The organism is Citrobacter sp. CK194 (assembly GCF_030333395.1).
Lineage (GTDB): Bacteria > Pseudomonadota > Gammaproteobacteria > Enterobacterales > Enterobacteriaceae > Citrobacter_B > Citrobacter_B koseri.
Genome location: NZ_JAOWGA010000019.1, coordinates 1,019,041 through 1,249,726 on the forward strand (window position 1 = coordinate 1,019,041; position 230,686 = coordinate 1,249,726).

At 52.5% G+C, this 230,686-nt stretch carries 217 protein-coding genes, 1 tRNA gene, 4 pseudogenes, 3 riboswitches and 1 other annotated feature (2 of these 226 running past the window's edge); of the genes and pseudogenes, 124 read left to right on the forward strand and 98 right to left on the reverse strand.

The window, feature by feature from the left end:
* Window positions 1-572: the 5' portion of a bifunctional acetaldehyde-CoA/alcohol dehydrogenase gene (gene adhE / locus OGX80_RS20860; protein WP_047463440.1), read on the reverse strand. The gene continues 2,104 nt to the left of window position 1, outside the view; the window shows 572 of its 2,676 coding nt (coding positions 1-572); the start codon lies at window positions 570-572; its stop codon lies beyond the left edge, outside the window.
* Window positions 573-1,049: 477 nt separating this feature from the next.
* On the opposite strand from adhE, the gene OGX80_RS20865 reads away from it, so the two are divergent.
* From OGX80_RS20865 to oppF, 6 genes are all read left to right on the forward strand, one after another.
* Window positions 1,050-1,697, forward strand: coding sequence for a YchE family NAAT transporter (locus OGX80_RS20865; protein WP_024130298.1), 648 nt, complete (start codon window positions 1,050-1,052; stop codon window positions 1,695-1,697).
* Window positions 1,698-2,468: 771 nt separating this feature from the next.
* On the forward strand, window positions 2,469-4,100 hold the full coding sequence (gene oppA / locus OGX80_RS20870; RefSeq protein WP_012132200.1) for an oligopeptide ABC transporter substrate-binding protein OppA: 1,632 nt from the start codon (window positions 2,469-2,471) through the stop codon (window positions 4,098-4,100).
* A gap of 123 nt (window positions 4,101-4,223) precedes the next feature.
* Window positions 4,224-5,144, forward strand: a complete 921-nt coding sequence (gene oppB / locus OGX80_RS20875; protein WP_012132201.1) for an oligopeptide ABC transporter permease OppB — start codon at window positions 4,224-4,226, stop codon at window positions 5,142-5,144.
* Window positions 5,145-5,158: 14 nt separating this feature from the next.
* Complete coding sequence (gene oppC / locus OGX80_RS20880; RefSeq protein ID WP_049009147.1) at window positions 5,159-6,067, forward strand: oligopeptide ABC transporter permease OppC; 909 nt, start codon at window positions 5,159-5,161, stop codon at window positions 6,065-6,067.
* Window positions 6,068-6,078: 11 nt separating this feature from the next.
* Entirely contained in the window at window positions 6,079-7,092 is a 1,014-nt protein-coding gene (gene oppD, locus OGX80_RS20885; RefSeq protein ID WP_012132203.1) for a murein tripeptide/oligopeptide ABC transporter ATP-binding protein OppD, read from the forward strand.
* The gene (gene oppF, locus OGX80_RS20890; RefSeq protein WP_012132204.1) at window positions 7,089-8,093 is read left to right on the forward strand and encodes a murein tripeptide/oligopeptide ABC transporter ATP-binding protein OppF; all 1,005 of its coding nucleotides are present in this window, start codon (window positions 7,089-7,091) and stop codon (window positions 8,091-8,093) included. The genes oppD and oppF overlap by 4 nt, the downstream gene beginning before the upstream one ends.
* Window positions 8,094-8,156: 63 nt before the next feature.
* Here oppF and OGX80_RS20895 read toward each other — a convergent pair whose 3' ends face one another.
* Both OGX80_RS20895 and cls read right to left on the reverse strand, forming a co-directional pair.
* Window positions 8,157-8,486: an HI1450 family dsDNA-mimic protein gene (locus tag OGX80_RS20895; RefSeq protein WP_012132205.1), complete on the reverse strand. Its 330-nt coding sequence runs from the start codon at window positions 8,484-8,486 to the stop codon at window positions 8,157-8,159.
* A gap of 34 nt (window positions 8,487-8,520) precedes the next feature.
* Window positions 8,521-9,981 (reverse strand): cardiolipin synthase, encoded by a 1,461-nt coding sequence (gene cls, locus OGX80_RS20900; RefSeq protein ID WP_012132206.1) that lies wholly within the window; start codon window positions 9,979-9,981, stop codon window positions 8,521-8,523.
* Between the two features lie 142 nt (window positions 9,982-10,123).
* Here cls and OGX80_RS20905 point away from each other — a divergent pair, with 142 nt between their 5' ends.
* A complete protein-coding gene (locus OGX80_RS20905; RefSeq protein WP_012132207.1) occupies window positions 10,124-10,297 on the forward strand; it encodes a YciY family protein in 174 nt (57 codons plus the stop codon).
* A gap of 50 nt (window positions 10,298-10,347) precedes the next feature.
* Here the strand turns inward: OGX80_RS20905 and OGX80_RS20910 are convergent, their stop codons facing one another.
* Window positions 10,348-10,644 (reverse strand): YciI family protein, encoded by a 297-nt coding sequence (locus tag OGX80_RS20910; RefSeq protein WP_012132208.1) that lies wholly within the window; start codon window positions 10,642-10,644, stop codon window positions 10,348-10,350.
* Window positions 10,645-10,868: 224 nt separating this feature from the next.
* Between OGX80_RS20910 and tonB the strand changes: the two genes are divergently transcribed.
* Window positions 10,869-11,591, forward strand: a complete 723-nt coding sequence (gene tonB, locus OGX80_RS20915) for a TonB system transport protein TonB (RefSeq protein ID WP_115182332.1) — start codon at window positions 10,869-10,871, stop codon at window positions 11,589-11,591.
* Between the two features lie 57 nt (window positions 11,592-11,648).
* Here tonB and yciA read toward each other — a convergent pair whose 3' ends face one another.
* From yciA to OGX80_RS20935, 4 genes and pseudogenes are all read right to left on the reverse strand, one after another.
* Complete coding sequence (gene yciA, locus OGX80_RS20920; protein ID WP_012132210.1) at window positions 11,649-12,050, reverse strand: acyl-CoA thioester hydrolase YciA; 402 nt, start codon at window positions 12,048-12,050, stop codon at window positions 11,649-11,651.
* Window positions 12,051-12,180: 130 nt separating this feature from the next.
* Complete coding sequence (locus OGX80_RS20925; protein ID WP_012132211.1) at window positions 12,181-12,720, reverse strand: septation protein A; 540 nt, start codon at window positions 12,718-12,720, stop codon at window positions 12,181-12,183.
* Between the two features lie 55 nt (window positions 12,721-12,775).
* Window positions 12,776-13,519: a YciC family protein gene (locus OGX80_RS20930; protein ID WP_071258422.1), complete on the reverse strand. Its 744-nt coding sequence runs from the start codon at window positions 13,517-13,519 to the stop codon at window positions 12,776-12,778.
* A gap of 25 nt (window positions 13,520-13,544) precedes the next feature.
* Window positions 13,545-13,634, reverse strand: a pseudogene (locus tag OGX80_RS20935) (YkgJ family cysteine cluster protein); the annotation flags it as partial.
* A gap of 250 nt (window positions 13,635-13,884) precedes the next feature.
* Here OGX80_RS20935 and ompW point away from each other — a divergent pair.
* The 3 genes from ompW to OGX80_RS20950 all read left to right on the forward strand — a co-directional run bounded on the left by ompW (window position 13,885) and on the right by OGX80_RS20950 (window position 16,468).
* Window positions 13,885-14,523, forward strand: coding sequence for an outer membrane protein OmpW (gene ompW, locus OGX80_RS20940; protein WP_047463524.1), 639 nt, complete (start codon window positions 13,885-13,887; stop codon window positions 14,521-14,523).
* 125 nt (window positions 14,524-14,648) lie between these two features.
* On the forward strand, window positions 14,649-14,924 hold the full coding sequence (locus OGX80_RS20945) for a hypothetical protein (RefSeq protein ID WP_012132214.1): 276 nt from the start codon (window positions 14,649-14,651) through the stop codon (window positions 14,922-14,924).
* 74 nt (window positions 14,925-14,998) lie between these two features.
* Entirely contained in the window at window positions 14,999-16,468 is a 1,470-nt protein-coding gene (locus OGX80_RS20950) for a GGDEF domain-containing protein (protein ID WP_115181589.1), read from the forward strand.
* A 51-nt stretch (window positions 16,469-16,519) separates the two neighbouring features.
* Here the strand turns inward: OGX80_RS20950 and trpA are convergent, their stop codons facing one another.
* From trpA to trpL, 6 genes are all read right to left on the reverse strand, one after another.
* Entirely contained in the window at window positions 16,520-17,326 is an 807-nt protein-coding gene (trpA, locus tag OGX80_RS20955; RefSeq protein WP_049009727.1) for a tryptophan synthase subunit alpha, read from the reverse strand.
* On the reverse strand, window positions 17,326-18,519 hold the full coding sequence (gene trpB / locus OGX80_RS20960) for a tryptophan synthase subunit beta (RefSeq protein ID WP_012132217.1): 1,194 nt from the start codon (window positions 18,517-18,519) through the stop codon (window positions 17,326-17,328). The genes trpA and trpB overlap by 1 nt, the downstream gene beginning before the upstream one ends.
* A gap of 10 nt (window positions 18,520-18,529) precedes the next feature.
* Window positions 18,530-19,888, reverse strand: coding sequence for a bifunctional indole-3-glycerol-phosphate synthase TrpC/phosphoribosylanthranilate isomerase TrpF (trpCF, locus tag OGX80_RS20965; protein WP_115182333.1), 1,359 nt, complete (start codon window positions 19,886-19,888; stop codon window positions 18,530-18,532).
* 3 nt (window positions 19,889-19,891) lie between these two features.
* Window positions 19,892-21,487 (reverse strand): bifunctional anthranilate synthase glutamate amidotransferase component TrpG/anthranilate phosphoribosyltransferase TrpD, encoded by a 1,596-nt coding sequence (gene trpD / locus OGX80_RS20970; RefSeq protein WP_115181590.1) that lies wholly within the window; start codon window positions 21,485-21,487, stop codon window positions 19,892-19,894.
* Complete coding sequence (locus OGX80_RS20975; protein ID WP_115181591.1) at window positions 21,487-23,049, reverse strand: anthranilate synthase component 1; 1,563 nt, start codon at window positions 23,047-23,049, stop codon at window positions 21,487-21,489. The genes trpD and OGX80_RS20975 overlap by 1 nt, the downstream gene beginning before the upstream one ends.
* A 23-nt stretch (window positions 23,050-23,072) precedes the next feature.
* Window positions 23,073-23,167, reverse strand: a sequence feature (Trp leader region).
* Entirely contained in the window at window positions 23,144-23,188 is a 45-nt protein-coding gene (trpL, locus tag OGX80_RS20980; RefSeq protein WP_012905981.1) for a trp operon leader peptide, read from the reverse strand. Its footprint overlaps the feature before it by 24 nt.
* 135 nt (window positions 23,189-23,323) lie before the next feature.
* Between trpL and rnm the strand changes: the two are divergent.
* The 3 genes and pseudogenes from rnm to rluB all read left to right on the forward strand — a co-directional run bounded on the left by rnm (window position 23,324) and on the right by rluB (window position 25,797).
* Window positions 23,324-24,204, forward strand: a pseudogene (gene rnm, locus OGX80_RS20985) (RNase RNM).
* On the forward strand, window positions 24,201-24,821 hold the full coding sequence (locus OGX80_RS20990) for an L-threonylcarbamoyladenylate synthase (protein ID WP_012132222.1): 621 nt from the start codon (window positions 24,201-24,203) through the stop codon (window positions 24,819-24,821). The pseudogene rnm and the gene OGX80_RS20990 overlap by 4 nt, the downstream one beginning before the upstream one ends.
* A gap of 100 nt (window positions 24,822-24,921) precedes the next feature.
* Window positions 24,922-25,797: a 23S rRNA pseudouridine(2605) synthase RluB gene (gene rluB / locus OGX80_RS20995; RefSeq protein WP_012132223.1), complete on the forward strand. Its 876-nt coding sequence runs from the start codon at window positions 24,922-24,924 to the stop codon at window positions 25,795-25,797.
* A 91-nt stretch (window positions 25,798-25,888) separates the two neighbouring features.
* Here rluB and cobO read toward each other — a convergent pair whose 3' ends face one another.
* Together cobO and OGX80_RS21005 are read right to left on the reverse strand one after the other, a co-directional pair.
* Complete coding sequence (gene cobO / locus OGX80_RS21000) at window positions 25,889-26,479, reverse strand: cob(I)yrinic acid a,c-diamide adenosyltransferase (protein WP_012132224.1); 591 nt, start codon at window positions 26,477-26,479, stop codon at window positions 25,889-25,891.
* Window positions 26,476-27,237 carry a YciK family oxidoreductase gene (locus OGX80_RS21005; protein WP_115181592.1) on the reverse strand — a complete coding sequence of 254 codons (762 nt, stop codon included), beginning with the start codon at window positions 27,235-27,237 and terminating at the stop codon, window positions 26,476-26,478. The genes cobO and OGX80_RS21005 overlap by 4 nt, the downstream gene beginning before the upstream one ends.
* Before the next feature lie 237 nt (window positions 27,238-27,474).
* On the opposite strand from OGX80_RS21005, the gene sohB reads away from it, so the two are divergent.
* Window positions 27,475-28,521, forward strand: coding sequence for a protease SohB (gene sohB, locus OGX80_RS21010; RefSeq protein WP_112002049.1), 1,047 nt, complete (start codon window positions 27,475-27,477; stop codon window positions 28,519-28,521).
* A gap of 98 nt (window positions 28,522-28,619) precedes the next feature.
* Here sohB and OGX80_RS21015 read toward each other — a convergent pair whose 3' ends face one another.
* Window positions 28,620-28,871 (reverse strand): YciN family protein, encoded by a 252-nt coding sequence (locus OGX80_RS21015; RefSeq protein WP_003020616.1) that lies wholly within the window; start codon window positions 28,869-28,871, stop codon window positions 28,620-28,622.
* Window positions 28,872-29,271: 400 nt separating this feature from the next.
* Between OGX80_RS21015 and topA the strand changes: the two genes are divergently transcribed.
* The 6 genes from topA (at window position 29,272) to acnA (ending at window position 36,781) form a co-directional block, all read left to right on the forward strand.
* Complete coding sequence (gene topA, locus OGX80_RS21020) at window positions 29,272-31,869, forward strand: type I DNA topoisomerase (protein ID WP_071258408.1); 2,598 nt, start codon at window positions 29,272-29,274, stop codon at window positions 31,867-31,869.
* A gap of 211 nt (window positions 31,870-32,080) precedes the next feature.
* Window positions 32,081-33,055, forward strand: coding sequence for an HTH-type transcriptional regulator CysB (cysB, locus tag OGX80_RS21025; protein ID WP_012132231.1), 975 nt, complete (start codon window positions 32,081-32,083; stop codon window positions 33,053-33,055).
* Between the two features lie 303 nt (window positions 33,056-33,358).
* Window positions 33,359-33,520, forward strand: a complete 162-nt coding sequence (locus OGX80_RS21030) for a YmiA family putative membrane protein (protein WP_012132233.1) — start codon at window positions 33,359-33,361, stop codon at window positions 33,518-33,520.
* A 3-nt stretch (window positions 33,521-33,523) separates the two neighbouring features.
* The gene (locus tag OGX80_RS21035) at window positions 33,524-33,694 is read left to right on the forward strand and encodes a YciX family protein (RefSeq protein ID WP_096753854.1); all 171 of its coding nucleotides are present in this window, start codon (window positions 33,524-33,526) and stop codon (window positions 33,692-33,694) included.
* Between the two features lie 130 nt (window positions 33,695-33,824).
* A complete protein-coding gene (ymiC, locus tag OGX80_RS21040; protein ID WP_223849120.1) occupies window positions 33,825-33,920 on the forward strand; it encodes a small membrane protein YmiC in 96 nt (31 codons plus the stop codon).
* A gap of 185 nt (window positions 33,921-34,105) precedes the next feature.
* Window positions 34,106-36,781, forward strand: coding sequence for an aconitate hydratase AcnA (gene acnA / locus OGX80_RS21045; RefSeq protein WP_047463548.1), 2,676 nt, complete (start codon window positions 34,106-34,108; stop codon window positions 36,779-36,781).
* A 54-nt stretch (window positions 36,782-36,835) separates the two neighbouring features.
* On the opposite strand, the gene ribA is transcribed toward acnA, so the two are convergent.
* The gene (gene ribA, locus OGX80_RS21050) at window positions 36,836-37,426 is read right to left on the reverse strand and encodes a GTP cyclohydrolase II (RefSeq protein ID WP_012132238.1); all 591 of its coding nucleotides are present in this window, start codon (window positions 37,424-37,426) and stop codon (window positions 36,836-36,838) included.
* A gap of 187 nt (window positions 37,427-37,613) precedes the next feature.
* On the opposite strand from ribA, the gene pgpB reads away from it, so the two are divergent.
* The 5 genes from pgpB (at window position 37,614) to yciH (ending at window position 41,266) form a co-directional block, all read left to right on the forward strand.
* Window positions 37,614-38,378 (forward strand): phosphatidylglycerophosphatase B, encoded by a 765-nt coding sequence (pgpB, locus tag OGX80_RS21055; protein ID WP_112002050.1) that lies wholly within the window; start codon window positions 37,614-37,616, stop codon window positions 38,376-38,378.
* Between the two features lie 150 nt (window positions 38,379-38,528).
* Entirely contained in the window at window positions 38,529-38,837 is a 309-nt protein-coding gene (lapA, locus tag OGX80_RS21060) for a lipopolysaccharide assembly protein LapA (RefSeq protein WP_047463550.1), read from the forward strand.
* Between the two features lie 6 nt (window positions 38,838-38,843).
* The gene (lapB, locus tag OGX80_RS21065; protein WP_012132243.1) at window positions 38,844-40,013 is read left to right on the forward strand and encodes a lipopolysaccharide assembly protein LapB; all 1,170 of its coding nucleotides are present in this window, start codon (window positions 38,844-38,846) and stop codon (window positions 40,011-40,013) included.
* Window positions 40,014-40,202: 189 nt separating this feature from the next.
* Entirely contained in the window at window positions 40,203-40,940 is a 738-nt protein-coding gene (pyrF, locus tag OGX80_RS21070; RefSeq protein ID WP_110494909.1) for an orotidine-5'-phosphate decarboxylase, read from the forward strand.
* On the forward strand, window positions 40,940-41,266 hold the full coding sequence (gene yciH / locus OGX80_RS21075; protein WP_058669222.1) for a stress response translation initiation inhibitor YciH: 327 nt from the start codon (window positions 40,940-40,942) through the stop codon (window positions 41,264-41,266). Before pyrF ends, yciH begins: the two co-directional genes overlap by 1 nt.
* A gap of 112 nt (window positions 41,267-41,378) precedes the next feature.
* Here yciH and osmB read toward each other — a convergent pair whose 3' ends face one another.
* The 7 genes from osmB to fabI all read right to left on the reverse strand — a co-directional run bounded on the left by osmB (window position 41,379) and on the right by fabI (window position 49,536).
* Window positions 41,379-41,597, reverse strand: a complete 219-nt coding sequence (osmB, locus tag OGX80_RS21080; RefSeq protein WP_012132246.1) for an osmotically-inducible lipoprotein OsmB — start codon at window positions 41,595-41,597, stop codon at window positions 41,379-41,381.
* A gap of 279 nt (window positions 41,598-41,876) precedes the next feature.
* Window positions 41,877-42,629 (reverse strand): DNA-binding transcriptional regulator YciT, encoded by a 753-nt coding sequence (yciT, locus tag OGX80_RS21085; RefSeq protein WP_024130303.1) that lies wholly within the window; start codon window positions 42,627-42,629, stop codon window positions 41,877-41,879.
* An 88-nt stretch (window positions 42,630-42,717) separates the two neighbouring features.
* Entirely contained in the window at window positions 42,718-42,900 is a 183-nt protein-coding gene (locus OGX80_RS21090; protein WP_024130304.1) for a YciZ family protein, read from the reverse strand.
* Window positions 42,901-43,083: 183 nt separating this feature from the next.
* Window positions 43,084-45,075, reverse strand: coding sequence for a cyclic di-GMP phosphodiesterase (gene pdeR / locus OGX80_RS21095; RefSeq protein ID WP_047463555.1), 1,992 nt, complete (start codon window positions 45,073-45,075; stop codon window positions 43,084-43,086).
* Between the two features lie 248 nt (window positions 45,076-45,323).
* A complete protein-coding gene (locus tag OGX80_RS21100; protein WP_060816072.1) occupies window positions 45,324-47,258 on the reverse strand; it encodes an exoribonuclease II in 1,935 nt (644 codons plus the stop codon).
* Between the two features lie 88 nt (window positions 47,259-47,346).
* On the reverse strand, window positions 47,347-48,504 hold the full coding sequence (locus tag OGX80_RS21105; protein WP_115181593.1) for a carboxymuconolactone decarboxylase family protein: 1,158 nt from the start codon (window positions 48,502-48,504) through the stop codon (window positions 47,347-47,349).
* A 243-nt stretch (window positions 48,505-48,747) separates the two neighbouring features.
* Window positions 48,748-49,536 (reverse strand): enoyl-ACP reductase FabI, encoded by a 789-nt coding sequence (gene fabI / locus OGX80_RS21110; protein ID WP_024130306.1) that lies wholly within the window; start codon window positions 49,534-49,536, stop codon window positions 48,748-48,750.
* A 477-nt stretch (window positions 49,537-50,013) separates the two neighbouring features.
* On the opposite strand from fabI, the gene OGX80_RS21115 reads away from it, so the two are divergent.
* Window positions 50,014-50,089: transfer RNA gene (locus OGX80_RS21115), tRNA-Thr, on the forward strand.
* A gap of 109 nt (window positions 50,090-50,198) precedes the next feature.
* Here OGX80_RS21115 and OGX80_RS21120 read toward each other — a convergent pair.
* The 9 genes and pseudogenes from OGX80_RS21120 to OGX80_RS21160 form a co-directional block, all read right to left on the reverse strand.
* Window positions 50,199-51,032 (reverse strand): SdiA-regulated domain-containing protein, encoded by an 834-nt coding sequence (locus OGX80_RS21120; protein WP_115181594.1) that lies wholly within the window; start codon window positions 51,030-51,032, stop codon window positions 50,199-50,201.
* Between the two features lie 85 nt (window positions 51,033-51,117).
* Window positions 51,118-51,924 carry a peptide ABC transporter ATP-binding protein SapF gene (sapF, locus tag OGX80_RS21125; protein WP_012132256.1) on the reverse strand — a complete coding sequence of 269 codons (807 nt, stop codon included), beginning with the start codon at window positions 51,922-51,924 and terminating at the stop codon, window positions 51,118-51,120.
* Window position 51,925: 1 nt separating this feature from the next.
* Complete coding sequence (gene sapD, locus OGX80_RS21130) at window positions 51,926-52,918, reverse strand: peptide ABC transporter ATP-binding protein SapD (RefSeq protein WP_012132257.1); 993 nt, start codon at window positions 52,916-52,918, stop codon at window positions 51,926-51,928.
* Window positions 52,918-53,808 (reverse strand): peptide ABC transporter permease SapC, encoded by an 891-nt coding sequence (gene sapC / locus OGX80_RS21135; RefSeq protein ID WP_012132258.1) that lies wholly within the window; start codon window positions 53,806-53,808, stop codon window positions 52,918-52,920. The genes sapD and sapC overlap by 1 nt, the downstream gene beginning before the upstream one ends.
* Window positions 53,795-54,760 carry a peptide ABC transporter permease SapB gene (gene sapB / locus OGX80_RS21140; protein WP_047463560.1) on the reverse strand — a complete coding sequence of 322 codons (966 nt, stop codon included), beginning with the start codon at window positions 54,758-54,760 and terminating at the stop codon, window positions 53,795-53,797. Before sapB ends, sapC begins: the two co-directional genes overlap by 14 nt.
* A complete protein-coding gene (gene sapA, locus OGX80_RS21145) occupies window positions 54,757-56,400 on the reverse strand; it encodes an ABC transporter substrate-binding protein SapA (protein WP_115181595.1) in 1,644 nt (547 codons plus the stop codon). The genes sapB and sapA overlap by 4 nt, the downstream gene beginning before the upstream one ends.
* 72 nt (window positions 56,401-56,472) lie before the next feature.
* Window positions 56,473-56,865, reverse strand: a pseudogene (locus OGX80_RS21150) (tyrosine-type recombinase/integrase); the annotation flags it as partial.
* A gap of 466 nt (window positions 56,866-57,331) precedes the next feature.
* Window positions 57,332-57,814: a DUF2778 domain-containing protein gene (locus tag OGX80_RS21155; RefSeq protein WP_115181596.1), complete on the reverse strand. Its 483-nt coding sequence runs from the start codon at window positions 57,812-57,814 to the stop codon at window positions 57,332-57,334.
* Window positions 57,811-58,293 carry an Hcp family type VI secretion system effector gene (locus OGX80_RS21160; protein WP_115181597.1) on the reverse strand — a complete coding sequence of 161 codons (483 nt, stop codon included), beginning with the start codon at window positions 58,291-58,293 and terminating at the stop codon, window positions 57,811-57,813. Before OGX80_RS21160 ends, OGX80_RS21155 begins: the two co-directional genes overlap by 4 nt.
* Before the next feature lie 118 nt (window positions 58,294-58,411).
* Between OGX80_RS21160 and OGX80_RS21165 the strand changes: the two genes are divergently transcribed.
* The gene (locus OGX80_RS21165; protein ID WP_081353206.1) at window positions 58,412-58,639 is read left to right on the forward strand and encodes a DNA polymerase V; all 228 of its coding nucleotides are present in this window, start codon (window positions 58,412-58,414) and stop codon (window positions 58,637-58,639) included.
* An 85-nt stretch (window positions 58,640-58,724) separates the two neighbouring features.
* Window positions 58,725-58,958, forward strand: coding sequence for a hypothetical protein (locus OGX80_RS21170; protein ID WP_369701094.1), 234 nt, complete (start codon window positions 58,725-58,727; stop codon window positions 58,956-58,958).
* 447 nt (window positions 58,959-59,405) lie between these two features.
* On the opposite strand, the gene OGX80_RS21175 is transcribed toward OGX80_RS21170, so the two are convergent.
* Both OGX80_RS21175 and pspF read right to left on the reverse strand, forming a co-directional pair.
* Window positions 59,406-59,906, reverse strand: a complete 501-nt coding sequence (locus tag OGX80_RS21175) for a DUF3828 domain-containing protein (protein ID WP_233644105.1) — start codon at window positions 59,904-59,906, stop codon at window positions 59,406-59,408.
* A gap of 178 nt (window positions 59,907-60,084) precedes the next feature.
* Window positions 60,085-61,059 (reverse strand): phage shock protein operon transcriptional activator, encoded by a 975-nt coding sequence (gene pspF / locus OGX80_RS21180; RefSeq protein ID WP_012132264.1) that lies wholly within the window; start codon window positions 61,057-61,059, stop codon window positions 60,085-60,087.
* Between the two features lie 172 nt (window positions 61,060-61,231).
* Here pspF and pspA point away from each other — a divergent pair, with 172 nt between their 5' ends.
* The 15 genes from pspA (at window position 61,232) to OGX80_RS21255 (ending at window position 75,642) form a co-directional block, all read left to right on the forward strand.
* Window positions 61,232-61,900 (forward strand): phage shock protein PspA, encoded by a 669-nt coding sequence (gene pspA / locus OGX80_RS21185; protein WP_115181598.1) that lies wholly within the window; start codon window positions 61,232-61,234, stop codon window positions 61,898-61,900.
* A gap of 54 nt (window positions 61,901-61,954) precedes the next feature.
* Window positions 61,955-62,179 carry an envelope stress response membrane protein PspB gene (gene pspB / locus OGX80_RS21190; RefSeq protein WP_012132266.1) on the forward strand — a complete coding sequence of 75 codons (225 nt, stop codon included), beginning with the start codon at window positions 61,955-61,957 and terminating at the stop codon, window positions 62,177-62,179.
* Window positions 62,179-62,538, forward strand: a complete 360-nt coding sequence (gene pspC / locus OGX80_RS21195; RefSeq protein ID WP_012132267.1) for an envelope stress response membrane protein PspC — start codon at window positions 62,179-62,181, stop codon at window positions 62,536-62,538. The genes pspB and pspC overlap by 1 nt, the downstream gene beginning before the upstream one ends.
* Window positions 62,539-62,548: 10 nt before the next feature.
* The gene (pspD, locus tag OGX80_RS21200; RefSeq protein WP_071258391.1) at window positions 62,549-62,779 is read left to right on the forward strand and encodes a phage shock protein PspD; all 231 of its coding nucleotides are present in this window, start codon (window positions 62,549-62,551) and stop codon (window positions 62,777-62,779) included.
* A 164-nt stretch (window positions 62,780-62,943) separates the two neighbouring features.
* Window positions 62,944-64,653: a sugar phosphorylase gene (locus tag OGX80_RS21205; protein WP_115181599.1), complete on the forward strand. Its 1,710-nt coding sequence runs from the start codon at window positions 62,944-62,946 to the stop codon at window positions 64,651-64,653.
* 13 nt (window positions 64,654-64,666) lie between these two features.
* On the forward strand, window positions 64,667-65,959 hold the full coding sequence (locus OGX80_RS21210) for an ABC transporter substrate-binding protein (protein WP_071258387.1): 1,293 nt from the start codon (window positions 64,667-64,669) through the stop codon (window positions 65,957-65,959).
* Between the two features lie 21 nt (window positions 65,960-65,980).
* Window positions 65,981-66,862, forward strand: coding sequence for a carbohydrate ABC transporter permease (locus OGX80_RS21215; protein ID WP_110494216.1), 882 nt, complete (start codon window positions 65,981-65,983; stop codon window positions 66,860-66,862).
* Window positions 66,849-67,691, forward strand: coding sequence for a carbohydrate ABC transporter permease (locus tag OGX80_RS21220; protein ID WP_115181600.1), 843 nt, complete (start codon window positions 66,849-66,851; stop codon window positions 67,689-67,691). The genes OGX80_RS21215 and OGX80_RS21220 overlap by 14 nt, the downstream gene beginning before the upstream one ends.
* 28 nt (window positions 67,692-67,719) lie before the next feature.
* Window positions 67,720-68,772 carry a D-guloside 3-dehydrogenase gene (gene ycjQ / locus OGX80_RS21225; protein WP_071258382.1) on the forward strand — a complete coding sequence of 351 codons (1,053 nt, stop codon included), beginning with the start codon at window positions 67,720-67,722 and terminating at the stop codon, window positions 68,770-68,772.
* Window positions 68,773-68,791: 19 nt separating this feature from the next.
* Window positions 68,792-69,580, forward strand: a complete 789-nt coding sequence (ycjR, locus tag OGX80_RS21230; protein ID WP_115181601.1) for a 3-dehydro-D-guloside 4-epimerase — start codon at window positions 68,792-68,794, stop codon at window positions 69,578-69,580.
* Window positions 69,581-69,590: 10 nt separating this feature from the next.
* On the forward strand, window positions 69,591-70,646 hold the full coding sequence (gene ycjS / locus OGX80_RS21235; RefSeq protein ID WP_115181602.1) for a D-glucoside 3-dehydrogenase: 1,056 nt from the start codon (window positions 69,591-69,593) through the stop codon (window positions 70,644-70,646).
* Window positions 70,643-72,913, forward strand: a complete 2,271-nt coding sequence (locus OGX80_RS21240) for a glycoside hydrolase family 65 protein (protein ID WP_233644106.1) — start codon at window positions 70,643-70,645, stop codon at window positions 72,911-72,913. The genes ycjS and OGX80_RS21240 overlap by 4 nt, the downstream gene beginning before the upstream one ends.
* Window positions 72,910-73,572: a beta-phosphoglucomutase gene (gene pgmB, locus OGX80_RS21245; protein ID WP_071258378.1), complete on the forward strand. Its 663-nt coding sequence runs from the start codon at window positions 72,910-72,912 to the stop codon at window positions 73,570-73,572. The genes OGX80_RS21240 and pgmB overlap by 4 nt, the downstream gene beginning before the upstream one ends.
* 10 nt (window positions 73,573-73,582) lie before the next feature.
* Complete coding sequence (locus OGX80_RS21250; protein ID WP_115181603.1) at window positions 73,583-74,665, forward strand: ABC transporter ATP-binding protein; 1,083 nt, start codon at window positions 73,583-73,585, stop codon at window positions 74,663-74,665.
* Window positions 74,666-74,736: 71 nt separating this feature from the next.
* Window positions 74,737-75,642 carry an OmpG family monomeric porin gene (locus OGX80_RS21255; protein ID WP_071258376.1) on the forward strand — a complete coding sequence of 302 codons (906 nt, stop codon included), beginning with the start codon at window positions 74,737-74,739 and terminating at the stop codon, window positions 75,640-75,642.
* A gap of 31 nt (window positions 75,643-75,673) precedes the next feature.
* Here the strand turns inward: OGX80_RS21255 and OGX80_RS21260 are convergent, their stop codons facing one another.
* Complete coding sequence (locus OGX80_RS21260) at window positions 75,674-76,684, reverse strand: LacI family DNA-binding transcriptional regulator (protein WP_114847868.1); 1,011 nt, start codon at window positions 76,682-76,684, stop codon at window positions 75,674-75,676.
* A 155-nt stretch (window positions 76,685-76,839) separates the two neighbouring features.
* Between OGX80_RS21260 and OGX80_RS21265 the strand changes: the two genes are divergently transcribed.
* From OGX80_RS21265 to tyrR, 3 genes are all read left to right on the forward strand, one after another.
* Window positions 76,840-78,237, forward strand: a complete 1,398-nt coding sequence (locus OGX80_RS21265) for a YcjX family GTP-binding protein (protein WP_233644107.1) — start codon at window positions 76,840-76,842, stop codon at window positions 78,235-78,237.
* The gene (locus OGX80_RS21270) at window positions 78,234-79,295 is read left to right on the forward strand and encodes a YcjF family protein (RefSeq protein WP_012132270.1); all 1,062 of its coding nucleotides are present in this window, start codon (window positions 78,234-78,236) and stop codon (window positions 79,293-79,295) included. Before OGX80_RS21265 ends, OGX80_RS21270 begins: the two co-directional genes overlap by 4 nt.
* 148 nt (window positions 79,296-79,443) lie before the next feature.
* Window positions 79,444-80,985, forward strand: coding sequence for a transcriptional regulator TyrR (tyrR, locus tag OGX80_RS21275; RefSeq protein ID WP_071258372.1), 1,542 nt, complete (start codon window positions 79,444-79,446; stop codon window positions 80,983-80,985).
* Between the two features lie 58 nt (window positions 80,986-81,043).
* On the opposite strand, the gene tpx is transcribed toward tyrR, so the two are convergent.
* Window positions 81,044-81,550, reverse strand: a complete 507-nt coding sequence (tpx, locus tag OGX80_RS21280) for a thiol peroxidase (protein WP_012132276.1) — start codon at window positions 81,548-81,550, stop codon at window positions 81,044-81,046.
* A gap of 135 nt (window positions 81,551-81,685) precedes the next feature.
* On the opposite strand from tpx, the gene ycjG reads away from it, so the two are divergent.
* The gene (gene ycjG, locus OGX80_RS21285) at window positions 81,686-82,651 is read left to right on the forward strand and encodes an L-Ala-D/L-Glu epimerase (RefSeq protein ID WP_012132278.1); all 966 of its coding nucleotides are present in this window, start codon (window positions 81,686-81,688) and stop codon (window positions 82,649-82,651) included.
* Here ycjG and mpaA read toward each other — a convergent pair.
* Complete coding sequence (gene mpaA, locus OGX80_RS21290) at window positions 82,626-83,354, reverse strand: murein tripeptide amidase MpaA (RefSeq protein ID WP_104868618.1); 729 nt, start codon at window positions 83,352-83,354, stop codon at window positions 82,626-82,628. The two genes, ycjG and mpaA, sit on opposite strands and share 26 nt — an antisense overlap.
* Window positions 83,355-83,582: 228 nt before the next feature.
* On the opposite strand from mpaA, the gene OGX80_RS21295 reads away from it, so the two are divergent.
* Entirely contained in the window at window positions 83,583-85,202 is a 1,620-nt protein-coding gene (locus OGX80_RS21295; protein WP_115181604.1) for a peptide ABC transporter substrate-binding protein, read from the forward strand.
* A 42-nt stretch (window positions 85,203-85,244) separates the two neighbouring features.
* On the opposite strand, the gene OGX80_RS21300 is transcribed toward OGX80_RS21295, so the two are convergent.
* A complete protein-coding gene (locus OGX80_RS21300; protein ID WP_012132281.1) occupies window positions 85,245-86,276 on the reverse strand; it encodes a mechanosensitive ion channel family protein in 1,032 nt (343 codons plus the stop codon).
* Window positions 86,277-86,512: 236 nt separating this feature from the next.
* Between OGX80_RS21300 and OGX80_RS21305 the strand changes: the two genes are divergently transcribed.
* Entirely contained in the window at window positions 86,513-86,773 is a 261-nt protein-coding gene (locus OGX80_RS21305; protein WP_012132282.1) for a DUF2534 family protein, read from the forward strand.
* A 56-nt stretch (window positions 86,774-86,829) separates the two neighbouring features.
* On the opposite strand, the gene uspE is transcribed toward OGX80_RS21305, so the two are convergent.
* The 5 genes from uspE to ogt form a co-directional block, all read right to left on the reverse strand.
* Window positions 86,830-87,780 carry a universal stress protein UspE gene (gene uspE, locus OGX80_RS21310; protein WP_012132283.1) on the reverse strand — a complete coding sequence of 317 codons (951 nt, stop codon included), beginning with the start codon at window positions 87,778-87,780 and terminating at the stop codon, window positions 86,830-86,832.
* A gap of 259 nt (window positions 87,781-88,039) precedes the next feature.
* Complete coding sequence (gene ydfZ, locus OGX80_RS21315) at window positions 88,040-88,243, reverse strand: putative selenium delivery protein YdfZ (protein ID WP_024130312.1); 204 nt, start codon at window positions 88,241-88,243, stop codon at window positions 88,040-88,042.
* Between the two features lie 198 nt (window positions 88,244-88,441).
* Window positions 88,442-89,146 (reverse strand): class I SAM-dependent methyltransferase, encoded by a 705-nt coding sequence (locus OGX80_RS21320; RefSeq protein ID WP_233644144.1) that lies wholly within the window; start codon window positions 89,144-89,146, stop codon window positions 88,442-88,444.
* Window positions 89,147-89,471: 325 nt separating this feature from the next.
* Window positions 89,472-90,224, reverse strand: a complete 753-nt coding sequence (gene fnr, locus OGX80_RS21325; RefSeq protein WP_003020397.1) for a fumarate/nitrate reduction transcriptional regulator Fnr — start codon at window positions 90,222-90,224, stop codon at window positions 89,472-89,474.
* Between the two features lie 194 nt (window positions 90,225-90,418).
* Window positions 90,419-90,934: a methylated-DNA--[protein]-cysteine S-methyltransferase gene (gene ogt, locus OGX80_RS21330; protein WP_115181606.1), complete on the reverse strand. Its 516-nt coding sequence runs from the start codon at window positions 90,932-90,934 to the stop codon at window positions 90,419-90,421.
* A 521-nt stretch (window positions 90,935-91,455) separates the two neighbouring features.
* Here ogt and smrA point away from each other — a divergent pair.
* Entirely contained in the window at window positions 91,456-92,019 is a 564-nt protein-coding gene (gene smrA, locus OGX80_RS21335) for a DNA endonuclease SmrA (RefSeq protein WP_012132289.1), read from the forward strand.
* 40 nt (window positions 92,020-92,059) lie between these two features.
* Here the strand turns inward: smrA and OGX80_RS21340 are convergent, their stop codons facing one another.
* Window positions 92,060-93,292, reverse strand: a complete 1,233-nt coding sequence (locus tag OGX80_RS21340; RefSeq protein WP_115181608.1) for a sensor domain-containing diguanylate cyclase — start codon at window positions 93,290-93,292, stop codon at window positions 92,060-92,062.
* A gap of 537 nt (window positions 93,293-93,829) precedes the next feature.
* Here OGX80_RS21340 and zntB point away from each other — a divergent pair.
* The 3 genes from zntB (at window position 93,830) to dbpA (ending at window position 96,675) form a co-directional block, all read left to right on the forward strand.
* The gene (gene zntB / locus OGX80_RS21345) at window positions 93,830-94,813 is read left to right on the forward strand and encodes a zinc transporter ZntB (protein ID WP_012132292.1); all 984 of its coding nucleotides are present in this window, start codon (window positions 93,830-93,832) and stop codon (window positions 94,811-94,813) included.
* Between the two features lie 276 nt (window positions 94,814-95,089).
* On the forward strand, window positions 95,090-95,272 hold the full coding sequence (gene ynaL, locus OGX80_RS21350) for a proline-rich small protein YnaL (protein ID WP_072025335.1): 183 nt from the start codon (window positions 95,090-95,092) through the stop codon (window positions 95,270-95,272).
* A gap of 29 nt (window positions 95,273-95,301) precedes the next feature.
* Window positions 95,302-96,675: an ATP-dependent RNA helicase DbpA gene (gene dbpA / locus OGX80_RS21355; protein WP_104868622.1), complete on the forward strand. Its 1,374-nt coding sequence runs from the start codon at window positions 95,302-95,304 to the stop codon at window positions 96,673-96,675.
* Between the two features lie 95 nt (window positions 96,676-96,770).
* Here the strand turns inward: dbpA and ttcA are convergent, their stop codons facing one another.
* From ttcA to nifJ, 5 genes are all read right to left on the reverse strand, one after another.
* Window positions 96,771-97,706, reverse strand: a complete 936-nt coding sequence (gene ttcA, locus OGX80_RS21360) for a tRNA 2-thiocytidine(32) synthetase TtcA (protein WP_012132294.1) — start codon at window positions 97,704-97,706, stop codon at window positions 96,771-96,773.
* A 218-nt stretch (window positions 97,707-97,924) separates the two neighbouring features.
* Window positions 97,925-98,359: a universal stress protein UspF gene (gene uspF / locus OGX80_RS21365; protein ID WP_012132296.1), complete on the reverse strand. Its 435-nt coding sequence runs from the start codon at window positions 98,357-98,359 to the stop codon at window positions 97,925-97,927.
* A 75-nt stretch (window positions 98,360-98,434) separates the two neighbouring features.
* The gene (locus tag OGX80_RS21370) at window positions 98,435-98,653 is read right to left on the reverse strand and encodes a KTSC domain-containing protein (RefSeq protein ID WP_012132297.1); all 219 of its coding nucleotides are present in this window, start codon (window positions 98,651-98,653) and stop codon (window positions 98,435-98,437) included.
* 141 nt (window positions 98,654-98,794) lie between these two features.
* The gene (gene ompC / locus OGX80_RS21375; RefSeq protein WP_071258364.1) at window positions 98,795-99,919 is read right to left on the reverse strand and encodes a porin OmpC; all 1,125 of its coding nucleotides are present in this window, start codon (window positions 99,917-99,919) and stop codon (window positions 98,795-98,797) included.
* Window positions 99,920-100,283: 364 nt separating this feature from the next.
* Window positions 100,284-103,808: a pyruvate:ferredoxin (flavodoxin) oxidoreductase gene (gene nifJ, locus OGX80_RS21380; protein ID WP_115181609.1), complete on the reverse strand. Its 3,525-nt coding sequence runs from the start codon at window positions 103,806-103,808 to the stop codon at window positions 100,284-100,286.
* Window positions 103,809-104,083: 275 nt separating this feature from the next.
* On the opposite strand from nifJ, the gene OGX80_RS21385 reads away from it, so the two are divergent.
* Window positions 104,084-104,350 (forward strand): putative hemolysin, encoded by a 267-nt coding sequence (locus tag OGX80_RS21385; RefSeq protein WP_012132302.1) that lies wholly within the window; start codon window positions 104,084-104,086, stop codon window positions 104,348-104,350.
* Here the strand turns inward: OGX80_RS21385 and hslJ are convergent.
* Window positions 104,347-104,769 (reverse strand): heat shock protein HslJ, encoded by a 423-nt coding sequence (hslJ, locus tag OGX80_RS21390; RefSeq protein WP_047463583.1) that lies wholly within the window; start codon window positions 104,767-104,769, stop codon window positions 104,347-104,349. The two genes, OGX80_RS21385 and hslJ, sit on opposite strands and share 4 nt — an antisense overlap.
* A gap of 113 nt (window positions 104,770-104,882) precedes the next feature.
* Window positions 104,883-105,872, reverse strand: coding sequence for a D-lactate dehydrogenase (ldhA, locus tag OGX80_RS21395; RefSeq protein ID WP_012132304.1), 990 nt, complete (start codon window positions 105,870-105,872; stop codon window positions 104,883-104,885).
* Between the two features lie 1,761 nt (window positions 105,873-107,633).
* On the opposite strand from ldhA, the gene OGX80_RS21400 reads away from it, so the two are divergent.
* The 7 genes from OGX80_RS21400 (at window position 107,634) to OGX80_RS21430 (ending at window position 113,925) form a co-directional block, all read left to right on the forward strand.
* On the forward strand, window positions 107,634-108,443 hold the full coding sequence (locus OGX80_RS21400) for a YadA-like family protein (protein WP_233644108.1): 810 nt from the start codon (window positions 107,634-107,636) through the stop codon (window positions 108,441-108,443).
* A 48-nt stretch (window positions 108,444-108,491) separates the two neighbouring features.
* A complete protein-coding gene (locus OGX80_RS21405) occupies window positions 108,492-108,953 on the forward strand; it encodes a helix-turn-helix transcriptional regulator (RefSeq protein WP_112002060.1) in 462 nt (153 codons plus the stop codon).
* Between the two features lie 47 nt (window positions 108,954-109,000).
* Complete coding sequence (locus OGX80_RS21410; protein WP_012132309.1) at window positions 109,001-109,444, forward strand: DUF417 family protein; 444 nt, start codon at window positions 109,001-109,003, stop codon at window positions 109,442-109,444.
* Window positions 109,445-109,788: 344 nt separating this feature from the next.
* Window positions 109,789-112,428: a YdbH family protein gene (locus tag OGX80_RS21415; RefSeq protein ID WP_115181611.1), complete on the forward strand. Its 2,640-nt coding sequence runs from the start codon at window positions 109,789-109,791 to the stop codon at window positions 112,426-112,428.
* Window positions 112,425-112,607, forward strand: a complete 183-nt coding sequence (locus tag OGX80_RS21420) for a YnbE family lipoprotein (RefSeq protein WP_012132311.1) — start codon at window positions 112,425-112,427, stop codon at window positions 112,605-112,607. Before OGX80_RS21415 ends, OGX80_RS21420 begins: the two co-directional genes overlap by 4 nt.
* A 7-nt stretch (window positions 112,608-112,614) precedes the next feature.
* Entirely contained in the window at window positions 112,615-112,938 is a 324-nt protein-coding gene (locus OGX80_RS21425; RefSeq protein ID WP_024130313.1) for a YdbL family probable chaperone protein, read from the forward strand.
* Window positions 112,939-113,055: 117 nt separating this feature from the next.
* Window positions 113,056-113,925, forward strand: coding sequence for an aldo/keto reductase family oxidoreductase (locus tag OGX80_RS21430; RefSeq protein WP_049011900.1), 870 nt, complete (start codon window positions 113,056-113,058; stop codon window positions 113,923-113,925).
* Window positions 113,926-113,987: 62 nt separating this feature from the next.
* Here OGX80_RS21430 and azoR read toward each other — a convergent pair whose 3' ends face one another.
* Complete coding sequence (gene azoR, locus OGX80_RS21435) at window positions 113,988-114,593, reverse strand: FMN-dependent NADH-azoreductase (protein WP_049011899.1); 606 nt, start codon at window positions 114,591-114,593, stop codon at window positions 113,988-113,990.
* 201 nt (window positions 114,594-114,794) lie between these two features.
* Here azoR and hrpA point away from each other — a divergent pair, with 201 nt between their 5' ends.
* On the forward strand, window positions 114,795-118,697 hold the full coding sequence (hrpA, locus tag OGX80_RS21440; protein WP_047463604.1) for an ATP-dependent RNA helicase HrpA: 3,903 nt from the start codon (window positions 114,795-114,797) through the stop codon (window positions 118,695-118,697).
* 8 nt (window positions 118,698-118,705) lie between these two features.
* On the opposite strand, the gene OGX80_RS21445 is transcribed toward hrpA, so the two are convergent.
* Window positions 118,706-119,611, reverse strand: coding sequence for a LysR family transcriptional regulator (locus tag OGX80_RS21445; RefSeq protein ID WP_115181612.1), 906 nt, complete (start codon window positions 119,609-119,611; stop codon window positions 118,706-118,708).
* Window positions 119,612-119,739: 128 nt separating this feature from the next.
* Between OGX80_RS21445 and OGX80_RS21450 the strand changes: the two genes are divergently transcribed.
* Window positions 119,740-120,375 carry a LysE family translocator gene (locus OGX80_RS21450; RefSeq protein WP_049011905.1) on the forward strand — a complete coding sequence of 212 codons (636 nt, stop codon included), beginning with the start codon at window positions 119,740-119,742 and terminating at the stop codon, window positions 120,373-120,375.
* A gap of 2 nt (window positions 120,376-120,377) precedes the next feature.
* On the opposite strand, the gene OGX80_RS21455 is transcribed toward OGX80_RS21450, so the two are convergent.
* The 3 genes from OGX80_RS21455 to OGX80_RS21465 are packed head-to-tail and all read right to left on the reverse strand — an operon-like array spanning window position 120,378 to window position 124,527.
* Entirely contained in the window at window positions 120,378-121,754 is a 1,377-nt protein-coding gene (locus OGX80_RS21455; RefSeq protein WP_049011896.1) for an efflux transporter outer membrane subunit, read from the reverse strand.
* Window positions 121,751-122,833 (reverse strand): HlyD family secretion protein, encoded by a 1,083-nt coding sequence (locus OGX80_RS21460; protein WP_047463610.1) that lies wholly within the window; start codon window positions 122,831-122,833, stop codon window positions 121,751-121,753. The genes OGX80_RS21455 and OGX80_RS21460 overlap by 4 nt, the downstream gene beginning before the upstream one ends.
* Window positions 122,834-122,874: 41 nt before the next feature.
* A complete protein-coding gene (locus tag OGX80_RS21465; protein ID WP_049011895.1) occupies window positions 122,875-124,527 on the reverse strand; it encodes an MFS transporter in 1,653 nt (550 codons plus the stop codon).
* Window positions 124,528-124,797: 270 nt separating this feature from the next.
* Here OGX80_RS21465 and OGX80_RS21470 point away from each other — a divergent pair, with 270 nt between their 5' ends.
* Window positions 124,798-125,598 carry a YdcF family protein gene (locus OGX80_RS21470; protein WP_112002069.1) on the forward strand — a complete coding sequence of 267 codons (801 nt, stop codon included), beginning with the start codon at window positions 124,798-124,800 and terminating at the stop codon, window positions 125,596-125,598.
* A 204-nt stretch (window positions 125,599-125,802) separates the two neighbouring features.
* The gene (gene aldA, locus OGX80_RS21475; protein WP_115181613.1) at window positions 125,803-127,242 is read left to right on the forward strand and encodes an aldehyde dehydrogenase; all 1,440 of its coding nucleotides are present in this window, start codon (window positions 125,803-125,805) and stop codon (window positions 127,240-127,242) included.
* A 39-nt stretch (window positions 127,243-127,281) separates the two neighbouring features.
* On the opposite strand, the gene OGX80_RS21480 is transcribed toward aldA, so the two are convergent.
* Both OGX80_RS21480 and gap read right to left on the reverse strand, forming a co-directional pair.
* Entirely contained in the window at window positions 127,282-128,208 is a 927-nt protein-coding gene (locus tag OGX80_RS21480; protein ID WP_112002070.1) for an alpha/beta hydrolase, read from the reverse strand.
* Window positions 128,209-128,340: 132 nt separating this feature from the next.
* Window positions 128,341-129,342, reverse strand: a complete 1,002-nt coding sequence (gene gap / locus OGX80_RS21485; RefSeq protein ID WP_047463617.1) for a type I glyceraldehyde-3-phosphate dehydrogenase — start codon at window positions 129,340-129,342, stop codon at window positions 128,341-128,343.
* A gap of 190 nt (window positions 129,343-129,532) precedes the next feature.
* Here gap and cybB point away from each other — a divergent pair, with 190 nt between their 5' ends.
* The 4 genes from cybB to OGX80_RS21505 all read left to right on the forward strand — a co-directional run bounded on the left by cybB (window position 129,533) and on the right by OGX80_RS21505 (window position 133,551).
* The gene (gene cybB, locus OGX80_RS21490) at window positions 129,533-130,063 is read left to right on the forward strand and encodes a cytochrome b561 (RefSeq protein WP_012132327.1); all 531 of its coding nucleotides are present in this window, start codon (window positions 129,533-129,535) and stop codon (window positions 130,061-130,063) included.
* 203 nt (window positions 130,064-130,266) lie between these two features.
* Window positions 130,267-130,542, forward strand: a complete 276-nt coding sequence (locus OGX80_RS21495) for a metal/formaldehyde-sensitive transcriptional repressor (RefSeq protein ID WP_012132328.1) — start codon at window positions 130,267-130,269, stop codon at window positions 130,540-130,542.
* Between the two features lie 32 nt (window positions 130,543-130,574).
* Window positions 130,575-131,693, forward strand: a complete 1,119-nt coding sequence (locus OGX80_RS21500) for an S-(hydroxymethyl)glutathione dehydrogenase/class III alcohol dehydrogenase (RefSeq protein WP_012132329.1) — start codon at window positions 130,575-130,577, stop codon at window positions 131,691-131,693.
* Window positions 131,694-131,862: 169 nt separating this feature from the next.
* Window positions 131,863-133,551, forward strand: a complete 1,689-nt coding sequence (locus OGX80_RS21505; RefSeq protein WP_115181614.1) for a methyl-accepting chemotaxis protein — start codon at window positions 131,863-131,865, stop codon at window positions 133,549-133,551.
* Window positions 133,552-133,613: 62 nt separating this feature from the next.
* On the opposite strand, the gene OGX80_RS21510 is transcribed toward OGX80_RS21505, so the two are convergent.
* A complete protein-coding gene (locus OGX80_RS21510; protein ID WP_012132331.1) occupies window positions 133,614-134,537 on the reverse strand; it encodes a LysR substrate-binding domain-containing protein in 924 nt (307 codons plus the stop codon).
* A gap of 230 nt (window positions 134,538-134,767) precedes the next feature.
* A riboswitch (Fluoride riboswitch) is annotated at window positions 134,768-134,840 on the forward strand.
* A 75-nt stretch (window positions 134,841-134,915) separates the two neighbouring features.
* Between OGX80_RS21510 and OGX80_RS21515 the strand changes: the two genes are divergently transcribed.
* From OGX80_RS21515 to rimL, 6 genes are all read left to right on the forward strand, one after another.
* Window positions 134,916-135,818 (forward strand): DHHA2 domain-containing protein, encoded by a 903-nt coding sequence (locus tag OGX80_RS21515; protein WP_112002071.1) that lies wholly within the window; start codon window positions 134,916-134,918, stop codon window positions 135,816-135,818.
* 81 nt (window positions 135,819-135,899) lie between these two features.
* Window positions 135,900-137,243: a 2-oxoadipate dioxygenase/decarboxylase HglS gene (gene hglS / locus OGX80_RS21520; RefSeq protein WP_049011627.1), complete on the forward strand. Its 1,344-nt coding sequence runs from the start codon at window positions 135,900-135,902 to the stop codon at window positions 137,241-137,243.
* Between the two features lie 41 nt (window positions 137,244-137,284).
* Complete coding sequence (locus OGX80_RS21525; protein WP_112002072.1) at window positions 137,285-138,793, forward strand: carboxylesterase/lipase family protein; 1,509 nt, start codon at window positions 137,285-137,287, stop codon at window positions 138,791-138,793.
* Between the two features lie 244 nt (window positions 138,794-139,037).
* On the forward strand, window positions 139,038-140,693 hold the full coding sequence (locus OGX80_RS21530) for a glucan biosynthesis protein D (protein ID WP_115181615.1): 1,656 nt from the start codon (window positions 139,038-139,040) through the stop codon (window positions 140,691-140,693).
* A 178-nt stretch (window positions 140,694-140,871) separates the two neighbouring features.
* Window positions 140,872-141,096, forward strand: coding sequence for an HP1242/YdcH family protein (locus OGX80_RS21535; protein WP_012132337.1), 225 nt, complete (start codon window positions 140,872-140,874; stop codon window positions 141,094-141,096).
* Window positions 141,097-141,237: 141 nt separating this feature from the next.
* Window positions 141,238-141,783: a 50S ribosomal protein L7/L12-serine acetyltransferase gene (rimL, locus tag OGX80_RS21540; RefSeq protein WP_012132338.1), complete on the forward strand. Its 546-nt coding sequence runs from the start codon at window positions 141,238-141,240 to the stop codon at window positions 141,781-141,783.
* On the opposite strand, the gene ydcK is transcribed toward rimL, so the two are convergent.
* Window positions 141,775-142,755 carry a YdcK family protein gene (gene ydcK, locus OGX80_RS21545; RefSeq protein ID WP_115181616.1) on the reverse strand — a complete coding sequence of 327 codons (981 nt, stop codon included), beginning with the start codon at window positions 142,753-142,755 and terminating at the stop codon, window positions 141,775-141,777. The two genes, rimL and ydcK, sit on opposite strands and share 9 nt — an antisense overlap.
* 112 nt (window positions 142,756-142,867) lie before the next feature.
* Between ydcK and tehA the strand changes: the two genes are divergently transcribed.
* From tehA to OGX80_RS21560, 3 genes are all read left to right on the forward strand, one after another.
* Complete coding sequence (tehA, locus tag OGX80_RS21550) at window positions 142,868-143,869, forward strand: dicarboxylate transporter/tellurite-resistance protein TehA (protein ID WP_058669188.1); 1,002 nt, start codon at window positions 142,868-142,870, stop codon at window positions 143,867-143,869.
* Entirely contained in the window at window positions 143,869-144,465 is a 597-nt protein-coding gene (gene tehB, locus OGX80_RS21555; protein WP_012132341.1) for a tellurite resistance methyltransferase TehB, read from the forward strand. The genes tehA and tehB overlap by 1 nt, the downstream gene beginning before the upstream one ends.
* A 151-nt stretch (window positions 144,466-144,616) precedes the next feature.
* Window positions 144,617-145,285 carry a DUF3313 domain-containing protein gene (locus OGX80_RS21560; protein WP_012132342.1) on the forward strand — a complete coding sequence of 223 codons (669 nt, stop codon included), beginning with the start codon at window positions 144,617-144,619 and terminating at the stop codon, window positions 145,283-145,285.
* 32 nt (window positions 145,286-145,317) lie between these two features.
* On the opposite strand, the gene OGX80_RS21565 is transcribed toward OGX80_RS21560, so the two are convergent.
* On the reverse strand, window positions 145,318-146,226 hold the full coding sequence (locus OGX80_RS21565; RefSeq protein ID WP_115181617.1) for a DMT family transporter: 909 nt from the start codon (window positions 146,224-146,226) through the stop codon (window positions 145,318-145,320).
* A 193-nt stretch (window positions 146,227-146,419) separates the two neighbouring features.
* Here OGX80_RS21565 and OGX80_RS21570 point away from each other — a divergent pair, with 193 nt between their 5' ends.
* Window positions 146,420-147,295: an AraC family transcriptional regulator gene (locus OGX80_RS21570; protein ID WP_012132344.1), complete on the forward strand. Its 876-nt coding sequence runs from the start codon at window positions 146,420-146,422 to the stop codon at window positions 147,293-147,295.
* Here the strand turns inward: OGX80_RS21570 and OGX80_RS21575 are convergent.
* Window positions 147,272-148,438: a benzoate/H(+) symporter BenE family transporter gene (locus OGX80_RS21575; protein ID WP_112002075.1), complete on the reverse strand. Its 1,167-nt coding sequence runs from the start codon at window positions 148,436-148,438 to the stop codon at window positions 147,272-147,274. The two genes, OGX80_RS21570 and OGX80_RS21575, sit on opposite strands and share 24 nt — an antisense overlap.
* 92 nt (window positions 148,439-148,530) lie before the next feature.
* On the opposite strand from OGX80_RS21575, the gene OGX80_RS21580 reads away from it, so the two are divergent.
* The 6 genes from OGX80_RS21580 (at window position 148,531) to patD (ending at window position 155,171) form a co-directional block, all read left to right on the forward strand.
* Window positions 148,531-149,067, forward strand: coding sequence for a helix-turn-helix domain-containing protein (locus tag OGX80_RS21580; RefSeq protein ID WP_115181618.1), 537 nt, complete (start codon window positions 148,531-148,533; stop codon window positions 149,065-149,067).
* A 78-nt stretch (window positions 149,068-149,145) separates the two neighbouring features.
* On the forward strand, window positions 149,146-151,107 hold the full coding sequence (locus OGX80_RS21585; RefSeq protein WP_115182337.1) for a peptidase U32 family protein: 1,962 nt from the start codon (window positions 149,146-149,148) through the stop codon (window positions 151,105-151,107).
* A 219-nt stretch (window positions 151,108-151,326) separates the two neighbouring features.
* Window positions 151,327-151,503, forward strand: coding sequence for a type II toxin-antitoxin system HicA family toxin (locus tag OGX80_RS21590; RefSeq protein ID WP_071818852.1), 177 nt, complete (start codon window positions 151,327-151,329; stop codon window positions 151,501-151,503).
* Between the two features lie 46 nt (window positions 151,504-151,549).
* The gene (locus OGX80_RS21595) at window positions 151,550-151,966 is read left to right on the forward strand and encodes a type II toxin-antitoxin system HicB family antitoxin (protein ID WP_125337124.1); all 417 of its coding nucleotides are present in this window, start codon (window positions 151,550-151,552) and stop codon (window positions 151,964-151,966) included.
* A 51-nt stretch (window positions 151,967-152,017) separates the two neighbouring features.
* A complete protein-coding gene (locus OGX80_RS21600) occupies window positions 152,018-153,427 on the forward strand; it encodes an aminotransferase-like domain-containing protein (RefSeq protein ID WP_115181619.1) in 1,410 nt (469 codons plus the stop codon).
* A 319-nt stretch (window positions 153,428-153,746) separates the two neighbouring features.
* Window positions 153,747-155,171, forward strand: a complete 1,425-nt coding sequence (patD, locus tag OGX80_RS21605) for an aminobutyraldehyde dehydrogenase (RefSeq protein ID WP_115181620.1) — start codon at window positions 153,747-153,749, stop codon at window positions 155,169-155,171.
* Between the two features lie 98 nt (window positions 155,172-155,269).
* On the opposite strand, the gene yncL is transcribed toward patD, so the two are convergent.
* Window positions 155,270-155,365 (reverse strand): stress response membrane protein YncL, encoded by a 96-nt coding sequence (yncL, locus tag OGX80_RS21610; RefSeq protein WP_071818853.1) that lies wholly within the window; start codon window positions 155,363-155,365, stop codon window positions 155,270-155,272.
* A gap of 191 nt (window positions 155,366-155,556) precedes the next feature.
* Here yncL and OGX80_RS21615 point away from each other — a divergent pair, with 191 nt between their 5' ends.
* Window positions 155,557-155,730 (forward strand): GhoT/OrtT family toxin, encoded by a 174-nt coding sequence (locus tag OGX80_RS21615; RefSeq protein WP_049008504.1) that lies wholly within the window; start codon window positions 155,557-155,559, stop codon window positions 155,728-155,730.
* A 65-nt stretch (window positions 155,731-155,795) separates the two neighbouring features.
* On the opposite strand, the gene OGX80_RS21620 is transcribed toward OGX80_RS21615, so the two are convergent.
* From OGX80_RS21620 to OGX80_RS21630, 3 genes are read right to left on the reverse strand one after another with little or no spacing between them, the layout of a single operon-like run.
* Window positions 155,796-157,958, reverse strand: coding sequence for a virulence factor SrfC family protein (locus OGX80_RS21620; RefSeq protein WP_115181621.1), 2,163 nt, complete (start codon window positions 157,956-157,958; stop codon window positions 155,796-155,798).
* Window positions 157,955-160,936 carry a virulence factor SrfB gene (locus OGX80_RS21625; protein ID WP_115182338.1) on the reverse strand — a complete coding sequence of 994 codons (2,982 nt, stop codon included), beginning with the start codon at window positions 160,934-160,936 and terminating at the stop codon, window positions 157,955-157,957. Before OGX80_RS21625 ends, OGX80_RS21620 begins: the two co-directional genes overlap by 4 nt.
* Window positions 160,937-160,940: 4 nt before the next feature.
* Entirely contained in the window at window positions 160,941-162,272 is a 1,332-nt protein-coding gene (locus tag OGX80_RS21630) for an SrfA family protein (protein ID WP_115181622.1), read from the reverse strand.
* Window positions 162,273-162,554: 282 nt separating this feature from the next.
* Here OGX80_RS21630 and OGX80_RS21635 point away from each other — a divergent pair, with 282 nt between their 5' ends.
* Entirely contained in the window at window positions 162,555-164,153 is a 1,599-nt protein-coding gene (locus tag OGX80_RS21635; protein WP_024130321.1) for an ABC transporter substrate-binding protein, read from the forward strand.
* A 17-nt stretch (window positions 164,154-164,170) separates the two neighbouring features.
* Window positions 164,171-164,404 carry a YdcY family protein gene (locus OGX80_RS21640; protein WP_012132361.1) on the forward strand — a complete coding sequence of 78 codons (234 nt, stop codon included), beginning with the start codon at window positions 164,171-164,173 and terminating at the stop codon, window positions 164,402-164,404.
* Between the two features lie 82 nt (window positions 164,405-164,486).
* Here OGX80_RS21640 and OGX80_RS21645 read toward each other — a convergent pair whose 3' ends face one another.
* A complete protein-coding gene (locus OGX80_RS21645; protein ID WP_104868649.1) occupies window positions 164,487-164,936 on the reverse strand; it encodes a DMT family transporter in 450 nt (149 codons plus the stop codon).
* Entirely contained in the window at window positions 164,933-165,451 is a 519-nt protein-coding gene (locus tag OGX80_RS21650) for a GNAT family N-acetyltransferase (RefSeq protein ID WP_071258341.1), read from the reverse strand. Before OGX80_RS21650 ends, OGX80_RS21645 begins: the two co-directional genes overlap by 4 nt.
* A gap of 37 nt (window positions 165,452-165,488) precedes the next feature.
* On the opposite strand from OGX80_RS21650, the gene OGX80_RS21655 reads away from it, so the two are divergent.
* The gene (locus OGX80_RS21655; RefSeq protein WP_115181623.1) at window positions 165,489-166,064 is read left to right on the forward strand and encodes a helix-turn-helix domain-containing protein; all 576 of its coding nucleotides are present in this window, start codon (window positions 165,489-165,491) and stop codon (window positions 166,062-166,064) included.
* A gap of 48 nt (window positions 166,065-166,112) precedes the next feature.
* Complete coding sequence (gene curA, locus OGX80_RS21660) at window positions 166,113-167,150, forward strand: NADPH-dependent curcumin/dihydrocurcumin reductase (RefSeq protein ID WP_115181624.1); 1,038 nt, start codon at window positions 166,113-166,115, stop codon at window positions 167,148-167,150.
* A gap of 75 nt (window positions 167,151-167,225) precedes the next feature.
* Here the strand turns inward: curA and pqqU are convergent, their stop codons facing one another.
* Entirely contained in the window at window positions 167,226-169,349 is a 2,124-nt protein-coding gene (gene pqqU, locus OGX80_RS21665; RefSeq protein WP_115181625.1) for a TonB-dependent receptor PqqU, read from the reverse strand.
* Between the two features lie 265 nt (window positions 169,350-169,614).
* Between pqqU and yncE the strand changes: the two genes are divergently transcribed.
* Window positions 169,615-170,676, forward strand: a complete 1,062-nt coding sequence (gene yncE / locus OGX80_RS21670; RefSeq protein ID WP_115181626.1) for a 7-bladed beta-propeller protein YncE — start codon at window positions 169,615-169,617, stop codon at window positions 170,674-170,676.
* 104 nt (window positions 170,677-170,780) lie between these two features.
* Here yncE and ansP read toward each other — a convergent pair whose 3' ends face one another.
* Window positions 170,781-172,280, reverse strand: coding sequence for an L-asparagine permease (gene ansP / locus OGX80_RS21675; protein WP_104868653.1), 1,500 nt, complete (start codon window positions 172,278-172,280; stop codon window positions 170,781-170,783).
* Window positions 172,281-172,576: 296 nt separating this feature from the next.
* Between ansP and OGX80_RS21680 the strand changes: the two genes are divergently transcribed.
* Both OGX80_RS21680 and pptA read left to right on the forward strand, forming a co-directional pair.
* Window positions 172,577-173,194 carry a glutathione S-transferase family protein gene (locus OGX80_RS21680; RefSeq protein ID WP_115181627.1) on the forward strand — a complete coding sequence of 206 codons (618 nt, stop codon included), beginning with the start codon at window positions 172,577-172,579 and terminating at the stop codon, window positions 173,192-173,194.
* Window positions 173,195-173,302: 108 nt separating this feature from the next.
* On the forward strand, window positions 173,303-173,530 hold the full coding sequence (pptA, locus tag OGX80_RS21685; RefSeq protein ID WP_115181628.1) for a tautomerase PptA: 228 nt from the start codon (window positions 173,303-173,305) through the stop codon (window positions 173,528-173,530).
* A gap of 5 nt (window positions 173,531-173,535) precedes the next feature.
* Here the strand turns inward: pptA and OGX80_RS21690 are convergent, their stop codons facing one another.
* Complete coding sequence (locus tag OGX80_RS21690) at window positions 173,536-174,585, reverse strand: GGDEF domain-containing protein (protein ID WP_181899083.1); 1,050 nt, start codon at window positions 174,583-174,585, stop codon at window positions 173,536-173,538.
* A 107-nt stretch (window positions 174,586-174,692) separates the two neighbouring features.
* Window positions 174,693-175,262, reverse strand: coding sequence for a flavin reductase family protein (locus OGX80_RS21695; protein WP_058669182.1), 570 nt, complete (start codon window positions 175,260-175,262; stop codon window positions 174,693-174,695).
* 234 nt (window positions 175,263-175,496) lie between these two features.
* Here OGX80_RS21695 and nhoA point away from each other — a divergent pair, with 234 nt between their 5' ends.
* Complete coding sequence (nhoA, locus tag OGX80_RS21700) at window positions 175,497-176,342, forward strand: N-hydroxyarylamine O-acetyltransferase (RefSeq protein ID WP_115181630.1); 846 nt, start codon at window positions 175,497-175,499, stop codon at window positions 176,340-176,342.
* Window positions 176,343-176,377: 35 nt separating this feature from the next.
* Here the strand turns inward: nhoA and OGX80_RS21705 are convergent, their stop codons facing one another.
* The 9 genes and pseudogenes from OGX80_RS21705 to OGX80_RS21745 form a co-directional block, all read right to left on the reverse strand.
* The gene (locus OGX80_RS21705) at window positions 176,378-177,703 is read right to left on the reverse strand and encodes an APC family permease (RefSeq protein WP_115181631.1); all 1,326 of its coding nucleotides are present in this window, start codon (window positions 177,701-177,703) and stop codon (window positions 176,378-176,380) included.
* 22 nt (window positions 177,704-177,725) lie between these two features.
* A complete protein-coding gene (locus OGX80_RS21710; RefSeq protein ID WP_115181632.1) occupies window positions 177,726-178,652 on the reverse strand; it encodes a nucleoside hydrolase in 927 nt (308 codons plus the stop codon).
* A gap of 13 nt (window positions 178,653-178,665) precedes the next feature.
* A pseudogene (locus OGX80_RS21715) lies at window positions 178,666-179,874 on the reverse strand (PfkB family carbohydrate kinase).
* Between the two features lie 338 nt (window positions 179,875-180,212).
* Window positions 180,213-180,893 (reverse strand): respiratory nitrate reductase subunit gamma, encoded by a 681-nt coding sequence (gene narI, locus OGX80_RS21720; protein ID WP_012132374.1) that lies wholly within the window; start codon window positions 180,891-180,893, stop codon window positions 180,213-180,215.
* On the reverse strand, window positions 180,890-181,585 hold the full coding sequence (gene narW, locus OGX80_RS21725) for a nitrate reductase molybdenum cofactor assembly chaperone (RefSeq protein WP_115181634.1): 696 nt from the start codon (window positions 181,583-181,585) through the stop codon (window positions 180,890-180,892). The genes narI and narW overlap by 4 nt, the downstream gene beginning before the upstream one ends.
* Entirely contained in the window at window positions 181,585-183,129 is a 1,545-nt protein-coding gene (narH, locus tag OGX80_RS21730; RefSeq protein WP_012132376.1) for a nitrate reductase subunit beta, read from the reverse strand. Before narH ends, narW begins: the two co-directional genes overlap by 1 nt.
* Entirely contained in the window at window positions 183,126-186,866 is a 3,741-nt protein-coding gene (locus tag OGX80_RS21735; protein WP_115181635.1) for a nitrate reductase subunit alpha, read from the reverse strand. Before OGX80_RS21735 ends, narH begins: the two co-directional genes overlap by 4 nt.
* 124 nt (window positions 186,867-186,990) lie before the next feature.
* Window positions 186,991-188,385 (reverse strand): NarK family nitrate/nitrite MFS transporter, encoded by a 1,395-nt coding sequence (locus tag OGX80_RS21740; protein ID WP_012132378.1) that lies wholly within the window; start codon window positions 188,383-188,385, stop codon window positions 186,991-186,993.
* Between the two features lie 215 nt (window positions 188,386-188,600).
* Window positions 188,601-189,179, reverse strand: a complete 579-nt coding sequence (locus OGX80_RS21745) for a TetR family transcriptional regulator (protein ID WP_058669179.1) — start codon at window positions 189,177-189,179, stop codon at window positions 188,601-188,603.
* Between the two features lie 118 nt (window positions 189,180-189,297).
* On the opposite strand from OGX80_RS21745, the gene OGX80_RS21750 reads away from it, so the two are divergent.
* Window positions 189,298-190,785, forward strand: a complete 1,488-nt coding sequence (locus OGX80_RS21750) for an MFS transporter (RefSeq protein ID WP_104868661.1) — start codon at window positions 189,298-189,300, stop codon at window positions 190,783-190,785.
* A gap of 1 nt (window position 190,786) precedes the next feature.
* Here OGX80_RS21750 and OGX80_RS21755 read toward each other — a convergent pair whose 3' ends face one another.
* The 3 genes from OGX80_RS21755 to yddG form a co-directional block, all read right to left on the reverse strand.
* Window positions 190,787-191,227: a GFA family protein gene (locus OGX80_RS21755; RefSeq protein ID WP_047463656.1), complete on the reverse strand. Its 441-nt coding sequence runs from the start codon at window positions 191,225-191,227 to the stop codon at window positions 190,787-190,789.
* An 85-nt stretch (window positions 191,228-191,312) separates the two neighbouring features.
* The gene (gene ompD, locus OGX80_RS21760) at window positions 191,313-192,386 is read right to left on the reverse strand and encodes a porin OmpD (protein WP_012132382.1); all 1,074 of its coding nucleotides are present in this window, start codon (window positions 192,384-192,386) and stop codon (window positions 191,313-191,315) included.
* Window positions 192,387-192,954: 568 nt separating this feature from the next.
* Window positions 192,955-193,836, reverse strand: coding sequence for an aromatic amino acid efflux DMT transporter YddG (gene yddG / locus OGX80_RS21765; protein WP_012132385.1), 882 nt, complete (start codon window positions 193,834-193,836; stop codon window positions 192,955-192,957).
* A gap of 233 nt (window positions 193,837-194,069) precedes the next feature.
* Between yddG and fdnG the strand changes: the two genes are divergently transcribed.
* The 3 genes from fdnG to fdnI are packed head-to-tail and all read left to right on the forward strand — an operon-like array spanning window position 194,070 to window position 198,664.
* A complete protein-coding gene (fdnG, locus tag OGX80_RS21770; RefSeq protein ID WP_077956900.1) occupies window positions 194,070-197,117 on the forward strand; it encodes a formate dehydrogenase-N subunit alpha in 3,048 nt (1,015 codons plus the stop codon).
* 13 nt (window positions 197,118-197,130) lie between these two features.
* Entirely contained in the window at window positions 197,131-198,015 is an 885-nt protein-coding gene (gene fdxH / locus OGX80_RS21775) for a formate dehydrogenase subunit beta (protein WP_012132387.1), read from the forward strand.
* Window positions 198,008-198,664, forward strand: a complete 657-nt coding sequence (gene fdnI / locus OGX80_RS21780; protein ID WP_012132388.1) for a formate dehydrogenase-N subunit gamma — start codon at window positions 198,008-198,010, stop codon at window positions 198,662-198,664. The genes fdxH and fdnI overlap by 8 nt, the downstream gene beginning before the upstream one ends.
* Window positions 198,665-198,801: 137 nt before the next feature.
* On the opposite strand, the gene maeA is transcribed toward fdnI, so the two are convergent.
* Both maeA and sra read right to left on the reverse strand, forming a co-directional pair.
* Window positions 198,802-200,499, reverse strand: coding sequence for a malate dehydrogenase (maeA, locus tag OGX80_RS21785; RefSeq protein WP_012132390.1), 1,698 nt, complete (start codon window positions 200,497-200,499; stop codon window positions 198,802-198,804).
* A 173-nt stretch (window positions 200,500-200,672) separates the two neighbouring features.
* Complete coding sequence (gene sra / locus OGX80_RS21790) at window positions 200,673-200,816, reverse strand: stationary-phase-induced ribosome-associated protein (RefSeq protein WP_024130331.1); 144 nt, start codon at window positions 200,814-200,816, stop codon at window positions 200,673-200,675.
* A 169-nt stretch (window positions 200,817-200,985) separates the two neighbouring features.
* Here sra and osmC point away from each other — a divergent pair, with 169 nt between their 5' ends.
* The gene (gene osmC / locus OGX80_RS21795) at window positions 200,986-201,417 is read left to right on the forward strand and encodes a peroxiredoxin OsmC (RefSeq protein WP_115181637.1); all 432 of its coding nucleotides are present in this window, start codon (window positions 200,986-200,988) and stop codon (window positions 201,415-201,417) included.
* 102 nt (window positions 201,418-201,519) lie between these two features.
* On the opposite strand, the gene OGX80_RS21800 is transcribed toward osmC, so the two are convergent.
* Genes OGX80_RS21800 through OGX80_RS21830 form a run of 7 tightly spaced genes read right to left on the reverse strand, consistent with a single transcriptional unit; the run spans window position 201,520 to window position 208,447 of the window.
* Window positions 201,520-202,464, reverse strand: a complete 945-nt coding sequence (locus OGX80_RS21800; protein WP_047463662.1) for an oligopeptide/dipeptide ABC transporter ATP-binding protein — start codon at window positions 202,462-202,464, stop codon at window positions 201,520-201,522.
* On the reverse strand, window positions 202,457-203,443 hold the full coding sequence (locus tag OGX80_RS21805; RefSeq protein ID WP_115181638.1) for an ABC transporter ATP-binding protein: 987 nt from the start codon (window positions 203,441-203,443) through the stop codon (window positions 202,457-202,459). The genes OGX80_RS21800 and OGX80_RS21805 overlap by 8 nt, the downstream gene beginning before the upstream one ends.
* Window positions 203,440-204,336: a D,D-dipeptide ABC transporter permease gene (gene ddpC / locus OGX80_RS21810; protein WP_115181639.1), complete on the reverse strand. Its 897-nt coding sequence runs from the start codon at window positions 204,334-204,336 to the stop codon at window positions 203,440-203,442. Before ddpC ends, OGX80_RS21805 begins: the two co-directional genes overlap by 4 nt.
* Window positions 204,333-205,355, reverse strand: coding sequence for an ABC transporter permease (locus tag OGX80_RS21815; RefSeq protein WP_012132396.1), 1,023 nt, complete (start codon window positions 205,353-205,355; stop codon window positions 204,333-204,335). Before OGX80_RS21815 ends, ddpC begins: the two co-directional genes overlap by 4 nt.
* Before the next feature lie 44 nt (window positions 205,356-205,399).
* Window positions 205,400-206,962, reverse strand: a complete 1,563-nt coding sequence (locus OGX80_RS21820; protein WP_286471432.1) for an ABC transporter substrate-binding protein — start codon at window positions 206,960-206,962, stop codon at window positions 205,400-205,402.
* Window positions 206,963-206,978: 16 nt separating this feature from the next.
* Window positions 206,979-207,566 (reverse strand): D-alanyl-D-alanine dipeptidase, encoded by a 588-nt coding sequence (ddpX, locus tag OGX80_RS21825; protein WP_115181640.1) that lies wholly within the window; start codon window positions 207,564-207,566, stop codon window positions 206,979-206,981.
* A 14-nt stretch (window positions 207,567-207,580) separates the two neighbouring features.
* Complete coding sequence (locus tag OGX80_RS21830; protein ID WP_012132399.1) at window positions 207,581-208,447, reverse strand: MurR/RpiR family transcriptional regulator; 867 nt, start codon at window positions 208,445-208,447, stop codon at window positions 207,581-207,583.
* Window positions 208,448-209,172: 725 nt separating this feature from the next.
* On the opposite strand from OGX80_RS21830, the gene OGX80_RS21835 reads away from it, so the two are divergent.
* The 3 genes from OGX80_RS21835 to OGX80_RS21845 all read left to right on the forward strand — a co-directional run bounded on the left by OGX80_RS21835 (window position 209,173) and on the right by OGX80_RS21845 (window position 212,896).
* Window positions 209,173-211,116 (forward strand): methyl-accepting chemotaxis protein, encoded by a 1,944-nt coding sequence (locus OGX80_RS21835; RefSeq protein ID WP_012132402.1) that lies wholly within the window; start codon window positions 209,173-209,175, stop codon window positions 211,114-211,116.
* Window positions 211,117-211,320: 204 nt separating this feature from the next.
* Window positions 211,321-211,635, forward strand: a complete 315-nt coding sequence (locus OGX80_RS21840; RefSeq protein ID WP_047463672.1) for a helix-turn-helix domain-containing protein — start codon at window positions 211,321-211,323, stop codon at window positions 211,633-211,635.
* Window positions 211,628-212,896 (forward strand): type II toxin-antitoxin system HipA family toxin, encoded by a 1,269-nt coding sequence (locus OGX80_RS21845; RefSeq protein WP_115181641.1) that lies wholly within the window; start codon window positions 211,628-211,630, stop codon window positions 212,894-212,896. The genes OGX80_RS21840 and OGX80_RS21845 overlap by 8 nt, the downstream gene beginning before the upstream one ends.
* 40 nt (window positions 212,897-212,936) lie before the next feature.
* Here the strand turns inward: OGX80_RS21845 and OGX80_RS21850 are convergent, their stop codons facing one another.
* Window positions 212,937-214,259 carry a glycoside hydrolase family 10-like protein gene (locus OGX80_RS21850; protein ID WP_115181642.1) on the reverse strand — a complete coding sequence of 441 codons (1,323 nt, stop codon included), beginning with the start codon at window positions 214,257-214,259 and terminating at the stop codon, window positions 212,937-212,939.
* Window positions 214,260-214,334: 75 nt separating this feature from the next.
* Window positions 214,335-214,397, forward strand: a riboswitch (Fluoride riboswitch).
* A gap of 50 nt (window positions 214,398-214,447) precedes the next feature.
* Between OGX80_RS21850 and OGX80_RS21855 the strand changes: the two genes are divergently transcribed.
* A complete protein-coding gene (locus tag OGX80_RS21855) occupies window positions 214,448-216,007 on the forward strand; it encodes a MutS-related protein (protein ID WP_115181643.1) in 1,560 nt (519 codons plus the stop codon).
* Complete coding sequence (locus OGX80_RS21860; RefSeq protein ID WP_115181644.1) at window positions 216,004-217,539, forward strand: MutS-related protein; 1,536 nt, start codon at window positions 216,004-216,006, stop codon at window positions 217,537-217,539. The genes OGX80_RS21855 and OGX80_RS21860 overlap by 4 nt, the downstream gene beginning before the upstream one ends.
* Here the strand turns inward: OGX80_RS21860 and eno are convergent.
* Together eno and OGX80_RS21870 are read right to left on the reverse strand one after the other, a co-directional pair.
* Complete coding sequence (gene eno / locus OGX80_RS21865) at window positions 217,536-218,822, reverse strand: phosphopyruvate hydratase (RefSeq protein WP_012132408.1); 1,287 nt, start codon at window positions 218,820-218,822, stop codon at window positions 217,536-217,538. The genes OGX80_RS21860 and eno overlap by 4 nt on opposite strands.
* 15 nt (window positions 218,823-218,837) lie before the next feature.
* Entirely contained in the window at window positions 218,838-219,266 is a 429-nt protein-coding gene (locus tag OGX80_RS21870; protein WP_012132409.1) for a universal stress protein, read from the reverse strand.
* A gap of 236 nt (window positions 219,267-219,502) precedes the next feature.
* Window positions 219,503-219,577, reverse strand: a riboswitch (Fluoride riboswitch).
* Between the two features lie 51 nt (window positions 219,578-219,628).
* Between OGX80_RS21870 and OGX80_RS21875 the strand changes: the two genes are divergently transcribed.
* The 19 genes from OGX80_RS21875 to OGX80_RS21965 all read left to right on the forward strand — a co-directional run.
* Window positions 219,629-220,198: a Cof-type HAD-IIB family hydrolase gene (locus OGX80_RS21875; RefSeq protein ID WP_233644110.1), complete on the forward strand. Its 570-nt coding sequence runs from the start codon at window positions 219,629-219,631 to the stop codon at window positions 220,196-220,198.
* Between the two features lie 262 nt (window positions 220,199-220,460).
* Window positions 220,461-220,751 (forward strand): hypothetical protein, encoded by a 291-nt coding sequence (locus OGX80_RS21880; RefSeq protein WP_286471435.1) that lies wholly within the window; start codon window positions 220,461-220,463, stop codon window positions 220,749-220,751.
* A gap of 10 nt (window positions 220,752-220,761) precedes the next feature.
* The gene (locus OGX80_RS21885; protein ID WP_200075822.1) at window positions 220,762-221,283 is read left to right on the forward strand and encodes a hypothetical protein; all 522 of its coding nucleotides are present in this window, start codon (window positions 220,762-220,764) and stop codon (window positions 221,281-221,283) included.
* Window positions 221,284-221,290: 7 nt separating this feature from the next.
* Window positions 221,291-222,013 carry a hypothetical protein gene (locus OGX80_RS21890; RefSeq protein ID WP_286471437.1) on the forward strand — a complete coding sequence of 241 codons (723 nt, stop codon included), beginning with the start codon at window positions 221,291-221,293 and terminating at the stop codon, window positions 222,011-222,013.
* Between the two features lie 11 nt (window positions 222,014-222,024).
* The gene (locus tag OGX80_RS21895; protein ID WP_286471439.1) at window positions 222,025-222,294 is read left to right on the forward strand and encodes a helix-turn-helix domain-containing protein; all 270 of its coding nucleotides are present in this window, start codon (window positions 222,025-222,027) and stop codon (window positions 222,292-222,294) included.
* Between the two features lie 2 nt (window positions 222,295-222,296).
* Complete coding sequence (locus tag OGX80_RS21900) at window positions 222,297-222,560, forward strand: hypothetical protein (RefSeq protein ID WP_286471441.1); 264 nt, start codon at window positions 222,297-222,299, stop codon at window positions 222,558-222,560.
* Window positions 222,547-222,906, forward strand: coding sequence for a hypothetical protein (locus OGX80_RS21905; RefSeq protein WP_286471442.1), 360 nt, complete (start codon window positions 222,547-222,549; stop codon window positions 222,904-222,906). The genes OGX80_RS21900 and OGX80_RS21905 overlap by 14 nt, the downstream gene beginning before the upstream one ends.
* Window positions 222,907-223,101: 195 nt before the next feature.
* Entirely contained in the window at window positions 223,102-223,332 is a 231-nt protein-coding gene (locus tag OGX80_RS21910) for a hypothetical protein (RefSeq protein ID WP_286471443.1), read from the forward strand.
* A 14-nt stretch (window positions 223,333-223,346) separates the two neighbouring features.
* Entirely contained in the window at window positions 223,347-223,622 is a 276-nt protein-coding gene (locus OGX80_RS21915) for a hypothetical protein (RefSeq protein ID WP_286471444.1), read from the forward strand.
* Window positions 223,623-223,976 (forward strand): BrxR family helix-turn-helix transcriptional regulator, encoded by a 354-nt coding sequence (locus OGX80_RS21920; protein ID WP_286471446.1) that lies wholly within the window; start codon window positions 223,623-223,625, stop codon window positions 223,974-223,976. It begins immediately after the preceding gene.
* A complete protein-coding gene (locus tag OGX80_RS21925) occupies window positions 223,973-224,503 on the forward strand; it encodes a hypothetical protein (protein WP_286471447.1) in 531 nt (176 codons plus the stop codon). The genes OGX80_RS21920 and OGX80_RS21925 overlap by 4 nt, the downstream gene beginning before the upstream one ends.
* Window positions 224,496-224,750, forward strand: coding sequence for a hypothetical protein (locus OGX80_RS21930; protein ID WP_286471449.1), 255 nt, complete (start codon window positions 224,496-224,498; stop codon window positions 224,748-224,750). Before OGX80_RS21925 ends, OGX80_RS21930 begins: the two co-directional genes overlap by 8 nt.
* Window positions 224,750-225,628, forward strand: coding sequence for a tyrosine-type recombinase/integrase (locus OGX80_RS21935; protein ID WP_286471451.1), 879 nt, complete (start codon window positions 224,750-224,752; stop codon window positions 225,626-225,628). The genes OGX80_RS21930 and OGX80_RS21935 overlap by 1 nt, the downstream gene beginning before the upstream one ends.
* A 3-nt stretch (window positions 225,629-225,631) precedes the next feature.
* On the forward strand, window positions 225,632-225,889 hold the full coding sequence (locus OGX80_RS21940) for a hypothetical protein (protein ID WP_200076348.1): 258 nt from the start codon (window positions 225,632-225,634) through the stop codon (window positions 225,887-225,889).
* A gap of 1,077 nt (window positions 225,890-226,966) precedes the next feature.
* Window positions 226,967-227,920 (forward strand): hypothetical protein, encoded by a 954-nt coding sequence (locus OGX80_RS21945; protein ID WP_286471453.1) that lies wholly within the window; start codon window positions 226,967-226,969, stop codon window positions 227,918-227,920.
* Entirely contained in the window at window positions 227,917-228,627 is a 711-nt protein-coding gene (locus OGX80_RS21950; RefSeq protein ID WP_286471454.1) for a phage baseplate protein, read from the forward strand. Before OGX80_RS21945 ends, OGX80_RS21950 begins: the two co-directional genes overlap by 4 nt.
* A gap of 9 nt (window positions 228,628-228,636) precedes the next feature.
* Window positions 228,637-229,014: a hypothetical protein gene (locus tag OGX80_RS21955; RefSeq protein WP_200076345.1), complete on the forward strand. Its 378-nt coding sequence runs from the start codon at window positions 228,637-228,639 to the stop codon at window positions 229,012-229,014.
* A gap of 214 nt (window positions 229,015-229,228) precedes the next feature.
* Complete coding sequence (locus OGX80_RS21960; RefSeq protein WP_200076344.1) at window positions 229,229-229,576, forward strand: contractile injection system sheath initiator; 348 nt, start codon at window positions 229,229-229,231, stop codon at window positions 229,574-229,576.
* On the forward strand, window positions 229,563-230,686 hold the 5' portion of the coding sequence (locus OGX80_RS21965) for a baseplate protein (RefSeq protein WP_286471456.1). Its footprint extends 286 nt past the window's final position; only the first 1,124 of its 1,410 coding nucleotides appear in the window; its start codon is at window positions 229,563-229,565; the stop codon falls past the right edge of the window. Before OGX80_RS21960 ends, OGX80_RS21965 begins: the two co-directional genes overlap by 14 nt.

Consider the following 230,686-nt stretch of genomic DNA (forward strand, 5'->3'; position numbering starts at 1 on the left):
AGGATCAGGTTGATATCAGGGTGGTGCATCAGCGCGTTAGACAGTTCAACGGAAGGTTGATCGATCCAGCCAATCAGGTCTTTCGGCGCGCCCGCAGCGATAGCCGCCTGCAAAACGATGTCAGCCGCTTTGTTCGTTGCATCTTTGGCACGCGGATGCGGAGAGAAGATGATTGCGTTACGTGTCTTCAGGCTAATCAGAGACTTAAAGATCGCAGTAGACGTCGGGTTAGTGGTTGGTACGATACCGCAGATGATACCAATCGGTTCAGCAATGGTGATAGTTCCGAAGGTGTCGTCTTCAGACAGCACACCACAGGTTTTTTCATCTTTATAGGCGTTATAGATGTATTCGGAGGCGAAGTGGTTTTTAATCACTTTATCTTCGATGATACCCATGCCGGATTCGGCAACGGCCATCTTAGCGAGGGGAATTCGAGCATCTGCGGCAGCCAGAGCGGCGGCGCGGAAGATTTTGTCAACCTGTTCTTGAGTGAAACTGGCATATTCACGCTGGGCTTTTTTCACACGCTCTACGAGTGCGTTAAGTTCAGCGACATTAGTAACAGCCATAATGCTCTCCTGATAATGTTAAACTTTTTTAGTAAATCATCTGCTCGATACGAGAGTATAGACAGATTGACGAAAGTTTGTATAACAGTCTGAAAATCAAACGGTTACTTAACGTCCATTTCGCTCTGATTTACTAAAAGAGCTTAAGCGATAGCGTTATCTAACTCTAACGCGTTACCTCCAGGTGGCGTAAGCAAGGTTACTCACTTCTGAGTAGTAATTGCGTGATCCAGATCAAATTTAAGCAAAGCTGACACCTTTCAGCAGCCCATTTGAGCCATTTCCGCCAAGTGTTAATAAATAGTGGTGATGAATAGAGGTGAAGTTAGCATAATCTACACATATTTATAACACCGAGAAATAGTCGTAATTTCAAGCAGTCAGGAGGTGAAATATGCTGACAAAAGGCGTATCTTCAGCGCGTTTTTCACCATTTTTATCGACATCATTTATCCGGCTAACGTTTCGGAGCTAACCGTGACCCAAACGCTTTTTGATTTTCCTGTTTATTCCAAGTTTTTCATAGGGTTATTTGCGCTGGTAAACCCGGTAGGGATTATCCCCGTCTTTATTAGTATGACCAGCTACCAGACGGCTGCGGCGCGCAACAAAACAAATCTCACGGCAAACCTGTCGGTAGCCATCATTTTGTGGATTTCGCTCTTTCTCGGAGATGGCATTTTGCAACTCTTCGGCATTTCGATCGATTCGTTCAGAATTGCCGGTGGGATTCTGGTGGTGACGATCGCGATGTCGATGATCAGCGGGAAGTTGGGTGAAGATAAGCAAAACAAACAGGAAAAATCAGAGACCGCCATTCGCGAAAGTATTGGCGTGGTTCCGCTGGCCTTACCATTAATGGCAGGGCCGGGGGCCATTAGTTCGACGATTGTGTGGGGAACGCGTTACCACACCATTATGCATTTAATCGGCTTCTCTGTGGCCATCGCTCTGTTTGCGTTCTGTTGTTGGGGAGTGTTCCGCATGGCGCCCTGGCTGGTGCGGTTATTGGGGCAAACGGGCATCAACGTCATTACGCGTATTATGGGCTTGTTGCTGATGGCATTGGGCATTGAATTCATTGTTACGGGGATTAAAGCGATTTTCCCCGGTTTACTGAATTAACGATCCTGACCGATAAAACGGAGCCGCTTCAGGCTCCGTTTCTTTTCCATTATCAGTAAATCTTCTCACTAAAGTTGAAATTCAGCGTTGAAATAATAAAAGATGCTGATAATGTTTATGCCTCTTTGTTATTGATTCTATTATAAATTATTCTAATAACACTCACACCTGCCGTTATGTCGCCTGTTATTTTCTTAACATCATACTCTGGGGCTTGATGAAGGATTATCGAAATGTTATTAGTTATTTCAACGCTCTCTCAGATGAATGTGCTAAATAATAACCAATTGTTAAATTTATGTGCATTTTGGCCTGACAACAGCAACAGAACGAGGTCAGACTGTGGGTGAGTGGTTAACATATTGACTGGGAAAATAATTTTTCCTAAACGTCTCTTTTGGAGATGTCTTTCTGGTCAAAAATTTTTCCGTAAAAGAGAATTAGTTAACAAATCTGTAAAATGTATTGGCGGTTAAGAAACGCATTTGGTACTTTCCGGCCAGATATTTTGCAGAAGATTTTGCGGTGATGAGAATTATTTTCAATAAGCTTCTTGCACCAGACAGAATAAATGTCCGTCTCTGACAGGGGAGGCGGATACGGAATCGACGTAAGGCGATCGTACGAATCGTCAGAATAAATAAAGTCGGTGATAGCAAAGCAGTAAACGACCTGGCAGCAGCAAAATCTCCAGTGCTGTACAGGACCCTAACGGGATTAAACAGGCTGGTTAAGAAAACCAGTAATTATAATGAGTGGAGTACAAACACAATGTCCAACATCACAAAAAAAAGTTTGCTGGCGGCGGGGATTTTAACTGCGCTAATCGGCGGGAATGTCGCAATGGCCGCAGATGTCCCGGCGGGTGTTCAGCTGTCTGACAAGCAGACGCTGGTTCGCAATAATGGTTCTGAAGTTCAGTCTCTCGACCCACATAAAATTGAGGGTGTCCCGGAGTCAAACGTCAGCCGCGACCTGTTTGAAGGTTTACTGATCAGCGACGTTGAAGGCCACCCGTCACCGGGCGTCGCTGAAAAGTGGGAAAATAAAGATTTTAAAGTCTGGACATTCCATCTGCGTAAAAACGCAAAATGGTCAGACGGCACGCCTGTTACCGCGCACGATTTTGTATATAGCTGGCAGCGCCTGGCAAATCCGAACACCGCATCACCGTATGCCAGCTATTTGCAATACGGGCACATCGCGAATATCGATGACATTATTGCGGGCAAAAAACCGGCGACCGATCTCGGCGTAAAAGCCATCGACGATAATACGTTCGAAGTGACGCTGAGCGAACCGGTGCCTTATTTCTACAAACTGCTGGTTCACCCGTCCGTTTCTCCGGTTCCTAAAGCGGCTGTGGAAAAATTTGGCGAGAAATGGACCCAACCTGCGAATATCGTGACCAACGGCGCGTATAAACTCAAAAACTGGGTCGTCAACGAGCGGATTGTTCTGGAACGTAATACCCAGTACTGGGATAACGATAAAACGGTTATCAACCAGGTGACTTATCTGCCAATCTCTTCTGAAGTAACTGATGTGAACCGCTACCGCAGCGGTGAAATCGACATGACTTATAACAACATGCCGATTGAGTTATTCCAGAAGCTGAAAAAAGAGATCCCAAATGAAGTGCGCGTTGACCCGTATCTGTGCACTTACTATTACGAAATTAATAACCAGAAAGCGCCGTTTAACGACGTGCGCGTTCGCACCGCGCTGAAACTGGCGATGGATCGCGACATTATCGTTAATAAAGTGAAGAACCAGGGCGATTTGCCAGCCTACAGCTACACCCCTCCGTATACCGATGGCGCGAAACTGGTTGAGCCTGAGTGGTTCACATGGTCACAGGAAAAACGTAACGAAGAAGCGAAAAAACTGCTGGCGGAAGCCGGTTATACCGCCGATAAGCCGTTAACGTTTGACCTGCTGTACAACACCTCCGATCTGCATAAAAAACTGGCGATCGCGGTCGCATCAATCTGGAAGAAAAACCTGGGCGCCAACGTGAAGCTGGAAAACCAGGAGTGGAAAACCTTCCTTGATACCCGTCATCAGGGGACGTTTGATGTCGCGCGTGCGGGCTGGTGCGCAGACTACAATGAACCGACGTCCTTCCTGAACACCATGCTGTCCGACAGCTCAAACAACACCGCTCACTATAAGAGCCCGGAGTTTGACAAGCTGATTGCCGACACGCTGAAAGTAACCGACGAAGCGCAACGCACCGAGTTGTATGCCAAAGCGGAACAGCAGCTTGATAAAGATTCTGCGATTGTGCCGCTCTATTACTATGTGAACGCGCGTCTGGTGAAACCGTGGGTAGGCGGCTATACCGGTAAAGACCCGATGGATAATATCTACGTTAAGAACTTGTATATTATCAAGCATTAATGGCAAAGCGTGGGGCAAACGTGTTTTGCCCCACAGTGTCTTATTTTCATCGCACTATAAACATCTCTCTTTCAGTGCGTCTGAATGACGAGATGTAAAGGCACACGCCAGAAGGTACGGGCAATGTTAAAATTTATTTTACGTCGCTGTCTGGAAGCGATTCCGACGCTTTTTATACTTATTACGATTTCGTTCTTTATGATGCGTCTCGCACCGGGAAGCCCTTTCACCGGAGAGCGCGCATTACCGCCGGAAGTGCTGGCGAATATCGAAGCGAAATACCATCTTAATGATCCCATCATGACGCAGTACTTCAGCTATCTGAAACAACTGGCGCATGGCGATTTTGGGCCTTCGTTTAAATATAAGGACTATACGGTCAACGATCTGGTGGCGTCGAGTTTCCCGGTTTCGGCGAAGCTGGGCGCAGCCGCCTTTTTCCTTGCCGTGATTATTGGCGTGAGCGCGGGCGTGATTGCGGCGCTGAAACAAAATACGCGCTGGGATTATACGGTGATGGGGGTGGCAATGACCGGGGTCGTGATTCCCAGTTTCGTGGTCGCCCCCTTATTAGTCATGATATTTGCCATCACCTTAAAATGGCTGCCCGGCGGCGGCTGGAATGGCGGGGCGCTGAAATTTATGATTTTGCCGATGGTCGCGCTGTCGCTCGCCTATATCGCCAGTATCGCCCGTATTACCCGTGGCTCCATGATTGAAGTGTTGCACTCCAACTTTATCCGTACCGCGCGCGCAAAAGGTTTGCCGATGCGCCGGATTATCTTCCGTCATGCCTTAAAACCGGCGTTGTTACCCGTACTGTCTTATATGGGCCCGGCCTTTGTCGGTATCATTACGGGTTCAATGGTTATCGAGACGATTTATGGTTTGCCGGGTATCGGGCAACTTTTCGTGAACGGGGCGCTGAACCGCGACTATTCGCTGGTGCTGAGTCTGACCATTCTCGTCGGTACGCTCACCATTCTGTTTAATGCGATTGTCGATGTGCTGTACGCCGTTATCGACCCGAAAATTCGTTACTGATACTGGAGCTCGCTATGATGTTAAGTAAGAAAAACAGCGAGACGCTGGAGAATTTCAGTGAGAAGCTGGAGGTTGAAGGGCGCAGCCTGTGGCAGGATGCTCGCCGTCGTTTTATGCATAACCGCGCGGCGGTGGCCAGCCTTATCGTTCTGGTCATTATCGCGCTGTTTGTCACATTGGCGCCGATGCTGTCGCAGTTCACCTATTTCGATACGGACTGGGGCATGATGTCCAGCGCGCCGGATATGGAGTCGGGCCACTATTTTGGTACGGACTCCTCCGGTCGCGATCTGCTGGTTCGCGTGGCGATAGGCGGGCGAATCTCGCTGATGGTCGGCATTGCTGCCGCGCTGGTGGCGGTGGTTGTTGGTACGCTGTACGGGTCGCTGTCCGGCTATCTTGGCGGCAAAATTGACTCCGTAATGATGCGTCTGCTGGAAATCCTCAACTCCTTTCCGTTTATGTTCTTCGTCATTTTGCTGGTGACCTTCTTCGGCCAAAACATCCTGCTGATTTTTGTGGCGATCGGGATGGTCTCCTGGCTGGATATGGCGCGTATCGTTCGCGGGCAGACGTTAAGCCTGAAACGCAAAGAGTTTATCGAAGCGGCGCAGGTTGGCGGGGTTTCAACGGTCAGCATTGTTGTGCGTCATATTGTGCCGAACGTGCTGGGCGTGGTGGTGGTTTATGCATCGCTGCTGGTGCCGAGCATGATCCTGTTTGAATCCTTCCTCAGCTTTCTGGGTTTAGGGACGCAGGAGCCACTGAGCAGTTGGGGCGCATTGTTGAGCGATGGTGCGAACTCTATGGAAGTCTCACCCTGGTTGCTGCTGTTCCCGGCGTGTTTTCTCGTTGTGACCTTATTCTGTTTTAACTTTATCGGCGATGGCCTGCGTGACGCCCTCGACCCGAAAGATCGTTAAGGAGTGCAGCCATGAGCGTAATTGAAACCTCAACCGCGCCACTCGCGCAACAACGGGCTAACGCACTGCTGGACGTGAAAGATCTTCGCGTGACGTTTAGTACACCCGACGGCGATGTGACGGCCGTAAACGACCTGAACTTTACGCTGCGTGCCGGGGAGACCTTAGGCATTGTCGGCGAGTCAGGTTCAGGCAAATCGCAAACGGCGTTTGCGTTGATGGGGCTGCTGGCGGCGAATGGCCGCATTGGTGGTTCTGCGACGTTTAACGGCCGCGAAATTCTCAACCTGCCGGAGCGTGAACTCAACAGGCTACGCGCTGAACAAATCTCAATGATTTTTCAGGACCCAATGACCTCTCTTAACCCGTATATGCGGGTTGGCGAGCAGTTAATGGAAGTGCTGATGCTGCATAAAGGTATGAGCAAGGCCGAAGCGTTTGAAGAGTCTGTCAGAATGCTGGACGCGGTGAAAATGCCGGAAGCGCGGAAACGGATGAAGATGTATCCGCATGAGTTTTCCGGCGGGATGCGCCAGCGTGTGATGATTGCGATGGCGCTGCTGTGTCGGCCGAAATTACTGATTGCGGATGAACCGACAACCGCGCTGGACGTGACCGTTCAGGCGCAGATCATGACGTTGCTTAATGAACTGAAACGCGAATTTAACACGGCGATTATCATGATTACGCACGACCTTGGCGTCGTGGCCGGTATTTGCGATAAGGTGCTGGTGATGTACGCCGGGCGTACGATGGAATACGGCAAGGCGCGCGACGTCTTTTACCAGCCTGTTCATCCGTATTCCATCGGTTTGCTCAATGCGGTTCCGCGTCTGGATGCCGAAGGGGAAACGATGCTGACCATTCCGGGCAACCCGCCGAACTTGCTGCGCTTGCCTAAAGGGTGTCCATTCCAGCCGCGTTGCCCGTATGCGATGGAGATTTGCAGTTCAACTCCACCCCTGGAGGAGTTCAGTCCGGGGCGTTTGCGCGCCTGCTTTAAACCGGTGGAGGAGCTGGTATGAATGCTGTGACCCAGGAGAGAAAAGTGCTCCTCGAAATTGCCGATCTCAAAGTGCATTTCGATATCAAAGATGGCAAACAGTGGTTCTGGCAGCCGGCGAAAACCCTGAAAGCGGTCGATGGCGTTACGCTGCGATTGTATGAAGGTGAAACGCTGGGGGTGGTTGGGGAATCCGGCTGTGGTAAATCGACCTTTGCGCGGGCGATTATTGGTCTGGTGAAAGCGACCGATGGCCGCGTGGCGTGGTTAGGGAAAGATCTGCTGGGGATGAAACCTGATGAATGGCGGGACGTACGCAGCGATATTCAGATGATTTTCCAGGACCCGCTGGCGTCATTGAACCCACGCATGACCATTGGAGAAATCATCGCTGAACCATTACGCACCTATCATCCCAAATTGCCGCGCCAGGAAGTGCGCGATCGGGTGAAAGCGATGATGATGAAGGTGGGGCTGCTGCCGAATCTGATTAACCGTTACCCGCATGAGTTTTCCGGCGGCCAGTGCCAGCGTATTGGTATCGCGCGTGCTCTGATCCTGGAGCCGAAGCTGATTATTTGCGATGAGCCGGTTTCGGCGCTGGACGTGTCGATTCAGGCGCAGGTGGTGAATCTGCTGCAACAGCTACAGCGTGAAATGGGGTTATCGCTGATCTTCATCGCTCATGATCTGGCGGTGGTGAAGCATATTTCCGATCGTGTGCTGGTGATGTACCTGGGTCATGCGGTGGAATTGGGAACCTACGATGAGGTGTATCACAATCCGCTGCACCCTTATACCAAAGCGCTGATGTCCGCCGTGCCGATTCCCGACCCCGATCTGGAAAAGAACAAGACGATTCAGTTGCTGGAAGGAGAATTACCGTCACCCATCAATCCGCCTTCGGGGTGTGTTTTCCGCACGCGTTGCCCGATTGCCGGGCCAGAGTGTGCGAAAACCCGACCGGTGCTGGAGGGCAGTTTCAGGCATGCGGTTTCCTGCCTGAAGGTGGACCCGCTATAAATTTAAGGGCTGACATGATGTCAGCCCTTTTTTTGGCATCAGCCCGATCGCTCGACGTCTTTCTTATTCACGCCAAAGGATATGGCAAAGTTTGTGATCTTTTTCGCGGCATAACAGCACGCGGGCAAAAATATCGTTAATTTCGCCGTCTTCGCTATCCGCCAGGCCAATCACGACTTCGGCAAAAAAGTCAGGGTTGAGGTCAAAATCAACGTGTTCCTGCCAGTCTTCTGACGGATCGAATAACTCCGCGCCGCCGCGCTCTTCGAACTGTAAATTGAACAGAATAATATCTGCCGGATCGAGATTATCTGCCGCCAGTTCGAGAAAAATATCATAAGCCTGCTCAAGCGTTTCGTCTTCAGTCAGGCGATTGTTCAGATCCATTTCCATAATGACTACCCGTTTACCGTCTCTTGGGCACGTTTTACAGCAACGGACTGAAGAAGTAAAACAGTCGCTCAGTAATCCGCTGCCATAATGGCCGTTTTACCCACAGGCGGGCATCAAGCAGGCGAGAACGTGAAATATAATCATCCTGAACCGCAGCCAGATCGCCGCCGAATCCAGCGTCGTCAATCACCAGCGTGATTTCAAAATTTAACCACAGGCTGCGCATATCCAGGTTCACGGTGCCAACCAGACTCAGCTCGCCATCCACCAGCACGCTCTTGGTGTGCAACAATCCACCTTCAAACTGATAGATTTTGACTCCGGCGGCCAGCAGCTCAGTGAAAAAGGCGCGGCTGGCCCAGCCGACCAGCATGGAGTCATTTTTACGTGGCAGGATGATGCTGACATCCACGCCGCGCTGCGCCGCCGTGCAGATCGCGTGCAGTAAATCGTCGCTGGGGACGAAATAGGGCGTTGTCATGATCAGATATTCACGAGCGGAATAGGCTGCCGTCAGCAGCGCCTGGTGAATCAGATCTTCCGGGAAGCCGGGTCCTGAGGCGATAGTATGAATGGTGTGTCCGCTGGCCTGTTCAAACGGCATGATATTGACGTCTGGAGGCGGCGGCAGGATGCGTTTACCCGTTTCGATTTCCCAGTCGCAGGAGTAGACAATCCCCATCGCGGTCGCTACCGGGCCTTCCATTCTTGCCATCAGATCAACCCATTGTCCCACGCCGGCGTCCTGTTTGAAGAAACGCGGATCGACCATATTCATGCTGCCGGTATAGGCGATGTAGTTATCAATCATCACCATCTTGCGGTGCTGGCGCAAATCCATACGGCGCAGAAAGACACGCATCAGATTGACCTTCAGCGCCTCAACCACTTCAATTCCGGCGTTACGCATCATGGCCGCCCACGGGCTGCGGAAAAAGGCCACGCTCCCGGCGGAGTCCAGCATCAGACGGCAATGAATGCCGCGTCGCGCCGCCGCCATCAGCGACTCTGCAACCTGATCCGCCATGCCGCCGGGCTGCCAGATGTAGAACACCATCTCAATGTTATGGCGCGCCAGTTGAATGTCGCGGATAAGCGCCTGCATCACATCGTCAGAGTCGGTCAGCAGTTGCAGCTGATTGCCTTTAACGCCAGCGATTCCCTGGCGTCGTTCACACAGCTTAAACAGTGACGAAGCGACGCTGCTGTTCTCTTCGGCGAAAATGTGTTTACAGGCTTTGAGGTCGTTCAGCCACTTAGCGGTGGACGGCCACATCGCTCTGGCGCGTTCGGCGCGGCGTTTCCCTAAATGCAGCTCGCCGAATGATAAATAAGCAATAATCCCTACCAGCGGCAGAATATAGATGATTAAGAGCCAGGCCATCGCGGAGGGAACGGCGCGTCGTTTCATTAAAATACGTAACGTCACACCGGCAATAAGTATCCAGTACCCCAGAATGACCAGCCAACTCACCACTGTGTAGAAGGTTGTCATAAATTTAAAAATCCTTTTGAAAGCGTATTGTTAAGAGTTTACGCATCAGGCTTCATCTGGCAAATAAAAACACCGGAAAAGCGCTGGTCTGCTCCTGACGAGAGGGTATAATGCCTGCTCTGGCACTGTAAGAGTAGTTAACATGAAGCGTAGTAGAACGGAAGTGGGACGCTGGCGCATGCAACGTCAGGCTAGCCGCCGTAAAGCGCGTTGGCTTGAAGGACAGTCGCGTCGTAATATGCGTATCCACTCAATCAGAAAATGCATTCTCAATCATCAACGTAACACGTTATTGTTTGCGATTCACAGCATCTGATACAACCAGGGCACCGTATTCGGTGCCCATGAATGCAAACCCCGCCTGATTTAAAAGACTTTTTTATACGGTTTTACAGAGACTTGCGCATACACGCCCGCAGCCACATACGGATCTGCGTCTGCCCAGGACTGCGCTTCTTCCAGCGATTCGAATTGTGCAATCACGGTTGAGCCGGTAAACCCGGCGGCACCGGGATCGTTGCTGTCGACGGCTGGCATAGGGCCTGCGGTTAACAGTCGGCCCTCATCATGGAGCAGTTGCAGGCGCGCCAGATGGGCAGGGCGGACGGAAAGACGTTTTTCAAGAGAATCGGCGATATCCTGAGCGTAAATGACATACAGCACGGGTAGAGCTCCTTAATCGGTAAAAGTCGTTAATTACGTTATTGGAAAGGTCTTTCAACTGCAACGCAAAGATAACGACTTTGTTAAGACCGTGCATAACGCAGGGACTTTTTGCGGTAATATTGCGTTTTAAATGCGGCTTACCGTGATGTCTTATTGAATATGATTGCTATTTGCATTTAAAATCGAGGCCTGGTTTTTTAACTGAAACGATTATGACTTCAATGACCCTTGATTTACCTCGTCGCTTTCCCTGGCCGACGTTACTTTCCGTTGGCATTCATGGTGCTGTAGTGGCGGGTCTGCTGTATACCTCGGTACATCAGGTTATTGAACTGCCTGCGCCCGCGCAGCCGATCTCAATCACAATGGTCGCGCCTGCCGATCTTGAGCCACCACAGGCGGTTCAGCCGCCGCCGGAACCCGTCGTCGAACCTGAGCCGGAACCGGAACCGGAACCTGTTCCTGAGCCGCCAAAAGAGGCGCCGGTGGTGATTGAGAAGCCGAAACCTAAGCCGAAGCCAAAACCTAAACCGGTGAAAAAGGTTCAGGAGCAGCCTAAACGTGATGTTAAGCCTGCTGAACCGCGCCCGGCCGCACCGTTTGAAAATACGGCGCCGTCACGTCCGACAACGAATACCGCAGCGGCAACCAGCAAACCGGCCGTCAGTGTTCCTGCGGGGCCTCGCGCGCTGAGCCGCAACCAGCCGCAGTATCCGGCACGAGCGCAAGCGTTGCGTATTGAAGGCCGCGTGAAAGTGAAATTCGACGTCACTTCAGACGGGCGAGTGGAGAATGTTCAGGTGCTTTCCGCTCAGCCGGCGAACATGTTTGAGCGTGAAGTGAAAAACGCGATGCGCAGATGGCGCTATGAAGCAGGGAAACCGGGGTCGGGCTTAGTGGTTAATATCATCTTCCGTCTGAACGGCACCACGCAGATCGAGTAATCGCGATCCCCTTAAATCGTAGAGCGGATAAGGCGGCGCACCGCCTTATCCGGTAATTCATGCCTGAACCGGCAGCGGGCGAGGTTTACCGTCACTGTCTACCGCCACATAGATGAACAGCGCCTCGGTTGCTTTATAACGCTGACCGATTGGCTCTGACGCCACCTTTTTCACCCACACTTCAATATTAATGCTGACAGACGTTGTGCCGCGCTTAACGCAGCGGGCATAACAGCATACGACGTCGCCTACGGCGACAGGGCGCAGAAAACTCATTCCCTCAACGCGCACGGTCACTACGCGACCATGAGCAATTTCTTTAGCCTGAATCGCGCCGCCAATATCCATTTGAGACATGAGCCAGCCGCCAAAAATATCGCCGTTAGCATTGGTATCGGCGGGCATGGCCAGCGTGCGTAAAACCAGTTCGCCCTGAGGAGCGTTATTTGTTGTTGTCATTGTAGAACCGACTGTGAAGAAAGATTTCAGGCGCGAATGCTACTATGATTTGCGCAGGGAGAACAGAGGGGAAACGCGCGCCAGGCTGGCGTGAAGGGGATGCCAGACCAGACGGTCTGGCAAACAGAACTCAGGATTTATCTTCCTGCGGCAGATGGCGGTAAATGTAGACTCCGCTCAGAAGGGTAAAAATCAGCGTCAGCGCAGTTAAACCGAACACTTTGAAGTTGACCCAGATGTTTTGCGGCAGCCAAAACGCGATGTAGATATTGGCGAGCCCGCAGAGGATGAAAAATACGGCCCATGCCAGGTTCAGCTTAGACCAGACCGGCTGCGGCAACGTCAGTTCTTTCCCTAACATGCGTTGAATCAGCGGCTTTTTCATGACCCACTGGCTTATCAGCAGCGCACCGGCAAACAGGCCGTAAATCACCGTCACCTTCCACTTAATAAACTCATCGTTGTGGAAGAAAATGGTCAGGCCGCCGAACACGGCAACCAGAACGAAAGTGATCAACGCCATCTTTTCGACCTTGCGATAGCGAACCCAACTGTAGATCAACACAATGGCTGTTGCGACAATCAGGGCGGAGGTCGCCGCATAGATGTCGTACAGCTTATAAAAAGCAAAAAAGACAACCAGCGGTAAAAAATCAAGAAACTGCTTCATTCTTCGATTCCGTAATCAAAAGTTTTGGGCAAACTGGCCCTTAACACGTTCAGGGTTATTGGCGAATCAACATATACAGGCGGAACAAATAGATGAGCAATATGGCGGAAATCAAATTGCTCAGCGTATTCGCCAACACTGCGCCAACATTTGGCGTCAGCGCTGCAAAGCTGGGGGCAAACAGCAGCAAGAGCGTTTTCGCCAGTAACCAGCCGATCACCGCCGGAGCGACCAGTCGCATATTAGACCACGCCAGACGCATACTGTTGCGCATGGCGGCAAATACGCCCATCTTGTCCTGAACCAGCATCACCGGCGCAAGCGCCAGCAGAATCGCCATCAAAATCCCCGGTACGACAATCAGCATAATACCGATTTGCACTAACAGGGTAGTCAGAAAAATCAGGACAAACAATTTAGGTAAAACCGGCGCGCTGGCACCGATAGCACGTAATGCGCTGACCCGATGACCGGCGGAAATCAGCTGGATCATCAGCAAAACGCCCCCTGCCAGGATCGCATTGCCAATGAGTCCTGAAAATGTTGATGCCGCTGAAGCCCGTAATAATATTTGCTGCTGTTCCGGCGTCATGTTCTGCACCAGATCGAACAGGCCGACGCTACCGGTCAGATGCTCCCCTTCACTGAGTTGCGCGATTTGGGCATCGCTGGGGGAAAAGGCATGACCTAAAACCACCGTAATAAATGCGCACAGCAACGAAACCAGCAAGATGGTTACAAATTGATTACGGAAAAAGTTCCCCGTGTCACGGTAAACGGACTTCGCCGTGATAGACATGCACTCTCCTTGAGTTTTGCAGGTGTTAATTTGCGGGCAATTGTACCCTGGATAACTCTACAGTGGCAGCATCACGGGGTGTATGGAAAAGCATATCTTTGTAAAGCGCGGGTAATTTTGGCTGCGAAACCGCCAGTCGTCCTCTTTTTTACAATCCATCCGCCTGGTCGAAAAAGGCCATTTATCACTAAAATTCGGAAAATTTGATTCAAACGGCTTTAACCAGGATTTTAAATGCAAGTTCTAAATTAATCTGGATCAATAAAGGTTAAATTACAGGGCCTAATGTGATCTGTATTGGATCACTTATTACTCCATTGTAGGTATATTCGTGACGCATTTATAACCATAACGATGGAGCGGATATGAAAAAGTTAACAGTGGCAGCCCTGGCAGTAAGTACTCTTCTCTCTGGTAGTGCGCTTGCGCATGAGAGCGGTGAGTTTTTTATCCGTGCGGGCTCGGCGACCGTGAGACCGACGGAAGGGGCAGGCGGAACGCTGGGGCATCTGAACGGTTTTGACGTCAGTAACAATACGCAACTCGGTTTGACTTTTACTTATATGGCAACCGACAACATTGGTATTGAACTGCTGGCGGCGACGCCGTTCCGCCATAAAATTGGGACAGGGGATACCGGTGATATCGCTACCGTGCGTCACCTGCCGCCGACATTAATGGCGCAGTGGTACTTTGGCGACGCCAGTAGCAAACTGCGCCCTTATATTGGCGCAGGTGTAAACTACACCACCTTCTTTGACGAAGGTTTCAACAACAATGGTAAAGAGACAGGGTTGTCCGATCTGAGTCTGAAGGATTCCTGGGGAATGGCCGGGCAGGTGGGTATGGATTACCTGATTAACCGGGACTGGTTAATTAACATGTCGGTCTGGTATATGGATATCGATACTACCGCAAGCTATAAACTCGGTGGTGCCCAGCAGCATGACAGCGTCCGCCTCGACCCGTGGGTATTTATGTTCTCTGCCGGTTATCGTTTCTGAGTTTATGTGACCCATCTAAAAAGCGGGCTGTCATACAGCCCGCTTTTTATATTCTGCTGATTTCAACATCATACCTCTCCCTGAGATGCTATCTTTGAAACAAGCCTGTTTTGAGAGCATTGACGATGATAGTAACTCAAACCCTTCTGCAACAAAAAATCGCGACCCTGGAATCGATAGTCAGAGATGAAGAGGCTGAGTTCACTTTACAGGCGCTGCGTATGCTGCTGGATGCAATGCATAAGATTGATGCGCTGGAAGAGAATATTACTACGCCCGTCCGTTTACCTTATTGCAGTTCGAGTCCGGTTTGTGAGATTGAAGCCGGGTACGCCGCTGGCGTCAGTGACTGCCGTGAGGCTATTCGCAGGGCGGGATACCCGATTGAAGGAGATGATTAATCACTGAAAACTGTACTGTATCAGCAAAATCTACTAACGTATTCGGCCCCGCGATTCAGGCTTAAGGTGCCTCAGTGAAGATTGTTCAGGACAGCCTAAGAAATAGCCAGGCGTTGTTGATGTCAGCGCTTATCACTTTACTTTTTACTTCACTGTATCTCTTTATTATTTACGAACAACGACAGGCCGTTGTGAATGAAGGGATGAGTCGTCTGCAAACGCGGATGATGGATATTTTCAACGATAACGAACTCATCGCCGATGCGACAGGGGTTCGCTATCACCAGATCAAAAATGCCGGGCAGTGCGGCAACCTCTCAAGGTTTTCCCCCAGAGATGCGGATTCATGGGGAATCAATGCCGACCGGGCGCGGATCCATTCCGCAACGGGCACTATTGTTTCCCGTCAGCCCGATATTAACGCTTTATGTATGTTTGCGGCGGCGGAGTTTATTCGGGATCGGATGAACACCCTTAATCCGGGGGATTATGCCGCGCATCGCTACATTATCGCCAAAGATGCCAGCTATTTTTATTGGTTCACGCCAGCAGATGCAAAACCCTTCTATTTTAGCGACTCTAAAATGGCGGGCGATATCACCGACTTTTTCTTACCGCCCGTGGGCTTTTATACGCGTCTGCTGCAAAAGAATGTCAAATCCAAGTCGCTCAGTTCAACGGACTTTTATACGGACAAAATCACGAATGAAAAAGCGTACAGCGTAGTCAGTTATATTTACGATCTTTCTGGAAAAGAGATCTCCGATCATATCGTTGCGTATCTGGTGTATGACCATTCTAAACCTGAGCTACAGGAGGCGCTGACGGAGGCCTTTGAACATCATATTCCACCCGGCCTTAATGTGGCTCTGGTGCATACGCCCACGCAGGAAAATCTCTGCCTGAGCGGTGATTGCCAGCCTGTCGCCGGGGAGTCCATCCGCGCAATGTCCGCAAAATATGCGTTCCATTCTTCACTCTCTCTGCATCGGTTCGTCAGATACGACACGCAGGCCGGGATTGCGATTCTGCTGGCGCCATTCTTCTTTATCCTGATCTTCCTCGGCTTAAAATACTGGCTGAACGCGAGCGACCTGAAGGTGTATATCGACTCGCTGACGGGCTGCTTTAACCGCAAGATCCTTGATATTGTGAAGCGCAGGGACTTAACGCGCAGCTGCGTGGTGCTGCTGGATTGTAATAAGTTTAAAGCCATCAACGACACCTGGGGGCATGTGGCGGGAGACCGGGCGTTGCAAATCATCGCCAACAGAATGCTCTCTAACACCCGCACCAGTCATGACCTGGTGATTCGTACCGGCGGCGATGAGTTCGTTATTTTGCTTTACCGCGCGCAGATTGGTGACGCGATAGCCATCGCGGAGCGGATAACCGGCCAGATAAATGATTATGCATTTATGGTTGATGGTCATGTTGTTCCGCTGTCGGTGTCATGGGGCGTCGCAGAAGTAACCCGCGATCTGGATACGGCTATTCAGGATGCGGATAACGAAATGTACAAAATGAAGCAGGTGAGGGAATGACGGGATTGGCCCGATAAGCATGGCATTATCGGGCCTGTTGCCTGAGCAATATTATGCGCGGGTCGCGGCTTTCATTGCCGTGACAAACGCTTTCAGCTCGGTCAGCATCTGCCCGGGGTTTGCGACGTTTTTCTCAATGAGCTTAACGATTGCTGACCCGGAAATCGCCCCGGCGGCGCCGGCTTCAATGGCACCTGTAACCTGTTCCGGGGAAGATATGCCAAAGCCCTGCAACGGGGGCGCGGCGTTATACTCTTTCAGTTTTTCCACCAGATGATGCAGCGGTAATGCGGCGCGGTTTTCTGCGCCCGTCACGCCTGCCCGCGAAAGCAGATAGGTATAGCCGCGGCCATAAGAGGCTATCTGGCGCAACAGATCGTCATCGGCATTGGGCGGGCAGATGAAAATCGGCGCCACGTTGTAGCGTAATGCCGCCTGACGGAAGGGCGCAGACTCCTCAACAGGCACATCCGCCACCAGTACGGAATCCACGCCGACTTTCTCGCACTGCGCGTAGAATTCGTCGATCCCTTTGCTGAACACCAGGTTGGCGTACATCAGCAGACCAATCGGAATCGTCGGGTGTTTCTGACGAATCAGCGCCAGCATCTCAAAGCATTGCGTAGGCGTTACGCCTGCGGCAAACGCGCGCAGCGTGGCTTCCTGGATGGTCGGCCCGTCTGCCAGCGGATCGGAGAACGGAATGCCGAGTTCAAGGGCGTCGGCGCCGGCTTCAATCAGCGTATCAATAATGTTCAGTGACTGTTCAACGGAAGGATCGCCCAAGGTCACGAAGGGGACAAATGCGCCTTCCTTGCGATCCTTCAGCTGTGCAAACAGGTTTTCATAGCGTTCCATCAGATTTCCCCTCGCGCTTTCAGAATATCGTGTACGGTGAAAATGTCTTTGTCGCCGCGACCGGAAAGGTTAACGACCAGCAATTGTTCTTTTTCTGGATTTTCACGCATCATTTTCAGGGCGTGAGCCAGGGCGTGGGACGACTCCAGCGCCGGAATAATCCCTTCATGCAGACAGAGCGTTTTAAAGGCTTCCAGCGCTTCGTCATCGGTGATCGACACATAATCGGCGCGACCAATGCTGTTCAGATACGCGTGCTGCGGCCCAACGGACGGGAAATCCAGCCCGGCGGAAATGGAGTAGGACTCTTCAATTTGCCCTTCCTCGGTTTGCATCATCGGCGCTTTCATGCCGAAATAGATGCCTACGCGACCGTGCTTCAGCGGCGCGCCGTGCTCGCCTGTTTCAATCCCGTGGCCGCCAGGTTCGACGCCAATCAAACCCACGCTGGTTTCGTTGATGAAGTCCGCAAACATGCCGATTGCGTTGGAGCCGCCGCCCACGCAGGCAATCACGGCATCCGGCAGACGACCTTCTTTTTCGAGGATCTGCGCTTTCGTCTCTTCCCCGATCATGCGCTGAAATTCACGGACGATGGTCGGGAACGGGTGCGGGCCTGCCGCAGTACCGAGCATATAGTGCGCGGATTCATAGCTGCCGGACCAGTCGCGAAGCGCTTCGTTGCAGGCGTCTTTCAGGGTGGCGGAGCCGCTGTGTACAGGGATCACTTCCGCGCCCATCAGTCGCATACGAAAGACGTTTGGCGACTGACGCTCGACGTCTTTTGCACCCATATAGATACGGCATTTCAGACCGAGCAGGGCGCTGGCGAGCGCGGAAGCCACGCCATGCTGACCTGCGCCCGTTTCGGCGATAATCTCTGTTTTACCCATGCGTTTCGCCAGCAGCGCCTGCCCCAGTACCTGGTTTGTTTTGTGCGCGCCGCCGTGCAGTAAATCTTCACGCTTCAGATACAGCGTGGTTTTGGTGCCGGCGGTGATATTCTGGCATTTGGTCAGCGCGGTTGGACGGCCTGCATAGTTCTTCAGCAGATCGGCAAACTGGGCCTGAAACTGCGGATCTTTCTGCGCACTGACGAACGCTTCTTCCAGCTGGCGCAGGGCAGGCATCAGAATCTGCGGGACATACATGCCGCCAAATTCACCAAAGTAGGGATTGAGTAATGTTGTCATGTTTTCTTCCTTAATATGCGCGCAGTGTCTGAAAGACCGAGGCCAGAAGGTGTGCATCTTTGATGCCCGGCTGTGACTCTACACCAGAATTAAAATCGAGACCGGCACAGCCGGTTTTTGCCGCTTCCACGCAGTTGTCTGCGCCTAATCCGCCCGCCAGCAATACGTTGTCCAGCGTTTCACCGTTTAATAACGACCAGTCAAAACGTTGGCCGCTGCCGCCCTGGCCGTTATCAAGAACGTACTTATCAACGTGCTGGTAATCACGAGCAGGCAGTGTGTCGCCCACGCTAAGCGCTTTCCAGATTTGTACCTGTTCCGGTAATGCGGCGCGCAGAGCATCGACATAAGCCTGGTCTTCGCTGCCATGCAGTTGCACGACCTTGAGCGACAAGGTGGTCGCTTTTTCACATACCTCGGTGATAGCGGTATTGCGGAATACGCCGACATATTGCAGGGGGGCGGCGGCTATCACCTCGCGCGCCTGGTCGAGATTTACGACGCGAGGCGACGAGGGAACAAAAATCAGCCCGCCATAAATGGCGCCCGCTTCGTAAGCGGCTTTTGCATCCTGAGCGCGCGTCAGGCCGCAGACTTTGTTCTCGCCAAGCAACACGCGACGCACGGCGGCGTGCAGATCGGCATGGGACATCAATGCAGAACCGATCAGGAAACCGTTAGCGAAGTGGCTTAGCTCGCGCACTTGTGCATAGGTGTTAATCCCGGACTCGCTGATCACGGTCACGCCGTGCCCCAGTTTTGGCGCAAGCTGACGGGTACGGTTAAGGTCAATCGACAGATCGCGCAGGTCGCGGTTATTAATACCGACGACTTTCGCACCCAGTGCGATGGCGCGCTCCAGTTCTTCTTCGTTACTGACTTCCGTCAGCACGCCCATTTTCAGACTGTGGGCGACGGCGGAAAGTTGGCGATATTGCTCGTCATCCAGTACGGAGAGCATCAGCAGACAGGCATCGGCCTGGTAGTAACGCGCCAGATAGATTTGGTAAGGATCGATGATGAAGTCCTTACACAGAATCGGCTGCGGCGCGATACGACTGACAACAGTGAGAAAGTCAAAACTCCCCTGGAAATATTTCTCATCGGTCAGAACGGAAATCGCCGACGCGTAATGTTTATAAACACCGGCAATCTGCGCGGGGTCGAAGTCATCACGAATCACTCCTTTGGAGGGGGACGCTTTTTTACACTCCAGAATAAATGCGGTACGCGTGCCTTGCAGCGCATCATAGAAATGGCGGGCACTTGGCTGAACCTCATTCTGGAAACTGGCTAACGGTTGTTGTTGTTTACGGGCTTCTACCCAGATCGCCTTATCCGCGACGATTTTCGCTAAAACGGTTTGCATCATTTACCCTCTTGCCGCCAGTGCGGTAACCCGGTCATAAGCTGCGCCACTGCGCAGTACATCAATCACAGTTTGCGCATTGGCCTTTAAATCTTCCTTACCATGCAGGCGCATTAACATGGCGACATTCGCAGCGACAGCGGCCTCGTGAGCGGCTTCACCTTTACCTTGTAACAAGCGGGTGAGAATGTCACGGTTTTCTTCCGGCGTGCCGCCTGCCAGCTGTTCCTGGTGATACGGGGTGAGGCCGAAGTCTTCCGCCGTGAGCTGGTAGCTCTTGATTTCGCCGTCGTGCAGTTCAGCCACAATGGTTGGCGCATGCAGCGACACTTCATCCATACCGCCGCTGTGAACCACCGCCGCACGCTGATAACCCAGTACCCGCAGGGTTTCGGCAATGGGCAGCACCAGTTCCGGGCTGTAGACGCCAATCAGCGCCAGCGGCGGGTGAGCCGGGTTGATCAGCGGCCCCAGCACATTGAACAAGGTGCGGGTTTTAAGCTGCTGGCGAACCGGCATCGCATGACGGAAACCCGTATGGTATTTCGGTGCGAACAGGAAGCAGACGCCCAGGTCGTCCAGCGCCTGACGCGATTTATCGGCGTTCATATCCAGATTGATACCGAATGCCGCCAACAGATCGGACGAACCGGATTTACTGGAGACGCTGCGGTTGCCATGTTTGGCCACCTTCAGTCCACAGGCCGCCGCCACGAAGGCGCTGGCGGTGGAGATATTGATGCTGTTGCTGCCATCACCGCCGGTGCCGACAATATCGGCAAACAGATAGTTCGGGCGCGGGAACGGCGCGGCATTTTCCAGCAGCGCGGTAGCGGCGCCAGCGATTTCATTCGGATGTTCGCCACGCACTTTCATACTGACCAGCGCCGCCGCCAGTTGTTCTGGCTTCAGTTCGCCACGGACCACGGCAGAGAAAAGCTGGTGGCTTTCCTGCTGGGTCATGGTTTGCGCCTGGTACAATTTTTCCAGAATCGGTTGCAGCGTATTGGTCGGCTCCAGTTTTTGTTGCGCCCAGGCTAGCGTTTGTTCCAGCAACAGCGCACCTTGCGTAGTAAGAATGGACTCCGGGTGGAACTGAAAACCGCAGACGCGATCCGTGTCGTGACGCACCGCCATCACCATGCCGTTAAAATGGGCGTTAATCGTCAGCCCCGCAGGCACGTTGCTGCCCACCAGAGAGTGATAACGAGCAACCGGCAGCGGGTTCACCAGACCGGCAAACATCGCCTGTCCGTCATGTTCAATGCTCGACGCTTTGCCGTGGAGAATCTCGCCCGCCTGACCGACGTAACCACCGTAGGCTTCAACAATCGCCTGGTGTCCGAGGCAGATGCCGATAATGGGCAGCTTGCCGCGCAGACGGGTCAACAACTCCGGCATACAACCGGCTTCGCTGGGGACGCCAGGCCCTGGAGAAAGCATTAGCACCGGGTTTTTCATCGTCGCAAGACGGTCGATTAAGGTCTGCGCCGGGATATGGTTACGGTAAATCACCACATTGTGGCCGTTGGCCCGTAGCTGATCTGCCAGGTTGTAAGTAAAAGAGTCGATGTTATCGAGCAGCAGAATGTCAGCCATTAGAAAATCTCCTGTGCATGGTGCGCGGTGGCAATAGCACGCAGAACCGCGCGCGCTTTATTACGGGTTTCGTCGGCTTCAGACTGCGGAACAGAATCCAGCACGATTCCGGCACCGGCCTGCACGGTGGCGATGCCGTCTTCCACCAGAGCAGAGCGAATCACAATGCAGGTATCGAGATCGCCATGCGCGGTGAAGTAGCCCACCGCACCGCCATAACTGCCGCGACGACGCCCTTCGGCACCGGCGATAAGCTGCATGGCGCGAACTTTTGGCGCGCCGCTCAGCGTGCCCATATTCATACAGGCGCGATAAGCATGCAGCACATCCAGATCGCTGCGTAATTCACCCACCACGCGGGACACCAGGTGCATAACGAACGAATAACGATCGACTTTCGTCAGGTCGGCAACGTAGCGGCTGCCGGGAGTACAAATGCGCGCCAGATCATTACGCGCCAGATCGACCAGCATCAGGTGTTCAGACAGCTCTTTATGGTCGGTGCGCATCTCCAGCTCAATGCGGCTGTCGAGATCGCGATCCAGCGAGCCGTCGGCACGGCGACCGCGCGGGCGTGTGCCGGCGATGGGGTAGATTTCAATCTGGCGACTGGTCGCGTCGTACTTCAGCGAGCTTTCCGGGGAGGCGCCAAACAGGGTGAAATCGTTATCCTGCATAAAGAACATGTATGGACTTGGGTTGCTCTTTTTCAGTACGTAATAGGCCGCCAGCGGTGACGGGCAGGGTAATGAGAAGCGGCGGGAAGGCACCACCTGGAAAATCTCTCCTGCGCGAATCGCTTTCTGCATGGTACGCACAACGGCGCCAAACTCTTCGTCGCTCTGGCTGCATTCGCAGCGCATTTGCGGCACTGGTGTAACGGGCAACGGCGGCGCGGGTTCGGTTAATTGCTGCGTCAGCTGCGCGAGGCGCGCCGTCAGACGCTGTTTTTCCGCTTCATTATCGGTAAAGAGGCTTGCCTGAATCCGGGTGCTTTTCTTCTGATGGTCAATCACCATCAGCGTTTCCGCCAGATAGAAGCAGTAATCCGGGCAGCGATTACCGGCTTCCAGTTGCGGTAACGCTTCAAATCCCGCCACCAGGTCATAGGCAAACAAACCGCCGAAAAACATGGCTTCGCGCTCTTCAGCAGGCACATTCACCAGATTCTGCAACAGACGGAATGCGTCAAATACCGACAGCGAACACAGACGCGCATCCTCATCTAACAGCGGGCTTACTGCGGGAAAGCGCAGCTTCCGGCTACCGGCCTGCGCTGCATTTTCAACGCCCGCAGGCAGCGCGGCATCCAGCAGCGGGAGCAGGGATGCACCGTTATCCGTTAACGCTTCGATAGTGACAGTGTCACCCAAAGCGGTAATGCGCAGCGCACTATCGACCAACAGCAGGCTTTTCAGATCATTTTTACTGTCGATATCAGCAGATTCCAGCAGCAGCGTTGCCGGGCGGTCGCCACAAACCTGATGGAACAACGCCGTCGGGTTCTCACGGTAGGCGGCATTGCAGGAAAGCAATTCGAGTGTTGGTTTTTGTATTTGCATCGTTATTCTCATTCATTCTGTTCAAAAAAAAGCCCGCTCATCTGGCGGGCCGGGTATCTGGTTGCTTATTGCAGACGTCATACACTGCCCGAAATCAGGAAGTGCGCCACCAACCGTGCAGTACGAATGTTGCTTTCATCTCAGATACCTTCTTCATGTGAACTTGCGTACTAGTTAACTAGTTCGATGAAATAAAGTCAACACCTGATTTCAGTATATTTGCCGGAACCGTTATGATGTTTGTGAAAGAACATTTATTAAGACGGGAGCCGCCTTGAGCGACACGAATTACGCAGTGATTTACGACCTGCACAGTCATACAACGGCGTCCGATGGTCGGTTAACGCCAGAAGCGTTAGTACATCGTGCGGTAGAGATGCGAGTCGGCACACTGGCGATCACCGATCATGACACCACAGCCGCTATTCCGGCGGCAAGAGAAGAAATTTCACGTTCCGGGCTTGCCCTGAACCTGATTCCTGGCGTGGAAATTTCAACTGTCTGGGAAAATCATGAGATCCATATTGTGGGTCTGAATATCGACATTGCGCATCCGGCGATGTGTGCGTTCCTGGCGGAACAAACCGAACGTCGTCAGCAGCGTGCGCGTCTGATTGCCGAGCGTCTGGAGAAAGCGCATATTCCTGGGGCGTGGGAAGGCGCTTTGCGGCTTGCCGACGGTGGGGCCGTGACGCGCGGGCATTTCGCCCGTTTTCTGGTGGAGTGCGGCAAAGCCGGGAGCATTGCCGATGTTTTTAAAAAATACCTTGCGCGTGGGAAAACCGGATACGTTCCGCCACAGTGGTGTACAATAGAACAAGCTATTGATGTGATTCATCATTCTGGCGGTAAGGCAGTATTGGCCCATCCAGGCCGCTACGACCTTAGCGCTAAGTGGCTGAAAAGGTTGATTGCGTATTTTGCGCTGCATCGCGGTGATGCGATGGAAGTGGCGCAATGCCAGCAGTCGCCCAATGAGCGAACCCAACTGGCGACCTATGCGCGCCAGCACCATTTATGGGCATCACAAGGCTCTGATTTTCATCAGCCGTGCCCGTGGATTGAACTGGGTCGCAAGCTCTGGCTGCCAGCAGGCGTCGAAGGCGTATGGCAGTTGTGGGAAGAGCCACAAACACCACAGTGAGGGAAGTATGAGCCAGTTTTTTTATATTCATCCTGAAAACCCGCAACAACGGCTGATCAATCAGGCGGTTGAAATTGTGCGTAAAGGCGGGGTGATTGTTTATCCAACCGATTCCGGCTATGCGCTGGGTTGTAAAATCGAAGATAAAGGGGCGATGGAGCGCATCTGTCGCATTCGCCACCTGCCGGACGGGCATAACTTCACGCTGATGTGTCGGGATCTGTCTGAGTTATCGACCTATTCGTTTGTCGATAACGTCGCCTTTCGCTTAATTAAAAACAATACGCCGGGCAACTACACTTTTATCCTGAAGGGAACGAAAGACGTGCCGCGCCGCCTGTTACAGGAAAAACGGAAAACCATCGGTCTGCGCGTGCCGTCGAACCCGATCGCGCTGGCACTGCTGGAAGCGCTGGGCGAACCGATGCTCTCCACCTCGCTGATGCTGCCCGGCAGCGAATTTACCGAGTCCGACCCGGAAGAGATCAAAGACCGCCTGGAAAAACAGGTCGATTTGATCATTCACGGCGGTTACCTCGGCCAGCAACCGACCACGGTGATTGATTTAACCGATGATTCTCCGGTTGTCTTGCGCGAAGGCGTTGGTGACGTTAAACCTTTCTTATAAGGGCGCAACTCTGTATACTACGCGGCCTTAAAATGGCGCTGTAAAGCGCCGTTGATTCTCCTGTTCGACGCCTGTGAAGGCGACACCTGAAGGAAGCTCTATGAGCGAAAAGTTACAAAAAGTGCTGGCTCGCGCTGGCCACGGTTCTCGCCGTGAAATTGAATCCATTATTGAAGCAGGCCGCGTAAGCGTTGACGGCAAAATCGCCACGCTTGGCGATCGCGTTGAAATCACGCCGGGTCTGAAAATCCGTATCGACGGTCATCTGATCTCGGTGAAAGAGTCTGCGGAACAAATTTGTCGCGTTCTGGCCTATTACAAACCAGAAGGTGAGCTGTGTACCCGTAACGACCCGGAAGGTCGTCCTACCGTTTTTGATCGCTTACCGAAACTGCGCGGCGCTCGCTGGATTGCCGTAGGTCGTCTGGATGTGAATACCTGCGGTTTGCTGTTGTTCACGACGGATGGCGAACTGGCGAACCGTCTGATGCACCCGAGTCGTGAAGTTGAGCGTGAATACGCCGTGCGCGTATTTGGTCAGGTTGATGACGCCAAGCTGCGTGACCTGAGTCGTGGCGTTCAACTGGAAGATGGCCCGGCGGCGTTTAAAACCATCAAATTCAGCGGTGGTGAAGGTATTAACCAGTGGTACAACGTCACGCTGACCGAAGGGCGTAACCGTGAGGTACGTCGTCTGTGGGAAGCGGTTGGCGTGCAGGTTAGCCGACTGATCCGCGTGCGCTATGGTGATATTCCATTGCCGAAAGGGCTGCCGCGCGGTGGCTGGACTGAACTGGATCTGGCGCAGACCAACTATCTGCGTGAACTGGTGCAGCTGGCGCCGGAAACCACCTCCAAAGTGGCCGTGGAGAAAGACCGACGTCGTATGAAGGCGAACCAGATTCGCCGTGCAGTGAAGCGTCACAGCCAGGTTGGCGGCGGTCGTCGTTCAGGCGGTCGTAACAACAACGGTTGATGCTGAATGCCCGGTGGCGCTTACGCTTACCGGGCCTACGTTTTGCCTGTAGGCCGGATAAAGCGTTTACGCCGTCATCCGGCACCGTTTCCTAATAATCAATTCCCATCTGGGCCTTCACGCCCGCTTCAAAAGCATGTTTGACCGGACGCAGCTCGCTGACCGTGTCGGCCAGTTCCAGAATATCGCGATGACAACCGCGACCGGTAATAATCACCGTCTGATTCTGCGGACGGGCATTTAAGGCATTGATGACCTCTTCAAGCGGCAGATAGTCATACGCCACCATGTAGGTCAGTTCATCCAGCACGACCATATCCAACGTTGGGTCCGCCAGCATACGTTTGCCATGTTCCCAGACAGCCATACAGGCTGCGGTGTCGGTTTCGCGATTTTGCGTTTCCCAGGTGAACCCGGTCGCCATCACCTGAAATTCCACGCCGTGGGGCTCCAGCAGATTGCGCTCGCCGTTAGGCCATGTGCCTTTAATGAACTGCACCACGCCCACTTTTTTACCGTGGCCGACGGCGCGCGTTGCGGTGCCGAATGCCGCCGTGGTTTTGCCTTTACCGTTGCCGGTAAACACGATGATGATGCCGCGTTCGTCCTGCGCCGCCGCAACGCGGGCGTCGACCCGGTCTTTCACACGCTGCTGGCGTTGTTGATAGCGTTCTTCAGTCATTGGGCGATTCCTGGTCTACGGCCCGGCTGGGCATCAAAAGTCATACCGGTTTTACGGCGGCTGTCGTCGCCCATCAGCCACAAATAGAGGGGCATGATATCGGCGGGCGTTTTTAACTTCTGCGGATCTTCCGTAGGGAAGGCGCTGGCGCGCATACTCGTGCGCGTGCCGCCTGGGTTGATGCAATTTACACGTAAGGGGTGGTTCTGGTATTCGTCCGCCAGTACCTGCATCATGCCTTCGGTGGCGAATTTAGAGGTGGCGTAAGCGCCCCAGTTGGCGCGTCCCTGACGACCGACGCTTGATGAGGTAAAGACCAGCGAACCGGCGTCGGATTTAAGTAATAAAGGAAGCAGTGCCTGAGTCAGCATGAATGTCGCATTGACGTTAACCTGCATAACATCCTGCCAGACGTGCGGATTTTGTTCGCTCATTGGGCAGATATCGCCCAGTAACCCGGCGTTATGCAGAACGCCATCCAGTCGTGGATAGTGCGCCGCAATCCTCTGGCCTAACTGGTGGCACTCTTCAGCGGTGCAGGTCAGTAGATCCAGCGTAAACCACTGTGGCAATGCGCCTGTATCTTCGGCGACAGTCTGTGCGACCTGACGCAGTTTTTCTTCATTTCGACCCAGCAAAATAACGTTTGCGCCGTAGCGCGCGTAGGTGAGCGCGGCTTCGCGGCCAATGCCATCACTGGCGCCAGTGACCAGAATAATGCGATTTTGCAGTAGATCTTGTTTAGGTTGGTAATGCACGGCTACTCCTCGGCGACGCGTTGGGTCACCCTGCCAGTTGTCTTATCTTCTCTTTAACTTTTCGGCTTTATGCCTGAAAGCCCGCGTCATTTCAATCAGTCAACGGCGATAACGCCGAAAAATGAACACTTTGTCATACTTTTCACCCAGTAACCGCAACGCAGGATCAAACGAGACGGGCTAACACGCCTGTTGTACACTGAGCCAAAATAGCGTTGTGTAACCAAGGTGGGACTCGTGGAATTGTTGTCTGAATATGGGTTGTTTTTGGCAAAAATCGTCACTGTCGTGGTGGCAATCGCCGTCATTGTGATGCTGATCGTGAATGCTGCCCAGCGTAAACGCCAGCGTGGAGAGCTGCGGGTAACGAATCTCAGCGAGCAATATAAAGAGATGAAGGACGATCTGGCGACGGCGCTGATGGACGGCCATCAACAAAAACTCTGGCATAAAGCGCAGAAAAAAAAGCTGAAGCTGGAGGCAAAAGCGGCGAAAGCGAAAGCAAAGCAGGGGGAAAATGCCGCGACGGAGAAACCTCGTGCCTGGGTGCTGGATTTTAAAGGCAGTATGGATGCCCACGAAGTCAGCGCGCTGCGTGAGGAGGTGACGGCGGTGTTAGCGGCGTTTAAACCGCAGGATCAGGTGGTCGTGCGTCTGGAAAGCCCCGGCGGCGTTGTGCATGGCTATGGCCTGGCGGCTTCGCAATTGCAGCGTCTGCGCGATAAGCAGATCCCGTTGACGGTAACGGTGGACAAAGTCGCCGCCAGCGGCGGTTACATGATGGCCTGTGTGGCCGACAAAATTGTTTCGGCGCCGTTTGCGATTGTTGGCTCTATTGGCGTTGTGGCGCAAATCCCTAACTTTAATCGCTTTTTGAAAGGGAAGGATATCGATATTGAGCTGCACACGGCGGGCCAGTATAAGCGCACGCTGACGCTGCTTGGCGAAAACACGGAGGAAGGGCGCCAGAAATTCCGTGAAGATCTGAATGAAACCCATCACCTGTTTAAGCATTTTGTGCAGCAGATGCGCCCTGTGCTGGATATCGAACAGGTGGCCACAGGCGAGCACTGGTATGGCCAACAGGCGCTGGAGAAAGGTCTGGTGGACGAAATCAACACCAGTGATGACGTCATTCTCCGCTTGATGGACGGTTATGAGGTGTTCAACGTTCGCTTTATGCAGCGTAAGAAATTGATGGATCGGTTTACGGGTAGCGCCGCAGAAAGCGCCGATCGTTTGTTGCTACGCTGGTGGCAGCGCGGACAAAAACCGCTGATGTAAAATTTTCATTGCCCGGTGGCGCTAACGCTTACCGGGCCTGCGGACTGTTTTGTAGGCCGGATAAGGCGTAGCCGCCATCCGGCAAAACCTTTCCTGCGTTAATCGATCAGGTGATACTTCTCAGAAAGCACATGTGCCAGATGTTTAAACATATTAAACACGGCGGTGCTTTTTGGCGTCGGTAAACCTTGCTCGTCTAAAAAGTAATCGCCGCTGAAGACCAGCACGCCGTTTCGTTGCGTCACACCGGTGGCGACAATCCCCGCCAGCGTGTCCTCATGCTCACGAATGATTTTGTTGGCTTCAATCAGCAGTGTTTCACGATCGATAGGTTGGGTGTCTTTATGCATTATTTACTCCTTAAACAAGGACATTAGTCTACGCCGGGCGCTGCTTATGGGCAAATATTCCCTGATAAACACGAAGGTCTTGTAAAGGTGCTGTTACTGGCAAGATTTGTTTTTGCATGCTAATAAAGTTGCGTAACGAATTTTATCAGGTACAGTGTGACGCTTTCGTCAATCTGGCAACAGATTTGCTTGACATTCGACCAAAATTCCGTCGTGCTATAGCGCTTGTGTGCTAAAAAGCCTGTTAACTCAGTCACCTGAGGATCACGTTTCGCGCACCGAGTCAGTACAAGGGGTTGATATCCGCCGACACAGAGACCATATCGGTGTCTCGTCGCCAGTGGAAGGTGAATCAACGTGCGACGCATTCCAGGAAGAATCAATTTAGGTAAAGGTGAATATGGGTAAAGCTCTTGTCATCGTTGAGTCCCCGGCAAAAGCCAAAACGATCAACAAGTATCTGGGTAATGATTACGTGGTTAAGTCCAGCGTCGGTCATATCCGTGATTTGCCGACCAGTGGCTCAGCAGCTAAAAAGAGCGCCGACTCTACCTCCACCAAAACGGCTAAAAAGCCCAAAAAGGATGAACGTGGCGCTCTCGTCAACCGAATGGGGGTTGACCCTTGGCATAACTGGGATGCGCAGTATGAAGTGCTGCCCGGTAAAGAGAAGGTCGTCTCTGAACTGAAACAATTGGCTGAAAAAGCCGACCACATCTATCTCGCAACCGACCTTGACCGCGAAGGGGAAGCCATTGCCTGGCACCTGCGGGAAGTGATCGGGGGTGATGACACGCGCTATAGCCGCGTGGTGTTTAACGAAATAACCAAAAACGCGATTCGCCAGGCGTTTGATAAGCCAGGCGAACTGAATATCGACCGTGTTAACGCGCAGCAGGCGCGCCGCTTTATGGACCGCGTTGTGGGCTATATGGTGTCGCCATTGCTGTGGAAAAAAATTGCGCGAGGCCTGTCGGCAGGCCGCGTACAGTCCGTTGCCGTGCGTCTGGTTGTTGAACGCGAACGTGACATCAAAGCGTTCGTACCGGAAGAGTTCTGGGAAGTGAACGCCAGCACAACAACGCCTTCTGGCGATGCCTTGCCGCTTGACGTTACGCACCAGAATGATAAACCGTTCCGTCCGGTTAACCGCGAGCAAACGCTGGCGGCGGTCAGCCTGCTGGAAAAAGCGCGTTACAGCGTACTGGAGCGTGAAGATAAACCGACCAGCAGCAAGCCTGGCGCGCCGTTTATCACGTCGACGCTGCAACAGGCGGCGAGCACGCGTCTGGGCTTTGGCGTGAAAAAAACCATGATGATGGCGCAGCGCTTGTACGAAGCGGGCTACATCACCTACATGCGTACTGACTCCACCAACCTGAGCCAGGATGCGGTAAACATGGTTCGCGGTTATATCAGCGATAGCTTCGGCAAGAAATACCTGCCGGAGAGCCCGAACCAGTACGCCAGCAAAGAAAATTCACAGGAAGCGCACGAAGCGATCCGTCCTTCTGATGTCGCGGTGATGGCCGAAGCGCTGAAGGATATGGAAGCGGACGCGCAGAAACTGTATCAGCTGATCTGGCGTCAGTTTGTCGCCTGTCAGATGACGCCAGCCCAGTACGATTCCACCACGCTGACGGTCGGTGCGGGTGATTTCCGCCTGAAAGCGCGTGGCCGCATTCTGCGTTTCGACGGCTGGACGAAAGTCATGCCTGCGCTGCGTAAAGGCGATGAAGACCGGACGTTGCCTGCGGTGAATAAAGGCGATGTGTTGACGCTGGTTGAACTGACCCCGGCGCAGCACTTCACCAAACCACCGGCGCGCTTCAGTGAAGCATCGCTGGTTAAAGAGCTGGAAAAACGCGGTATTGGTCGTCCATCCACCTATGCGTCGATCATCTCGACCATTCAGGATCGCGGTTATGTCCGCGTGGAAAACCGTCGCTTCTATGCTGAAAAAATGGGTGAGATTGTCACCGATCGACTGGAAGAAAACTTCCGCGAGCTGATGAACTACGATTTTACCGCCCAGATGGAAGACAGCCTCGACAAGGTGGCCAGCCACGAAGCCGAGTGGAAAAACGTGCTTGATAACTTCTTCAGCGATTTTACTCAGCAGCTTGATAAAGCGGAGAAAGATCCTGAAGAGGGCGGCATGCGTCCTAACCAGATGGTGCTGACCAGCATTGACTGCCCGACATGCGGGCGCAAAATGGGGATTCGCACCGCCAGCACCGGCGTGTTCCTGGGATGTTCCGGCTATGCGCTGCCGCCGAAAGAGCGCTGCAAAACCACCATCAACCTGGTGCCGGAAAATGAAGTACTGAACGTACTGGAAGGCGATGATGCGGAAACCAACGCCTTGCGTGCAAAACGTCGTTGCCAGAAGTGCGGCACCGCAATGGACAGCTACCTGATCGATCCGAAACGCAAGCTGCATGTCTGCGGTAATAACCCGACCTGCGACGGTTACGAAATCGAAGAGGGCGAGTTCCGCATTAAAGGTTATGACGGCCCGATCGTTGAGTGCGAAAAATGTGGCTCTGAAATGCACCTGAAGATGGGGCGTTTTGGTAAGTACATGGCCTGTACTAACGACGAATGTAAAAATACCCGTAAGATTCTGCGTAACGGTGAAGTCGCGCCGCCGAAAGAAGATCCGGTGCCGTTGCCGGAACTGCCGTGCGAGAAATCGGACGCGTATTTCGTGCTGCGTGACGGCGCCGCAGGGATCTTCCTCGCGGCGAATACCTTCCCGAAATCGCGTGAAACGCGTGCGCCGTTAGTGGAAGAGTTGTATCGCTTCCGCGACCGTCTGCCGGAAAAACTGCGTTATCTGGCCGATGCGCCGCAGCAGGACCCGGAAGGCAATAAGACGCTGGTGCGTTTTAGCCGTAAGACGAAACAGCAGTATGTTGCCGCTGAAAAAGACGGGAAAGCGACGGGATGGTCCGCATTCTTCGTTGATGGCAAGTGGGTAGAAGGTAAGAAATAACAGTCACCTGGCTGAATTTCACTTAAGAGGGTCGCGCAAGCGGCCCTTTTTTATTCCGGGCTTATTATTTTTTCTTCGCATCTATACAGCTCTGATATAAATGATATAGTGGTTATAGTTAACGGCTTTTTTATTATTAAATCGTATTAGCAGCGCGTGACGTGCTGCTTATCAAACGATGACATGACGGCGCTAATCTGGATGGTTTAACATGAAATTACAGCAGCTTCGCTACATTGTTGAGGTGGTTAATCACAACCTTAATGTCTCTTCCACCGCCGAAGGGCTTTACACCTCCCAGCCGGGTATCAGTAAGCAAGTTCGTATGCTGGAAGATGAGCTTGGCATCCAGATTTTCGCGCGCAGCGGTAAACACCTGACGCAGGTGACGCCAGCGGGGCAGGAAATTATTCGCATTGCGCGCGAAGTGTTGTCCAAAGTCGATGCCATCAAGTCCGTGGCGGGCGAACACACCTGGCCGGATAAAGGTTCTCTGTATATTGCCACCACGCACACTCAGGCGCGCTATGCGCTGCCAAATGTGATCAAGGGCTTTATTGAGCGCTATCCTCGCGTTTCATTGCATATGCATCAGGGGTCGCCCACGCAAATCGCGGAAGCGGTTTCGAAAGGGAATGCCGACTTCGCTATCGCCACTGAAGCGCTGCACCTGTATGACGATCTGGTGATGCTGCCATGCTACCACTGGAATCGCTCTATCGTCGTCACGCCAGAGCACCCGCTGGCCGCTAAATCATCGGTGACGATTGAGGAACTGGCACAGTATCCGCTGGTGACCTACACCTTTGGCTTTACCGGGCGCTCCGAGCTGGATACCGCGTTTAATCGCGCCGGGCTGACGCCGCGTATTGTCTTTACGGCAACCGATGCGGACGTGATAAAAACATACGTCCGGCTTGGCCTGGGGGTTGGGGTGATTGCCAGCATGGCCGTCGATCCAATTTCCGACCCGGACCTGGTGCGTGTCGATGCGCATGATATTTTCAGCCATAGCACCACGAAAATTGGTTTTCGCCGCAGCACGTTTTTACGCAGCTATATGTACGACTTTATTCAACGCTTTGCGCCGCATCTGACGCGCGATGTTGTGGATACCGCCGTGGCCTTGCGTTCTAACGAAGAAATTGAAGCCATGTTTAACGATATTAAATTACCGGAAAAGTAATCACGCGCGTGAGTTTTCAGGTATCTCCAGACACGAGGAGATACCTGAATAACCACTAAATTTATGGATTATGGTTTTCGTTTTTTCTGCGATCATATTACCTGCATGGTATTCATGGAAAAGCGCCAGTAAAGTAGTTTCGAATTACCCGCCTCGCAAATTCCGCCTTTCAAATATTTATTTCCGGTCAAAAGATTGATTTATTCATGGGAAACGATTCGTAAATTCACTGGATTTTTGACTAAAGTTTCTTTAGGATTTGTCTCATCTGATGATTAATTGTACCGATTGTTTGGTGCTGAAATGATAAGTGATGCCGATTGTATGAGGTTAGCAATGCCTTCTGGAAACCAGGAACCCCGCAGGGACCCCGAGCTTAAACGCAAAGCATGGCTGGCGGTATTCCTCGGCTCTGCGCTGTTCTGGGTTGTGATTGCGCTGGTTATCTGGCAAGTGTGGGGGTAAGTCATGGTTTCGCAGGAACATCAGCAACCCTCAACGCCAGCACGCCAGCCTCGTGATAGCGTGAAGGAAGCGCGGAGCGAATGTGTGACGAATATTCCAGAATCCTGGAAACTCACACAACAGCAACAGGCATTTATTGATTCATTCGCTGAAGATGAGCAACAGAAACAATAATTGGCGATTTTTTTAATCATCATTTCCAGTACAGGTCATTAACATCCCGTACTGTATTTCCTTATACACCACAGCAATAAGCGCTGAGTAAATCTCAGCATAAAGTATTAAACAAATGTCGGTGTAGCCTATGCAAACTGTGAATCTTAAATATTGGTCATGGATTGGGGCGTTCTCAGTATCGCTCTTGTTCTGGGCTCAACTTATCTGGATTGTCTCTTTCTGATCGTATGCCGGTAAATGCCCGATGGCGCAACGTCATCGGGCCTGCGCATGCCGATTCCCGTCCGTAAGGTTTCTCCTCTTTTATCAATTTGGGTTGTTATCAAAACGTTACATTCTGTTTGTGTTATCTTTAATACTAACCCTGAGGAGAGTCAGGGTATCCAACCCTGTTATTAAGGAGGAGCTATGTCGTCAACCCTACGAGAAGCCAGTAAGGACACGTTGCAGGCCAAAGACAAAACCTATCATTACTACAGTCTGCCCCTGGCTGCCAAAAAACTGGGCGATATTACCCGCTTGCCCAAGTCGCTAAAAGTTCTGCTTGAAAATCTGCTGCGTTGGCAGGACGGTGACTCTGTTACCGAAGAAGATATTCAGGCGTTAGCCGGGTGGCTGAAAAAAGCCCATGCCGACCGCGAAATTGCCTATCGACCCGCCCGTGTATTAATGCAGGATTTTACCGGTGTCCCGGCGGTGGTGGATCTGGCCGCCATGCGCGAAGCGGTCAAACGCCTCGGCGGGGATACTGCGAAAGTGAATCCGCTATCCCCGGTAGACCTTGTTATTGACCACTCGGTAACGGTTGATCGCTTTGGCGATGATGACGCTTTCGAAGAGAACGTGCGTCTGGAAATGGAACGCAACCATGAGCGCTATGTGTTCCTGAAATGGGGGCAACAGGCTTTTAGTCGCTTCAGCGTGGTGCCGCCAGGAACCGGGATCTGCCACCAGGTGAACCTGGAGTACCTTGGCAAGGCCGTCTGGAGCGAATTGCAGGCGGGAGAGTGGGTTGCATACCCGGACACGCTGGTCGGCACCGACTCCCACACCACGATGATTAACGGCCTTGGCGTGCTGGGATGGGGCGTCGGGGGGATTGAAGCGGAAGCCGCGATGCTGGGCCAGCCGGTTTCAATGCTCATTCCCGATGTTGTTGGCTTCAAGTTGACCGGTAAGCTGCGTGAAGGTATCACCGCGACCGACCTGGTGCTGACCGTGACCCAGATGCTGCGTAAACACGGCGTCGTTGGTAAATTCGTTGAATTCTACGGCGACGGTCTGGACTCCTTGCCATTGGCCGATCGCGCGACGATAGCAAACATGTCGCCGGAATATGGCGCGACCTGCGGCTTCTTCCCGATTGACGGCATCACCCTCGAATATATGCGTTTAAGCGGCCGTAGCGAGGAGCAGGTTGAGCTGGTCGAAACCTATGCCAAAGCGCAGGGGATGTGGCGAAACCCTGGCGATGAACCTGTTTTCACCAGTTCGCTGGAACTGGATATGGGGGATGTCGAGGCGAGCCTTGCCGGGCCGAAGCGCCCGCAGGATCGGGTTGCGCTGGCAGATGTGCCGAAAGCCTTCGCCGCGAGCACGGAGCTGGAACTGAACACCGCGCAAAAAGACCGGCAGCCAATCGATTATGTTATGAACGGCCATCAATACCAGCTCCCGGACGGCGCTGTCGTGATTGCAGCTATCACCTCCTGTACCAATACTTCAAACCCCAGCGTGCTGATGGCCGCCGGTTTGCTGGCGAAAAAAGCGGTAACGCTGGGACTGAAACGGCAGCCGTGGGTGAAAGCCTCGCTGGCGCCGGGATCGAAAGTGGTCTCGGATTACCTGGCGCAGGCGAAACTCACGCCTTATCTTGATGAACTTGGCTTTAATCTGGTGGGGTATGGGTGCACCACCTGTATTGGTAACTCCGGCCCACTGCCGGAGCCTATCGAAACGGCAATCAAAAAGGGCGACTTGACGGTGGGCGCGGTACTTTCCGGCAACCGTAACTTTGAAGGCCGAATCCATCCGCTGGTGAAAACCAACTGGCTGGCGTCGCCGCCGCTGGTTGTTGCCTATGCGCTGGCGGGCAATATGAATATTAACCTGGCGAAAGAGCCGCTGGGCCACGATCGCAAAGGCGATCCGGTTTATCTGAAGGATATCTGGCCTTCCGCGCAGGAGATCGCCCGCGCCGTTGAACTGGTGTCGTCGGAAATGTTCCACAAAGAGTATGCCGAGGTTTTTGAAGGGACGCCGGAATGGAAAGCGATCAATGTTGATCGCTCAGACACCTATGGCTGGCAGGATGACTCCACCTATATCCGCTTGTCGCCGTTCTTTGACGAAATGCAGGTTCAACCCGATCCGGTGGAGGATATTCATGGCGCCCGTATTCTGGCCATGCTGGGTGATTCCGTCACCACTGACCACATCTCCCCGGCGGGCAGTATAAAGGCGGACAGCCCGGCAGGGCGCTATTTGCAGAATCATGGCGTTGAGCGTCGGGACTTCAACTCCTACGGTTCGCGCCGTGGAAACCATGAAGTGATGATGCGCGGTACGTTCGCGAATATTCGTATCCGCAACGAAATGGTTCCCGGCGTTGAAGGGGGAATGACCCGACATTTGCCGGGGACGGAGGTGATCTCCATCTATGATGCAGCGATGCTGTATCAGCAGGAGAAAACGCCGCTGGCGGTGATTGCGGGTAAAGAGTACGGTTCCGGTTCCAGCCGTGACTGGGCGGCCAAAGGCCCGCGTTTGCTGGGTATTCGCGTCGTGATTGCCGAGTCGTTTGAACGTATTCACCGTTCAAACCTGATTGGTATGGGGATTCTACCGCTGGAATTCCCGCAGGGCGTTACGCGTAAAACGCTTGGGTTAACCGGTGAGGAGACAATTGATATTGCCAGTCTGCAAAACCTGAAGCCTGGCGCCGCCATTCCGGTGACGTTAACCAAAGTGGATGGCAGCACAGAGGTGATTTCGTGCCGGTGCCGTATCGATACCGCAACTGAATTAACCTACTACCAGAATGACGGCATTCTGCATTATGTGATTCGTAATATGTTGCATTAAGACATAAAAAAGGCCTGATGGCGCGGTGCTCATCAGGCCTTTAATAGCAAAAATTTATTTACCCAATAAATGCCCCATCTTAGCGGCTTTGGTATCCAGATAGTGTTCGTTATTTGGGTTACGGCCAACAATCAGCGGTACGCGCTCAACAATATTGATACCTGCTTCCGTCAGAATTTCGACTTTCTTCGGGTTATTGGTCAGCAGACGGACTTCATCGACGCCCAGCAGTTTAAACATATCGGCGCACAGGGTGAAATCACGCTCATCGGCGGCAAACCCCAGCTGATGGTTGGCTTCCACGGTATCGTAGCCCTGATCCTGCAACGCGTAGGCGCGAATCTTATTGAGCAGGCCAATATTACGTCCTTCCTGACGGTGGTAGAGCAGAATACCGCGACCTTCTTCCGCGATATGCGTCAGCGCCGCCTCTAACTGAAAACCACAATCGCAGCGCAGACTAAACAATGCGTCGCCGGTCAGACATTCTGAATGGACGCGAGCCAGGACAGGGGTTTGACCAGAGATATCGCCATAAACCAGCGCGACGTGGTCGTGTCCGGTTGCCAGTTCTTCAAATCCCACCATCAGGAAATCGCCCCATGGGGTTGGCAGTTTGGCTTCTGCCACTCGTTTAAGCTGCATGTATTTCTCCAGATAATGCTGGTGTCATCGCCAATTGGCTTCTGTATGTTTCTATTTTGCCATAAGGCGGCGGACTTCACCTAATCGCTGCCGTGCGATCGCTTTTGGAATGGCACAAATTTGTCAATTTTCCGGCACGCCAGGTTTTCAGTTATGATTGTGGCACTTATCGACGAAAGGAGAGGTCATGCTTTCGATTGCGAAGCGCACAACCGTAGGCGCTGCTCTGTTGCTTGTGATGCCGGTTAGCGTATGGATTTCAGGCTGGAACTGGCAACCCGGACACTCGGTCTGGTGGTTAAAATCCTTATACTGGGTGACAGAAACGGTGACGCAGCCGTGGGGAATTATTACGCATGTGCTTCTGTGCGCCTGGTTTCTTTGGTGCCTGAGATTTCGCCTGAAAGCCGCAATGATGCTTTTTGCTATTCTGGCCGGTGCGATCCTGCTGGGGCAGGGGGTAAAATCGCTGGTGAAGGAGCGGGTGCAGGAACCCCGACCCTTTGTTGTTTGGCTGGAAAAAACGCACCATATTCCCGTTGATGAGTTCTACACTTTAAAACGTAAAGAACGCGGGCACTTAGTCAGAGAACAACTGTCCGGGCAGCAGGATATTCCGGCTTTTCTGCGTCAACACTGGCAAAAAGAGACCGGATTCGCGTTTCCTTCCGGGCATACCCTGTTTGCCGCAAGTTGGGCGTTGTTGGCGGTAGGACTATTATGGCCGCGCAGGCGTACCCTTACGATTGCGATTTTGTTAGTCTGGGCGACAAGTGTTATGGGCAGTCGCCTGTTGTTGGGTATGCATTGGCCGCGTGATTTAGTTGTCGCGACGTTGATATCCTGGCTTCTGGTGACGCTGGCGACCTGGCTTGCTCAGCGCATTTGCGGGCCGCTTACGCCACCCGTTGAAGAGGCTCGCGAGATAGCGCAGCGGGAGCAAGAACGTTGACGGTGGTTGATTTTCCGTAATTTGCCCTTAAATCATGAGTGGACAGAACGCTTTTCCGTTTCGCGCGCGTCGCGAAAATGGTAATTTAAAGGGCTGAATGCGGTAAGTTGAACACGATTTATTCGCTCAAACCACATAACGGGAAGTAATGTGAAATATTTACTCATTTTCTTACTGGTGTTGGCGATTTTTGTTATTTCGGTGACATTGGGCGCGCAGAACGATCAACAGGTAACGTTTAATTACCTGCTGGCTCAAGGGGAGTACCGTATTTCTACGTTGCTTGCCGTTTTATTTGCCGCAGGCTTTGCTATTGGTTGGCTAATTTGCGGCCTGTTCTGGCTGCGTGTTCGCGTCTCCCTGGTGCGTGCCGAACGTAAAATCAAACGACTGGAAAACCAGCTTTCGCCTGCGACCGACGTTGCGGTATCTGCCGATTCGTCGGTTGTGAAGGAATAATCATTTATGCTGGAGTTGTTGTTTCTGCTTTTACCTGTAGCGGCAGCCTATGGCTGGTATATGGGTCGCAGAAGTGCGCAACAAACAAAACAGGACGAAGCTAACCGTCTTTCTCGCGACTATGTGGCGGGGGTTAACTTCCTCCTGAGTAACCAACAGGATAAAGCGGTGGATCTGTTCCTCGACATGCTGAAAGAGGATACCGGCACCGTTGAGGCTCATCTCACTCTTGGAAACCTGTTTCGTTCTCGCGGTGAAGTAGACCGCGCCATCCGCATCCACCAGACCTTAATGGAAAGCGCGTCGCTGACTTATGAGCAGCGTCTGCTGGCTGTGCAGCAACTGGGGCGTGATTACATGGCGGCCGGGTTGTATGACCGGGCGGAAGATATGTTCAACCAGCTCACGGATGAAACGGATTTCCGCGTAGGGGCGTTGCAACAGCTGTTGCAAATTTATCAGGCGACCAGCGACTGGCAGAAAGCGATTGATGTGGCTGAGCGGCTGGTGAAGCTCGGCAAAGATAAGCAGCGCATTGAGATCGCACATTTCTATTGTGAACTGGCGCTGCAACAGATGGGCTGCGATGATATGGATCGCGCCATGACGTTGCTGAAAAAAGGTGCCGCCGCAGACAAAAACAGCGCCCGTGTTTCTATCATGATGGGCCGTGTGTTTATGGCAAAGGGGGAATACGCCAAAGCGGTGGAGAGCTTACAGCGGGTTATCTCCCAGGATAAAGAGCTGGTCAGTGAAACGCTGGAAATGTTGCAGACGTGCTATCAGCAGCTTGGTAAAAATGATGAATGGGCGGAGTTCTTACGTCGGGCTGTGGAAGAAAACACCGGCGCCGCCGCTGAGTTGATGCTTGCCGATATTCTGGAAGCGCGGGAAGGGCACGACACTGCGCAGGTCTATATTACTCGCCAGTTACAGCGCCATCCGACCATGCGGGTGTTTCATAAGCTGATGGATTATCACCTCAATGAGGCAGAAGAAGGACGCGCGAAAGAGAGTCTGATGGTGCTGCGTGATATGGTCGGTGAGCAGGTACGCAGCAAGCCGCGTTATCGCTGCCAGAAGTGCGGGTTTACCGCCTATACCATGTACTGGCATTGTCCTTCCTGCCGGGCGTGGTCGACGATTAAACCTATTCGCGGCCTTGACGGGCAGTAGTTTAAAAAAAAACTGTATTTTAGTTACAACATTCTGTTAGTTTTTACCTGTCCCTCACGCTGACATCCGGGCAATATCGCCTCGCAGAGGTACAATCGCGCCTGTTCATTTTGCCCTTGCGCAGGTAGAATGCACGCCGTTTACCCATTTCGCGCCGCACCCGGTGCCCATCATCAAGAAGGTCTGGTCATGACGTTTACTGCTTCATCTTCTTCCCGCGCTGTTACCGATTCTCCTGTCGTTGTTGCTCTGGATTACAATAATCGTGATAACGCGCTGGCTTTCGTCGACAGAATCGACCCGCGTGATTGCCGCCTGAAAGTCGGCAAAGAGATGTTCACGCTGTTCGGCCCGCAGTTGGTTCGTGATTTGCAGCAGCGCGGCTTCGATATCTTTCTTGACCTGAAATTTCATGATATTCCAAATACCACGGCACATGCCGTTGCGGCGGCGGCAGATCTGGGCGTATGGATGGTTAACGTCCATGCGTCGGGTGGGGCGCGAATGATGACCGCAGCGCGCGAAGCCTTACTGCCGCTGGGTAAGGATGCGCCATTGCTGATTGCGGTGACGGTACTGACCAGCATGGAAGCCAGCGATCTGGCGGATCTTGGCGTGACGTTGTCACCGGCTGAGCATGCGGAACGTCTGGCGCGTCTGACGCAAAATTGCGGGCTGGATGGTGTGGTCTGCTCGGCGCAGGAAGCGGTGCGCTTTAAGCAGGAATTTGGCGCAGAGTTTAAACTGGTAACGCCGGGTATTCGTCCTCAGGGATCTGACGCTGGCGATCAGCGCCGTATCATGACGCCGGAACAGGCGCTGGCGGCGGGCGTGGACTATATGGTTATAGGACGACCGGTTACGCAGTCTGCTGACCCTGCGCAAACCCTGAAGGCCATTAATGCATCACTGAAACGGGGAGCCTGATGAACAATTCTGACAACCGTCTGGTCTATTCCACGGAAACGGGCCGGATTGACGAACCGAAAGCGGCGGTTGAACGCCCAAAGGGTGATGGTATCGTCCGTATTCAGCGCCAGACCAGTGGGCGGAAAGGTAAGGGGGTGTGCCTCGTTACCGGCATTGATATGGATGATGCTGAACTGACCAAACTGGCCGCAGAGCTGAAGAAAAAATGCGGCTGCGGTGGGGCGGTTAAAGAGGGAATAATTGAAATTCAGGGCGATAAGCGCGATCTGATTAAATCATTACTGGAAGCCAAAGGAATGAAAGTTAAACTGGCGGGCGGCTAATGAAAAAAGCCACGATAGTTATTTATCGTGGCTTTAAATTTCACTGTGTATATTTAGAGTAAAGACCTGTAAAGAATTACCGTATTATTATTTCGAGCCGGTCGACCGTAGATTATTTACCTACCTGATGGCCGATAACACCACCTACCGCAGCCCCGCCTAGCGTACCCAGCGTGCTACCGTCAGTTAAAATAGCACCGCCCAACGCCCCAGCCCCTGCACCAATCGCAGTGTTACGGTCACGTTTAGACCAATTAGAGCAAGCGCTCAGAGACATCGCCAGGGTAATTGCCAGAACAGCGGCGGTCATTTTTTTGCTCGTCATAAACATAATACTTTCTCCTGAATAATTGATTCACGGAAGTAAGTTCTCTTTAATTATAGCTAAAATGATGTTCATTAAAGCCATTAAAGAGACTGTCCGCAAAACCTTGTTGCGCAGGGGTAACAGCTTAAAATCACGCAGGTGATAGTCACTTCCTGTTATATCGCTAATATAAATTTTACGACTTTACCCTGTTAATAACAGGTAAATAGTCTTAATTAGATTGTCGGAAAAATCTCAGAGGGGAAAGATGATTTGCCATCCGGCAAATCATCTGCAATGCGCTCAGGCGCGAGGTTCGATGATGTTCACCGTCAGCCCGGTGCGTTCCAGTTGCATTTGATGGTCCGCACTTATTCTGGAATCGGTGATAACGCGGCTAAAACGTGTTAACGGCCCCAGCGTATAAGGATGTACTGCGCCGAATTTAGAGCTGTCCGTCAGAACAATGGCTTCAGAGCCTTTTTCCAGTACGGCATTAACCACATCCGATCGCATCATGTCCCGTCCGGTAAAACCGGTATCCGGCTGCCAGCCATCGATACCGATGAAGGCCTTACTGAAGTGAACCTGCTGGATAAACTGGCGGGTCAATGGCCCGACCATACTTTCACTTTTTTTCTGATAGATTCCGCCAAGGAGGATCACTTCGCACGGCGTCTCTTTGAGCAAGTGAGCGATATAGCTACTCACCGTAATAATGGTGACATCCTTTTGTTCCGCTAACGTTCTGGCCAGCAGGGCATTGCTGCTGCCGTTTTCAATAAATACGGATTCGCCGGGGCTGACCAGTGACGCGGCAAATTCAGCCAGTTCGCGTTTGAGCGTGTAATTGGTCATCATGCGCGTTTCGACGTCATCGCTGTCCAGCGAGACGGCAAAACCGTGCGCACGGCGCAGATAGCTCTGTTTTTCCAGGGTGTTAAGATCCTGTCGGATCGTGACTTCAGAGACGCCGGTGATTTTTGCCAGCTCAGCCACGCTCATCTGGCCTTTATCAATGACCATTTGCAAAATTGATTGTTGTCGGGAATTCATAATTTTAATTTTTATAACGGTATCAGTACCGGGGAGTATAAGGGATGCTGCGTTTCCTGAGTCAGGTGCCACGAAAAGCTCGCGTCACTTAGATCTCCCACGGAGCCCGGGGTTTCGTCGAGGAGGCGTCGGTATCTTCTTTCACCTGACTTAACAACTCCGCCTTAAGAATTTCAAGGTTGTGGATGGCTGAGTGGTAATCGCCAGCAACAAGGATATCCAGCACGGTATCAATGCGTTCGGCAACACGTTGGGCGTCGATATCAGACATGGTTATCATCCTTACGTCAAAAATGTATGAATTTCATGATGCAAAAAATAATGCCAAAAGAGAAGGGGAAAAACAGGATTCGCCAAAACCATTGGGTAATATTATATATTCTGTTATTACATGCAGATAAGTTTGTTACCAGAGGCCTCTTACCCTGTCCCGAACGCCTGTTTTTTGCCCACCTCAGCGCATCTTTTTATTCAGATAACGTTTATACCAGCGTTCAAAAGCGGCGGCGGGCATGGGTTTGGCAAACAGGAAACCCTGGCGCTCGTTGACGCCATTCTTGGTTAAAAACGCATCTTCTTTTGCGCTTTCGACGCCTTCCGCAATCACCTGTAGATTTAACGCCTGCGCTACGGCGACGATCGCGCGTACTAACGATTGCGAAACCGACCGCTTATGAATGTCTCTGACAAACGTCTGATCCAGCTTGACCGCATCAATGGGGAAGCGGGCAAGCTGAGAAAGCGACGAGTAGCCGGTGCCAAAATCGTCCAGATGTATCTGTGCGCCAAGCTGGCTGAATTGCTGGATGACGGTCAGCGCCAGCTCTTCGTTTTCAATCAAACAGCTTTCTGTCAGTTCGACATCAATCGGGCAATATTCGAAGTTCAGTTCATGAAGCACCTGCTTCAGGTCGGTAAAAATAGTTTGATCCGCGAGCTGGCGGGCGGATACGTTCACCGCGACGCGAAGGTTGATGCCTTTGCTGCGCCATTTGGCGACCTGCCGTACAACATCCATCATCACCCATCGCCCCAGCGGGACAATCAGCCCAGACTCTTCGGCGTAGGAGATAAACTCCAGCGGGGGAATTAACCCGCGTTCCGGTGATTGCCAGCGCACCAGCGCTTCGAGGCTGCGGACTTCGCCGCGCCAGGTCATCTTCGGCTGGTAGTGGATCAGGAGCTGATCGTTTTCCAGCGCTTTGCGCAGATTGGTGTCCAGCCAAAGATACTCAAAGACGCGCTGGTTCATCTCGGGAGAGAACACGCAAAACTGTCCACGTCCGCCTTCTTTCGCGGTGTACATTGCGGTATCCGCATTACGAATCACGCTTTCGCTGTCATGCCCGTGCTGCGGCGCAAGGGCGATACCGATAGAACAGCCGGTATACACCTCGATAAGGCCAATGCGAAAGGGTTGACGCAAGCGTGTGAGAATTCGCGACGCCATGGCCTCCAGCGACCCTTGCGAAGTCTGCGTGGCGAGAACGATAAACTCATCGCCGCCGAGGCGGGCCAGCAGTTGATTCTCCTCAAGGCAACTCAGGATCGCCAGCGAGACGGCCTGTAACAGCTGGTCTCCAAACATATGCCCGTAGGCGTCGTTCACCCTTTTGAAGTTGTCCAGGTCCAGATAGACGATACCAACCTGATTGTCGCCCGCGTTTTCAATGGCATCGTTAATCAGCTCATGAATGGCATTCCGGTTAGGCAGCCCGGTGATTGTGTCCGTATTCGCCAGTACGCGTAAACGTTCCTGCGTACGCCGCTCCTCGGTAATGTCGGTGCCTGAACAGATTAAAAAGATTTCGTTCTTACCGCTGCCGCTATGGACAAATTTATTCCGAAACAGAAACAGGCGCTGGCCTTTGCGGGTCTTTACCCAGCGTTCGATCTCATAAGAGTTGCCGTTGCGGAAAAAACCGCTGATGTTGCGCCTGGAGGCCGCGGCTTCGCGCCGGCTCATAAATAATTTGAAGACGCTTTGCCCAATGACGTCATGCTCTTTTAACCCGGTGTATTCTTCGCAAAGACGGTTAAAACGCTGGATATTCCCGCGGCTGTCAAGGATCACGATCGCTGAGTTGGCCTCTGATACCACCTGCTCGGCAAAGGAGAGTCCCAGAACGGCCTCCTGCGTATCTGAGGGCGCATCATGCCAGACCGATACGTTTCCTGCCCATTCGCGCTTGTTGATTTTTCGCCCGACAAGTTGCACGGGAACGGCATTATGTTCACCGGGAAGGGTGAGTAACAGACTTGACGTGATGACGGTCATCTCCCGGATGCGGTCAGCCTGCTCGGAAGATAACGCAACGGTCTGGTCAGCGTCGGCAGCCTCAGTCGCGGATAAACGCAGGGTGTCGCAGTCATCCGATAAACGCCAGTAAGGGCTATGGGTTCCCAAATCGCTAAACAATGAAACAGGCTCCAGAACGTCTTTCATGATGCTTACCATCCCGTTTAAAGCGCATACAGCCTCAGGAGAAAGGTTAGCCATGATTCGTACGAGGTAATTATGGCTGAACATATTGTTTTACTTATGTATTTATATGTAATCCAGATTCAGAAAAAAGCATAGCGAGCGGATAAAAATAATTCTGAACGGATGAGTGAAGTGTAGCGTGCGGTGGGTGGGGCGGGCAGAAAAAAAACGGCCTTTCCGGTTAAAGAAAGGCCGCTACATCAAAAACGTCAGGCGACAGGCCGGGCGATAATGCTACGGGTTTCCATGCGAACTTCCGCGATCGTTACATCGATCACATCCGTTACTTTGTATACCGTTTCACCTTTGATCTGCACGGTGCCGCTTTCCTGGCTGCAAACCAGCTCGTCACGTACGGCATGCAGGAATGGCGCCGGGATAAAGGCCATTGCGCCATTATCGACCAGGCGAACGCGCATCCCGCCGCGGCTGATATCAACGATTTCCGCCGCAAAGCGTGTTTCTGTACCGGCTTTATCATTCAGGAAGCGCGCATATAACCAGTCTCCGACGTCACGTTCCGCCATACGGTTCAGGCGGCGGCGTTCGGCCATCTGCTGCGTTGTCTCTTCCTGCGGACGCGCGATGGTTTCGCCTTTGATGACGGCCTTCAGCAGGCGGTGGTTAATCATGTCGCCGTATTTACGAATCGGAGAGGTCCAGGTCGCATACGCTTCCAGACCCAGTCCAAAGTGAGGGCCCGGTTCGGTGCTGATCTCTGCGAATGACTGGAAGCGACGAATACGGCTGTCCAGGAAACCGGATGGTTGGGCATCCAGCTCGCGGCGCAGTTTGCAGAAGCCTTCCAGGGTTAATACGTCTCCTGCGTCAACGTGCAGTCCATGTGTTTTCAACAACGCTGCCAGCGCGTCGGCGTTGGCCGGGTCGAAGCCCATGTGAACGTTGTAAATACCAAAGCCCAGTTTGTCGCGCAGCACGCGGGCGGCGCAAATGTTCGCCGCGATCATGGACTCTTCCACAATGCGGTTCGCAATGCGGCGAGGTTCCGCGACGATATCCAGCACTTCGCCTTTCTCTCCAAGAATAAAGCGATAGTCCGGGCGATCTTTGAACACCAGCGCATGGTTGTGACGCCATTCGCCACGGCTCAGGCAAATGCGCTGGAGCAGGCGGATCTGTTGGGCGATAGCGTCACTTTCAGGCTGCCAGCTGCCGGTATTTTCCAGCCAGTCGGAGACATTGTCGTAGGCCAGTTTGGCTTTCGACTTGATCGTGGCCGCAAAGAAGGTGATGTCATCTTCAATAGTGCCGTCGGCGGCAATGGTCATGCGGCAGGCCAGTGCCGGACGAACTTCCTGCGCGCGCAGGGAACAGAGGTCGTCAGACAGTTCGCGCGGCAACATCGGGATGTTGAAGCCCGGCAGATAGTTGGTAAACGCCCGGATTTTTGCGATGTTATCCAGCTTGCTGCCTTCCGCAATCCACGCGGTCGGATCAGCAATCGCAACCGTCAGTTGCAGCTTACCTTCGCCCAACTCTTGCGCATAAAGGGCGTCATCCATGTCTTCGGTGCTGGCGCTGTCGATAGTGACAAAATCCAGCGCGGTCAGATCCTGGCGTACCAGACCTTCATCAAGCATTTCTGTCGCCGCGCCGTTCGGCGCTTCTTTTTCGAGATTATGGCGAGCCAGCGTGACCCACCACGGTACGAAGTGGTCGTCGGCGAAGGTGATGAACTGGGTTAACTCGGCGTAGAAAGAGCGGTCGCCTTTCAGCGGATGACGGCGCATTTCAGCAACGGCCCAGTCACCCTCTTTAAATTCGTGTTCCACGCCACGGGCGGCACGGCATGGGATAGCGTCTTTCAGCAACGGATGATCCGGTACGATGGACAGACGATCGTTTTTACCCTGGATTTTGCCCACGAAGCGGGTCAGGAACGGCTCGATCAGTTCTTCTGGCTCGGCGGACTCGCGTTCTTTTTCCGTATGGATCACCGCGACAATACGGTCGCCATGCATGACTTTTTTCATCTGCGGCGGCGGGATGAAATAACTTTTTTGTGCATCGACTTCCAGGAAGCCAAAGCCTTTTTCCGTGGCTTTTACCACCCCTTCAGCACGCGGCGTCTGGGAATGTAGTTGCTGTTTAAGCTGCGCTAGCAGCGGGTTGTCCTGAAACATAATTGTCTATTTTCGTGGCCAAAAGAGCGGCTGACAGTTTTACGCGATTCTGCCTGGCGCAGCAAGCGCTCTTTCAGTAAAGGCGCGGTTAATGTGTTTCGCCCAACGCGATTTTTAAACGGTTCAACCAACCGCACAATCCGCACCAGCCCAGCAAGTTGACGGCCTGTTCCAGTGACGCCCCTTGTTCGAGTAACGGCGTGAATTGCGCAGCGCTAAAACGATCGGGCGCCCTGGTCAGCCATTGTATCGCTTGCGTGACAGGACGCTCAACCGGATGTTGGCTTTCCCAGTGCTGTATCTCCCGTTCACCCCGGCGGAACACCGAAATTGTCTCTGCCCATTCGCCCGCGTGGCGTGACTGTTCATTAAAACAGGCGACGCTGCCATTGATGCGCGACGTGAGCAGCGTGGCGAGCGAGAGCGACGCCGGTGGCGCATCCGTACGCAGGGCGCTGGTGAGCAGTGTGCCAAACAAAGAAAGCAGGGCGGGTTCGTGAACCAGGACTGGCGCGAGCGTCAGCAGTTCTGCAACCGGCTGATGGTGAGACAGGCACTCCAGCTGTTCGGCGCTGGCGTAACGTATTTCCACGCCTTCCTGAGCCGGGTGCCATTGCGCGTCCTTTTCCTGGAAAAGCTGCGCATCGGCGAATTGCTGTATATCCAGACCCGGCACCCAGCGAACGGGGTGTCCATGATAAGCCTGAAATATCGCCACGACGCGCGCCTGAAAACCCACAAAACCAATAATCTGGTTTATCAGAATGATGTCGCAGGTCGTCAGACCCACATCGTCAAGATGCTGGCGGTCGCGGGCATTAATGACCGCAGGGGAACTGGCCAGTTGACGCGCGTATTGCGTGATTTGCGCCAGTCGGTGGTTACTCTCCCGGGAAGAGTCCGGGCCGGGAAGCGGGGTCAGTCGCGCGGCGTAATGGTTACAGAGCCGCTGTACGCCATAGACCTGGGCAACGGTCAATGCGGTACTCATCCGTTCATAGGCGCTGAACGTGTGGAGACGATTCTGTGTGACGCGCTCGGGAAAGAGGCGTTGAGCAAGTTGACGGGCAGGGTGCAACCAGGACTGAAAGGGTAAAAGCACGTCTTCGGCGATCGCTAAATCCAGCAGAAAACTGTCCTCGACGTTCGCGGCTTCCGGCACCAGCGGGAGAACCTCTTGCGGATAAGTGCTGGACTGGGTTTCATGATACCAGTGGCTTTTGCCTTCAATTCGGCGTTGTTCCATGGGCGTTCCTTGGTCTAAAAGTGGCGACCCGGACACGTCGTCGTCGAATCACGCCGGATCGTTTTCGCTGCATTATCCTGGCGTAAGCAAGAGAGGGGATAAAAGATTGTTAGGTGATAATAAATATCAGAATGATATATACCGCGATGCGACAGCGCGCGAAGAATGGAAGGGGGTGAAAGGCGTCATCAGAGAAGGGAATAATGGGCGACGCTGCGCCGCCCATTGAGGGAAGTGAAACGATTATTTCAGTTCCAGTTCGTTCATGGCTGCGATGCTGAAACCGCCGTCGACGTGAACGACTTCACCGGAGATACCGGCAGACAGATCGGAGCACAGGAAGGCGGCAGAGTTGCCCACATCTTCAATGGTAACAGTGCGGCGAATCGGCGTAACCGCTTCGCAATGCGACAGCATTTTACGGAAATCTTTGATGCCGGACGCGGCCAGAGTACGGATCGGACCTGCGGAGATTGCGTTAACACGAACACCTTCCGGGCCCATCGCGTTAGCCATGTAACGCACGTTTGCTTCCAGAGACGCTTTTGCCAGACCCATGACGTTGTAGTTCGGGATTGCACGCTCAGCACCCAGATAAGACAGGGTCAGCAGGGCGGAACCCGGATTCAGCATGGTACGGCAAGCTTTTGCCATCGCCACAAAGCTGTAAGAGCTGATGTCGTGCGCGATTTTAAAGCCTTCACGGGTAACGGCATTCACATAGTCGCCATCCAGCTGATCGCCAGGCGCGAAGCCGATAGAGTGAACGAAACCGTCGAATTTCGGCCAGACTTTACCCAGCTCGGCAAACATAGCGTCGATGCTGGCATCTTCAGCTACATCACACTGCAACACGATGCTGGAATCCAGTTGAGCGGCAAACTCTTCCACGCGGCCTTTCAGTTTGTCGTTCTGGTAGGTGAACGCCAGTTCAGCTCCTTCGCGGCGCATCGCCTGAGCGATACCGTAGGCGATGGACAATTTGCTGGCAACACCCGTTACCAGAATGCGCTTACCGGAAAGAAAACCCATAGCTTTAATCCTTATAGTCATTACTTATTTTTTGCTTTTAATATCAATAAATTAAAAGCAACATTTCAAAGTTATTCGAAATTAGCTCGAAATTATATCCCACTCACAGCCCTTTGTGTCACGATATTTTTCCGTCATTTCCCGTGACTTAGCTCCGGGGCGGCGCAGGACGAGCCTGTTTACTTTCGATATTTTCCTGCATCCGTCCAGTATATCACTCGCTATCAGGTTCGCCTCATCCAACCAGCACGAGCGGGTGACGCGCTGCGAATATAAGGGATAAATACATTTGGACGAATCATAATGGTTGCATGACTAATTCTACTTATGTATTATTCGCAGCCGGTTCGTTATGACGCGTAAGTGCGTGATAACTCACAAGAACCGTCAAACCGCCATTAGCTCATCTGGAAGAGCGAACGACATTTATTGTGGGTGTTGTAGGGAACGGGGTTCGAGGCCTCGATGGCGGCCCAGGCCGACTTAGCTCAGTAGGTAGAGCAACTGACTTGTAATCAGTAGGTCACCAGTTCGATTCCGGTAGTCGGCACCATTTCAAACGTTTCCAGTGTTTTCTGACTTCATAAAAGCCCGCGTATCGCCGTTTCTTCTCTCCCGTCAAAACCGCGCTTCAACGGGAAAGAAGAGTCTGAACTTACGGTTTACCTGCCAGTCGAGACCTTTTCAAATCGATAAAACAGGTTCGGCTCACTCATAATATAAATGTTGCCGGCCTTATCCATCGACACGCCTTCAGGTTGCGGGATATCTTCCTCAAGACCATTTTCGCCCTGCGTTAATGACATCCGGCGCAGCACATTGCCGTTCAGGTCTATCTCTGTCAGGCTGCGTGACTCATCAGATAAGATCAGCAGATGTTCACCGTGGATGTGAAGGGCGGAGATATCGTCTACGTCCAGATTTTTAATCAGATCATCCAGTGGGACGATCTCAGAAAAATGAGTAAGGCCGCCGTCGCTTTGGGTTCGGTACAGCATGACCGGTTTACGTTCTTTGGCGAAATAGAGTTCATTTCGTCCGGCCATCCAGGCAATGCCTTCGATTCCCCGATTGCGCGCGTTCTCAAACAGGTCTGTTTCTATTTTTCTCACTGACCTGATGTCCAGATCCTGGCTGAGCTGGTAAACATACATCGCGGAGTCTGCTTCATCGACCAGTAAGTATGTCCCGTTACCCACGTATTCAATTGATTCAGCATCTTTAATCCGATCTGCGATGCTTTTTCTGGCGAGTATTTCTCCATTTTTAGACAGTTTGAGGATGGTGGCGGGTCTGTTGAGGGTGGCGACAAAAACATCTTCTTCGGGCACGTAGCTCAGGGAGGATAAATTGTCGATCCCGGACAACGGTTTTTTGAAGTCCAGAGTGTAGCCGAATGCCGGTTCAGTCTGGTTGTCAGCGCGAGTGAATGCGAAAGCGGACGCCAGTAGCACAGCCAGCGCCAGACACAGGATCAGCCAGGAATATTTTCTCATGGGCGCTCCTGCATTCGGGGCGCGTGGTGGATGGCCAAATGGCCGTTAATTGGTTCAGACAACAACATCATAACGCTCCTTCAGGCTAGCGATCTTTTCGCCAGGCGTCGGCGGTGAGGGCTTCGCCGAAGTGTCCTGCGATCAAACGGCGGGTGAGTTCATGTAACGGAGAGGCGAGAACATCAGCAGTGCTGCCGCGTTCGACCACTTCGCCCTGATGCATGACCAGCACCTGATCGCTGATGTGTTTCATCATCCCCAGATGCTGAGTGACGTAGATATACGAAATCCCCTGTTTTTCCTGGAGTTCCAGCATCAGGTTGATGAGCTGCGAGCGCATCGACATATCGAGCGAAGCCAGCGCTTCGTCGGCGATGATCACCTTCGGGCGTAAAATCAGGGCGCGGGCTAATCCCAGACGCTGTTTCTGCCCTGGCGCCAGCATGTGCGGATAATAGCTGACGTGGTCAGGGAGAAGGCCGACCATCCGCATGGTTTCAATAATCTGCTTACGTCGCTGCTCCGGTTCCAGATCGGTATTCAACCGCAGCGGGAAATCCAGAATCTGCGAGATGCGCTGTCGTGGATTGAGTGACGTTGACGGGTCCTGAAAAATCATGCGGATGCGCTGGCTGCGAAACGAGTAGTCGCCGTATTTCAGCGGATGATCGTCAATCAGCAGTTCGCCGCTGGTCGGCGCGATCATTCCTGCCAGCATTTTCGCCAGCGTGGATTTGCCGGAGCCATTCTCGCCAATAATGGCGAGCGTCTGGCGTTCGCGTAAGGTGAAGCTGAGCGGCTTTACCGCCTCGACGGTCTGACGCCGGAACCATCCTGTACGGTAGCGGAAGGTTTTACTCAGGTTACGCACTTCGAGCAGGGTTTCCACCATGTCACTCTTTCTCCATATTCAGCGGAAAATGACAGGCGTAGAGATGATTCTTCGCCCCGGTCAGACGCGGGGTTTCAATGCATTCTCGTTGAGCATACGGGCAACGCGGCCCCAGACGACAACCTATCGGTAATTGTTCCAGCAGCGGGATTGCCCCTGGCATGGTATTCAGGCGGCTTTTATGCGGCATGGCGCTGCCAAAATCCGGTATCGCGCGGATGAGCGCCTGAGTATAAGGGTGGTGAGGCGTCGCCACCAGATCCTTACTGGGCGCAGTTTCAACCGTCTGCCCGCAATACAGAACGTTGATTTTGTCTGCCCACTGGCTGAGCATTTGCAGGTCATGGCTGATCAGCAAAATAGTGGTATTGCTGTTCTGGTTCAGGCGCGTCAGCAGGCGGAAAATCTGCGCCTGGGTGGTGGGTTCCATCGCGTTGGTCGGTTCGTCGGCAATCAGCAAGCGCGGCTGATTGGCGAGCGCAATGGCGATCATGACTTTCTGACATTCGCCATCCGTCAGCTCATACGGAAAACTGCGCATCGCGTCTTTGTGATCTTTAATGCCGACCCGGTGCAACAGTTCAATGGCACGGCGTTTTCGCCAGCCAATACGCTGCCACCAGCGACCTTTATAGGTCCAGGCGGGAATATTCTGCATCAGTTGACGGCCAATGCGCTCCGAAGGATCAAGGCACGACTGCGGTTCCTGAAAGATCATCGACACGTTATGGCCGACCAGTTTGCGGCGCTCGCGTGCGGAAAGACGCAGCAGGTCGATATCGTCAAAGCGCATACGGTCGGCGGTGACGCGCCAGTTGTCTTTCGCCACACCGCAAATGGCTTTCGCAATCAGGCTTTTCCCGGAGCCGGATTCGCCGACCAGTCCACGAATTTCCCCTTCATTTAACGTCATACTGACCCGATCTACGGCTTTAACCCAGTCTTCGCCGGTTTTAAATTCAATGGTCAGGTTACGGATATCCAGTAACGGCATTATTCCACCCCCGCGATAATCGCGCGCCGGATGCCGTCGCCGAGCAGGTTCACCAGCAGAACGCTGATCATAATTGCCGCGCCAGGTAACATCACCGTCCACGGCGCAACATATATCAGCTCCAGCGCGTCGCCGAGCATGGCGCCCCATTCAGGAGAGGGGAGTTGCGCGCCGAGGTCGAGAAAACCGAGCGCGGCGATATCGAGGATCGCCATCGACAACGCGCGGGTGATTTCGGTAATCAGACCGGCGGTAATATTGGGCAGAATGGCGAACCAGAGAATATTGAGCGTGGTGGCGCCATCTAGACGCGCGGCGATTACATACTCTTTTTCCAGCTCGTCATGCACCATGCTGTAGACCGAACGCACCATACGCGGCAGCAGTGCGAGCCAGACGGCAAACATTGCGTGACTCAGATGCGGCCCGGCAAAGGCAACAACGATAATCGCTAACAGCAACGACGGAATAGAGAGCAGGGTGTCCAGAATATGGTTGAGTACGGCGGAGCGTAAGCCGTGCGTAGCCCCGGCGACAACGCCCAGAATCAGGCCGCACAGCGTTGCCGCCAGCGTGACGATAAACGCGCCGCCGACGGTGGGCGCCGCGCCGCTCAGCAGGCGACTTAAAACGTCACGCCCCAGATCGTCCGTGCCCAGAAAAAACGAGACTTCGCCATAGCGCGACCAGGACGGCGGCAACAACTGGTAGCCGAGGAACTGCTGATCGATGCCGTAGGGAGCAAACCAACTGCCAAAAATACACAGCACCACCAGACCTGCGCAGCCGTAAAGACCGACCATCGCAGAAGCGTCGCCATAAAATTTGCGCCAGGCAGTGCGCAGCGTTCCCGGTGGGCGCTTTTCGCTGTACACACTATCGTAAGGCATACCATTCCTTATGTTTCAGAGGGTTAGCCATAGCACCCAAAATATCAGAGATCACGTTGACGATAATCACCAGCGAACCAACCACCATTACGCCTGCGGAAATAGCGGCGTAGTCCTGCTGGCGGATAGCGTTGATCAACCAGCGTCCCAGCCCCGGCCAGCTAAAGACCATCTCGGTGATCATCGCCAGCGTCAGCATGGTGGAAAACTGCAAGCCGAGACGCGGGATCACCGGCGGCAGCGCGTTGTGCAGCACATGCCGACGCAGAATCGTCAGCCGTGACAGACCGCGCGTCGCCGCTGCCTTCACGTAATTCTGGTCATACACTTCAATAGTGCTGATGCGCATCAGACGAATCACTTCCGTGGTGGGGGCGACGGCCAGCGTCAGCACCGGCAATACCATGTGGCGTACTGCGCTCATCACCATCTCATCGCGCCAGGGCGAGTCGGAAATCCAGGCATCAATAATGGCGAAACCGGTGACCGGCTTCACTTCGTAAAGCAGATCAAAACGACCTGATACCGGCAGCCAGCCGAGCGTGAGCGAGAAAAACAGCGTCAACAGCAGCGCCAGCCAGAAGACCGGAATCGAAAATCCCACTAAAGCGAGGGCGCTGATGAAACGGTCTGGCCATTTATTCCGCGTTACGCCTGCCAGCATCCCCACCGGGATCCCGACCATCAGGGCAAAGCCGAAAGCGAGAATGCACAGCTCCATCGTGGCGGGAAAAACCTCTTTGAGCTGTTCAGAGATCAACTGGCCGTTAATGCTGGAAACACCAAAATCCCAGTGGATCAGGCTGTTAAACCAGAAAACCCAGGCGTTCCACAACGATGCGCCCTGTAATGGCGCATGGGGCGTGAAATAGCTCAGGCTAAAGCCGATAAAGGTCAGAAAGAACAGCGTGACCAACAGCAGCAGAAACCGACGCAGGGTGAAAATAATCATGGTTTTTTCACCTCATCTTCTTTTTCCCGCGAAACACCGGCAAACGAGGCGTTACCAAAGGGACTTAAAACCAGCCCTTTAATATCATAGCGATAAGCCTGTAAACGCAGCGAGGAGGCGAGCGGCAGTATCGGCAGCTCTTTTGCCAGAATATTTTGCGCTTCATCATACGCGTCAATACGCGCCGCAAGCTGCTGGGACGAGAGTGCTTTTCGCAGAATGCCGTCAAACTCAGGATGGCACCAGTGTGCAAAGTTGGTCTGTGAGTTAATGGCGGCGCAGCTCAGCAACGGCCTGAAGAAGCTGTCTGGATCGTTACTGTCGGTTGCCCAACCGGACAACGTCAGATCATGGTTCATGTCCATCAACCGCGCCTCCTGGAAACGACCTTCTACCGGAACAATCACCACTTTTACGCCGACCTGCGCCATATCCGCCTGGATCAGCTCGGCGGTTTTCAGCGGGCTGGGGTTCCAGGCCTGGGAACTGGTCGGCACCCACAGCTGTAGCGTTAAGTTTTCCAGCCCCAGCGCTTTCAACTGCTCGCGGGATTTAGCCGGATTGTATTCTGTAATTTTAGCCTCGTTGTCATAGGCCCACGAGGCGCGCGGCAAAATAGAGGCGGCGGTTTCCGCTGTACCGTAGTAGATCGACTGCATCAGCCGCTGGTTGTTGATCGACAACGCCAGCGCATGGCGTACGGCGGGATTATTCAGCGGCGGCTTATCGGTATTAAAGGCCAGGTAGGCGATGTTCATACCGGGGCGCAGCGTCAAACGCAGGCGCGGATCGTCGCGCAGAATCGTGAGCTGACTGGCGGCAGGCCAGGCCAGCACATCGCATTCGCCGGTGAGCAATTTCGATAAACGGCCTGTGCCGCCGGAGCCCAAGTCAACCACCACCTGCGGCATCAGCGGTTTACCACGCCAGAATCCCTCATGACGTTGCAGACGAATATATTGTCCGGCGCGATATTCCGAGAGCTGGAACGGGCCGGTGCCGACCGGCTGGCGGTCAATCAGTTCCGGGTGATCCTGCTTTGTCAGCTGCGCCGCATATTCCGCTGACATGACTGACGCATAGTGCGTCGCCAGATGCCATAAGAAGGAGGCGTCTGGTTGGGTCAGGCGAAATTCGACAATATTGTTGTCCAGCTTACGCACGCTCTGGACGTTATCGGCAAACTGCAAACTGTCGAAATAGGGAAAGCTGCCGCCGTTAACGTTATGCCAGGGATGTTTGCGATCAAAAATGCGCTCGAAGGTAAACACCACGTCATCCGCGTTCAGCTTGCGGGTAGGGGTGAACCAGGCGGTCTTCTGGAAAGAGACGTTGCGACGCAGGTGGAAACGGTAGGTCGCGCCGTTGTCCAGCACTTCCCAGCTTTCTGCCAGTTCCGGCACCAGACGATAAGTATAAGGGTCCACATCCAGCAGTCTGTCATACAGCTGGGCGGCAAGCGTATCAACGATCAGGCCACTGCTCGCTTTTTGTGGATTGAAGGTGTTGACCTGCCCACTGACGCAATAGACAAAGCCGCTGTCGCGAATATCAGCATGCATAGTCGGTTCAGGCGCAGCCGCAGCCTGACCACTCAGGAGTCCAGCCATCACGATCAGAGACGATAAAACCAGGCGCATAATTTTTAAGGGATTATGTATAAAGATGCTATCTTACTAATATTTAATGACATTTGCCATTGCCGTTTGTGTTTAGGGGCATAATGGGGGCAGTAGTGATGGTAATCGGGCGTTTAACATTGCAACCTGATCAGCGTTCATACCAGCTATCCACTTCGAATATACCTCATAAACCATCTTAGCATTTTCATGGCCCATCTGACTCGCAATAAACGAAGGGTTAGCCCCGGTGGACAATAGCCAGCAGGCGTAAGTATGGCGCGACTGATAGGGTGGGCGCCTCCTGATGCCGGATCGTTTCACTGCTCGTTTCCAACTGCTTGCGATGGAACCCCGCGAAAAATAAGTGCTCCCATCCTTTGACTGTTTTCCTGGAACAAACACGAATCTGAGGCTTTGTTGTTCAGTGTGTCCATGCTCTCTATGATTGAAAACGATATCTGTCTTTTCCATATGCCCGGTAAGCCAAAGCAGCAGAGTACGCTGCAACAGTTGCAGTCAGAAAAGCCGCTGCGGATAAAGATGCTGCTCTACCGTCGTATAGCCAGTACAATACTGTGACGAATTTCGGCTCAGGTAAAAACGGGGCTGAACTGGCTGGCATTGACGTAATAATTAATGCGGCAAAAACTTAAAGATGAACAGGGGGAGGGAATCCTCCCCTATGTGTATTAATAGTTGTTATTCGCTCGACTGTTTTTTCTAACAAGTCGAAAGGTTATGATAATGAATAAACTATTCAGCAAGGCTGTAGTCAATAGAGTGAATAATGAATAGTAAATATCCCACTTCTCAATATCAATAAACCCATATTTATTTGACAGCCATGTGAACAATTGTTGCTCTGGTACTACCGCAAAAAATGCAATAAAAATGCAAGCATACGATAATAAATAAATATGCCATAACACTGTAAATTTTAAAGTATTCATCAGTACACCTGCACCGTGCCGAACGCGACGAGGTGCGTCCCGTTTATTCTAAATGTCGGCTGTCTTAAAATGGCTTCTCTCAATATGTTGTAATGAGTAGTGCTGACGAACGTTATACAGCCGTTGCTTACTCCTTTGTATCCCGCGGGATGCAGTCTGAAATTCCCTCTCTTTACTTCCTCGACGAACGTATAATCATCAATATTCGAGTCTTCACGATATAACGCGAACCAGTTGAAATAATTCGAGCCAGACGCTACCGAATATGCCACGTTTTTGATGAAATGCACCGCGCCGCTACCCGGTCTGGCGACAATATAGTATTTACCGGGTGGAAGCGGCCCCTTCTCCGGAACGCCGGTTTTGTCCGGATTGTTTCTGTTCTCACCCGCGTTTCCAGAGTAAGCCGGAAAGAATCCCACGCCAGGGCAGCTCAGCGTCGACAGCTGTCCGCTATTGAGATGAAATGTGCAGCGGATCATCTGTCTTTCCATTCATCAGAAAAGATGATGTTGCCGTCGCAGTGCTTCCAGGTGATTTTCTCGTATCGTAGCGCAACGCTTTCGAGATGGTTATGCTTCTCGGTGGCAGGGGTCTTCACGTCGTGCATCATCGGGCGAATCGAGACGACTTTGACGTTCTCTAGCAGCATGTTGATGTATTCCACCTCCTGCCCGGCGTCATTAATGCGGTACCATTTGAACTTCGCACTTTTCAATGTCTGACCCTTTGCCACTGCTTTGTACAGATATGGGCTTGAGCTGTCGAACTCCTTTTCAAATACAAGAGCGCTATGTACGCGTGTGCCGGTGATCTTCCCTGTCATATTATCGGTCGGCAGATGTAGTCCATGACCGAACCCCAAAACCTCAATACTTCCTTCGCGATCTTGTACATCAACAGCGCTTTTGATATCTGCGCCGCCATCATCTTTCAGCCAAAGATATGCCGGGATTGCCATTTCAAAACTCCTTTTTTTATTAACGGTTCATATGCTAGAAACGTTAATAAACCCCTAATTATTAAGATTATTAGGCAAAATGTGTTATGCAAAATCTATATATTTCAGTTGGTTATTGATGAGGTTTGCAATATTGATTTTTTCAATTATCCGCATTGAACCGAATGGACGCAGAACTGTCACTACTCAGGCATTCTTGAGCGAGTTGGGAAAAGTGAACTGGAACTGGTCTCTGGGACAGGCCAACACCTGGATAGAAACGTATGTGACGACGTTCAAGGATGTTACTGACCACGAAGGCAAAGATCGTACTTTCCAGCTTTTCAATCCGAACGGAGGGCTATGAGATGGGTTTCCCTTCACCAGCTACCGATTACGTTGAGTGCGCGCTCTCACCTGCAGTTCTATGCAATATAGGGGCGGAAAGCAGAGTGCTTGAAACTGACGTCGGGTTTGCTGTCATTGAGCCTGCAACCAGAAAGACACCAGGTGACGTGCTGCTGATCCTATTCGATGGAAACACTCAGTTTGCAAAGCTTATGGGGGAGGTGCTTATCACAGACGATGGCGAAGCGATCGAAGGTACTGCTCTGGCTGAAGTTGAGGTGTTGGGACGTGTAACGTTTTTCATTAACCGTGCAACTGAAGATGATATCCCTGTCTAAAAAGCGGTGCGCACCGAAACTTTATGATTTTAAACACGAACATCATGAAGCAAGATCAGGAGCCGGTAAAACTGGGTGTTTCGAAACTGGAAGGAGCTACGCAAAGTGGGATTTTTGGGGGCAAATTTGGGGGCGAAAATTGCCTGGGGACAGGTTTTGGGGCAGTAAAATGACCAGTAATGACTCACATTGTCTTAATGGTGATTGTTCTAACTAATTGTTTATTTTATAAATTATTGATTCGCAAGAGAGATTTAAAATGCGCAAATAATTTTTAAGGTTTTTAGATTCGATCTGCAAAGTGTATCGCACTTCGGCCCGCCAGGTAAAAATGACTGCGGACAACTGGCGGAAATGTACACAATTGCGATGAAGGAATCGTCATACTGGTTGAATAAACACCAAAGGAAATGCCCGTTCAGTTAAGTTACGGGCTTTGATACATGATTACTTCAGGCTTACGTTTCGCAATATTTTCTGGCCTGCGACAGATTGTACTTTCCAGGTACCGTTTTCTTTCACCATGCAGTCTATTACGGTGTGTTTCTGTTCAGCGCCGAAAGAGACATAAACCTGTGTACATACGGGATCTAAGTCTGATGAGACGATCTCTATTTGCTGCCAGTCATCGTCAAAATCCTGGGCTTTGATGAACATATCAGAATCGGGTACATCTTCGGAGCTTGGGTCTGCTGTATTTGAGGCCTTTAACGCAGCAATGGTGTTTGCTGTAACGTAGGGCTGGAGTCCCTCATAATCAGCCAGTGGATTTTTCTCCTGTATTAGCTGGGATATGTACCAGCGATTAAATGTTAAAGCTGTAGCTTCGGGTCCGCCGGGAGACAACGCCGCAAAAGCAGAAGAGCTGATTAACAAGCCAGCCAGGCTCGCACCCATCATAGCGTGTCTGCGTGCGTATTCTACGGCTGCGTGTTTATCCCAATTCATGGCATTTCCCTTGTATGCAAAATCGTTGGGTATAACATTACGCTGGAAATTCAATCACCTTTGTAATTATTTTTATTATGTTATTAACCAATATCGAAATTAATTATAAAGAAAACCTAATTAATTCACTTAACATATTACCCCCACAGAATGAGAACAACTGTCCCGGGCATGAGCGCTAAATCTGATGTTTTTTGAGCAATGCGCGCAACTGGTGGTAGGTCAGACCCAGCAATTCTGCTGCCCGTTTTTGATTAAATTTCGCCTGTTGCAGGCTGATTTGCAGAAAGTCTTTCTCCTGCTGTTGCTGAAATTCGCGTAAATCCAGCGGCAATGATGGCGCAGAAACGGGCGTTTCCGGCGGCGTCGGTTCGGGAATGTCACGCTTAAATGGGTCGATGATAATTTCATCTAACGGATAATCGCTGCTGCCATGCCGATAAACCGAACGCTCAACCACGTTTTTCAGCTCACGAATATTTCCCGGCCAGCGGTACTGAAGCAGGGTTTCTCTCGCCCGCGCGGTAAAACCCGGGAAGAGGGGCAGATGAATCTCACGGCACATCTGAATGGCAAAGTGTTCGGCCATTAACATGATGTCGCTTTGACGCTGGCGTAAAGGGGGAAGCTGTACGACGTCGAAAGCGAGCCGGTCCAGCAGATCGGCGCGAAATGTCCCTTCGCTCACCATTTGCGGCAAATCGGCATTTGTCGCACAGACCAGACGCACATTAACCTGCAACGGCTGGCTGCCGCCGACGCGCTCCAGCTCGCCGTATTCGATCACCCGCAGCAGTTTTTCCTGAACCAGCATGGGAGCGGTCGCCAGCTCATCCAAAAAGAGCGTACCGCCATCGGCGCGTTCAAAGCGCCCGGGATGACGTTTTTGCGCTCCGGTAAATGCGCCTGCTTCATGACCAAATAACTCGGAGTCGAGCAGGTTTTCATTGAGCGCGGCGCAGTTAAGGGAGATGAACGGCCCTTGCCAGCGCGTTGAGAGAAAATGCAGCCGGTTGGCGATCAGCTCTTTCCCTGTTCCGCGTTCGCCAATGATAAGCACGGGTTTATCCAGCGGCGCCAGATGGGAAACCTGCTCCAGCACTTCAAGAAAGCTGTTGGCTTCGCCGAGAAGGTTATCTTTGTATTCTGCCATGATGAGATTCACCACTTGTTAGTGTTATTCACCACTTTAGCCTATTTCTCTCGTGAGGTAAAATCGTACATTGTTTTAATAATCAATATATTAAAAAGTTGGCACGCAGATTGTATTAACCCTGTAGCAGGGCATAGCCCGATATCAGAACATACCGTGTGAGGATTGAATTATGGGTATTTTTTCTCGTTTTGCCGACATCGTGAACGCCAACATTAATGCGCTGCTGGAAAAAGCGGAAGATCCGCAAAAGCTGGTGCGCCTGATGATTCAGGAAATGGAAGATACGCTGGTGGAAGTCCGTTCTAATTCCGCGCGCGCGCTGGCAGAAAAGAAACAGTTATCCCGTCGCATTGAGCAGGCCGCCGCGCAACAGGCGGAGTGGCAGGAGAAAGCCGAGCTGGCGTTGCGTAAAGATAAAGAGGATCTGGCGCGCGCCGCGCTGATTGAGAAACAAAAACTGACGGATTTGATCGCCACCCTCGATCAGGAAGCGACACTGGTTGACGACACGCTGGTGCGGATGAAGAAAGAGATTGGCGAGCTGGAAAATAAACTCAGTGAAACCCGTGCCCGTCAGCAGGCATTGACGTTGCGCCACCAGGCGGCAAGCTCTTCCCGTGATGTCCGCCGTCAACTGGACAGCGGCAAACTGGATGAGGCTATGGCGCGTTTTGAATCGTTTGAACGCCGTATCGATCAGATGGAGGCGGAAGCGGAAAGCCAAAACTTTGGCAAGCAGAGAACCCTGGATCAGCAGTTTGCCGATCTGAAAGCAGATGATGAAATCAGCGAACAACTGGCGCAGTTGAAAGCCAAAATGAAGCAAGATAACCAATAATAATACCTGGCGGCGCCCGAACGCGCCGCCGCTCATCACCTGTAAGGAGCACTCATGAGCGCGTTATTTCTGGCCATACCGTTAACCATTTTCGTGCTGTTCGTGTTACCGATTTGGTTATGGCTGCATTACAGCAACCGTTCCGGTCGGGGCGAACTGTCGCAAAGCGAACAGCAACGTTTAATGCAGCTAACCGACGAAGCGCAACGCATGCGCGAGCGTATTCAGGCGCTGGAAGCCATTCTTGACGCCGAACATCCGAACTGGAGGGATCGCTAATGGGAGGAATTAACCTGAACAAGAAATTATGGCGTATGCCGCAGCAGGGGATGGTGCGAGGGGTGTGTGCCGGTATCGCGCAGTACCTTGATGTACCGGTGAAACTGGTGCGTATCCTGGTGGTGTTGTCGATCTTCTTTGGTCTGGCATTTTTCACCCTGGTGGCTTATATCATTCTCTCTTTTGTACTGGACCCGATGCCGGACAGCATGGCAACGGGCGAGCAACAGCCTTCCAGCGGTGAACTGTTAGATGCGGTGGATCGTGAACTGGCCGCAGGCGAAAAACGTTTACGCGAAATGGAGCGCTATGTGACCTCTGATACCTTCACGTTACGCAGCCGCTTCCGTCAATTGTAAGAGGACAGAGATGAATACTCGCTGGCAACGCGCCGGGCAAAAGGTGAAGCCGGGCTTTAAACTTGCAGGGAAGCTGGTTCTCCTGACCGCGTTACGCTACGGTCCCGCAGGCGTAGCGGGGTGGGCGGTGAAATCCGTGGCCCGGCGTCCGCTGAAGATGTTGCTGGCGTTGGCGCTTGAGCCTTTACTGAGCCGGGCAGCGGCTAAATTATCCCGGCGTTATACCGGAAATCATCCCTGACTACGATTCTGTGTACGCAGAGTAACACTTCGATTACATATTCCCCGGTAATTTGCGGCAGCTCACAAATACGATTTTTGGGCTGCCAAAATTCTTTTTTACCCCCCCTCTAAACCCGCTCGCCTGATTGACAGCTTATTTTTCACGGAGTAGTCTCTTCTTTCATGGGACCGCTACCACGGAAAACAAAAGTGAGCCAAAAAATCCAGAAATACCTGCTTGAAGTCTATGGGGAAACATTTTCGCAACGCCACTACGACGTACTGGAAAGGCGTATTGAAAAATCACGTTCATTAATTAAAAAACAGCGTAAGTTGCATTGGGATGAAAGTGATGTTGTGCTTATTACCTATGCCGACCAATTTCACTGTGAGACGTCAAAACCGCTTCCCGCATTTAATCAGTTCTTCCGTAAACGGCTAAGCGCGAGTTTTTCTCATGTCCATCTGTTACCTTTTTATCCATGGTCATCTGATGATGGATTTTCGGTCATTGATTATCACCAGGTGGCGCAGGAAACAGGGGAGTGGAAAGATATCGGTGAACTGAATCAAACAAGTCAATTAATGTTTGATTTTGTCTGCAATCATATGTCTGCCAAAAGTGAATGGTTTAAAAACTATTTACAGCAAAAGCCGGGCTATGAGCATTTCTTTATTGAAATGGACCCTTCGACAGACCTGAGTGCAGTGACGCGTCCGCGCGCATTACCGTTACTGACGCCTTTTACATTGCACGATGGCACCGTCCGTCATTTATGGACGACATTCAGTGATGATCAGATTGACCTGAATTATGCTTGCCCTGACGTGCTGCTGGCGATGGTTGATGTTTTACTGACCTACCTCGAACAAGGGGCGGACTATATTCGTCTGGACGCCGTCGGGTTTATGTGGAAAGCACCGGGTACAACGTGTATTCACCTGGAAAAAACGCACCAGTTAATCAAGCTGCTCCGGGCTATTGCTGATGAGGTGGCACCGGGGACCATCATCATTACTGAGACCAACGTTCCGCATCAGGATAACATTTCCTATCTGGGTAATGGCTATGATGAAGCGCACATGGTCTACCAGTTTTCTCTTCCGCCGCTGGTATTGCATGCCGTGCAACGCCAGGATACGCGTGCGTTGTGCGACTGGGCGAAAACGCTGTCGCTGCCATCCTCGAAAACGACCTGGTTTAACTTTCTGGCTTCCCATGACGGAATAGGCCTGAATCCATTACGCGGTATTTTGCCGGAAGAGGAAATACTGCAATTAGTTGAAGCGTTGCAGCAGGAAGGGGCGTTAGTCAACTGGAAAAACAACCCGGACGGGAGTCGAAGCCCTTACGAAATCAATGTTACTTATATGGATGCGCTCAGCAAGCGCGACAGTAGTGATGATGAGAGACTCGCCCGGTTTATTTTAGCGCATGCCATATTATTGAGTTTCCCTGGCGTACCTGCGGTATATATTCAAAGTATTCTGGGCTCTCGTAATGACTATGATGGTGTGGAACAACTGGGGTATAACCGCGCTATTAATCGTAAAAAATATGATCTGGCAACAATTGAAGCGGCTTTAAACGATGACGACACGCTAAGACATAACGTCTTTCAGACATTATCAAAGCTTATTATTATACGTCGTCATAATAATGCCTTTCATCCGAACAGCGCTTTTGAAATAGAGAGTCTCACATCAGAAGTTATGCGAGTGACGCGTACAACAAAAGATGGCGAAGCCATTACTGCATTGTTTAATGTGAGCGATCAAATTCAAACTATGAATATTTGTTGCTCGGGTGGTTATGACTTAATTAGTGAAACTTATATCACCGGGGAAACATTAATGCTGCACCCATGGCAGGTTATGTGGATTAAAAAATAATAAGGAACATCTAATGCTTAAATCTAACGTTGTGCTGTTATCAGCACTGGTTTCCTGCGCCCTGATTTCAGGGTGCAAAGATGACAAACAATCTCATGTCTCCATTGAATTTATGCATTCGTCGGTGGAACAGGAGCGTCAGGCCGTTATTACAAAACTGATTACGCGTTTTGAAAAAGAAAATCCTGGAATCACCGTGAAACAGGTTCCTGTTGAGGAAGATGCCTATAACACCAAAGTGATCACGCTGGCGCGCAGCGGCTCGCTGCCGGAGGTTATTGAGACCAGCCATGATTACGCCAAAGTGATGGATAAAGAGCAACTGATCGACCGTGATGCTGTTGCGGATGTTATTCAGAACGTGGGTGAAAGCGCGTTTTATGACGGTGTGCTGCGCATTGTGCGTACTGAAGATAGCGCGGCGTGGACCGGCGTTCCGGTAAGTGCCTGGATTGGCGGAATCTGGTATCGCAAAGATGTTCTGGCGAAAGCCGGGCTGGAAGAGCCAAAAAACTGGCAGCAATTGCTGACCGTCGCGCAAAAACTCAACGATCCCGCCAGTAAGAAATACGGTATTGCGCTACCGACGGCGGAGAGCGTGCTGACTGAACAGTCTTTCTCGCAGTTTGCGTTGTCAAATCAGGCCAACGTCTTTGATGCACAAGGAAAAATAACCCTTGATACGCCAGAGATGGCGCAGGCGCTGGAATATTATCGTGCGCTGGCGGCAAATACGATGCCGGGTTCTAACGACATCATGGAAGTGAAAGACGCTTTCATGAACGGGACTGCACCAATGGCGATTTATTCCACCTATATCCTCCCGGCCGTCATTAAAGAAGGCGAACCGCAGAACGTGGGGTTTGTCGTTCCGACGGAAAAAACCTCTGCCGTCTATGGCATGTTGACTTCGCTGACCATCACCAGCGGACAGAAAGCGGAAGAGACGGAGGCGGCCGAGAAATTTGTCACCTTTATGGAGCAGGCGGACAACATTGCGGACTGGGTGATGATGTCTCCGGGAGCGGCACTGCCGGTCAACAAAGCCGTGGTGAACACGCCCGTGTGGAAGGAAAACGATGTGATCAACGCGCTTGGCGATCTGCCTTATCAGTTGATTGCAAAACTGCCTAATATCCAGGTGTTTGGCGCGGTGGGCGACAAGAACTTTACCCGTATGGGCGACGTGACGGGCTCTGGCGTGGTGAGTTCGCTGGTGCATAACGTGACGGTGGGTAACGCCAGCCTGTCTTCGGCCCTTAAGGAAAGCCAGAAAAAGCTGGATACCCTTGTTGAACAGCGCTAATGCGGAAAGAGGAAAGCAGTTATGACCAGGCTTTTTTCCGGTCGTTCCGATATGCCATTCGCGATGTTGCTGCTGGCGCCCAGTTTATTACTGCTGGGCGGTCTGGTGGCATGGCCGATGATATCGAATATCGAAATCAGTTTTTTGCGTTTGCCGCTTAATCCGCGAATTGCCTCAACGTTCGTGGGGTTTAGCAACTACATTAACATTCTCTCCGATCCTGGGTTCTGGCACGCGCTGTGGATGACGATCTGGTATACCGCGCTGGTTGTGGCCGGTAGTACCGCACTGGGGCTGGGCGTCGCGATGTTCTTTAACCGGGAGTTTCGCCTGCGTAAAACGGCACGTTCGCTGGTGATCCTCTCTTATGTGACGCCGTCTATCTCGCTGGTGTTCGCCTGGAAGTACATGTTCAACAACGGCTACGGCATTGTGAACTACCTCGGCGTGGATCTGCTGCATCTCTACGATCATGCGCCGCTGTGGTTCGACAATCCGGGCAGTAGTTTCGCGCTGGTGGTGTTGTTTGCGATCTGGCGTTACTTCCCGTATGCGTTCATTTCATTCCTGGCGATCTTACAGACTATCGATAAATCGCTGTATGAAGCAGCCGAAATGGATGGCGCGAATGCCTGGCAGCGATTTCGCATCGTAACGCTGCCCGCCATCATGCCGGTGCTGGCGACGGTCGTGACCTTACGCACCATCTGGATGTTCTACATGTTCGCCGATGTTTATCTGTTGACGACGAAGGTCGATATTCTCGGAGTGTATCTCTACAAAACAGCATTTGCATTTAATGACTTAGGTAAAGCAGCCGCCATTTCCGTGGTGCTCTTCATCATTATTTTTGCCGTCATCTTGCTGACCAGAAAACGGGTGAATCTCAATGGCAACAAATAAACGCAAACTTGAGCGTGTCGGCTTTTACTGTGGCCTGATCGTCTTTCTTCTCATCACGCTGTTTCCTTTCTTTGTGATGCTGATGACCTCGTTTAAAAGCGCGAAAGAGGCGATTTCACTGCATCCGACCCTTTTCCCGCAGCACTGGACGCTGGAACACTATATCGACATTTTTAATCCGCTGATTTTCCCGTTTGTCGATTATTTCCGTAACAGCATGGTGGTGTCGGTAGTGTCATCCGTTGTGGCCGTATTTTTGGGCACGCTTGGCGCGTACGCGCTGTCACGTCTGCGCTTTAAAGGTCGCATGACCATTAATGCCAGCTTTTACACCGTGTACATGTTTTCCGGCATTTTGCTGGTGGTGCCGTTGTTCAAAATCATCACTGCGTTAGGCGTTTATGACACCGAAATGGCGCTCATTATCACGATGGTCACTCAGACGCTGCCGACCGCGGTGTTCATGCTGAAAAGCTACTTCGACACCATCCCGGATGAGATTGAAGAGGCCGCCATGATGGATGGCTTGAACCGTCTGCAAATTATTTTCCGCATTACCGTTCCGCTGGCGATGTCTGGCCTGGTCTCGGTGTTTGTCTACTGCTTTATGGTGGCCTGGAATGACTATCTGTTTGCGTCGATTTTCCTCTCCAGCGCCAGCAATTTCACCCTTCCGGTAGGGCTGAATACGCTGTTTAGCACGCCGGATTATATCTGGGGACGCATGATGGCGGCGTCGCTGGTAACGGCATTACCTGTCGTCATTATGTATGCGCTTTCCGAACGTTTTATTAAGAGTGGTTTGACCGCTGGTGGCGTGAAGGGCTAAGGCGGCCAGTTTAATTAAGGAGTTGTAAATGAAAAAGTTAGTTGCCACCGAACCGCGCGTTGCGGCGCTTGTGGAGTATGAAGATCGCGCGATTTTAGCCAACGAAGTGAAAATCCGCGTTCTGTTTGGCGCGCCGAAGCATGGTACTGAGGTGGTTGATTTCCGCGCTGCCAGCCCGTTCATTGATGAAGATTTTGATGCGCAATGGCAGATGTTTATGCCACGCCCGGAAGGCGCGCCGCGCGGTATCGAATTCGGTAAGTTCCAGCTCGGTAACATGGTGGTGGGCGACATTATCGAATGCGGCAGTGACGTGACGGACTATGCCGTGGGCGATCGCGTATGTGGTTATGGTCCGCTTTCTGAGACGGTCATCATCAACGCCGTTAATAACTATAAGCTGCGCAAAATGCCGGAAGGGTGTTCCTGGAAAAACGCAGTCTGCTATGACCCGGCACAATTCGCGATGAGCGGCGTGCGTGACGCGAATGTGCGCGTGGGTGACTTTGTCGTGATTGTCGGGCTGGGCGCGATTGGTCAGATTGCGGTGCAACTGGCGAAAAAAGCGGGAGCGTCAGTGGTTATCGGCGTAGACCCGATCGCTCACCGCTGCGATATTGCGCGTCGTCATGGCGCGGATTATTGCCTGAACCCGGTCGGCACGGATGTCGGTATGGAAATTAAAAAACTGACCGGGAAACAGGGCGCTGATGTGATCATCGAAACCTGTGGTTATGCTGACGCGTTACAGTCGGCGCTGCGCGGGCTGGCCTACGGCGGCACTATCTCCTATGTGGCTTTCGCTAAACCGTTTGCGGCGGGATTCAATCTCGGGCGTGAAGCGCACTTCAATAACGCCAAAATCGTTTTCGCTCGTGCCTGTAGTGAGCCGAACCCTGATTACCCGCGCTGGAACCGTAAGCGTATTGAAGAAACCTGCTGGGAATTGCTGATGAATGGTTATCTCGATTGCGAAGAGATTATCGACCCCATCGTAACGTTTGCCAACAGCCCGGAAAGCTATATGGAGTTTGTCGACAAGCACCCGGAAAAGAGCATCAAAATGGGCGTGACGTTTTAATTCTAAGGGAATGAATACTATGAAAATTGGAACTCAGAATCAGGCTTTCTTTCCAGAAAATATTCTGGATAAATTTCGCTATATCAAAGAGATGGGGTTTGACGGGTTTGAGATCGACGGCAAATTGCTGGTCAATAACCTTGATGACGTCAAAGCGGCGATTAAAGAAACGGGTCTGCCTGTTACCACAGCCTGCGGTGGTTACGACGGCTGGATTGGCGATTTTATTGAAGAGCGCCGTCTGAACGGCCTGAAACAAATTGAACGCATTCTTGAAGCGCTGGCGGAAGTGGGCGGCAAAGGCATTATCGTGCCGGCCGCGTGGGGAATGTTTACCTTCCGTTTGCCGCCAATGGCCTCGCCGCGCAGCCTGGAAGGCGATCGCAAAGCGGTGAGCGACTCGCTGCGTTTCCTTGACAACGTGGCTGAGCGCACTGGAACGGTGGTGTACCTGGAACCGCTTAACCGCTACCAGGATCACATGATCAATACGCTTGCCGACGCTCGTCGCTATATCGTCGAAAACGATCTCAAACATGTAGAGATTATCGGTGATTTTTATCACATGAACATCGAAGAAGACGATATGGCGAAGGCGCTGCATGACAACCGGGATCTGCTCGGCCATGTGCATATTGCCGACAACCACCGCTATCAGCCGGGAACCGGCACCCTGAATTTCGGCGCGCTGTTTGAGCAGTTGCGGCAGGACAATTATCAGGGGTATGTGGTGTATGAAGGGCGGGTACGCGCAGATAATCTGCCGGAAGCCTACCGTCAGTCATTGGCCTGGTTGCGTACCTGCTAAGAGGGTTCCCGTGAAAAGTGCAATGACAAGCGCGCCGTTGCGTGTCGCCATCATTGGCGCCGGGCAGGTGGCGGATAAAGTTCATGCTTCGTACTACTGCACCCGCGAGGATCTGGAACTGGTGGCTGTCTGTGACAGCCGCCTGTCCCAGGCGCAAGCGTTGGCAGATAAATACGGTAATGCACAGGTCTGGGATGACCCAGAGAAGATGCTGCGCGACGCTCAGCCGGATATCGTCAGCGTCTGTTCGCCAAATCGTTTTCATTACGAACACACCATGCTGGCCCTGGAAGCCGGTTGTCATGTGATGTGCGAGAAGCCTCCCGCCATGACGCCAGAACAGGCGCTGGAGATGTGCAAAACCGCGCGACGAATGGGAAAGGTGTTGGCCTACGATTTTCATCATCGCTTTGCGCTGGACACGCAATTGTTGCGTGAACAGGTTGTGGCTGGCGTGCTGGGTGAAATCTATGTCACCAATGCCAGAGCCTTGCGCCGCTGCGGAGTGCCCGGCTGGGGTGTATTCACCAACAAAGCTTTGCAGGGCGGGGGGCCGTTGACCGATATCGGCGTGCATATGCTGGATGCGGCAATGTATGTCTTAGGGTTCCCGGCGGTTAAACGGGTTTGCGCACACAGCTTTCAAAAAATCGGCACCTGCAAAAACAGCGGGCAGTTTGGTGAATGGGACCCGGCAACGTACACCGTTGAAGATGCGTTGTTCGGCACAATCGAATTTCACAATGGCGGCATCTTGCGGCTGGAAACCTCCTTTGCGCTCAACATTCCAGAGCAGTCGGTCATGAACGTGAATTTTTGCGGTGATAAGGCCGGAGCAACGCTTTTCCCGGCACAGGTTTACACCGACCAGGAGGGGAAGCTGGCGGTCCTGTTTCAGCGTGACGTTGCGGATGATCACCGCCATTTTCGGAGTATGGAGGCTTTTGTCAATCATGTGAAAGGGGAGCCGGTGACGATCGCCGATGCAGAACAAGGTTTTGTCATTCAACAACTTGTGGCTGCGTTGTATCACTCTGCTGAAACAGGAACCTGCGTGGAATTATGATGAAGCCTGTAATGTTAACAGACCCGTTTTTTTGCCTGCACAGCCTGAATAAATATGCCTCACTTATGGCGTCAGGTAATGGTTATATGGGGATCCGCGCAAGCCACGAAGAAGCGTATACAGTACAGACTCGCGGCATGTTTCTGGCGGGTCTCTATCATCAGGCTGGCAAGGGAGAGATTAATGAACTGGTCAATCTCCCCGATGTGGTTGGCGTAGAGATAACGCTGAATGGCGATATTTTCTCCCTGCTGAGCGGCACAATTGAAAGCTGGCGGCGCGATGTGGATTTTGCCACCGGAGAGTTGCGCCGTTCGCTGATATGGCGCTCGCCTGGCGGCATGCGCTTTGCGATCGAAAGCCGCCGTTTTGCATCCGCAGAAAAGTTACCGCTGTTTGCGATGGAAATGACTATTACGCCGTTGGACGCCGACGCCACGCTTTCTCTCTCGACCGGCATTGACGCGACGATAACTAACCATGGCCGTCAGCATCTGGACGAAACACAGGTCAGAGTGTTCGGACAGCACCTTTTGCAGGGGGTCTATACGACTCAGGATGGCCGCAACGATATTTCCATTTCCGCTTTCTGCCACGTGAAAGGCGATGCGCAACGTTGCTTTACGGCAAAAGATCGCCGCCTGATGCAGCACAACAGTTTGTGTGTAAAAGCGGGCCAGCGTATCACGCTGGAGAAATTGGTCTGGATTGAGTGGACATCTGAACGGAATACCTCGCCAGAAACCTGGGGGAGTCAGGCCCTTCGTCAACTGGAAGCCTGTGCTGAGCAGGGGTACGACGCGCTAAGAGCAGAAACCGCCGCTAACTGGCATCGCTGGTGGCAGCGTCGCCGTGTTCAGGTCAACAGCGTGGCGCCTGGCGATCAGCGCGCGTTGGATTTCGCGCTCTATCACTTACGCATCATGACGCCGGTTCATGATGAGCGCAGCAGCATCGCGGCAAAAGGATTAACCGGAGAAGGTTACAAGGGCCACGTATTCTGGGATACCGAGGTTTTCCTGCTGCCGTTTCATCTGTTTACCGAGCCAGACACTGCCAGAGGCCTGTTACGTTACCGTTGGCATAATCTGCCCGGCGCGCGTGAGAAAGCGAGACGTAACGGCTGGCAAGGCGCGTTGTTTCCATGGGAAAGCGCGCGTAGCGGTGAGGAAGAGACGCCGGAGTTTGCAGCGATCAACATCCGTACTGGCCTGCGGCAAAAAGTGGCGTCGGCATTAGCGGAACACCATCTTGTCGCCGATATTGCCTGGGCTGTTATCGGCTACTGGCAAGCCACGGGCGACATGAGTTTTATGGCGCGTGAAGGCATGGCGCTGCTGCTGGAAACCGCCAAATTCTGGATAAGTCGTGCGGTTGACGTGAACGGACGTCTGGAGATTCATGACGTTATTGGCCCAGATGAGTACACCGAGCACGTTAATAACAATGCCTTCACCAACTACATGGCCTGGTACAACGTGGAGCAGGCGCTGCGTTTTGCGCGTGCGCAGGGTTGTGCTGACGACACGTTTATTTATCGTGCGGAATACTTTTTGCAGAAACTTTGGCGGCCTGACATTCAGCAGGATGGCATTTTGCCGCAGGATGATGCGTTTCTCAGCAAACCGGTTATCGATTTAGCGAAATATAAAGCCAATGCGGGCAAGCAGACGATACTGCTTGATTATTCACGCGCTGAAGTTAATGAGATGCAAATTCTCAAGCAGGCGGACGTGGTAATGCTGATGTATATGCTGCCGGATCTGTTTACGCCGCAGACATGCCTGGCGAACCTGCGCTTTTATGAGGCGCGCACGATTCATGACTCCTCTCTGAGTAAAGCGATCCACGGTATCGTGGCGGCGCGCTGTAAAGATCCAGCAATGGGGTATCAGTTCTGGCGCGATGGGGGGCAAATCGATCTTGGCGACGATCCGCACAGTTGCGATGACGGTATTCATGCCGCAGCGACAGGGGCTATCTGGCTGGGCGCGATACAAGGATTTGCAGGGTTAAGCGTGCGCCATGGCGAACTGCATCTGCATCCGGCGCTCCCGGCGCAGTGGAAACGCCTCGCTTTTCCGTTGCAGTGGCAGGGCAGAGAACTGTTTATCACCATGGATGCAGATAACATCAGCATCACCAGCATCGGCCCCGTCGATGTGTGGATTTGCAACCGCAAGGTTACTGTCGACGGTGAGCGGTCATTCAAATGCAGTGACGTTATTTTACCTGTTAATGGGACCGCTACCAGGGAGGGGAAATGAAACCTCAGGCCATCATTTTTGATTTAGACGGCGTGATTACTGATACCGCGCACCTGCATTTTCTGGCGTGGAAACAGATAGCCGATGAGACGGGGATCGTGATTGATGAGGCGTTCAATGAACGTTTGAAAGGCATTAGCCGTAATGAATCGTTGTGTCGCATTTTGCAGCATGGCGGTAAAGAAGGGGTGTTTACCGATGCTGAATGTTTGCAGCTAGCTGCGCGTAAAAATGCTCTGTACGTTCACGCTCTGCGCCAGTTAACGACCGACTCTGTCCTGCCCGGTATTCGGGCGTTATTGACCTCGCTGCATGAATTACAGATTCCGGTAGGGCTGGCATCCGTCTCTCTCAATGCCCCTGCAATCTTACAGGCGCTGGAGATTGCTGACTTTTTTGATTTTTGTGCAGACGCAGCGCACATATCCCGCTCGAAACCGGATCCTGAGATTTTTCTTGCCGCCTGCAACGGTCTTGGGGTGAGGCCTGATGCGTGCATCGGTATTGAAGATGCACAGGCGGGTATTGATGCCATCAATGCCTGCGGTATGCATTCTGTCGGTATCGGTCCGGGGTTAACCGGCGCGGAGTTACATCTTCCTTCAACGGAATTTCTGACGTGGCCGTGCTTATCGGCTTTCTGGCTAAACGCAAAGTAAAGGAATCAATATGGCACAGCTTTCATTGCAACATATCCAAAAAATATACGATAACCAAGTGCATGTGGTTAAAGACTTTAACCTGGAGATTGAAGATAAAGAGTTCATCGTTTTTGTCGGTCCGTCGGGCTGCGGCAAATCCACCACGCTACGCATGATTGCGGGGCTGGAAGAGATCAGCGCCGGTGAATTATTGATCGACGGTAAGCGGATGAATGATGTACCGGCAAAAGCGCGCAATATTGCCATGGTCTTTCAGAATTACGCCTTATATCCGCACATGACCGTTTACGACAACATGGCGTTTGGGCTGAAAATGCAAAAGATGGTCCCGGGCATTATTGATGAACGCGTGAACTGGGCGGCGCAAATTCTTGGATTGCGGGATTACCTGAAACGCAAACCGGGCGCGCTTTCCGGCGGACAGCGTCAGCGTGTTGCGCTTGGGCGCGCCATCGTTCGTGAAGCGGGTGTGTTCCTGATGGATGAACCGCTGTCTAACCTGGATGCAAAATTACGTGTCCAGATGCGCGCAGAGATCAGTAAGCTGCACCAGAAGCTGAATACCACCATGATTTACGTTACGCACGATCAGACTGAAGCCATGACGATGGCAACGCGAATCGTCATTATGAAAGATGGCATTGTTCAGCAGGTCGGTGCGCCTAAGATGGTATATAACCATCCGGCCAATATGTTTGTCGCAGGATTTATTGGTTCTCCTGCAATGAACTTTATTCGTGGTGCAATTGATGGCGATAAATTCGTTACCGAAACGCTGAAATTAACAATCCCGGATGACAAGCTGAACGCGTTAATAAAACAAGGCCACGAGCATAAAGCGGTGGTAATGGGGATTCGCCCGGAGGATATCCATCCTGAAAAACAGGATGGTAATAGCATAACGGCGCGTATTAGCGTGGCTGAATTAACCGGTGCGGAATTTATGCTTTATACCACCGTTGGGGGGCACGAGCTGGTCGTCCGTGCCGGGGCGATTAACGATTATTCTGCGGGAGAAAATATCACCATACATTTTGATATGGCGAAATGCCATTTCTTTGATGCTGAAACCGAACTGGCTATTCAATAAATAATTCCTCCGGGGGAATTATCCCCCGGTAGCAGGTGCATTTTTTGTCGGTATTTTAACAAGGAATAAAAATGAAAACCTTACTGTACTCTACTGCGCTGGTCATATGCGCAGGAATGGCTTGCGCGCAGGCCGCTGAAAACAACGACTGGCATTTTAATATCGGTGCTATGTATGAAATAGAAAACGTCGAAGGCTATGGTGAAGATATGGATGGGCTGGGTGAACCGTCCATCTATTTTAATGCGGCAACCGGTCCGTGGAAAATTTCACTGGCGTATTATCAGGAAGGACCTTTCGATTATAGTGCCGGTAAACGCGGTACATGGTTTGATCGCCCGGAACTGGAAGTTCGTTATCAATTCCTCGAAAGCGATGATGTTAATTTCGGTTTAACCGGCGGTTTTCGTAACTATGGCTACCATTACGTAAATGAAGCGGGTAAAGACACCGCCAATATGCAACGCTGGAAAGTACAGCCGGACTGGGATGTGAAACTGACCGACGATTTACGTTTCAGCGGCTGGCTGGCGATGTATCAATTCGTCAATGACCTGAGTATCACCGGCTACTCAGACAGTCGTGTCGAAAGTGAAACCGGCCTGAATTACACTTTTAATGAAACGGTTGGTCTGACGGTGAATTATTACCTGGAACGTGGCTTCAATCTTGCCGAAAACCGTGATAACGGTGAATTCTCCACACAGGAAATCCGTGCCTATTTACCGATAGCATTAGGCAATACCACCCTCACGCCTTATACCCGTATCGGTCTGGATCGCTGGTCCAACTGGGACTGGCAGGATGATCCTGAGCGTGAAGGTCACGACTTTAACCGTCTCGGTTTGCTTTATGCGTATGATTTCCAGAATGGGTTATCAATGTCGCTGGAATATGCCTTTGAGTGGGAAGATCACGACGAAGGTGAGAGTGACAAATTCCATTATGCGGGGATCGGCATCAACTACGCGTTCTAAAATGTACTGGGGCATATTCATGCCCCAGTTTTTAAGCGAGGGAGCCGGCTAATGATATTTGCGTTTTTACGATAATATTTTGCAGGCCTTTCTTGCCGGCAATCAGGTTAAATAACAGATTACAACTTTGCTCGCCTAATTCCTGCGTGGGAACGTCAATGCCGCCTGGGGCGGGAGTCAGCATAAACGAGAGCAGTTCATTACTGTAACCGACAACGGCGAGTTGTTGTGGAATCGCGATATTTTTCTCTGCCGCCACCCGGTATAAACTCATTAACTTTAAGCTGTCTGTTGCGAAAACGGCATTTGGCAATGGGGTCTGGCTTAACAGTTTTCTGGCGGCCAGTAGCGCGCTTTCATGCGTGTATCCACCATCAACGATCCATTCATCACGGCACTGGATTTTATGGACTTCCAGACTGGCTTTATAACCATTAACACGGTCGATGGAAACATGGAAATCAAGTGGCGCATGCAGACAGGCAATATGCTGATGACCACTGTCAATTAATGCATTTGTGAGTTGAATACTGTCCTGGAAATTATCCGTATCAACAGAGTAAACATGAGCGTATTCGCCTTCCACTTTGCCAATGACGACAACAGGAACATCATACTTATCCAGACGCGAAAAGAAGAACTCATCCGCCGGGGAGCTCAGCATAATAATGCCTTTGATCATTTTCTGCTTAATTTTGCTTTCGCATTTTTGCAAGTCATCTTCTGTACTGCGGGAGGTCTGTAATATGACATCAAAACCTTCCTCTTCGGCCTTTGCCGTAATCGCATGCAGAACTTCAGAGAAAAAAGGATTACCGGCCGTTGTTTTTGCTGAACGAGTAGAAATAACCATAATGGCGTCAAACCCGGAAGAGGTCAGGGCGCGCGCCAGTTTATTCGGTTGGTATTGCAGTTCATCAATGGCGCGTAATACTTTCTCCCGTGCTTCCGGGGAGATATTGGTTTGTTTATTCAGCACGCGCGATACCGTGGATTTTGATACTCCGGCGACGCGCGCGATATCATAAATAGTAGGGGACATAGTCGGGGGAACTCCGTTCGAGAGTTAATGACGCACATCTTATGGAGTTAACTGGCGGATGACAACACAAGGCGGTTGATTATCAACAGCCTGCCCCCACATCAATACGCATAGGTTATAATTTTTTTCTGGTCTTCAGGCACAACAGGATGGCGATGAAGCGACTCAAAAACGAACTTAACTCGCTGGTTAATCGCGGTGTAGACAGGCATTTACGTCTGGCCGTTACCGGACTTAGCCGCAGTGGAAAAACCGCGTTTATCACTGCGATGGTTAACCAACTGCTCAACATCCATGCCAGATCGCGACTGCCGCTGCTAAGCGCGGTGCGTGAGGAGCGTTTGCTGGGCGTGAAACGCGTTCCACAACGTGATTTTGGTATTCCACGTTTTACCTACGATGAAGGGCTGGCCCAGCTTTATGGCCAGCCGCCTGCCTGGCCGACGCCAACGCGCGGCGTGAGCGAAATCCGCCTCGCGTTACGCTATAAATCCAATGATTCTTTGCTGCGTCATTTTAAAGACACCTCGACGTTATACCTGGAGATTGTCGATTATCCCGGCGAATGGCTGCTCGACTTGCCGATGCTGGCGCAGGATTACCTGAGCTGGTCCCGGCAAATGACCGGCTTACTGCAAGGGCAGCGGGGCGAATGGTCGGCCAAATGGCGTCAGCTATGCCAGGGGCTGGACCCGCTGGCGCCTGCTGATGAAAACCGCCTGGCGGAGATCGCCGCGACCTGGACGGCGTATCTGCACCAATGTAAACAGCAGGGGCTGCACTTTATTCAGCCTGGCCGCTTTGTGCTGCCGGGCGATATGGCGGGCGCGCCTGCGTTGCAGTTTTTCCCGTGGCCGGATGTGGATGCGCATGGCGAATCAATACTGGCGCAGGCGGACAAACACACCAACGCCGGAATGTTGCGTGAACGCTTTAATTACTACTGTGAAAAAGTGGTGAAAGGGTTCTATAAAAACCATTTCCTGCGGTTTGATCGCCAGATTGTACTGGTGGATTGCCTGCAACCGTTGAATAGCGGGCCGCAGGCGTTCAACGATATGCGTCTGGCGCTGACGCAATTGATGCAGAGTTTCCACTATGGTCAGCGAACGCTATTTCGCCGACTCTTTTCCCCGGTGATTGATAAACTGCTGTTTGCGGCGACCAAGGCAGACCATGTGACTGTCGATCAACATGCCAATATGGTCTCTTTGCTCCAGCAACTGATTCAGGATGCCTGGCAAAACGCGGCGTTTGAAGGCATCAGCATGGATTGTCTGGGACTGGCGTCCGTACAGGCGACGACCAGTGGATTGATCGACGTGAATGGTGAAAAGATCCCGGCTTTACGCGGTAACCGTTTAAGCGACGGAACGCCGTTAACGGTGTACCCCGGCGAAGTGCCCGCACGCCTGCCGGGACAAGCGTTCTGGGACAGTCAGGGTTTTCAGTTTGAAGCGTTTCGCCCGCAGGTAATGGATGTGGACAAACCATTGCCGCACATTCGTCTGGATGCCGCGCTGGAATTTTTAATAGGAGACAAATTGCGATGAGCGAACCGTTAAAACCGCGTATCGATTTCGCAGGTCCACTGGAGGTGGAGCAAAACCAGACGCTTAAAACGCAACAGACCTTCAGCGAGACGCAGGCGCAGACTTTTGCCCCCGCGCAGGTGGATGAGCCTCTGGAAGACGAGGGGCAGGCGGAAGCGGTCATTGATGCCGCGCTGCGCCCTAAACGCAGTTTGTGGCGCAAGATGGTGATGGGGGGACTGGCGTTGTTTGGCGTCAGCGTTGTAGGCCAGGGCGTGCAATGGACCATGAACGCATGGCAAACCCAGGACTGGGTGGCGCTGGGCGGTTGTGCCGCTGGGGCGTTGATCATTGGCGCAGGCGTTGGCTCGGTCGCGACAGAATGGCGTCGGCTATGGCGGTTACGCCAGCGGGCGCATGAACGGGATGAAGCGCGCGACCTGTTGCACAGCCACGGTACGGGAAAGGGCCGTGCGTTTTGCGAAAAACTGGCGCAGCAGGCCGGTATCGATCAGTCTCACCCGGCGTTGCAGCGCTGGTATGCTTCGATTCATGAAACGCAAAACGATCGGGAAGTGGTCAGCTTATACGCTCAACTGGTGCAACCGGTGCTGGATGCTCAGGCGCGACGTGAAATCAGCCGTTCGGCCGCCGAGTCCACGTTAATGATCGCCGTCAGCCCGCTGGCGTTGGTGGATATGGCATTTATCGCCTGGCGAAATTTGCGGCTGATCAATCGCATTGCGACACTGTATGGCATTGAACTGGGGTATTACAGCCGTCTGCGCCTGTTTCGTCTGGTGTTGCTCAATATTGCATTTGCGGGTGCCAGCGAGCTGGTGCGAGAGGTTGGGATGGACTGGATGTCGCAGGATCTGGCGGCGCGTTTGTCTGCCCGTGCGGCGCAGGGTATTGGCGCCGGGCTGTTAACCGCTCGTCTGGGCATCAAAGCGATGGAACTGTGTCGTCCCTTACCGTGGATCGACGATGATAAGCCGCGCCTGGGGGATTTTCGTCGCCAGCTTATCGTTCAGGTCAAAGAGACCTTGCAGAAAAGCAAAACTCCGCGCGAAAACTGATCGCTGGAAGGGCGCTGACCGTATAACTTTACGGCCCGGCGCCCAATTTTCCGTCATGCTGTCAATAATTGTTGACAGAATCCTTCCTGCTAATCGAATACTGGCTTATCATCTATCTAATAGCTCATTGTTTTAGGTGAAAGTTCCCATGCGTCTGGAAGTCTTTTGTGAAGACCGTCTTGGTCTGACCCGCGAGTTACTCGATTTGCTGGTGCTTCGTAGCATTGATTTACGCGGTATTGAGATTGACCCCATCGGGCGAATTTACCTTAATTTTGCTGAACTGGAGTTCACCAACTTCAGCAGCCTGATGGCGGAGATCCGCCGCATTTCCGGCGTGACCGATGTCCGTACGGTGCCGTGGATGCCGTCTGAACGCGAGCATCTGGCGCTGAGCGCACTGCTCGAAGCGTTGCCGGAACCCGTCCTCTCTCTGGATATGAAAAGTAAAATAGAGATGGCGAACCCCGCGAGCTGTCAGCTTTTCGCACAAAATCAGGAGCGTATGCGCAATCACACTGCCGCGCAGTTGATCAACGGCTTCAACTTCCAGCGTTGGCTGGAGAGCAACCCACAGGTCTCTCACAACGAGCATGTGGTGATCAATGGGCAGAACTTCCTGATGGAGATTACCCCGGTTCATTTGCAAGGGGAAAATGACGAGTACATGCTCACGGGCGCTGTCGTTATGTTACGTTCCACCATCCGAATGGGGCGTCAGTTGCAGAATTTGACGACCCAGGATTTGAGCGCGTTTAGCCAGATTATCGCCGTCAGCGCGAAAATGAAGCATGTCGTAGAGCAGGCTCGCAAGCTGGCTACGCTGAGCGCGCCACTGCTGATTACCGGCGATACCGGAACCGGTAAAGATCTCTTCGCCCATGCCTGTCACCTGGCAAGCCCGCGTGCGGCAAAACCGTATCTGGCATTGAACTGCGCCTCCATTCCTGAAGATGCGGTTGAAAGCGAACTGTTTGGTCATGCGCCGGAAGGTAAAAAAGGCTTCTTTGAACAGGCCAACGGGGGGTCAGTGCTGCTGGATGAGATTGGTGAGATGTCGCCACGCATGCAGACCAAATTGCTGCGTTTTCTTAACGACGGCACTTTCCGTCGCGTTGGCGAGGATCATGAGGTTCACGTTGATGTCCGGGTGATCTGCGCCACGCAGAAGAATCTGGTGGAACTGGTGCAAAAAGGGCTGTTCCGCGAGGATCTCTACTACCGTCTGAATGTGCTGACGCTCAATCTGCCGCCGCTGCGTGATTGCCCGCAGGATATCATGCCGCTCACTGAACTTTTCGTGGCGCGTTTTGCCGATGAGCAGGGCGTGCCGCGTCCAAAACTCTCTGCCGATCTCAGCACCGTATTAACCCGTTATGGCTGGCCGGGCAACGTGCGCCAGCTTAAAAACGCCATCTACCGGGCGCTGACGCAGCTTGAAGGGTACGAATTACGTCCGCAGGATATCTTGCTGCCGGATTACGACGCCACGACCGTTGCCGTTGGTGAAGATGCGATGGAAGGCTCGCTGGATGATATCACCAGTCGTTTTGAACGTTCCGTGTTGACGCAGCTTTATCGCAATTATCCGAGCACGCGCAAACTGGCGAAACGCCTGGGCGTCTCACATACCGCGATTGCCAATAAGTTACGTGAATACGGTTTGAATCAGAAGAAAAGCGAAGAGTAGAAACGACACAAGAATTAGAAGCCCGATGAGCGTTGCGCCATCGGGCTTTTTTACCGTCTTACGCTTTCAGCACGTCCAGCGCAGCAGCATAGTCAGGTTCGTTGGTGATTTCGTTCACCAGCTGGCTGAAAATGACGTTGTCGTTTTCATCAATGACCACCACGGCACGCGCCGCCAGACCTTTCAGCGGGCCTTCAGTGATTTCAACGCCGTAGTCTTTCAGGAAGTCAGGATTACGCAGAGTGGAAAGGGTAATGACGTTGCTCAGACCTTCCGCGCCGCAGAAACGAGACTGGGCGAACGGCAGATCCGCAGAAACGCACAGTACGACGGTGTTGTCGATTTCTGTCGCCAGTTGGTTAAACTTACGTACCGATGCCGCACAAACGCCGGTATCAATACTTGGGAAAATATTCAGCACCTTGCGCTTGCCTGCAAACTGAGCCAGTGTGACGTCAGACAGATCTTTTGCCACGAGGGTAAAAGCCTGTGCTTTGCTACCAGCTTGAGGAATGGTGTTGGCGACGGCGACTGGATTGCCCTGGAAATGAACGGTTTGTGACATGGTTATCTTCCTGTTTACATATAGTTAACGTCGTGGCTAGTTTATGCCATCAGCAGTTAACACGGCAAACGCTATTTGTGTTTAATCCACCGCCACGCATCTGCAACGTGAAAAACGGCGAAAAAAGGAGAACCAATGAGATCTGTTAAGGTGTATGAGGAGGCCTGGCCGCTGCACACGCCCTTTGTGATTGCCCGGGGAAGTCGTACCGAAGCGCATGTTGTGGTCGTGGAGCTGGAGGAAGAGGGCGTAAAAGGCGTAGGGGAATGTACGCCTTATCCACGTTATGGCGAAAGCGATGCCTCGGTGCTGGCGCAGATCATGAGTATCGCGCCGCAACTGGAACAGGGGCTGACCCGCGAAGCACTACAAAAATTGCTGCCTGCCGGCGCGGCCAGAAATGCGGTCGATTGCGCGCTGTGGGATCTGAGCGCTCGCCAGCAGCAGCAAACGCTGGCGGAGTTTGTGGCCGTTGAATTGCCCGCTACGCTGACAACAGCACAGACTGTCGTGATCGGTACGCCTGAACAGATGGCGGCCAGCGCGGCGGCACTGTGGGAAAAAGGGGCGAAACTGCTCAAAATTAAGCTGGACGATCGCCTGATCAGCGAACGAATGGTCGCGATTCGCTCCGTCGTGCCTGATGCGACGCTAATTGTGGATGCAAACGAGTCCTGGCGTACAGAGGGGCTGGCGGCGCGATGCCAGCTGCTGGCGGATTTAGGCGTCGCGATGCTGGAACAACCGTTACCTGCGCAGGATGACGCCGCGCTGGAAAATTTTGTTCATCCGCTCCCTATTTGCGCGGATGAAAGTTGCCATACCCGCAGCAGCCTGAAGGCGTTACAGGGGCGCTACGATATGGTCAATATCAAACTGGATAAAACCGGTGGTCTGACGGAAGCGCTGGCGCTGGCCGCCGAAGCCAGAGAACAGGGTTTTGGGCTGATGCTGGGATGTATGCTGTGTACCTCCAGGGCCATTAGCGCAGCGTTGCCGCTGGCCCCACAGGTGCGTTTTGCTGACCTCGATGGCCCCACCTGGCTGGCGGTGGATGTCGAGCCCGCTCTACGGTTTACGACCGGGCAACTTCATCTTTAGGGTGCCAGCGCAGCAGAGTAGACATCGCCATCAGATACTTTTCGCTGGCTTCATCGGACGAGATCGGCGGGAACTCTGCGGTAATACAGTGCAGATTGAGGTCGGCGCACCAGCTTCCAAACGAACCGGGCGTTTCGTAACCTACGCTGGAGACCAGCGGCAGCGCAAATGCCCGGGCCAGCCATTCGCCTAACTCGCTATGTCTGGGATCTTCAATACAGGCGAGGGGATCGTGAAAGGAGACCACCCAGGCAGGATGCACCCGGTGTATCAGTTGACACAGCGCCTGGGTTTCGGGTTCAGATCCCGGATGTTCACCGGTAAGCAGCACCACATCGCGCTCCTCGGCGCTGCTGTTCCAGCGATAAACCGTCTCACCCGCTTTCCAGTTCGCCGCCGGAAAATTACGGTTCAAATCGACGCCATTGGCATTGGCGCGCAGACCAAGCTGGCAACCGTCCGGGTTCACCGCCAGCACCACATGATGACGGCGGAGTGAAGGATTCAGCGTACGCAGCGCACACGAGAGCGTCACCACCGACGCGTTCTCATCGCCGTGCGTTCCGGCCAGAATCAGGCCGCTTTCGCGATCGGCAGCCGGGGCCGGAAACCAGATCAACGGCGCTCCCAGCAATGAACGCCCATAATGTTCGGTTCCTGGCGGAAATGCGCCGCGCTCGGCACGAGGACGGGTAACGGTCATAAGTGTCTCTGAATGCTGTTGTTATTACTCGCAGTGTTGTGCAAATTGTCCAGATAATCAAATCGTTTTCACGCGTTGTGCGCGCTATGCAATATCCTCCATCTGGCTTCCTGGAAGCGGATGCGTATATCGGGTTAATATCAACTTTCTGTAGGAAGACGTTTGCATTTCCTTCATGCGAAACAAATAATTACGCAGTCATCTAACTTCATCATTTAAGGGCATCTTATGAAGCACTCTGTTTCAGTTACCTGTTGTGCGCTGTTGATTAGCAGCGTCTCCCTGACACACGCTGCGGATGTTCCCGGCGGAACGGTACTGGCAGAGAAGCAAGAACTGGTCCGCCATATTAAAGATGAACCGGCGTCGTTAGATCCGGCAAAAGCGGTTGGGCTGCCGGAGATTCAGGTCATTCGCGATTTGTTTGAAGGTCTGGTGAATCAGAATGAGAAAGGGGAAATCATTCCTGGCGTCGCTACGCGCTGGAAGACCAATGATAACCGGATCTGGACGTTTACCCTGCGCAATAACGCAAAGTGGTCGGACGGCACTCCGGTGACCGCGCAGGATTTTGTCTACAGCTGGCAACGTCTGGTTGATCCGAAAACCCTGTCACCGTTTGCCTGGTTTGCCGCCCTTGCTGGCATTAATAACGCCCAGGCGATTATTGATGGTAAAGCGTCGCCGGATACGCTTGGGGTTAGTGCCGTGGACGACCGCACGCTAAAAATACAGCTGGATAAACCGCTGCCGTGGTTCGTTAACCTGACCGCCAACTTTGCTTTTTACCCGGTACAGAAAGCTAATGTAGAAAGCGGTAAAGACTGGACGAAGCCCGGAAACCTGATCGGCAATGGCGCCTATGTGTTGAATGATCGCGTGGTCAACGAAAAACTGGTGGTGGTGCCCAATACCCACTACTGGGACAATGCGAAGACGGTGCTGCAAAAAGTGACTTTCCTGCCGATTAATCAGGAGTCGTCAGCGACTAAACGTTATCTGGCTGGCGATATCGATATCACCGAATCTTTCCCGAAAAATCTGTACCAGAAGTTGCTGAAGGATATACCAGGGCAGGTTTACACGCCGCCGCAGTTGGGCACCTATTATTATGCGTTTAACACCCAAAAAGGCCCGACGGCGGATTCCCGGGTTCGGCTGGCGCTGAGCATGACGATTGATCGCCGCATCATGGCGGAAAAAGTATTAGGAACCGGGGAGAAACCGGCCTGGCGCTTCACCCCGGACGTGACGGCTGGCTTCACTCCCGATCCTTCGCCATTTGAACAAATGAGCCAGGAAGAACTCAATGCTCAGGCAAAAACGTTATTGCTTGCGGCTGGCTATGGCCCGCAGAAACCGCTCAAATTGACGCTGTTATATAACACATCTGAAAATCATCAGAAAATCGCGATTGCAGTCGCCTCGATGTGGAAAAAGAATCTGGGCGTAGAGGTGAAGCTGCAAAACCAGGAATGGAAAACCTATATCGACAGCCGCAACACCGGTAATTTTGATGTTATCCGCGCCTCCTGGGTGGGGGACTACAATGAACCGTCTACTTTCCTGTCATTGTTAACCTCGACCCATACGGGCAATATCTCGCGCTTCAATAACCCGGCCTACGATAAAATCATGACGCAGGCGACAGTAGAAAATACGGCGAAGGCGCGCAATGCGGACTATAACGCGGCAGAGAAAATCCTGATGGAACAGGCGCCGATTGCGCCGATTTACCAGTATACCAACGGACGTTTGATCAAACCGTGGCTGAAAGGTTATCCCATTAATAACCCGGAAGACGTGGCGTATAGTCGGACAATGTATATTGTGAAGCACGACAAATAATATGCGGCAGTGAGCGAAAAGACGCGGTATTCCGCGTCTTTTTTAATTTGCGGATTGCGGTGACGCGGCGTTATCCAGATAAAGCGTCTGGCTTGGAAACGCAAAATCTGCGCCGTTCGCCTGAACAATGTCGATAATCTTCAGGTAAACATCCTGCTGAACCGCAAGCCAGGCTTCCCATTCGGTGGTTTTGCTAAAGCAATAGACCATGATATTCAGCGATGATTCGCCAAATTCATTGAAATAGACCAGCAGTGTCTGGTGCTGATCGATATCAGGGTGGTTTTGCAGCATCGTTCTGACCGCATCAACAATAACGCCTGTTTTACTGGCATCCTGATAACGTAACCCGATCACCGTTTTAATGCGTCGGTTGGTCATCCTGCCGGGATTCTCCACGCTAATGGCGGAGAAAATCGAATTCGGCACATATAAAGGGCGGTGGTCGAAGGTGTTAATTTTGGTCATTCGCCAGCCGATTTCAGTCACAGTGCCTTCAATATTTCTGTCCGGGGAACGAACCCAGTCGCCAATGCTAAAGGGGCGATCAAAATAGAGCATAATCCCCGAGAAAAAGTTGCTCAGAATGTCCTTACCCGCCATCCCAACAGCGATGCCGCCAATGCCGCCAAAAGTCAGCAACCCGGACAGACTCATGCCAAAGTGTTCGCCATAGAGTAAAACGATGGCGATAATAATGGTGATCTTAATAATGCGAGACAGGATCTTCGCACTGGTGACGTCTCTGCCTTTACCGATCTGTGATTTTTCAAAGCGGTTGATGAGTAAAAACAGTTTTATTGTCAGAATCAGCGCAATCAGAGATGTGCAGATAAAATCGACGGCATTTGGAGAGATGAATTTCAGATCGTAGTTTTCAATAACATTATTGGCGATACTGCCCAGCGTGCCGATGATAAGGGCATAAACGAAGAACTGTACGGCATGAAATATAAATCCTTTTCTTCTTTTCTCGCCACGACGAAACACAATACTCATCAGAAGTAAGGCGGCGCCACTGCCAAAAATTATTGCCAGATTAAACGCGTTTTTGAAAAAAAATTCTGCAATCATTTTGGTCTGTCACTACCCCGTATGGTTGATATAACGCTAAAAGATTCTGAGGTGCAGATATTTTATCCGCTTCGAATGCGCTGGTCATTGATCAAAAAGAATAAGACGTAGCGCATTTTCAGACAGGGACGCGCGATGTGAATATTATGTCACGACTTGTGTGGCAGACAACGGGGGATTGTCATGGTATTGTTACGCGCAAGTAACAGAGCTTTCATCTGCAAAAGGACGATACCATGATCATGACAAAGCTGAAGACAGCAAAGGGGAAGAAATTTCTGTTGGGCCTGCTGGCGGTGTTTATTATTGCGGCATCAGTGGTTACGCGGGCGACTATCGGCGGCGTGATCGAACAGTATGATATTCCGTTGTCCGAGTGGACAACCTCGATGTATTTCATCCAGTCATCAATGATTTGCGTCTACAGTCTGGTTTTCACCATTCTGCTGGCCATTCCGCTGGGGATCTATTTCCTCGGTGGTGAGGACAAACAGTAACGTGAGTGAGCGGCTTCGCCGGGTAGGCATAAGCGCTACCCGGCACGAAAATAGGCTTAATCGTCTTCTTCGTCGTCCAGTTCGACCGGTGTCTGATACTGATCGGGTTTAATGACAAGCAGATCGCAGCGCAAATGGTCGATAACCTGTTCCGCCGTATTGCCCAGGAAGGCCGCAGATATCCCGGTACGACCAACCGTACCCAGTACAACGATACCCGCCTGTAGGTGCTCGGCTAAATCCGGGATAACCTCTTCAGGCAACCCTTTTTCAACATGCGTCACTTTCTCATCAATGCTGAATTTCTGCCGTAGCGCCTTCATCGCCAGCAAATGCTGACCGCGAATCGCGTCGTTGTAAACGCTCGGATCAAATTCAGGCAGTTCGATTGCGATATTGATGGGCGTCACGGGGTAGGCGCCAACCAGATGGACTTCGGTGTGGTTCACCTGTTCTGCGAGTTGCAGCGTTTCTTTGACCAGCTTTTCATTCAGCGCATTGTGATAAGGTTCTTCGCTTGCCAGGTTCACGGCCACCAGCGCTTTACCGCCTTCAGGCCACGGTTGGTCCTTGACCATCCATACCGGGCTTGGGCATTTACGCAACAAATGCCAGTCAGTCGGTGTAAAGATTACCGCTTCCAGGCGGTCATGCTGGTGCGCCATTTTGAGCACCAGATCGTGATCGTCGCTGATCACTTCCTGGATAATGGCTTCAAAGGGACGGTTGTGCCAGACCACTTTTATCTCAACGGGAACACCTGCTTCGATGTAGTATTTCGCTTGTTCGCGTATCCAGGCTGTTCGCTGGCTGATGACTCCCTGACGCATCGCGGTACGCTCATCAGGCGAGAGCAGGGTAGTCATTTCATAGGAAAAATCATAGATCGGCAAAAAGGCTTTAATTTTGCCACCAATCCGTTGATGCAAATAAACAGCGCGTCGTAATGCGGGTTGATCGTCCTGGTTTGGGTCGATGACCACCAGCATATTTTGATACATAGCCATACAGGGTCTCCTTACAACTGTCACCGCAGTTTGTAATTAAAAGAGTAACCCATATATGTTGAATGAAACAGGGGGGAACCTTCTGCCAGATCAATAAATCAGGAAAATTTGCTGTTCTATAGGGCAGTGTATTGAATGTAAACAATTTCTATCAGTAAAATCAGACTTCCGGGGCATACCTGGGGTAAATAGCGGCTTAGTAGAGTCTGTAATTAAATCTGTTTGATTCATGAATGCCGCCATAGCGGCATTCTTATCGTTAGTGGGAACCAAGACGGATCAGTTCAACGGGTTCGAACTGGCCTTCACAGCCTTCCACTTCGACGGTTTTGTTGCGGCGTAACTGGGCTGGAGTTAACCCGTTAGAATGTATGGCAACGATTTTACCCGTTCTGCCCGTCCCATTAATCATAACCCGACTGCCATTAGTAATAGGATTATGGTTACGATCATAAGTGATCATGGTTCTTTCTCCTCTTAATATCTGGGTATCAAAAAATCCGCTTAACAATCCGGGCCGCAGTCCAGAAGCGAACGTAATATAAATACACCTTTGCCATAATCTTTTTTTGTTTTTGATCAAGGTCACACTTTTTCTATACTCACTGAACCGCTGACGACGGGGTTTACGCACGATGCAGAACCCTGGTGCGGCTGACTGTTATTTTTTTCCTGAAGCTGAAAACATAACTACAGTACCTTTAACCGTAGTTTTAACATCCTCGAAGTACTCGGACAGTATTTGCGTTAAGCCCGCCTCTGAATCTCCGGTATTTGAGAAAATGCCTTTCCGGTTGTAAATGCGCATCAGTTTTTGACCGAAAGTATTGTGCTTAACGCCATTACCAAGAATGGTAGCGCCGTAAAGAGTGCCATTGTCGGTTAAAGCCTGCGCGGCATTCTGTATTACACATCCTTTTGCAGACATATCCCCAGGCAGGCAGTGAAGAAGGTAAAACATGGAGATGGAGTCAAATTGATTATGCAAGGTTTTTGGGTAAGGCTCGAAAACATCATGGGTAATTTTGCTCTGAATTTTCGTTTCTCCAGCCCTTGTTGATGCTGCGCTCAAGCTTGCTTCGTTCAAATCCATTAGCGATATTAAACGGCTTTCAGGAGCGTGAGTGAGGTAATATCCGGTTCCTACACCAATATCCAGATGTTTTTTCCCTAAATGTCGGAGGAAGTGTGGAAGAAGGTATTCCTTAGTGGGGCACCCCCATGCAAGCCGATTTGATACCCTCAAGACCCACCAGTCATAAAGTTTTAGTGTGAGGGGGGTGTAAACTTTAGATCCGTTATCTGTGTTTCTATTCATTAATTCCACCTGTTTATAGTTTTCGGGGGGAATTAAATCAATAATCATTATAAATGACAAGGTGTTAGGGTTGCCGCAGTTGCGTCGTATGCAAGAACGCAACTGCGGCCAGCTGGCGATCGTTCGATAGTGCGAATATAGAACGGTTGCCAGCCGCTGCGGATTGTACTTTTCCGGCATGATGAATCAATGTGGTTAATCCGAAAACGGCCTGGCAGGGCGTAAACCATGCCAGTGGTGTCCAACTGGAGTGATGGCTACGTATTTGAGATTTCTTTAGCTTATTGACGTGGTGTGATTCCTTCTGTCAAACCAATAAATCAGGAAAATTTAATGATTTAACAGAAGGATAACTGACTTATTTGCGGAAAGATTAAGCAACGTTGCGAGTATGACCAGCAAGCACTGCGAGCGCATCGCTGTTTTCGATGGTGATGTATTTACCTTTCACCGCCAGCATACCGCTTTTCTGGAAACGCCCCAGCAGACGGCTGATCGTTTCGACCGTTAAGCCAAGGTAGTTACCGATATCGCCACGGGTCATCGTCAGGCGGAATTCACGCGGAGAGAAACCGCGCTGGGCAAAACGACGGGACAGATTGTAGATAAAGGCTGCCAGACGTTCTTCCGCATTTTTCTTCGACAGCAACAGGATCATATCCTGATCGCCTTTGATCTCGCCGCTCATCAGACGCATCATCTGTTGACGTAGGTTAGGCATCTTACCGGAGAGATCGTCCAGAGTCTCAAACGGGATTTCACATACCATTGAGGTTTCCAGCGCCTGGGCAAAGCTCGGGTGGTGCCCGCTGCCAATCGCGTCAAAGCCGACCAGGTCGCCCGCTAAATGAAAACCAGTGATCTGCTCGTCGCCCTGCTCGGTAATGGTGTAGCTTTTAATCGTACCGGAGCGGATAGCATAGAGCGATTTCAGTTCATCACCTGCTTTAAACAGCGTTTGCCCTTTCTGAATAGGCTTTTTACGCTCGATGATATTATCAAGCTGATCAAGCTCATGTTCGTTAAGTGTGAACGGGATGCAAAGCTGGCTGATACTGCAATCCTGGCAATGGATAGCACAACCGCCAGACTGAATGCGCCGTATAATTCGCTTTTCCGGGATCATAGGTCTGCTCAAGCCGTAATTGATATTTGTCAATTTTAACATCTTTTTGGTGAGCACGTAAGCCTGAGCTACTCCCAATAGAGGATAATTCAGGCATAAGCAGGAGAAATATTTATATCCCTTTGAAAATCCATGCTTTATAAGTGGTTACTTTACATCAAAGTGTGACGGGTAAGGCACAAAATGCCTGGTTTCTACAACAGCAGATACCCTTCATGGCGTAATAACCACTCTTTTCTCTGTACGCCGCCAGCATATCCCGTCATTGTCCCGTTGCGTCCGATTACGCGATGGCAGGGCACAACGATACTGATCGGGTTAGATCCGTTAGCGGCGCCTACGGCGCGCGCGGCTCCCGGACGGCCTAATTTTTCGGCAAGTTGACCATAATGCATAACCTGACCGCAGGGGATGGTGCGCAGCGCCTGCCATACTTCCCGCTGAAAAGGCGTTCCCCCGGTGGCGGTCTCCAGCGTATCAATGATGCTGAGATTTCCCTCAAAATACGCGGTGAGCTTATCGCTCAGGCCACCCGGATTTTTGGCGGCGATGCGCTCGTATCCCTCTGAACGATAATGTATGTCCAGTAGCTGTTCCATACGGTCGCTGTGTTGCTCCCATTCGACGGCGCGCAGGCGGAATTGCTCATCGCAAATCACCCATAACGGCCCCAGCGGGGTCGCGATATTGTCTTCAAGTAATCTCAGCATCCGTTATCTCTCATTGCAGGCGGGATAATTCCCGGACTCATCAGCAGCTCAACAAGATACCATGCGACCAATATCCGCAACCATACCCCTAAAAAGATAAGCGGGCATAATACGTTTAGCGTCATTGTTTGTTGAAAAAGCGAACAAATAAAGATGCTGAAAAAATGAAGCACGGCAGGAGAATAAAAAACAGGGACTGTCGACATCCGCCAGCCCCTAAAATCTACACAGCAGTGCTTCCTTAACCTTTTCCCGACCTGGTTTTCCCTCAGCGGGTAATAAAGTTATAACGGCTATAAAAGAGATATTCCACTTTCAGGGCATAATTGATTTTACAAAAGCCCCGCTGAAATTGTCGGTTAACGCAGGATAAAACGTGGCTTTACCGGGGATGAAATAGTGAGATGCGCATAGCCAGATAATTGAGCCAGTGTCGTTTATTGGAAATAACTGTAAACCGTTGTCGGTATAATAGCGCGCGGTTATGATAGTGCCTGTCTTAACGCGCTGGAGGAGGAATCATGAACCTTGACGACAAAACGCTGTTTCTTGACGCCATGGAGGATGTCCAACCGTTGAAACGTTGCGCTGATGTACACTGGCAGCCCACGCGCAATTCACGGGCGCCGCAGCGTATCGATACGCTCCAGCTCGACAATTTTCTCACTACCGGGTTTCTGGATATTCTTCCTTTGGGCGAACCGCTGGAATTTCGCCGGGAAGGGTTGCAGCAGGGCGTGCTCGACAAACTGCGTTCGGGAAAATACAGCCAGCAGGCGAGTCTCAATTTGCTTCGTCAGCCGGTTGAGGAATGTCGCAAGATGCTGTTTAGCTTCATCTGCCAGGCGCGTCAGGATGGTTTACGCAACGTGCTGATCATTCATGGCAAAGGGCGGGAAGATAATGCGCATGCCAATATTGTGCGCAGTTATGTGGCGCGTTGGCTGACGGAATTTGACGACGTTCAGGCTTACTGTACGGCGCTGCCTCATCATGGCGGCAGCGGAGCGTGTTATGTTGCGTTGCGTAAAACGGCGCAGGCAAAGCAGGAAAACTGGGAGCGTCACGCGAAACGCAGCCGTTAAGGGTGTTCACAGGCTACTTACGGGCAGCCTGTGACGTTTATTACGCAGCCAGCACCCGATTTCTGCCGTCGTTTTTGGCTTTGTACAGGGCATCGTCCACCCGCTTAAATAATTCATCAATACTTTCATTCGATTCGTGCCGTGCGACGCCGATGCTGACGGTAAAACGGGGCAGGCCAGGAATACAGACTTTCGCCACGGCGGCGCGTATTGATTCTGCAAGATTAAGCGCAACCTCCAGCGAGGTTCGCGGCAGCAGCAAGACAAATTCTTCACCGCCCCAGCGGAAGACCAGGTCGCCTTTACGTGCGCAGGCTTCCAGCGTTCGCGCCAGAGCGCACAGCACTTCATCACCTTTCAAATGACCGTACAAATCGTTAATGCTTTTGAAGCGATCGGTATCGATGAGCAGCAGGCTGTAATCCATTGTCATCGACAGATGGGGCGTATGGTTTTGCTCAGTAAGAAGATAAAATTGCCTGCGGTTCAGTAAGCCGGTCAGCGCATCATGCAGGGCAGCGCGTTCCAGCTCCTGTTCCAGCCGTTTTTGCTCGGTAATGTCATGAATGATGCATAACATGAGTTTATCGCCGTATATCTCAAGGGGCCCCGCATAGGTTTGTACGTGCCGGGTGGTGCCGTCAGAGAGTTTATGGACGAAGTTTAAGGGCTTATGACCGCCGGGCAGACGGGCAATCTCATGCATAACGGGTAAGACCTGGCGGCCTAATACGTTGATTTCCCATGTATGTTTCTGGCACATCGCTTCATGGCTGTAGCCATAGAAATTGAGTGCGGCCAGATTGGCATCGACGATCAAACCGTCCCGCGAAGGGTCTATCAACAGCATCGGCGCGGAGTTCGTCAGGAAAAAACGGGCGTAAAACCCTTGTTTTTTACGCTGATAGTTTGCCGAACGGCTGGCCTTGAGACCTTGCGCCGTAGGTGTCTCTATGCCTTCAAAAATAATAACGTCTCCCTGCGTCGACAGGGTTTTAACCGAGAGGCGGCAGGTTAAGGCGATTTCTTTACCATCACGACAGACCGTCAGAATTTCAACAATATCGTGATGGTGGTGTAAATCAGCAACGTACATGCGCAGCTCATTTTGCGCATAAGTTGAAAATATCCCCTTTCTGAGACGGCTGAAAGTCTGTTCCTGTGTCAGTTCGCGTGCGGCGGTATTAGCGAAAACTAACTCTTCTGTGTGTGGTAAAACAATCCAGACAGGAAAACTTAATAAATCCAGAGCATTGAGTTCGTGAGCAATCATCGATAATCCCGTTATCTTCACATGCTGTGTTGCCGGTTTATTGGTGAATGGCTTTTTTATTAACAGCTTACAGTGATATGGAGCGTTTTTTCACAAATCGGGAGACAACAATAGACGTGCAGATAAATCTAGCAGGGAACCAGGACAAATCCACGAATGATAAGTTTTTTTTCAATGGTCGATATAAGTGTGAACGAGTAAAAAGGAAGAAAGGTTGATGGCGACTTATATAAACATTACTCAGGCTAATCATTCTGAAAGAGGTTAACCCTTTCCCGTACGACATATTAAAGCTGATGATGCAACGCAAGGTTATCGATCTACAGACTAAAATTCATAAATTTCGATTAAGTAAATTATCATCCATTGAACACCCCATATTGTCTCGTACAACACATTTGCGCCGGTGATGCCGGTGCCTTTCCTGCCATATCGTACTTTTCTGAATCATTTCAGCGCAATGGGATAATGAGGTATTGCTTAACATACGCCGAAGGCTAGACTAACGAAAAAGCGTTGAATGAATGTGGAGGCGTTGTGGAAGCCATCAAGGGATCGGAAGTCAATGTGCCGGATGCCGTTTTTGCCTGGCTACTGGATGGTCGCGGCGGCATTAAACCGCTTGAAAATGACGATATTATCGACAGCCAGCATCCCTGCTGGTTGCATCTCAATTACACCCACCCTGACAGCGCGCAGTGGCTGGCGTCGACGCCTTTGTTACCGAATTCTGTACGCGATGCGCTGGCTGGCGAGAGTTCGCGTCCACGCGTCAGTCGGATGGGGGAAGGCACGCTGATCACCTTACGCTGCATCAACGGCAGTACCGATGAACGCCCTGACCAGCTAGTGGCGATGCGTGTATATATGGATGAACGTTTTATCGTCTCAACGCGACAGCGAAAAGTTCTGGCGCTTGATGAGGTGGTTAGCGACTTGCAGGAAGGGACTGGCCCGTCCGATTGCGGCGGCTGGCTGGTCGACGTGTGTGACGCCCTGACGGATCACGCCAGCGAATTTATCGAGCAATTACACGATAAAATTATCGACCTGGAAGACAATCTGCTCGATCAGCAGATCCCGCCGCGTGGTTTCCTGGCGTTACTGCGTAAGCAACTGATTGTGATGCGTCGATACATGGCGCCTCAGCGTGATGTTTATGCGCGACTGGCAAGCGAGCGTCTGGCCTGGATGAATGATGATCAGCGTCGTCGAATGCAGGATATCGCGGATCGTCTGGGAAGGGGGCTGGATGAGATCGACGCGTGTATTGCGCGCACGGGCGTGATGGCCGATGAAATCGCGCAAGTCATGCAGGAGTCCTTAGCGCGCAGAACCTATACGATGTCGCTGATGGCGATGGTCTTTCTGCCCAGTACATTTTTAACCGGCTTGTTCGGCGTGAATCTCGGGGGAATTCCGGGCGGCGCATGGCATTTTGGATTTTCTATGTTCTGTATTCTGTTAGTTGTCCTGATTGGTGGTGTTACCTTATGGTTGCATCGTAGTAAATGGTTGTAACAACAACGCTTTTCATCGTCCTTTGAGCAGAAAAACACCGCATAATTTGAGCGAAGTCAATAAACAATCTACCCATTCGGGGCAATATCTCTCTCGCAGGTGAATGCAACGTCAAGCGATGGGCGTTGCGCTCCATATTGTCTTACTTCCTTTTTTGAATTACTGCATAGCACAATTGATTCGTACGACGCCGACTTAGATTAGTCGGCTTTTTTTTTGCCTGCGGGATATCAGCGTCTACCCTAAAAGAGTCAATCTGTATGACCGGAGGGTAATATGACCAGCCTGTTCACGTTATTGCAAATGCAAACACGCCAGTCGGATTCCGTACCAACCGATCCGGTGCCGATTCCCGATCCTATCCCGCGCCCACAACCTATGCCAGATCCGCCACCGGATGAAGAACCGATTAAATTGTCGCATCAAGAGCGGAGATCTGCGAGGATACGCGCCTGCTGACTGTGTGTCTTTTACCGCGAGATTAAATTGTGACCGCTTTTTCTACTCTGAATGTCCTGCCTGCCGCCCAACTCGAGAATCTTAACGAGTTGGGTTATCTTGAGATGACGCCTGTCCAGGCCGCTGCGTTACCGGCGATCCTGGCCGGAAAAGATGTGCGCGTGCAGGCAAAAACCGGCAGCGGAAAAACGGCTGCATTTGGTCTCGGGCTTTTACAGCATATTGATGCCAGTCTGTTCCAGACCCAGTCGCTGGTGCTTTGTCCTACGCGCGAACTGGCCGATCAGGTGGCAGGGGAGCTGCGTCGTCTGGCGCGTTTTCTGCCTAATACCAAAATCCTGACGTTGTGCGGCGGGCAACCTTTCGGCGCGCAGCGAGACTCTCTCCAGCATGCGCCGCATATTATTGTCGCGACGCCGGGTCGCCTGCTTGACCATCTGCAAAAAGGCACTGTTTCTCTGGATGCCCTGCAAACGCTGGTGATGGATGAAGCCGACAGGATGCTGGATATGGGCTTTAGCGACGCTATTGACGAGGTGATTCGCTTTGCGCCGTCACGCCGTCAGACTCTGCTGTTTTCCGCCACCTGGCCTGAGGCCATCGCGGCGATCAGCGGTCGGGTTCAGCAAAATCCACTGACGATTGAAATTGATTCGGTGGACGCGCTGCCATCTATCGAGCAGCAGTTTTTTGAAACATCTTCTCAGGGGAAAATCCCGCTGCTGCAAAAGCTGCTGAGCCAGCATCAGCCTGCGTCATGCGTTGTTTTCTGTAATACCAAAAAAGATTGTCAGGCGGTTTGTGATGCGCTCAATTCTGTTGGGCAGAGCGCATTATCGCTGCATGGCGACCTTGAGCAGCGCGATCGTGACCAGACGCTGGTTCGTTTTGCAAACGGCAGCGCGCGCGTACTGGTAGCGACGGACGTCGCCGCGCGTGGGCTGGATATCAAGTCGCTGGAGCTGGTCGTAAACTTCGAGCTGGCGTGGGACCCGGAGGTTCACGTACACCGTATTGGTCGTACCGCCCGTGCAGGCAACAGCGGTCTGGCGATCAGTTTTTGCGCGCCGGAAGAGGCGCAGCGCGCCAATATCCTGTCTGAAATGTTGCAGCTTAAACTGAACTGGCTGACGCCGCCGGGCAACGTTCCGGTTGCACCGCTGGAAGCTGAAATGGCGACGCTGTGCATTGATGGCGGTAAAAAGGCAAAAATGCGCCCGGGCGACGTGCTGGGAGCATTAACGGGAGATATTGGTCTGGATAGCGCTGATATTGGCAAAATTACCGTACATCCGGCTCATGTCTATGTGGCGGTTCGCCAGCCTGTGGCGCAGAAAGCCTGGAAGCAATTGCAGAACGGAAAGATAAAAGGGAAGAACTGTCGGGTTCGTTTATTGAAATAAATGCCCGTTGGCGCTCCGCTTATCCGGCCTACAGGTGCTTATGCGCATCGTAGGCCGGATAAGACGTTTACGTCGCCATCCGGCTGAGCCAGAAATTACTTCACTTCCACGACGTTCAGACGCAGTTCATCCAGCTGATTATCGTCTTCCTCTGGCTGCCAGCCTGCGGGTTGCAGAGGGATCTCTTCGCGGTCAAAGGCTAAATCACCACCGTCTACTACGTCGGAATCATGATTAATGCCTTTGAAATCAAAAAGATTAATATCGCTCAGATGAGAAGGCACCACGTTCTGCATCGCGCTGAACATGGTTTCAATACGCCCTGGATAACGCTTATCCCAGTCGCGCAGCATGTCGGCGATGACCTGGCGTTGCAGGTTTGGCTGCGACCCGCACAGGTTGCACGGAATGATCGGGAACGCTTTGGCTTCTGAAAAACGCTCAATATCTTTCTCGCGGCAGTAGGCCAGCGGGCGGATAACGATGTGTTTGCCGTCATCGCTCATCAGCTTCGGCGGCATCCCTTTCATTTTCCCGCCGTAGAACATGTTCAGGAATAACGTTTGCAGAATATCGTCGCGGTGGTGGCCTAACGCAATTTTGGTCGCACCCAGTTCTGTTGCGGTGCGGTAGAGAATACCGCGGCGCAGTCGGGAGCACAGAGAGCAGGTCGTTTTGCCTTCAGGAATTTTCTCTTTAACGATCCCATAGGTGTTTTCTTCAACGATCTTATACTCTACGCCCAGGTTCTCAAGATATTCCGGCAGAATGTGTTCGGGAAAACCCGGTTGCTTCTGGTCAAGGTTAACGGCGACCAGTGAAAAGTTGACGGGTGCGCTTTGCTGCAAATTACGCAGAATTTCCAGCATGGTATAGCTGTCTTTCCCACCGGAAAGGCACACCATGATGCGATCGCCTTCTTCGATCATATTGAAGTCAGCAATCGCTTCGCCCACGTTACGACGCAGACGCTTTTGTAATTTGTTCAGGTTGTACTGTTCTTTCTTGCTAATATCTTGATTTTGCGACATTTAATAGAGGCTCAATTCATTGTGTGGCATCAGAAAAGTATGCATCACGCCGGAAAGACCGGCAAAAGAAATCTGATATAAAAACTGTGGCGTGTATGGTACGGATTGGCGAGAAGAATGTCAGCACATTTATACCCGTTATACCTCAGGTTGCAGGTAAGCGTGCAGGGTTGAAAAGTGGATATGAAAAGCCCGCAACGGCGTGCGGGCTGATGCGTTTAGCGAACCACCAGGACGGAGCATTCGGCATGGCGTACGACCGCTGCGGCGTTGGAGCCCAGCAGATACGTGGTGATGTCCGGGCGGTGAGAAGCAATAATCACCATGTCTGCCGGTAATTTTTTAGCCATTTCCAGAATTTTATCTTTCGGAGAACCTTCCGCGATATGAATCTGTACTCTGTCGGCAGGAATACTGAACTTCTTGATAATCTCTTCCAGTTGAGATTTTGCTTCGGCTTTCAGATCGTCCATAGCCGGTAACTCTGCTGAGTAGGCCAGGCCTAAAGAGGCGTAATAGGGCAGTGACGGAATAACGGTCAGGAAATGGACCTCTGCGTCATCTATTTTTGCCTCGGCTTCAACATGGGTGATAACGCGTTGAGTTAATTCTGAATCTGAAATATCGATGGGCACAAGAATCGTTCTGCTCATAAAACCTCCTGTTTAAGTATCCGATTAAAGTTTAACCCTTAATGGCACTTTATGTACAATGACAGGAGTCACATTTTAGCGTGAGTTTGGTTTCTGCTCTGGAAATTTCCCTTTGATCACGCCGTCATAAAAGCGGCCTTTAGAAACCACGACAAGAAAATCACGAAAAATACGCGACGGGACGCCGAGATATTGCAGAGTACCGGTTCGATGAAAACGAATTTCCAGCGTGCTGGAGGTTTCGTCATAGCCGACGGATGCAATACGGGATGATTTAACGGGATGATGGTTCATTGCCGGCGTCCTCTACAGCAGATCTTTATGCAATATATCATCTATCAATGGAGAGTTTTAGCGCAACAAATATATTGTTTTAGTATAGATAAAACACTGTTGTTATGAAAAAAGCCCGCCGTTGCCAGCGGGCTGACGGACTTAGAACTGGTAAACCATACCCAGAGCAACGACGTCGTCGGTAGACATATCGTTGCGAGTGTAGAAGCTGTCGTCTTCATCCAGCAGGTTGATTTTGTAATCAACATAAGTGGAAAAGTTTTTGTTGAAGTAGTAGGTCGCGCCTACGTCAGCATATTTAACCAGGTCTTTATCTTCACCGCCGGCCAGATCCTTACCTTTAGACATCAGGAAAGATACGGCAGGACGCAGACCGAAGTCGAACTGGTACTGCGCTGTAACTTCAAAGTTCTGGGTTTTGTTGGCAATGGTGTTATCACTGCCGTTTGAGCCACCGTAAGGAGTCATATTACGGGTTTCAGAATACATGGTCGCCAGATAGATGTTGTTAGCGTCATATTTCAGGCCAGCAGTCCACGCATCTGCTTTATCACCGCCAGCAGTGGAGTGGTTTGCTTGCTGATTTGTTCGGTCGGAGGTGGTATATGCCGCACCGAAGCTGACGCCCATACCCAGATCGTAAGTTGAAGAGATACCGAAGCCGTCGCCGTTGGAGTTTTTCACGTTACGGTCGCCGCCGTTGCCCGTACCTTCCTGCTCGTTGGTAACCTGGTTTTCATTCGCCCCCTGATATTGCAGCGCAAAGCTCAGACCATCCACCAGACCGAAGAAGTCGGTATTACGGTAGGTTGCTACGCCGTTAGCACGACCGGTCATGAAGTTGTCTGCTTTGGTATAAGAGTCGCCGCCGAATTCTGGCAACATATCGGTCCAGCCTTCCACGTCGTACAGTACGCCGTAGTTACGGCCGTAGTCGAATGAACCATAGTCACCGACTTTAATACCTGCGAATGCCAGACGAGTCCAGGAGTCACCTTTATCACCTTCGGTACCGTTAGCCTGAACCTGATATTCCCACTGGCCGTAACCCGTGATCATATCGTTAACCTGAGTTTCACCCTTGAAACCCATACGCATGTATGTTTGATCGCCGTCAGAATTTGCGTCATCAGAGAAATAATGCAGACCGTCTACTTTGCCATAGAGATCTAATTTATTGCCGTCTTTATTATAAACTTCAGCGGCGTGGGCCGCGCCTGCGGCTAACAGGGCAGGGATTACGAGAGCCAGTACTTTTCTTTTCATTGAAATAACCCTTTAGTTTTTTTATTTACCTGTGACTCCCCATAAGGGAAGTGAAATCATGCTAAAGGAGAAGTTCCGTAAAGAGATAAATATGAATTGTTACGTCTTAAGTAAAATCTTAATTAAATAATTCTACAGAAATGATGATAATTGACATGAATGTTTTTTAATAAAACATATAAAATAAAAATTATACAATTTAATTTTGTTGCGATATTCTGCGCGGGTTATATGCCTTTATTGTCACATTTTGCTTTTTTCGTTGGGCCATTGCGATAAGTACTGATCTTCCAGCGAATGAATTGACAAGCCCGAACCTTGGTTCGGGCTTTTTTTCGTTCTGACGAATACTCAAACAGCCGTATTATTCAGCACCGCTCTTTTCCGCTTTACCTGCCAGTTGAGCAAGGAAGTCATAGCGTTTTTGCAGATCCGCCGTCGCATCCTTCCAGAGCTGTTCAGCAACGTCTGGCTGCTGTGCATTCAGACGGCGGAAGCGTTGCTCGTTGAGCAGCGTCTCTGCCAGCGCGTCTGACGGTGGACGGGAGTCCAGCGCCAGCGGCAGTTTACCCTCATCGGCGCGACGCGGGTCAAAGCGGTACAGTGGCCAGAAGCCGGTAGCCGTTAACTGACGCATCTGATCGTGGCTCAGCGCCAGGTCGTAGCCGTGTTCTTCACATGGGCTGTAGGCAATGATCAGCGATGGCCCCGGATACGCTTCCGCTTCCTGGATTGCTTTCACCGTCTGGTTTAACTGCGCGCCCAGCGAGATCTGCGCGACATACACATGACCGTACATCATCATGCTCACACCCAGATCCTTACGCGCTTTGCGCTTGCCGTGTTCGCCAAACTTCGTGACCGCGCCAAGCGGCGTCGCTTTCGACGCCTGTCCGCCGGTATTGGAATAACACTGCGTGTCCAGAACCAGAATATTGACGTTCTCGGTCAGGCTCAGCACATGATCCAGACCGCCAAAGCCAATATCGTAGGCCCAGCCGTCACCGCCAATCAGCCAGATTGATTTCTCAATCAGCGCATCGGCATCGGTTAACAGTTCATGCGCGCCGTCGACATCTTTCAGATGCTGGCGTAATGCGGCGACCTGTTCACGACGAACTTCCGGCGTCGCTTCGGCGTGCAATGCGTCGTTTAAATCCGTTGGGATGCGATCGGCGAACTGTTCCAGCAGGCGCATGACGCGCACGCGATGTTGATCAACCGTCAGGCGAAAGCCCAGACCGAATTCGGCGTTATCTTCAAACAGCGAGTTCGCCCATGCGGGGCCGCGACCGTTGGCATCGGTGGTGTAAGGCGTTGAAGGCAGATTACCGCCATAAATAGAAGAACAGCCGGTCGCGTTGGCAATTAACATGCGGTCGCCATACAGCTGGGTCAGCAGCTTGATATACGGCGTTTCACCACAACCGGAGCAGGCGCCGGAGTATTCGAACAGCGGCGTGATCAGTTGAGAGGTGCGAATATCAATACGTTCCAGCTTGCTCTTGTCGATTTCCGGCAGATTGAGGAAGAAGTCATAATTCACTTTTTCTTCTTCGACATGCTCAAGGCGAGACATCATGTTGATGGCCTTGATTTCAGGGTTCTGGCGGTCTTTCGCCGGGCAAACTTCAACACACAGGTTACAACCCGTGCAGTCTTCCGGCGCCACCTGCAATACGTATTTTTGACCACGCATATCGCGTGATTTCACATCCAGCGAGTGCAGACTGGCCGGGGCGTTCTCCATTGCTTCCGGCGAAACCACTTTAGCGCGGATCGCCGAGTGCGGGCAGGCGGCGACACAGTGGTTACACTGGGTACACAGCTCTTCTTTCCAGATAGGGATCTCTTCGGCGATGTTGCGTTTTTCCCAACGGGTCGTCCCCATCGGCCAGGTGCCGTCTGGCGGCAACGCTGAAACGGGCAGGGCGTCACCAAGCCCGGCGAGCATGGCGGCTGTAACCGTTTTAACGAAATCGGGCGCTGCGTCAGACACCACCGGAGGACGATTTGCGCTGTGCGGGTCCACCGCCTGCAACGGAACTTCTGTTACCGATTCGCGCGCCAGCGCCAGCGCCTGCCAGTTACGCTCAACCAGCTCCTGGCCTTTACTGCTGTAGCTTTTCGCTATCGCCCCCTGTAATTCCGCTAGCGCGCTATCACCAGGCAGAATCTGCGTCAGGTGGAAGAAGGCCATCTGCATCACGGTATTAATACGTGCCGCCAGTCCGCATTCGCGGGCGATTTTAGCCGCGTTAATCACAAAGAACCGCGCTTTTTTCTGGTTCAGCACCGCCTGAACTTCCTGCGGCAGACGTGCCCAGACTTCATCTGCGTTGTACGGCGTATTGAGCAGGAAAATACCGCCTGGTTTCAGACGTTCCGCCATCTGATACTTATCAATAAACTGCAACTGGTGGCAGCCGACAAAATCAGCCTGCGCCACCAGGTAAGCGGAACGAATCGGCTGCTCGCTGACGCGCAGGTGAGAGACCGTCAGGCCGCCAGCTTTCTTCGAGTCATAGACAAAGTAACCCTGTGCATACCACGGCGTGGAGTTACCAATAATCTTGATGTTGTTTTTGGTTGCAGAAACGCTGCCGTCGCTGCCCAGACCGTAAAATAGCGCTTCCAGTTTCGCTGTACCGGGCAGGGTGTTTTCCGGCAGGGGCAGAGACAGATTAGTGACATCATCATAGATGCCAACTGTGAAGCGGGATTTGGGTCTGGCGCTCGCCAGTTCGTTGAAAACAGCCAGCACGCAATCGGGGCCAAACTCTTTTGAGGAGAGACCATAGCGCCCGCCGATCACCCGCGGTAAGGTTTCTCTCTCGCCGCTGTTGAATGCCTCCGCCAGCGCGGTCATCACATCCAGATACAGCGGTTCGGCCTGCGCGCCAGGCTCTTTGGTGCGATCCAGTACGGCGACGGTACGTACGGTTTCCGGCAGCGCCTGTAATAAATGTTTCGCTGAGAACGGACGGAACAGACGGACTTTCAGTACGCCCACTTTTTCGCCGCGCGCCAGCAGCTCGTCCACCACTTCCTCACAGGTGCCGATTGCGGAACCCATCAGAATAATGACGCGTTCCGCCTGCGGATGGCCATAGTATTCAAACGGCTTGTACTGGCGACCGGTGGCCCCGGCGAAATCATTCATTGCCTGTTCAACGTGGTCATAAACCGCGTTGTACCACGGGTTCGTGGCTTCACGGGACTGGAAGTAGGTATCCGGGTTGGCAGACGTGCCGCGAATCACCGGATGTTCAGGATTGAGCGCGCGGGAGCGGTGCGCGTCAATTTCAGCCTGCGGCATCAGTTTCAGAATGGTGTCATCCGCCAGCGGCACAATTTTATTGATTTCATGCGAGGTGCGGAAACCATCAAAGAAATGAATAAATGGCACGCGGCTTTTCAGCGTGGCAATCTGCGAAATGAGCGCGAAATCCTGCGCTTCCTGAACGCTACCGGCGCTCAGCATGGCGCAGCCGGTCTGGCGAACCGCCATCACATCAGAGTGATCGCCAAAAATAGACAAGGCATGAGTAGCAATGGTGCGTGCGGCGACGTGGAGTACAAACGGCGTGAGCTGTCCCGCCAGTTTGTACAACGTTGGGATCATCAGCAGCAGGCCCTGAGATGAGGTAAATGAGGTCGAGAGCGCGCCGGTCTGTAATGCCCCGTGAACGGTGGCGATGGCGCCGCCTTCCGACTGCATTTCTACGACGCGAGGGGTATCGCCCCAGACGTTCTTAAGCCCGTTTCCGGCCCAGGCATCCGCCTGCTCAGCCATTGTCGAACTGGGCGTAATTGGGTAGATGGCGATAACTTCGCTGGTACGGAATGCGACCGAAGCAACCGCGCCATTACCGTCAATAGTGATCATATGACACCCTTACATTGCACAAAAAGAGGGACTCGCGAAACATCGGCGGGCCCTGATAGTTATCTCTCTATTTTAGCAAACCCCGATCTCTACCATTTTCGCTTTTGTGTCCCTGGAATAGAGGGAATGAATGATTTGATCAAAGAGAGGGCAAAAAAATTGCTAAAAAATGTCAATGAACCGCATAAATGGGCAGTTTGCCTCTCGACGACGCAGGGCAGCCTGCCTATTATTTATGGCGGTGTCGTTTTGGCTAACGTTCAGAGGGGAGAGAGATGCGCGCAGCGTTTTTAGTGGGGTGTGCCGCGTTATTATTGTCGGCCTGTAGTAATGAGCCTGTTCAGCAGGCGACGGCAGCGCATGTTGCGCCGGGGTTAAAGGCGGCAATGTCCAGTTCCGGGGAAGCTAACTGCGCCATGATTGGCGGGTCGCTCTCTGTTGCCCGTCAGCTTGACGGGTCGGCGATCGGCATGTGCGCATTACCCAACGGCAAACGCTGTAGTGAACAGTCGCTCGCCGCTGGAAGCTGCGGCAGCTATTAATGCACTAAATCAGCCAGTCGGAACATCAGCGTTTGTTCTGCGGTCGCCAGCGTCAACTGGTTAGCCGTTAAGTCGACCTGCGCGCCCTGTTTGAGCATCGCGCTAATGGTGTGATCCAGTTCATTTAACTGCGGGTCGGCGCACATCATACGCGTCATCGCCATTTCTTTGACTTTCAGCTCGCCATCAGACAGCTTGCCCTGGCCGCTGAAGCGGTTGCACATGCGGCCGGAAACCGTCATTTTTTCACCGAAGCTTAACTCCGGGGCGTTCTTACCCGCAGCGACTGGTTTTCCGTTTACACTCTCCAGAACAAAACGGTGATGCTGTAGCTGATCACGGTTAACGGAGACTTTTCCATTGCTGACGCAGCCTGCCATAAGCATGCTGAGTGCAACCAGTGCGACGATCTTCTTCATTAAAACTCTCTACATTTGCTGACGGGAAATCATTCATAATTGTAATGATATGGCCTGGTATATCATCGGGGATTATCTGAAAGTGCTCCCCTGAACGCAGGGGAGCAGAAGGGTCAGAACAGGGCGTTCGGGCAGGTTTCACCTTTTGAGAGCTGTTCCAGATTTTGCAGAGTGGTTTCCGAGATGCTGGTCAACGCTTCCGCGGTCAGGAAAGCCTGGTGCCCGGTGAATAGCACGTTATGGCAGGCAGACAGACGACGGAATACGTCATCCTGAATCACATCGTTGGACTTGTCCTCAAAGAACAGATCGCGTTCGTTTTCATAGACATCCATCCCCAGTGAGCCAATCTTCTGGTTTTTCAGCGCTTCAATTGCCGCCTGCGAATCAATCAACGCCCCACGACTGGTGTTGATCACCATCACCCCATTTTTCATCTGATCGAACGCAGCATGATTAAGCAAATGGTAGTTTTCAGCTGTCAGCGGGCAATGCAGAGAAATGACATCAGATTCCGCAAACAGCGTCGGCAGATCGACATACTCCACGCCAAGCTCCAGCGCGGCGGCGCTTGGGTAAGGATCAAACGCCAGCAGTCGCATACCAAAACCTTTCAGAATACGCAGCGCGGCGACGCCGATCTTGCCCGTCCCGATCACGCCAGCCGTTTTACCGTGCATGGTAAAACCGGTCAGACCTTCCAGTGAAAAGTTTGCATCACGGGTACGTTGATAAGCGCGATGAATGCGACGGTTCAGCGTCATCATCATACCAATCGCATGTTCGGCGACGGCTTCAGGAGAATAGGCCGGGACGCGCACGACTTGCAGACCCAGCTCTTTTGCGGCGTCCAGATCGACGTTATTGAAGCCAGCGCAACGCAGCGCAATGTATTTTACGCCGTGCTTTTTCAGCTCTTCCAGAACCGGGCGGCTGCCGTCGTCGTTAACGAAGATGCATACCGCTTCGCAACCGTTGGCGGTTTTTGCCGTTTTTTCAGTCAGCAGAAAGTCAAAAAATTCAAGTTCAAAACCAAAGGACTCGTTAACATGTTGCAGGTACTTCTTGTCGTACTGCTTTGTACTGTAAACAGCGAGTTTCATAAGACTTTCTCCAGCGATGGTGGAATAACATTGAATCAATTAAAATTATCTTACAAAATTTAAAAAATAATTGATAGACGTAACCATGACATAATGAATAATTTTAGAACATCTCTTCTTAAGGCACCTATCATACTAAAATTAAACAACTTTCTTTAACACATATTTCCCTTCCGGTCATTCTGAACCCATGCCTTATCAGTGGGTCAGTTACTCTTCCACAGACTGACGTATTCTTTCTGTAGCGAATCAGGCTGACAGACGTTCGTAACGTCGAACAACCGACAGACATAACCTGCAAACTCTCACTTTCATACGAAATCACCTATCGCTTCAATTGATTGACAAAAATTAATAATTGCTCCGCCCATCGCTCCATTCCATGATGAATTTCATGAACTTTTTCCTTTGCTGTGATATTTATCACATTTCTGTAAATTTCACCAATTGTCCTGTCTGGTGTGACCAGCAGTAATTTCCCTTTTATTTTTTGCACTTATTTAAACAGGCGTTGATATGCTCCTGTTATCCCGTTTATCAAGGGATTGTCAAAGGATTCCAAATAAGCATAATTTAACCAAGAAATTAGTTTTGTTATTTTAACTTGAATCCTCGTGATTTTTATTAACACGTTCAATACAAACGAGAGTGGAGGGATGATATTGCCTTAACTTAATACATACTATTAACAACACAGCATGTTAAATCCTGTCTTATCCGGCGAAGTTAAGTTGGAGGTGTTATTATGACTGCGCGCAGTATCGTAGCGACTTTTTAATGGAATAAAAATGTACGCGATGAATCTGTCGATGAATAAGCCTGGAACAGTAAGCAAGATAACCTTATTGAATAAACCAATTTCAATAACTGAAAATGCCTGCTCTACATGTAGTCTACTGGAGCAGCTTCACAGGTATCCTTCAGCTACTGTCGTAATATATGGGCGGCCGTCTTTATTTTTGAGTTTCTGGCTGCATGTTCGGGAATGTTACCCGTGCGCAGCATTGATATTTAAGCATGGCTATTTTTTGCCTGTGGATGAGACCATTGCTGAGTTTTTTAACTACTTCACTATTGAAGGGAGAAGCGGTGTAAAACACCACGAGAAAACAATACAGCGTGTAATTTATTTTCTTCCTCCTGTTTTACTAAGGAAAGAATCTGTTCAGGATACAGCGTATCTTACGGATACAGTACCTTTACTTAATGAAATAACACATGCGCGACTTTCTTCCGGGAGGTTATCGAAGCTGTCTAAAAGTGTTCTTGCACTAATACTTTCTGGCTTCAGTCGAGAGATGATAGCAATTAATTTAAAAGTTGGAATCAGGCAAGTCTGGTTGATTGAAAACTTCCTACGCAAAAGATGGCGAATTCCAGATTGTTGTTCTCTGGTTGAGTCTGTTTATTTCTGCAATAGATAAAAATTGTTCCTAATTTTAATTTAAGGGTGTTTACATGCATAAGAATGTTATGGCCTCTATGTTAGGTGTGGTTTTGTTCGGGGCTCTAAGCAATATCAGTTGGGCAGCGGGCTAGGACAACGATCTCGATAAAACAGTCACTAAACGTGAGCTATATACCCAACTGGCTACATTAGCTCAAACCGTTTCTCAAAAAGGGGGCGTTTCTAAAGAAGAACTGATTAAGTATATAGATAGTCATGTAAAGGCTACAAATGACAGTACGAGAGAGTATATTAAATCTACAGATAAAAGTACGAGAGAGTATGTTGATAATGCTATTAGTGCTCGGGATATCTTGCAGAGTGTTTATACTGATGTTTTAGCGGAGCATATTGATGCTCAAAATCGCTCGCTGTCTTCACAGCGGGACGCAATAAATACGGTGAAACAGGACGTGACCGTAAGCGTTGGGAAGGTTAATAAAGAACTGGATGAACAAAAGGATGTTCTGCGCGGCGAAATCGGCCAGGCCAAAGCTGATGCAATTGCACAGGCTGACAATAATGCGAAAGTCGTGCGTGGTGAGCTTAAGCAGCAGGGTGATTCCCTGCGTGGTGAAATCGGCAGCGCCAAAAGGGATGCCTACGCACGGGCCGACAGTAATGCAAAAGCCGTGCGTGACGAGCTTAAGCAGCAGGGTGATTCCTTGCGCGGCGAAATCGGCAGTGTCAAAAGGGATGCTTACGCGCGTATAGACAACAATACGGAAGCTGTTCGTGGCGAGCTTTCTCAGACCAGCAAATATTTATCTGGAAAAATCAATGCTAACCAGTCTGCGGCCAGTAAGAATAGTCGCCGTTTAGATCTTCATGAATCCTGGCAAAAAATGGCGGCAGACAGAATGAATGGTCTGCAAAAACAGATATCTAACAACCGCAAAGAAATTCGTGAAAGTGCAGCTCAGAATGCGGCGCTTGCAGGTTTATTCCAGCCTTATAGCGTGGGTAAATTTAATGCTACTGCGGCATTGGGAGGATATTCAGATAAGCAGGCAGTAGCCGTTGGGATCGGCTACCGCTTTACAGACAATGTTGCAGGTAAAATGGCAGTTGCGGCCGGTGGAGATTCCGTTTCATGGAACACGGGTATTAGTCTGGAGTTCTGATTAAAGCTTACAGCAGGGGGTATTTTACTCCCTGCTCATGGAGCAATAATGAAAATTATCATCGCGACGCATGATTTTTATTTTCAGCAAGGCGCTGAAGTATTATTCAATTCGTGTGAGGCACTTGGCGTTGAACATTTTAACAGCGAAAGAGAAACGTATTTTATTATCTGTGATAATGAGTTCGCCGGACTCATGAGCATACTTTTCTACGGGTATGATTTTTACCTTGCCTGCAAGTCAGAGCCTTGCAATATGAAGCATGGATCTTGTTTGAATGACCAAGGTAAATCATTAACACATAATGAAAGAATTATCGCTTTCCTTTTATACTATAAACACTTTAGTGTAGAGCAAATCGCCAGGATGAGAGGTCGAAGTAAGAAAACAGTATATTCGCATATTTACAATATCAAGAAAAAAATCGGCTTAAAAAATGGAATGCACCTGCCATTTAAAAGTAACGGCATTGATCGGAATGCTTTTTTTGAACTGATATTTCTCATCTGAGATAAAATCTGGCTGGCATCTCATTATTATCTTCCCGGAGAATATGAATGAAGAATTTCATTAATCGATTCATTCGCTCAGATTACGATATCGTCATTCTTCGCCTGAGCGTTATCGGTGTATTTATGTTGTTTGGTACTTATAAATGGTTTGACTTTGAAGTTATGGCCCTGGAGCCTCTGATTTCATCAACATGGCTCAATATTCTGTATTTGATTTTTGGTGTCCACGGGGGAAGTTATTTCCTTGGCGTTATGGAAACCATTACATTTCTTGCGTTGATCATTGGCTTCGCCCGACCTGGTGTTGGCATATCTGGCGATCTCATTGTTATCACTACAGGAGTAACGACTCTGAGCCTGCTGCCACAACTGGGGAAAATTGACAGCTTCATTATCAAGGATGTTCTCTTGATTGGCGCTGGCGCAGTTTTGCTGAAATATGACCTTACCCGGTATCTGGCATTCAGGAATGGAACATACCGGGTATAAACGCTGCTACAGGATGGCAGGAATGTGAGCCCAGGCAGAGGATCTGCAAATGGTCAGTCCTCTGCGCCTCTGTTTTCCGTAATAAATCAGGAGACTGAGTTAATTCAGTACAAAATGTTTGCCTGACTGCGGATGTGCGCCATCACGGTGCGATGGCAGAAAGAACGGATACTAACGCTCTGTTATATCATCAACTTTATCATTTCTAAGACGACCTCAAAATTGTTGGGTCGCGGCAGAACATCTATCCTTAGTGAGGGCGATGCCTTCAACTGAGCGCCCAAACATGCCACAATACGGGCCTTACCGGCTTAATTTTTGCTAAATCAGGATATTAACTACCCATGAAGGGTAAATACAAAGCCGTTCTCGCGCTACTTTTATTATTGATCCTTATACCGTTAACGCTGCTCATGACGCTTGGCCTGTGGCTTCCTACGCTGGCGGGCATCTGGTTACCGGTTGGTACGCGTATCGCGCTGGATGAAAGCCCGAAACTTACGCGCCACGGCCTGCATATCCCGGAGCTGCGTTATCTGGTGGAGGACTGCCCGTTAGCACGCATGAGCGGCGCGGAACTCACCCATCCCAGCCGCTGGCAGCTGAATATCGGTACGCTTGAACTGGACTCCGCCTGTCTGGCAAAACTCCCTGAATCTGAACCATCGCCCGCGGCGCCGCGCACGCTCGCAGAATGGCAGTCTATGCTGCCTAATACCTGGGTTAATATCGACAGGCTTATTCTTTCTCCCTGGCAGGAATGGCAGGGGAAATTGTCGCTTTCGCTGACGCCAGCCCTCCAACAGATTCGTTATCAGGGCGAGAAGGTCAACTTTCAGGGGCGGTTGCACGGGCAAAACTTCACCGTCAGCCAACTGGAGGTGAGCGCCTTCGAAAATCAGCCCCCTGTAAAACTGGAAGGGGAATTTACGCTGCCCCTGGTGCCGGACGGGCTGCCGGTGAACGGACACGCCGTCGCAACGCTGAGCCTGCCGCAGGAACCGTCGCTGGTGGATGCGGAACTGGAGTGGCGGGACAACGCCGGACAGCTGATCGTCATGGCGCGCGGTAACCCGGAGCCGCTGCTCGATCTCCCCTGGCTGGTCACTCGCCAGCAACTTGCCATCAGCGATGGACGCTGGAACTGGCCGTATCAGGGCTTTCCGCTGAGCGGACGTCTGGGGATCAACATTGATAACTGGCAGGCAGGTCTTGAAAATGCGGTGATAAGCGGCCGGTTGAATGTTCTGACGCAAGGCGATGCGGGTAAAGGCAATGCGGTGCTGACGATTGGGCCAGGCAAGCTGAATATGGATAACAGCGACATGCCCTTGCGTTTAACCGGTGAAGCGAAACAGGATGATCTGATCTTTTATGCGGTACTGCCGACACAGCTCACCGGCAGTCTGGCCGATCCACAACTGACCTTTGAACCCGGCGCGCTGTTGCGTTCTCGTGGCCGGGTGATTGACTCTCTGGATATTGACGAAATTCGCTGGCCGCTGGCTGGCGTAAAAGTCACCCAACGCGGAGTTGATGGCCGATTACAGGCAATTTTACGCGCGCACGAAAATAAGATGGGCGACTTTGTCCTGCATCTTGATGGGCTGGCGAATGATTTTCTTCCCGATGCGGGGCGCTGGCAGTGGCGCTACTGGGGCGAGGGCAGCTTCACTCCGATGAACGCCGGTTGGGATGTCGCCGGGAAAGGAGAATGGCACGATAACACCATCACGCTTACCGACCTGTCCACCGGGTTCGATCAACTGCAATACGGCACGATGACGGTGGAGTCTCCGCGCCTGGTGCTGGATAAACCGATCGTGTGGGTTCGTGATGCCGGGAACCCGACCTTCAGCGGCGCGTTATCGCTGGATGCGGGCAATACTGTGTTCACCGGCGGCAGCGTCTTACCGCCGTCAACGCTCAAATTCAGCGTTGAAGGAACGGACCCAACGGTATTCCAGTTCAAAGGCGACCTGCACGCAGGGGCGATTGGGCCAGTACGGGTAAATGGGCGCTGGGACGGCATTCGTTTACGCGGGCAGGCCTGGTGGCCAAAACAGTCTGTTACGGTCTTCCAGCCCTTGCTGCCTCCTGACTGGAAAATGAATTTGCGCGCAGGCGAACTGTACGCGCAGGTGGCTTTTTCCGCCGCAGAGGAGCAGGGGTTTGAAGCGGGTGGACACGGCGTACTGAAAGGCGGTAGCGCCTGGATGCCGGACAACCAAATCAACGGCGTCGATTTTGTGTTGCCGTTCCGTTTCAGTCAGGGCGCCTGGCAACTGGGAACGCGCGGGCCGGTGTCATTACGCATCGCAGAGGTGGTAAACCAGGTCACCGCGAAAAATATCACGGCCGATCTCCAGGGAAGCTATCCGTGGAGCGAAGAGAATCCTTTATTGCTGAGTGACGTGAGCGTGGATGTGCTGGGCGGCAAAATCATCATGAAACAGCTACGTATGCCGCAGCACGATCCGGCACTGCTGCGGGTGCAAAATGTCTCTTCCAGCGAACTGATCAGCGCGGTGAATCCCAAACAATTTGCGATGTCCGGCCCGGTTAGCGGCGCGCTTCCGCTGTGGCTGAGCAATGAAAAATGGATCATTAAAGACGGCTGGTTAACCAATCCAGGCCCGATGACGCTGCGTATCGATAAAGATACCGCCGATGCGGTCGTCAAAGACAATATGGCGGCAGGCGCGGCAATCAACTGGCTACGCTATATGGAGATTGCCCGTTCGTGGACGAAGATTAATCTGGACAATCTGGGCGTGCTGACCATGCAGGCGACGGTCACGGGTAAAAGCCATGTGGACGGTAAAGTCGGCACGGTTAACCTGAACTATACCCATGAAGAAAATGTCTTTACGCTCTGGCGCAGTTTGCGTTTTGGCGACAACTTACAGGCATGGCTTGAACAAAACACCGCGTTGCCGGAAACCCGTTGCCCGGAAGGCAAGGAATGTGAGGAACAACAATGAAAACGATGATTGCCATGCTGGCGCTCTTCTTACTGGCTGGCTGTACGCCGCGTATTGAAGTTGCAGCGCCGAAGGAACCGATCACCATCAATATGAACGTCAAAATTGAGCATGAAATTCATATCAAGGTTGATAAGGACGTGGAAAGTTTATTGAAGTCACGCAGTGATTTGTTCTGAGGTCATGATGAAAAAACAGCTTAGAGCGACCGTTCTTATCCTGAGTTTATTGAGCTGCAACGCCATCGCGTTGACCCTAAGCGAAGCAAGAACGCAAGGGCGAGTGGGGGAAACGCTTAATGGTTATCTGGTGGCGTTGGCAACCGATCCAGAAACGCGCTCGCTCGTCAGCGAGATTAATAAAGAGCGTAGCGCCAGTTATCAACAGCTGGCGAAAAGCCATCAGATTCCGGTGGATGAGGTGGCGAAAATGGCCGGACAAAAGCTGGTCGACCGGGCAAAGCCGGGTGAGTATGTACAGGGTATTAACGGTAAGTGGCTGAAAAAGTAACTGGCAACAGTGCGTAGCTTCTACGTATTTTCTGTTTTGTATGATAAAGCGCGATAATTTGCAGGGTAAGTTTCTATACTGTCTGCTCCGAAGCGATATTCAGCAAGAGGGGCAGTTATGGCAAGTCACGGTAATTCAGCGACGTTTTCTCTCGGTTCCCGGCAGGTAAAACGGCTGGGGTATGGGGCCATGCAACTGGCAGGACCTGGTGTATTTGGCCCGCCGAGAGACCGTCACGTCGCGCTGACGGTGCTTCGGGAGGCGATTTCGCTGGGTGTGAATCACATTGATACCAGCGATTTTTACGGCCCGCATGTTACGAACCAAATCATTCGAGAAGCGCTGCATCCGTATCCTGACGATCTGGCGATCGTCACCAAAATTGGCGCCCGTCGCGGGGAAGATGCGTCGTGGTTGCCCGCTTTCTCGCCTGCGGAACTGAAGCAGGCGGTTCACGATAATCTGCGTAATCTCGGACTTGATGTGCTGGATGTGGTCAACCTGCGCGTTATGTTCGGCGACGGTCATGGCCCGCATGAAGGATCTATCGAAGAGAGTTTTAGCGTGCTGGCAGAACTTCAGCAGCAGGGGCTGGTGAAGCATATCGGTCTGAGCAATGTCACCGCGAAACAGGTGGCTGAGGCGAGGAAGATTGCCGAAATTGTTTGCGTGCAGAATGAGTACAACATTGTCCATCGCCAGGATGACGCACTCATTGACGCGCTGGCGGGCGAGGGTATCGCTTATGTGCCGTTCTTCCCGCTGGGCGGGTTTACGCCGTTGCAGTCATCAACGCTCTCCGACGTTGCCGCCAGCCTGAATGCGACGCCAATGCAGGTAGCGCTGGCATGGTTGCTGCAACGTTCAGCCAATATCCTGTTAATTCCGGGAACGTCGTCAGTGACGCATTTGCGTGAAAATATGGCGGCAGGGGATTTGCAACTTTCGGATGAAGTTCTTGCGGTGCTGAATGGCATGAATGCCTGATGGAGGTTATCCGGCCTGCGGGAGGATGACACCCCTTGCAGGCCGGATGAGGCAAATAAATCTTATGCAGCAACAACGCTGTCAATCGCCGCTTTGGCGTCAGACTGCGCTTTGGCCGCGACTTCCGGGCCGTAAGCAATCCCTTCAGCAAACACGAAGTTCACGTCGGTGATACCAATAAAGCCCAGGAAGACTTTCAGGTACGGCGCGATCAGGTCAGTCGGCGTATCTTTGTGGATACCGCCACGGCTGGAGAGAATCACCGCACGTTTACCGGTCACCAGACCTTCCGGCCCTTTCTCGGTGTAACGGAAGGTGACGCCTGCGCGGGCAACCAGGTCAAAATAGTTTTTCAACTGAGTCGGGATGTTGAAGTTGTACATCGGCGCCGCAATGACGATCACATCGTGCGCTTGCAGTTCCGCGATCAGCTCGTCGGACAGCGACAGCGCATCCTGTTGACGAGGAGTCAGCGGAGCGTCGCTCGGGCGCAGGGCACCCACCAGTTCGCCATCCAGTACCGGAACAGGATTCGCGGCCAGGTCGCGCACGGTGATTGCATCCGCAGGATGCTTTTCGCGCCACTGTTCAACAAAATAATCAGACAACTGACCAGACTGAGAGTACCCTGCCAGAATACTGGATTTAAGAACTAATACTTTGCTCATGGGTGTTTCCTTTTATGTGTTTGAATGGGGTGAGCCCCGTTGCTTGTTGACACTCTATTCACAATCCTGTCGCAGAGATAGCGCAATATATCGAATCCTATGTTCGAAATTATTGAACAACACACGAAAAGCGCCGATGTGGTACTCTATACCAATCATTAAAAAGAGATTTTACCCGGCAGAGCACTGCCCTCTAATGCTATGACAGAACAACAGAAAATCACCTTCGCCGCACTTCAGCAACAGCTGGATACGCTGATGCTGCGTGACAGGCAGCGCTTTGCCCGCCGCCTGCATGGCGTGAAGAAGGTTAAAAAACCTGATGCACAACAGGCCATTCTCCTGGAGATGGCGAAAGAGATTGAACAGGCAGCAGGTAAAATTGTGCTGCGCGAAGCCGCCAGACCGGAAATAACGTATCCAGAAAACCTGCCTGTCAGCCAGAAAAAACAGGCCATCCTGGAGGCCGTTCGCGACCACCAGGTGGTGATTGTGGCGGGGGAGACCGGCTCGGGTAAAACCACGCAGCTGCCGAAAATTTGTATGGAGCTGGGGCGCGGTATTAAAGGGCTGATCGGCCATACGCAGCCGCGTCGTCTGGCGGCGCGTACCGTTGCCAACCGTATTGCCGAAGAGTTGCAAACGGAACCGGGCGGCTGCATCGGTTATAAAGTCCGTTTCAGCGATCACGTCAGCGACAACACGATGGTCAAGCTGATGACGGACGGTATCCTGCTGGCGGAAATCCAGCAGGACAGGCTGCTGATGCAGTACGACACCATCATCATTGATGAAGCGCACGAGCGCAGCCTGAATATCGACTTTCTGCTTGGCTACCTGAAAGAGCTGTTGCCGCGTCGCCCGGATCTGAAAATCATCATCACCTCCGCGACCATCGACCCGGAGCGCTTCTCGCGTCATTTTAACAATGCGCCGATCATTGAAGTTTCCGGCAGAACGTACCCGGTTGAAGTGCGCTATCGTCCGATTGTCGAAGAAGCGGACGATACCGAGCGCGATCAGCTTCAGGCGATTTTTGACGCGGTGGATGAACTGGGGCGTGAAAGTCCCGGCGATATCCTGATCTTTATGAGCGGCGAGCGTGAAATCCGCGATACCGCCGATGCGCTCAATAAACTCAATTTGCGCCATACCGAAGTATTGCCGCTGTATGCACGCCTCTCTAACAGCGAGCAGAACCGCGTGTTCCAGTCGCACAGCGGACGTCGCATCGTGCTGGCGACTAACGTGGCGGAAACCTCGCTGACCGTACCGGGCATTAAGTACGTTATCGATCCCGGCACCGCGCGCATCAGTCGCTACAGCTACCGCACCAAAGTGCAGCGGCTGCCGATTGAACCGGTTTCACAGGCTTCCGCTAACCAGCGTAAAGGCCGCTGCGGCCGTGTGTCGGAAGGGATCTGCATCCGTCTGTATTCGGAAGATGACTTCCTGTCGCGCCCGGAATTTACCGACCCGGAGATTCTGCGTACCAACCTGGCTTCGGTTATTTTGCAAATGACGGCGCTGGGGCTGGGCGATATTGCCGCATTCCCGTTTGTTGAAGCGCCGGATAAACGCAACATTCAGGACGGCGTGCGTCTGCTGGAAGAGCTTGGGGCGATTACGACCGATGAGCAGCAAACGGCTTATAAACTGACGCCTTCAGGACGCCAGTTGTCGCAGCTGCCGGTAGACCCGCGTCTGGCGCGGATGGTGCTGGAAGCGCAGAAACACGGCTGCGTGCGTGAGGCGATGATCATCACCTCCGCGCTGTCTATTCAGGACCCGCGTGAGCGCCCGATGGATAAACAGCAGGCGTCCGATGAGAAGCACCGTCGTTTCCACGATAAAGAGTCTGACTTCCTCGCCTTTGTGAATCTGTGGAATTACCTCGGCGAGCAGCAGAAAGCGCTGTCGTCGAACCAGTTCCGCCGCTTGTGTCGCACTGATTACCTGAACTATCTGCGCGTGCGCGAATGGCAGGATATCTACACCCAATTGCGCCAGGTGGTGAAAGAGCTGGGTATTCCGGTAAACAGCGAACCGGCGCAATACCGTGAAGTGCATATCGCGCTGCTGACCGGGCTGCTGTCGCATATCGGGATGAAAGATGCCGACAAGCAGGAGTATACCGGTGCGCGCAACGCCCGTTTCTCCATCTTCCCAGGTTCCGGTTTGTTCAAGAAGCCGCCGAAGTGGGCGATGGTCGCAGAACTGGTGGAAACCAGCCGCCTGTGGGGGCGCATTGCGGCGCGCATCGATCCCGAGTGGGTGGAACCGGTTGCCCAGCATCTGATTAAGCGTTCTTACAGCGAACCGCACTGGGAACGGGCGCAGGGCGCGGTGATGGCGACGGAGAAAGTGACCGTGTACGGTCTGCCGATAGTGGCCGCGCGTAAGGTGAATTACAGCCAGATCGACCCGGCGCTGTGTCGCGAGTTGTTTATTCGTCATGCGCTGGTAGAGGGCGACTGGCAGACGCGCCACGCCTTCTTCCGCGACAACCTGAAACTGCGTGCGGAAGTGGAAGAGCTGGAGCACAAATCGCGCCGTCGCGACATTCTGGTCGATGATGAGACGCTGTTTGAGTTCTACGACCAGCGCATCAGTCATGACGTGATCTCCGCGCGCCACTTCGACAACTGGTGGAAAAAAGTCAGCCGTGAAACGCCGGATCTGCTCAACTTTGAAAAGAGTATGCTCATCAAAGAGGGCGCGGAAAAAATCAGCAAGCTGGATTACCCGAACTTCTGGCACCAGGGAAATCTTAAGCTGCGGCTGAGCTATCAGTTTGAACCGGGCGCCGACGCTGACGGCGTCACCGTCCATATCCCGCTTCCGTTGTTAAACCAGGTGGAAGAGTCCGGGTTTGAATGGCAAATTCCAGGTCTGCGCCGTGAGCTGGTGATTGCGCTGATTAAATCGCTGCCGAAACCGGTACGACGGAACTTTGTTCCGGCGCCGAACTATGCCGAAGCGTTTTTAGGTCGCGTAACGCCGCTGGAGCTACCGTTGCTGGATGCGCTGGAGCGTGAATTGCGGCGGATGACCGGCGTGACGGTAGATCGCGAAGACTGGCACTGGGATCAGGTGCCCGATCATCTGAAGATCACCTTCCGCGTGGTGGATGACAAAAACAAGAAGTTGCAGGAAGGGCGCGCTTTGCAGGGGCTGAAAGAGGCGCTGAAAGGGAAAGTCCAGGAGACGCTCTCGGCGGTGGCTGATGACGGCATCGAGCAGAGTGGGCTGCACATCTGGAGTTTCGGTCAGCTGCCGGAAAGCTATGAGCAGAAACGCGGCAATTACAAAGTGAAGGCGTGGCCTGCGCTGGTCGATGAGCGTGATAGCGTCGCCATCAGGCTGTTCGACAATCCGCTGGAGCAGCAACAGGCAATGTGGTGCGGTTTACGCCGCTTGCTGCTGCTGAATATTCCGTCGCCGATTAAGTATCTGCACGAAAAACTGCCGAACAAAGCCAAGCTCGGTCTGTACTTTAACCCGTATGGCAAAGTGCTGGAGTTGATTGACGACTGTATCTCCTGCGGCGTGGACAAGCTGATTGACGCCAATGGCGGCCCGGTATGGACGGAAGAGGCTTTTGCCGCACTGCATGAGAAGGTGCGCGCTGAGCTGAACGACACCGTTGTCGATATCGCGAAGCAGGTCGAGCAGATCCTGACCGCCGTGTTCACGATCAACAAACGTCTGAAAGGACGTGTGGATATGACGATGGCGCTGGGGCTGTCTGATATCAAAGCGCAAATGGGCGGGCTGGTGTATCGCGGTTTTGTCACCGGCAACGGCTTTAAGCGCCTCGGCGATACGCTGCGCTATTTGCAGGCGATTGAAAAACGGCTGGAGAAACTGGCGGTTGATCCGCACCGTGACAGGGCGCAGATGCTGAAAATCGAAAGCGTGCAGCAGGCCTGGCAGCAGTGGATTAACAAGCTGCCGCCAGCCCGCCGTGATGACGACGACGTCAAAGAAATCCGCTGGATGATTGAGGAGCTGCGCGTCAGCTACTTTGCACAACAGCTCGGCACGCCGTACCCGATCTCCGATAAGCGCATTTTACAGGCGATGGAGCAAATCAGCCTGTAGCTCCATGCTCAGCTCAGGCAGGAGATACCTTCGGGTATCTCCTGCGGGGCGGCGCGCTTTAGCCTGTCATAAAGCCGCGCAATGTCTTTTTCGAATGCCGTATCTTGCGGCCAGACCAGATAGTAGCCTTCTCCGGTTGCCACTGCTTCATTGAACGGAAGGGCGAGCAGACCGCTTTTTACCGCCTCCAGACTGAGCAGCAGATCGCCCACGGAGACGCCATGCCCCCTTATCGCCGCCTGATTTCCCTGTTCCAGCGTGTCGAACACTTTTCCCCGACGGGTATTCAGCCCGTTAAATTTACCGCTGCGTGCCAGCCATCGCGTCCAGTCGCGCCGGTCTGGCGAAGGGTGAATAAGCTCGCAGTCGGCAATGTTTTCTCGTACCTGTTCAAGCAGCGCGGGGGCGCATATCGGGATCAGCCACTCTTTAAAAAGCAGCCTGCTTTGCGTGCCGGAACCAAAATGACCATTGCCTAACAGGATGGCGCAGTGAAAGGGTTCACGATTGAAATCCACCGTATCGGTGTCCATCCAGACGCTGGAAAGCTCCACGTTAAGCGAGGGTTCCTGCTGATGTACGCTGTTCAGCACGTCCAGCAACCAGCCCATTGTCAGGGTTGAGGGCGCCTTTAAGCGCAGACCGTGCTGCTGGTTGCGAAACGCGGAGCAGGCGTTTTCCAGCGTCCGAAAGCCTGCGGCCAGCTGCTCCGCCAGCGCGCGTCCCGCTTCCGTTACCTCAACCTGCGGGCCGTTGCGGTGAAACAGCGGGCAGTCAAACGTTGTCTCCAGGGTACGGATGTGTCTGCTGATCGCACCCGGAGTGACGTTCAGCGCGTCAGCGGCTTTGCTGAATGATCCGAGGCGGGCGGCGGCTTCAAAAGCGCGCAGGGCATACAGTGGCGGCAGAGTCATGGCGATACGCTATTGTGAGTTTTACTCACATTAAATAGCAGTTTTATTCGTTTTTCAAACGTCATCGCTCGCTGAATAATGCCGGGAGTTTCCGGGCCTGTGTGCGTTATGAAGGAGAAAAGGCGTTGATTAATCTGACATTGCTGAGTGCGTATAGTTTATCGGTTTTACTGTTGCTGGTCACGCCCGGCCCGGTGGTTGCGCTGGTAACCGGAACGGCGGCCCGGCACGGCGCGCGTAAAGCCTTTGCGACGGTGATCGGAACGAACAGCGCCTCTCTGGTGCTGATTATCCTGGCGGCGTTGATGCTGGCCGGAGTGGTGTCGATCTCCGGTTTGTTTCTGTCTTTGCTGGGGATCGCAGGGTCGTTGTATATCGGCTACGGCGCGTTAATCAGCCTGCGGGCGGGGAATCCGCAGGCAAATGCGCAAGAAAACACGGTCGCTGTGGGCGATGGCGGGGTGATCCGGGGATTCATTACCGGCATTTCAAATCCGAAAGACATCCTTTTCTTTGTCGCTTTCTTCCCTCAGTTTATTGCGGTGACGCAGAACTTCGCCGCCAGCATTATGACGCTGACGGTGGTGTGGATCATTTTTGATTTTGCTGTTTTATCGCTGTACATCCTGCTCATCAATAACTGGTTGTCACCGCATCACAGCCGGCGTATTGGGCTGGCGTCATCGCTGTTTTTGCTGGTGGTATCGCTGTCTGGCCTGGTCTATAACGTCCGCGAAATCATTCACCACTTGCCGTACGGATGACGTCAGACAGACCAGCCGCCGCCCAGCGCTTTGTAGAGATCAATCTGCGCCAGCAGCAGATTGTTTTTCACCTGCACCACATTGGTTTGCACTGAGAACAGCGTGCGCTGGGCGTCCAGTACATCCAGATAAGACGAATAGCCATTGCGATAGCGATTCTGGGCGATGCGCAATGTTTCCTGCGCCACATCCTGCTGCGCCTGTAATTCACTGAGTTGTTCCTGATAGCGGGTGATGGCGTCGAGGCTATCGTTTACCTCTCTGAAGGCGTTACGCACGGTTTTTTCATAACTGTACAGCGCCTGATTACGCTGGGACTGAGAAATATCAACCTGCGCATTCAATGCCTGACGGTTAAGCAGAGGGGCGAGAATGCTGCCGCCGATACTCCATAAGCGGAGCGGGTCGTCAAGCAGACCGGGGAGCGTGCGATCCTGTACCGATCCGGTCGCCGTCAGGTTGATCGACGGCAGCAGGCTGGCGCGGGAGGCGGCAAGCGTCGCATCGGTCGCAATAAGCTGTCTTTCGGCCTGCACAACATCAGGACGGCGGTTGAGCAACGAAGAGGGCAACTGTGACGGCAACGTTAAGGGCGTCAGCGCATCAAAACGGTCGCTACGGGCCAGCCGCGTCGGGTTGCTGCCCAGCAGAAGACTCAGCGCGTTTTCCTGTTGTGCGATCTGGTGCTCAAGCAGGGGAATTTGCGCGCGCGTCGAGCGAAGCTCAGAATCCGACTGCATCAATTCCAGGCGCGAGCTGTAGCCTGTTTCATATTGCCGTTTTGCCAGATTCCAGGCCTCTTCACGCGATTTCAGCGTCGATTTTGTCACGTTGAGCTGCTCATCCAGCGCCAGCAGCGTGACATAACCGGACGCAACGGACGAGGCAACGGTCAGATCGGCGGCGGCCGCCGCCGCTTTTTGCGCCGCCAGCGAGGCCCGCGCTGCACTGGCGGTGCTGCGATTAACGCCCCAGATATCGACATCGTAGTTTGCCGTCAGGCTGCCCTTATACAACGTGCTGTAGATCGGAAGTCCGGTTGCCGCAGACTGCGTTCGCGCCCGCGCTCCGCTAACGCCCGCATCCAGCGAAGGGAACAGGCTGCCTTCGGCGGCATAGACCCTGGCCTGGTATTCATTTACCCGTTCGCGGGCAATCAGCACGTCACTGTTATTTTGCAGCGCCTGATCGACATAACGATTCAGATGACTGTCGTGAAAATTTCTCCACCATACCTGTTCTGTTGCGCTGGCGGGGCCGGTGGCGGTTCGCCAGGCGGCGGGGATTTGCAAAGACGGTTTTGCGGGTGCCACATCAACCGACTGACAGCCACTGAGCAGCAGGGCGAACAGCAAAGCGGCAACGGGACGGCGCGTCATTGTTTCGCCTCCCGGGTATCGATATGTACCTGCACCGACATGCCCGGACGCAATCGCGCAATCTCCTCCGGTTTACCCAGCACCTCCACCCGAACCGGAATGCGCTGGGCGATTTTGACAAAGTTGCCGGTAGCGTTATCCGGCGTAATGGCGCTGAACTCCACGCCGGTTGCCGGAGAAATGCTCTCCACCCGGCCTTCATAAGCCCGATCATTCAGCGCATCGACGGTAAACCGTACCGGCTGACCCACGCGCAGCTCCGCCAGTTGCGTCTCTTTAATATTGGCGATAACCCAGTGCTGCGGCGGCACCAGCGTGGTGAGGTGCGTTCCGGCGGTGACATACGCGCCGAGGCGGACGGCAATCTGCCCAAGCTGGCCATCGCGCGGCGCGACAATGCGGGTATTTTGCAGATCGATCTGCGCCAGCTCTAACGCTGCGCGGGCATTTTCAACGTCGGCTTCCAGTGCTCCCCGGTTGACGATCACCGTTTGTAAATCCTGTCGTGACATCTCCAGCGTGGCTTTCGCCTGGTCGATATCCGCGCTGCCTTGCGCCGCGCTGGCCAGCGCCGCATCGCGTTCACGAATCGACAGCGAACCGTCGGCGGTGAGATCTTTCACGCGTTTCAAATCTGCCTGGGTTTTCAGACTTTGCGCTTTGGCATTCTTCAGTACCGCTTCATTGCGCGCAATCACGGCTTCGGCGCTTTTACGCTGTTGCAGGTTGTTATTTAACGCGGCGATTTTCATGGCCAGCTGCGCTTCGGCCTGATGGACACGCTGGCGATAAATACGGTCGTCGATCTGCATCAGCAGTTCGCCTTTTTTCACCTGCACAAAGTCCTGCACATTCACCTGCGTGATATATCCATTCACCTGTGGGCTAATAAAGGTGGTTTGTCCACGCACATAGGCGTTATCCGTAAATTGCGTATGGCGGGTAAACGGTGGTAATTGCCAGGCGTAGAGGATCACCAGAACCCCGACGAGGCCAATGGCGGCAGCGGCAAAAATTGACACCACACGGAGATTGTTTCGGGTATTTGCCTGCTCTTTGGCGGCATCCTGCTGACTCATAGCGGCTCCTGAGATAAAGCGATAAACATAATTTTCATCTGTTACTTGGTTCCGGTGGCTTTTTTCAGCGCCATCCGGGCGGTAATACGCAGTCGCAGCAAGCGCCATAAAATCCAGATTAGCGTAGCGGCGGCAATGCTGGCCGTCAGTAAATAAGTATCGTTATAGGCGAGGATATTTGCCTCAAGCGACGTAACGGTTTGTAGCTGAGCGATTGCCTGGGTGTTCAGCAATGCGCTGTCGCCAATCAGGCTTTTGTACATCTGGCTGTACATCTGTAGACGCTCATTCACCAGCGGATTTAGCGTGGTGAGCTGATCGGCCAGCAGGCTGGAGTGATATTTTTCACGCCAGGTCTGGAACGTGCCGAGAATAGCGGAGCCCAGCAGACCGCCGATGTTCTGACTCATCCCAAATAAGACGGAAAAACTGACCAGGTTGCGCGGATCGGCGATGACGCCGCCGATACCCGCCAGCATTGCCGGGGCAAGGAAGAACGCGCTGCCAAAGCCGAGTAAGAATTGGCTGACCATTAACTGGTCGGGGCGCGTCAGGTTTGTGGAGTGGCTGTCGAGCAGTGAGGCGACGATCATCAATGCCAGCGACGTAATCACGGGCCAGGCCAGCCGCGTCGGTTTAATCGTCAGGCAACTGGTGATGATGCCGCACACAATGCCAGCGAAAATTGACCAGGCCAGATGCGTCATTTGCTCATTCTGTAAGCCAGCGTATTGCAACCAGCCAATTACGCCGGTGTTTTGCTCCGCCAGTACAATGCGGATCAGCAGCATAATCAGCCCCAGGCGGAGAATACTGCCGCTGGAGAGCCAGCGCGTATTCAACAGCGGATTGCTGCGGTTATGCTCGAACACAATTGCGCTGATGATGAGTACCGTCGCCAGCGCCAGAGACCAGCCAATCCAGGGCGCTTCAAACCACCAGTCCAGTCGCCCCAGCGACAGCACGGCACAGACCAGCGCCATGCCGGGCGCGAGCAGAATAAAAGTAATAAAGTCTTTCTTTTCAAAAACCTTACGTCTGTCGCCGGGAGGCAGTTTTAAGGCGATGACGCAGCCCAGCGAAACCAGCGCCAGTCCCAGCTCAAAGAAGTACAGGCCGCGCCACTCATCCAGTTGCAGCAGTTCGGTAGAGAACAACCGGGCGAGGGGAATAGCCAGCGACGACCCGGTAATACCGATCGTTAACGCTTTCAGACGGTGTTTCGCAGGCCAGGCCTGTATCTGATAATAAATACCCAGCGAACTGAGCGCGGCGGCGACCATACCGTGCGCCGCGCGTACCATTAGCGCGGAACTCAGATCGTTGACGAAGAGGTGAAAAAAGGTGACCAGCACATACAGCACCAGAAAACCTTCGGTAAATGCCCGCAGACCAAACTGCTGGCGAAATTTCACCAGCAGCAGGTTAATTGAGACATTGGTCATGACATAGACGGCAGGCAGCCAGGCGATCTCCGTCGACCAGGCGGCAAAGGTGCCCTGTAAATTTTGCAGATTCGCGGTCACGACCGCGTTCCCGAGTGCGCCGGTCAGACACACCAGCAGGCCGACCACGCCGTAGGCGATGCGTTTCGGCGTGCTGTGAATGGGAGTCGAAGGTGAGCCTAACAGTGCGGGCTTTTCGTGAGGCTGCCACTCGCGAGGAGCATAAGGATCGCGTTGGGGCAGGCGCATAACGTCGTATACCTTTGTATTATTTTAATGATTAGCGGGCTAATGATTCTACGTCTGACGTAAACCATAATTCAAGTGAATATGAAAACGCCCGGTAAATCAAATATTCATTGCCGTTAAGCCGGGATTTTCGCTCATTGAACGTTGTTTGACATCAACGCTTTATCTCACCCTCGCACCACAGGATAATCAGCGGATCGTCTTTCGGAGTGATCTGGTACTCACCAGAAGCCACTCCGGTACTCTGCAAGGAACACAGGAGGAAGAACCATGAGAATGAGACCGTTTCCGGCATTATCCAGTGCAACGCTGGAAGCAGCGAACACGCTGGGGCATTGGCTGGCCCAAAATGACTTCTCTGGTGACGCGCCGTATCAGGCTGACTGCGTTGTGCTGGCGGGGAATGCCGTCATCCCGGCGATAGACGCCGCCTGTAACATAGCGAAAGCGCAGCAGATCCCGCTGTTGATCAGCGGCGGCATCGGCCATTCCACCACGTTTCTCTATGCCGCCATCGCCGGGCACCCGCGCTACAACACCATACGCACCACCGGGCGTACGGAAGCCAAAATTCTTGCGGATATCGCTCATCAGTTCTGGCAGATCCCGACGGAGAACATTTGGCCAGAAGACAAATCAACAAACTGCGGTGAGAACGCGCAGTTTAGCTGCGCCCTGATTGGTCAGGTATCGGCGCCCATTAACACCGCCATTATCGTACAGGACCCGACAATGCAACGCCGGACGATGGCGACGTTCCGCCGCGTCACCTGCGACGATCCCGATTCGCCCCGTTGGTTGAGCTATCCGGGTATTGTCCCGACGCTGTGCCAGCACGATGACGGCGTGGATTTTGCCGGAGAACAGAAGGGGTTGTGGTCCGTGGATCGCTATCTCTCCCTGATTGCGGGAGAGCTTCCGCGCTTACGGGATGATGAAACCGGCTACGGGCCGCGTGGCCGCGACTTTATTGTGCACGTTGATATTCCCGCTGACGTTGAGGCGGCGTGGCAGACGCTGCAAAATGACGCTGACCTGATTGAGACCATGAACAGTCGTTCGTTGCGTTAATGTTACTTTCTTGCCCGTTTGCGGAAATTTACGCTCAAACGGGCAAACTCTCTCCCCGATATCGCCTCTCTGACAGAACCTTCCTGGCTGCTTTTATGAAGCACATCACAAAACCAGCACCGCAGACGGCCCTGAGAACATGTGATTGTTATTACTTAACAATGATTTTACTTGTTAAAAACAATTCAATTACAGGAGCAGCGCATGTCCGCACCCGTACAACACCCGATGTATATCAATGGTCAATTTGTTAGCTGGCAGGGAGACGCATGGATTGATGTGGTGAATCCCGCCACCGAAGAACTGCTCTCCCGTATTCCTGATGGCGGCGCGCAAGAGGCGCGTCAGGCCATTGACGCCGCTGCGCGCGCTCAGCCGGAATGGGAGGCGCTGTCTGCGATTGAACGCGCGGGGTGGCTGAGAAAGATCGCGGCAGGGATTCGTGAGCGGGCAGAAGAGATCAGTGCGCTGATTGTCGCGGAAGGCGGAAAAATCCAGCAGCTGGCGCAGGTAGAAGTCGCGTTCACCGCCGACTACATCGAATATATGGCCGAGTGGGCGCGCCGTTATGAAGGCGAAATCCTGCAAAGCGATCGCCCCGGAGAAAATATTCTGGTCTTTAAACGCGCGCTGGGCGTCACCACCGGGATTCTGCCGTGGAACTTTCCGTTCTTTTTGATTGCCCGTAAGCTCGCTCCGGCGTTGTTGACCGGGAATACCATCGTCATTAAACCCAGCGAATTTACGCCAAACAATGCGATTGCTTTCGCGCAGATCGTGCATGACATCGGCTTACCGAAAGGCGTATTCAACCTGGTGCTGGGACGCGGTGAAACGGTTGGGCAGGAACTGGCGGGGAACCCGAAAGTCGCGATGGTGAGCATGACTGGCAGCGTGGTTGCTGGCGAGAAAATTATGGCGGCGGCAGCGAAAAATATCACTAAAGTTTGCCTGGAACTGGGCGGGAAAGCCCCGGCAATCGTGATGGACGATGCGGATCTTGAGCTGGCCGTGAAAGCGATTGTGGATTCCAGAGTGATCAACACCGGGCAGGTCTGTAACTGTGCTGAGCGCGTTTATGTACAAAAAGGGATTTACGATCGCTTTGTGAATCGTCTGGGCGAGGCGATGAAAGCGGTTCAGTTTGGCGATCCGGCACAGCGTGATGACATCGCAATGGGGCCGCTGATTAACGCTGCCGCGCTGGAGCGGGTAGAGCAGAAAGTGGCGCGTGCCGTACAGGAAGGCGCTCGCGTGGCGTTGGGCGGCAAGGCCGTGGAGGGCAAAGGTTATTATTATCCACCGACGCTGCTGCTGGATGTTCGCCAGGAGATGACCATCATGCATGAGGAGACATTTGGCCCCGTGCTGCCGGTTGTGGCGTTTGATACGCTGGAAGAGGCGCTGGAGATGGCGAACGACAGCGATTACGGTCTGACATCGTCTGTATATACGCAAAACCTGAATGTTGCGATGAAGGCGATCGGCGGGCTGAAATTCGGCGAGACCTACATCAATCGCGAAAACTTTGAGGCGATGCAGGGATTCCATGCTGGCTGGCGCAAGTCAGGTATTGGCGGGGCGGATGGCAAACACGGTCTGAACGAGTATCTGCAAACGCAGGTGGTCTATTTGCAGTCCTGATGTAACAGGCCGGGGTTTTCCCCGGCCTGTTAATGGCGGTCACACTTTGGTCGCAATCCAGTTCATCATCAGTTCCGGCCAGACCGCGACCGGCAATCCCTGCGTATCACGAATGCCAAACCCGTGTTTTCCTCGCTCAAACAGATGCATTTCCACCGCTACGCCAGAACGGCGCAGCGCGTTAAAAAATACCAGGCTGTTTTCCACCTTTACCGCCGGATCGTCGATGGCATGCAGCAGAAATGTGGGCGGCGTAGCGGCATCCACGCGTTCCTCAAGCGAGTAGTGGCGAATCTGTTCATCGTCAGGTTCCGCGCCCATCAGCTCAAGGCGTGAGCCGGGATGATGAATGTCGTCACGCATGGTGATGACCGGATAGACCAGCGCCATAAAAGCAGGGCGGGCGTTGATTTCATCCAGGCTATCTATAGGGGAATAGACGGGTTCAGCAAAACGCGTCCCCAGACTGGCGGCGACATGCGCACCGGCAGAAAAACCCAGCACCCCGATGCGTTCCGGGTCGATCTTCCACGCTTGCGCATTGGCGCGAAGATAGCGCATCGCGCGCTGCACATCCGCCAGCGGCGCGTTTGCCCCTTCATCATGGCCATCTCCGGGCATCCGGTAGGTCATCACGAACAGGGTATAACCACGCGCATTAAAAAAGGGCGCCAGCGCGCTGCCTTCTTTGTCCAGCACGACGCGCCGGTAGGAACCGCCTGGCGTCACGAGAAGCCCCACGCCGTTGGGTTTATCTGGCGCGTAAACGGTGATTTCAGGAGATCGGACACCCGTGACGGCGCGATCGAAGATGGATGTACCGGTATGCCGCGGTTCTGGCGTAAAAACAGCATCGCTGTTTTTCGCTCCGGGGGCTTCGCCATCAGGCCAGAGGGTAAATGTGGCTGAGCGGGAGACGGCTTGCGCCATCATTTCTTCTAAGGTTTCGCGGCTGAATACGTCCATGACTGTGCTCACTCAGTGATAAACGTTATCTATAACACAGTTAATCCATTGAAAATCGGAAGGGATTCACATCGTCTTGAATAACCAGATAAATGGTGAAAACGGCGGAGGAACAATGCCTCCGCCAGAAGGTCAGAGTTTGGCGAATTTATCCAGCGTGCGAATGAGCTGAGTTACAAAACCGTACTCGTTATCGTACCAGGCGACGGTTTTCACCAGTTGCAGATCGCCCACTGTGCTGATTTCAGTTTGCGTGGCATCGAACACCGAACCGAAATGTGAGCCGATGATATCGGAAGAGACGATCTCTTCATCGGTATAGCCGAACGACGGATTATGGGTTGTCGCTTTCTTCAGCGCCGCGTTGATCTCTTCCGCAGTGACTTTTTTCTCCAGAATCGAGACCAGTTCGGTTACAGAGCCGGTTTTCACCGGAACGCGCTGAGCATGGCCTTTAAGTTTTCCGCTCAGTTCAGGAATCACCAGACCAATGGCTTTCGCCGCGCCGGTGGTGTGGGGGATGATGTTTTCCGCCGCCGCCCGCGAAGCGCGCAGATCCTTCCCGCGCGGCCCGTCAACCAGCGACTGGGTTCCGGTGTAGGCGTGAATTGTGGTCATGGTGCCAACCTGAATGCCAAAGTTGTCATTCAGCGCTTTCGCCATCGGCGCCAGGCAGTTGGTGGTGCAGGATGCGACAGAAACAATCTGGTCGCTGGCATCCAGCGTGTCGTCATTCACGTTGAAGACAATGGTTTTCATATCGCCAGCCGGGGCGGAAATCAGCACTTTTTTAGCGCCAGCGTCGAGGTGCGCTTTGGACTTCTCGGCTGAGGTATAGAAGCCGGTGCACTCGACAATGATCCCGGCGCCGGTGGTTTTCCACGGAATATTTTTAGCCTCTTTTTCTGCGTAAACCGCAATTTTTTTGCCGTCCACAATCAGCGCGTCTTCGGTGAAATCCACACTCCAGGGGAATACGCCGTAGTTTGAGTCATATTTCAACAGATACGCGAGGATTTTAGGGGAGGTCAGGTCATTGATGGCGACGACATCAATGTCGCTTTTCACTTCCAGCAGACGACGTAACACCAGACGACCGATACGACCAAAGCCGTTAATGCCAATTTTACTCATGGTTTTCTCCTGTCAGGATGCAACGGTACGACACATTTTTTCCCTACCAGGCATAGTCCAGTCAGGCGTCCAGGGCAATAACAGATTTTGCGGCTAAGCGTAACTGGTTGAAATTGGGTGAACAAAAGTTAATGAATTTTTAACAAAAGCTCGCTATGTTGACGCTTTATTTTTTTACTCAGGACGTGTTATGAGCAATAAGTACACAAGCCTGCAAATTGGCATCCACTGGCTGGTCTTTTTACTGGTTATTGTGACCTACTGTGCAATGGAGTTGAGGGGATTTGCGCCCCGCAGCTATCGTCCGTGGATCAATATGGTTCATGTCTCGTGCGGGATGACAATCCTGGTGTTGATGGTAACGCGCCTGCTGGTCAGACTGAAATACCCGGCGCCGCCCATTGTGCCAAAACCAAAGCCGATGGTGACCGGAATGGCGCATCTTGGGCATCTGGTGATCTATCTGCTGTTTATTGTCTTGCCGATTATTGGCCTGGTGATGATGTATAACCGGGGCAATCCCTGGGTTGCGTTCGGCCTGGTGATGCCGCATGCGTCAGACGCTAATTTTGAGGTGGTGGATATGCTGAAAACCTGGCATATCACGCTGGCGAAACTGGGGTATTTTGTCATTGGTTTGCATGCCGCCGCGGCGCTGATGCATCACTACGTCTGGAAAGACAATACGCTGTTGCGCATGATGCCGCGCAAACGTTCCTGACTCTTCTCACCCCCCCGCGTAATGCGGGGTTTCTTTTAGAAAACACCTGCGTGTAACCAGACCCGTGACGCAGGTGAAGGAAACGGGTCTACATCGGAAGTGGGCAGTATAGCCATTTGTCATACAAATAGCGAGATGCTGCTGTTGGTTTTACAGCCACATAACAAATCTGATAGTATACCCCCCTATAGTATGGAGGGCGTATGCCGCATTCACCTGAAGATAAAAAACGTATTCTCACTCGAGTTCGCCGTATCCGCGGGCAGGTTGACGCGCTGGAACGGGCGCTGGAGTCAGGAGAACCTTGCCTGGCGATCCTGCAACAGATTGCCGCCGTTCGCGGCGCATCTAACGGGCTGATGGGAGAGATGGTTGAGATTCACCTGAAAGATGAACTGGTCAGCGGCGACACCACGCCGGATCAACGCGCCGTGCGCATGGCTGAAATCGGCCACCTTCTGCGCGCTTATCTAAAATAAACAGATCACCTCACAATAATGGGAAGAGACAAATGAAATCACGTGCAGCAGTTGCATTTGGCCCCGGCCAGCCGTTAAAGATTGTTGAAATTGACGTCGCGCCGCCGCAAAAAGGCGAAGTGCTGGTCAAAATTACCCATACCGGCGTTTGCCATACGGATGCGTTTACGCTCTCCGGCGACGACCCGGAAGGCGTGTTCCCGGCGGTGCTGGGTCACGAAGGCGGTGGCGTGGTGGTTGACGTTGGCGAAGGCGTCACCAGTCTGAAGCCAGGCGATCATGTTATTCCGCTGTACACCGCAGAATGCGGCGAGTGTAAGTTCTGTAAATCCGGCAAAACCAACCTGTGTCAGGCGGTGCGCGCCACGCAGGGTAAAGGGCTGATGCCGGATGGCACCACCCGTTTTTCTTATAACGGCGAACCTGTCTATCACTATATGGGCACCAGCACATTCAGTGAATATACCGTTTGTGCTGAAATTTCCCTGGCGAAAGTCAATCCGCAGGCGCCGCTGGATAAAGTCTGTCTGCTGGGATGCGGCGTCACCACAGGGATTGGCGCGGTACACAACACGGCAAAAGTAAAAGAAGGGGATAGCGTTGCGGTCTTTGGCCTGGGCGGTATCGGCCTGGCGGTGATTCAGGGAGCAGTGCAGGCGAAAGCCGGGCGTATTCTGGCGGTTGACACCAACCCGGAGAAATTCAAACTGGCGGAAGAAATGGGCGCGACCGATTTCATTAACCCGAATGACTATGACAAACCCATCCAGGATGTGATTGTTGAGCTGACCGATGGCGGCGTCGATTTCAGTTTTGAATGTATCGGTAACGTCAATGTGATGCGCGCAGCGCTGGAGTGCTGCCACAAAGGCTGGGGCGAGAGCATCATCATCGGCGTGGCTGGCGCAGGCCAGGAAATTAAAACCCGTCCGTTCCAGCTTGTTACCGGGCGCGTCTGGCGCGGTTCCGCTTTTGGCGGTGTGAAAGGGCGTAGCCAACTGCCAGGCATGGTGGAAGAGGCGATGGCGGGGAAAATTCGTCTGGACCCGTTCATTACCCATCGCTTGCCGCTTGATCAAATCAACGATGCCTTTGATTTAATGCATCAGGGCAAGTCCATTCGCACCGTTATCCATTTCGGTGATAACTGATTCACATGCCAGCGGGTCTGCCGCTGGCACTTTCCTGAATTTTCAGGAATAAATGTTGTGAAAATGTGACAAACATTCCGATTTTCACCGTAAGCAAACTTCCTGGAATGCCGATGACTATCTAACGGGCGTGTTTTATACGCAATAACCTACAAGAGAGTCGACGGTCATGGACAACACATCAACGATGCAAGCACCGCATAAGCTGGGTTTTCTGCATCATATTCGGCTGGTTCCGCTGTTTTCCTCCATTCTCGGTGGCATCCTTCTTCTGTTCGCACTCAGTTCCGGGCTGGCGGGGTACTTCCTGCTACAGGCAGATCGTGACCAGCGGGATGTGACGGACGAAATTCAGGTGCGGATGGGCTTATCCAACAGTTCTAACCATCTGCGTACCGCGCGTATCAATATGATCCATGCAGGCGCGGCGAGCCGCATTGCTGAAATGGATGACATGAAAGCCAATATCGCTGAGGCGGAGAAGCGGATTAAGCAGTCGCAGGAAGGCTTTAACGTCTTTATGGCGCGGGCGGTAAAAACACCGGCGGACGAGGCGCTGGATGCGGAGCTGAATACCCGCTTCAAAGCCTATATTGATGGCCTGCAACCTATGTTGAAATACGCCAGAAACGGCATGTTCGAGGCGATTATCAACCATGAAAACGAACAGGCCAGACCGCTCGATACCGCGTATAACACCGTATTGCTCAAGGCGATTGAGCTACGCACGGCGCGCGCGAATCAGCTTAGCGACCAGGCGCATCAGCGCAGCCAACTGGGATTGATGTTCATGATTGGGGCGTTCGCGCTGGCGCTGGTGCTTACGCTACTGACGTTTACCGCGCTCCGCCGGACGGTAATCAACCCTCTGCAACGTGCTGCGCAGCGTATTGAACAGATTGCCGCAGGCGATCTCACCATGCCGGATGATCCAACCGGACGCAGCGAAATCGGTCGCTTAAGCCGCCATCTCCAGAAGATGCAGTCCTCTCTGGGGCAAACGGTGGGAACGGTACGTCAGGGGGCGGAAGAGATTTATCGCGGCACCAGTGAGATTTCCGCCGGCAATACCGATTTGTCATCGCGTACGGAAGAGCAGGCCGCAGCAATTGAACAGACCGCAGCCAGCATGGAAGAACTCACGGCCACGGTGAAACAAAATGCGGACAACGCGCACCATGCCAGTAAACTGGCGGAAGACGCCTCCGGCAAAGCCAGTCACGGCGGTCAGATGGTGTCTGGCGTCGTGAAAACAATGGGCAATATCTCCAATAGCTCGAAGAAAATTTCCGAGATCACCGCCGTCATCAACAGCATCGCTTTCCAGACCAATATCCTGGCGCTTAACGCGGCGGTCGAAGCGGCGCGAGCGGGTGAACAAGGGCGTGGCTTCGCCGTAGTCGCCAGTGAAGTGCGCACGCTGGCAAGCCGCAGTGCGCAGGCGGCGAAGGAAATTGAAGGGCTGATCAGCGAATCGGTCAGACTGATTGACCAGGGCTCCGGGGAAGTCGTCGCAGCAGGCAACACCATGAATGATATTGTCGATGCCGTGCGACGCGTAACGGACATTATGCTGGAGATCGCCGCAGCCTCTGATGAGCAGAGCCGTGGGATTGTGCAGGTGAGCCAGGCGATTTCCGAGATGGATAAGGTCACGCAGCAAAACGCCTCGCTGGTCGAAGAGGCCTCTGCCGCCGCCGCGTCTCTGGAAGAGCAGGCCGCTCGCTTAACCGAAGCGGTCGGGGCATTTCGTTTGCAGGGGGGAAGTGCGATTAAACGCGCGCCGTCTGTGGACGTCGTCGCCAGTTCATCACCGCAGCCGGTAACAACCAGCGGTGATAACTGGGAAACGTTTTAAGCCTTAATATTGCCGGGTAACGACGCTAACGCGTCTTATCCGGCATTTATTTGAGGGCGCATTCAGTGTGGCATGGATTTGCGGATAGCGGCGATCAGCGCCTGCGCGCCGGGAGAAAGCGGCGTGTCCACGCGGGTGAGGATGCCAATCGGTTCGCCAGCGCCCAGAGTGGGAATCGGCAGTGATACCAGCGTAGCCTGGCGCAGATCTTCTTTCACCGCGCCTGAAGGAACAAACCAGACGTAGTCATAATCAACGGTAAGCTGGCGAGACAACGAGGCCGACAGCGTTTCGATGCAGCCAACGGGCATTTTGCAGCCCTGACTTTGTAGCAGACCTTCCGCATTCTGCCGGGGAGCGGTGCCTTTGGGCGACACAACCACCGGCCATTCCATCACACGGCTTAAGGTGACGGTTTCCTGTAACAGCGGGTGATTAGGGCGCACAACCAGCTTCAGCGACTCCAGAAACAGCAGCTCGTAATTCAGACCGCTCATCAATTCCGGGTCGGACATCCGGCCAATACCGAGGTCGATTTCCCCCGTTTTTAAGCCAGCGAGCAGCATCGGGTTATTCATGGTGGCGACCTGTAACGTCGTCTCTTTTTGCTGCTTATGGAACTGACCAATAACGGCCGGAAGGATACCCAACGCGGCGGTGGGCAATGCGCCAATGCGCACCACATCATTATTGAGGCTTTCTTTGCGATTCAACGCCTGGCCCGCGGTATTAAGCGCATCAAGCACTTTTACCGCATGGGTGAGGAACTGTTCGCCGGGCAGCGTTAACTGCGCGCCGAGGCGACCGCGCTCAAAAAGGCGGGTTCCGGTCAGTTGCTCCAGCTCGTTAAGCGTTTTAGAGAGTGCAGGTTGACTCAGGTTAAGGGTTTCAGCCGCGCGCCCCAGTGTTCCTTGTTGGGCGACAGCTACAAAAGTATGAAGATGGCGCAAACGGATGCGCTGACTAAACAAGCTATTTTTTTCCATAAGCGATGTTAAAAACAGAGCGGTGCCGGTGACAAGTAAAGTTATTGGTTTTTGATAACCTGATAGCAAAATATTATTAACATCTAACTCATTTCTTTTACAAGAAGTTTGTTTTGCTTATGTTTTGTACGATTCACAGTGATGTGAGAATAATGACAATGCGTGACGCAGAAAGCGACAGGTCATAACGTGAGTTCATACTTGAAAGAGACATCAAGCGGGTTCACAATCCAGTGCAGGGTGATGGCGTTCCACCTTATTCCAACCGCCTCGTTTCAGTAGGCTGATGACGCCTGATATGACTCTTTATCACCAGGAGCGTGTCGGGCTGGTCAATACTCTTCCGGTTCCTCATGCTTTTTCCAACAGGAAACAACAATGATATATGTAATTGGTCACCTCAATCCTGATAGCGATGCTATCTGTACGGCCATGATGACGGCGCGCTGGCTGACGTTACGCGGGCAGGAGGCAGTGGCGTTCCGCACGGGGGAAGCCAACCGTGAGACGCAGTTTATTTTTGCGCAGGCGGGGTTGCCCATTCCTGAACGATTAAGCGTTCCGCTCACCGATCGGGACGTCTGGCTGGTTGATTTTACCGAACCAGCCCAGGGGCCGGATTCTTTAGCGCAGAGTAACGTTGTTGGCATTATTGACCATCACCGCTTAGGCGGGTTGATCACCCGACTGCCGCCGGAAGTGTGGGTAAAACCTGTTGGCAGTAGCGCGACATTACTGTGGCAACTGATGACGGATGCCATTCGAAAACAGCTTTCATCCGCAGAAGCGACGTTATTACTGGGCGCCGTTCTGAGTGACACTGTCACGCTTCGTTCGCCGACAACGACCCCGGATGACCGCCTTGCGGTGGAATCGCTCAGCCAGCTTGCCGGTCTGTCTCTTGAACGCTTTAGCCGCGATCTTCTGTACGCGAAAACCAGCGTGGAAGGGATGAGCGCCAGCCAGCTTCTTCAGAAGGACATGAAAACCTTTACTGTCCACGGGCAGCGGGTTTGCGTGGCGCAGCTTGAGCTGTATGCGCTGGAACAGGTTGATGCGATGATGGACGACCTGCGTGAGGAAATGGCGTGCTATGCCTCCGGGGCAGATGCGGCGCTGGTTGTTCTGATGCTCACGGATATCAATCTCGGTTATTCCCGCCTCTGGTTTGCCGGAGATGCCCGGCCGGATGTCCCGCACCCCTGCGAGGTGGAAGGGATGCTGAGCCGTAAGAAACAGATGCTCCCCTGGCTGGAACATCACCTGAATCCGCACAGGTGAGATCACACTTTGTAAATTCTTCCCACCAGAGTGAACGGCGTTTTCTACACTCCAGGTAATATTCACTGGAGGCATGACATTATGGCGAACACCATCGCGGCTGATGAGATTCGGGAACACTTTTCGCAGGCAATGTCAGCAATGTACCAGCAGGAAGTTCCACAGTACGGTACATTGCTGGAACTTGTCGCTGATGTGAATCTGACGGTACTGGAAAATAATCCTACGCTGCATGAAAAGCTGGCCAACGCGGATGAGCTGGCGCGGCTGAACGTTGAGCGGCATGGCGCGATTCGGGTGGGTACGGCGCAGGAGCTTTCCACCTTGCGCCGAATGTTTGCGATTATGGGGATGTATCCCGTCAGTTATTACGACCTTTCTCAGGCGGGCGTTCCCGTTCATTCCACCGCCTTTCGCCCCATTGACGATGCGTCGCTTTCCCGCAACCCGTTTCGCGTCTTCACCTCGCTATTACGGCTGGAGTTAATTGAGAACGCGGCGCTGCGCCAACGCGCGGCGGATATTCTGGCGAAGCGCGATATCTTTACGCCGCGCTGTCGCGAACTTCTGGACGTCTTTGATGCGCAGGGCAATTTTACCGGGGCGCAGGCGCGGGAGTTTGTGCAGGAGGCGCTGGAGACTTTCCGCTGGCACCGGCACGCCACGGTGGACAGGGAAACGTATCAGGCATTACATAATGAACACCGTCTGATTGCTGACGTGGTGTGTTTTCCGGGGTGCCACATTAACCACCTGACGCCGCGCACGCTGGATATCGACAAAGTACAGTTGATGATGCCGGAATGCGGTATCGAACCCAAGATCCTGATTGAAGGGCCGCCGCGCCGTGAGGTGCCGATTCTGTTACGCCAGACCAGTTTCAAGGCGCTGGAAGAGTCGGTGCTGTTTGCCGGTGAAACGGAGGGCAGCCATACGGCACGTTTTGGTGAGATTGAACAGCGCGGCGTGGCGCTGACGCCTGAAGGGCGGCGGTTGTACGATGCGTTACTGCATAAGGCGGGGACGGGCAAAGATAATCTTACGCATCAGCTGCATTTGCAGGCGGTCTTTAACGCTTTCCCGGACAGCGAATTTTTACTGCGCCAGCAGGGGCTCGCCTGGTTTCGCTACCGGTTAACGCCTGCCGGTGAATCGCACCGCCAGTCTATTCATCCGGGCGACGACCCACAGCCGCTGATTGAACGCGGTTGGGTGGTGGCACAACCCATTACCTATGAAGATTTTCTGCCGGTAAGCGCGGCCGGAATATTCCAGTCTAACCTGGGTAACGAAACCCAGGCGCGCAGCCACGGCAATGCCAGCCGCGACGCCTTTGAGCAGGCGTTGGGGTGCCCGGTATATGATGAGTTTGCGCTTTATCAGGCGGCGGAAGAACGCAGTAAACGGCGTTGCGGACTGCTCTGATCGCGGTATGCTGTCGGGATGTGAAGGAAAAGGAATGCGTCATGTTGAATCCCTCCATCCCGCTTGTCGAAACGCAACAGGGAAATGTCATGGGTGTCGTGCAAAACGACATCCACATCTGGCGCGGTATACCGTATGCCGCGCCGCCTACGGGTCAGCTCCGCTGGCGGGCGCCACAGCCTGCCGCACCCTGGCAGGGCGAACGCCCTGCGAATACATTTTCATGCGCCAGCTGGCAGGATATTGAATATTGTCGCGAGCTTGGCGGGGGCGATCCAGGGCGTTTTTCCGAGGATTGCCTGTATCTGAACATCTGGGCGCCCGCGGTGCGCCCGCAGCCGTTGCCGGTGATGGTCTGGCTGCATGGCGGCGGCTACACCATCGGCGCGGGAGGATTACCGCCTTACGACGGTTGTGCGCTGGCGAAGCGCGATGTCGTGGTAGTCACGCTCAATTATCGTCTTGGTCACCTGGGATTTTTTGCTCATCCGGCCCTTGATGGCGAGGACGGCGAATGCGTGCATAACTTCGCCTTGCTCGATCAGATCGCGGCGCTACGCTGGGTGCAGGACAATATTGCCGCTTTCGGCGGCGATGCGCAGAATGTGACGCTGTTCGGCGAGTCCGCTGGCGCGCGTAGCGTCCTGTCGTTGATGGCGTCCCCACGGGCAAAGGGCCTGTTCCATAAAGCCATTATTCAGAGTGGTTATACGTTACCGGATACGCCGCGCGAGGTCGCGCTGCAAAAGGGCATCGAACTGGCGGCGCATTTTAATTTGCCGGACGCTACTGCTGAACAGTTGCGGGCGCTACCGGCGGAGGCATTCTGGCCGCTGGGCGCACCGTTGAAAATCGCGCCGACGCCGATTTCCGGCGATGCGATATTGCCACAGCCGATGATGGAGACCTTCTTTGCCGGAAAGCAGCACCCAATGCCGGTTCTGATTGGCTCCAACAGCGACGAAGCGAGCGTGATGGCGGTGTTTGGCGTTGATCTCGCCGGGCAGATCGCGAAATTGCGGCGCGAACGCCGACTGGGGTTAGGGCTGATCAAGCTGCTCTATCCCGGCGTGAAAGGCGATGAAGAGCTGGGGCGTCAGGTCTGCCGCGATATGGCGTTCACCACGTTGGGCTATGTGGTGATGCAGGCGCAGCAGCGGGTAGGTGAACCGTGCTGGCGATACTGGTTTGACTATGTCGCGGAAACTGAACACACAACCTACGCCAACGGCGCCTGGCACGGAAATGAAGTGCCGTATGTCTTTGATACGCTGACGCTGGCGGAACCCGCGCGCAATTACGTGAATGACAACGATATGGCGTTTGCCCGGCATATCGCCGATTACTGGGTTAATTTCGCCCGTCACGCCAGCCGGACCTGCGATGTTCTGCATGGTCCGGTGCGCTGGCCCGCCAGCGTTCAGGGGCGGGATCGCTTGTTACGCATCGGACTGAATAAATTTGCCGGTTTTAAAGTAGAGAACCGCTTTATGGGCGCGCGAATGGCGCTGTTCAAACGGGTGATGAAACATCACGTCAGTCTGGAATAATGGCGAGATGTCCGGCAGGTTGCGCTTTTCATAACCTGAAAGCGCGCCCATCTGTATTTACACGGTATTCAGTCAGTTCTTATCGACATAAAATATTTTGGCTTTTGTACAGATTATCGACAGCCAACAATTGGATTATTAATGAATTTTGTCTAGAGTGAGCGGTCAGAAACGTTGCACTTCTTGCCGCTGATAGAGACCAGCGCGGGACCATTCACACGACCAGAAGGACTCACTTTCAGGTATGGATCGTAGACGATTTATTAAAGGTTCAATGGCAATGGCCGCCGTGTGCGGTACGAGCGGTATTGCTTCACTCTTTTCCCGCGCCGCTTTCGCGGCAGAGTCTGATATTGCAGATGGTCAAACCGTCCGTTTTGACTTTTCCGTTCTGCAATCAATGGCGAACGATTTAGCGCAAAAGCCGTGGGGCGGCGAACCCCGGGCGTTACCCAATACGCTGGCGAATCTGACGCCGCAGGCCTACAACAGCATTCAGTACGATGCGGCGCACTCTCTGTGGAACAACATCGAAGGCCGCAAGCTGGATGTGCAATTTTTCCACGTAGGAATGGGCTTTCGTCGTCGCGTGCGTATGTTCTCGCTTGATGCCAGCACGCATCAGGCGCGCGAAATTCATTTCCGCCCGGAACTGTTCAAATACAACGATGCCGGTGTCGATACCCGTCAACTGGAAGGGCAAACCGACCTTGGCTTCGCGGGCTTTCGCGCCTTTAAAGCGCCTGAACTGGCGCGTCGCGACATCGTCTCCTTCCTGGGGGCAAGCTACTTCCGCGCGGTGGATGACACTTATCAGTACGGGCTGTCCGCGCGAGGCCTGGCGATAGACACCTATACCGACAGCAAAGAAGAGTTCCCGGACTTCACCGCATTCTGGTTTGAGACGGCGAAACCGGGCGACACCACGTTTACCGTGTACGCGCTGCTGGACAGCCCAAGCGTCACTGGCGCCTATAAATTTGTGATCCACTGTGAAGAGAGTCAGGTGATCATGGATGTGGAAAACCACATTTATGCGCGTAAAGACATCAAGCAGCTGGGTATCGCGCCAATGACCAGCATGTTCAGCTGCGGCAACAATGAACGCCGGATGTGCGACACCATTCATCCGCAAATTCACGATTCTGACCGCCTGGCAATGTGGCTGGGCAATGGCGAATGGATCTGCCGTCCGCTGAATAATCCGCAGAAATTGCAGTTCAACGCCTATCTCGACAATAACCCGAAAGGGTTCGGCCTGCTGCAACTTGACCGTGACTTTTCCCACTATCAGGACATCATGGGCTGGTATAACAAACGCCCAAGCCTGTGGGTGGAGCCGCGTAACAAATGGGGGAAAGGGTCTATCGGCCTGATGGAAATCCCGACGACCGGTGAAACGCTCGATAACGTGGTGTGCTTCTGGCAGCCGGAAAAAGCGATCAAAGCGGGCGATGATCTGGCGTTCAAATACCGTCTTTACTGGAGCGCGCAACCGCCGGTTCGCTCGCCGTTGGCGCGCGTGATGGCGACCCGTACCGGTATGGGCGGTTTCCCCGAAGGGTGGGCGCCAGGTGAACACTACCCGGAAAAATGGGCGCGCCGCTTTGCCATTGATTTTGTCGGCGGCGACCTGAAAGCCGCTGCGCCGAAGGGGATCGAGCCTGTCATTACGCTGTCTAACGGCGAAGCGAAACAGGTTGAGATCCTCTATGTCGAACCGTTCGATGGTTATCGCATCCAGTTTGACTGGTATCCGACGTCAGATTCGACCGACCCGGTGGATATGCGTATGTTCCTGCGCTGCCAGGGGGACGCCATTAGCGAAACCTGGCTGTATCAGTATTTCCCGCCGGCGCCGGATAAGCGTCGCTACGTTGATGACCGTGTGATGCGTTAATCCGCTCTGCTGCCCCGAGCCGCCACACTGCTGGCGGCTCTTTTCTCCCGACGATTCCCGGCGCATTTTCTGCTCATTATTTAAACTCGATCCCGTTCGCATTATTCCTTATGTCAAATGCGTAAGCTGACGGTGTGTACTTCAGTACACGTTTTACAGCCACTAACAGGGAGTGCGTATGTTTCCAGAATACAGAGATCTGATTTCACGACTGAAAACCGAGAATCCTCGCTTTCTTTCCTTGTTCGAAAAACACAACACCCTTGATCATGAGATTGCCCGGCTGGAAGGTTCTGACGGCAGGGGATACAGTTTAGATATTGTTCGTCTGAAGAAAGAGAAACTCCATCTGAAGGAGGATCTGCTCAGAATATTGCAGAAAGAAAGTTTGAATGAGAGCTGATTCGTTGTAGGCACTGCGCAGTCTTTGTCCTGCTTAAAAGGGCTTCCTGACAGACAAGGAAGCCCTTCCTGTTTTCAGGTATGCGGGCAAGTCTGTGATAAGCTAATAAATCCTGCTGTTGTCACCGTAAAGGATGGAGAAATGGCTGAAGTCATCACGATCAGCGAAACACTGGAACTGCGAGCGGTGGAAGAGTGCCATGTTACGCCGTTACATCAACTGGTGCTTAAAAACAAAGACTGGCTACAGGCATCGCTAAACTGGCCGCAGTTTGTCGCCAGCGAAGACGATACGCGCAAAAATGTGCAGGGTAATATGATGTTGCACCAGCGCGGCTACGCCAAAATGTTCCTTATCTTTCAGGAAGAGGAGGTGGTGGGCGTCATCTCGTTTAATCTGATAGAGCCGTTGAATAAAACCGCCTATATCGGTTACTGGCTGGATGAATCTCACCAGCGGCAGGGCATTATGTCGCGCGCGCTTCAGGCGTTTATCGGCCATTATGCCGGGCGCGGCGAGCTTCGACGCTTTGTGATTAAATGTCGGGTTGCGAACCAGGCGAGCAACCAGGTGGCGCGCCGCAATGGTTTTGAACTGGAAGGATGCCTGAAACAAGCGGAGTTTCTCAACGGGGAGTATCACGACGTCAACCTGTACGCCCGCATTATCGAGAACGCCTCAGAGTAACCCTGCCAACGGTGTTCGTGTAATATGCTGTTCACCGTTAACCACTTTTGGGCCACGCAGATGGATGCTGTCGCCATCAAAGGTTTCGATCGTCGCCCGATCGGTGATTTCCACATGATGCTCAATCAGCACGTCCCCCAGAATGCGGGCATGGCCTTCGATCAGGATATGATCGTCAAGCAGGACAGGGCCGCCGCGTAGTTCGGCATGACCACCGACCAGAACGTGATGTTTCAATACGCAGTTACCTTCAACCGTCGCGTGTTCCGCCACCTGAGCACTGTAACGCAGCGTGGGGATGGCATCTTCCTCCGTTCCCGCAATAACGCGGGCGTGACCGTACACTTTGGCACAGTCGCAAAGCCAGACGTTATTCTCTTCATTTCCTTCGACGATCGCGAAATCAAACACTTCCGCGCGGTGTTCAATAAACGCCTGGGTGACTATCGCATCGCCGTAGATTTGCGCCTGATGGACAATGCGCGAGTTGCTGACGGTGGCGCGATCGTAGATTTGCAGCGTCAGGTCGCTTTTCTGGGTTAGGCCTTTTGCGGCGATAATCTCCGAATGGTGCAGAATACGAGCGTCGCCAGACAGATGACATTCACCGCGAACGAGCGAATTCTGCACGGTGACGTTGTTGCTTATCCGGGCGCCGTGACTGACCTCGGCCAGATCAATCCAGACGTTATCACCGATTTGCACGCGATCTCTGATGATGCAGGCCTGGGTGATGCGGGCGTTGCCTGAAATCATCGCCCCGGCGAATGCGAGGGCATTCTCGTCGTAAATCCAGCAGTGTCCTTCTTGCGCCAGCACGCTTTCGTCGTCTACCCAGCCGCCAGCGGTTCCGGCTTTGACGTCGTTAAAGTCGGTAAGGGCAATGATCTGGCGCAGCAAGACGCTTTTCTTGTGGCCGTTATCCTGATAACTAAAGGCACGCGATTCTTCACTCAGGTGATATTTGCTCATGGGGAATTTCCCTTTGCTCGCTTAAGATAACCGTAGCAAATTTTTCAGCACTGGCTAAACAGGGCGAAATTCCATAAAATGCATTTAAAATATACTTTATAAATTAAACAAAATGAGTAAGAACAAGCAGAGCGACCGGGTGCTTAATCTTCCGGCTGGCTATTTTGGGATGGTACTGGGCACCATTGGCATGGGCTTCGCGTGGCGCTATGCCAGCCATATCTGGCCCGTCAGTCACTGGATTGGCGATGGCCTGGTGATCCTGGCAATGATCATCTGGAGCTTGCTGACGCTTGCCTTTCTTAACCGTCTGCTGCGTTTTCCACAGAGCGTACTGGCGGAGGTACGGCATCCGGTAAAGAGCAGTTTTGTCAGCCTTTTTCCTGCGACCACGATGCTGGTGGCGATTGGTTTTGTCCCCTGGTGTCGTGGGTTAGCCGTGGGATTGTTCAGCATTGGCGTCGTGGTGCAACTGGCTTATGCCGCATGGCAAACGGCGGGACTCTGGCGCGGTTCGCATCCTGAAGAGGCGACAACGCCGGGGCTGTATCTGCCGACGGTAGCGAATAACTTTATTAGCGCGATGGCCTGCGGCGCGTTGGGTTACAACGACGCCGGGCTGGTCTTTTTAGGGGCTGGCGTATTCTCGTGGTTGAGTCTGGAACCCGTTATTTTGCAACGTTTGCGCAGTTCCGGTGAATTACCGGCGGTACTGCGCACATCGCTGGGCATTCAGTTGGCTCCGGCGTTAGTGGCCTGTAGCGCCTGGCTGAGCGTCAACGGCGGAGAAGGCGATACGCTGGCGAAAATGCTGTTTGGCTATGGCTTGCTGCAACTGCTTTTCATGCTGCGCCTGATGCCGTGGTATCTGTCGCAGCCGTTTAATGCCTCTTTCTGGAGCTTCTCGTTCGGCGTTTCAGCGCTGGCGACGACAGGGCTGCATTTAGGGCACGCCAGCGCGTCGGGATTTTTTCATACGCTGGCGATTCCGTTGTTTATTTTTACCAATTTTATCATAGCGTTATTGCTCGTACGCACGTTTGCGCTGCTGATGCAGGGGAAACTTCTCGTGCGCACAGAACGCGCCGCATTACTGAAATCTGAGGATAACTAATGACCCTTCGTGACGAAAATTACTTTACTGAAAAATACGATTTAACCCGCACGCACTCCGACGTCGTTGAGGCGGCAAAGGTGGTCGCGCCGGGTAAAACGTTGGATCTGGGCTGCGGAAATGGCCGTAATAGCCTCTATCTGGCGGCGAACGGCTATGACGTTACCGCCTGGGATAAGAATCCGATGAGCATCGCCAACGTTGAGCGCATCAAAGCGGCGGAAGGGCTGGAAAACCTGCAAGCAAAGGTGGTTGACCTTAACGCGTTAAGCTTCGAAGGCGACTACGATTTTATTCTCTCAACGGTAGTAATGATGTTCCTGGAAGCGAAAACTATTCCGGGGCTGATTGCCAATATGCAGCGTTGCACCAAACCGGGCGGGCATAACCTGATTGTGGCGGCAATGGATACGGAAGATTTCCCCTGCACCGTGGGTTTCCCGTTTGCGTTTAAAGAAGGGGAACTGCGCCGTTACTACGAAGGCTGGGAATTGCTGAAATACAACGAGGATGTGGGTGAACTTCACCGCACGGACGCCAACGGCAACCGCATCAAACTGCGTTTTGCGACGCTGCTGGCGCGTAAAAGCGCATAACGCAATTTTACGATAGAGTTGCAGGCCTGATACGGCCTGCAACTCGCCGTGTTGAATTTGTGCTGGCGATACCATTTATAGTCCATCCAGATTAGTTTCCTTTTGCTACTATTCCAATTGCATATCTGCAAAAACAAAAGGGATAGTTTCCATGCGTACTCATACTTTATTTAAAGTTGCAGTGCTTTCTGGCTTATTGGCTTTATCTGGCTGTGCGTCAAAAATTACTCAGCCGGATAAATATTCTGGGTTCTTAAAAGATTATTCAGGGCTGAAAGAAACAACCTCCGCAACGGGAAAACCGGTGCTCCGTTGGGTTGACCCCAGCTTTGATGAATCTAAATATGACAGCATCGTCTGGAACCCGATAACCTACTATCCGGTGCCGAAACCCACAACGCAGGTCGGGCAGCAGGTTCTGGATAAATTACGAAGCTATACCGATACCCAACTGAAAACGGCCATTGAGAAACGTAAACCTCTGGTGACGACCCCAGGGCCGCGTAGCCTGATTTTCCGCGGCGCGATAACTGGCGTTGATACCAGCAAAGAGGGGCTGCAATTCTATGAAGTGGTGCCGGTCGCCCTGGTCGTTGCGGGTACGCAGATGGCGACAGGCCATCGCACAATGGATACGCATCTTTACTTTGAAGGCGAGCTGATTGATGCCGCCACCAATAAACCGGTGGTGAAAGTGGTTCGTCAGGGCGAGGGTAAAGACCTGAGCAACGAAAATACGCCGATGGCGTTTGAAACGTTGAAAGAAGTGATTGATGACATGGCGACTGATGCCACCATGTTTGATGTCGGTAAAAAATAAGTTCACGCGCCATCTTCGGATGGCGCGTTTTTTTATGCCGCCCGGCGACGGTAAATTAGCTTACTCATTAACGCCTCTGGACGCGTGAACATCACCAGATTGCCAACCAGAATCAGCACTAATCCAACAACGGCATTCATTTGCCAGACGTAACTTTCATAGAGTGTGGATATTGTCAGCGCCACCAGAGGAAACAGCAGCGTACTGTAGGCCGCGTTGCCGGGGCCGATGCGTCCCACCAGAGTAAAATACGCGCCAAACGCGATAACGGAACCGAATATTGCCAGATACAGCAGGGCGCCGAGGTAGCTCAACGTCCATTGCGGCGTGAAGTTATCGCCGCGTATACAGGCAATGGCGGCGATCAGCAGCGTGCCGTACAGCATCGCCCAGCTGTTGGTGGTCATGACTTCCAGACCTTTTCTCTGATGGCGCATGCTGATCATATTGCCCAAAGAGAAGCCAAACGTTCCCAGCGCGCTCAGACCAATCCCCAGTAACAGCGAGTGGTTCCAGCCGCTGTTGGCCAGATCCTGCCAGAACAACGTGATAATGCCCGTTAATCCCAGACCGGCAGCGTAATAAAAGCGTAGCGGCGGTTTATGCCCGAAGAACACAAAGCTGTTAACTGCATTAAACAGTACGGCCATTGAGAAAATGACGGACTCCAGCCCCGTGTTGATCCAGGCGGCGGCGCTATAAAAACACCAGAAATTAAAGCAGAAGACGCATCCGCCCTGTAACAGGCAAAACAGATGGTCGCGCCCGGATAATTTACGTAACTTCCCGCTCACCAGCAGGATGAGCATCATTAACGCGCTGGCGACGGCAAACCGCCAGAAAATGGACACCGGCGCCGATACCGGGCCTTGTTGCAGATAAATCGCAATCCAGGTGGTTCCCCAAATGACAACCACCAGACAGTATAATAATGCGTTCATAACACTCTCTTCTTTATCTTTATTATCCGAAGAAGGAATGTGACATGTAAAAAATGCGCGCGCTTGCACCGGTTTGCGGATGACTTGCAAAATCTTGCGCTTTTTTGCCGCTGTCTGGCCGGTGAGGGCTGGAAACGGGTCGTGGCTGTTATAGACTGAGATTCTACTTATTACTGCTTTGTGATGTGATGGTATGTCTCAGTCTTATGATGCCTTTGAAAATTTACGCAAACATAATGCCGTGCTGCATGACTCGGTTGCGTTGCATTCGGGTGTCCAGCTGGCGGCATGGTCAAATAAACGTGACAACATTACGCAATATTGCGATCACCATACTCTCAGCCTGTATGTCGCTGACGGCTACGAGAGCTACCACAAAACGCCGGGCGGCTGGAAGAATGGCGGGGGGCCGGATCGCTTCTGTCTGATGCCAAAAGAGAGTGAGTCCGTCTGGGATATTCGCGACGACCTGTCGTTTGTCCATCTCTACTGTACAGATGCCCATCTGCGGGATGTTGGGGAAAAGGTCTGGGATAAAAGCCCGTACAGCTTTACCCTGGATGAGCGCACCTTTGGCAACGATCCGGGAATAACGGCGGTTTATCGCCAGTTCCTGCTGGGAAATGACTGGCAGCAACCGGCGAATCATATGACGCTCAGCGCCGCCTCGTCACTGCTGTTGACGCATCTGGTGCAGCATTACAGTAACGTGCAGTGGCGTCTCCCGACGGTTACTGGCGGGTTGGCGCCCGCCACGCTGCGCAATGTGCTGGCGTACATTGAAGCGCATCTTGCTGAGCCGCTGACGTTAAGCGATCTGGCGCGCGAGGCGGCATTGAGCGAATTTCATTTCGCCAGAATGTTTCGCCAGTCGATGAACATGGCGCCACACCAGTACGTGATGCAGCGGCGTATGGCGCTGGCACAGCAATGGGTCTGCCATTCAACCCGTTCGCTGTCAGAGATCGCGATGGCCTGCGGATTCAGTTCGGCGAGCCATTTCAGCAATCGCTTTAAGCAGGTGACCGGTAAGACGCCGTCGCAGTTACGCGCGGCGAGCAAACGATAGCACCCCGTAGCAGACGCCTCCGACTACCAGTCCCCAAAACGCAGAGCCAATGCCCAGCAGCGTCAGCCCGCTTGCGGTGACGAGAAAGGTCACGATAGCGGCATCACGCTCCGTTTCATTAAGCAATGCCTGGTACAAACTGCCGCTAATTGTTCCCAGCAGCGCCAGCCCGGCCAGCATCTGAATCCAGCTTACGGGCAGGGCGGCCATCAGAGCAGTAACGGAACCGCCGAACAATCCCGCCAGCAGATAGAACCCACCTGCGACAGCCGCAGCCAGCCAGCGACGCCCGGCGTCCGGGTGCGCTTCGGGACTCTGGCAAATGGCGGCGGTAATAGCGGCAATGCATATGGAGTAGACGCCAAAGGGAGATAAAACCAGCGCCAGCAGCCCTGTAAACACGATCAGCGGCGAAACCGGAAGGGAGTAACCGGAGGCTTTCATCGTGGCGATACCGGGCGCGTTTTGTGACGCCATTGTCACCAGAAACAGTGGAATGGCGACGCCGAGGCTATGAGCAAGCGAAAAATGGGGCGCGATAAACGCCGGTAGCACCGGGGAGAGGGTTATGCCATGCGTGACAATGTCACCTTTCATGCCCGCAACCAGAATACCGACAACCATTGCGGCGATAACCGCATAGCGCGGCGCCAGCACTTTCAGCGCTAACCACGCCAGCAGCATACTGCCGCACAGAAACAGCTCGCCATCCAGATGACCGAACGCCTGCAAACCAAAACGCAATAAAATACCGGCCAGCATCGCGGCGGCAAGAGAATGCGGAATCACCTGCATTAAGCGGGCAAACAACCCGGTTACGCCGCACAGAACGATTAACGCATTCGCGACAATAAATACGCCGATGGCCTCCGCAAGCGTGAGACCCTGCAAGCCGGTAACCAGTAACGCGGCGCCGGGCGTTGACCATGCCGTCAGCACCGGAGCACGATACCAGAGGGTTAACGCCAGCGTACTGACGCCCATCGCGATGCCAAGCGCCGTCATCCATCCGGCAATTTGTCCGGTTGATGCGCCGGCGGCAATCGCGGCTTGCCAGATGATTGCCGCTGAGCTTGCATAGCCGACCAGGACCGCAACGAAACCAGACAACACGGTTGGCAGAGGAAGTGAAAATGACCGCATGATTGCCCCTTGTGCGTTATAACGGTCACAAACTGTAGCATTGTGCGCTATAGCGCACAAGTGATAGACTGCGGCTTTACCGGAGGAGAAAAATGGACAACCTGACCCATTATCTGGCGACGACGCTGAAGGCGCTGCGCCAACAGCGAGAATGGAGTCTGTCGCGTCTGGCGGAAGCGACAGGGGTTTCAAAAGCAATGCTCGGCCAGATAGAGCGCAACGAATCCAGCCCAACGGTATCGACATTATGGAAGATTGCCACCGGTTTGAATGTCCCGTTTTCAACGTTTATCTCCCCGCCGGAAGCGGAGGATCTCCCGACCTTCGACCCGCAGCAGCAGGCAATGGTGATCACGCCGCTGTTTCCGTGGGACCCGCAGCTCTGTTTTGACCATTTTTCAATATTGATGGCCCCGGGCGCGCTTAGCGAATCGACGCCGCATGAGGCAGGCGTCATCGAACATGTGGTGGTGATTCAGGGAACGCTGGATATGTGTATTGCCGGGGAATGGCGCACACTCAAATCCGGCGAAGGCGTGCGTTTTGCGGGCGATGCCGCCCATGCGTATCGCAATAGTAGCGGCCAGACGGTTCACTTTCACTCCTTGATCCATTACCCACATAGTTAGACGGGAAAAGTATTCCGAAACGTCGCGCTTCTGACTACAATAGCCGCCATTTTGCTGTTATTGGATGATATTAACCGTATGCGCCAGCAACCTCATCACCTTGAACTGTTAAGTCCGGCACGCGATACCGCCATTGCTCGTGAAGCGATCTTACATGGCGCCGATGCTGTTTACATCGGCGGGCCTGGCTTCGGCGCGCGGCATAATGCCAGTAACAGCCTGAAAGATATCGCGGAACTGGTGCCTTTTGCGCATCGCTATGGCGCGAAGATCTTTGTGACGTTAAACACCATTCTGCATGATGATGAGCTTGAGCCCGCGCAACGGCTGATTACCGATCTGTACCAGACCGGCGTCGATGCGCTGATTGTGCAGGATATGGGCATCCTGGAACTGGACATCCCTCCCATTGAACTGCATGCCAGTACGCAGTGTGATATCCGCAGCGTTGAAAAGGCGAAATTCCTTGCCGACGTCGGTTTCACCCAGATTGTGCTGGCGCGCGAACTGAGTCTGAGCCAGATCCAGTCGATTCATCAGGCCACCGACGCCACTATTGAGTTTTTCATCCACGGCGCGCTGTGCGTGGCTTATTCCGGGCAGTGCTATATCTCTCATGCGCAGACCGGTCGCAGCGCTAACCGTGGCGACTGTTCCCAGGCCTGTCGCCTGCCGTACACCTTAAAAGACGATCAGGGGCGGGTGGTCTCGTACGAAAAACACCTGTTGTCGATGAAAGATAATGACCAGACGGCCAATCTGGGCGCGTTGATCGATGCTGGCGTGCGTTCCTTCAAAATTGAAGGACGCTACAAAGACATGAGCTATGTGAAGAACATCACGGCGCACTATCGCCAGATGCTGGATGCGATTATCGAGGAGCGTGGCGACCTGGCGCGGGCTTCCGCCGGTCGTACTGAGCACTTTTTTATTCCTTCTACGGATAAAACCTTCCATCGCGGTAGTACCGACTATTTTGTTAACGCCCGTAAAGGGGATATCGGCGCGTTCGATTCGCCAAAATTTATCGGTTTGCCGGTAGGCGAAGTCGTCAAAGTGGCAAAAGATCACCTGGACGTTGAGGTGACGGAACCGTTATCCAACGGCGATGGCCTGAATGTGCTGATCAAACGTGAAGTGGTGGGATTTCGCGCCAATACGGTGGAGAAGACGGGGCAGAACCGTTATCGCGTCTGGCCAAATGAAATGCCGTCCGACCTGCATAAAGTGCGCCCGCATCATCCGCTGAACCGTAATCTCGACCACAACTGGCAGCAGGCGTTAACCAAAACCTCCAGCGAACGCCGGGTGGCGGTGGATATCGCGTTAGGCGGCTGGCAGGAACAGCTAATTCTGACGCTGACCAGCGAAGAGGGCGTGAGCGTCACCCATACGCTGGAGGGACAGTTTGACGAGGCGAACAACGCCGAAAAAGCGTTGAACAACCTGAAAGAAGGCGTGGCGAAGCTGGGACAGACGATGTACTACGCACGTAGCGTTGAGGTGAATCTCCCCGGCGCACTGTTCGTGCCGAACAGTTTACTCAACCAGTTCCGTCGCGAAGCGGCAGAAATGCTGGATGCGGCGCGTCTGGCGAACTATCAACGCGGCAGCCGTAAGCCGGTGGCGCAACCAGCCCCGGTCTACCCGGAAACGCATTTGAGCTTCCTGGCTAACGTCTACAATCACAAAGCGCGCGCGTTTTATCATCGCTACGGCGTCCAGTTGATCGACGCGGCGTATGAGGCGCACCAGGAGAAGGGCGATGTGCCAGTGATGATCACCAAACATTGTTTGCGCTTTGCCTTTAACCTGTGCCCGAAACAGGCGAAAGGGAATATCAAAAGCTGGAAAGCAACGCCGATGCAACTGGTACACGGCGATGAAGTATTGACGCTGAAGTTTGATTGCCGTCCGTGCGAAATGCACGTTATCGGCAAGATCAAAAATCATATTCTGAAAATGCCCTTGCCCGGCAGCGTTGTCGCCTCCGTAAGCCCGGAAGATCTGATGAAAACGCTGCCAAAACGTAAAAGCTAAGTCAGCGGCTGGCCGGGAACGCTGAGCGTCACCCGGCCACGCCTGATGTACCTCAAAACCCCTCACCATAATTAACCTTCCCGCAAAACTGGAACCAGCTTTCCGGTTTTTGAGTGTTAATCAGCCAAAAGCCATTTCGGGGTGTATAACATTCAAAAAAAGAGAAAAGGTAAACAAAAATGTTTACCTTATGGTTATAATACATGGCAGGGAGGCGCGGTGAAGCAGAGCGAGTTCAGACGCTGGCTTGAATCTCAGGGAGTCGATGTAACAAATGGAACGAATCATTTGAAGTTGAGATATCACGACAAACGAAGCGTCATGCCCAGACATCCTGGTGATGAAATTAAAGACACCCTGCGTAAAGCAATACTAAAGCAGCTTGGTTTGAATTAATCATCAGATATATAAGGTTGATCACATGAGAGCGTTACCAGAAACTATGCGTTATCCCGTCAATCTCATTCCCGCAGAAGAAGGGGGTTATGTTGTGTCGTTCCCGGACATTCCAGAGGCGTTAACACAAGGTGACACCCGCCATGAATCTCTCGAAGCCGCGCAGGGCGCATTAGTCACCGCCTTTGAATTTTATTTTGAAGATAACCAGCCAATTCCTTTACCTTCAATGGTTGATGAAGCTGATGATTATGTGGAGATTCCTCTAAGCATTGCGTCTAAAGTCCTTTTGTTGAATGCGTTCCTTGAATCAAAAATCACGCAGCAGGAGCTGGCGAGGCGCATTGGCAGACCCAAGCAGGAAATTACCCGACTATTCGACTTAAAACACGCAACGAAAATCGATGCTGTGCAGATTGCGGCCAGAGCATTGGGTAAAGAGTTATCGCTGACTATGCTTTAGCTTTTCCGGTTGTTCCAGCAGGCATTACATATTGTGTGAAATAAAAAAACGATGAAGAAATATCAGCGACTGGCGGAACAAATTTGCGATCAAATCGCCTCCGGCGTGTGGCAGCCTGGCGATCGATTACCCTCCTTGCGTGAGCAGGTGGTCAGCAGCGGCATGAGTTTTATGACCGTAGGACACGCGTATCAGTTGCTGGAAAGCCAGGGGCGCATTATTGCGCGTCCGCAGTCGGGTTATTACGTGGCGGCGCGCCCGGTGCGCCAGCCTGCGATGCCGTCTGTGCAGGTAATGCGCGATGAAGCCGTTGATATTAATACCTATATTTTCGAAATGTTGCAGGCCAGCCGGGATGCGTCGGTGATGCCGTTCGCCTCTGCCTTTCCAGACCCGCGTCTGTTTCCGTTGCAGCAGCTTAACCGTTCCCTGGCACAGGTCAGTAAAACCGCCACGGCCATGAGCGTGATTGAGAACCTGCCGCCGGGGAACAGCGAGCTGCGCCATGCCATCGCCCGACGCTATGCGCAGCAGGGAATTACCGTCTCTCCTGATGAAATCGTCATTACCGCCGGGGCGCTGGAAGCCCTGAACCTCAGCCTTCAGGCGGTTACCGAACCGGGCGACTGGGTTATTGTGGAGAATCCCTGCTTTTATGGCGCGTTACAGGCGCTGGAGCGACTCCGCCTGAAAGCGCTTTCTGTCGCCACGGATGTACAAGAAGGGATCGATTTAGCGGCGCTGGAACAGGCATTACAGGAGTATCCGGTGAAGGCGTGCTGGCTGATGACCAATAGCCAAAACCCGCTCGGCTTCACCCTTAGCCCGGAGAAAAAAGCGCGGCTGGTCGCGTTACTGGATCAGTACAACGTCGTGCTGATTGAAGATGACGTGTACAGCGAGCTCTATTTTGGCCGCGACAAACCGCTGCCTGCCAAAGCCTGGGATCGCCACGACAAAATATTGCATTGTTCGTCATTCTCGAAATGTCTGGTTCCCGGTTTTCGTATTGGTTGGGTTGCAGCGGGAAAGTACGCCAGACAAATTCAACGGCTACAGCTGATGAGTACGCTATCCACCAGTTCACCAATGCAGCTTGCTCTGGTCGATTACCTTTCGACACGCCGCTATGACGCGCATTTGCGTCGTCTGCGCCGCCAGTTGGCGGAGCGAAAACAGCAGGCCTGGCAAACGCTGCTGCGCCATCTGCCCGCTGAGGTGAAGATTCACCACAATGACAGCGGCTATTTTCTCTGGCTGGAACTGCCCGAATCTCTTGATGCCGGGGAACTCAGTGCGCAGGCTCTGGCGCATCAGATCAGTATCGCCCCTGGTAAAATGTTTTCGACCTCTGATACCTGGTCGCATTTTTTCCGGTTTAATACCGCATGGGGGTGGGGAGAAAGGGAGGAGCAGGCGGTATCTCAACTGGGGAAACTTATTCGCGATATGCTGAAATAAAATACGCGTTGCCATCTTTTGGTTTTAGCCAAAATAGAGAAAGCGTATCGATTATCAGGGCAGAACGTTATTTATCGCTGACTCGCCATAGGAAATATCAATACCCACCGTCTTTTCCATCCTCAGCCTAACTCCTTGTCTATACTCCGAAAGATGGAACATGTGCGCCGCGTGGAGCGGCGTAATGCGCGTCAGCTCACAACCTGATTAAATTTCCTTATCCCAACAGGTGCGCGGCAGACGCGCCGACTATTTTTAGGAAAGGACATATATTTACGGCAAGGCTGCCGCTCAATATTTTGCGACAGGAGTAAGATGTATGCCACATCAATTACTGATTAACGGCGAGCTGGTCAGCGGTGAAGGTGAAAAACAGCCCGTCTACAACCCGGCGACGGGCGAGGTGATTCTGGAGATTGCAGAGGCGTCGCCCGCACAGGTAGATGCCGCCGTTCGCGCCGCAGACCGGGCATTCGCGGAATGGGGGCAAACCACGCCAAAAGTCAGAGCGGAGCTGCTGCTAACGCTGGCGGACGTGATTGAGGAAAATGCGCAGACATTCGCCGAACTGGAGTCGCAAAACTGCGGGAAGCCGCTGCATTGCGCGCTCAATGATGAGATCCCGGCGATTGTCGATGTATTTCGCTTCTTTGCCGGCGCCGCACGCTGTCTGAACGGCCTGGCGGCGGGGGAGTATCTGGAAGGGCATACCTCGATGATCCGCCGCGATCCGGTTGGGGTCGTCGCCTCGATCGCGCCGTGGAACTATCCGCTGATGATGGCGGCCTGGAAACTGGCGCCAGCGCTGGCGGCGGGTAACTGTGTGGTGATAAAACCGTCTGAAATCACGCCGCTGACGGCATTGAAGCTGGCGGAGTTTGCGAAGGATATTTTCCCGCCAGGCGTGCTTAACGTGCTGTTCGGGCGGGGCAAGACGGTTGGCGATCCGCTCACCGGGCATGAAAAAGTACGGATGGTCTCCCTGACCGGCTCGATTGCGACGGGTGAGCACATTATTCAACATACCGCGCCCTCCATTAAGCGCACGCACATGGAATTAGGCGGTAAGGCTCCGGTGATTGTCTTTGATGATGCCGATCTGGATGCCGTTGTCGAAGGTGTGCGAACGTTCGGTTTCTACAATGCCGGGCAGGATTGTACGGCGGCCTGTCGTATCTATGCGCAAAAAGGGATCTATGACGCGTTGGTTGAGAAACTCGGCGCGGCGGTCGCCAGCCTGAAAACCGGTTCGCCAAACGACGAATCGACTGAGCTTGGGCCGCTCAGCTCGCAAGCGCACCTTGAGCGAGTGACAAAAGCGGTGGAAGAGGCGAAAGCGCTCGGACATATCAACGTGGTGACCGGCGGCCAGAAACTGGACGGCGCAGGATACTATTTTGCGCCAACGCTGCTGGCCGGCGCAAAACAGGAGGACGCCATCGTGCAGCGAGAAGTGTTCGGCCCGGTTGTCAGCATGACGGTGTTTGATGATGAAGAGCAGGTGCTGGCGTGGGCAAATGATACTCAGTACGGGCTGGCATCATCCGTCTGGACGAAAGATGTGGGTCGGGCGCATCGCCTGAGCGCGCGATTGCAGTATGGCTGCACCTGGGTTAATACGCATTTCATGTTGGTGAGCGAGATGCCGCACGGTGGGCAAAAACGCTCGGGCTACGGCAAGGATATGTCACTTTATGGGCTGGAAGACTATACGGTTATCCGCCACATAATGGTTAAACATTAAGGATAATTTACCGTTCCGGCGCGGCATGGGAAGATCGTAAATCGATGGCAGAGAGAAGGAACGCTCTCTGCCAGTATGCGCAGCAAGCACTCAGTACATCAGGCAAACCAGCCGAATCTCAATGAGATAAGGCCAAAAAGTCCAATAGCAGCAAAGACATTTATCAGCACCACGGTTTTACTGGAAACATTCATTTTTGCCACCTTTTGTTATGACCCCTTTGTGTATAGTACGGGTTCAGGCAATCCGCAATAAGACAAAATATGAACATGGTGAATGGTGCCGCTATTTCAGCGTTTTGCTGAATAGTACGGATAAAACTTGATGTACGTCAAAAAAAAGAGCATATTGCGCGCGTTTTTCCCCTCTGGTTCGGATGCCCGAAATGTCGCTCTACCAAAAAATGTTGGTTTTTTACGCAGTGATGGCGGCGATTGCCTGCCTGATTACCTGGTTTCTTTCCCACGATAAAAAACGTATCCGCTTTCTGAGCGCCATTCTCGTGGGCGCAACCTGGCCGATGAGTCTGCCCGTCGCATTGTTATTTTCGTTGTTTTGATGAGATGAAGATGGCCGGATGGCGGCGCGAGCGCCTTATCCGGCTTACGATGTTGCATAGCGCCATCAGGCATTGAGCAGCGCCATCAGCCGTTTTTTGTCGGCGTCGGACACATCCTGCGGATGCTGATACCCCTTATTTTCATTTGCCCGGGTATAGAGCGCGACCAGCCAGTCATACACATAGCGACTGGCGGCATGTACCGGCTGTTCATCCAGTTGGGTGAGCCGGGCCATCGGTTGCAGGCGAGGCGCGCTGAAGATCGCCGATCCTTTCTGGAACCGGCTGGCGGGTCGGGCGTCCTCCGCCACATTTTCGTAGCCAAGCCAGGCGATAAAGTTACCGATCCCGGCATGCAGCTGCGCGCCGCAAACCTCTTCACGCTGCATAATCTGCTGTAACTGCTGAGGCACATTAAGCCGATAGCTGGCGGTAATCAGAATATCCACGACCAGCCTGAGCGTATGCGACTCCAGACCTAAACGACGGGCGTTGCTCTCATTTCGGCTCCACTGGCGCACATGGTTAATCCACATTTTGTGGGCCAGATACCCTGTCTCTTTGTTTTCTGCCGGGCGGGGAGCGTCTGGCTCATCCGCAAACAGATCGATCGCTTCATTAAACAGGCCGCTGACCTGCTCTTCGCGCGGCTGCTGAATACGCAAAAGCGACTCAAAATGGTGTATTGGCGGCAGAAGCCCGTCGAGCAACTCGCCATGCCGGGCGGCCTGCCCCTGAAGCTGGCGAATAACGGATTCCGTCGCCTTACTGCCGCTGTCTTTTGGGGTGATATGGCTCAACAGCAGGTCATGAAGCCGTTGTTGATGCTGCTCACACAGGGAGGCCAGCCGCGCCTGGCGCTGTAACGGCGACGTCGCCTGTGACAGCCATTCCACCAGACGCTGCAAGCTGTGTTTATCCAGCGCCTGAAGGGTGCCCCAGTGAAGGCCGGGTTTCCCCATTAACTGCTGCACGGCTTCATCAAGATTCTGCTGCGTTGTGAAACGCGCATCCTGCGGCGTAATGGCCCAGACCACGCCCGGTAGCGCGGCGTCGCGCAGCGGTTGTGTATCGTTCACCCAGCCCAGCAGCGTGCGGGCGGCAGCGGGCGTCTGCGACCGGGCGGAGGTGGCATTGCAAATGACCAGCACATCGGGCTGCAAATGTTGGCGATAATGTTCCAGCATCCAGCCGAGTTTTGCCCGCCAGAGTGGATGCGGGTGCGCATCCGGCGCCAGCGGAATATCCAGCAGATCGACATTATCCAGCGCCGTGTTTTCAACGCTAAGCACCAGTTCACGCGTCAGCAAAGCCAGTGAATCCAGAGAGAGGCTCACCGCATTGAGTAACTGATGGTGCTCAACAGGATGTACAACGACGTCGCTCTGCGCGTCGTTGCCGGATAACGCGCCCTGGGTCAGAAAACTTTCTGCCGGAAGGCCAAAATGATCGACCAGCAGACTCAACGGCGCCGCTAACTCCTGCGCATGGCCGGTCTGTTGCAGCGTACGCGCCAGCGTTAGCCACTGTTGCGTTAATTCAGGCTGTTCGCCCCAGAGTAATGCCCAGGCGCTGGCGCGGGTCGTCAGATCCACCGAGGGCAGCAGGGAGGCGAACTGATGCCAGAGCGCATCGTCGATTTGCTGTTGCCCGACAGGAACGCAGGTGCGCCAGAAACGGGCAATGGCGGCGACGTCCTCTGCGGTCACTCCCTGAACCGGCTGACGCTGACGCAGCGCCTGCCACTTTTCTAACCGCGTCTCAATAATAGATTTTTCGACCTGCCGGTTATCGGGTGAGGCGCTGGCCCAGGCGATAAACAGTTGTACCAGTTCAGCTTCACTGATGAGCCGCAGACGCAGCGGCCATTCGCTATCAACCGCCGCGCTTTCATCCTGCGTAAAACGGATCGCCATATTGGCTGGCGCATGGCCTGGGTTGATATGGGTAAAATAGTCAAAGCAGCGATCCGGCGTGGCGATGTTCAGTTTTCCCTCACCGTTACCGCACAGCGCGCCAAGCAGATGCGCTTTTGAGGATTGTGAATGGCCATACAAACCGATGCTGCCTCTTGCCTGTTGCGCGGCGTTCAGCGCCGATTCACCGGCGGCGGCGAGTGTGAGCTGCGCCAGCAGGGCGTCCGCTTCATCATCCAGGCGTACTGCGTGCTGACGTGTATGGTTAACCCACGCAATGGCGGCCTGTGTGGTGTTTAACGTCTTGCTCATTTCAGGTACACGCTCCCGCTGTCGATCCAGTAGTGGCTGCCGCTATGACGACGGTCGGCCAGGGTATTCAGTTTTAAGGTCAGGGCATTCGCGGCGACGGGCGTTCCATCCTGTAGCCAGGCGTCACTCAGCACAAACGATTCCGGCCCCGTCTCTTTGTTCCCGCCGCGCAGTTGCAGCCGGACATTGAGAACGCCATCACCGGCGATGGTTTTCGCCAGCTCTGCTGAGTTAATGCTCAGGGTATAGAGTGGGGTCGCAGGCCAGCGGCTGTTCGCCAGTTGGCGGAAACCGAGCGTCACATTGCCGCGAAGCGGGAAGTGCAGACGGGTATCCAGCTTCGCGCCGGGTTTATCGAGATCGATCTCCTGATACCAGACGTTTTCATCACGCAAGGTATTGACCGTGTTATCCAGAACGCCGAGATAGCATACGGTGGAATAGGCGCCGATATCAGCGGCTTTAAAGTTAAAGCGCGGTAGCCGTAAATCCAGCGCCAGGCTGCACAGCATCGCCCCCACGGCGGCGGTTGATTTCGGGTTGCCAATCCGCCCCTGTTGGCTGAAGGGATACCATTCATGGACGCGATACTTGTCCATCCAGACGATGCGGTTAACGGGAACCGGCTGTAAATGGCGGATCAGCGCCTGCACGCCGGGCAGGCAGGTTGGTCTGCCCGTCACCAGCAGAATGTCGCAGCGGTAATGAGAAATCGCTTCGCAAACGGCATGCAGCGGCGAGGTCAGGGTAAACTGACCGGCCAGTAATGCCTCCTGTAAGTGACTGAACTGCACCTGCAACGGCACGCTCAGCAGATCGAACGCCGGTGAGCCTGAAGGCAGCGCATGGTCGATCGCCTGCTGGATGTAATTCATCACGTTGCGCGTAGGGCGTTGAGTCAGCAGTTCGCCAAAGGTCGCGTGTAGACCCGCCAGCGGATCGTTAACGTCGCTCTGTTCCCAGGCGGCCAGTACGGCGTGCCCCAGCGGCATAAACAGCTGTAGCGCCGTTTGTTGACGCAAAATCGCCTGCGTATCAATGCGGCCTGAATCTCCAAACAGCGTTGCCAGCAGGGCGGCGGCATCCGTCACGCCTGCCTGCTGCAAGCGGGTTTGCAGCGCAGGCAATATGCATTTCTGGATGACGTCCAGCAGCATGTCATCGCCCGCGACTTTAAACCCTTCACGGAACAGTAAGTGCGGGGTGATCTTGACGTTCGCGCCGACGCCGTCATCAAGCTGGTAGTGGACGACCGCCATATCCGTCGTGCCGCCGCCAATGTCGATAGACGCCACGCGTAGCGCCCGACCTTTGGTTTCGCCCGGTTCCGGTAAACGGTCCGGGCGAGCCAGGGCGTTGAAGAACGTCTCCGTGCGCCCGGCGTAATGGGAAATCGCTTCGTTATACAGCCATACCAGCTGTCCGCAGCTGGCTTCATCCCATTCCATCTGAATGTCCGGCACCGGAACAACGCTCTTTTCCTGCTGTTTACGGGAGGAAAAATCCTCATCCTGCGGATGCCAGCCCATCGCTTTCCATACCAGTGCGATGGCTTCGAACATACGCTGGCGGAAAATTTCGCGTTCCTGTTTCGGCATTGCCGATGGCAGGGTCAGAATCAGCGTGCGCAACTGACGCGGCGACGCCGGAAAACCGAGGCGTAACCGCGTCGCCACGCTGTTCATTTGCCCCAGCGCCTGCGACAGAATTTCGCACAGCATGTGCGTCATCAGCGTGCTGCGGCTGTACTGCGGCGAAAAGACCGGCAACCGGTCATCAGGCGGCAGGCTGAATAACGGTTGTCCGTCGTCATTCATCAGATTCATCAGCGGGAAGGCGGTGGCGAGCGGTTCTCGCTGCGTTTTGCTGTTCATCTGGCTGAAGCGCCAGTCCTGTAAAACCGGGGTTTCATCCCACAAATAACGACGCGGGCTGGAGATCCCGCTGCTGCCTTCCGTTCCCAGACGCTGCATAGCCAGTTTGCGGGCTTCGTCGCCCACGCGCACAATCGATGGCCAGATAAAGGCGTCGTCGCGGCCGCTTTCAACCGAAAAATGCTGTTTGCCGAAACGCGCTTCAGAGAACTCCAGTCGGCTGGTGAACAGCGGATCGTTAAGACATTGCGGCTCACTTAAAGAGCGTACCTGTAATTCCGCCGTCTGGCGCAAACCGTCATTGGCGTCGCCGTGATCTTCAATCAATACGCCGCAGGTATGGGTATTGCCGACGTCCAGAATCAGATCCACCGGAATCGCAGGCGTGCTGAGCGTGTGGGTGACCAGCTTCACTTCCGGTACGGAAAGCTGTTCCCCCAGTAACGTCATCAGATTCAACCAGTGCGCCTGGTACTCAAAGTTACGCAGCGCCTGCTGAATCTCCTGCTCAGAGCGGTTCTCCTCCTGGGTGACGTGATGAAGGAAGGATTCGCGCAGCCAGCCGTCAATCCACGTCTGGTCAAGAAAATCGGCAATTTCATCATCGCGCCAGGCCAGCGCGAACCGCGTGCCATTGAGCAGGTCGTTTTCGTTAGGCGCCAGCGCCGCCGGCGCGTTCTCGCTTAACTGGCTGTCCAGCGCCACGGTAATGCGGTGCGTATGGCCCGCGCTGTCGGGTTCAGGCAGCTTACGCACCTGTACGCGCGCCCAGTTGTCGGGGCCTTCCACAAACGTACGTGGAGGGTTAAAGCGCAGGAAAGGGAGCGGCAACCAGACGCCATCCAGCACATCCAGCGAATAGTGCAACATCTGGGTGCTTTCCGGTTTGACCACTTCAGGTTGACCCCCCGTGCGCCCCGGTACCGTATAGCGCCCGTTGGTCAGATCAAAGTCGAGCCGGAGCAGGGGGCCGTTCGCCGTTTTACGCACGAAACGACCAAGATGGGCAGACTCCTGCGGCGTCAGGCCGAAGTCGAGGAATTGTACGCCGCTGTTTGCGATGAGCGTTACGCTTTGTTTGTAATCACACAGATTCACCAACATAAAATCAGGCACCTATCTTTTTGATCGTCAACGGGACTTCCGCATGGGCGTCATAACGCGCTGAGCAAGCCGCAACGTCATTCGTGCTGGCTTTACAGGTGATTTCCGGCATCGGGTAGCGCGAACCATCGGTGCAACGTGCGTGACCACGGCTCTTGATCATCAGCTCTCCGGTCTGATGCAGGCCGGAGAAAATGTCCGCCCGGCAGACGATGTTGTCGCCGTGTACCACCCGGGCGGTGCCTTTGTTGTTCTGGATCTGGTAACGCAGCGAAGGCGCTTTTCCGCTGACCGGATCTTTAACGTCAATCAGTACGCGCCAGTTTCCATTCAAAAAGCGCGTGACTCCCGCTTTCATCTGACCGGCATCCATCACCAGCGCATCTTTGGGGATGGCGGCGATCACCACCGGTTCATCTGCGGGCTTCGCTTTTTTCACTGGCGGAATCACTTCCGCCTGATGCAGCGGCAGTTGGGCAATCATCTTCGGCAACGGTTTACTGTCTACTTTCGCGGCGACAACCGGCGTACTGACCGCCGTGGCTTCGGCGACGGGGGCAGACGGTTTCCACAACAGCGACGCCGCAACGGCAGCGACAATCACGGCGGCAACCGGCAGGCTCCATAGCGGCAGACGCGAAGAGGGCTTCACGGGAGCGGTCGGAGATGGTGAAGGCGCCTGCGGTTCGCTGACAACAACAGGGGCGACCGGTTCAGGTTCGGGTTCCTGGGGGCGTTCAATCATCACCGGCGTCAGTAAGGGCTCATCGGAACGGGCAAACGTCACCTCTGGCAATGGCTCATCTTCCGCCTCCTGCTCGGGTTCAGCGGCAGGCGGCAGGACGGGCGGAACATCAATGGCGCGCAGGCAGTCAAGTACGTCCTCACGGGTGTTTTCATTAAGATTCACAAACCCCCAGAAGGTGATGACCGGTTTGCCATCAACCAGAAAAACGTGGTTTTCCCCAGGGAACTGAACCGCTTTTTCCAGCAGGGAACCGAACAGCTGCAACGAAGTTTTCCCGGATTGCAGACTTTTGCGGCTCAGCGCCGCCGCGTTTTCCAGCGTGCTGCTCAGGTAGCGCAGCGCCCGAAATCGCGCTTCTTCCTCCGCGGCCTTCCATGCGATGGCTTTTCCCTCGACCGGGGAATACCAGTCGACGCGATCGCCGCTGTCATTAATTTGCGGGATCGCCAGACAATCCACCATTGCCTGCTGTTTACGCAGACGAAGCGTTTCACGAATTTGCAATGCGGAATCAAATACGGCCTGACCGCCGCCGCCCACGGCCTGATAGTCGTCCAGATTGCCGCTACGTAAGAGAGTTTTTGCCACGTTGTTGTCCCTTAGACTTCTTCACGCATCTACTTTACGGATTACAAAGACAAGCAAACGGCGGAAGAGAGGCAAAAAGGGGCTAATTTTCATGGCATAGCGCCGGGGGAAAAATCTTGACGTTTTCAAAAAGACTTAAGGGAAATTATTTCACGCCGCAGGACGCATTCATCAGCGATGAATACCAGAACGGAATAACCTGAGAGTGATTCGTTATTTGTCAGCTTTTGTAAGCTATGCTCATATGACACTCTTTATAATCAAATGAAAAGGCTTATAACGATGTCTACAGGGAAAACGTTGCTCGCGCTGGCGCTCAGCGCACTTTTACCGGCAGGGGCGGCATTTGCGGCCAATACCGATACCATCATCTACTGTTCTGAAGCCTCACCCGAATCGTTTAACCCGCAAATCGCCAGCTCCGGCCCGTCATTCGTGGCCAGTTCGCAGGTGCTGTACAACCGACTGATCAATTTCGATCCGGTAAAAAATACGCCGGTGCCGTCGCTGGCGACCGACTGGACGATTTCCCCGGACGGGAAAACATACACGTTTACGCTGCGTCAGGGTGTGAAATTCAACAGCAATAAATTCTTTAAACCGACGCGCGATTTTAATGCCGATGACGTTATTTTCTCGGTGCTGCGCCAGAAGGATGCAGATCATCCGTACCATAATGTGTCGCAGGGCAGCTACGAATACTTCAATGATGTCGGCCTCGATAAGTTGATTAAAGAGGTGAAAAAGGTCGACGATTATCACGTCCAGTTTGTGCTGAACGAACCCAATGCGGCATTCCTCGCTGACTGGGGCATGGATTTCGCCTCCATTCTCTCCGCAGAGTATGCCGATGCGATGCTGAAAAAAGGCACACCGGAAAACGTCGATAACTGGCCTGTCGGCACTGGCCCTTACGTACTGCAACACTACAAGCAGGATTCACAGATTCGCTACCTGGCGAACCCGAACTACTGGGATGGCGAAGTGCCGACCAGACATCTTATTTTCTCGATTACGCCTAACGCCCAGACGCGCCTGGCAAAACTGCAAACCAACGAGTGCCAGATTATTCCGGCGCCATCACCCGTACAGTTTGACGAGATTAAAAAGAATAATGCGTTAACGCTGCATTCGGTCGATGCGCTGAACGTCGGCTATCTGGCCTTTAATACCGAGAAAAAACCGTTTGATAACGTACTGGTGCGCCAGGCGTTAAATTACGCCACTGATAAAAAAGCCATTATCAACGCGGTGTTCCTCGGTTCCGGTACGGTGGCGAAATCGCCCATTCCGCCAAATATGATGGGCTTTAATAACAACCTGAAGGATTACGACTACGATCCGCAAAAAGCCAAAGATTTGCTGAAGCAGGCGGGGCTGGAGAAGGGGTTTGAGGCAACGCTCTGGTCGATGCCGGTGCAACGCCCTTATAACCCCAATTCCCGGCGCATTGCGGAGATGATCCAGAGCGACTGGGCAAAAGTCGGCGTGACGGCGAAAATCGTCTCTTACGAATGGGGAGAGTATCTGTCCGGGATGCGTAAAGGCGAGCACGATACCGCGCTGTTCGGCTGGATGTCTGACAATGGCGATCCAGATAACTTTGCCGATGTGCTGCTGGGCTGCAACAGCATAAAAACCGGCTCAAATGCCGCGCGCTGGTGCGATAAAGGGTATGATGATCTCGTCCAGAAAGCGAAACGGGTGAGCAAGCCGGAAGAACGTGCGCAGCTCTACCAGCAGGCGCAGGACATTTTCTATCAGCAAGCGCCGTGGATCGCGCTGGCAAACGGCAAAACGTTCTACGCCACACGCAGCAACGTAACCGGATACAGCGTAAGCCTGATGGGCAGTGATTTTTCAAAAGCTAAATTGAATTGATGGTTTAAGGAGAGTTTATGTCGCACCTGGAAGAGGTCACTGCGCGCGTAGATGCCGCTATCGAAGAGAGCGTCATTACCCATATGAACGAACTGCTGATCGCGCTGAGCGATGATGCCGAACTGAGCCGGGAAGATCGTTACACCCAGCAACAGCGGCTACGGACGGCGATTGCGCATCACGGTCGTCAGTACAAGGAAGATATGGAAGCGCGTCGCGAACAGCTTACCAAAGGCGGTAGCATTCTCTGACGTTGATAAGCACGGCCTGTGAGGGATGTACAGGCCGGATAAGGCGTTTACGCCGCGACGCCGCCATCTGGCGAAGCGGCAGTTAAAACTGGCGTCTGGCGACCAGCCACGCGCCGATCACCAACAACACCGCGCCGCAAACCGGGCCTGCCAGCGCACGTAACGGCACGCCATGACTTCTCAAAATGTCCAATACCAGGCCGCCAATAAGCTGGCTGGCAACCAGAACCGCGATAGTCGTCGCTGCGCCAACGTACTGATACCCGCTAATACTGGCGAAAACAAAAAACGATCCGAGCAAACCGGGAATCAACGTCCACCATCGCACGCTGGAAACCAGCTCGCTAAACCCCGCCGCGCCTTGTTTAAACCACAAAATGCTGACAAACAGGACAATCCCGACCAGCGAATTCAGCAGCATGGCGATGAGAATCGTTGACGAGTTCTGTGTGATGCGCACCATAAGCGTGTTTTGCACAACCAGCCCAATACCGGCGGCAATCAGAAAGGCGAGGGTCAGCGTCTGGTTCATCCGCGCGCATCCGGGTCGCGGCGATCGTCAAGCTGAAGCTGCATAAACGTCAGATCCAGCCAGCGGCCGAATTTGGTGCCAACCTGCGGCATTTGGGCGGTAATGCTGAACCCCAGCGTTTCGTGCAGATGCAGCGATGCCTGGTTTTGCGACTCGATTCCGGCGACCATCACATGCTTGCCACATGCGCGCGCTTCCTCGATCAGACGGCTGAGAAGCGCCCGTCCGAGGCCTTTCCCCTGATGATCCGGGTGGACATATACGGAATGTTCGACCGTATGGCGGAAACCGTCAAAGTTACGCCAGTCGCCAAAGGAGGCGTACCCGGTGACGACGCCATTCTCTTCACTGACCAGAACCGGATAGCCTGATAGCTGACGCGCATCAAACCATGCGATGCGGTTATCCACATCGACCGTTTGATCGTTCCAGATTGCCGCCGTGTGCAATACCGCGTGATTGTAGATTTCGGCGATGGCGGCGCAGTCTTCTTTGCCAGCAAATCGAATAGACATGTTGAACCTCAGTTGTTGTTCACTATAGTATTACGATATGAATACTATCGAAGACAGCATAAATCAACGGATCAGTGCAAGAATTCGCATTGAGCGTGAATCGCGGGGCTGGTCGCTGACGGAGCTTGCCGAGCGGGCAGGCGTATCGCGCGCCATGATCCACAAAATCGAACGCGGAGAGAGCAGCCCGACGGCCACGCTGCTGGGGCGGCTTTCCGGGGCGTTTGGCATCAGCATGTCGACGCTGATCGCGCGTGCAGAAATGCAGGAGGGCAAGCTGCTGCGTTTTGCCGATCAACCCGTCTGGCACGACCCGCAGACGCACTATCTGCGCCGCCACGTCTCACCGCGCAGCGACCTGCCCATCGATCTCGTACAAATCTCGCTTCCGGCGGGGAGTGACGTACCGATGCCTGCGGCATCCTACGCGCAGGCAAGACAGCTTATCTGGCTACAGCAGGGAGAGCTGGTCTTTGTCGAAGGCGGGGTTCGCCATGAGATGAAAGCGGGCGACTGCCTGGAGCTGGGGCCGCCAAACGACTGCCGTTTTATCAATGAGACGCAGGAAACATGCGTTTACCTGGTTGTGCGCTTAAACCACGCGGGTAATTAATGTTCGGCTACTATTGAGGGATTCATGCCACAAGCAGAGGAGAACATCATGGGCCAACAAGCATACCGTAATCGTCGTTGGGTTCTGGCTTCGCGTCCGCATGGCGCGCCGGTTGAGAGCAACTTCCGCATGGAAGAGGACGACGTGGCGACGCCCGGTGAAGGGCAAGTGCTGTTACGTACAATTTTCCTGTCCCTCGATCCCTACATGCGCGGAAGAATGAGCGACGAATCGTCCTACTCACCGCCAGTGGAGATCGACGGTGTGATGGTTGGCGGAACGGTCAGCCGGGTCGTGGAGTCCAGCCACCCTGATTACCATCCGGGAGAATGGGTATTAAGTTACAGCGGCTGGCAGGATTATGATATTTCCGACGGGAAAGGGCTGGTGAAACTCGGTGACAACCCTGAGCATCCATCATGGGCGTTGGGTGTGCTGGGGATGCCAGGCTTTACCGCCTATATGGGACTGCTGGATATCGGCCAGCCCAAAGCAGGGGAAACGCTGGTCGTTGCGGCCGCCACCGGGCCGGTCGGCGCAACCGTCGGGCAAATCGGCAAACTGAAGGGCTGTCATGTGGTGGGTGTCGCAGGCGGCGCAGAAAAATGCCGCTACGCGACCGAGACTCTCGGTTTTGACATATGCCTCGATCACCACGCGGCGGATTTTGCGGAACAACTGGCGAAAGCCTGCCCGCAGGGGATTGATGTGTATTATGAAAATGTCGGCGGCAAGGTGTTTGATGCGGTTCTGCCGCTGTTGAATACTTCGGCACGTATCCCGTTGTGTGGTCTGGTGAGCGGGTATAACGCCACAAAACTCCCCGACGGACCTGACCGGCTGCCACTATTAATGGCGACGCTGTTAAAAAAACGCATCCGCCTGCAAGGGTTTATTATTGGTCAGGACTACGGGCACCGGATTCATGAGTTTCAGCAGGAGATGGGGCGCTGGGTCAAAGAAGGGAAGATCCACTACCGCGAGCAGATCACCGACGGACTGGAAAAAGCGCCGGGGGCGTTTATCGGTCTGCTGACCGGGAAGAACTTCGGCAAGGTCGTGATTCGCCTGGCGGATGATGCCTGAGAATTGACGCTGCATGACATTAAAAAATAGCGGGGCGATTCCCCGCTATTTTTTTAGCTTTTTTAGCTCTGGCGCTTACTCAAAACGCCATGCCAGATTGACGCCAACGCCGTAGTTTCTCCCCGGCGCCGGTTCGTAATAGCGTCCGTTTGATTCGTTGACGATCACCGAACCGACATACTCTTTATCAAACAGGTTATCGACCCGGCCAAACACATCGACCGTTAAGTTGCTGTAGTTAAACTTATACCCGGTGTTCAGGCCAACCACGGTATACGAGGGCGCTTTTGCCGTGTTGTGATCGTCTGCCATGATGTCCCCCATATAGCGGGCATCGGTGCCGGCATACCAGCCTTCATCCGGTACATATCCCAACGAGGCGAACCCCATATTACGTGCAATGCCCGGCATGCGGTTACCGTTGCAATCGCCACTTTTGCAGACGTTGCTGCGGTAGGTCGCATCCAGCCAGGTCCAGGAGGCGTTTACCCGCCAGTTACCGGCGAAACGCTGATCCCATGATAATTCCGCGCCCTGGCGACGGGTTTTACCGGCGTTTTTATATGTGGTGCGCCCACCGCCGCTGGTGGCGACGACAATTTCATCATCCGTATCCGTCTGGAAGAGCGCCGCCGTCAGTAAACCATCGCCAATACGCGTTTTACTGCCAATTTCCACCGTGTCATTGGTAGCGGGTTTCAGGCCGAAGTTCAGGCCGCTTTGTCCGTCCGGGCGATAGGAGAGTTCATTGATGGTCGGCGTTTCAAAACCGCGCCCTGCGGCCAGATAAACGTTCCACGCATCGGTGAACGCATACTTGAGCGCCCCGGCAGGGAGCCATTGATGGTAGCTGGCCTCGCCGCTGTCATCTCTGTTTCCAGGCGTAACGTAATGATCGTTAGAGTCAAACCAGACTGAGCTGTACCGTACGCCAGCATCAAGCGAAAGTTTTTCGGTCAGTTGCCACTGCGTTTGCAGGTAGGGATCGGCGTTCCACATCAGGTTGCGCTCATTACGACGCAAATCGCCTTTCACGCCAAACTGCGGCACGCCGTTATTCAGGCGGTAGTTCTCGTAACCCTTGCGATTTTCGCTCATATTTTCATAGTTCAGGCCGGTGGTGAACGTCACAGGTACGCCCAGCTCGCCCCGGTGCGTCCAGCGGGTGTCGATACCCTGATAATGACGCTGAAGCACGATTACGCCGCCTGCATGCGCGGGGTTATCCCGCTGCGGCGCCATCGGTATGGACTGGTATTGTGTGGTTTCACGTTCACCGGCATACATCATCACGCTCAGATCGTCGTGTTCGCTGAGCTGACGCTCATAGCGCAGGCCTGCCTGAGTCTGCTTGATGGTTTTTCGCGTGTTGAACTGTTCGGCGCGCAGCGACTGCTGCGGGTTGGCTTTCCATTCGGATTCGGTCAGGCCGCCGGGGTCGTTCGCGTGAATGTCTACGCTATTGAAAATCAGGCTTAACTTACTGGCATCGTCCAGACGCACCCCCAGTTTTGCGTTAGCCAGATTCTTTTGCGCGCTGCTGCGATCGCGAAAACCGTGGGTGGTGAATCGGGTCGTGGAGACGGTGTAATCCACGTCACCCGCCTGCGTTCCGTCACCCATCGCCCCCGTAGCTTTCATGCCATAGCGCCAGCTCCCGAAACTGCCGTAATAGCTGCTGGCTTCAATCGTCGGCGGCTGGCGTCCGGTTTCCGTCGTCACGTTCATCACGCCGCCGGAAGAGTTGCCGTACAGCGCGGAGAAGGGGCCGCGCAGCACTTCCACATTCTGGACGCTGCTCAGATCGATATTGGACGTCTGCCCTTGTCCGTCCGGCATGGTGGCAGGGATGCCATCAACATACAGACGAATACCGCGAATGCCGTATGCAGAGCGGGAGCCAAATCCGCGAATTGACAACTGTAAATCCTGCGCATAGTTCTGACGGTTTTGCACCTGCAAACCGGGCACGCCGTTTAAGGATTCAGACAGGTTAATACGCGGCGTCGCCAGTCGCATATCTTCCCCATCAACCACGGTGACGGCGGCGGGCGTGTCCAGTTCAGACACCGTTTGCGGCGTCGCGCTAACAATCATCGTTTGTTCATCTTCAGCCGTGGCCGCCAGGCTCACCGGCGAGAAAACGAAAGGGAATAAAAGGGCGGGAAATGCGGCCTGACGAGCGGTAATGATCTTCATGAAAAAAAACCAATCACGAGTAAACGTGCCAAATGAAATTTGATGAATACTTTAATTACTTTGTAAATATATGAAAAATTTAATAGCACGATGCGTTAATGGAACATGAAAAAATTAAAGAAATTGTAGACTGCCTGCAAAGAAACGCTCCACTTTGCACTAAATAATGATTACTATTCGCATCTACGTACAGCGAGTGGGACACGGATTCACTCGCCGAAGCCATGTGAAGCAGCTACAAACGTGTTTATCAAAGGGAGTCGTCATGCATTTACGTCATCTGTTTTCGCCGCGCCTGCGTGGTTCTTTACTGTTAGGTTCACTGCTGGTCGCGTCTTCATTTAGCACGCAGGCGGCAGAAGAAATGCTGCGTAAAGCCGTCGGCAAGGGCGCTTATGAAATGGCCTATAGCCAGCAGGAAAATGCGCTGTGGCTGGCTACTTCGCAAAGCCGCAAAACGGACAAAGGCGGGGTGGTTTATCGCCTCGACCCGGTTACCCTTGAGGTGACGCAGGCCATCCATAACGATCTCAAACCGTTTGGCGCGACCATCAACAACGCGACGCAAACGCTGTGGTTTGGTAACACCGTAAACAGTGCGCTGACGGCAATCGATGCCAAAACAGGTGATGTAAAAGGGCGTCTGGTGCTGGATGAGCGCAAGCGTTCCGAAGATGTCCGTCCGCTGCAACCACGCGAACTGGTCAGCGATGATGCGACCAACACCGTATATATCAGCGGCATTGGTAAAGAGAGCGTGATTTGGGTGGTTGACGGTGAAAAAATCGCCCTGAAAACGACCATCCAGAATACCGGTAAAATGAGCACGGGTCTGGCCATTGACAGTAAAGCGAAGCGTCTTTACACCACTAACGCAGACGGCGAGTTCATCACCATCGATACTGCGGACAACAAGATCCTGAGCCGCAAGACATTGCTGGATGACGGGAAAGAGCACTTCTTTATCAACCTGAGCCTCGACACCGCAGGCCATCGCGCTTTCATCACCGACTCCAAAGCGGCTGAAGTTCTGGTGGTAGATACCCGTAATGGCAATGTGCTGGCAAAAGTAGCCGCGCCGGAATCACTGGCCGTGCTGTTCAACCCGACCCGCAACGAAGCCTATGTGACGCACCGCCAGGCCGGTAAAGTGAGCGTGATTGACGCGAAAAGCTATAAGGTCGTGAAAACTTACGACACGCCGACATTCCCGAATAGCCTGGCGCTGTCTGCGGACGGGAAAACGCTGTTCGTGAGCGTGAAGCAGAAATCAACCCGTGAGCAGGAAGCCACTCAGCCAGATGATGTTATCCGCATCGCGCTGTAACGGTGAAATAACGCTGTAAGCATTAAGTAAAAAGGAGGGGCTTGCCCCTCCTTTTTACTGCGTAACAACATCCCGATAAACGTCACGCCACCGGGCTGCCAGTGTTAACTCGCCGTCTCTTCTCGTAATACCATGTCCTGTTTATTCTCTTCCTGCGGCACAACCGGCGCGGTACGGTGAATTTCCGCCACGCGGTTGCGCACGCCAAACCAGCCAGCGACCAGCAGAATGGCAATCAGCGGAAGTGAAGCGATGGTATAGGTGCCGTTAGGGTAATCAAACGCCATCAGCACCAGAACGCTCAGCAGGAACAGCAGGGTGAGCCAGGAGGTAAACGGCGCGCCCGGTAACTTAAAGCTGACGTCTGCCGCTTTGCCTTCTTTAATCGCCTTACGCAAACGCATCTGGCACACCACGATGAAGCCCCAGGAGGCGATAATACCCAGCGATGCGAAGTTAAGGACAATTTCGAAAACCTGAGAAGGCACCAGATAGTTGAGCAACACCCCGATGACATACACGCCCAGCGTCGCCAGAATACCGGCGTACGGCACCTGCTGACGGCTCATTTTCGCCATAAATTTCGGCGCGGAACCGCCCATCGACATCGAACGTAAAATACGGCCGGTGCAGTACAGGCCTGAATTCAGACTGGAGAGGGCCGCCGTCAACACCACAATGTTCATAATGCTGCCGATGTAAGGCACGCCCAGTTTTGAGAAGAAGGTCACGAAGGGGCTCTGACCGGCCTGATACGCGTTCCACGGCAGCAGCAACACCAGCAGGACAACGGAACCAACATAGAACAGGCCAATACGCCAGATCACGCTGTTGATCGCTTTTGGCACCATCGTTTGCGGATCTTTGCACTCTCCGGCCGCCGTACCAACAAGCTCAATCGACGCGAAGGCGAAGACAACGCCCTGAACCAGCACCAGAGCAGGCAACAGGCCATGCGGGAAGAACCCGCCGTTATCGGTGATCAGATGGAAGCCTGTTGTGTTGCCATCCAGCGGTTTGCCGCTTCCTAAAAAGATTGTGCCGACAACCAGAAACAGGACAATCGCCAGCACTTTTACCAGCGCGAACCAGAACTCCATCTCGGCGAACCACTTCACGCCAATCATGTTCATTGTGCCCACAATCGCCAGCGCGCCCAGGGCAAACACCCATTGCGGAACGTCACCGAATGCGCCCCAGTAGTGCATATACAGCGCCACTGCGGTGATATCGACGATCCCGGTCATCGCCCAGTTGATGAAGTACATCCAGCCTGCGACGTATGCCGCTTTCTCGCCTAAAAATTCACGGGCGTAGGAGACGAAGCTGCCGCTGGAAGGGCGATGCAAAACCAGCTCGCCGAGCGCGCGAAGAATAAAGAATGAGAAAATACCGCATACCAGATAAACCAGCGCCAGGGCAGGGCCAGCCATTTGTAGTCGTGCGCCAGCCCCTAAAAACAATCCGGTGCCAATTGCGCCGCCAATGGCAATCATTTGTACCTGTCGGTTGCCCATCGCCTTGTGATAACCCTCTTCATGGGCGTTCAACCAGCGTCGTTTCGCGGCATGTTGTTCAAGCGCGTTTGTATTGTGTGTTTTCATTGTGTTACCTGTTGACCTGTCGGACAGAAGAGATACTTTTTGTGCCGCACCTTTTGCTAACCAAACGATTGCCTGGCTAACGCTGAAACGGTTTTTCCCATCATTCTGTGGTAGGGATAAAACCATCGGCGGAGCATCCTACCTGCAATTGTTAAACGACGCAAAACATACCCGGAAACGCAGCGTTAAGACGTCGTGCTTTTACGTGTGGTCAGCTCAGCCGCGCTGTGGTCACGATTCAGCCAGTAGCACGGTGAATCAACTACACTTAGCGTTTTACACGTTGTGGAGGCCGCATGATCAAAGTTTATGGCGTACCCGGCTGGGGCTCGGCAATTAGCGAAGTCATGCTGACTCTGGCGGAGATCCCGTATCAATTTATCGATGTGAAGGGGTTTGATGCCGAGGGGCCGCAGCGGGATCTGCTCCAGAAACTCAACCCGCTGTGCCAGATTCCAACGCTGGCGCTGGAAAACGGAGCAATCATGACGGAGAGCGCCGCCATTGCGCTGATGATCCTCGATCGCCGTCCCGATCTCGCGCCGCCGGTCGGACACGCCGAGCGTCAGCAGTTTCAGCGTTTATTAATCTGGCTGGTAGCGAACGTTTATCCCACATTCACGTATGCTGATTACCCTGAACGCTGGGTGCAAAATGCCCCGGAGCAGTTGAAGAAAAGCTGCCTTGAATACCGTAAGGCGCTGTATATGTGGCTCAACGATCGGCTGATAGCGGAACCCTACGCCTTTGGCGGACAGCTAACGCTGCTGGACTGTTATCTGTGCGTGATGCGCACCTGGGGGCCGGGCCATGACTGGTTTCAGGACAACACCCCGAACATTAGCGCGATTGCCGATGCGGTCTGCCAGCATCCACCGCTCCAGACGGTGCTGAAAAATAACGACATCATTTAGCACGGGCGGCGCCGATGATGGCCGTTAGCGCGCATTAACGGACACACCGTTCGCCGTTCCTGTGATAACGTGATATTCACTCAGACAATAAAAGAACAGGAACCTGCTATGCCGCACATTGATATTAAGTGTTTTCCTCGCGAACTGAATGACGAAGAGAAGGCCGCCCTGGCTGCGGAGATTACCGACGTCATTATTCGCCATCTGCAAAGTAAAGACAGTTCGGTAAGCATTGCGCTCAGTCAGGTTCAGCCGGATGCCTGGAAAGCCGTCTGGGACGCGGAAATCGCCCCGCAGATGGACTCGCTGATTAAAAAACCTGGCTACAGCATGTAACGCCGTCAGCGCGCCCAACGATTCCGTCCGGCCTCTTTAGCCCGGTACAGCGCGGCATCGGCATCCGCTATCGTCTGTTCAGCGGTTTTTCCTTTCTCTGAGCAGGCGATACCCTGACTTACCGTGACACTGTCACTTATCGTTGACGCCGGGTGAGGGATCGCCGCCGCTTCCAGCGCTTGTTGTATTCTCACCGCCACGCGCTCTGCATCTTGCAACGTCGCGTCAAACAAAATAACAGCGAACTCTTCGCCGCCATAGCGGGCGACCACATCTTCCGGGCTACGCACCGACTGAGCGAATATATCCGCGACCTGACTCAGGCAGGCATCACCGGCCGGGTGCCCGTAGGCGTCGTTATAGCGTTTAAAAAAATCGACATCGAGCATGATCAGCGCAAACGCATTTTGCTGCGCCATTGCGTTATGCAGCAGTTTTTCCATTGCGCGCCGGTTTGCCGTACCGGTGAGCGGGTCGCGATGCGCAAGGTTATCCAGGCGCGAAATAAGCAGGTTGTTGTGTTGATTTTGTCGCCAGGCTTCATCAAACCAGCGAATCAGCATAAAACGGCCGCCCAGCAAAATAAGCGAGAAAATGCCCCAGATCACCGCGAAATGAATATTCACTTTCTGATTCAAAACAACGCTGGCGACGGGGACGGTCAGCCATAGCGGGAGCAGAAAAGCGAGTACGCTCGGCGTATGAAAATAGAGTGCGATCACGGCGCTGAGTAATAACACCGCGCAGAGAGGATAGGCGAACGTTAATTGCCAGTGGCTGATGAAATAATAACTGCACCAGGACCAGAACAGGCTAAGGGTGATTAATAATCCCTGCGTCAGCCAGGATTGCCGCCGGGAGGTAATCAACAGCAGGGCACAGACCAGCATAATGCCGATAACAGCGTCATCAATAGTGCGGACAATACGCATCTCTGCCAGATAGCGCGCGTGGGTATCGTGGAATAACGCGTCACGAAAAAAGATCATCAGCGCAAAACTGATATTCACAAAAGCAAACCACGGCAGGCTGAGAGCCATTCCTCGTCTCACCATATCCTCGCGAGTGGTCCAGATGGTATGTTTCGCTTTTCTGTTATCCTGAGCCATAGCGTTATCTGAAGAGTGGATGATAAACGGGGATGCCGGAGGGCATTTCGCCTTCAGCCCGCGGTAATTTTTTTGCCCGAGGTAACGAAGGTTCCCGCGCCTAAATGATGCAGGGTATTCAGTTTATCGTCATCAAACTGCCAGCGGCCTTCAATAAAAACACGTTCATCCGCCGCCGCCGAAACCACTTCGCCAAAAAGCGTGTCATATTTTTCCTGTGCCGACGTTGCGGGCAGCAGTCGGCATTCCATCCAGGCGAGGCATTTCTCTTCAATCATGGGTAAACCGAGCACCGGGCCTTTTACCACCGGGATGCCATAGCAGTTGAATTTATCTTCTTCGCGGCCAGTGACGCTGCCTACCGCATACGTCCAGTTCGTTGCCGCTACGCCGGGAATCACGATGCCAAACATACCGCTGCGTTCTATAAGCTCGCGCGACCAGGTGGTTTTATCCAGCACAATGGCAAGACGGGGAGGCTCAAACTCGACGGGCATAGACCACGCCGCCGCCATAACATTCCGCCGCTCCGTGCGATCGTCCCGGCTGGTGATCAGAACCGTCGGGCCGTGATTTAACAGACGGCTGGCATGATGTAGCTCTACAGGACGAAAACGACTCATAGGTATGCCTCGTTCAGGGGGATTATCGTCTTATCGTAACGACACTATTGAAAATAGTGGCTAAAGGATACATGTGCAACGCACGTTATTGTACGTAATACCGCCAAAAATCAATCATACTCCAGGTTGAGAACCGCATCCGTGACATATTACGTCAGGCGGCAGGGTAACAGATTGCCGCCATCAGCGTAGAATCAGCTTTTTTGCGTGAACCCCTACAGACAGGAATGCCTTATGACGTCTTTTTTGACCGCCTATTTTGCCCGCATAAATTGGTCGGGTGCTGCCGAAGCTAATCTTGACACTTTACGAACGCTGCATTTGCAGCATAACAGCACCATTCCGTTTGAAAATCTGGATGTCTTACTGCCGCGCGAAATTCAGCTCGACGATCTGTCGCTGGAGGAAAAATTGCTGACCGCCCGTCGCGGCGGCTATTGCTTCGAACAAAATGGGCTGTTTGAACGTGCTTTACGGGAGACAGGCTTTACCGTGCGCAGCCTGCTGGGGCGCGTCGTACTGACAAACCCGACCAGCTTGCCGCCACGTACGCACCGGCTGTTACTGGTCGAACTGCAAGGCGAGCCGTGGATTGCTGACGTCGGATTTGGCGGGCAGACATTGACCGCGCCCATCCGTTTGCAGGCAGAATGTGAACAACAGACGCCGCATGGCGAATACCGTTTGCGACAAGAGGGGAATAACTGGATTTTGCAGTTCCGCCATCACGATCACTGGCAGTCGATGTATTGCTTCGATCTGGGGGTTCAGCAGCAGAGCGATTACGTGATGGGCAACTTCTGGTCAGCGCACTGGCCGCAGTCGCATTTTCGCCATCACCTGCTGATGTGCCGCCATTTACCGGATGGCGGTAAGCTGACGCTGACCAATTTCCATTTCACCCATTATCAGGAAGGCCATGCGATAGAACAGCGTAATGTGCCGGATGTGGCGTCTCTTTACGCGCTATTGCAGGAGCAGTTTGGGCTGGGGGTCGATGATGCGAAGCACGGGTTTACCGAGGCGGAATTAGCGGCCGTCATGGCGGCGTTTGATACCCACCCGGAGGCAGGGAAATAAAATTGCAGGCCGGATCTTATCCGGCCTGTAACAGACTACTCACTGCGAACACTTTGTCTTCTGAAAGAAATAAACCAAACGACACTAGATAAGATAATTGACGACAGCATAAAAATAATATTAACAGGTCGTGAGTTACAGATGATGATAAAACTAATTGCCAGCGCTAATACTGGAAAGATATATCCAAGAGGCAGAACAAATCCTTCTTTCTCTACTTCATTATTTTTCTTCCTGCGGTACTTCATAATGATAGTCGCTATCGGCGTTGGAATATATTGCAAGAAAAACATTAAAACCGCCAACTCAGCCAGTTGTGCAAATGTTCCACTCATAACAATAACAGATGCGATAAGCGCTGAGATTAAGGTTGAAAATACAGGTGCTCCTGCATTATTTTTTCTTGCAAAAATACCTGGCAGCATACCATCATCAGCAATAGCACTGGCAATGCGAGGTGTGATAATCGAGCATGACATGTTTAACCCGGCAATTGAAATGATTGCGCCAAGAGCTATTATGCTTCCGCCTACCGAACCCAATGTTAATTTAGCTGCCTGCTGAATAGGGCTGTCATAATGAATAATATCTTTACCTAAAATTGCAACAGCGCCTGCGATAATGAGAAAATAAATTAGTGACACAAAGAAAACAGTAATAAGAATAGCACGAGAGACATTTTTCTCTGGAGATTTAATTTCAGCCGCAATTATGGGTAGTGCTTCAAATCCGAGAAAGGCATAAAAAAGTAGCAGTGTGCTCTGGCTTACACCATCAAATAGGCTTTTATCTGTCGGGAGTTGAACAAATGGTGTGAAGTTGGCATTTTCAATTCCAGACTTAAGAAAGAATAGCGAGACAAAACAGAATCCTATAATTGGAATGAGTTTTATTACAGTAATAACCAATGTGAGATTTTTAGACGTCCTCATACCAAATAAGTTTGAGATAGCAAACACCCAGATGATAAGTAGTGCTGTTTGCGAAACTGTCAGTGGGAGTTCGGGAAAAAAGGCAAGAAATAGTTTAGCAAAGCCAACCGCCATAACGCCCCAACCAATAACATTAGTAAGCCAACCAAGTACACCAATATTAAACCCAGCGAGATCTCCCATCGAAAATTTTGCGTACTGATATGCTCCACCATTTTTGTCAAAATACTTAGAGCACTCAGCAAAACAGAGTGCAAAACAAAGCACCACAAAAACATCGATGAGAATCATAACAATTGAAGCCGGTCCCGTTAACTTATATAACTCTCCAGGCAAAAGAAATATACCAGATCCAATAATCGAGTTAACACCATAAATAACCGCACCAATTAAACCAAACTTTGCTGCGGTATTGTTATCTGAATTCATAACGCCCCCGTTACTCGATAAACTAAAAATTATTAGCAAGTGCGTTCAGGAAGTGTTTCTTCACTTCATTAACGTCCACATCAAGACAAATTTGTTGAGATTTCAAATTTGCAAAAGGATCAACTCGTGTTGCTCTATACTTAGGCTTCAGCAGCGACTGCCCAATACAGATACCTTCGGTAACGACGCGTAGAGAACTTTCAACTGTATCAAACCACTCAGGATTTAAAAGATAAGATACGGCTAAGGAATCATGTAGTGCCATTCCTTCAAAACCTTCTTCCTTGAGGCTATATTGCAGATAAAAATCGGCTATGCTTGTAAATAATTCATTTCCAGTATCACGAATTTCTTTCCCTGTAATTAATACCTGATGCGTAACATCCAAAGGGACGATGGTTACTGGCAGCGCCGAAGAAAGAACCTGATCGGCAGCATGAGGATCTTTCCAGAAATTGAACTCAGCAAATGGTGTCGAATTACCGGAGTGACCATGAGTACCGTATGCTCCCCCCATGATAACAACTTGTTTAACTAACTCCGCGATTTCTGGTGCTTGATTCAGTGCAACGCTAATGTTTGTTAATGGCCCAATAAGGATTAATGTAATCTCTCCAGGGTTAGACTTGATACTGTCAATGATGAATGAAATTGCATCCTCTGCATGACTATCATGCGGGTTTGAAAAAACGCCGCCAAGACCATCTTCTCCATGTACTTTTGTCCCTGGCGGAGCAGGTTCAATAGCCAGAGGTCTTGAGCATCCCCGATATATTTTTGTTCCAAGATTGATCTTCTCGCAGAAAAGCTTTGCGTTTTTAACCGCCTGTTCAACCGGAACATTACCAAAAACAGTAGTAATGCCAATAATATCTAAATATCCTGCGGCATAGGCGATCGCAAAAGCATCGTCGACGCCAATATCAGTATCAATAATTACTTTAGTCATGGTTTTTCTCTCGTTACATTTTTGAATAGCTTGATTCGTTTAATCGAATGAGAACATTTTTATGTTCAGGCATATTTGATGCCCCATTTAGCTCTACGGCCAGAGAAGAAAATGCAGCAGCATAATGACAGGCATGTTTTATTGTTTCACCTTTAGATAAGGAAGCAGCTAATGCCCCATTGAAAGCATCACCAGCACCCGTAGTATCAACGACCATTGCCGGATAAGCAGGAATCATATAAAATTGCACCTTATCATATAAAAGTGCACCTTTATTCCCAAGCGTCACGATTACGCATTGCGGTCCCATTTGAGCGATTCGTTCAGCGGCTTTTTTTGCTGTTTCAATATCAGTAATATTAATGCCGCTAAGAAGCGTAGCTTCTGTTTGGTTTGGGGTGACTATATCGACGAACGGTAACATTATTTTCGCATCTGAAGTAAAAGGGGCGGGATTTAAGATAACCGTAACATCGTTCTCTCTGGCATACTTTATTGCGTTGATGGTTGCGGAAAGATTATTCTCAAGCTGTACCAGCAATATGTTGGAATTTAATATGTTTTTATGTGAATTTATAATCTCCTCATCGGTAATTGTTACATTAGCTCCTTGATTAATAGCAATCATATTTTCGCCATCTAATTCAGAAACGTATATTAATGCATTACCTGTAGGTGCGGAGTCTGAAACATATATCGTTAATGAGTCTATGTTTGATGCTTCTAAATGAGAATAAGCATGTGAACTTAGCTGATCGTTACCCACTTTTGTAATAAAATCAACTTTGCACATTGCATTACTTGCTGCAATGGCCTAGTTAGCGCCTTTTCCCCCAGGCCCAAATGAGCAACTTTGTGATACAATAGTTTCTCCTGGGTGTGGAAGTCTTGCAACATAGGAAACAATATCTACATTGAAAGATCCAAAAACACATACCTTACCTTTTTTTTCTTCAGTCATAACTTTTATTGCATCCTGATGTTTTAACAAATCATTAATATTTGAAAGCATCTCTTTTCTGAAAGAGACCATGACATTCTTTTTATTAAGAATTGCGCCGCCATAGCATCGTTCAATAGCCTGATTTTTTTCGAGATAAGACAGGTCGCGACGAATTGTTTCCTTTGATACAGAGAATAATTCGGCTAAATTATTAACCAGCACGCGTTCATTTTTAATAAGAATTGCTAATATTTTTGCACGTCTTTCTTCTAAAAGCATAGGGTTGTCCTCGTCGGTTGAATAATACTATTAATTACTGTGGATATGAAAAAGTGACCGTAATCTCATTAATTAGAGCAAAACGGAAGCAAACAGGCGAAGATTGAAGAAGTAACAATTTGTATTTTGAGTAACGGGTATTAGATGAATGAGTAAGTTTAAATAGTGAGTCTAATGAATTTGTAATGTATATACGGCAGGCAGGAAAAAGAGGGGGCTTACGTTTTACAAGAGAAGAGATTCCGGGTATATGCCGGATGGCGGCTTACGCCTGATCCGGCCTACAGGGAGTATTTTGTAGGCCCGGTAAGCGTCGCGCCACCGGGCATGGGGTCAGGTCAGCGACGTGAGCGGACAATCTGGTAGCGGCGGGTGAAATACTCAAACGGCGCGCTCCAGACATGCACCAGACGCGTGAACGGGAAAATCAGGAAGATGGTCATTCCCAGCACCAGATGCGCGCGGAAAATCGGCGCCACGCCGTCCAGATGCGCCGAAGCACCGCCCTGGAACGTCACAACCGCCTGCGCCCAACCGACCAGTTTCAGCATCTCACTTCCGTCCGGGTGCTGCGCGGAGAACGGTATTGTCGTCAGCCCGAGGATGCACTGGATCAGCAGGATACAGAGGATCAAAATATCCGCCGTGGATGAGCTGGCGCGCACGCGCTGATTAAACAGACGCCGAATCAGCAGACCTGCGCCGCCGACCAGCGTCAGCACACCGCAGACCCCGCCAAGAATCATCGCCATTTGCTGTTTCACCGCAATGGGCAGGAACCAGGCGTACATCCAGTGGGGCGTTAACATACCGAACAGATGGCCGAAGAAGATCCCCAGGATGCCGATATGGAACAGGTTTGACCATAGCACCATGCCGCGTTTGTCCAGCATCTGGCTGGACGAGGCGCGCCAGGTGTACTGCCCGTAGTCATAGCGCAACCAACTGCCGAGAATAAACACCGTGCCGCAGAGGTAGGGGTAGATGTCGTAAAAAAAGACGTTCAGGTACTGTATCATTTCGGGCCTCCCGCGCTGACGTCGACATACTGTGGCGCCACGTCCTGGCTAAAGCGTCGTTGATAGTGTTGTAACGGAGAACTGTCACAGGCGGTGGCGTTATCTTCGATAAACTTCACCTGTTCCTCTTCCCAGACGGCATCCAGCGCCTGACGCGTATCGTCACGCGCCTCGCCGTCGATCTGCTGCGTGACACTGTCACTGGAAAGTGGGCTACCCGCTAGCGATAGCAGGGCGTCAAACAGCTGATACCACGGCGTTTCCCGTTGTTTTAAACGCCCGCCCAGCAGCGCGAGGATCGGCGCGATGTTCTGCAATCCCTCCCGCGCTTCTGCTTCCGGCAGCACGCTCAAATACTCCAGATAGAGCGGCAGATGGTCGGGTAACTCGCGGCAGTCAAGTTGCAGTCCCACCTTTTCATACTGGGCCAGCAGATCGACCATCGCCTGGCCCCGATCGCGCGATTCCGCATGAACGTGTTCAAACAGCAACAGCGACGTCGCGCGCCCGCGATCAAAGACTTCACACCACTGCGCCTGCTTATCCAGCAGCGGGGCGTTTAGCAGCTCAGTGGTGAAGTCGGTGAGCATTGGCGCGTCATGGCGAATAAGCGTGATGGCGTCGTCACGGCACTCCCACAACAGCTCATCCGGGTACTCCATCAGCAAGCCAATAATCTTGAGGATCTGCATTATTCGCCCTCCGCCTTATCGCGTACTTCGGTGATGTTGATGGCGTCAATGCGGCTGCTGTTAAACAGGTTAAATTTGGTGTCGGAACCGTGGCAGCCATCGCCGAAGGTGAAGCCGCAGCCGTTACGCTCAGGAAAGGCATCACGCGCCATTTCACGGTGGCTGGTTGGGATCACGAAACGGTCTTCGTAGTTGGCGATCGCCAGGTAGCGATACATCTCTTCCACCTGTTCCACACTTAAGCCGACTTCCTCAATAGCGCGGGTGTCCGTAACGCCTTCCACCGTCTGCGAACGCATATAGTGGCGCATCGCCATCATCCGTTTCAGGGCGCGCAGCACCGGGCCGGTATCGCCTGCGCTCAGCATATTGGCAAGGTACTGCACCGGAATACGCAGGCTTTCGATCGCCGGAAGCACACCTTCGGTTTGCGGCAGGCCGCCAGCATCGGCATAAGACTGAATTGGCGACAGCGGTGGCACGTACCAGACCATCGGCAGGGTGCGGTATTCCGGGTGTAACGGCAGCGCCAGCTTCCAGTCCATCGCCATTTTGTAGACCGGGGAACGCTGAGCGGCCTCAATCACGTTTTGCGGAATACCCTGTTTCAGCGCTTCTTCAATCACCGCCGGATCGTTCGGGTCAAGGAACACGTCACACTGACGCTCATAGAGATCGGTTTCGTGTTCGGTGCTGGCCGCTTCTTCAATGCGGTCCGCGTCATACAGCAACACGCCGAGATAGCGAATACGGCCAACACAGGTTTCCGAGCAGACGGTCGGCTGACCGGATTCGATACGCGGATAACAGAAAATACATTTTTCTGATTTGCCGCTTTTCCAGTTGAAGTAGATTTTTTTGTATGGACAACCGCTGATGCACAGACGCCAGCCGCGACATTTGTCCTGGTCGATTAGCACAATGCCATCTTCTTCACGCTTATAAATCGCGCCGCTCGGGCAGGTCGCCACACAGCTTGGGTTCAGGCAGTGTTCGCACAGACGCGGCAGATACATCATGAAGGTGTTTTCGAACTGGCCGTACATCTCCTTTTGCATCTTCTCGAAGTTACGATCGCGGGCACGTTTTGAAAATTCGCCGCCGAGCAGCTCTTCCCAGTTTGGCCCCCAGACAATTTTGTCCATCCTTTTGCCGTCAATCAGCGAACGCGGGCGGGCGGTGGGCTGGTTTTTGCTCTCCGGCGCGCTGTGCAGATGCTGATAATCGTAGGTAAACGGTTCGTAGTAATCATCGATTTGCGGGATCACCGGGTTGGCGAAAATTTTGGTGATAACGCCCATCTTGCCGCCCAGACGCGGTCTTATCTTGCCGTTGACATCGCGAACCCAGCCGCCTTGCCACTCCTCCTGATCTTCCCAGTTTTTCGGATAGCCGATACCGGGTTTTGTCTCAACGTTGTTAAACCACGCGTACTCCATACCTTCACGCCCGGTCCAGACGTTTTTACAGGTGACGGAGCAGGTGTGGCAGCCGATGCACTTATCAAGGTTGAGAACCATGCCTACCTGTGAGCGTATTTTCATTTTTTCGCCTCCTGTACCTGATCCCGACCTTCATCATCCAGCCAGTTAATATTTTTCATTTTTCTAATCATGATGAACTCGTCGCGGTTCGATCCGACCGTACCGTAGTAGTTAAAGCTGTAGGCCAGCTGCGCATAGCCGCCGATCATATGAGTCGGTTTCGGGCAGACGCGCGTAACGGAGTTGTGGATCCCGCCGCGCATTCCTGTGACTTCAGAACCCGGGATATTCATGATGCGTTCCTGAGCGTGGTACATCATGGTCATACCCGGCGGCACGCGCTGGCTGACCACCGCACGCGCGGTGAGGGCGCCGTTGGCGTTGAAGGCCTCGATCCAGTCGTTATCCTCAATGCCCAGCTCACGGGCATCAGTTTCACTGATCCAGACAATCGGCCCGCCGCGCGACAGCGTCAGCATGAGCAGGTTTTCGCTATAGGTGGAGTGAATGCCCCATTTCTGGTGCGGCGTGAGGAAGTTCAGCGCTTTTTCCGGGAAACCGTTCGGCGGGATTTCGCGCATTTCGCTGACGCTACGGGTGTCAATCGGCGGACGGTAGGCCACCAGACTTTCCCCGAAGGCGCGCATCCAGGCGTGATCCTGATAGAGCTGCTGACGACCGGACAGCGTGCGCCACGGGATCAGCTCATGGACGTTGGTGTACCCGGCATTGTAAGAGACATGCTCGCTTTCAAGACCGGACCAGGTCGGGCTGGAGATAATTTTGCGCGGCTGGGCCTGAATATCCCGGAAGCGGATTTTCTCGTCTTCTTTGTTCAGCGCCAGATGAGTATGATCGCGCCCGGTAATCGCGCCCAGCGCCTCCCAGGCTTTGACCGCCACCTGGCCGTTGGTTTCCGGCGCCAGCGCAAGAATGACCTCAGAGGCGTCCAGCGCGGTGTCAATCAGCGGGCGACCTTTCGCCGGGCCTTCGCGTTTGGTGTAATTGAGTTTACCGAGGAAATCGACTTCGTTTTCCGTATTCCAGGAAATGCCTTTCCCGCCGTTGCCCAGCGTATCCATCAACGGGCCGAGGGAGGTGAACCGCTCATACGTCGCCGGATAGTCGCGTTCCACCACCGCGATGTTCGGCGCAGTTTTACCGGGGATCAGATCGCATTCGCCTTTGCGCCAGTCGAGAATATCAAACGGCTGCGCCAGCTCCGCCGGGGAGTCATGCTGTAGCGGTTGCAGCACCACATCGGTTTCTTTGCCAAGATGCCCCACGCAGACGTCGGAGAACACTTTGGCGATCCCTTTATAGATTTCCCAGTCGCTTTTCGATTCCCACGCCGGGTCAACGGCAGCAGACAGCGGATGAATAAACGGATGCATATCCGAGGTATTCATGTCGTCTTTTTCATACCAGGTGGCGGTCGGCAGCACAATATCCGAGAACAGGCAGGTGCTGGACATACGGAAATCCAGCGTCACCAGCAGGTCGAGCTTGCCTTCAATGGCGGCCGTTTGCCACTCCACATCTTCCGGTTTGACGCCGTCACTGGACCCCAGCGCTTCTCCCTGAATGCCGCTTTCAGTGCCCAGCAGGTATTTGAGCATGTATTCATGCCCCTTGCCGGATGAACCCAGCAAATTCGAGCGCCAGACGAAGAGGTTGCGCGGGTGGTTTTTACCGCTGTCCGGCTGCTCGCAGGCAAAACGAATATCCCCCGACTTCAGCGCCTGTACGGTGTAATCGGCAGGGGATAATCCGGCCTGTTCCGCTTTGCTTTTCAGCGTGAGCGGGTTGAGATTGAGCTGAGGCGCGGAGGGCAGCCAGCCCATACGTTCAGCTCGCACGTTGAAATCAATTAAATGACCGGTAAAGCGTGAGGAATCAGCCAGCGGCGACAGCAGTTCCTGCGCGGTTAGTTTTTCATAACGCCACTGGCTGGCGTGATTATAGAAAAACGACGTGCTGTTCATCTGACGCGGCGGGCGGTTCCAGTCCAGCGCAAACGCCAGCGGCAGCCAGCCGGTTTGCGGGCGTAACTTTTCCTGCCCCACGTAGTGCGCCCAGCCACCACCGCTTTGCCCCACGCAGCCGCAGAACACGAGGATGTTAATCATCCCGCGATAGTTCATATCCATGTGATACCAGTGGTTCACACCGGCACCGAGGATGATCATGGAACGGCCATGCGTTTTATGCGCGGTATCGGCAAATTCCCGGGCGATCGTTTCGATGTGACGACGCGGTACGCCGGTAATCTGTTCGCCCCAGGCGGGAGTGTAGGCCTTAATTTCCGCGTAATCTTTGGCGCTGTGATCGTCATCCAGACCACGATCCAGGCCATAATTCGCCAGCACCAGGTCGTAGACGCTGACGACCGGGCAGAGGCTGCCATCGGCCAGGGTAAGACGCTTCACCGGCAACTGGCGCACCAGAACCGGTTCTTGCTTCACGCTGCGAAAATGCGGGTTCTCATTACCGCCAAAGTAAGGGAACGCTACGCCAGCAACATCATCATGCTGGCCCAGCAAGGAGAGAGTCAGTTCCGTTTCGTTGCCTGCCGCCAGCGGCTCAAGATTCCACTTGCCTTGCTCGCCCCAGCGAAAGCCGATGGAACCGTTCGGCACCACCAGTTCACCCGCGCGGTTATAAGCGACGGTTTTCCATTCCGGGTTATTGGTTTCACCCAGCCCGTCGACCAGATCGGACGCCCGCATCATGCGACCCGGCACATAGCTGCCGTCTTCGCGCGCTTCAAGCATGACCAGCATCGGCATGTCGGTATAGCGGCGACAGTAATTCAGGAAATAGTCGCTGGGGTTATCGAGATGAAACTCTTTGAGGATGACGTGGCCCATTGCCATCGCCAGCGCGCTGTCAGTACCTTGCTTCGGCGCCAGCCACTGGTCGCACAGCTTGGCGACTTCTGAGTAGTCCGGCGTAATGGCAATTGTCTTGGTGCCTTTGTAACGCACTTCTGTGAAGAAGTGTGCGTCCGGCGTGCGCGTTTGCGGCACGTTAGAGCCCCAGGCGATGATATAGCTGGAGTTGTACCAGTCTGCGGATTCCGGGACATCGGTTTGCTCGCCCCACGTCATCGGCGATGCGGGCGGCAGATCGCAGTACCAGTCATAGAAACTCAGGCAGGTTCCGCCGAGCAACGAGAGATAACGGGTTCCGGCGGCGTAGGAGACCATCGACATCGCCGGAATCGGCGAGAACCCGGCGACACGGTCAGGCCCATAGTTTTTGACGGTCCAGACGTTGGCCGCCGCGATCAGCTGATTAAGTTCTTTCCAGTTAGAACGAATAAACCCACCGCGTCCACGCACCTGCTTGTAGCTTTGGCACTTTTGCGGATCGTTCATGATCGACTCCCACGCCAGTACCGGATCAGGCTGGCGGGAAAGGGCGTCACGCCACAGTTCAATCAGGCGTTTACGCACCAGCGGATACTTCAGGCGGTTAGCGCTATAGAGATACCAGGAATAGCTGGCGCCGCGTGGGCAGCCGCGCGGTTCATGATTAGGCAGATCCGGGCGGGTTCGGGGGTAGTCCGTCTGCTGCGTTTCCCAGGTCACCAGACCATTTTTAACGTAGATTTTCCAGCTACAGGAGCCGGTGCAGTTCACGCCATGCGTGGAGCGCACGATTTTATCGAACTGCCAGCGCTGACGATAACTGTCCTCCCAGTCCCGGTTGGTGTGCATCACCTGACCGTGACCGTCCGCAAAAGTGTCGCCTTTTTGCTTAAAATAGCGAAAGCGATCCAACAGTTTACTCATGACATTTCTCCTGCTCCATAATGTGTCAGGCGGTCTTGTAGGCCGGATAAGGCGCTGCGCGATTGCCTGATGGCGACGCCCGGTGTCTTATCCGGCCTACGTCCGAACCTGTGATGAATATGTTTTATTTTTTTGTTGCTGCCGGTTTACGGCGACCATAAACCAGCCAGGTCACCAGTACGCAAACGATGTAAAACACCAGAAAGATTTTCATTGCGCCAACCGGCGAGCCGGTTAACGCCAGAGAAGAACCAAAAGCTTTAGGGATAAAGAAACCGCCGACTGCGCCAATCGCAGAGATAAAACCGAGGGCGGCAGCCGTATCGGTCACGGCTTCACGCTGGGCCTGCGCATCTGAGCCGCCGCGCAGTTTCACTCTGTAGATCGTGATCTGGCGGAAAATGACCGCAATCATCTGGAAGGTCGAGCCGCTTCCCAGGCCCGCCGTCAGGAAAAGCCCCATAAACACCAGATAGAAGGCGATAAAACTTCCTGAGCCGGAGCCCGGTAATGTCAGAAACAGCAGGGCGGTAAACAGCGCCATGAAAACGAAGTTAATCAGCGTGACGCGAACGCCGCCGAACTTGTCAGAAATAACGCCGCCCGCAGAACGCGCAAGCGCGCCGATAAACGGGCCAAAGAAGGCCAGTTGCAGAATATTGACGTCGGGAAACTGGGTTTTCGCCAGCATGGCGAATCCTGCGGAGAAACCGATAAAAGAACCGAAGGTGGCGAGATAGAGCAGGCTGAGCAGCCAAAGGTGAAAGCGTTTCAGCACCGGCAGTTGAGACGCGACAGAGGCTTTTGAACTGGCGATATCATTCATCCCGGTCCAGGCTGCTAGGGTCGCGATAAGCAATAACGGCACCCAGATCCACGCGGCGTTCGTCAGCGAAAGCAGCGAGCCATCGGGCTGCGGCACGCCCTGTACGCCCAGAAAAGTGAACATGGGCAGAAAAATCACCAGCGGGGCGACAAGTTGCATCACGCTGACGCCAAGGTTGCCTAAACCGCCGTTCACGCCGAGGGCGCTACCTTGCTTTGCTTTCGGGAAGAAAAAGCTGATGTTGCCCATACTGGAGGCAAAGTTAGCGCCAGCAAAACCGCACAGCAGCGCAATGATAATAAATACTCCAAAAGGGGTGGATGTGTTTTGCACCGCAAAACCGAGCCAGATACAGGGAATAATCAGAATAACTGTGCTAAAAATCGTCCAGCGACGCCCGCCAAATATAGGTACCATAAAGGAGTAGGGCACGCGTAATATAGCCCCGGACAGCGAAGGTAAAGCGGTTAATAAAAAGAGCTGGTCAGTGGTGAAATTAAAACCAATTTTATTCAAATTAACGGCGACGGCGCTAAATAACATCCAGACGCAGAATGCGAGCAATAAACAAGCCACTGATATCCAAAGATTTCTTCGGGCAATGTGTTTACCTTTGTTTTCCCAGAAAGCGGGTTGTTCTGGCCTCCAGTCACTCAAAAGATAACGATTATTTTTCTCATTTTGTAGCGCCATATTGCCCTCACACGCACACGTCGTTCATGAAAAAAAAGAAATAAGTCCAGGAAGGGCGCGCGGGCCCTTTTTAGAATTTATTGAAGACTTTTAAGAATATTGATTGAAAGGATAGATAAAAAAGCGAGACCACGAGGAGTGAAGGGCGGTTAATAAGTTGCTTAAGTGTTACCAAATGTAAACACAAAAGATGCATTGTTAAGTGGCGTATAACATCAGCGAAATAACTCCAGCGTAATCATGCGGTCCAGATGCTGCTGGTAGGCAGGGTCGGTCATTTCAGGCATACCAAGGGCGTACATGCCGTCCAGCCCGCAGGCTAATGCGATTAATCGCCAGGCGACATCAGCGGCGGCTGAGGCCAATGAAAATTCTCCTGCTTCCTGACCGCCTTCAATGATGGCGGTCGTTTCTTCATGCCACATTTGCATGGTCAGCAGGTAGGCACTTTTAATTTCCGGGTCGTTATCCGCCAGGATCTGCGCTTCCCGCCAGAGTTTAATGTAGGGCTCTAATCCGCCATCGTCACTCCCCAGCATGGCGTGCAGCCGCATGCGCCAGGTGCAGTGCTCGGGCACCAGGCTGGCATCCAGCAAGGTGCGAATCAGACGAACGAATACCTGAGATTTAAGCTCGCCCGAACTGCTGAAATGGTGGTGGAGTTGCCCGGTCGCGACGCCGGCTTCCTGCGCGATTCGCCTTACCGTCATGCCGCTCAATCCCTCTTCCAGCGCGACGCGCATTGCCGCTTGCAGGATCACCTCACGGCGCTCATCCCGATTCAGATAACTCATGGCTTTCTCCCATTTTCGCAGTTGGCGCAGTGTAACAAAAAGCTGGACATGTGTTCAACTTTCCGTAGGATCGCGAGAGTTGAACATGTGTTCAGTTTTTGCTTTCAAAGGACGTTTTATGTTTCGTCAGTGGTTAACGTTAATGATTATTGTACTGGTCTACATCCCTGTTGCGATTGATGCAACGGTGCTGCACGTTGCCGCACCCACGCTGAGCATGACGTTGGGCGCCAGTGGCAACGAGCTGTTGTGGATCATTGATATTTATTCTCTGGTGATGGCAGGGATGGTATTGCCGATGGGCGCGCTGGGCGATCGAATCGGCTTTAAACGCCTGCTGTTGCTGGGGGGAGGCTTATTCGGTCTTGCGTCGCTGGCGGCAGCGTTCGCCCACAGCGCCAGTTGGCTGATCGCTACCCGCGCGATTCTGGCTATCGGCGCGGCGATGATTGTTCCGGCGACGCTGGCCGGTATCCGCGCCACGTTTTCTGAGGCCCGTCACCGTAATATGGCGCTTGGCGTCTGGGCGGCCGTAGGGTCGGGCGGCGCCGCGTTCGGCCCGCTGGTCGGCGGTATGTTACTGGAGCACTTTTACTGGGGATCGGTCTTCCTGATCAATGTGCCCATTGTCCTGGTGGTGATGGCGTTAACGGCGCGCTTTGTGCCTCGCCAGTCCGGTCGCCGCGATCAGCCATTGAACTTTAGCCATGCGGTCATGCTGATTATCGCCATCCTGCTGCTGGTATACAGCGCGAAAACCGCGCTGAAAGGGCAACTGGCCAGCGGCGTTATCGCCCTGACGCTGATGATCGGCGCGCTGTTGTTGGGCATATTTATCCGCACGCAGCTCGCCGCAGCGCGCCCGATGATCGATATGCGTCTGTTTACGCATCGCATCATTCTGAGCGGCGTTGTGATGGCGATGACGGCGATGATCACGCTGGTCGGCTTCGAGTTGCTGATGGCGCAGGAGCTTCAGTTTGTTCATGGCTTAACGCCGTATGAAGCAGGGCTGTTTATGCTGCCGGTGATGCTCGCAAGTGGATTCAGCGGCCCCCTTGCCGGGATGCTGGTTTCACGACTGGGATTGCGAACAGTGGCGACTGGCGGCATGGCGCTAAGCGCGCTGAGCTTTTATGGCCTGGCAATGACGGATTTCAGCACGCAGCAATGGCAGGCCTGGTGCCTGATGGCGCTGCTGGGTTTTAGCGCCGCCAGCGCGTTGCTCGCCTCTACCGCCGCCATTATGGCCGCCGCGCCCGCAGAAAAAGCGGCGGCGGCCGGGGCGATAGAAACCATGGCCTATGAACTGGGCGCCGGGCTTGGCATTGCAATCTTTGGTTTGTTGTTAAGCCGCAGCTTTTCCGCATCTATCCTGCTTCCTTCCGGCCTGAACGCAGAGGAAATCGAACGCGCATCGTCGTCAATGGGAGAAGCGGTACAGCTGGCGGATACGCTCTCGCCTTCACTTGGTGAGGCGATACTGGACGCCGCCAGACAGGCGTTTACCTGGTCGCACAGCGTGGCGCTGAGCAGTGCCGGAAGCATGTTAATTCTGTTAGCAGTAGGGATGTGGTTTAGTCTGGCAAAAGTAAAACGCGGCTAACCTAATGTGCTAATTGACAGGGGTAATCCATCGCTTCGATCTCTTTACCGCTCAGGCGAGCGTATTGCCCCGTCAACCGCCAGAACGCAGGTTGCGTTTCGGTATAGATTTCGGCTGCCAGGATCAGACGACGCCGTTCATCTTCGGTTAATTCCAACAGCGTCCAGGGCATAAAATAGCGGTCGCTTTCCGTCAGCCGGAACCACAGCGGACACCCACAACCTGAACAGAAGTAGCGTTCGCCACGCGAAGAAGAAGAGAAGTGAGAGGGCTCTGGTGAATGGGGAGCCATAAGCGGACGACCGCAGGCTTCCAGGTACATCGCAATACCACCAGACCATTTTTGACACAGCGTGCAGTGACAGGCATAAACATCGAGCATTTCAACGTCAACGGTAAAATGACTCTGCCCACAGAGGCAACGTCCTGTGAACGTTTGCACGGCATACTCCTTATGACCGAGGCATACAAAACAAGATAAAAAGCCAGCCCGCTATGGACTGGCTTAGAATTACGCTACAACAGACTTAGAACTGGTAGTTCAGACCAACAGCAACCACGTTGTCAGTGCTCACACGAGCATCTTTAGTGAAGTTGGTATCGTCCAGCAGGTTGATTTTGTAATCAACGAAGGTAGACATGTTTTTATTGAAGTAGTAGGTCGCACCTAAATCAATGTATTCAACCAGATCCTGGTCGCCCCAGCTACCGATGTCTTTACCTTTGGATTTCAGGTAAGCGATGGACGGACGCAGACCGAAGTCGAACTGGTACTGAGCAACAGCTTCAAAGTTCTGAGTCTTGTTAGCAATATGATCGTCACCGAAAGTGGTCATGTTCAGCGTTTCAGAGTAAGTTGCAGCCAAATAGATGTCGTTTGCATCATATTTCAGACCTGCTGCCCATACTTCTGCATTTTTACCGTTAGCGTTAAAATTGCTTGCTGCATTGACTTGTTTGTCAGTACGGTCAGATTTCGCATAGGTAGCACCTACACCGAAGCCTTCGTATTCATAAGTTGCAGACAGACCGAAACCATCACCATTAGCTTCTTGAACACCGTCACGGTCGTTTTTGCCCTGGTACTGAGCAGCAAAGTTCAGACCTTCAACCAGACCGAAGAAGTCAGTATTACGGTAAGTTGCAACGCCGGTAGTACGGCCAGTCATGAACACGTCAGTCTGGGTCCAGGTATCGCCACCGAACTCAGGCAGAACGTCGGTCCATGCGCCGATGTCATATGCAACACCGTAGTTACGACCGTAATCGAAGGAACCAAATTCAGCGAATTTCAGGCCTGCAAATGCCAGACGAGTTTTGTCTTTGTCAGAACCCTGGTTTTCAGAACGGTTGCCTTTAAATTCATATTCCCACTGGCCGAAACCGGTCAGTTGGTCGTTAATCTGAGTTTCACCTTTGAAGCCCAGACGCGCATAAGTTTTATCACCATCACTACCGGTATCATCAGAGAAGTAATGCTGAGCGTGAACTTTACCGTACAGGTCCAGTTTGTTGCCGTCTTTGTTATATACCTCAGCTGCGTTTACCGCACCTGCTGCCAACAGGGTAGTCACTGCCACTGCAACTAATTTAAGTTTCATTTTAATTAATCCTTATAATTTTCTTAGCGTGTTTCCTAAACCATTTCTAAACGAGGCCGCTTGTCAATGGCAGACTATTTTTAATAGACGTCGTGGTACTAATTCAATAATAAGTTTCATAAGATTACAAATTATTTGAAGTTGTGTGATCCAGATCTACATAATAGATCTCATGGTATTAATTTTAGATGGGTATATCCTGAGATAATATATTTTCAAAAGGAATTGTTTTGCGGGTGATGGTTTTATTGTCTCTAGTCACGCGTGCTGACTATATACGAAAATACAGTTACAAATGAACATAAAATGCTTTATTTTATCAATTGAACATCATAATTTTAACAAAAACAAAACAAGTGATGAAGTATTATACACTCCGTTCGCCATTCATCAGCAACAACAAATTTTCATTTAAATAACTATATGGCAAGAAGCCAGAAAAAAAGCAAATAAGAATTTTCGAAGAAATAACGCCGATCGCAATATTCATTTAACCGAAATTAATACAGCAGGAAGAGAGTCGGGGCAGCCACAGAACTCGAAAGATAATCCGCCCCGACCACTGACTTCAGGCGCGACGCGTCGCTAACCAACAAAGCAGGGAACCCGCACACACCATAACCGCACCTTGCCAGAATGAAAATGACAGCGGCGCGCTTAACAGGACAGCGGCCAGCGCAGATGACAGTACCGGTGTAAAATAGGACCCCACAGCCATAATCGTGACGTTGCCATGCAAAATACCCACGTTCCATGCTGCATAAGCAAATCCTAACGTCAGGGCAGCAGAAAACAGTTTGATAACGACAGGCGTGCTAAAAATCATCTCCGGCTGCGGCGTCAGAAAATAATGTACCCATAAACTTGCAGCAGTGAGGAGGACAAATATCGTAATGCCATTAAACCCTCTGGCATATTTGTTAGTGACGGTACAGTAGGTTGCCCAGATAAACGCGCCGAGAAAAGCGAGAAAATAGCTTAATGGGCTGGTTGCAATATTGCTGATAATTTCATCAGCATGGAGTCCATGTTCACCGCCTAAAACCCAACAGACGCCGGTTAACGCGACAATTAATCCAGGAACAACCAGCCAGGTTGTTTTTTGTCCATTGAACAAAATAGCAAAAAGAATCGTCAGGCTGGGCCATAAATAGTTGACCATGCCGACTTCAATCGCCTGGTGACGCGTTGCTGCATATCCCAGCGAGAGCGCCAGACATATTTCATAACTGACAAACAGTACGCTGCCAGCGATTAAATAACGAACAGGAAAACGACGAATATTGGGGAACCCAACGGTAAAGATGAGCAATAATCCGCTTAGCGAATAAATAGCGGCGGCGCCGCCAACAGGCCCAAGTCCTTCACTTACCCCACGAATAAGCCCGACCATCGTGCTCCAGAGTACGATGGCAATAAGTCCAATTAACGTTGCTTTTTGTGTCGTCATTCTCTCCGTTTATCCCCATTCCTGGTCAAAAAATATCGCTGAAATTTATAGCACTTTTACACCTTCCCGCGCTAATTCATTGTCTTTCTGATACTCCTTTGGTGGTATATAAACTCGACAAAAAGAACTATTTAGTAGCGGAACCGATTCGTTATTGATTTGACGCAAAAAAGTTATGGATATTGCTGTTAGTTTCCTCGCGAAGTTACATCCCTGGAAAAAAGAGGAAAGCAATGGACGTCAGCCGCAGACAATTTTTTAAAATCTGCGCGGGCGGTATGGCGGGAACAACAGTCGCTGCTCTGGGTTTTGCACCCAAAATGGCACTGGCTCAAGCGCGAAATTATAAGCTGTTACGCGCTAAAGAGATCCGAAACACCTGCACATACTGTTCCGTAGGTTGCGGGCTATTAATGTATAGCCTGGGCGATGGAGCAAAAAACGCAAAAGAAGCAATTTATCACATCGAAGGGGACCCGGATCATCCGGTCAGCCGTGGCGCATTGTGTCCGAAGGGCGCAGGTTTGCTGGACTATGTACACAGTGAAAACCGCTTGCGTTACCCGGAGTATCGCGCGCCCGGTTCAGATAAATGGCAACGCATTAGCTGGGATGACGCGTTCACCCGCATCGCAAAGCTGATGAAAGCCGACCGTGACGCCAACTTTATTGAAAAGAACGAACAGGGCGTAACGGTAAACCGCTGGCTTTCCACGGGGATGCTTTGCGCCTCCGCCGCCAGTAACGAAACAGGCATGTTGACGCAGAAGTTCGCGCGTTCCCTCGGCATGCTGGCAGTAGACAACCAGGCACGCGTCTGACACGGACCAACGGTAGCAAGTCTTGCTCCAACATTTGGTCGCGGTGCGATGACCAACCACTGGGTTGATATCAAAAACGCCAACGTCGTTATGGTGATGGGCGGTAACGCCGCTGAAGCACATCCGGTGGGATTCCGCTGGGCGATAGAAGCGAAAAACAACAACGACGCCACGCTGATTGTCGTCGATCCACGTTTTACACGTACAGCCTCGGTCGCGGATATTTACGCGCCTATTCGTTCCGGTACAGACATTACCTTCCTGTCCGGCGTACTGCTGTATCTGATTGAAAACAATAAAATCAATGCCGAATACGTTAAGCATTACACCAACGCCAGCCTGCTGGTGCGGGACGATTTTGCTTTCGATGATGGTCTGTTTAGCGGCTACGACGCCAAAAAACGCCAGTATGACAAGTCATCCTGGAACTATCAGTTCGACGAAAACGGCTATGCAAAACGTGATGAGACGCTGAGCCATCCGCGCTGCGTATGGAATCTGCTGAAACAACACGTTTCCCGCTATACGCCAGATGTTGTCGAAAACATCTGCGGTACGCCAAAAGCCGATTTCCTGAAAGTGTGTGAAGTGCTGGCCTCCACCAGCGCCGCCGATCGTACCACTACCTTCCTGTACGCGCTGGGCTGGACGCAACATACCGTTGGTGCGCAGAACATCCGTACGATGGCGATGATCCAGTTGCTGCTCGGCAACATGGGGATGGCAGGCGGCGGCGTCAACGCCTTACGCGGCCACTCTAACATCCAGGGGTTAACGGATTTAGGTCTGCTTTCCACCAGCCTGAGCGGTTATCTGACCCTGCCGTCTGAGAAGCAGGCGGATCTGCAAACCTATCTGAGCGCAAACACGCCGAAGGCCACGCTGGCCGACCAGGTGAACTACTGGGGCAACTATCCGAAGTTCTTCGTCAGTCTGATGAAATCGTTCTACGGCGATGCAGCGCAGAAAGAGAATGACTGGGGCTTTGAATGGCTGCCGAAGTGGGATCAGGCCTACGACGTCATTAAATACTTCAACATGATGGATAGCGGTAAAGTGACCGGCTACATCTGTCAGGGCTTTAACCCGGTTGCGTCCTTCCCGGACAAAAACAAAGTGGTGCAGTCGCTGAGCAAGCTGAAGTACATGGTGGTCATTGACCCGCTGGTGACGGAAACCTCCACGTTCTGGCAGAACCACGGCGAGTCTAACGACGTCGATCCGGCGTCGATCCAGACTGAAGTCTTCCGTCTGCCGTCAACCTGTTTTGCCGAAGAAGATGGCTCTATCGCCAACTCTGGCCGCTGGTTGCAGTGGCACTGGAAAGGTCAGGATGCGCCGGGCGAAGCCCGCAACGACGGCCAAATTCTGGCCGGTATTTACCACCGTCTGCGCGAGATGTATCGCAGCGAAGGGGGGAAAGGCGTTGAACCGCTACTGAAGATGAGCTGGGACTACAAACAGCCGGATCATCCTGAGTCTGAAGAGATTGCGAAAGAGAACAACGGCTACGCGCTGGAAGATCTCTATGACGCCAACGGCGTCCTGCTGGCGAAGAAAGGCCAGTTGCTGAGCAGTTTTGCCCAGTTACGCGATGACGGAACGACGTCGTCCTCCTGCTGGATTTATACCGGCAGCTGGACCGAGCAGGGCAACCAGATGGCTAACCGTGACAACGCCGACCCATCAGGTCTCGGAAATACGTTGGGTTGGGCATGGGCATGGCCGCTGAACCGCCGCGTACTGTATAACCGCGCCTCGGCAGATCCGCAGGGTAAACCGTGGGATCCGAAACGGATGCTGATCCAGTGGAACGGGTCGAAGTGGACGGGGAACGATATCCCGGACTTCAACACCGCCGCACCGGGTAGCGCAACCGGGCCGTTTATCATGCAGCCGGAAGGGCTGGGACGTCTGTTCGCCATCGATAAGCTGGCGGAAGGGCCGTTCCCGGAACACTACGAGCCGATGGAAACGCCGCTGGGTACCAACCCGCTGCACCCGAACGTGATCTCCAGCCCGGTCGTTCGTCTGTACGAAGAAGATGCGCGGCGTATGGGCAAGAAAGATCAGTTCCCGTATGTCGGTACAACCTATCGTCTGACCGAACATTTCCACACCTGGACCAAGCACGCATTGCTGAATGCGATTGCTCAGCCAGAGCAGTTTGTGGAAATCAGCGAAAACCTGGCGGCCTCGAAAGGGATTGCCAACGGCGACGCAGTGAAAGTCAGCAGCAAACGTGGATTTATCCGGGCGGTTGCCGTGGTGACCCGACGTCTGCAAACGCTGAACGTCAATGGTCAGCAGGTTGAAACCGTGGGTATTCCGCTGCACTGGGGCTTTGAAGGGGTTGCGCGTAAAGGCTATATCGCGAACACCCTGACGCCAAATGTCGGTGATTCCAACTCGCAAACGCCGGAATATAAAGCGTTTTTAGTTAACATCGAGAAGGCGTAAGGGAGGCGAACATATGTCTTTGGAAACGCAGGACATCATCAAACGGTCTGCAACAAACCCGATCACGCCGCCTCCCCAGGCGCGTGATTATAAAGCGGAAGTCGCAAAACTGATCGACGTCTCCTCCTGCGTAGGCTGTAAAGCCTGCCAGGTGGCTTGTTCCGAGTGGAATGACATTCGTGACGAGGTAGGTCATTGCGTCGGGGTGTATGACAACCCGGCCGATCTCAGCGCGAAATCCTGGACGGTAATGCGTTTTAGCGAAACTGAACAGAACGGCAAGCTGGAATGGCTGATTCGTAAAGACGGCTGTATGCACTGTGAAGATCCGGGCTGCCTGAAAGCATGCCCGTCTGCCGGCGCGATCATCCAGTACGCTAACGGGATTGTTGATTTCCAGTCCGAACATTGTATTGGCTGTGGCTACTGCATCGCCGGGTGTCCATTTAATGTTCCGCGCCTCAATAAAGAGGACAACCGCGTCTATAAATGTACGCTGTGTGTGGATCGCGTCAGTATCGGTCAGGAACCGGCTTGCGTGAAAACTTGCCCGACCGGGGCAATCCATTTCGGCACCAAGAAAGAGATGCTGGAGATGGGGGAGCAGCGCGTGGAGAAACTCAAAGCGCGCGGTTTCGAACATGCCGGTGTTTACAACCCACAAGGTGTGGGCGGTACGCACGTCATGTACGTTCTGCATCACGCGAACCAGCCGGAGCTGTATCACGGCTTACCGAAAGATCCACAGATTGATACCTCTATCAACTTGTGGAAAGGGGCGCTGAAACCTCTGGCTGCCGCCGGGTTTATCGCCACCTTCGCCGGGCTTATCTATCACTACATTGGTATTGGCCCGAACAAGGAAGTGGACGATGAAGAGGAGGACCATCATGAGTAAGTCGAAAATGATTGTGCGCACGAAATTTATCGATCGCGCCTGTCACTGGACGGTGGTGATTTGCTTCTTCCTGGTGTCGCTGTCGGGAATTGCGTTTTTCTTCCCGACGCTGCAATGGCTGACGCAAACCTTCGGGACGCCGCAGATGGGGCGTATTTTGCACCCGTTTTTCGGCGTAGCGATTTTTGTCGCACTGATGTTCATGTTTGTGCGCTTTGTACACCACAACATCCCGGACAAGAAAGATCTTCCGTGGCTGAAAAATATTGTGGAGGTTCTGAAGGGCAATGAACACAAAGTCGCCGATGTCGGTAAGTACAATGCCGGGCAGAAAATGATGTTCTGGTCGATCATGAGCATGATTTTCGTGCTGCTGGTGACGGGCGTGATTATCTGGCGTCCGTACTTTGCGCAGTTCTTCCCGATGCAGGTCGTGCGTTACAGCCTGCTGATCCATGCGGCGGCAGGCATCATCCTGATGCACGCCATCCTCATCCATATGTATATGGCATTCTGGGTGAAAGGATCGATTAAAGGGATGATCGAAGGTAAGGTGAGTCGTCGCTGGGCGAAGAAACACCACCCGCGCTGGTATCGCGACGTCGAGAAGGTCGAAGCGAAAAAGGAAAGCAAAGAGGGATTACAATAACCCGCTTTCAAAAGACAAAAGCGCTACGTCTGTAGCGCTTTTTTTTTGCCAACAGAATGCCGGATGGCGCTGCGCTTATCCGGCCGACAACCGTATAAAACGCAGGCCCGGTAAGCGTAGCGCCACCGGGCAAACACTCAGATAGAGGTACGGCGGTAATCGCGGTATTCCGCTTGCCAGAAATTCTCGTCGATGGCTTGCTGTAGCGCTTCTGCGGACGTTTTTACCGCCACGCCCTGTTGCTGCGCCATTTTACCCACGGCAAAGGCAATCGCTCGCGACACGGTCTGAATATCTTTCAGCTCCGGCAATACCAGACCTTCGCCGTTGAGCACCAGCGGAGAGTATTTCGCCAGCGTTTCGCTTGCCGACATCAGCATTTCGTCGGTAATACGCGACGCGCCGGACGCAATCACGCCCAGGCCGATCCCCGGGAAGATGTAGGCATTATTACATTGCGCAATAGGGTAAATTTTATCTTTCCAGGCCACCGGCGCGAAAGGACTGCCGGTCGCGACCAGCGCATTACCTTCGGTCCAGGCGATGATGTCCTGAGGCGTGGCTTCAACGCGGGACGTCGGGTTAGACAGCGGCATCACGATCGGACGTGGGCAGTGCTTGTGCATCTCGCGAATGATCTCTTCAGTAAAGAGCCCGGTTTGCCCCGACACGCCAATCAGAATGTCCGGCTTCACGTTGCGCACGACATCAAGCAGGGAGAGCACTTCACTTTCGCTGTCCCAGTGTTGCAGGTTCTCGCGTTTTTGCACCAGCTTCGTCTGGAATGAGAGCAGGTTAGGCATCTGATCAGTCAACAGACCAAAGCGATCCACCATAAACACTTTCTGGCGAGCGGCTTCTTCGCTGAGTCCTTCGCGTTGGGTTTGCGCGATGATCTGTTCAGCAATCCCGCAACCGGCAGAACCCGCGCCAAGGAAGACGATTTTCTGCTCGCTCAACTGGCTGCCCGCCGCACGGCTGGCGGCAATCAGAGTACCGACGGTCACGGCTGCCGTTCCCTGAATATCATCGTTGAAAGAGCAGATTTCATCGCGATAGCGATTAAGCAGCGGCATCGCGTTTTTCTGCGCGAAATCTTCGAATTGCAGCAAGACGTCCGGCCAGCGCTGTTTCACCGCCTGAATAAACTCATCGACGAATTCATAGTATTCGTCATCGGTGATGCGCGGGTTACGCCAGCCCATATAGAGCGGATCGTTCAGCAACTGCTGATTGTTGGTGCCGACGTCCAGTACCACCGGCAGGGTATAGGCCGGGCTGATGCCGCCACAGGCGGTGTACAGCGACAGTTTACCGATTGGAATCCCCATTCCGCCAATGCCCTGGTCGCCAAGACCGAGGATGCGTTCCCCGTCCGTCACCACAATCACTTTGATATTGTGGTTAGGCACGTTTTGCAGGATATCGTCCATGTTGTGGCGGTTCTGATAAGAGATGAACACGCCGCGCGCGCGACGGTAGATCTCAGAGAAGCGCTCACAGGCGGCGCCCACCGTTGGGGTATAGATAACCGGCATCATCTCATCGAGATGGTTTTGCACCAGTCGGTAGAACAGGGTTTCGTTGGTATCCTGAATGTTGCGCAGATAGATATGTTTATCGATTTCCGTTTTGAATCCCTGATACTGGATCCAGGCGCGCTCCGCCTGTTCTTCAATCGATTCGACCACTTCCGGCAGTAACCCCAGCAGGTTGAAGTTACGGCGTTCTTCTATACTGAAAGCGCTTCCTTTATTCAGGAGAGGAAATTCCAGCAGCACAGGGCCAGCGTAAGGAATATAAAGGGAACGCTGTTTCTTGATTTTGGTTTCCATGTCACTCACTCTTTTTCGAATATCCGTTCCTGGTGCTGTTTTATGGGCGTACTTAGGTTTTCACCAGGGCGTCGGGCAAAGAGTATAAAGCATTGTGAATGAATCCAGGCTTTTGTAAGCAAAAACACCATTGCGGTTGCAATGGTGTTTATCGTCATATCAGAACAGGGCGCTTACTTTTGGCTGTCAGCGTGACGTTTTCTGCCAGTAGGGTTGTTGACCACGCTGACTTTGTCGCCTTCGGTCACGAGCTTGCGTTGGTTGGAAATTTTATGGTCCAGTCCAAGAATATGACGAGCCTGACGGTTCGATTTCATTTTAACTCCTCAATCCTGTTGCTAGTTTTAAGGACAAATTCGCAATTGCGAAAGAAACGTAACCCCTTAGGTTGCTGGTACAGCATAGCAGGTTTTCCCCGGAAGGCGACCGAACGCGTGTAACAGAGTTGGTCTATACTTTCTGTTTTGAGCCAACAGGAGAGCAAGAATGACAATCCATAAGAAAGGTCAGGCACACTGGGAAGGCGATATTAAAGGTGGAAAAGGTACGGTATCGACCGAAAGCGGCGTGTTGAATCAACAACCCTATGGCTTTAATACACGCTTTGAAGGCGTAAAAGGGACCAACCCGGAAGAGTTGATCGGCACGGCCCACGCGGCCTGTTTCTCAATGGCGCTTTCGCTGATGCTGGGCGAGGCGGGTTTTACCCCATCGTCAATCGACACGACAGCCGATGTCTCGCTGGATAAAGTCGACGCGGGTTTTGCGATCACGAAAATTGCGTTGCACAGTGAAGTTGCCGTACCTGGCATTGATGCGTCCACCTTTGACGGCATTATTCAGAAAGCGAAAGCCGGGTGCCCGGTTTCGCAGGTGCTGAAAGCAGAAATCACGCTGGATTATCAGTTGACGTCATAACGGCATCAATCTCGACGGCCCGGTGATTGAGCGTCGGGTCGGCTCCACAAAACACTCTGTAGGCCCGGTAAGCGACAGCGCCACCGGGCGATTGTCTGGCTCTTACTCCACCGCTCGCCAGCAGCGAACGTCGCTCTCCGATCCCCGCGTCAATAATGCCTGCGGTTTTTCACAGCCACGGGTTGCCAGCGGACAGCGATCGCGAAAATAACACCCTTGCGGCAGGTGGCGGTTCCCCGGTAATTCCGTTTTGCGCAGCACCAGATCTTCTGCCAGCGGCGCACCCGTTTTCGGCACGGAATCCAGCAACAGCCGGGTATAGGGATGCGCAGGTGTGGTCAACACCTGCTGCGCGTCGCCCAGTTCAACAATTTGCCCGAGATACATCACCGCCACCCGATCGCTCATGTATCGCACAACCGACACGTTGTGTGAAATCAGCACATACGTCAGTTTACGGCGCGTCTGTAGCGCAACCAGCAGATTCAGGATCTGCGCCTGCACGGAGATATCCAGCGCGGAAGTCGGTTCATCAAGCACGATAACGTCCGGCTCTGACGATAAGGCGCGGGCAATGGCGATGCGCTGGCGTTGTCCGCCGGAAAACGCATGGGGAAGCCTGTCAAGGTACTCAGGCCGGATGCCAACCTGTAAGGCCAGTTCCTCCGCCAGCGTCCGCCGCTCGCGTTCGCTGTTATGCTTCTGGAGCCAGACGGGCTCGGTGATAATCCGCCAGACGGGTAATCGGGGGTCCAGCGAAGAGAGCGGGTCCTGAAAGACCATCTGCATCCCGCTGTTGGCACCGGTGCGCGCAACGCCAGGCCGCGAGCACTCGCCGTGGCTGGGTTTTAACATTCCCATCAGCAGTTGCGCCAGCGTACTTTTCCCGCAGCCGGATTCCCCCACGATGCCAAGCGTTTCTCCCTGGCGAATCTGCAAATCCATACCGTTCAGGGCATGTACGCGTTCCGTCACCCGGCCCAACCAGTTTTTACGGGCGGGGAAGGTGATATGGACATCCCGTAACGAGAGCAATATGTCAGACATGCGTCATCTCCTGTTGTGGATACCAGCAGGCGGATTGTTGTTCAGGTTCGCCATGATTCTCCAACTCCGGGACAGCCTCGCACAGCGTCCCGGCGGCAAAACAGCGTTCGCGGAAGGCGCATCCGGTTGGCAGGCAGGTCAGGTTAGGCACCGTCCCTGGAATCGCGGGCAACGGCGCGCGAGGTTCGCCGTGTTCCGGCGAGCATTTCAACAAACCAATGGAATAGGGATGCGTGGGGCGGCGAATAACCGTCTGCGTGGGGCCGCTCTCAATCACGCTTCCGGCGTACATGACATACAGCCGATCGCACAACTGCGATACCACCGCCATATCATGACTGATAAACAGCACCGCAGTACCGCTGGCTCGCGCTTTTAATTTCAGCAAACGCAGAACCTGTAGCTGCACCGTGACGTCCAGCGCGGTAGTGGGTTCGTCAGCAATAATCAGCTCCGGCTCGCAAGAGAATGCCAGCGCGATCATCACCCGCTGGCGCATCCCGCCGGAAAGCTCAAACGGAAATCGCGCCATAACCTGCGCCGCATCGGGAATTTGCATCTCTTCCAGCAGGGCAATGGCTTTCTCCCGCGCCGCCTGGCGACTCACCGCCTGATGATGGCGAATGACTTCCACCATTTGTTGCCCAATGCGCCGGGTGGGATTCAGCGCCGTCATTGGCTCCTGGAAGATCATCGACACGCGCGCGCCGCGCCATTTACGCATCTGCTTTTCGCTGGCATTCAGCACATCCTCGCCCAGCAGCGATACGCGGCCCTGATGAATGTGATAGCTGCCTTCCGGCAGCAGCCGCATTGCCAGCATGGCGGTGACGGATTTACCTGACCCGGACTCGCCGACCACGCCGACGATTTCGCCCCGGTCGATGCGTAACGATACGTGGTTAAGGGCGTGAACATCGGCTTTGTAACCCGGAAAGCTCAGGTGTAAATCCTCAATTTCCAGCACGGGTTGGGTCATGACTGTTTTCCTCCGGCTTTAGGGTCAAGCAGATCGCGAATACCATCGCCAAACAGGTTAAACCCGACGGCGGTAATCAGGATCGCCGCCCCAGGAAAGGCGCAATACCACCACTGGTCGAGGACATAGTTACGACCAATAGCCACCATTGCGCCCCATTCAGCGGTAGGCTGTTGTGCGCCAAGGCCAATAAAGCCCAGCGTGGCGGCCATCAGGATCGCGCTGCCAATATCCAGCGACGCCTGCACGATAAGCGGCGGCAGCGAATTACGTAAGATATGCCAGCTGATAAGGTGCCAGCGAGAAGCGCCATACGTTCGGGCAGCCTGTACATAGGTAAACTGGCGCACGACCAGCGTTTGCCCCCGCGCCAGGCGCACATAAAAAGGAATACGGACAATGGCGATCGCCATCATGGCGTTAAACAGGCTTGGCCCCAGCGCGGCGGCCAGCGCCATCGTCAGCACCAGCGAAGGAATCGACAGCATAATATCCATCAGACGCATAATAATGGCGTCGGCGCGCCCGCCCATGACGCCGGAAAGACAGCCAAGCAAGGAGCCGATTCCACCGGCAATCCCTACGACGACCAGCCCGGCGACAATGGATTGCTGGCTGCCGACCAGTACGCGGCTGAACAGATCGCGTCCCACTTCGTCAGTGCCGAACCAGTGCGTCGCAGAGGGCGCAAGCAGGCGCGCGGTCAAATCGATGGCATTGGGATCGTAAGGCGTTATCCAGGGCGACAGCACCATCAGTAGCAACATCAGGATGATAATCACGCCGCCGGTCAGCGTCAGCGGGCTGCTTTTCATCAGCCAGAAGAGTTTTGCCCAGTCGATCCGGCGGCGGGCGGTCTGCGACGGGGCGGGCGTCTCTTGCGTTAACATCATTCAGCACCTCCGCGACCGATTCGGGGATCGATCCACAAATAGAGTAAATCGACGACCAGGTTTACCAGCACATAAGCCAAAGAGACCACTACGGCGAATCCCATCACCGCCGGAAAATCCAGCGCCTGAATAGAGGTGACCACCCACGCCCCCATTCCCGGCCAGGCAAAGACCGTCTCGGTAAGCACGGCGCCATACAGCAAATCGCCCAGCGCCAGCCCCAGAACGGTAATCGACGGAATCAGGGCGTTAGGCAAGGCATAGCAGAGCACGATGTACCAGCCAGGCAGACCGCTGGCACGCGCGGTGCGAATGTAGTCCTCGCTGAGTTGCTCCAGCATGGCGGAACGAATCTGACGGGCGACAATTCCCAGGTGGACAAACGCCAGAGTCAGCGCCGGTAAAATAAGGTGTTGTAACGCGTTGAAAAAGACCTCGCCATTCCCCTCCAGCAGCGCGTCAATCAGGTAGAACCCGGTGACGTGGGCGGGCGGGTCCAGCCAGTCATCAAGCCTTCCGCCGCCGGGCAGAATTTGCAGATGCCCGTAAAACAGAACAATAACGCCCAGCCCCAGCCAGAACGCCGGGGTGGAAATGCCGGTTATCGCCATCAGCCGCACCAGATGGTCCAGCCAGCGGTTTCGCCAGACGGCGGATAAAATCCCCAGCGGAATCCCGATCACCAACGCCAGCAGCAGGGAACAGAAGGCCAGTTCAAGCGTGGCGGGGAAAAACACGCGCAACTCTTCCATTACCGGGCGGCCAGTGCGTATAGACGTGCCCAGATCACCGTGAAAAACGTCGCTGACATAGCGAAAAAATTGCACATACAGCGGCTGATCCAGCCCCAGCTGCTGGCGAATGTTTTCGACAATCTCATCGCTGGCGCGATCGCCGGCCAGCAGTCGCGCAGGGTCGCCAGGAATCAGGTGAGAAATAATAAACGTAATTACGCAAACACCGGCGACCACCAGAATTAGTCCCCAGCATCGCTGGCGTAAAATGCTCCAGAACGTCATAGGCTTCCCCTTGCGGAGCCATAACGGCCCCGCATCAACGTGGCTTATTTACTCATGGCGCCAATGTTAAAGACCTGTTCCAGCATGGGGTTGAAGACAAAGCCTTTGACCTCTTTGTTCATCGCCAACTGGTAGTTTTTCTGGAAGAGATAGACGTAGGCGGCCTCATCAATCACGATGGTTTGCGCCTGCTGGTAATCCTTCGTTCTGGCCGCCTGATCGGTGGTGGTCAGCGCGCTGCGCAGAAGTTTATCGACCCCGGCGTTTTCATAAAACGAACGATTACCCGGCAGACCTTTCTTATCAGACTCAAACCAGTAGTTCATGAACATGTACGGGTCGGCGAAGTCCGGGCTCCAGTTGCCGATGGCAATGTCGTAATCACCTTTGCCGATCCGGTCGCGCATGGTGGCATTCGCCAGTTTTTCCAGCTTCACCTTAATACCCAGCTTGCTGAGACTGGCCTGCGTGGAAAGCGCAATCGGCTCCCAGTTTGGATCGTTATCAGAGTAGAGGAAGCTCAGGCCATCGGGCTTGGTCGCGACTTGCTCCCAGGCGGCTTTGGCTTTCGCTTCATCAAAACTGTACTGCATTGCCTTTGCGTCATAGCCCCACATACCTTCAGGAATCGGGCCGCGCATCTGCTTGCCGTTACCGCTGAGGATACCCGTCACCATGCCCTGATAGTCCGTTGACCATGAAATGGCCCGGCGCAAATCCACCTGATTCAGCGGCGCTTTACTGTTGTTCAGATAGAGATAAGTCACGCGCAGCGAAGGGTAATCCGCCACGTTGACTTTCCCTTCCTGTTTTAACGCGTTGAGCTGGTCTACCGGGAGAGCATCGGCAATGTCGATGTCTCCCCGCGACAATTGCAGGCGGCGGGAAGCACTCTCACCAATGATTTTTACCGACACGCGCTTAAAGGCAGGTTTGGCTCCCGCATAATGCGGATTCGGCACCAGAATCAGCTGCTGTCCTTTCTGCCAGCTTTTCAGCATAAACGGGCCGGAACCTGCGGTGTTCTGCGCCAGAAAACCGCGCGCATCATCTGCGGCATGTTCTTTCAGAACCGTCGGGTTAATAATGGAGGCGCCGTCATTCGCCAGCGTGTACAGGAAGGGCGCAAACGGCTGGCTCAGCGTAAATTTCACCGTATAGTCATCGACGGCTTCGACTTTCAAATCTTTTGGAAAGGCTTCTGCCGGGCCTTGCCCAATTTTCAGCAGACGCGCAAAAGATTGTTGCACCGCATCTGCCGTAACGGGCGAGCCATCAGCGAATCGGGCATCTTTATTAAGGGTAAACGTCCACTCTTTCTGATCGTCTGAGGCCTTCCAGTCGCTCGCCAGATCGCCTTCAACCTCCGTGGAACCTTTACCTCCCTCGGTTTTGTACTGCACAAGGCGTTGATAAGACGGGTAAGTCACTGTCCAGTCGTTGTTATCAATAGTGACGGCAGGATCAAGCGTTTGCGGATCGGCCGCTTTACCAATCACCAGCATATCTTTGGGTACAGCCGCCTGAGCGGCGGGCAGGGCAACAGCCAGTGCCACGGCAATCAGGGCGGGACGAAACAGCGAAGTTAAAGCGTGTGTTGTCTTCATGACCGTGCTCCATCATTTACAGGGAGGGTTGTGTTGTTGTGCGTGATGCCGGGAAACAGGCAATGCAGTCGTCGAGCAAGGGGTAGCTGGCCGCGTCCGGCAATTCGAAATGCCACCATTCACTGCTGATGCCGACGAAACCACCGCCAAACATAATGGCGTTCAATAACAATCGATTACGTTGCGCTGCGGGTGGAACAGAAGGGTGATACGAGTGCGAGCGATCGTGCATTTCATCAAAACCGGCCCCCATATCAAGCACGTTGCCATGCTCATCCATCAGAGTGACGTCAATTGCCGTACCACGGCTATGGTTTGAACCGATGGCCACATCCACCACGTATTGCGGATTGGGACAGACATGCCACAGAACCGACTGCGCCTGCTGCGGACGATAGGCGTCATATACCACCAGAGACAGCCCTGCCAGCTGCGCAATGCTGATACTTTTCGCCAGCGCGGTGACGGCATCCGTATGCAACAGGCAACGGGCCTCCCGGTAAATGGGCGCGCCGGTGAGGTTATCGGCGGTGGCGTATTTGAGATCGATATGCAGTGAGGGGAAAATCACTGACAGATCGACCAGTTCAGGGGTTTCTGACATAGCACGTTTCCTGTTTATTGTTCGAATTGACCAAACTCTTGTTGCAGCTGGCGATTGGTTCGCAGCCGTTCAGCAAGCGTATCGCCCAGTTGATCCACCACGCCTGACAGCAATAAGTTGAACAGGCAGCTCACGGGGGCGAGCGAATCCCAGAAGTGCCCGGTGTCGGTTTTTACCTGCAATAAGTCGATGGCGTAGTCTCTGGCCCACGGACACCAGACATCAGTGATTAACGCCAGCGGAATGCGCCGCTCGCTGGCAACGCGACAATACTGACGGGCAGCGGCGGAATAGGCGCGGGTATCCGTGATCACCACATATGGCCGTGCGAACCCGGAATTCAGCGACTCGACCCAGCTCCCGGATAGCCCTTCGGAATAACTGACTTTGGGCCGCAGGTATTCCAGATGGCTGAAAAAGGCGTTAGCAATGCCGCGCGTGGACTGAATCCCCAGAACATACACGGCCTCCGCATGCGCCAGTTGCTGAGCGATTCGCAAGAACGTTTCACTTTGCGCCAGCTGATAGACGTGGGTGATGGCATCAATTTCCAGCGACAGCGACTGACGCGCTCTGTCGGGCAGTCGCTGTTGCTGTTGCCAGGAGTCAAGGCGTTCATTCATCCCCCAGGGCTGATAGGGCACGGATGGCAGTTCCCGCAGGCTGGCCTTGGCATCCTCAAGATTACGAAAACCAAGCTTCCGTAAATAACGTCCAACCGTGATGCCGCTGGTGCCTGTCGCTCTGGCGATACCGTCTGCCGTTTCAAACGGTATCTGCGCCGCGTGCGCTAACAGCCAGCCTGCAACGCGCTTTTCGCTGGGCGTATGCTGGCTAAAACTCTTCTCAATTCGGGCAAATAACTCAGGTTTTGATGTCATTACCGTCTCGCTGTTAGTGAGCTGTCAGAGAGCGTTCCGCTGTTACTGAATTAACAATGCAGGACGCATGCCAACCTGGAAACCACGGCATCGCCGTCTTTTTTGTTAAATTAAGGTGATATTTAATTAACGAATGATCAACATTTGTGCAGATTAGTTCACTTTTGGTGCAGCGATCGTCAGAGAGGGCATGAATGTGTCGAATCCGTCGCAGGGATCACATTGTGATGCCAGAAATTGCAGGGTCAAAAATGGCAAACGCCAACGTGGATAGCAGAGAAATATAAAAGCGCGAGACACATTATTTATCGGCGGAAAGAACGGTGTATTATTTTTTTAGATTTAATAAATATTCAGCAGGCAAGTAATCTGTTCATTTTACGCATTAAAATACAACGCGATATTAATTATTCTTTTATAACAGACAGGTTTGTAGCAACGTATGAAGGCAGGCGAAGCGTAAAACCCCTGACTTATGAAGTGCGGCACAACCAGGAGAACACAAGGCCTGGCGCGTAAGTGATTAAAACAACGCATTAAAAATAATATTCAAAATAAACTTATCACGCTATTTAAATCAGGTGAAAGTGCAGGATTTTGCTATTAGTGACAACGTCACATTTAAGGGCGCATTAATATTCCTTAACGAACCATAAAACCGCATAAAGATATAAATTTGTGTGCCGATACTGAATAAAAGAGAGTCGTTTACATAAGGGGTTTGTATGGTCTGGTATCCATCACGCATTTCCACCCGTCTGACGATTGGGGGGATTGCGCTGCTTGCAGTGACCACGCTGGTTATTGTTGCCATTATGCTCTGGCGCGGTCAGCCGCGCGTTGTTGAGATCAACTCCGCCCTGATAGAGGAGACAGGGCAAGGACTGACTCGCCAGTTAGGTACTGTTTTATCGCGTATTGAAGGTGAAACGGTAAGCCTGTCGCGCCTTGCCGAAGTGCTGCCAAACGACGAATCGCTATACCAGCATGTCGTTCCGCATCTTATTGGCGAACAGAATGATTCCATCATTACCGGCGGCGGCATCTGGCCGGAGCCGGATGCCTTTACGCCCGGCATTGAACGACGCAGTTTCTTCTGGGCGCGTGATGCAGAAGGGAAATTGATCTTTTCCGACGACTACAACGTTGCCGGAGGAAGCGGTTATCATAACGAAAGCTGGTATCTCCAGGCGAAAGGGCACTCACAGAACAGTTGCGTCTGGTCTGATGTTTACCAGGATACGATTTCCGGGGTTAACATGGTGACCTGTAGCATTCCTTATCAACTGGCAGGGAAATTTGCCGGCGTCGCCACAACCGATATCCGGCTGGATAACGTCGCCACCTTTATGCAACAGCAGGGGAACAGCACGGGCGGTTATGCCTTTGTGGTGGATAAACAGGGGCAAATCCTCTATTTCCCGCAGGCCGATCACGCGCAGTTTAAAACGTTTACTGACCTGGTCAAAGCCTCTGACTGGCTCGCCCCGGTAGCCGGGTCGCTGAAAACGCTGAATGCCTCGGCCGATGTCGCCACCATTCCCCTTGCACACGACGGCATACTGGACGGGCCTTCCCGGGTGATGCTTTTCCCGATGGCGGATACCGGGTGGATCGTTGGGCTGGTGACGCCTGAAGAACGCGTTGTCGGACTGGCAAAAGTGATGATGAAGGATGTACTGGAAGTGCTGATTCCGATCATGGCCATTCTGCTGGTGGGCTCCTGGCTGGTGGTGCGCCGTCTTATCTCTCGTCTGGACGATACGCGTCGCGCGCTGGATGATATCGCCCAGGGCGAAGGCGACCTGACTCGCCGCCTGGACGTCCGGGGTAAAGATGAGATTTCCGATATTGCTCAGGCCTTTAACCTCTTTGTGGACAAAATATCCGCGATCCTGATTACCGTTCGCAGCAGTAGCGTGGTGGTTGCGAATAACGCCGTCAGTCTGGCTGACAGTAATATGGAGTTATCCTCCCGCGTAACGCAGCAGGCTGCCGCGCTGGAGGAAAGCGCGTCGGCGATGGAGCAATTAAATGCGACCGTTCATCAAAATACCGGGAATACACAGTTAGCCGATGAGCTTTCCGAAAACACGGCGCAAACGGCTAACCGCTGTGGCGATGTCATGCAGGGCGTGATTTCCACGATGGATAACGTCAGCGCGTCGTCCGGCAGGATGGTGGAAATTGTCGCCGTTATCGACAGCATCGCGTTTCAGACCAACATTCTCGCGCTGAATGCGGCGGTGGAAGCCGCACGAGCGGGTGATGCCGGTCGCGGATTTGCCGTCGTCGCCTCTGAAGTGCGTACGCTGGCACAGCGCAGCGCCACCGCCGCGCAGGAAATCAAGGCGTTAATCGATGAGTCGGTTTCACACGTAGACAGCAGCAGTCAGCAGATCCATAATGCCGGGGATCGTCTTGGTGAGTTGGTCGGCAACGTGCGCCAGGTCAGACAATTGATGGGTGAAATTCGCGTGGCGGGTGAAGAACAGCGTAAAGGTGTCTCTGAGGTCACGCTGGCGGTAACCGAAATGGACAGTACGGTTCAGCAGAACGCGTCGCTGATTGATGATGCCGCTGCGCGAACCCAGGTCCTGAAAGAGGAGGCTGAACAACTGGCGCTGCTGGTCTCTTCATTCAGATTGCCTGAACCCACCGCAGCATAATTTTCTCTCTCCCTCACAGAACGTCTGCAAATTGCGGACGTTCTGCTTGTGTCAGTCAGATAACTAAATCCATTATTTAGTATTTTATCTCCATGAATAGGCAATAACTCCATTATATAGTGGTTTATGCTTTTTGCCTTCGTTGCACATTAACTCTATAATATTGTGTATTACGTCAGAAATATTGCGATAAGGGACACTATGATGGATTTAACCCTTAGTTCTCCAGCCGAGATTGTTACGCTGCTGTGCGACCGGTTACGCAAAGAACGCCTGGCAAAACAGATGACTCAGGCTGACGTGGCCGCCCGGGCGGGGGTTGGCGTCAATACGGTTTCAAACCTTGAAGCAGGCAAAAATGTGGGCTTCGAGAATCTGGTCAGAGTGGCGGTGGTATTAGGTTATGGCGACGCGTTGAAAGCGCTGTTCAAGCCCAAAATTGATAGCCTGGATGATATCTTACGTTATGAGAAGAGCGCGACGCGTCAGCGGGTGAAGAGGAAAAATAGCGATGCCTGAGCAGATAGACGTCTTCTATGAAGGATGGGGGGAACGATGGCTCTGGGGCAAGCTGGTCTCATCAACGGCATTGACCGGTCGGCCAGTCATCGCCTTTGAATACAGTGACGAGGCCGTTCGCAAAGGTTTTGAGCTGTCCCGCTTAACATTACCGCTTGAGGGGCCGCGATTACGCAGGGACTTTCCGGCTCATCAATTACATCTTCCGGGGCCGGTTTACGACGCTCTGCCTGATGGCTGGGGAATGCTGCTGATGGATCGCTTATTCAAACGCAGAGGACTCAATGCCGCCCGAATTGGCCCCCTGGAGCGGCTCACCTGGGTGGGCGGCAACGCAATGGGGGCAATGACATTCCAGCCGGTACAGGCTGAGGCAGAACTCACCTCGCAAGAAGAGATCCCGCTGGTGCAGCTGGCCGCAGAGGTGCAGGAGGTTCTGAGCGGAGAAGGCGGGGAGTTCCTGCAAAAATTATTGCAAATGGGCGGTTCACCACAGGGGGCACGGCCAAAAGCATTACTCTACCGTGACACTGTCACGTCAAAATTCACAACCTCGCCGTTAGCCGGCGCGGAAAGCTGGCTGGTCAAATTCCCGGCCAGACAGGAACATGCCGAGGTCTGCGCCATCGAAGCCGTCTATTCAGCGTGTCTGCGCAAATGCGGCATCCAGACGCCTGACGTTACGTATTTCGCCTTGCCGGAAGGGCAAGCGGCATTCGCCACCCGCCGTTTTGATCGTGAACAAGGGATGCGTGTGCCCATGCAAAGTCTGGCCGCCTTCACTGGCGCGAATTACCAGACGCCGGGTTCGCTCGACTACCGAAGTTTTTTACGTGCGACGCAAATATGCACCAACGATATTCGGGAAAAAGCGCTTGCCTTCGAGCGAGTGGTCTTTAATGTCGTGTTCAACAACCGGGACGATCATCCTAAGAACTTCGCTTATCTGATGTCCGCAGATGGACAATGGACCCTGGCGCCCGCCTATGATGTGACCTATTGCGATGGGCCTGGCGGCTATCATCAGATGGATGTGATGGGTGAAGCACTGGATATTGAAAGAAAGCATCTTCAGGCGTTGGGTGAACAGGAAGCCGAATTGCCAGCCACCAGAGTCGCGGAGATCATCGCGACTATTTGCGACGTTGCGGCGACGTTCAGCGCAATTGCTACCGACCTCTACCCGGGGCAAATCACGGGCGACACGCTGAACTATATCCAAAAGCAAATTGATGGGAATATCAGCCGCCTGAAGGGATGACGGCTGAGTCAGTCTCACGGAACAAGAGGGTGTGGGGAGGTTAGCTTCCCCACCGGCTTTTCAGATAGTTCACCGCTTGCTGGGTTTGCGGCCGATCAAGATAGCTTTCTCTGAACAGGATTGTGCCTTTGATTTGTGAGACGGATTCATTCAGATCCAGTTGCTTCTTAAGCTCCGGGACGCCGCCATTAATCATCCAGTCCGGCTCATTCTTTGACGGTTCGCCGACTTTATACAACGCCACGCCAATATAGAGATGGGTATTCGTGGGTTTCACCACATCCGCCCACCATTTCGCCAGCACATCATAACGGGCCGCGTCACGCGCAAAGGGCCAGTAGAGCTGCGGCGCAATGTAATCCAGTAATCCCAGTTGCACCCAGCGGCGAGTATCAGCATAGGATTCATCATACGCCGCCGCGCCCCTCGTATCCGAACCTGCCGGATCATGCGAGCGGTTACGCCATACACCAGCGGGGCTGACGCCAAATTCAACATCCGGTTTCAGGTTTTTGACCGTGCGGGACACCTGCTCAATCAGCAGTTGCGTATTGTGTCGCCGCCAGTCCGCTTTTGAGGCAAACGCCTGACCATATCGGGCAAAGGTGGAATTGTCGTTAAGCGTGGAGCCAGGCGTTTCGGTATAGAAATAGTCATCAAACTGTACGCCATCGATGGGATAACGTGTGACCACTTCCGCCACGATACTGGTGATCCAGTCCCGGACGTCAGGAATGCCGGGATCAAGAACAAAACGGTCTCCAGAGATGCGCACCCAGTCGCGATGCAGCACAAACACGCTCGCCGGATTTGACGTCACCGTCGCGTTTAACTGCGCCACCGTTGCCGGTTTGGTGTTTACTGATACGCGGTAGGGGTTAAACCAGGCGTGTACTTTCATTCCCCGCTTATGCGCTTCATCAAGCATAAACTGTAGCGGATCGTAGCCCGGATCTTCACCAATCTTTCCGGTCAGCATATCTGACCACGGTAAAATTTTTGACGGCCAGAGCGCCGTTCCATCCGGCTTGACCTGGAAAAACACGGTATTAATTCCCAGACTTTTTAGTTTATCCAGCTTTTCGATCAACGCGTTCTGTTGTTGACGTACCCGAACCGCCGCATTACTCGTATTCACGGAACTGACCGGAGGCCAGTCAAGGCGCGAAACGGTTGCCAGCCAGATACCACGAACCGGCTGCTGATTTTTCTGGGATGGGGCTGGCGTCGCGGAAGAAGGGGGCATAACCAGAGAAACGGGAGGTTTTGAGGCGCAACTGGCAAGTAAAAACGCGGTGGCGACAAGCGTAGCCCGTTTTTTTACTTTGCTGACAAGACGAGCGTGACGAGAGCTGATGATCATATTTGCCAATTTTCCGTTTGGTTAATCCAAAAAATCTTACACGAGATCTGGCTAATTACAGAGTTCATTGCTACGTTTTTTACAGGAGATGGCATTCCTCCTCATAACCGCCCTCTGGCTGATGATGCCTGCACATTCTGGACGTTGCCCCGCGTGGACAAGTCAACGTGTATTGTGTAGGAGTCATTATGCGCCGTACCTCAACAACATCGCTGCAATTTATTACCGTTTTGTATGCCTCTGGTCGTCGTCATACACCCCCTTCGGGCGATCGTGCTCCTGCATATTTTGTCGATCTGAATCTTGATAAAATCGTCGATCGCATTGTTCAGGGGCGGGAAGAGTACGGCATCAGCGCTTTCTTTTATTCACCGCTCGAATGTCTGGAGGATATCCTCTATCGACAGGAAATTATTCAGGATGTGACAATACATGCGCTCTATAAGGCGCTAATGGCATATTCCACAGATATGAAGAATATCAGGGAGATTTCAGAAGAAAAAACAAACCGGTTTTACTTCTATCAACAGCGGCGCTGGGAGCTTGAGTGCATTTTGTTGTATTGCCAGGCCGTTACGGCGCTGTATGAGCGTATAGCGCCGCTGTCTTTGTCTTCCGACGGTATGATTAATTTCAGGCATTATCTTCGTCAGTATATCGAGAGTGAAAATTTTACCGGGTTATATTCAACCGCCACTATGATAAGAAAAAGTCTGGAGGCGGTTCAGTACGGTCTGAAAATTAAAGGCGACACCATTATTGTTGAACTGTATCACCAGGAGAAAAACTATAGCGATGAGATCCTCGATGTGTTCTCAAAGTTTAAGCAGCATGATGTGAATGTCGAGGTGGAGAGTAGACATCACAGCTTCGGGATGAACCATATTGAAGCACAAGTTCTGGATTGTGTTGCCAGACTATTTCCCGCCGAGTTTCATCAACTTGATGTGTTTATAGATGCCAACAGGCGCTACAGAGATAACACGCTGGATCTTTTTGAACGTGAAGTGCAGTTTTATCTGGCTGTTGTGGAATACATTGAAAAATTTCGGCAGAAAGGGCTGCCGTTTTGTATCCCGGAGGTACTACGAGATAAAAAAGCTATTTCGGCTGTTGCGGCTTTCGATCTCGCGCTTGCAGAGGTCATCCTTGAGAAAAAGGAGAAGGTTGTCTGCAATGATTTCAGCTTCCAGGAGCATGAACGTATTTTCGTCATATCGGGCCCCAACCAGGGCGGGAAAACCACCTTTGCCCGCATGATAGGGCAACTGCATTTTCTTGCCTTGCTGGGCATTTATGTCCCTGCCAGGCAGGCAAAGCTCTTTCTGACAGACACTATTTTTACGCATTTTGAGAAAAGCGAAAATATTTATAACCTCCGGGGAAAACTGTATGACGACCTGGTGAGAATAAAAGCGATCCTTGATGCTGCCACATCACACAGTTTGATTATCATGAATGAGATTTTTACGTCAACCACATCGCGGGACGCCATTTATCTGGGAACGCGGGTAATCAAGAAAATAGTCATGCTCGATGCGCTTTGTGTCTGCGTAACGTTTATCGACGATCTTACGGCATTAGCCCCGTCCATCGTCAGCTTAATGAGTACGGTTGAGCATAATAATGCGGCATTAAGAACCTATAAAATCACCAGGAAACCGGCCGATGGTATCGCATGGTCAACGACGCTGGTGATAAAGCATGGGCTGACATATGAGCAGATAAAAACGAGGTTAAACGGATGAACGCGTATCTGATGTATAAAGATAACGATTTTATCGTTGACGATAATATCCCAGAGAACATCAAATTTGCCATGAAAGATCTGGAGTTGGCAGTGTTGTTTCATGCGTTGTCTGATGGAGATGATTTTCTTTATTCCGTCGTCAGAAAGGCATGTTCCGTGCTGCTATCGGGCATTCCTGACATTGAGTACAGGCAGGCTATTCTGCGGGATTGCCTGTATAATGAGGACGTTATCAGAACATTCTATAATGTGGTGGTTGAATGTCTGCAAATGGAAAAAGAAAAACTTCACTATGGCGTTTTTGGTCATTATCCTTCCGCTGTGCTGCATCAGTCTCTTTCGTTTACCCAATTCCTGATGACCTATTTACAGAAAATAAAAATTATCGCACAAGAAAACATCCATCACGTTGAATCTCCGGGGATGGTTCGTCTTTTCTCGATGCTTGTTCAGGAGTTAAACGATGATTATATGAGTACTATTGAAAGACATCTGAAACAGATGTCTTTCAAAAAAGGCGTATTAATCAGCGCGCGATTAGGGCAGGGGAATCAGGGCAAAGACTATGTACTCAGGCGGCCCAATCCCCCGCAAAAAGGATGGCTCCGACGTCTTTGGACAAAAAGACCAGCGCATTACACCGTACAGCTAGCCGCGCGTGATGAAAATGGCTTCAGGGCATTAAGCGACTTAAAGGATGAAGGGCTCGTATTGATCGCCAATGCAATGGCGCAATCCACCGCGCATTTGCTTAATTTTCTAAAGTCACTGCGCACTGAATTAGGATTTTATATTTCATGCCTTAATCTTGCGCAGGCCTTAAACAAACGCAATATTCCACTGTGCTTTCCTGTCCCGATATATCAAAGAGAACGCCATCATGTGTTTGAGGCACTCTTTGATCCCTGCCTTGCACTGACATCGGATCGGGAAATCGTTAGCAACACATTAAGAACGGATAATAAAAATACTTTTATTATCACTGGCGCAAACCAGGGAGGGAAATCCACGTTTTTACGCAGTATCGGGCTGGCGCAGATAATGATGCAGACGGGGATGTTCGTTTCTGCTGAATGTTATAGCGCAGATATTTGTCGACAGATATTCACGCATTACAAATGTGAAGAAGACAGCCATATGGTCAGCGGAAAGCTGGATGAAGAGCTCCGACGAATGAGTGATATTGTTGATGCTCTACAACGTGATGACCTGGTGCTGTTTAACGAATCGTTCTCTGCAACAAACAGTCGGGAAGGGGCCGAAATCATCAGAGGCGTGGTAACCGCACTGGCAGAAAGTAACGTGAAACTCTTTTTTGTTACGCATACTGCGGAATTTGCATGTTCGTTTTATCAGGAGGATCGCCAGGACACGGTATACCTGTGTGCCGAACGACGCGACGATGGAGAAAGGACATACAAAATAGCAGAAGGCGTGCCTCTGGATATCAGTTATGGCGAAGATCTGTACCGGGATGTTTTTGATGCCTCTCCCGTATACCGGAATACGGGAGAGGTTTCAGAGCGTTAACCTTTTCTGAAGGCAGATTTACCGGCGAAAACGGCGGCATCGCCAAGTTCATCTTCAATACGCATTAGCTGATTGTATTTTTCGATGCGTTCTCCACGGCTTGGCGCTCCCGTTTTGAGGTGTCCAGCGCGTAAGCCTACCGTCATATCAGCAATGAAACTGTCTATTGTTTCTCCGCTACGGTGTGAGATAAAGCTGCCCCAGTGATGATCATGACACAATTGAACCGCTTCGATTGTCTCGCTTAACGTACCAATCTGGTTCAATTTGATCAGTGCGGCATTCGCCAGATTTTCATCAATTCCTCGCTGGATATATTTCACGTTAGTCACAAAAAGATCGTCACCCACCAGTTCAATCTTATTGCCAAGCGTATCGCTCAGAATTCGCCAGCCAGCCCAGTCATCTTCGGCCAGGCCATCTTCGATCAGAACAATGGGGAATTCGTTGACCAGCCGCTCATAATAGCGCGTCATCTCTTCCGCACTGAATTGCGCATTTTCGCTGCGCAGGGTGTATTTTCCGTCTGAATAAAATTCGCTGGATGCAGGGTCCATGCAAATAACAATATCCTCGCCGGGTTTATAACCGGCTTTTTCGATCGCTTCGACAATCAATTCCAGCGGTTGCCGGTTTGACGAGACTGCTGGCGCGAATCCACCTTCATCGCCCACGCCAGTAGACAAACCTTTCTCCAGTAAGACCTGACGTAAATTCTGATACACCTCGCTACCCCAGCGAATGGCTTCCCGAACAGAGCTTGCGCCCCAGGGGGCAATCATGAATTCCTGAAAATCGGCGCCTTGCCAGCGAGCGTGAACGCCGCCATTGATGATATTCATACAAGGAACCGGGAGGAGGTTAGCGCCAACGCCGCCGAGGTAACGATACAGCGGAATGTTTGATAGCTGCGCGGCCAGACGCGCCACGGCAAGCGATACCCCGAGAATAGCATTGGCCCCGAGACGACTTTTATTTTCCGTACCATCAAGAGTTATCAGGCGGTTATCAATATCTTTCTGGCGGCGGACATCATATCCCCGTAGCGCATTATCGATCTCAGTATTGATACTCTGAACCGCGCCCAATACACCTTTGCCGCCAAAACGCGACTTATCTCCATCACGGCGCTCAATGGCTTCGCGCGAACCGGTACTGGCACCGGAAGGGACTGACGCGCGCGCAACACCGCCGCCGATGGCGGAGACTTCGACTTCAACGGTCGGATTACCTCGGGAGTCCAGAATTTCTCTTGCGATCACACGTTCAATTTCATAGCTCATAGAAATGACCTTATTTTATGGAGTGGATATATGTTTAATCAGCACATCAACCGAGAGATGATTGATGAACTCAAAAGAGAACGAGGAAAAAACCCCAAACAGGCGATTCTTATGACCCAGCATGACCAGGTCGATATCCTCATGTTGGATAACCGCTTCAACGTCTTTGAAACGTTGAATGCTGATAATTGATTTCACTTGCACATGAATACTGCTGGATTCCGCCAGGCGACTGAGCATCGCTTTGGCCTCGATCACTTCATGTGATTGTCGATCCCGGGTTAAAGCATCACTCGTGTAATCCAGCTCCCGGTAATCAGAACTGATATGCCCGAGGGTGATCTGAGTCCCCATTTCTTTTGCCAGACGTTCAGCATGGTGCAGCAACAGCACACCATCGATTTCATTCTGGACCAGTAATAATGCGTGTTTGTACATATGCATACGCCACCTCTCAAGTAATGAGAAACGTTCAGCATCGCAAATGAACAATGTGTTGCAGACGGGCCGATGGACATAACAAGAGCCGGTGAGCGCTACGTTGTTGCTGATGTTGTGATAGTCAAAGGCATGGATAACATCTTTCTTTTCAAAAAGATGAGATTCAGGAAGTAATGAAGTGGTTGTTTTACTATTCATAGCGATACCCGACATACATGCCTAAGAAAAACAGCAACAGTTGTATATCAGGCGTCATCATCCGATTCGAGCGAACCGGCGGTTGGGAAAGGTGGAACACCATCACCTTGTGAACTAAGCGTATAGCAGGTTCAGGCGGAAATCAATGAGAAGTAAATCTGTTGCGCATGGATCGCGAAGAAGGAGAGGGCGGTGTGTTTTTCAGAAGGCGAAATGACGGTCATGGCATTGAGCGTTTCTTCTGGCACGGCACAGAAAAATATCCTGACGTCGCTGAGCGCCTGACGCAAATTGGGGAACAGATAAAAAGGGAAATTCCTGCCGCTCATTTTGCCGACGATCAACCTTTCAGGATGACGTCCATTGCCTTTGCTAAACCGCCAGAAGCCCATCAGTGTTCATTAATACTTAACGCATTGACGCAAGCAGGCGCTACAACCACCGTAAACAATCTCTGGATTCTTGGCTGGTCTGGAGAATATGACAAGTTATCTATGGCCCGACGAGTGCTCAGGGATTTTTACGATCTCGACATTGATGCCGAACGTTCTGCCGTATTGTATAGCGGCGACTCGACGAATGATGCGCCGATGTTTTCATTCTTTGAACATACGGTTGGAGTGAGCACGGTATCAGATTACCTTGATCAAATCCCGAAACCTCCGCAGTGGATTACCCGTGGCCCGGGAGGTGCTGGTTTTGTGGAAATTGCAGATGCGGTAATTGCCGCCAGGTAATGAGAAACGCAGGTCCCATCGGCTTATCCGGTCACAGTGGCCGGGTTTTTAATGCGTGCGCTACGTGAAATCTGACGCAGGGATAACCGCCAACAGTTTGCAGAATTCACACAGGACACGATGGAAGGCGTGCAGAAAAAGGCGAGGGATGCGTTATGAGTCAAGGGAGTAAGCCCGTATTGGGCGTCATAAATTCAATTTAACATAATATACATTCGGTAGGGCAATAACACTGAGTCCATAGAGAATATGGGTGATTGTTATGGCTATATTTGGTGTAAAGTTAAGCAAAACCAGTAACACGAATCATGTTGTTAATGCATTACTCCTGATTTGTTGCCGATTAGATGAGGGCGATAACATTGCTCATCTTTTTGGCGATGAAGTCTCTAATATTTCACCACGTCAAAATGTTCAGTCTTTGCCTGAACGTACCGCAAAGATTCTCTCCGAAATATCACGTCGCGGCCTGTTTTTTCACGTAGCGCCGCACGGCGAAAATCACGGCATTTTCATTGCCACGCATCCGAAAAATCTCAGCAGAAACGCATAGGGGGCGCATCATGCGTGATTTTTCTCTGATATTTCGCCATGCGTGGGAACTGGCAAGAAAGGGGGCGGAGACGTTCGGCGGCTCTGCCCGTGAGTATTTCCGTGAATCCCTTTTGCTGGCCTATAACCAGTTGAAGCGCAATGTGACAGCAAAAGACCTCGTTAAAATTATGACTGGTCGTTTTATGTCAATGAGCCAAATCCGAGAAGAAGTAAACGCAAAATTCAAGAAACAAACGGCTAAAAATATAGCCCGTAGAATATGGAATATGTTTAGGTCTCCTTATGTGGAAATAGAGAAGATCAAATGTGAAACCACTGGTAAATATCTTTACCACCTTAAACACGCTCAAAAGAATTTTTTCGTGAGTGGGGCTATTACACGCGCCCTGAAATCAGCAAGACCAGAAAAAAAGAAGGCTATAAAGCCACGTCCCGCTATGTCCAGAGACGAAATCAACTCCTGTCGTTTGGCTAATGCTTTTCATAAAGCACTTTCAACCGGGATTTACATTCCACCTAACTTAATTTGAGAAAACGATGAACAAAAGAACGCAAATTATTCAGTTTAGAGCGGATAGCGAAACCTACCGTCGCGCTCAAAATCGCGTAAAAGATGGTGGTTTGCTACTGCCTGATGTGATGCGAGCCGCTCTAAGGTCGGTTGCTGATGCTGATGTGTCTTGTCTGGCTGATTTAATCAATGGCGCTACAGCAGGAGGGGAAGAGATTAATCAGGCTTGGCTTTATCAAAAATGTCATGAGCTTTTCGAATATCGTAACGGAAAACTATTCCGTAAGTCCCGTAAAGGGATGGGTGAGCAGGGTAATCAAGTCTTTATCCGAGTCCGAGAGGGTGAGGAGCATGTATTAATTCAGGGGAGTCATTACCCGCTTAAAGATATCGTTTGGCTCATGGCAAACGGAAGTATTGCCGGGGAGGTTGAATATAAAAACCCATATCGGGTAAGCGGGAAGCATTCAATTGAAAACCTCATGATTAATCCTGTTAAGGAAACAGATATAAGGCTGGTCAAATATTTAAACAGATCTGAGAGGATCAATGTCGTCAAAGTAAAACAACGCGCCTTCATGTTTGATACCAGCAATGATGAAAATGCAAAGGAAGCAATAGAAAAATTAATTAACACGGAGAAAACAATTCCGCTACTTCTTCGCGGCGATGACGGCTGGGTTGCATCCAGAACAGCTATTCACGCATTCAAATTAAGCGATAACCAGTACGTAGTAAGCATTAGTTAAAGGGGCTTTTTATGTCGAATGAAACGGTAAAAAAGGTCATGGCAGAAAAGCGCCGTATGACCATAGGCCAGTTAACTGACCAGCTTGTAAGCGGTGCTTTGCGCCGTGAATTAGGCATGGATAAAACCGAGTTTGCAGAGTTGGTAAAAGTAATGCGCTCAACCATCAGACGAATTGAAGGTCTGGAGGCCACACCACGTATCGGTTTGATATTTAATACCGCTGCGGCATTACGCATTGGTATTGACTTTCCTGTTATTGAAGAAAAAACGAAGAGGTAGTAATGCGCCGTTACATCATTACGGATAAAGATATTTTCGACGCTTTCAAGCGATGGGAAAGCCCGAAATTAAAAGACCAAAAGATGCATACCAGCTTCATTCGTGAAGCGGTGTGTCGCATACACCCTGACAAAGTAATTCTCCAGTATGACATTCGTCAGAAATTAAAAAATATGGCTTCGCGTGGGTTGGTGACTGAAATCCGGTTAAGCCCGAATGCAACCGTCTGGATGATTACTAAAGGTGATTTGAATGGACAAAATTAAGACCAAAAGAAGCGAGCGCCGATTATCGCGTGACCTTATCGAAGAAGCGTTAAGGCTGGTGGCTGACCGCAGCGAACGCGAAGGTGTAAGCAAGGATACTGCTAAACGTCATGCGTCTGCCATTCGGGGGGTAATTCCGGCGTTGGGTGTTGTTAAGAGCAAGGTTATTAAGCCGGGTGTATGGGTGGCTTTATATGCCCGTAGCGATTCAACATCGACGGTAATCAGCAACATGAAGTTTACCGCCGTTATTTTTGAATGGGCGGGACAGCAAGATTATGAAGATGCAGCGTTTTACGCTGCTATCGCGAATGCGATTCGTACTGCATTAGCTGTAAGAGGATGACAGAAAAAATGAAACCATACGGGAAATTTTATTCTGTAGATGGCTGTACCTGTTCCCTGTGTCGCTCTCGCGGCTATCGAAAAGGGAATGGCTACGAATCTGAGATTCGTACAAACAAACATCGTGCGCGTCAACAGGCTAAGCGAAGCATTCAGGAACAACTAACGGAGACGCCCCATAAAGGGCGGTAAAAACATGGCTAAAACAGAATTAAATCGCCTTAATCGTGCATTCCGTAAAGAAACTCGTCACTGGATGGGACACCCTGACGGATTTGCAAATAAAAAACAGTGGAAAAACTGGTGCCGTGAGAATGCTGTCATTTTTCAGTCTGCGCGTAATGTTGAGCCATTGCCCAATGATGAAGTTATCAATGACCAGTTAGATGCAGATAGCGCCGTTATTGAAGAAATGAGCAACTGGTAAGGAGCGGTAACAGAATGAATACAGAAGAACTATTAGAGCATATCGGCGGTGATTATTACGGGGCATACAATCTGTTAGATGAAAAGTGTCCGAATGTAGAACGTCGATTTAAGCGCCTTACAAAAGCGCTTGCCGCACTCCTGGATGAAGTTAAACAGGAGTTTCCTGACGCATGTTATTACACGGCATCGGGCGGTTTTAATCTGTTACTGGGTGATAGCGATGCGGGTAACAAGATGGTCGCTTTATCTGCCAGTCATTACCTTTCAGTCGGCGACGGGGATTTTTAAATGAGCAATAACAAACTAACAGTCCTTAATCTTCGTCGCTTCCCGCTTATGCGCCTTCAATTCATAGAAGCAATGTTCATCGAGCATGGATTTGTCTCACGCAAGATTATTACGGCTGCGCTCGGTATTGAAGCAGCGATGGCATCACGCGATATGGCAACTTATTCAACGCTAAATGACACGGTTTATATAAACCACTCTGCTAAACGATGGGAGGCGATGCCAGAATTTAGAGCGGTTGATGGGTTGTTGGCTGTAAACGCCGCTGAATACCTCGCGGCTTCCGGTGTGGTTTTCGGTTTTACGCTGCGCGAAATCTCCAGAACAAAAACAGAGCTTGGGGTCATCAAATGAATAACAAACTAACAGACGCAGAGCTAGCGGAAATATTATCTGGTGTTGTTGATGGTGTACCACCAACCACGCAAGAAATCGCAATGGCGAAAGAGATACAGGAACGCCGCAAGGCTGATAGCGCGGAGGTTATTTATCAATATCGAATCAGAAATGGTTATAACGGGCAGGTTACAGAGTGGCAAACCATCCGGCGCGACCAGGTTGATTTTGTGTTGAAAGCGCAGCCATTAAACGCTGAGTTTCAGATTATCGCCGCCCCGCAGCCAGCGCCGATAGTCCCTGTAACCCTTCCGTGCGACGTTGAGTTAAAGCCAGGTCTTATTATCGGCAAGGGCTGTAAAACAGAGACTTTGCTGACTGCGCTGCAACGTCGCGCCGACTATTACGCTGAAATTGACGCGATGACACCGGAAGAACGCGCAGAACATGACGCCAATATCGCAGCATTCAAAACCATGCTGACGACGCCAAGGCTATGGTTAACGCCTCGCGCCGCTATGCAGAAGGGGAATGATAATGGTTAAAAACACCTTTGATCCGCCTATGCGCACCACTGTAACCAGTGGTGAAGCCTATGCCAACTCTCCGGTAATTCCAGATGGTTACGCATTAGTTCCGATTGAGCCAACCGATGAAATGATTATTGCCGCAATGAATAGCGATGATGTGACTTATAACGACAGCGACGACACTGTTTTTTATGTCCATCATCGCGAAATCTACAAGGCCATGCTCGCAGCAGTACCAGCTTTAAACAAAGGTGAGCACTAATGCTGAGTGATTTGCTTATTATGGTTGACCGCCGCGCTAAGGCGGTCAGTTTACGTGAAAAGACCATTATCAACGAGCGTCACGCTGTTCGAATGCTGGAGCCTGTCCTTTCGCTTGGGGTTCGCGCCGCAAGTGTGCCAGATACATGGGTAAGATATGCTGACAGATGTATTGATAATGGTCTGGCGGCGTCAACTATTCGCCAGCGAATTGATTGCGTCGCTGCCGTAGTTGCCTGGGTAATTCATGCTGATATTAAATTCAAACCAGCCGCGCCGGGTTCATTGGGGAGAATGCTGGAGGCAATGCGCTCCGCAGCCAGGACGATAGGGAAAAGAATAAAGCGCCATCGGGCGCTAAGCAGACCTGCCAGAGTTAGCATTGACGAGTATTCGTCTGTCGTTCGTGATATTGAATCATTACGCGAGCCATACAGGACAGCTACACGCCTGATGCTGTGCTTTGGGCTAAGGGCATCAGAAACGCTTTCTTTGTCTGGTAACTCTATTCTGACAAGCGGTAAGCTGTTTATTCCAGACCGTAACACGAAAACTCACTCTGACCTTCTTTTGCCGTTGCCAGTGAAATACATCCCGTTAATTAGAGAATGGTTAGAGGTTATAGGTGATTCAGAGATTAAATATAATACGCTGGTTACAACCATATCACGCGCTGGCATAAAATGGCGCTGCCATGATTTACGTAAATTATTTCGCACCTCTGCCGCAGTACGTGGAGAGGATTACCTTGCCGTGGAGTTGATACTTAACCACGCAGTAAAGGACGTGCCAAGCGCATATTTACAATCACCACCATTTGCAGCAATGAGAAAGGTATTAACCAATTCAATAGAAGAATATTTACAGACAAGAGGATAGGGAATGTCAAATTCAGCAATAAAAGATAATGATGTTATGTATCAAAAGAAGTATCCGCGCGGGTGTTTGTTTAAATCACTTCAATTACGTACAAATTTAAAAGCCAAACCCGATATTTACCGTGTTGAAATGATTAGCCGTGGTGGTGAAAAGATATTAATGGGAGGGCGTAAAACGACACAGGAAGCAATAACGCTTTATCGGGACATAGCCACGCTGAGCGCCTCAGAGGTAGAGGCGGCTTTTAGCAGCATGGCTTAAAAAGTATCAGCGAAGCACACCCGGCAAATGCCGGGTTTTTTTGTACCTGCTAAATCCACCAGCACATAACAATGTAAATAAATGGTTAAATCTAAATTAACAAAACCGTAACGCAACACAGGTTAAAAATAGTAACGAAATAGTTAACTTTATGTTGTGTGGATAAGTTTTTGGCAATCACAAAAAACAATAGACATGTGTGATATATATCAATATATCAGGAAAAACAAAGAGAAATTATTTTATATTTTAAAATCAATGGATTATGAAAAGCGGTCATTTTGCGCTCGTTTTTTGTATGTTTTTTGTCGTCAATACCTTGCATTTAACCAACTGCGGGAAATAAAAAAATTAATCATCGAAAAACATATTAACAATCACAGAGTTACTAAGATGAGGCAAACGGATATAAAAGGTTGGACATTATGAGAAACAAGGTAATGCTGTGCAAAGAATCATCAAAAACAATAAAAGAATTAATAAATGTTTCAGGCGGAAACAAAGCCGTACACAAACAAGATATATTTCAATCATAAAAATCAATTAGATAGACGCCAGAAAACCAAGATTACCATAAAAATGAACGGAAATGTTTCTGCAATCTCATCCGACCAGATGCGTTAACATATTGACATGAATAAAACGAACCAGCAGCAAAAGCGGAAAGCTGGAATAAGACAAGGGGAGTAAAAGAATTAAACTGCGCTCAGGCTTGTTTCCACCAGCGTCGAGGGGGTTTCTATCACTTTCTGGCGGAAAACTGCAACGGGTAAATAATTGCCCGTTTAAAGATGGCAGGGCTGTTACATATTAAATGCGCATAAATCAGACACAACAATTCAAACAAAACAGTAACAATGAAACTGGCACGATAAATGTTATCCACAACGGAAGTTAGTATTCATGCCACTTTAAAGCGATATTGACCACTAACATAAATCATGCAGGTTGGCATTCTGCTAGCGCTTATCCACAGATTTAACCTTGTATCAAATATTGACACGTTACCGCTGGCGGCGTTTCTGTAATTGGCTTGGGTGTTGCCTTTAAATCACTTCTATATAAGGAGGGGTTTTTATGGCTTACGGGCGTCAGTTCGAAATAACCGTTAACTGCACAGACGGCGAGACAATCCACATTACTGATGTGGACGTGGATTTTTCATCTGTGCGTGACGATGAAAAAGAGCCGAACGAAGCTGACTTGACCGTGTGGGGGCTTACACCTCAGACGCAAAACGCAATCGCTCAGGCTGGATCTACCGTCAGTGTTGCCGCTGGCTATATAGATGAAGGAATGTTCACCCTGTTTCAGGGGGAGCTAATCAGCGCCGTAACCATCAAGCCTAACGAGGTTTACGGTCTAAAAATGAAAATTTATGAGGCGCTTATTCCATTTCGCGCCAGCGTCACATCACGCACTTTTCGTAAGGGGCAAAACCTCAAAGAAGCTGTATCACTGGTTGCGTCAGATATGGGGCTGGGGTGTCAGGTTTCGAAAGCCGCCGCTGCATTGCCTTTGCCTAAAAACATAAGCGGAGTCGCCTTATCCCGCGACGTGTTAACCAGCTTGTGCAAGCCAGTTAATGCTACATGGTCAATTCAATATCAGTCGATAGTTGTCACTGCCGGTGATTCTGTTCTTACTGGCGCTGCGATTTTTTCACCTGAAACGGGGTTACTTGGCGCTCCGCTTTTGAAGATCCACTCACCAAAGCGCACCAAAAAAAAGAACCCATCAGAAAAAGACCAAATCCAGAAGAAGCACGATAAGAGCATTACTACATACCAGTGGCCTCCTAAAGGTTCTCAGGTTGATTACTCAAAAGGCGCTCGCCGCCAGATGGGTGTTATTGAAGCCATAACGTGGGAGTCGCTTTTACGTGGCGGCGTTGAGATTGGCGAACAGATAGAGCTTACGTCTCCTTCAATGGGCGAAGGCTGGAACATTATCGTTAAGAAAATCTCCCACAGATTCAGTACGCGTGACCGTCAGGCATGGTCATCCTCATGGGAGGGCATCATTGCATGAGAGCGGGAAGCCAAGTTACTGCAATTATCGAGAATACGCTTAATTCAGCGCTTTTTGCTCTTGAGGCTGTGATTGTCTCTGTAGGAGAGGGACGCGGAACCGTCAGGCCAGTCCCTAAGCGTTCATTTGGCGACAATCCAGAGCCTGTTGCTTATCCAGTAGTTGAAAATGTTCGCCTTCTTTCACTGGTCTGGGATGGCGGCAATTCCGGCGTAAGTGGGCGAGTGTCTCCCGGCGATGAGTGCTTATTAATAGCGTTATCCCACGGTGACGGAGACGAGCCAGACCATAAAACCTTTTCTAACGCCGTCGCACTGTGCGGATTTTCCGATAAAGCCATTCATCAGATGCCAGATAGTCCCGGTATCCGAGTTTTCAGCGGAAGCACCTTCATCGAGTGGGATGACGGGAGCATTAAAGGCGATACCGGGCAGGGCGCAACATTCGCGTTTACGGGCAACAAAATGACCGTAAACGCGCCGGGCGGCATCGATATGACCGCGCCAATGACCACTATCAACGGGAATTTGACGATTTCTGGCTCTGTCAGTCAGGGCACTGACGGCGGTGGAGATGCTGAATTCGGCGGCAACGTCAAAGTAACCGGAAATAGCGAAGCGGCTGACCATATCAGCGGCGGCAAGTCCGGTAAATCCCATAAACACAGAGAAAACGGGCAGGGCAACCTTTCCGATGAGCCGACATAAGGAATCGCCATGAAAATGAATGATGCTGCGGCGCAAATTGCGCTTTCAAACAAAGGCTTTCTGATGGCTGGTGACTACAGCACAACCATCAGCAAGGGCGAGATTATCAACATTACCGAACGTACCGGGCTGGTTGTGGATCGCGTCGAGTGCATCCCCCTGATTAATGCGCCCCTTTATATGGTCATGGCGACCTGTCGCGAATGCAAAGACCAGTACATGCCTTTTTATAGCGATTTGCCGTTTGAATTGCCGCATCAGGCAGCAATGGCACAAATGCTAAACGATGCCGGGGAAGGTTTCGACCTTGATGACCTGTTGGATATTGAATCACTGGACGCGGCCGTAACGGTGGTTCACGTTGAAAAATGGATGCACACAGAATGAACATCACAACGACACAATATCGCCAGGGTGTAAAAGGCTGCTTTCTTTCAGCGCACAGGCCGCAACCAGGCGAATCGTTAACGCTGATTATGCCAACGTGTCGGGGTAAGCGAGTTATTCCAGTTGGACAGGTTCAGAGGGTTGAAGCCGTTGGTTCAAGCCGATGCCTTGTATGGGTCTCAAATCTGACGTTCGTTGAGGGGATGAATTACTGATGCTGGACATTATGCAGGACGAAAACGGGGTGATTCTCCGTAACGGTGATTTCGTGCTGGACGGCGGAATTGACGGTATAGCGCAGCAGGCCGAAATAAGAGTAGGAACAAATCGCGGGGAGTGGTGGCTTGATGAAACTCAGGGCTTGCCGTGGGTGCCTGGCATTATGGCATCACGACTTCCGGCGTCGATTGTATCCAACATGATTAATGCAGAAGCAAGGCGCACACCGGGAGTTAGCGACGCAAAGACAACCGCCATCAGTGATGTGAAGGGGAGTTACACAATCCGCTTTGCGGTCTACGTTGGCTCAGCCAGTACAGAGGTTACAAGTGGAATTAGTTAACGACAGTGGCTGGCATGGTGCCAGATTGCCGGAGCTACGCGGCGACAAATACGAAAAGTTAAAGGTTCCATTGGGGGATGTTAACCCCGATGGCGATTCGTTGATCGGGCAAACTATCGCAATAACGGCAGAGGATGACCTAAATATTATTGAGGCCATCGGCTGGGTGTTTTCCGGCTTTTTCATCTCAATGGCAGAAGGCGCACAGTTAGACGGGCTGGGAGAGAGATTTAACTTGCCACGCCGTGGGCTTACGCGCTCTTTAGCTTATGTCATCTACCTTTTAGAGCCGGGTCAGGTCATCGGTGCCGGGGAAACTTTTACCATTTCCGGCAGTTCGGGTGATTGGGCGACAAACAGTGAAGTAAAAGAAGATGGAAAGTCGGCAACAGGATACGTGCTGAAAGTGCGTCAGGATGCCATTACAAGAGGCAACACCTTTACTATCAACGTGTCAGGAAAGCCGTATTCAACTCAGTATCAGGAGGGCGATACCTCAGACACAATACTTAATCGTTTGTATGCACAGATAACTGAGACTGAAACATCACTGACAACGTACCAATCAGCATACGGGGCATTACTGTATGCCGCCGATGGAAGAACGGTAATTCAGTTTTCTTTTGCAGATGACGTGTTTGATATTGTTCGCGCAGGCCTTCCCGCCACAGCCTACTATCAGAGCGATACAGAGTTTCCAGGCGTTTTATTTGGCTATGTTGCAAATAATGACATTCTGGTACTTGCAAATGGCGTTAAGGGCTATCTCATTGAAGATGATGAGTCCTATCGCGAACGCATACAGGCAGAAGCGGCGGCGGCTCGCGCTAACATCAGTGCATCACGCCCCGGTGTTAAAAACGCCGTGTTAGCGGTAAGTGGTGTCTCATACGCATCAGTAGAGACGAACAGGGGGATTAATACCAACGCGGAGGGAATCCCCGGCAAGTCGATACAGGTATTTGTAGCTGGTGGTAATGATGATGATATCGCACAGGCTATTTATGATGCCGCCGCCGCAGAATGCGGTTTTTATGGTGATGTATCAGGGACAGCGACTGATGGCGAAGTAACAGAAACGGTGTATTTCAGCCGTCAGAGTTTCCAGCT

Coding starts and splice junctions, on each gene's coding strand:
- oppA (WP_012132200.1), top strand. CDS start 2,469: ATGTCCAACATCACAAAAAAAAGTTTGCTGGCGGCGGGGATTTTAACT.
- oppB (WP_012132201.1), top strand. CDS start 4,224: ATGTTAAAATTTATTTTACGTCGCTGTCTGGAAGCGATTCCGACGCTT.
- oppC (WP_049009147.1), top strand. CDS start 5,159: ATGATGTTAAGTAAGAAAAACAGCGAGACGCTGGAGAATTTCAGTGAG.
- oppD (WP_012132203.1), top strand. CDS start 6,079: ATGAGCGTAATTGAAACCTCAACCGCGCCACTCGCGCAACAACGGGCT.
- oppF (WP_012132204.1), top strand. CDS start 7,089: ATGAATGCTGTGACCCAGGAGAGAAAAGTGCTCCTCGAAATTGCCGAT.
- OGX80_RS20895 (WP_012132205.1), bottom strand. CDS start 8,486: ATGGAAATGGATCTGAACAATCGCCTGACTGAAGACGAAACGCTTGAG.
- cls (WP_012132206.1), bottom strand. CDS start 9,981: ATGACAACCTTCTACACAGTGGTGAGTTGGCTGGTCATTCTGGGGTAC.
- OGX80_RS20905 (WP_012132207.1), top strand. CDS start 10,124: ATGAAGCGTAGTAGAACGGAAGTGGGACGCTGGCGCATGCAACGTCAG.
- tonB (WP_115182332.1), top strand. CDS start 10,869: ATGACCCTTGATTTACCTCGTCGCTTTCCCTGGCCGACGTTACTTTCC.
- yciA (WP_012132210.1), bottom strand. CDS start 12,050: ATGACAACAACAAATAACGCTCCTCAGGGCGAACTGGTTTTACGCACG.
- OGX80_RS20925 (WP_012132211.1), bottom strand. CDS start 12,720: ATGAAGCAGTTTCTTGATTTTTTACCGCTGGTTGTCTTTTTTGCTTTT.
- OGX80_RS20930 (WP_071258422.1), bottom strand. CDS start 13,519: ATGTCTATCACGGCGAAGTCCGTTTACCGTGACACGGGGAACTTTTTC.
- ompW (WP_047463524.1), top strand. CDS start 13,885: ATGAAAAAGTTAACAGTGGCAGCCCTGGCAGTAAGTACTCTTCTCTCT.
- OGX80_RS20945 (WP_012132214.1), top strand. CDS start 14,649: ATGATAGTAACTCAAACCCTTCTGCAACAAAAAATCGCGACCCTGGAA.
- trpA (WP_049009727.1), bottom strand. CDS start 17,326: ATGGAACGCTATGAAAACCTGTTTGCACAGCTGAAGGATCGCAAGGAA.
- trpB (WP_012132217.1), bottom strand. CDS start 18,519: ATGACAACATTACTCAATCCCTACTTTGGTGAATTTGGCGGCATGTAT.
- trpCF (WP_115182333.1), bottom strand. CDS start 19,888: ATGCAAACCGTTTTAGCGAAAATCGTCGCGGATAAGGCGATCTGGGTA.
- trpD (WP_115181590.1), bottom strand. CDS start 21,487: ATGGCTGACATTCTGCTGCTCGATAACATCGACTCTTTTACTTACAAC.
- OGX80_RS20975 (WP_115181591.1), bottom strand. CDS start 23,049: ATGCAAATACAAAAACCAACACTCGAATTGCTTTCCTGCAATGCCGCC.
- OGX80_RS20990 (WP_012132222.1), top strand. CDS start 24,201: ATGAGCCAGTTTTTTTATATTCATCCTGAAAACCCGCAACAACGGCTG.
- rluB (WP_012132223.1), top strand. CDS start 24,922: ATGAGCGAAAAGTTACAAAAAGTGCTGGCTCGCGCTGGCCACGGTTCT.
- cobO (WP_012132224.1), bottom strand. CDS start 26,479: ATGACTGAAGAACGCTATCAACAACGCCAGCAGCGTGTGAAAGACCGG.
- OGX80_RS21015 (WP_003020616.1), bottom strand. CDS start 28,871: ATGCATAAAGACACCCAACCTATCGATCGTGAAACACTGCTGATTGAA.
- topA (WP_071258408.1), top strand. CDS start 29,272: ATGGGTAAAGCTCTTGTCATCGTTGAGTCCCCGGCAAAAGCCAAAACG.
- cysB (WP_012132231.1), top strand. CDS start 32,081: ATGAAATTACAGCAGCTTCGCTACATTGTTGAGGTGGTTAATCACAAC.
- OGX80_RS21030 (WP_012132233.1), top strand. CDS start 33,359: ATGATAAGTGATGCCGATTGTATGAGGTTAGCAATGCCTTCTGGAAAC.
- OGX80_RS21035 (WP_096753854.1), top strand. CDS start 33,524: ATGGTTTCGCAGGAACATCAGCAACCCTCAACGCCAGCACGCCAGCCT.
- ymiC (WP_223849120.1), top strand. CDS start 33,825: ATGCAAACTGTGAATCTTAAATATTGGTCATGGATTGGGGCGTTCTCA.
- acnA (WP_047463548.1), top strand. CDS start 34,106: ATGTCGTCAACCCTACGAGAAGCCAGTAAGGACACGTTGCAGGCCAAA.
- ribA (WP_012132238.1), bottom strand. CDS start 37,426: ATGCAGCTTAAACGAGTGGCAGAAGCCAAACTGCCAACCCCATGGGGC.
- pgpB (WP_112002050.1), top strand. CDS start 37,614: ATGCTTTCGATTGCGAAGCGCACAACCGTAGGCGCTGCTCTGTTGCTT.
- lapB (WP_012132243.1), top strand. CDS start 38,844: ATGCTGGAGTTGTTGTTTCTGCTTTTACCTGTAGCGGCAGCCTATGGC.
- pyrF (WP_110494909.1), top strand. CDS start 40,203: ATGACGTTTACTGCTTCATCTTCTTCCCGCGCTGTTACCGATTCTCCT.
- yciH (WP_058669222.1), top strand. CDS start 40,940: ATGAACAATTCTGACAACCGTCTGGTCTATTCCACGGAAACGGGCCGG.
- osmB (WP_012132246.1), bottom strand. CDS start 41,597: ATGTTTATGACGAGCAAAAAAATGACCGCCGCTGTTCTGGCAATTACC.
- yciT (WP_024130303.1), bottom strand. CDS start 42,629: ATGAATTCCCGACAACAATCAATTTTGCAAATGGTCATTGATAAAGGC.
- OGX80_RS21090 (WP_024130304.1), bottom strand. CDS start 42,900: ATGTCTGATATCGACGCCCAACGTGTTGCCGAACGCATTGATACCGTG.
- pdeR (WP_047463555.1), bottom strand. CDS start 45,075: ATGAAAGACGTTCTGGAGCCTGTTTCATTGTTTAGCGATTTGGGAACC.
- OGX80_RS21100 (WP_060816072.1), bottom strand. CDS start 47,258: ATGTTTCAGGACAACCCGCTGCTAGCGCAGCTTAAACAGCAACTACAT.
- OGX80_RS21105 (WP_115181593.1), bottom strand. CDS start 48,504: ATGGAACAACGCCGAATTGAAGGCAAAAGCCACTGGTATCATGAAACC.
- fabI (WP_024130306.1), bottom strand. CDS start 49,536: ATGGGTTTTCTTTCCGGTAAGCGCATTCTGGTAACGGGTGTTGCCAGC.
- OGX80_RS21120 (WP_115181594.1), bottom strand. CDS start 51,032: ATGAGAAAATATTCCTGGCTGATCCTGTGTCTGGCGCTGGCTGTGCTA.
- sapF (WP_012132256.1), bottom strand. CDS start 51,924: ATGGTGGAAACCCTGCTCGAAGTGCGTAACCTGAGTAAAACCTTCCGC.
- sapD (WP_012132257.1), bottom strand. CDS start 52,918: ATGCCGTTACTGGATATCCGTAACCTGACCATTGAATTTAAAACCGGC.
- sapC (WP_012132258.1), bottom strand. CDS start 53,808: ATGCCTTACGATAGTGTGTACAGCGAAAAGCGCCCACCGGGAACGCTG.
- sapB (WP_047463560.1), bottom strand. CDS start 54,760: ATGATTATTTTCACCCTGCGTCGGTTTCTGCTGCTGTTGGTCACGCTG.
- sapA (WP_115181595.1), bottom strand. CDS start 56,400: ATGCGCCTGGTTTTATCGTCTCTGATCGTGATGGCTGGACTCCTGAGT.
- OGX80_RS21155 (WP_115181596.1), bottom strand. CDS start 57,814: ATGATCCGCTGCACATTTCATCTCAATAGCGGACAGCTGTCGACGCTG.
- OGX80_RS21160 (WP_115181597.1), bottom strand. CDS start 58,293: ATGGCAATCCCGGCATATCTTTGGCTGAAAGATGATGGCGGCGCAGAT.
- OGX80_RS21165 (WP_081353206.1), top strand. CDS start 58,412: ATGAGGTTTGCAATATTGATTTTTTCAATTATCCGCATTGAACCGAAT.
- OGX80_RS21175 (WP_233644105.1), bottom strand. CDS start 59,906: ATGAATTGGGATAAACACGCAGCCGTAGAATACGCACGCAGACACGCT.
- pspF (WP_012132264.1), bottom strand. CDS start 61,059: ATGGCAGAATACAAAGATAACCTTCTCGGCGAAGCCAACAGCTTTCTT.
- pspA (WP_115181598.1), top strand. CDS start 61,232: ATGGGTATTTTTTCTCGTTTTGCCGACATCGTGAACGCCAACATTAAT.
- pspB (WP_012132266.1), top strand. CDS start 61,955: ATGAGCGCGTTATTTCTGGCCATACCGTTAACCATTTTCGTGCTGTTC.
- pspC (WP_012132267.1), top strand. CDS start 62,179: ATGGGAGGAATTAACCTGAACAAGAAATTATGGCGTATGCCGCAGCAG.
- pspD (WP_071258391.1), top strand. CDS start 62,549: ATGAATACTCGCTGGCAACGCGCCGGGCAAAAGGTGAAGCCGGGCTTT.
- OGX80_RS21205 (WP_115181599.1), top strand. CDS start 62,944: ATGGGACCGCTACCACGGAAAACAAAAGTGAGCCAAAAAATCCAGAAA.
- OGX80_RS21210 (WP_071258387.1), top strand. CDS start 64,667: ATGCTTAAATCTAACGTTGTGCTGTTATCAGCACTGGTTTCCTGCGCC.
- OGX80_RS21215 (WP_110494216.1), top strand. CDS start 65,981: ATGACCAGGCTTTTTTCCGGTCGTTCCGATATGCCATTCGCGATGTTG.
- OGX80_RS21220 (WP_115181600.1), top strand. CDS start 66,849: ATGGCAACAAATAAACGCAAACTTGAGCGTGTCGGCTTTTACTGTGGC.
- ycjQ (WP_071258382.1), top strand. CDS start 67,720: ATGAAAAAGTTAGTTGCCACCGAACCGCGCGTTGCGGCGCTTGTGGAG.
- ycjR (WP_115181601.1), top strand. CDS start 68,792: ATGAAAATTGGAACTCAGAATCAGGCTTTCTTTCCAGAAAATATTCTG.
- OGX80_RS21240 (WP_233644106.1), top strand. CDS start 70,643: ATGATGAAGCCTGTAATGTTAACAGACCCGTTTTTTTGCCTGCACAGC.
- pgmB (WP_071258378.1), top strand. CDS start 72,910: ATGAAACCTCAGGCCATCATTTTTGATTTAGACGGCGTGATTACTGAT.
- OGX80_RS21250 (WP_115181603.1), top strand. CDS start 73,583: ATGGCACAGCTTTCATTGCAACATATCCAAAAAATATACGATAACCAA.
- OGX80_RS21255 (WP_071258376.1), top strand. CDS start 74,737: ATGAAAACCTTACTGTACTCTACTGCGCTGGTCATATGCGCAGGAATG.
- OGX80_RS21260 (WP_114847868.1), bottom strand. CDS start 76,684: ATGTCCCCTACTATTTATGATATCGCGCGCGTCGCCGGAGTATCAAAA.
- OGX80_RS21265 (WP_233644107.1), top strand. CDS start 76,840: ATGAAGCGACTCAAAAACGAACTTAACTCGCTGGTTAATCGCGGTGTA.
- OGX80_RS21270 (WP_012132270.1), top strand. CDS start 78,234: ATGAGCGAACCGTTAAAACCGCGTATCGATTTCGCAGGTCCACTGGAG.
- tyrR (WP_071258372.1), top strand. CDS start 79,444: ATGCGTCTGGAAGTCTTTTGTGAAGACCGTCTTGGTCTGACCCGCGAG.
- tpx (WP_012132276.1), bottom strand. CDS start 81,550: ATGTCACAAACCGTTCATTTCCAGGGCAATCCAGTCGCCGTCGCCAAC.
- ycjG (WP_012132278.1), top strand. CDS start 81,686: ATGAGATCTGTTAAGGTGTATGAGGAGGCCTGGCCGCTGCACACGCCC.
- mpaA (WP_104868618.1), bottom strand. CDS start 83,354: ATGACCGTTACCCGTCCTCGTGCCGAGCGCGGCGCATTTCCGCCAGGA.
- OGX80_RS21295 (WP_115181604.1), top strand. CDS start 83,583: ATGAAGCACTCTGTTTCAGTTACCTGTTGTGCGCTGTTGATTAGCAGC.
- OGX80_RS21300 (WP_012132281.1), bottom strand. CDS start 86,276: ATGATTGCAGAATTTTTTTTCAAAAACGCGTTTAATCTGGCAATAATT.
- OGX80_RS21305 (WP_012132282.1), top strand. CDS start 86,513: ATGATCATGACAAAGCTGAAGACAGCAAAGGGGAAGAAATTTCTGTTG.
- uspE (WP_012132283.1), bottom strand. CDS start 87,780: ATGGCTATGTATCAAAATATGCTGGTGGTCATCGACCCAAACCAGGAC.
- ydfZ (WP_024130312.1), bottom strand. CDS start 88,243: ATGATCACTTATGATCGTAACCATAATCCTATTACTAATGGCAGTCGG.
- OGX80_RS21320 (WP_233644144.1), bottom strand. CDS start 89,146: ATGATTATTGATTTAATTCCCCCCGAAAACTATAAACAGGTGGAATTA.
- fnr (WP_003020397.1), bottom strand. CDS start 90,224: ATGATCCCGGAAAAGCGAATTATACGGCGCATTCAGTCTGGCGGTTGT.
- ogt (WP_115181606.1), bottom strand. CDS start 90,934: ATGCTGAGATTACTTGAAGACAATATCGCGACCCCGCTGGGGCCGTTA.
- smrA (WP_012132289.1), top strand. CDS start 91,456: ATGAACCTTGACGACAAAACGCTGTTTCTTGACGCCATGGAGGATGTC.
- OGX80_RS21340 (WP_115181608.1), bottom strand. CDS start 93,292: ATGATTGCTCACGAACTCAATGCTCTGGATTTATTAAGTTTTCCTGTC.
- ynaL (WP_072025335.1), top strand. CDS start 95,090: ATGACCAGCCTGTTCACGTTATTGCAAATGCAAACACGCCAGTCGGAT.
- ttcA (WP_012132294.1), bottom strand. CDS start 97,706: ATGTCGCAAAATCAAGATATTAGCAAGAAAGAACAGTACAACCTGAAC.
- uspF (WP_012132296.1), bottom strand. CDS start 98,359: ATGAGCAGAACGATTCTTGTGCCCATCGATATTTCAGATTCAGAATTA.
- OGX80_RS21370 (WP_012132297.1), bottom strand. CDS start 98,653: ATGAACCATCATCCCGTTAAATCATCCCGTATTGCATCCGTCGGCTAT.
- ompC (WP_071258364.1), bottom strand. CDS start 99,919: ATGAAAAGAAAAGTACTGGCTCTCGTAATCCCTGCCCTGTTAGCCGCA.
- nifJ (WP_115181609.1), bottom strand. CDS start 103,808: ATGATCACTATTGACGGTAATGGCGCGGTTGCTTCGGTCGCATTCCGT.
- OGX80_RS21385 (WP_012132302.1), top strand. CDS start 104,084: ATGCGCGCAGCGTTTTTAGTGGGGTGTGCCGCGTTATTATTGTCGGCC.
- hslJ (WP_047463583.1), bottom strand. CDS start 104,769: ATGAAGAAGATCGTCGCACTGGTTGCACTCAGCATGCTTATGGCAGGC.
- ldhA (WP_012132304.1), bottom strand. CDS start 105,872: ATGAAACTCGCTGTTTACAGTACAAAGCAGTACGACAAGAAGTACCTG.
- OGX80_RS21405 (WP_112002060.1), top strand. CDS start 108,492: ATGAAAATTATCATCGCGACGCATGATTTTTATTTTCAGCAAGGCGCT.
- OGX80_RS21410 (WP_012132309.1), top strand. CDS start 109,001: ATGAAGAATTTCATTAATCGATTCATTCGCTCAGATTACGATATCGTC.
- OGX80_RS21415 (WP_115181611.1), top strand. CDS start 109,789: ATGAAGGGTAAATACAAAGCCGTTCTCGCGCTACTTTTATTATTGATC.
- OGX80_RS21420 (WP_012132311.1), top strand. CDS start 112,425: ATGAAAACGATGATTGCCATGCTGGCGCTCTTCTTACTGGCTGGCTGT.
- OGX80_RS21425 (WP_024130313.1), top strand. CDS start 112,615: ATGAAAAAACAGCTTAGAGCGACCGTTCTTATCCTGAGTTTATTGAGC.
- OGX80_RS21430 (WP_049011900.1), top strand. CDS start 113,056: ATGGCAAGTCACGGTAATTCAGCGACGTTTTCTCTCGGTTCCCGGCAG.
- azoR (WP_049011899.1), bottom strand. CDS start 114,593: ATGAGCAAAGTATTAGTTCTTAAATCCAGTATTCTGGCAGGGTACTCT.
- hrpA (WP_047463604.1), top strand. CDS start 114,795: ATGACAGAACAACAGAAAATCACCTTCGCCGCACTTCAGCAACAGCTG.
- OGX80_RS21445 (WP_115181612.1), bottom strand. CDS start 119,611: ATGACTCTGCCGCCACTGTATGCCCTGCGCGCTTTTGAAGCCGCCGCC.
- OGX80_RS21455 (WP_049011896.1), bottom strand. CDS start 121,754: ATGACGCGCCGTCCCGTTGCCGCTTTGCTGTTCGCCCTGCTGCTCAGT.
- OGX80_RS21460 (WP_047463610.1), bottom strand. CDS start 122,833: ATGAGTCAGCAGGATGCCGCCAAAGAGCAGGCAAATACCCGAAACAAT.
- OGX80_RS21465 (WP_049011895.1), bottom strand. CDS start 124,527: ATGCGCCTGCCCCAACGCGATCCTTATGCTCCTCGCGAGTGGCAGCCT.
- OGX80_RS21470 (WP_112002069.1), top strand. CDS start 124,798: ATGAGAATGAGACCGTTTCCGGCATTATCCAGTGCAACGCTGGAAGCA.
- aldA (WP_115181613.1), top strand. CDS start 125,803: ATGTCCGCACCCGTACAACACCCGATGTATATCAATGGTCAATTTGTT.
- OGX80_RS21480 (WP_112002070.1), bottom strand. CDS start 128,208: ATGGACGTATTCAGCCGCGAAACCTTAGAAGAAATGATGGCGCAAGCC.
- gap (WP_047463617.1), bottom strand. CDS start 129,342: ATGAGTAAAATTGGCATTAACGGCTTTGGTCGTATCGGTCGTCTGGTG.
- cybB (WP_012132327.1), top strand. CDS start 129,533: ATGAGCAATAAGTACACAAGCCTGCAAATTGGCATCCACTGGCTGGTC.
- OGX80_RS21495 (WP_012132328.1), top strand. CDS start 130,267: ATGCCGCATTCACCTGAAGATAAAAAACGTATTCTCACTCGAGTTCGC.
- OGX80_RS21500 (WP_012132329.1), top strand. CDS start 130,575: ATGAAATCACGTGCAGCAGTTGCATTTGGCCCCGGCCAGCCGTTAAAG.
- OGX80_RS21505 (WP_115181614.1), top strand. CDS start 131,863: ATGGACAACACATCAACGATGCAAGCACCGCATAAGCTGGGTTTTCTG.
- OGX80_RS21510 (WP_012132331.1), bottom strand. CDS start 134,537: ATGGAAAAAAATAGCTTGTTTAGTCAGCGCATCCGTTTGCGCCATCTT.
- OGX80_RS21515 (WP_112002071.1), top strand. CDS start 134,916: ATGATATATGTAATTGGTCACCTCAATCCTGATAGCGATGCTATCTGT.
- hglS (WP_049011627.1), top strand. CDS start 135,900: ATGGCGAACACCATCGCGGCTGATGAGATTCGGGAACACTTTTCGCAG.
- OGX80_RS21525 (WP_112002072.1), top strand. CDS start 137,285: ATGTTGAATCCCTCCATCCCGCTTGTCGAAACGCAACAGGGAAATGTC.
- OGX80_RS21530 (WP_115181615.1), top strand. CDS start 139,038: ATGGATCGTAGACGATTTATTAAAGGTTCAATGGCAATGGCCGCCGTG.
- OGX80_RS21535 (WP_012132337.1), top strand. CDS start 140,872: ATGTTTCCAGAATACAGAGATCTGATTTCACGACTGAAAACCGAGAAT.
- rimL (WP_012132338.1), top strand. CDS start 141,238: ATGGCTGAAGTCATCACGATCAGCGAAACACTGGAACTGCGAGCGGTG.
- ydcK (WP_115181616.1), bottom strand. CDS start 142,755: ATGAGCAAATATCACCTGAGTGAAGAATCGCGTGCCTTTAGTTATCAG.
- tehA (WP_058669188.1), top strand. CDS start 142,868: ATGAGTAAGAACAAGCAGAGCGACCGGGTGCTTAATCTTCCGGCTGGC.
- tehB (WP_012132341.1), top strand. CDS start 143,869: ATGACCCTTCGTGACGAAAATTACTTTACTGAAAAATACGATTTAACC.
- OGX80_RS21560 (WP_012132342.1), top strand. CDS start 144,617: ATGCGTACTCATACTTTATTTAAAGTTGCAGTGCTTTCTGGCTTATTG.
- OGX80_RS21565 (WP_115181617.1), bottom strand. CDS start 146,226: ATGAACGCATTATTATACTGTCTGGTGGTTGTCATTTGGGGAACCACC.
- OGX80_RS21570 (WP_012132344.1), top strand. CDS start 146,420: ATGTCTCAGTCTTATGATGCCTTTGAAAATTTACGCAAACATAATGCC.
- OGX80_RS21575 (WP_112002075.1), bottom strand. CDS start 148,438: ATGCGGTCATTTTCACTTCCTCTGCCAACCGTGTTGTCTGGTTTCGTT.
- OGX80_RS21580 (WP_115181618.1), top strand. CDS start 148,531: ATGGACAACCTGACCCATTATCTGGCGACGACGCTGAAGGCGCTGCGC.
- OGX80_RS21585 (WP_115182337.1), top strand. CDS start 149,146: ATGCGCCAGCAACCTCATCACCTTGAACTGTTAAGTCCGGCACGCGAT.
- OGX80_RS21595 (WP_125337124.1), top strand. CDS start 151,550: ATGCGTTATCCCGTCAATCTCATTCCCGCAGAAGAAGGGGGTTATGTT.
- OGX80_RS21600 (WP_115181619.1), top strand. CDS start 152,018: ATGAAGAAATATCAGCGACTGGCGGAACAAATTTGCGATCAAATCGCC.
- patD (WP_115181620.1), top strand. CDS start 153,747: ATGCCACATCAATTACTGATTAACGGCGAGCTGGTCAGCGGTGAAGGT.
- yncL (WP_071818853.1), bottom strand. CDS start 155,365: ATGAATGTTTCCAGTAAAACCGTGGTGCTGATAAATGTCTTTGCTGCT.
- OGX80_RS21615 (WP_049008504.1), top strand. CDS start 155,557: ATGTCGCTCTACCAAAAAATGTTGGTTTTTTACGCAGTGATGGCGGCG.
- OGX80_RS21620 (WP_115181621.1), bottom strand. CDS start 157,958: ATGAGCAAGACGTTAAACACCACACAGGCCGCCATTGCGTGGGTTAAC.
- OGX80_RS21625 (WP_115182338.1), bottom strand. CDS start 160,936: ATGTTGGTGAATCTGTGTGATTACAAACAAAGCGTAACGCTCATCGCA.
- OGX80_RS21635 (WP_024130321.1), top strand. CDS start 162,555: ATGTCTACAGGGAAAACGTTGCTCGCGCTGGCGCTCAGCGCACTTTTA.
- OGX80_RS21640 (WP_012132361.1), top strand. CDS start 164,171: ATGTCGCACCTGGAAGAGGTCACTGCGCGCGTAGATGCCGCTATCGAA.
- OGX80_RS21645 (WP_104868649.1), bottom strand. CDS start 164,936: ATGAACCAGACGCTGACCCTCGCCTTTCTGATTGCCGCCGGTATTGGG.
- OGX80_RS21650 (WP_071258341.1), bottom strand. CDS start 165,451: ATGTCTATTCGATTTGCTGGCAAAGAAGACTGCGCCGCCATCGCCGAA.
- OGX80_RS21655 (WP_115181623.1), top strand. CDS start 165,489: ATGAATACTATCGAAGACAGCATAAATCAACGGATCAGTGCAAGAATT.
- curA (WP_115181624.1), top strand. CDS start 166,113: ATGGGCCAACAAGCATACCGTAATCGTCGTTGGGTTCTGGCTTCGCGT.
- pqqU (WP_115181625.1), bottom strand. CDS start 169,349: ATGAAGATCATTACCGCTCGTCAGGCCGCATTTCCCGCCCTTTTATTC.
- yncE (WP_115181626.1), top strand. CDS start 169,615: ATGCATTTACGTCATCTGTTTTCGCCGCGCCTGCGTGGTTCTTTACTG.
- ansP (WP_104868653.1), bottom strand. CDS start 172,280: ATGAAAACACACAATACAAACGCGCTTGAACAACATGCCGCGAAACGA.
- OGX80_RS21680 (WP_115181627.1), top strand. CDS start 172,577: ATGATCAAAGTTTATGGCGTACCCGGCTGGGGCTCGGCAATTAGCGAA.
- pptA (WP_115181628.1), top strand. CDS start 173,303: ATGCCGCACATTGATATTAAGTGTTTTCCTCGCGAACTGAATGACGAA.
- OGX80_RS21690 (WP_181899083.1), bottom strand. CDS start 174,585: ATGGTGAGACGAGGAATGGCTCTCAGCCTGCCGTGGTTTGCTTTTGTG.
- OGX80_RS21695 (WP_058669182.1), bottom strand. CDS start 175,262: ATGAGTCGTTTTCGTCCTGTAGAGCTACATCATGCCAGCCGTCTGTTA.
- nhoA (WP_115181630.1), top strand. CDS start 175,497: ATGACGTCTTTTTTGACCGCCTATTTTGCCCGCATAAATTGGTCGGGT.
- OGX80_RS21705 (WP_115181631.1), bottom strand. CDS start 177,703: ATGAATTCAGATAACAATACCGCAGCAAAGTTTGGTTTAATTGGTGCG.
- OGX80_RS21710 (WP_115181632.1), bottom strand. CDS start 178,652: ATGACTAAAGTAATTATTGATACTGATATTGGCGTCGACGATGCTTTT.
- narI (WP_012132374.1), bottom strand. CDS start 180,893: ATGATACAGTACCTGAACGTCTTTTTTTACGACATCTACCCCTACCTC.
- narW (WP_115181634.1), bottom strand. CDS start 181,585: ATGCAGATCCTCAAGATTATTGGCTTGCTGATGGAGTACCCGGATGAG.
- narH (WP_012132376.1), bottom strand. CDS start 183,129: ATGAAAATACGCTCACAGGTAGGCATGGTTCTCAACCTTGATAAGTGC.
- OGX80_RS21735 (WP_115181635.1), bottom strand. CDS start 186,866: ATGAGTAAACTGTTGGATCGCTTTCGCTATTTTAAGCAAAAAGGCGAC.
- OGX80_RS21740 (WP_012132378.1), bottom strand. CDS start 188,385: ATGGCGCTACAAAATGAGAAAAATAATCGTTATCTTTTGAGTGACTGG.
- OGX80_RS21745 (WP_058669179.1), bottom strand. CDS start 189,179: ATGAGTTATCTGAATCGGGATGAGCGCCGTGAGGTGATCCTGCAAGCG.
- OGX80_RS21750 (WP_104868661.1), top strand. CDS start 189,298: ATGTTTCGTCAGTGGTTAACGTTAATGATTATTGTACTGGTCTACATC.
- ompD (WP_012132382.1), bottom strand. CDS start 192,386: ATGAAACTTAAATTAGTTGCAGTGGCAGTGACTACCCTGTTGGCAGCA.
- yddG (WP_012132385.1), bottom strand. CDS start 193,836: ATGACGACACAAAAAGCAACGTTAATTGGACTTATTGCCATCGTACTC.
- fdxH (WP_012132387.1), top strand. CDS start 197,131: ATGTCTTTGGAAACGCAGGACATCATCAAACGGTCTGCAACAAACCCG.
- fdnI (WP_012132388.1), top strand. CDS start 198,008: ATGAGTAAGTCGAAAATGATTGTGCGCACGAAATTTATCGATCGCGCC.
- maeA (WP_012132390.1), bottom strand. CDS start 200,499: ATGGAAACCAAAATCAAGAAACAGCGTTCCCTTTATATTCCTTACGCT.
- sra (WP_024130331.1), bottom strand. CDS start 200,816: ATGAAATCGAACCGTCAGGCTCGTCATATTCTTGGACTGGACCATAAA.
- osmC (WP_115181637.1), top strand. CDS start 200,986: ATGACAATCCATAAGAAAGGTCAGGCACACTGGGAAGGCGATATTAAA.
- OGX80_RS21800 (WP_047463662.1), bottom strand. CDS start 202,464: ATGTCTGACATATTGCTCTCGTTACGGGATGTCCATATCACCTTCCCC.
- OGX80_RS21805 (WP_115181638.1), bottom strand. CDS start 203,443: ATGACCCAACCCGTGCTGGAAATTGAGGATTTACACCTGAGCTTTCCG.
- ddpC (WP_115181639.1), bottom strand. CDS start 204,336: ATGATGTTAACGCAAGAGACGCCCGCCCCGTCGCAGACCGCCCGCCGC.
- OGX80_RS21815 (WP_012132396.1), bottom strand. CDS start 205,355: ATGACGTTCTGGAGCATTTTACGCCAGCGATGCTGGGGACTAATTCTG.
- OGX80_RS21820 (WP_286471432.1), bottom strand. CDS start 206,962: ATGAAGACAACACACGCTTTAACTTCGCTGTTTCGTCCCGCCCTGATT.
- ddpX (WP_115181640.1), bottom strand. CDS start 207,566: ATGTCAGAAACCCCTGAACTGGTCGATCTGTCAGTGATTTTCCCCTCA.
- OGX80_RS21830 (WP_012132399.1), bottom strand. CDS start 208,447: ATGACATCAAAACCTGAGTTATTTGCCCGAATTGAGAAGAGTTTTAGC.
- OGX80_RS21835 (WP_012132402.1), top strand. CDS start 209,173: ATGGTCTGGTATCCATCACGCATTTCCACCCGTCTGACGATTGGGGGG.
- OGX80_RS21840 (WP_047463672.1), top strand. CDS start 211,321: ATGGATTTAACCCTTAGTTCTCCAGCCGAGATTGTTACGCTGCTGTGC.
- OGX80_RS21845 (WP_115181641.1), top strand. CDS start 211,628: ATGCCTGAGCAGATAGACGTCTTCTATGAAGGATGGGGGGAACGATGG.
- OGX80_RS21850 (WP_115181642.1), bottom strand. CDS start 214,259: ATGATCATCAGCTCTCGTCACGCTCGTCTTGTCAGCAAAGTAAAAAAA.
- OGX80_RS21855 (WP_115181643.1), top strand. CDS start 214,448: ATGCGCCGTACCTCAACAACATCGCTGCAATTTATTACCGTTTTGTAT.
- OGX80_RS21860 (WP_115181644.1), top strand. CDS start 216,004: ATGAACGCGTATCTGATGTATAAAGATAACGATTTTATCGTTGACGAT.
- eno (WP_012132408.1), bottom strand. CDS start 218,822: ATGAGCTATGAAATTGAACGTGTGATCGCAAGAGAAATTCTGGACTCC.
- OGX80_RS21870 (WP_012132409.1), bottom strand. CDS start 219,266: ATGCATATGTACAAACACGCATTATTACTGGTCCAGAATGAAATCGAT.
- OGX80_RS21875 (WP_233644110.1), top strand. CDS start 219,629: ATGGATCGCGAAGAAGGAGAGGGCGGTGTGTTTTTCAGAAGGCGAAAT.
- OGX80_RS21880 (WP_286471435.1), top strand. CDS start 220,461: ATGGCTATATTTGGTGTAAAGTTAAGCAAAACCAGTAACACGAATCAT.
- OGX80_RS21885 (WP_200075822.1), top strand. CDS start 220,762: ATGCGTGATTTTTCTCTGATATTTCGCCATGCGTGGGAACTGGCAAGA.
- OGX80_RS21890 (WP_286471437.1), top strand. CDS start 221,291: ATGAACAAAAGAACGCAAATTATTCAGTTTAGAGCGGATAGCGAAACC.
- OGX80_RS21895 (WP_286471439.1), top strand. CDS start 222,025: ATGTCGAATGAAACGGTAAAAAAGGTCATGGCAGAAAAGCGCCGTATG.
- OGX80_RS21900 (WP_286471441.1), top strand. CDS start 222,297: ATGCGCCGTTACATCATTACGGATAAAGATATTTTCGACGCTTTCAAG.
- OGX80_RS21905 (WP_286471442.1), top strand. CDS start 222,547: ATGGACAAAATTAAGACCAAAAGAAGCGAGCGCCGATTATCGCGTGAC.
- OGX80_RS21910 (WP_286471443.1), top strand. CDS start 223,102: ATGGCTAAAACAGAATTAAATCGCCTTAATCGTGCATTCCGTAAAGAA.
- OGX80_RS21915 (WP_286471444.1), top strand. CDS start 223,347: ATGAATACAGAAGAACTATTAGAGCATATCGGCGGTGATTATTACGGG.
- OGX80_RS21920 (WP_286471446.1), top strand. CDS start 223,623: ATGAGCAATAACAAACTAACAGTCCTTAATCTTCGTCGCTTCCCGCTT.
- OGX80_RS21925 (WP_286471447.1), top strand. CDS start 223,973: ATGAATAACAAACTAACAGACGCAGAGCTAGCGGAAATATTATCTGGT.
- OGX80_RS21930 (WP_286471449.1), top strand. CDS start 224,496: ATGGTTAAAAACACCTTTGATCCGCCTATGCGCACCACTGTAACCAGT.
- OGX80_RS21935 (WP_286471451.1), top strand. CDS start 224,750: ATGCTGAGTGATTTGCTTATTATGGTTGACCGCCGCGCTAAGGCGGTC.
- OGX80_RS21940 (WP_200076348.1), top strand. CDS start 225,632: ATGTCAAATTCAGCAATAAAAGATAATGATGTTATGTATCAAAAGAAG.
- OGX80_RS21945 (WP_286471453.1), top strand. CDS start 226,967: ATGGCTTACGGGCGTCAGTTCGAAATAACCGTTAACTGCACAGACGGC.
- OGX80_RS21950 (WP_286471454.1), top strand. CDS start 227,917: ATGAGAGCGGGAAGCCAAGTTACTGCAATTATCGAGAATACGCTTAAT.
- OGX80_RS21955 (WP_200076345.1), top strand. CDS start 228,637: ATGAAAATGAATGATGCTGCGGCGCAAATTGCGCTTTCAAACAAAGGC.
- OGX80_RS21960 (WP_200076344.1), top strand. CDS start 229,229: ATGCTGGACATTATGCAGGACGAAAACGGGGTGATTCTCCGTAACGGT.